The organism is Enterococcus sp. AZ197 (assembly GCF_050556405.1).
In the GTDB taxonomy this organism is placed as follows: domain Bacteria; phylum Bacillota; class Bacilli; order Lactobacillales; family Enterococcaceae; genus Enterococcus; species Enterococcus faecalis.
Genome location: NZ_CP187873.1, coordinates 461,374 through 692,059 on the forward strand (window position 1 = coordinate 461,374; position 230,686 = coordinate 692,059).

The following is a 230,686-nucleotide window of genomic DNA, read 5'->3' on the forward strand; positions in this document are numbered from 1 at the left end:
GCGATACTTTATATGAAGGGAAAATGAATGTTCAATACGAAGAGTTGCCGTCATTTACCCCTGAATTATTCATGAAAGTGACTGCCAAAAACGTAATGAAACAAAAATCTTTCCATAAAGGAATTTACCAACTGGTTCAAGAAGGAGCCATTCAATTATACAAAACATATTTAACGGAAGAATATATCATTGGCGCCGTAGGTCAATTGCAGTTTGAAGTTTTCCAATACCGAATGTCTAATGAATACAATGCTGAAGTGGTAATGACGCCAATGGGTTCTAAAATTGCCCGCTGGATTAATCCAGAAGATTTAGATGAACGCATGAGCTCTAGCCGAAACATTTTGGCACGGGACCGTTTCGATCAACCATTGTTCTTATTTGAAAACCAATTTGCGGAACGCTGGTTTGCTGATAAATATCCAGATGTTGAACTGAAAAGTTTGATGTAAAATTAATTTGTAATCAATCAGTAGCTGAATCTTTAGAAGATTGAAGCTCGGCGCAGTCATTCTCAAGATGATTGCGCTGAGCTTTTCTTGTTATAAGGTATTAAAGCAGGCGTGATTGTTTTTTTTGAGATAGAATACTTATTATAACGAACCTATCAAGGAGTGGACAAGAACATGAATTTTTATGGCATCGAGTATTTAAAAAGCCAATCTAATTTAAATGATTACTTAAAGTATTTTTTTATTTTTGCTTTGTTAATCGGGCTAGTCATTGTGTTTAGTTTTTATGTGCGACATCAAATTCAAACGAAATATCGTGAATTAAGTATTATTATTTTTTTATCATTATTATTTGTTTTAGGGGTTCAATATTCCAATTATCAACTGAACCAAAATCAGCATTCACAATCTTCACAAATGGTACATTTTGTCGAACAAGTGGCACAGGAAAAAAAGGTTTCTCCAGAAAAAGTTTATGTCAATGGTACACAATTGGCTGACGGAACCATAGTTAAAATTGACGAAGTCTTTTATAAAATGAGTTTAAGTACGGATCAGCAGTCTTATACATTACAAGAAACGTATTTATTAACACCAACGATTGAAATCATAAAGTAAAGTGAGGGAAAATTAATGCAGTTTTATAGTCCAATTATTATTAAATTTGCTTTAGGTATTATTTGTTTAATTGTCCAAATTAATTTGATGGGAAAAGGCAATTTGGCGCCCACATCGGCTATGGACCAAGTGCAAAACTATGTATTGGGGGGCATTATTGGTGGTGTTATTTATAATGATTCAATTACGGTGCTCCAATTTGTATTAGTGTTAATTTTGTGGACATTATTAGTCTTAATTTTAAAATTTGCAAAAGAACACAATCGCTATGTGAAGCAAATTGTGGATGGTAAACCCATTACTTTAATCAAGGATGGACAGGTTGTGGTGAAGGAATGTTTGAAAAATGGTATTTCTGCAAATGATCTAATGTTTAAATTACGAGCAAATGGTATTTATGAAGTCCAGCTTGTTAAACGGGCTGTTTTAGAACAAAATGGTCAATTAACAATCGTCGAATATGGCGATGAAAGTATTCGTTATCCGATTATTGTGGACGGTCAAGCCAACATGGATGTCCTAGAGTTAATCAAAAAAGATGAGCACTGGCTATTAACGCAAATCCAAGAACAAGGATTCCAAAGATTACAGGAAATCTATTTAGGTGAGTATTTATCTGGACAGTTAAGTTTATCGCCGTATGAAGAAAAAACGATTTCTTAGCTATACTTTTCATTCTACTTATATTAAAATTAAATGGTAATTCAATGAGTTTTAAAAGGAGGAAAAATGAAAACTAAAAAGATAGTTGTCGGGTTATTTTGTTCAATGATTATTTTAATGGGGTGCCAACCAGATCAACGAACTGAAAAAATGAAAGAAAGTACTGAAGCAGAAGCAGTCCAAGTAACGAGTGGTGCCTCGGCAGCCACTAATGCCACTTCTGTAAAGCAGGAGGAGCAGACAAACACGAATGATCAACCGAAGGAGAGTGCTGCCAAAGTGAGTTATGAGCGTAATGGACATACCTTTGAAGTTGATGCTGTTTCTGGCGCTACAGTAGAAGCTAATAATGGACAATCAGGAATTAGTCCAGAAGAAAAAGCTCAGAAGATGTATTGGTCAGGTCGTCCAGAAATCGGGGAAGTTCAAGGGGATTATTATCATCATGAAGTCGTGTTTGATGGCGGCTATACGGCTTTAATTGATGTCGTTGTTAAGGATCAACAAATTCAGTTAGTAGAATTTGATGAACGTGGACCTAAAAACTATTATTCTGAAGAATGGGCAGGAGTGACAAAACGTTTATCCGGCTATGCAAATTTTCAAGCGAACAACGCCCGAACTGATCAATCGTTAGTGACCGTTGTTAATACGATGACTTTTCTAGAAAATCAAATGGTTGCTGAAAATCGCCTAGATGGCGCATTCCAGACAGCCAAAGGTCAATCCAATAGCGCTAATAATGGCTATCTTCCTGCTGCTAGGGCTTTAGCCAAGGAAATCAAAGAACCTTCAAAAGAACATTATACAAGTCTAACAGAAGATTTTGGGGAGGGGCTTTCTGGACGTTTAACGGTTATTACGTTAAAAGATTCAGGGAAAATAACCGATCTTCGTTATGATGAATATTTTGCAGATACAGAAGAAGAGATTAAAGAAGCAAAACTGAAGGCTTATTCTCGCCAATCAAAATATTTTTCTAAAGATTATGCTCAAAAATCGGGGGAAAATTTCAAAAAAGAAGTGGATGACTTAAGAAAAAAAGCAATCGAGGAAAATAAATTAGTCAGTCCGACAAATGAGGAAGCCTGGTCGGAAAATTATCAAAGTCTTGTAAAAAAAATAACGTCACAATAAATTAAAAAAACTGCCAAAGTGGGGAAACTTCGGCAGTTTTTTTAGTTTTCCATGAGGGAAACTTTTAATGGAACAGACACTTCGGTCACATGGTTTAACTCAATGATAGAAATTTCATCTGGGTCATAAGCCTCTTTAGGTAATCGTTTTAACAGTTTTGCTAAAATTTCTTTTACTTCTGTCGGACGAATGCGACGATTTTTATTCATAATCAGAACTTCCACATGGTGAGCTGCTTCTGAATAGACAGCGGTCGTGTTTCCTGCTGAGTAGACTTTTACAAAGTAAGCATCCGTGTTTTCCAATTGTTTATTTACTAATTGTTTGTAGCTATTGGTCACATTCACTAATTTCATTTTATCACCTCATTATAGTTGTGTGCTGCAAAAGAGCGTTTCCAATTATGTACAGGAGTTCCAGATTGAATTTTTTCTATGAGGAACAAGTATACGAATATCTTTCTTCTATTATAGTTTTTTTTGATGAAAATAAAAAGTGAAAAGCATAAAAAAATCCGCACGCATTGTTATTAATGCGTGTGGATTTTTGATTATTCTGCTTGGTCAGATGTTGAAGTTTCTGTTTTAGTCACTTCTTGTGCGCCAGTTACGATAATTTTACCTTCGTTATCTAACGCTGCGACTAATTGATGATTTTCAGGATGATCTAGATAGTATTCAGCAATGCCGTCTTCAATTTGTTCTTGAATTGTTCGACGTAAAGGACGAGCGCCCATTGCAGGATCATAACCTAAATCAACGAGTTTCTCTTTGACTTCTGTTGGAACCTCAATGTGTAATTTTTGTTTAGCTAATAAGCTATTTACTTCTTCTAACATCAAGCTGACAATGTTCATCAGGTTTTCTTTGCTTAATGCTTTGAATTCGATAATACCATCGAAACGGTTAAGGAATTCGGGGGTGAAGAAGTTGTTCAATTGACCTAAAACGGATTTAGTCACACCTTCACGGGCAGCACCGAAGCCAACGTTGGCTTCCACAGCTCCTGTTCCAGCATTACTTGTCATGATAATGATGGTGTCTTTAAAGCTGACCGTACGACCTTGTGCATCTGTTAAACGACCATCGTCGAGAATTTGTAAAAACATGTGTAAAACATCAGGATGCGCTTTTTCAATTTCATCCAATAAAATTAAACTATAAGGATTACGACGGACTTTTTCTGTGAGTTGTCCAGCTTCGTCATACCCAACATAGCCTGGAGGAGAACCAATCAGTTTAGAAACACTGTGTTTTTCCATATACTCACTCATATCAAAACGAACCATCGAATCTTCTGAACCGAATAGCTCAAAAGCTAATTGTTTTGCTAATTCTGTTTTACCAACGCCTGTTGGCCCTACAAATAAGAAGGAACCAATTGGGCGGTTTTGTTTGCCTAGGCCTACACGATTGCGACGAATCGCTTTAGCTACTTTATCGACGGCATCATCTTGTCCGACAACATGAGCTTTTAAGTCAACAGCTAAATTTTTCAATTGGGTTTGTTCTTTTTCTTTTAAGTCACCGACAGGAATGCCAGTTTTTTGTTCCACAATGGCTTCAATATCTTTTTCAGTGATGACGGGTGTTTCTTCATCGCTGATTTGTTTTTCTTTCATTGCTTGTAATTTATTGATTTGATCACGATAATAAGCCGCTTTTTCAAAATCTTCTTCTGCGGAAGCTTGTTGTTTTTGTTGTTCCGCTTCTGCTAATTTTTTATCAATTGTTTTTGGATCGACGAGTTGGATAGTTAGATTCATTTTTGAACCAGATTCATCTAACAAGTCAATCGCTTTATCTGGTAAAAAGCGATCTTGAATGTAACGATTGGATAAGTTTGCTGCTGCGTTAATCGCTTCATCTGTATATTTAACATGATGATAATCTTCATAACGTTTTTGCAGACCATGTAAAATCGTTATGGTTTCGGCAACGGTTGGCTCATCTACTTGGACTGGTTGCATCCGACGTTCTAAGGCAGCATCTTTTTCAATAATACGGTACTCATTTAAAGTTGTGGCACCGACTAATTGTAATTCACCACGTGCTAAGGCTGGTTTTAAAATATTGCCAGCATCCATATTGCCATCACCAGCAGCACCAGCACCCACAATTTCATGGACTTCATCAATAAATAAAATGACATTTTCAGCTTCAGTGATTTCTTCAATCAATTTTTGCATCCGTTCTTCAAATTGTCCGCGAATACCAGTTCCTTGAACAAGTGAAACCACATCTAAACGAATGACTTCTTTGTCCAATAATTTTTGGGGCACATCGCCATCGACAATTTTTTGGGCTAAACCTTCGACAACGGCTGTTTTACCAACACCTGGTTCACCGATTAAAACGGGGTTGTTTTTTGTACGGCGATTTAAGATTTCAATGACACGCTTAATTTCTTGATCACGTCCTACCACAGGATCGATATCTCCTTGGCGTGCCGCTTCGGTGATGTTAATCCCATACTCGCCTAGTAAACCTTGACCAGCGCCAGCGCCTCCGCGAGGGGGTTGACCTCCATTACCACCATCACCAAATTGAGTGGGTGGTGTTTGTTGTTCATAAGGATTACCTTGTTGCATTTGGCGAGAAAGAGAACGATATAAATCGTCTAAACTCCCAAAGCCAAAAGGGTCTTGTCCCATATTTTGAGGGGAATTATTTGCTTGATTTTTTAATTTTTGATAGCAGCTTTGGCAATAGTCCAGTTGTTTTCTTTGACCATTCACATTTGCATATAAATGAATTGTTGCTTCATTTTGTTGACAATTTTGACAAATCATTGAATGAAACACATCCTTTCAAAATAACTGAGGCCAGAAAAATAGCTGTTTGCTCTATTATTTCTAGTAAACAGACCATTTTTCCTCAAACCAGCCAAGTACTAGATAGCAAGAATAAATTCTGTCTATAAAACCACTTGACCATTTTTGACCTTTGAGGTTATTATAGCATTTTTTGTAAGAGAATCAAGTAAAAGACCTTGTTTAAAAAAAGGCAAAGATTCGATTTTTTTACAGACAATTGCGCCATTTTCAAGTAAACTATAAGAGTTGATATTTAAGAGAAAGAGTGGTGAAATCAATGGCTGAAAATCCTTTTGTAGAAAAAATTGCTTCATTAAAAGCTGGAGAAATCTCTGAATTAATCGTGGAGCAAAATGAATTTTTCCAATTTCGTGATGCTTGGATTTCTTTGCCTGACCGCGCGGAAATTGTTGGAGAAGCGGGGTTAAATGGACGAATCATTTATCGTTACCAAAAAGAGGAAGAATAGTCAGTGCAAAACATCACGAAATTTAAGCAAAAAGTGTTGTGTAAGATAGAAAAAAATGGTAATCTTAGAAACTGAAAGGGTCTTTTTTCGAGTAGACGTTTGATTTTAGCGTATCAAGAAAGGAAAACCCTAACATAAAAATTTTTTATTTACGAAGGAGACCGATTTATATGGAAAAGAAAGAATTTCACATTGTAGCAGAAACAGGAATTCACGCACGTCCAGCTACTTTATTAGTACAAACTGCAAGCAAATTTAACTCAGATATTAACTTAGAATACAAAGGTAAATCTGTTAACTTAAAATCAATCATGGGCGTTATGTCTTTAGGCGTTGGTCAAGGTTCTGACGTAACAATCACTGTTGATGGTGCTGACGAAGCTGAAGGAATGGCAGCAATCGTTGAAACATTACAAAAAGAAGGATTGGCTGAATAATGTCTGAGATGCTAAAAGGGATTGCCGCAAGTGATGGCGTTGCTGTTGCTAAAGCTTACCTGCTAGTTCAACCTGACTTGTCTTTCAACAAAACTTCCGTAGAAGATACTGATGCAGAAGCAACTCGCTTAGACGATGCTTTAGCAAAATCTACTGAAGAGTTGCAAGCAATTCGCGACAAAGCAGCTCAAAGCCTTGGTGAAGCAGAAGCGCAAGTTTTCGATGCTCATTTAATGGTTTTATCTGACCCAGAAATGGTTGGTCAAATCAAACAAAATATCCAAGACAACAAAGTCAATGCAGAAGCTGCCTTGAAAGAAGTTACGGATATGTATATTGGTATGTTTGAAGCAATGGACGACAATGCTTACATGCAAGAGCGTGCAGCAGATATTCGTGATGTTGCCAAACGTATCTTAGCACATTTATTAGGTGTGACTCTTCCAAATCCTTCAATGATTAACGAAGAAGTAATCGTGGTTGCCCATGACTTAACACCTAGTGATACTGCACAATTAGACCGTACGTATGTTAAAGCCTTTGTTACAGACATCGGCGGACGTACTTCTCACTCAGCAATCATGGCTCGTTCGTTAGAAATCCCTGCAATCGTTGGTACAAAAGAAATTACTGACAAAGTAAAAGCAGGCGATATTTTAGCAGTGAACGGAATCATTGGGGATGTTATTATTGACCCAACAGATGCTGAAAAATCTGAATTTGAAGCAGAAGCAAAAGCTTATGCAGATCAAAAAGCAGAATGGGATAAACTAAAAAATGCAGAAACAGTGACAGCTGACGGCAAACATGTTGAGTTAGCTGCAAACATTGGTACACCAAAAGATTTAGAAGGCGTACACAAAAACGGCGGCGAAGCTGTTGGTTTATATCGTACAGAATTCTTATACATGGATTCATCTGACTTTCCAACTGAAGAGGACCAATACCAAGCGTATAAAGCAGTTCTTGAAGGAATGGAAGGAAAACCAGTTGTGGTTCGTACAATGGATATTGGTGGGGACAAAGAGCTTCCTTACCTAACATTACCACACGAAATGAACCCATTCTTAGGTTACCGTGCATTACGTATTAGCTTATCAGAACTAGGCGACGGCATGTTCCGTACACAAATGCGTGCATTATTACGTGCGTCTGTTCATGGTAACTTACGTATCATGTTCCCGATGGTTGCTACTTTGAAAGAATTTAGAGCAGCGAAAGCAATCTTTGAAGACGAAAAACAAAAATTAGTTAACGAAGGTGTTGAAGTTTCAAACGATATCCAAGTAGGTATTATGATTGAAATTCCAGCAGCTGCCGTATTAGCTGATAAATTTGCCAAAGAAGTTGACTTCTTTAGTGTTGGAACCAACGACTTAATCCAATACACAATGGCGGCAGATCGTATGAACGAACGCGTTTCTTACTTATACCAACCATACAACCCATCAATCTTACGTTTAATTAAAAATGTAATTGATGCAGCACACGCTGAAGGTAAATGGGCTGGTATGTGTGGTGAAATGGCGGGCGATCAAACAGCTGTTCCATTACTATTGGGTATGGGCTTAGATGAGTTCTCAATGAGTGCTACATCTATCCTTAAAACACGTAGCTTGATGAAACGTCTAGACACAACTAAAATGGCTGAACTTGCTGACCGCGCATTAAAAGAATGCGACACGATGGAAGAAGTCGTTGCATTAGTTGAAGAATATACAAAATAATTAAGTGATTATGAAAGCACATCGACAATTGTCGATGTGCTTTTTTATTGTTGCGCTTCACGTATTTTTTTCTTGAAATAATAAATCGTGCTTCCCAAAATGAATAGAAAAACCAGCGTGATGCTACACACCAGTTTCCAAGGGAAATTGGTGTGTTTTTCAGGTGGGAGGTTGACGGCGGTAGCATTGTATTTTTTAGCTTCTTTTTCTTGGATGACTAAGTGTTTTTCCCACGAATAGTCTTGATAGCCATCGTTTACTTTGATTTTTACAGTATAATTTCCAGGAACAAAAGGTTGTTCCTTTAAGTCAATCCGATAATTAAAATTTGTATTAGGGGCCATTGTTAACGACTCTTGGTGATTTTCGTAGCGAGGTTTAGCTTCTTTTTCATAATATAAAGAGGCATCGACTTGTAATTTTTTAATCATAGCCGCTTGTTTGTTTTGGAGATTCATTAATACGCGGTTACGACCGTTAGCTTGATCGGTTTTTACTTCATTTAAAGATAATTCTGGCTGAACAGGTTCATCTGTTTCACTAAGTAAGACGCCGACTACATAAGAAAAACGATTATTGATGGCCACGCCGTTTTCTGAGTGAGCAGGTTGTTCATCTGACTTTTGTTCAAAGTAGAGTCCTCCTAAAACGTACCCATTAAATGGTTTTTCCGGTAAAGTAAGCTGACATTCAACAGTCTTGGTTGAGTGTTTAGGTAGGTGGATTTCTTTTGGTAATTGCGCAATCTCATTAAAAGTAAAAGGTGCAGATGGGTCTTTTTTTGTTTCAGCATGAGAATAATCTGCCAAGCCATTATCATTAGTAATCGCTGCATTGGCTGAAGCTAGCACGGTAATGTCGTTGGCTGTTTGATTCGTTAGTTCGATTTGTAGATTTTGTGTTTGGTTTGGAGCGACACGTAAATCAAAATAACTTGTTTCTTTGGTTCGTTGATTGTCGGGTAAAATGGCTTTTACAGAAAAAATCATTTCGCTTGCTTCTACAGAATAAGAGCCAATAAAAAATAAAAAAATGATGACGCTAATAGCATGGAGCCATTTAAAAAGCTGCTGATTCATAGTGTGCACTCCTTTTTGACAATTTTTTATAAGAAGGTATTGCATGAAGTTGTTTCATACAATACCTTGTTTGTTTTCTTTTAAAGTGGTGTATCATCCAAAATCCAAGTAAGCGTTGTTTTATATTGTTTGGCTGCAACTTTTTTCGTTGTCGCAGGAACAGTTAATTGAATGCCTTGAGCAGCGGTCGCTCCGCTACCAAAAGCTAATGTCCAAGTGCCCATTCCTGTTGAAAGAGCGGCAGTCGCCACAGGAGAAGTGGCGGCACCAGTTGGATCCAAGGTTACTGGGACCGTTAATGGCGCCAAAGAAAGTAACTGTGTTGAATTGGGTGTTGCTGCTAAAAAGGTCAAGGATGCATTATCCAAAACAGCGGGTGTTGAATCACTTGTAGCAAATTGCGCACTCTGTTTAACTGATAATTTCCAGCCAAGATTTAGACCACGTTTGTCAGTTACTTGGACATAGTTTGGCACGCTAATTAAATCGCCAGTACTATTTTGCACTTGATCCAGTTGTGCCGAATAGATCGCTGTTCCGGCTTGAATTTGTTTTGATCCAAAATGGATATTTGAAACATAGTCAATACTAAGGGGGCCGGCTGTACCAGGTTGATGAGGATCAGCAGGATTAGGTGTCACAGGCTGAGAAGGGTTCGTCGGGTTGACAGGTGGCGTGACAGTATTATCAAGAGCAAACGTAATATCAGCGTTGGATTGAATAGAAGCGACTTGGGCTGCTTCAACTTTTGGACTATTTAAAAGCATAAGAGGCGTAGCAACGAACAAAATGCTTGAAATGCGCACGATCTTTTTCATTTTTTATTCCTTCTTTCTTGTTTATTTTTAACTTTTAAAAAAGCTAAATCCTAATTAGAGGGGTGTATCAGAAAGAATCCATTGTAATTCGGCAGTGTAAGATTCTTTGACCGTTAAGTTAAGGTCAGGAGCAACGCTTAAAAAAAGTCCATTTTGTTGGTTCCAAGGAATTTCTACATTGTTATCGTCCGTTGCGGTGTATTGATAAACTTCGGTTGCTAAAGAGGAGATAGGAAAATCACTGCCATTTTTTCGATAAATGAAAGCTTGCTGGATCGTTTTATTTGTAGAAGTTGAATGCATGGGCTGACTCTCTCTTACCAACAAATGCCATGGTGTTTTTGCAACACGACCATCGGCAATGAGGAAAGGAGCGCTAATGGTCGATGGTGAGTAGAGGGTTCGTTTGCTGGGAAAAGGTAAATTTTTAAAGGAAACTGTAGTTGGCATCTGCACAAAACGGAGGGTACCGTTTTTGATAGGTAAAGACTGTTCTTTAGTGATTGGCGTAATTGGCGTTCCGCCACCATCATTGCCAGTAACCGTGCTAGAAAATAAAAGAAATTGGTTTATCCATTCTTCTGTAACCGTTGCTGTATATTGTAAGGTGAATTGTGTATTGGCTTCTGTAAAATTATCTGCTGGCAGCGAATTATGATAACTCCAATACGGCAAACCAGTGGAACTATCAGTTAAAAGTTGAAGCCCAGCTATTGGCGTACTTAAACCTGCTGCTGATTGTTTTGTTAATGTAGCAGCTGAAAGTTGAGCCAGTCCTTTAGGCACCATTGCTCGTAATTGCTGATTCATCCACGTTGCTGGTTGATTGGTTAAACGTGTGATTAACGTGAAACGAATGATTTGACCACTTACGACAGAGTTTGTAGCTTCCCAGAGCCCTTGTGCATTTTTCCGCTCAATGGTTTGCGTGACCGTTAGTTGAGGCACAGGATAAGCAACTGTTTGAGAAACAGTAGAACTGGTTAGCAAAGGCAGACCAGTGCGATTGCTGAGACCTTGGACCCACAAGCTGACCGTTTCTCCCCCTTGGAAAGTGGGTAAATTAGCAAATTGAAAATGGCCATTGGAATCTAAGGACGTTGTGTAAATAGAACCACCATTTATTTGTACTTTAACCTGATAGGTTCCGTTAGATGCTTGAGAAGCTTTACCTGAAAGTTGAGTTGAGCCGGCATTAGCGACTACGTTTGTGACTGGTTGGATTGACCAATTGACACTTTGTTCAGCTGAGGGGCTGCTTTGAATATAGTCGGTTGACGTTTTTGAACGAGCAAAGACAATTGTAGAGAGCGTGTCGCCATATTCTAATGGTGAAGCTAACGATGTCGAGAAATTTCCGGCTGCATCGACAGAAATCCCTTTCACCACAATGGGGGTAGTGGTGCCATCATGGCGGTTCAAGGTTAATTGAACAGAGTAGTTATAGTTTGGGTCTTGTACTTGTTGAATGGTCCCTGTTACAGTAGTGTCCAGATGATTTGGTTGAGTTAGTTTGGCTGGTGTGACTTGAGGAACGGGGTAATTACCTAAACTAAGTTGAGCTTTGCTAATTACGCCTGTTTTTGTATTGTTCCCAATAATAATATTAATTGCACCTAATCCAGTGCCGACATCTGTAAAGGTTCCTCGAATCGGATAGTCTTTGCCGTTAAGAGCAGGAGGGATTGAAATTCCTCGTTTATAAAGTGCGCCGACATCAAACGAAATGGCGGCAGACCATTTGGTTCCGGGAAGTAACACCAAGGTGCTACTTGGAAAAGTCAGATAAACAGAATGATAAGTGCTACTATAAGAGAGGCTGACGCCGTTAGTTGAACTGTGAATATCTTGAGTGGCTGTTCCTGGATAACTGACGGTCCCTGTTAAAAGAGTCAGAAAATCTTGTTGCTTTAGAGTGTCGTTATCTAACTGGCTTGAAATTTCTGTAGGAAGTTGAATAGCAATAATCGGTCGATCATTAATTGCTAAGCCGATAAGTGTCACACTGTATTCATACGAAAGTGTGATAATATCTTGGTTATACGTTCCCGTGCTTAAGGTACTTTTCAAAGTGCTATTACCAACAGAAACACTAGCTGGCGTAGGTGCCATAGGTTCATCGTTTTCAGAGGAAGCATGGGTTTGCTCGGTTTCTTGTTCCACGATATCGGTTGCTTGAGTTGTTTGTTGTTCTGTTGAAACTGAGGTAAATGTTTCACTAAAAATAGAGGCGTGAGTTGTAGGGTTCAGTGTTTCAGAATGAGCTATCAAAGGGTGATTCAGCGATAAAAAAAGCCATGATATGATGCAAGAAAAGATTCCCCAGACGAACTTATTCAAAACCATCCTCTCCTTTTTTGATATTATATGTATAATGACGAAAATATATAATGCGTAAATATTGAGTACATACATTCTATAATGAGCCATTCATAAAGTAAAGCGATTACATCCGATGGTAAACAAGATATTTTGTTCACAATCTTTTAGTGTTTTAAGAAGGAAATTTCTCGAAATTCTATGCTTTTTTAGTCCGAAAAAATTAAAAAACTGATAGTTTGCTAAAAATCGAGTCTTTCTTTCACTTCTTAGCACTTAAAATATTTACATTTTCCTAGGGATAGTGTACTATTTAAAGGTATGCATAAATAAAGTTTGATGTATAAAATTAAATGTTATTCGGAGGGAAACAAATGTCTGCGAAATGGGAAAAAAAAGGCACTAATGATGGTGTATTAACTTTTTCAATCGAACAAGCAGTAATCGAAAAAGGATTAACGCAAGCGTTCAATAAAGTGAAAAAAAACTTAAACGTACCTGGTTTCCGTAAAGGAAAAGTATCACGTACTGTTTTTAACCGTATGTATGGAGAAGAAGCGTTATACGAAGATGCGTTAAACGCTGTTTTACCAGAAGCATATGAAGCGGCTGTTTTAGAAGCAGGAATTGAACCAGTAGCACAACCAAAAATTGATGTTGAAAGCATGAATAAAGGGGAAGACTGGGTTATCACTGCTGAAGTAACTGTAAAACCTGAAGTAAAATTAGGCGAATACAAAAACTTAACAGTGTCTAAACAAGACCGTGAAGTAACAGATGAAGACGTGGAAGCACGTTTGAAACGCGAACAAGAATCTCAAGCTGAATTAGTAATCAAAGAAGATGCCGCTGCTGAAAATGGCGACACTGTAGTTATCGACTTTGAAGGCTTCTTAGGCGACGAAGCATTTGAAGGCGGCAAAGGCGAAAATTACTCATTAGAATTAGGTTCTAATTCATTTATTCCAGGCTTTGAAGACCAATTAGTTGGCAAAAAAGCTGGCGAAGAAGTAGAAGTAAACGTTACTTTCCCTGAAGATTACCAAGCAGAAGATTTAGCTGGTAAAGAAGCAGTTTTCAAAGTAACTGTTCATGAAGTAAAAGCAAAAGAATTACCAGAATTGGATGATGAATTTGCAAAAGACGTTGACGATTCAGTAGAATCATTAGACGAATTAAAAGAAAAATTCCGTAAAGAATTGACAGAAGCAAAAGAAGCAGCAGCTGAAGAAGCAAAAGACGAAGAAGCAATTCGTTTAGCTGTTGAAAATGCTGAAATCGTTGAATTACCACACGTAATGGTTCACGACGAAGTTCACCGTTCAATGGATGAATTCTTAAACAACATGCAACGCCAAGGAATTTCTCCTGAAATGTACTACCAATTAACTGGTTCTACAGAAGAAGATTTACACAAACAATTTGAAGGCGAAGCAGAAACACGCACAAAAACAAACTTAGTGATTGAAGCAGTTGCCAAAGCTGAAAACATCGAAGTAACACAAGAAGACATCGATGCTGAAGTGAAAGATTTAGCAGAACAATACAACATGCCTGAAGCGCAAGTACGTAAAGTATTAAACAACGACATGTTAGAACACGATATTCGTATGAAACGTGCTGTTGAAACAATTACTGAAACAGCTGTTGAAAAATAAACATTTTTAATAAGCTCTTCATTCGATAGAGTTTTCTAAAACTGTAGATGGAAGGTGTCTTTCATCTACAGTTTTTTTCATATAAAATAACTTTTGAAAGGGTGTGTCAAAATGGATAAAAATTATTCGAAAATTAAATATGGATTAGTGGTGTTTGGCATCTTATGCTTGACGTACAATCTCTGGGAATTTTTTACGGCTAAGTATTCAACAAAACAAGGTGTGACGTTTGTTATCGAATGTTTACTTGGAATTGGGCTGATCTTTTTACCGGATCTTGTCAATAAATTTTTAAAAATTATTATGCCACCGACTATCGTTTATTTTTACTGGTTTTTCTTATTTATTTCAGTATTCCTAGGAACCTCGTTGCATATGATTTCAATCATTTCGTTCTGGGATAAAATTTTACACTTTGTTAGTCCGATGCTGTTAACTGCTGTGGGTTATGGTATTGCTGCTTTCCTATTGAAGAAAACGAAGTACGCCGATGTTTCCCCGTGGTTATTTTTATTATTTGGGTTTGCATTTGCAGGGCTTTGTGGCGTCTTCTGGGAATTCTGGGAATTTATCTGCGATTCATTAGGGAACATGAACTTACAACGCTATAATATGTCCAACGGCCAACCATTTATTGGGCGTGCTGCTTTGATGGATACGATGGGGGATTTATTTACCAATACCCTTGGGGCCTTTGTGATGGGCGTGTACACGTATATCAGAAGCAAAGGAAATCCTGAGTATTTAGAAAATTATGCGATAAAGAGAAAATAATAAAAAAGCGATTCAACCATGGTTGAATCGCTTTTTTGCTGTTTTTTTAAGCAGGTACTTCGACAGGTTTTTTCAAAAGTCCGTAGACAATTCCTGAAATAATCGCCCCAATTAAGATGAACAATAGATATAGTAATGGATTACTTAATAGGAAGACGACGAAGATTCCTCCATGTGGTGCCAATAATTTGATACCAAACGCACCAACCAACGCACCAGTAAAGGCAGAACCTACCACGAAACTTGGAATCACACGTAATGGGTCAGCTGCTGCAAAAGGAATTGCCCCTTCAGTGACAAAAGAAAGTCCCATTACAATATTGGTTAAGCCGGCATCTTGTTGATCTTTTGTAAATTTATTTTTAAATAAACGAGTTGCTACGAAAATTGCTAATGGAGGAACCATTCCGCCAGCCATTACAGAAGCCATGACCACGCTGCCACCTTCTGCAACAGTACTTGCTAGCGTAGCTGTACCGAAAACATAAGCAGCTTTGTTAACTGGTCCACCTAAGTCGATGGCCATCATACCAGCTAATAAGGCACCAAGTAAAGCAGCATTTGTGCCATCTAAGCCAAGTAGGAAATGATTTAACGCATCGTTAATTGCTTTCATTGGGATGTTAATGACTAACATTAATAAGCCCGTAATAATCAAACCAAAAACTGGATAGAATAAAATGGTTTTAATTCCATCTAATGATTTTGGCAAGCCTTTGAAGACTTTACGTAAAAGAACCACTACATAACCAGCTAAGAAACCACCGATTAGGGCCCCAAGGAACCCAGCTCCTCCAGCATTTGCTAATGCACCAGCCGCGAAACCAGCAACTAAGCCTGGACGATCCCCAATACTAGAAGCAATAAAACCAGCTAAGACAGGTAACATAAAGCCAAATGCTGCGCCACCAATTTGGTTAAACCAGCTAGCTACGTCATTGTAATTCCCTAAATTGGCTAATTGATCTTGAGGAACCCCGATAAATTGATCAATCATAAAGGAAAGAGCAATGGCAATTCCGCCACCAATAACGAAAGGTAACATATGAGAAACACCATTCATTAAATCTTTATAGATACGAGAACCGATTGAACCTTCCGCTGAATCCTCTTGGTCGCTTGCAGCCGAGTCACTGCCATGGAAAGTAGGAGCTTCACCACTAATGGCTAAGTTAATTAGTTCTTCGGTTTTACGAATTCCATCACTAACGGGACGGTTGACTAATTTTTTACCGTCAAAACGATTCATTTCTACTTTTTTATCGGCTGCGACAATCACGCCATCAGCACGAGCAATATCTTCAGCAGTTAAACGATTTTTAATTCCTTCTGAACCGTTTGTTTCTACTTTAATGTCTACGCCCATTTCTTTTGCTTTTTTCTTCAGCGCATCTTCGGCCATGTAAGTATGAGCAATTCCTGTAGGACAAGCAGTCACAGCAATAATATATTTACGATTGCTTTCTGGTGCTGGCGTTGTTTGTTCTTGTTCTGCTTTTTCTTCCGCTTCTTTTTGATCTTCTGCTGCTTGGAAAAGAGCTTGTACTGCTTCTGGAGTTTCCGCTTCTTTCAATTTACCAACAAATTCTGGATCGATAAGTAATCGAGAAAGGGCCGCAAGCGCTTGGAGATGTGTATCATTGGCGCCTTCTGGAGCAGCAATCATGAAGAATAGATAAGTAGGTTGTCCATCTAGTGCTTCATAATCAACACCTTTTTTACTTTTAGCGAAAAGAACTGTCGGTTCTTTTACGGCACTGTTTTTTGCGTGAGGCATAGCGATGCCGTCGCCTAAACCAGTCGATGTTTGTGCTTCGCGTTTTAAAATTCCTTCTTTGTAAGTGTCAATGTCAGAGATGCGGCCACCATCGTATAATTTTTGGACCATTTCATCAATCGCGCCTTTTTTATCAGTAGCTTGTAAATCCATAATCATGACATCTTTTATTAATAAATCATTAATGTTCACTCTATTTTCCTCCCTTAGTGGATTTATTCTGAAATTTTTTCAATTGTTACTTCGTGAATAAGTTCTTGGATAAAATCTTCTGAGGCTAAATCATCAGAAAAAGCAGTCGCGCTACCGCAAGCGACACCCCATTTGAAAGCCTCTAAAGGATCTTGTGTTTTTGAAAAGTTGCCAATAAAACCAGCAATCATTGAGTCGCCAGCGCCGACAGAATTTTTCAGTGGACGTTTTAAAACGTTGGAACGATAAACACCTTCTGTTGTGAAAAGTAATGCACCATCACCAGCCATTGAGATAATTACGTGTTGTGCTCCTTCTTCTAGTAACCGATGTCCATAAGGTAAAATATCTTCAATACTTGTAAAGGTTGTATGATATAATTCTGCCAACTCATGATTATTTGGCTTGACCAATAAAGGCTTTTGTGACAAAGCGTTCATTAAATCTTCACCTGTCGTATCAATAACAAATTCTGCGCCTTTTTCCTTCACAATTTGGATTAATTCTTCGTAAAATCCTTTGCGTAGAGAAGCAGGTGTACTTCCTGAAAGAACAACAATATCACCAGCCTGAACACGACTAACTGCTTGTTTTAGTTCTTGAATTTCTTCGTTTGTTAGAGCAGGTCCTAAGCCGTTAATTTCTGTTTCAGTATCTGATTTCAATTTAATGTTGATTCGTGTATCAGCAGACACGGGAGTGAAATTCGTTTGGATTTCTTCTTTTTTCAACCAATCAGCAATGAATGAGCCTGTAAAACCACCTAAAAAACCTAAGGCAGTGGATTCTGTCTCCATACGTTTTAAAATACGTGAAACGTTGATTCCTTTGCCGCCAGGTAATTTAAAATCATTCGTCATCCGATTTAAATCACCAATTTGTAGATGATCGACATGAACGATAAAGTCGATAGAAGGGTTTAAAGTCACTGTGTAAATCATTTGTTTGCCTCCATTAAAATAGTTTTTTGCTGGAATCCTTGAAGCGATTCAGCAGGGCAGTAGTCAGTTAGTAAAGTAACTGACTCTAATTCTTCCACTTTGGTAAACGTTACTTCATTAAATTTTGTATGATCCAGTAAAACATAGGCTGTTTCTGCTTGATGAATAGCCAAGGCTTTTAGCGCTGCTTCTTCGGGATCAGGCGTCGTTAAACCAAACTCTAAATGTGCGCCGTTAGTTCCTAAAAAAGCTTTGTTAAAACGAAAATGTTGTAGCTGTTCCATACTAGTGGCACCAATGATTGCTTTAGTGGAGAGCTTCAAAGTACCACCAAGCATAATAGTGGGAATTTCCATATCGCTAAGTTTTGCAGCGTGATGCACGGAATTCGTCACTACATGGATTTGTTTCCCAACTAAAAAAGGGATCATTTCTAACGTGGTTGAACCAGCATCTAAATAGATCATATCGCCATCTTGTACACAACTAGCGGCTAAAGAAGCAATCTTTTGCTTTTCGTGCGTGTTTTTGATTGATTTTTCCGTCATGTTTTGTTCAAAGCCTAAATTAAGAATACGCTTAGCGCCGCCGTGAATGCGTTCTAACAAATTGGCGTCTTCTAATTCTTGTAAATCGCGGCGGATTGTGGATTCTGAAGCATTGAACAAGCTAGCAAGTTCTTGCGATTTGACGACTGATTTTTGATCTAACAATTGTAAAATTTTTTGATGTCGTTCTTCCGTAAGCATTTTCATCCCTCATTTCATGGATATAATAGCACAAATGAAAACGCTAATCAATCTAAAACGGTCAAAAACATTCAAAAAAATTAAAAAACAGTCATAAGAAAAAAAGAAAGCTGCTGAACTCAGGTTCAGCAGCTTTCTTTAATTCACTAAATCATTCGGTAAAGTTTTTTGATAAATCTCTTTTTTGACTTGGTAAGCGAGTTTTTCATCGGTCAAAATAATGAGCACATCGCCAACATGCATAACAGTATCACCATGTGTTAAAATTTCCGATTCGCCACGGCGAATGGAAGTGAGCAACATTTGTTTAGGCCAGACAAAATCACGTACCATCGTATCATCTAAGGAACTTTCTGCAGTGATAGGTAATTCAATAATCGTTTTGTGGCCACGAATATTACTTACTTTAGAAGGAACCAAACGTTCTAATAAGCTTTCATAAATTGGCTTGCCGCCAAGACTATCGATGGTAATATAACTAACTAAAGCGACAACTCCTAAAGACATTAAATGAGAAAAATTGCCGACCATTTCTGTTACTAAAATAATCGCTGTTAACGGTGCTTTACCAATCGCAGTAAAATAACCAGCCATGGCAAAAATTAAAAAGTTTTTCACAAAAATTGGATCCATCCCTACGTATTGGACAAGTAGACTGCCATACAATGTTCCGATAATGGCACCTAAAGTTAGAATAGGCAAGAAAATACCACCAGGGAGATTCGAACCGTAAGAAACCATTGAAAAAACAAAACGTAAAACCAGTAAGCCGACTAAAGCCCAAATAGTGGCCGGTTGATTGCCTAAAGCTAAAACAATTTGATTCCCACCGCCAAGTAAATGTGGAAAGAAATAACCAATCGGTAAAATCAAAATAAAAGGAACAAAACCATAATAATTAGAAGAAAGGCCTTTGATTTTTCCATATACTTTTGGTAAGGACAACAATGTTTTTTGATATATCCAACCTAATAATCCTAGCAAAACGCCCAGCAGTACTAATGTCCAATAGTACTCTAAAGGCAAAGATTTAACCGGACCAATATAAAGAACTGGCTGCAATCCGAAGAAATGCAAAGAAACAAAGTTAGCGGAAATGGCCGCAGAAAAAGAGGTTAACCAAACTAAAGGTGAAAAGGAATGGTGAACCTCTTCTAGAACAAATAAAAGTCCTGCGATTGGTGCATTAAAAGCGGCGGCTAAACCAGCACTGGCACCACTACTGATTAAAATTTTTTCTTCAGACTTGGTGCTTTGCCGCCATTGACTATAGCCTTGTCCAACCACTGCACCTAGTTGAATTGAAGGACCTTCACGTCCCAAAAATAGCCCAGGACTAATCGCTAAGATCCCACCGATAAATTTTTTCCAAAGCACTGGAAACCAATGAATTTCTAATTGACCTTGAAGTTGTCCTTCCACTTGGGGAATGCCACTGCCTTTAATTGCTGGTTCGCTTTTGATCAGTCGTCCTAATAAATAAGCAAGCACGAGAGAAAATAAGAACCAAGGAATCATCCAAAAGGGTTTTTCGTGAAACGTTTGATACAGATGCACGACTTGTTCGCCAATTTTTTCAATGCCTAAGCGAAATAAGCTGACAACAAAGCCGACCAGGATTCCGACGACGATGCCTTTAAGGATAAAGCCGATTCGGGTACCATCTAATTGTTTAATTTCATGTACATCATTATTCATTTCATTTTTAGCCTCCATCACTACTTACTAATGTACTGCGGTTTGACTTGATTTACAAGAAAATTTCATATAAAAAGAAAAAGATTTTTTGTTCTTTTCTAAAGAACTTCAAAGGGATTTTTGGTATACTGTATAAGATTGAAAAAAGAGAGAGGACGTTTAATATGACACAAAAACATGCCTTGGTTCAGGGAATGAATCCTCGACAAGAAGAAGCCGTTTTGCATACAGAAGGACCACTGTTAGTCATGGCTGGTGCTGGTAGTGGAAAAACGCGGGTTTTAACACACCGAATTGCCTATCTAATTGAGGAAAAAGAAGTAAATCCATGGAATATTTTGGCGATTACGTTTACCAATAAAGCTGCTAAAGAAATGAAAGAGCGTGTAAATAAACTACTGGAAACGGGTGGCGAAGATGTATGGGTCTCCACTTTTCACTCCATGTGTGTAAGAATTTTACGTCGTGATGTGGATCAGATTGGTTACAACCGTAATTTTACAATTATTGACCCATCGGAACAAAAAACATTAATGAAACGCATCTTAAACGACTTAAATATTGATTCAAAAAAATATGATCCTCGCTCAATTTTAGGTACGATTAGCAATGCCAAAAATGAATTACAAACGCCTGAAAAAGTTGCTGAAATGCAAGGTTCCTTATATGAAGAAATTGTCGCAAAATGCTATGAAGCCTATCAAAAAGAATTACGCAAAAACCAATGTATGGATTTTGATGATTTGATTATGAATACGATTCGTTTATTTAATGAACAACCAGATACGTTGGCTTTCTACCAAAATAAATTTCACTATATTCATGTGGATGAATACCAAGATACCAATCATGCACAATATACCTTAGTCAATTTATTGGCTGCACGTTTCAAAAATCTGTGTGTCGTAGGTGATGCCGACCAAAGTATCTATGGTTGGCGCGGGGCGGATATGCAAAATATCTTGGATTTTGAAAAAGATTATCCAGATGCCAGTGTAATTTTGCTAGAACAAAATTATCGATCCACCAAAAACATTTTGGCGGCTGCGAATGATGTCATCAAAAATAACCGTAACCGCCGCGAGAAAGAACTGTGGACAGAAAATATAGACGGTGAAAAAATTGTCTATTATCGCGGGGACACAGAACGGGATGAAACACAATTTATTGTGAGCCAAATCCAAAAAGAAATGCGGGAAAATGACCGAATTTATGGTGATTTTGCGGTATTATATCGGACCAATGCCCAATCCCGTGTAGTGGAAGAAATGCTCTTGAAATCTAATATTCCGTATACCATGGTGGGCGGACATAAATTCTACGACCGTAAAGAAATTAAAGATATTTTGGCTTATTTAAGTTTGATTGCCAATCCAGATGATTCGATTAGTTTTGAACGAATTGTCAATGAACCAAAACGAGGAATCGGTAAAAGTTCAATTGAAAAATTACGGCTATTTGCGGATACGCATGGTTGGGCTTTGCTGGAAGCTGCCCAAAATGTTGATTTGGCAAATATTTCAGGAAAAGCGGGTAAAGAGCTTGGTAATTTTGGCATGATGATTCAAGACTTAACGAAAACAGTGCCCTATTTAACGATTACAGAATTGGTGAAAGAAACTTTACAACGTAGTGGTTATCGGGAAGCTTTGATGGCGCAAAATAATTTAGAGTCTCAAGCTCGCTTAGAAAACTTGGACGAATTTTTATCTGTGACACAAGAATTTGATAAACGTTTTGAAGCGCAAAACAACGACGATCCAAATGGCGAAGAAACAAAATTGGCGGATTTTTTAACAGATTTAGCCTTGGTTTCTGATCTAGATAATTTAGAAGAGAGCTCTTCACAAGTAACCTTAATGACGTTGCATGCGGCCAAAGGGCTGGAATTTCCAGTGGTCTTTTTAATGGGCTTAGAAGAAGGGGTTTTCCCATTATCACGTGCCATGCTAGAAGAAAGTGAACTGGAAGAAGAACGGCGCTTGGCTTATGTTGGTATCACACGAGCGGAAGAAGCCCTGTTCTTAACGAATGCTTATTCGAGAACATTATATGGTCGCACGCAATATAATCGACCAAGTCGCTTTTTAGAAGAAATTGAGGCGGAGCGTTTAATGAAACAAGGGGCGGCGGCCAATTTACAGAAAGCTCCAGCGCGCACCTTTGATCCTAAAGTATTCAAGCCCAGCGCAAGTAAACCAGCTTATACACAGCCAGCTACAAAATCAGTTAGCAACAAAGTGGCAAGTGGTGGCGAAAAAGTTTCCTGGCAAGCAGGTGATAAGGTCCAACATAAAGCATGGGGCGTTGGTACAGTCGTTCGTGTAGGCGGTTCGGCCAAAGACTTAGAGTTGGACATTGCTTTCCCTGAAAAAGGCATAAAACGGTTGTTAGCGGCATTTGCACCTATTGAAAAAATTTAACATGCAAAATAGATCAGCGATTTAATGAGAAATCATCATTAGATAAATTCTTTTTATTTTCTATCTTAGTGTAAATGTGTTAAAAAGACGATAAGAGCATTACACTTATGAGGAGGAGTTCTACGATGGAACAACAACCATTAACATTAACGGCGGCGACAACTCGTGCGCAAGAATTAAGAAAACAACTCAATCAATATTCCCATGAATATTATGTCAAAGATCAACCATCCGTAGAAGATTATGTTTACGATCGTTTGTATAAAGAGTTAGTCGATATTGAAACGGAGTTTCCTGATTTAATCACGCCAGATTCGCCGACACAACGTGTAGGTGGCAAAGTTTTATCTGGTTTTGAAAAAGCTCCGCATGACATTCCAATGTATAGTTTAAATGATGGGTTTAGCAAGGAAGACATTTTTGCTTTTGATGAACGTGTTCGTAAGGCGATTGGTAAACCCGTTGCTTACTGTTGCGAGTTAAAAATTGATGGGTTAGCAATTTCATTACGTTATGAAAACGGGGTGTTTGTACGCGGAGCAACACGAGGCGATGGAACGGTTGGTGAAAACATTACAGAGAACTTACGAACGGTTCGCTCTGTACCGATGCGTTTAACGGAGCCCATTTCAGTGGAAGTTCGTGGCGAGTGCTACATGCCTAAACAATCCTTTGTCGCATTGAATGAAGAACGTGAAGAAAATGGCCAAGATATTTTTGCCAATCCTCGGAATGCAGCGGCGGGAAGCTTGCGCCAATTAGACACAAAAATTGTGGCAAAACGGAACTTAAATACGTTTTTATACACAGTTGCTGACTTTGGACCAATGAAAGCGAAGACGCAGTTTGAGGCATTAGAAGAGCTTTCTGCAATTGGTTTTAGAACCAATCCCGAACGGCAATTATGTCAGTCAATCGATGAAGTTTGGGCCTACATTGAAGAATACCATGAAAAGCGGAGCACTTTGCCATACGAAATCGATGGAATTGTGATTAAAGTGAACGAATTTGCGTTGCAAGATGAATTAGGTTTCACTGTCAAAGCACCTCGCTGGGCGATTGCCTACAAATTTCCACCAGAAGAAGCAGAAACAGTAGTGGAAGATATTGAATGGACAATTGGGCGCACGGGGGTGGTCACTCCTACTGCGGTCATGGCTCCTGTACGAGTCGCGGGAACCACGGTTAGTCGGGCAAGTTTGCATAATGCAGATTTTATTCAAATGAAAGATATCCGTTTAAATGATCATGTTATTATTTACAAAGCCGGCGATATTATCCCAGAAGTAGCGCAAGTCCTAGTTGAAAAACGTGCAGCCGATAGTCAGCCTTATGAAATGCCGACCCATTGTCCAATTTGTCATAGTGAGTTGGTGCATTTAGATGAGGAAGTGGCGTTACGTTGTATTAATCCAAAATGCCCTGCGCAAATTAAAGAAGGGCTGAATCACTTTGTCTCACGAAACGCAATGAACATTGATGGCTTGGGGCCACGAGTGTTAGCACAAATGTATGACAAAGGATTAGTGAAAGACGTAGCGGATCTGTATTTCTTAACAGAAGAACAATTAATGACTTTGGATAAAATCAAAGAAAAATCAGCAAACAACATTTATACTGCCATTCAAGGGAGTAAAGAAAACTCTGTCGAACGTTTGATTTTTGGCTTAGGGATTCGCCATGTGGGTGCGAAAGCGGCGAAAATTTTAGCGGAGCATTTTGGTGATTTACCAACCTTAAGTCGTGCAACTGCGGAAGAAATTGTGGCTTTGGATTCAATTGGCGAAACAATCGCAGACAGCGTTGTGACGTATTTTGAAAATGAGGAAGTTCATGAATTAATGGCTGAACTGGAAAAAGCCCAAGTGAACTTGACATATAAAGGTCTCCGGACAGAACAATTAGCAGAAGTGGAGTCACCTTTCAAAGACAAAACAGTTGTTTTAACAGGAAAATTAACGCAGTACACTCGCGAAGAAGCCAAAGAAAAAATTGAAAATCTTGGTGGAAAAGTTACAGGGAGTGTTTCGAAAAAAACTGACATTGTGGTTGCTGGCGAAGATGCAGGCAGTAAATTAACCAAAGCTGAAAGCTTAGGCGTGAGCGTTTGGAATGAACAAGAAATGGTCGATGCGTTAGATGCAAGTCATTTTTAAGAAGAAAAATTAACGTTGTCAGATTTTATGTAGTAATTTGATGGTATGCTTATTTTAGTCATAAAAGTTATATGAACGAGGAATTTCTGAGTTGAGAAAGGAGGTTGATGCTTATGCGCAATTCTTCTTACTTTAACGAAAGGAGCAATGTTTTTGTCCGTTGAAGCAGCGCTAGGACTGATGATTGGTTTTGCAACACTTGTTGTGACCATTATCTTCGGTATCTTAGCGCTTGTCTTAGACAACAAAAATAACCGTTCATAAGCTTTGAGGAGCTGAACGGTTAAGCGTTTGAAATAAAACCAATAACTCAGTAAGCCGCTAGTTCTTATAACTAGTAGTGGCTATTAGAGAGGTATGTTCCTGCATATCTCTCTTTTCATTTTCATAATAACATATTTCCGTCATTTTTGCGAGCGACAAATTATCAATGAAATTCAAGGTTTCATCTAAAATATCCGACCATTTTATGGTAGAATGGGAACAGAGTGAACAGCTGTGCTAAGCTGTTTAAAGAAATACAGTCCAATTGATTAATCTGAAAATGAAAATTTCAGTAAATGATAGAAAGAAGGGTATCTATGGCAATTACAGAAGAACAAGTCAAACATGTCGCTAAATTATCAAAATTATCTTTCTCCGAAGAAGAATTAGCGGACTTTACCAATCAACTAGATAAAATTATTGATATGGTGGAATTACTAGAAGAAGTAGATACAACAGGGGTTCCTTTTACTTCAAATGTGAATGAATCAATCAATGTTATGCGTGAAGACGTAGCGACACCAGGAATGGACCGTAAAGAATTAATGCGGAATGTTCCGGAATCAGAGAATGGTTACATTAAAGTGCCTGCAATTATGGATAACGGGGAGGCAGGAGCCTAATGGAAAAATTATACGACAAATCGTTAACAGAGTTACATGATTTATTGGTTTCAAAAGAAATCACTGCAGTTGATTTAACCGAAGAAACATTAAATCGTATTCAAGATACAGAAGAACAACTAGGTTCTTTTATCACAGTTAGTGAAGAAAAAGCAATGACATTAGCCAAAGCGATTGACTTAAAAGGCATCACTGAAAGTAATCCATTAGCTGGGATTCCAATTGGGATTAAAGACAACATTGTCACAAAAGATATTTTAACAACAGCTGGCTCAAAAATGTTACACAATTTTGACCCAATTTATGATGCGACCGTGATGGATAAAGTCTATCAAGCGGATATGATTCCAGTCGGAAAATTGAACATGGATGAATTTGCCATGGGCGGAAGTACGGAAACGTCTTACTTTAAGAAAACAAAAAATGCTTGGGATCAAACCAAAGTTCCTGGCGGTTCTTCTGGTGGTTCAGCTTCTGCTGTCGCAGCCGGACAAGTCCCAGTTTCTTTAGGGAGCGATACAGGTGGCAGTATCCGCCAACCAGCCGCATTCAACGGTATTGTGGGCTTGAAACCAACATATGGACGTGTGTCTCGTTTTGGTTTGATTGCTTTTGCTTCAAGTTTAGACCAAATTGGTCCATTGACACGAAACGTTAAAGACAATGCCTTAGCTTTAAATGCAATTAGTGGTTATGACGAAAAAGACGGCACTTCTGCAGGCGTTTCTGTTCCTGATTTTACGGCAGATTTAACTGGCGACATCAAAGGCATGAAAATTGCTTTGCCAAAAGAATACTTAGGTGAAGGGGTACAACCTGATGTTCGTGAAGCGGTATTAAAAGCAGCAGAAACATTTAAATCTTTAGGAGCAACGGTGGAAGAAGTTAGTTTGCCACATTCTAAATACGGCGTAGCGGTTTATTATATTATTGCCTCTTCAGAAGCAAGTTCAAACTTACAACGCTTTGATGGTATTCGTTATGGTTACCGTTCCGAAAATGTCCAAAATCTAGAAGATGTCTATGTTAATTCACGTTCTGAAGGTTTCGGAACAGAAGTTAAACGTCGGATTATGTTAGGAACCTTCTCTTTAAGTGCTGGTTATTATGATGCGCACTTTAAAAAGGCTGGTCAAGTCCGTACACTAATCAAACAAGATTTTGAGAATGTCTTTGCGGATTATGACTTAATCATTGGCCCATCCACACCAACAGTTGCCTTTGGTCTAGGGGAAAACATCAATGATCCAATCACAATGTATATGAATGATATTTTAACCATTCCTGTCAACTTAGCAGGACTACCAGGCATGTCCATTCCAGCAGGATTCTCAGAAGGATTGCCAGTTGGTTTACAAATTATTGGAAAACATTTTGACGAACATACAATGTATAAAGCAGCCTATGCTTTTGAACAAGCGACAGATTTCCATACGAAAAAACCAGTCATTTTAGGGGGAACGATTAATGAACTTTGAAACTGTCATTGGATTAGAAGTCCACGTAGAATTGAAAACCAACTCTAAAATTTTCTCCTCTGCGCCAGCGCATTTCGGAGCAGAACCAAACAGCAACACAAACGTGGTTGACTGGAGTTACCCAGGTGTTTTACCTGTGATGAATAAAGGTGCTTTAGAATTTGGCATGAAAGCAGCACTTGCCTTGAACTGTGAAATTTCAAAAGAAACACATTTTGACCGTAAAAACTATTTTTACCCAGATAACCCGAAAGCATACCAAATTTCTCAATTTGATCAACCAATCGGACATGATGGTTGGATTGAAATTGAAGTCGAAGGCAAAAAGAAAAAAATTCGCATTGAACGTGTGCATTTAGAAGAAGATGCTGGGAAAAATATTCACGGCACAGATGGCTATTCTTATGTAGACTTGAATCGTCAAGGCACGCCTTTAATTGAAATCGTTTCTGAAGCAGACATGCGTTCACCAGAAGAAGCGTATGCTTATTTAGAAGCGTTGCGTTCAATTATCCAATTTACAGAAGTTTCTGATGTGAAAATGGAAGAAGGTTCTATGCGTTGTGATGCCAATATTTCTTTACGTCCGTATGGTCAAGAAGAATTTGGTACTAAAGCGGAATTAAAGAACTTGAACTCTATGAACTTTGTAAAAAAAGGTTTAGCTTATGAAGAAAAACGCCAGGCCAAAGTCCTATTATCTGGTGGCGAAATTCAACAAGAAACACGCCGCTTTGATGAAGCAACTAGTACAACGTTGCTTATGCGTGTTAAAGAAGGCTCAAGTGACTACCGTTACTTCCCAGAGCCAGATGTTCCTCGTTTTTCAATTGATGATGAATGGATTGAAAAAGTTCGCGCTAGTTTGCCAGAAATGCCAGCCTCACGTCGTGCCCGTTATATCAGTGAATTAGGGTTACCTGAATACGACGCAATGGTCTTGACTTTAACGAAAGAAATGTCAGATTTCTTTGAAGCAACTCTAGCAAACGGTGCAGATGCGAAACAAGCATCAAACTGGTTAATGGGCGAAGTTTCTGCTTACTTAAACAGTGAAAAAGTTGAATTAGCTGATACTAAACTGACACCAGAAAATCTAGCGGGTATGATTACTTTGATTAACGATGGCACAATCAGCTCGAAAATTGCGAAGAAAGTGTTCAAAGAGTTAATTGAAAACGGTGGAGATGCTAAAGAAGTTGTCGAAGCAAAAGGCCTTGTTCAATTATCTGATCCAGCGCAATTATTACCAATGATTAACGAAGTTTTAGACAACAACCAACAATCAATTGATGACTTTAAAAACGGAAAAGACCGTGCAGTTGGTTTCCTTGTTGGACAAATTATGAAAGCAACTCGTGGACAAGCAAACCCAGGTGTGGTTAACAAGTTATTGCAAGAAGAGCTTTCAAAACGATAAGAAAGTAGCAGGCAAACCATGAAAAAAGCTAGAGTGATTTATAATCCAACGTCAGGAAAAGAGTTAATCAAAAAGAACTTAGCCGATATTTTATCTATTTTAGAAGAATGTGGTTATGAAGCCAGTGCATTTGCGACCACACCAGAAGAAAATTCAGCACGCAATGAAGCACATCGTGCTGCGCGTGCAGGATTTGATTTACTAGTAGCAGCAGGTGGAGATGGGACCATTAATGAAGTCGTGAATGGGATTGCTCCGTTGAAGCGGCGCCCTAAAATGGCCATTATTCCTGCTGGAACGACGAATGACTATGCACGGGCATTGAAGATTCCTCGTGATAATATCGTTAAGGCAGCAGAAGTGATTAAAAAAAATCAAACTGTCAAAATGGATATTGGCCAAGCCGGCAAAAATTACTTTATCAATATTGCGGCGGGTGGTCATTTAACGGAACTGACTTATGAAGTTCCATCAGAGTTGAAAAGTATTTTTGGTTACTTAGCGTACTTAGCCAAAGGAGCCGAAATGTTGCCGCGAGTGAAGCCGATTAAAATGCGCATGACGTATGATGAAGGTGTGTACGAAGGCAATGCATCAATGTTTTTCCTAGGGCTGACTAACTCGGTGGGTGGTTTTGAGCAAATCGTACCAGATGCTAAATTAGACGATGGTAAGTTTTCATTAATCATTGTAAAAACAGCCAATATTTTTGAGATTCTTCATTTAGTTGCGTTAATGTTAAATGGTGGAAAGCATGTTGAAGATCATCGACTAATCTATACAAAGACCAGCTATTTACATGCAGAAACGTTAGAAAAGAACAATAAAATGATGATTAATTTAGATGGTGAATATGGAGGCGATGCTCCAATGACCTTTAAAAATATGCATCAACACATTGAAATTTTTGCAAATGGTGATGCACTGCCGTCCAATGCAATTATGGGTTCTGTCTTAACTGGTAGCGATGAGATTGTCGTAGAATCAGAAGACGAAGAGGAAGAAGCATATAACGAAGCTAGCAAAGAATTTGTCAAAGAAGTTGAACGACTAACAGACGAAGATATTGATGGCGATGGAAAGATTGCCGAAAAAGAAAAGCACTAGGTAGTCCGTGAATAGCTAATGAAAGATTTAGTTGATAAGATCTTTCATTGGCTATTTTTTGACTAAGGGAAAGGGTCTCATTCTTTTATTTACCTAAAAAGTTCAAACGGAATTGCTAAATCTCCATGAAAATTCGTTGTTGCTTTTCTTAGGTATTTTCATTAGAATGAGTGAAGTGTATAAAAAGAAGGAGCGACTTATGAAAAATTATCCAGTAAAGAAAAATGACGTCATTGAAGTAGAAATCATTGACTTGACGCATGATGGTTTAGGCGTGGCAAAAGTGGACCATTATCCATTGTTTATTGAAAATGCCTTACCAGGTGAAAAACTTGAAATCAAAGTCTTAAAAACAGGCAAAAGTTTTGGTTATGGGAAAGTATTGACTGTCCTAAAAAGCAGTGAACAGCGTGTTCCCGTGAAAGATGAAAACTTTACAAAAGTCGGGATTAGTCCGTTGCAACATTTAGCGTACGGCGCCCAACTATCATTTAAAACGCAACAAGTCGAAAATGTTATGCAACGTGTCGCTAAATTGCCAGAAGTCCCTGTTTTACCAACAATTGGGATGAACGATCCGTGGCATTACCGGAACAAAGCACAAATTCCCGTGCGTAAAATTGACAACCAACTACAAACAGGTTTTTTCCGGAAAAATAGCCATGATTTAATTCCAATGGAACATTTTTATATTCAAGACCCAGAAATTGATGCAGCAATTGTTAAAATCCGTGACATTATGCGTAAATATAGCGTAAAACCTTATAACGAATCTGATAATACAGGGAACTTACGCCATATTGTCGTTCGTCGTGGCTACCATACTGGGGAGATGATGGTTGTTCTAATTACGAGAACACCGAAATTATTCCCAATTAGTAAAATTGTGCCAGATATTTTGGAAGCTATTCCGGAAGTAGTCAGCATTGTACAAAATGTAAATCCAAAACGAACCAATGTCATTTTTGGCGACGAAACCATCTTATTACATGGGTCTGAAAAAATTACAGATACTATTTTTGATTTGAAATTTGAAATTTCCGCGCGTTCATTTTATCAAGTAAATCCACAACAAACAGAAGTGATGTATCAAAAAGTTAAAGAGTATGCGGCTTTAACAGGCAATGAAATTGTGGTGGATGCCTATTGTGGGATTGGAACGATTGGCTTAACTTTAGCCCAAGACGCAAAGCAAGTTTACGGTATTGAAGTAATTGAAGAAGCGGTCAAAGATGCAGAAAATAATGCTAAATTAAACAACATTGAGAATGCCACTTTCACGGCTGGTTTAGCGGAAGAATTATTGCCAAAATTAGTTGAAAATGGCTTGCAACCAGATGTTGTGGTGGTGGATCCACCACGGAAAGGGTTAGACGGTCAATTAGTAAACACATTAATTGAAACGCAACCTGAACGAATTGTTTATGTCAGCTGTAATCCAGCCACACTCGCTCGCGACATTGCATTATTAACAGAAGGTGGCTATGAAGCAAAAGAAATTCAACCAGTGGATAATTTCCCACAAACGACCCACATTGAATCTGTCACGTTATTAACAAAGGCGGTGGATTAAATGAATGAAAAAGAAAAAATGTTAGAATTAATTAAAAAGAAACAAGGTGGTGGCCGTTCTAAAAAAATGGAAACTCCCAAAAATGATCGTAAAAACATGCGCAAAGGGCCTAAAATTTTTAATAAATAAGCGGTTATCAGTAAAAAGTTGAGGTCGGGACAGAAGCGTTTAACTCCGAGAAATAAGAAGGAATTTCCGAAAATTGTTCTGTAATTTTTGGAGAATTCCGGCTTATTTCCGAAGGAGTTGCTTTTGTTCCCGCCGTTTATCAGTTTTTGAGCGTGGAGCAAAAATCCAAAGTGATTTTTGTCCCACGCTCAACTTTTTTGTTAAAGCATTCCTAGCCAAACAAATAAGTTGTTATTTTGCTAGGAAATCTGTTATTTTAGACAAAAGACAAGGAGGGCTATTCAGTGGAATATGTAACAACATTAGAAGAATTAGAAGAAAAAATTACAGACAATCGTCTACAAGCCGTCTTTTTGACAGCAAAAAATTGTAGTGTTTGTACAGTTGATAAACCGATTGTCGAAAAAATTGCAACAAAATATGAATTTCCTACATACATTGCAGAAGCTGATAAAAGTCCAGAAATAATTGGACAATTAAATGCTTTTTCTGCACCGACCATTATCTTATACTATGAAGGAAAAGAAATTCATCGCCAAGCTAAAATTATTAACTTTCAAGAAATTGAAAAGAGAGTTCGACAAGTACAAGAAAATAGTTAATCAAAAAGGAAGCCACCGATCACGGAGGCTTCCTTTTTAATTATCTCGCTAAATGTTCAGTTTGTTGTTGAGAAAAAAGTTGATAACTGACAAAAACTTCTGCTCTTTTGTTTACTTCTAATTTAACGAAAATATTGTGGATATGTGTTTTTACTGTCCCGATTGATAGGAATAGTTCGTTGGCTATATCTTGATTTGTTTTGCACTCTAAAAGTAACGAAAGCACTTCTCGTTCTCGCTGCGTTAATTGATAGGCATCACAAAAAGGCGCCAAAAGTACGGGTTCATCTGATTGATTTTCTTCCAATTTAGCAGCGTCTTTTTCAAGCACCGACAGAGGAAAATCACGATTACAGAAGTAGATAATGGCGATCGAGAGAATGATTGTATAAATATCTTCAGAAACGTTTCGGTTGTTAATTTTAAAGACAATATCAGAATATTGGTCAATGTTAAAAATAACGAAGGTATCTTCCAAAAGAATCGCCACACCGAAACCAATGCTTAGCCAACCAATAAAACGAAGATATTTTTTCGCAAGGGCTGATAAAGGATCTATTCGTAATTGATAGAGCGCATAGCATCCAAGGTAAATTAAAAATAGCTGATTGGGTAAATAGTACAACCAAACTTTTAAGGCGGAATTTTGTGAAAATGGAATAGCTAGCATCCATAAACCAATTAAAAATAACCAGACAAATTGATAATTTTTAAAAGGACGACCACTAATAGTATTGATAATAGCCAGATAGGCAAAATTACAACAAATAAAAATGATGGTCTTTAAAAAAGGTGCGGTCATAAAGGTCTGATTATATTCGGTTGCAAACGAATTAATGAACTCAGTCATATAAACAATCACATTGTCACAAATAAAAATAACCATTAAAAAGAGAAGCAATAAAAAAATCGGTTGTTTATTTTTCAAGTAAAGATTTAAGGTAAAGGTTGAAGTAAACGAATATAAAATAATCAACAAGATGTTATAAATAAAAACAAATGTCACGATTGGAAACCCCTTTCATCTTTTATTTTAAGTGAATGATTTTTCAAAATAATTATACCATTTTCAAATCTATGATTGGTCAGAAATTAGAGAGAAATCCGCCTAAACTTTTATAAACCCCTGGTGTACCAACGGTTTATAACCATAAATAAACTTTTTTTAATGAAAAATCACGCCAAGAAAGAAAGCGTTTTCTAACTTTTGGTGGATAGTAAACTCTTCGCTAAACTTGGTAAAGTCAATGTGTAAACAAAAACAACTTTTAGGAGGAACACATCATGAAAAGAGATTACGTTACAACAGAAACATATACGAAAGAGGAAATGCACTACTTAGTCGATTTATCATTAAAAATTAAAGAAGCGATTAAAAATGGGTATTATCCGCAACTGTTAAAAAACAAATCTTTAGGAATGATTTTCCAACAATCTTCAACTCGAACACGAGTATCTTTTGAAACTGCAATGGAACAATTAGGTGGACATGGCGAATATTTAGCACCTGGTCAAATTCAATTAGGGGGACATGAAACGATTGAAGATACCAGCCGTGTATTGTCACGTTTAGTAGATATTTTGATGGCTCGTGTGGAACGTCACCATAGTATTGTTGATTTAGCTAATTGTGCTACTATCCCAGTCATTAACGGTATGTCTGATTACAATCATCCAACCCAAGAATTAGGTGATTTGTGTACCATGGTTGAGCATTTACCAGAAGGCAAAAAATTAGAAGATTGTAAAGTTGTCTTTGTCGGAGATGCGACACAAGTTTGTTTTTCTTTAGGATTAATCACAACAAAAATGGGCATGAATTTTGTTCACTTCGGTCCAGAAGGCTTCCAATTAAATGAAGAGCATCAAGCGAAATTAGCAAAAAATTGTGAAGTTTCAGGCGGTAGCTTTTTGGTCACAGATGATGCAAGTTCTGTTGAAGGCGCTGATTTCTTGTACACGGATGTTTGGTATGGCTTGTACGAAGCGGAATTATCTGAAGAAGAACGTATGAAGGTTTTCTATCCAAAATATCAAGTGAATCAAGAAATGATGGATCGGGCAGGTGCCAATTGTAAATTCATGCACTGTTTACCAGCAACACGTGGGGAAGAAGTAACTGATGAAGTGATTGACGGTAAAAATTCTATTTGTTTCGATGAAGCAGAAAACCGTTTAACATCTATTCGTGGCTTATTAGTATATCTTATGAATGATTATGAAGCAAAAAATCCTTATGATTTAATCAAGCAAGCAGAAGCGAAAAAAGAACTAGAAGTTTTCTTAGACACTCAAAGCATTTAACGGCCAACTGTCCACTGATTGAAAAAATGAATCAGTGGACAGTTTATAAAGAGAGGAAGAGTCTTCATGGAGGGGAAAAAGAAATTTAGTTTAACGAGTGCCATTTTATCAGTCATCTGTGTGGTTTTCGTTGCTGAAGCAGCGGCGCCTGTTGCTGCAATTGGTAATTCTCAGTTTTTTTGGTGGATTTTCTTATTAATTGCATTCCTATTGCCATATGGGTTAATTTCATCAGAATTAGGAACAACTTATATTGGTGAAGGGGGCATCTATGATTGGGTGACCAAAGCATATGGTCATCGTTGGGGTGCCAGAGTTTCTTGGTATTATTGGATTAATTATCCATTGTGGCTAGCTTCATTAGCCGTTATGACGCCAGAACTATTAACGACAATTACAGGTATTAAGTTTTCAACACCGATGATGATTATTGTTGAATTAATTTTTACTTGGATTGTGGTTTGGATTAGTTTTTATCCAGTCAGCGACAGTATCTGGATTCTAAATGGAGCTGCCGTAATCAAGATGGTTTTAGCAGTCTTAATTGGTGGGCTAGGATTGTATGTAGCCTTGACGAAAGGTGTTGCCAATGAATTTACCTTGAAATCAATGCTACCAACGTTTGACTTAAGGAGTTTATCTTTTATTTCTGTAATCATTTTTAATTTGTTAGGGTTTGAAGTCATCTGTACGTTTGCAGATGATATGGAAAATCCTAAGAAGCAAATTCCACAAGCTATTGTAGCAGCGGGGTTAGTCATTGCGGCCATTTATATTTTTTCAGCCTTTGGAATTGGGGTAGCGATTCCCACCGATCAAATTAGTACCGGCAGTGGTATGATGGATAGCTTTAAACTATTGACAGGCTCGACAGAAGGTTGGTTCATTATGTTAATGGCTTTCCTATTCCTTCTTACGTTGTTCGGAAACATGATTTCTTGGTCATTAGGAGTCAATAATACAGCTTGTTATGCTGCTGAAAATGGTGACATGCCTAAATTTTTTGAAAAACGTAGTAAGAAAAATGACATGCCAATTGGGGCTGCTTTGATGAATGGCATTGTGGCATCGGTGGTCATTGTATTAGCACCAATTTTACCTAATCAAGATTTATTCTGGGCCTTTTTCTCCTTGAATGTCGTCCTATTCTTGTTATCGTATATCCCAGTTTTCCCAGCTTTTTATAAGCTTAGAAAAATTGATCCCGATACACCACGTCCGTTTAAAGTTAACGGAAAACCAGGATTTTTAAAAGTTTTAGTGGTTTTGCCAATGATTATGATTATTATTTCACTGATTTTCACAGCAGTGCCTTTAGATTTTAGTCCCGCAGCATTAAATGAAAAATTACCAATCACAATTGGGGCAATCATTTTTATTCTGTTTGGTGAAGTAATTATTTACGTGAAAAAAATTAAGAAGGGAACGAAAGAAAATGGCTAAACGAATTGTAGGAAGTACCCCTAAACAAGATGGCTTTAGAATGCCAGGAGAATTTGAACCACAAGAGAAAGTTTGGATGATTTGGCCAGAAAGACCGGATAATTGGCGTGATGGTGGTAAACCTGTCCAAGAAGCTTTTACTAATGTGGCCAAAGCAATTAGTCAATTTACACCGATGAATGTGGTGGTTTCTCAACAACAATTTCAAAATTGCCGTCGCCAATTGCCGCCAGAAATTACGGTTTACGAAATGTCAAACAATGATGCCTGGGTTCGTGATTGTGGACCATCATTTGTCATTAACGACCATGGAGAAATCCGTGGTGTGGATTGGACATTTAATGCTTGGGGGGGATTAGTAGATGGTTTATATTTCCCTTGGGACCAAGATGATTTGGTTGCACAAAAAATTTGTGAAATTGAGCATGTAGATTCTTATCGTACAGATGATTTTGTTTTAGAAGGCGGTTCATTCCACGTAGATGGACAAGGAACAGTCTTGACTACAGAAATGTGCTTATTAAGTGAAGGTCGAAATCCACAACTTTCAAAAGAAGCAATCGAACAAAAATTATGCGACTATTTAAATGTTGAAAAAGTTCTTTGGCTAGGTGATGGAATTGACCCAGAAGAAACTAATGGTCACGTGGATGATGTAGCTTGTTTTATTGCACCTGGTGAAGTGGCTTGTATTTACACCGAAGATCAAAATAGCCCATTTTATGAAGCGGCACAAGATGCGTATCAACGTTTGCTTAAAATGACTGATGCTAAAGGACGCCAATTAAAAGTCCACAAATTATGCTGTCCTGTCAAAAATGTAACCATTCAAGGTTCCTTCAAAATTGATTTCGTGGAAGGAACCATGCCAAGAGAAGACGGCGATATTTGTATCGCATCCTATATGAACTTTTTAATTACAAATGATGGCGTGATTGTGCCACAGTATGGTGATGAAAATGATCGTTTGGCTTTAGAGCAAGTTCAAGCGATGTTCCCAGATAAAAAAATTGTCGGCGTTAATACGGTAGAAGTTGTTTATGGGGGCGGCAATATTCACTGTATCACACAACAAGAACCAAAGCGCTAGGAGGGAAACAGATGTCAAAAATAGTGATTGCATTAGGTGGAAATGCGTTAGGAAATTCTTCGAAAGAACAATTGGCAAAAGCACAAACCGCGGCAAAATCCATTGTTGATTTAATTGAACAAGGCCATCAAGTGGTGATTGCTCATGGCAACGGGCCACAAGTTGGCAAAATTCGCTTAGCTTTTGAGGAAACGAGTCAATCTCCAGAAGATGTCGTGCCGTTTCCTGAATGCACAGCAATGAGCCAAGGCTATATTGGCTATCATTTACAACAAGCAATTGATGAAGAACTAGTAGCCAGAAATTTAGGGGAACAACCAGTTGTTACGTTAATTACACAAGTCGTGGTGGATCCGAAAGACCCAGCGTTTACAAAACCAACAAAACCAATTGGTGGTTATTATGACGAAGAAACAGCCAAACAGTTGATGGCGGAAACTGGGAACGTCTATCAAGAAGATGCGGGTCGAGGCTGGCGACGGGTAGTTCCTTCACCAAAACCAGTTGATATTTACGAAAAAGTTAGCTTGCGAACACTTGTTGATGCAGGACAAATCGTAATTGCTTGTGGTGGTGGCGGGGTTCCTATTGCCTATGATGGTCCAGTCTATCATGGTGTAGATGCAGTCATTGATAAAGACTTTGCGGCAGCAAAAATGGCTGAACTCATTGAAGCAGATGTTTTTGTGGTATTAACTGCAGTGGAACATGTTTTTGTTAACTTTGGTCAAGCAAATCAACAAGCTTTGACCGATGTTACGGTTACGGCAATGCAACAATATATAGAAGAAAATCAATTTGCGCCAGGTAGTATGTTACCTAAGGTGGAAGCGGCCATCAGTTTTGCAGAAAGTAAACCAAACCGCCAGGCGATTATCGGGCTTTTAGAATTAGCTTCGGAAGCAATCAAAGGAGAAAGTGGTACACGAATTACACAATAAATTCTCAGTATTTAACTTTTACAAAAGACTAAAACAAACGCATTTAGCGGACTATCTTAATCGTTAGAGAGTAGGACATCGGTCGTTTTGACGGATGTCCTACTCTCTATTTTGTCTTTTTAACGAACAAAACTGTTAGTTGTCATGCAAAAATAAACATAGTAAGATAATCTTTAAATGGTATAGGAGGATAAAAATGTCTAAATTTTTAAAAGTAATCGGAATAATTGCTGTTTTGTTAGTCATAATAGGCGCTGCAGCTTATTGGTTTATACTCAAAAAGTTCACTCTTGAGGCAGAAACCCCAGCAATGTACAATCAAGAGAGAATCGTTAAAACGATTGAAGACCAATTAAAAGAAACAGATGTACAAAAAGCTCGGACCAAAGCACCGTTGATTATTGAAAAAAATATCACTGAATTACAGCAAGCGATTGCCAACGGAGCATTGACCTATGAAGAACTTACGGCGTTTTATTTGGACCGTATTTTACAGTTCGATCAAATAGATAATGGCATGAACAGCATCTCTGAAATCAATCCGCAAGTAATTAAGGAAGCCAAGGCATTTGACCAGCAAGCCTCTCAAACACCGAAAAAGCCTTTGTATGGTATTCCTGTTACTTTGAAAGAAAATATAAATACGACCAACATGATTTCGAGTGCAGGAGCTTATGCCTTACGCACGTTCAAGCCTAAGGAAGATGCGGAAGTAGTTAAGAAGTTAATAGAGGCGCAAGCTTTGATTTTAGGAAAAGTAAACTTATCTGAACTAGCGAATTATATGTCAATGAAAGCACCAAGTGGCTATAGTTCCAAACATGGACAAACACTTAATCCTTATGGGCCGCTCAAAATAACACCTTCAGGTTCAAGTTCTGGGAGTGGGGCTAGTGTGACGATGAATATCGGCGCCTTCTCTTTAGGCACTGAGACGATGGGATCGATTGTTTCCCCCGCTTCTCATCAATCAGTGGTTGGTTTTAAACCGACCCACAGTTCAGTAAGTGGCGAAGGTGTTTTGCCATTGGCACCGTCATTAGATACAGTTGGCCCGATTGCCCGAAGTGTCGTTGATGCTGCGCAAGGCTATAATGCGTTTAAGAAAGACACGGTTCCGAGCATTGATTCAACGAAATTTACTAAAAATAACTTACAAGGCCAACGCATTGGGTTGCTAGAAATGCCAAGTGCTGAAGAAGAATTTGCGACTGCTAAAAAGGCCCTCCAAAAAGCAGGAGCAGAAGTGATTCCGGTAACACCAGATATGGAAGGGATTGATGGCGGGAAAGTTATTTCCAATGAATTTAAGTTTGCATTGGAAGAATTTGCGAAACGTTATGATTTACCATTTAAAACACTGGAGGAACTAATTGCGTATAATCAACAAGATAAAAAGGTTCGTGCCAAGTATGGGCAAGATTTATTAGAAGCAGATGTTAAAAAGAAACAACCAGATAAAGAAATCATTCAAACAACCATTAAAAAAGCACAGCAAACGTTTGATGCGTTGCTAAAAAAACAACAATTAGACGGATATGCCTTTATTGATTCTGAAGGTACGGGTTTAAGTGCTGTGGCAGGATATCCTGAATTGACTGTTCCTTTGGCGAAAAACAGTGAAGGACAACCTTATGGGCTGACTTTTACACAAACTGCCAATAAAGAGCAAACGTTATTTGAGCAAGCTTACAGCTTTGAACAAAGTACAAAAGGACGGATAGTACTTTCAGACAACGAGCTGTTGGCAAACAGTAAAAAAATAAATAGAGATGATCAGTAAAGGGAAACTAGGAATGGCGAAACATCCGTATCAAACCTAATAAAGATAATCGACCTACAAATGAAAGGAATTGTTTGTAGGTCGATTATTTAGGTTAGTCGTTTTTTTTTGCTTTTTTAGGCGAATGTTTTCATGTAATAAGTTAATAAGTGGCCAGATTCGAGAAATAAGTCCATCAATTTTTAAGCATTTCAATAAAAAGAGTGAACGATGGCTGTGTTTGAAGCATGAATATGTGTGGTTGCTTCCGCTTTCGCAACATTAATTTGGAGCGCTACCGTCGTAAAGGGTTCTGCCACAGGAATCATTAGATGGAAACAAATCCATGAATACATAGAAGATTAAAGCAAGATGAAGAAAATATTGTGGCAATAAAGGATATCAGAAAGCTTGCGAAATAACTATATGTAGTATTTTATTATTTTACCAATCAATATATAGTATTAAAATCTTCTTTTTATTCCGAAATCTGATTGACTTGTTTTTTAAAACGGAGTACTCTTATTGAGACGTCAACAGAGAAAAGTTTGGTTTTAGGAAGGTCGGAAATTTGTCGTGAATAAGAATTTTTTGGTGAATGATTTTAAAGGTTGGGAAACGAGAAGTTACTTGTTTTTAGCTTTGATGGTGGGGGTACAGTTGGTTGCGTTCGCTATCAATCCATCGAATTGGATTACGTTAGTAGGTGGTTTAGCCGGCATCATTTGTGTGAATTTAATTGCCCAAGGAAAAGTCAGCAATTACATTTTTGGGTTAATCAGTGCAGTGATTATTGGCTATTTTGGGTTAGTGACACGGGTATATGCGGAAGTTCTTTTACAAAGCTTCTATATTATTATGGACATTACAGGGCTTTATGCTTGGCTTCGGGCTAGCGAGGATGGCTCAGGTCAAGTAACCGACGTAAAAGTTTTAAAAGGTATTCAGTGGTTGTATGCCTTTTTAACGTGGCTGCTCATTGGCGTAGCTGCATATATTTTGTTAGGTTTTGTAAATGATGCGCAACAAACATTAGATGCAATCACGTTTAGTGTTTCAGCGACAGGGATGTTATTGATGATTAAACGTTATCAATCGCAATTCGTGTTTTGGCTACTAGGAAATATTTTTTCAATTTTGTTATGGTTCCGAGCAGGGACGCACGCTGGTGGTGATTATGCGATATTTGTTATGTATTGTATGTATACTTTTAACTCAATTTTTGGTATGTTTAATTGGTTGAAGATAAAAAATAAAATGGAAAAAAATAGGTAGGGAGTTCGATGGCAGTGATTGTTTTAGCAGGTACGATTGGCGCTGGTAAATCTAGTTTAACAGCTTTAATTGCAAACCGTTTAGGTTCAGAAGCCTTTTACGAATCAGTTGATGATAATGAGGTATTACCTTTATTTTATGCGGAACCGGAAAAGTACGCATTTTTATTACAAATTTATTTTTTAAATAAACGTTTTGATAGTATTAAACAAGCATTAACGCATGAAAATAATGTATTGGATCGCTCGATTTATGAAGATTCATTACTTTTTCATTTAAATGCAGATTTAGGTCGTGCCAACGAAACAGAGGTCAAAGTGTACGATGACTTATTACAAAATATGCTCCAAGAATTGCCTTATGCTGCGCATAAAAAAAGACCTGATTTGTTAGTTCACATTCGTATTTCATTTCCCAAAATGTTAGAACGCATCAAAAAACGTGGCCGTCCTTATGAACAAATTGAGACAGATCCAACGTTGTATGATTACTATCAAATGTTGAACGAGCGTTATGATCAATGGTATGAAGACTATGATGAAAGTCCTAAAATTCAAATTGATGGCGATAAATATGATTTTGTCGAAGATCCTGAAGCGTGTCAATATGTCTTGGCGTTAATTGAGAAGAAAATTGAAGAATTAGAAAGATAAATAAAAAGAAGCAAGTCCGGACTTGCTTCTTTTTGACTTAAAATGTGGATAGATAGGCTAAAGTTGCTACTAAATAAAGGAGTGTAGTGCTAAATTATAGAATCGGATTTTAACCTTCCCCTAAGTTAAAATCGGATAATCTATCTATCGACAGTTTAAGTTTGTATAAAATAGCGGTAGCTATTATCAACGAAGTCATTCATCGGTTGACCTGACTTCTCTAGAAGTATACCATCGAAAATAACCAACAGTTGTTCAAAATTTGGACTTAGTAAGTGTAAATTTTGATTGAAAGTTTCTGCAAATCAATCATTTATTCAAAAAATAATGCTCGAAAGAAGGAAGATAAATGGGCCAAATTTGGTTTGAACGCATTCTACGTTGGCGCAAAAAAGCGCAACGATTTTTACAAGGACGTTATGCACGGTTCGATGAATTGAATCGAACGCTGTTGCTAACAAGTGTCGTGCTGGCGCTCATCAATATTTTTACTGGCTATCTTTGGGTTCGGTTATTGATTTTAATCACAGTCGCCTACGTGTATTATCGCTTTTTTTCAAAACATATTCACCCGCGATTGAATGAAAATCAATGGTTTATTCTTCGAAAACAACGCCTAATGCAAAAGGTTCATGCTTTTCGCAAGCGACATATGACTCAGAAAGAGTATCGTTATTTTAAATGTCCAAAATGTCAGCAGTCATTACGTGCGCCGAAAGGACGAGGAACAATCAAAGTCACTTGTTCAAACTGCCAAAATCAATTTATCAAAAAAGTCTGATCTTCTGTGTTTTTTGGTCTAGGCAACTTTTGGACTTGTGGTATACTTGAGAAAAGAAACCATTGGATATTCTAAAAGGGGAATATCTTGTTAAAAAAGGAGAGAAAAAACAATGGAAATTAAACGCCAACAAGAAATTGTTGAAGCGTATCACTATGATATGCGAGTACCTGATTCAGAAGTAGAGACAGATTTACGTGTCAGTTTTTCACCAATTGAAGTAGAAGAAGAAAATTATCCAGAAAATAGCTCAGCACTTGTTGCTCGCTTAGAATTTCGAATTGTCTTTGACGAATTTGTTTTATCAGGGGCGATTAGCCAAATTAATCACATTATTGATCGTAAAATTGAAAAACAAGAAGATATTTCGCAAGAAGAAGTCGATGAACTTGTGCGTCCTTTATTTAGCATCGTCGAACGTTTATCTTATGAAGTAACTGAAATTGCTCTGGATCGTCCAGGTGTTCAATTGAATTTTCAACAATCAGAAGAAGCTTAAACTTTAAAAACAGCGTTTATAACGGATTCCGTTATAAACGCTGTTTTTATTCTTGTGAAGATTTAGCAACCAAAGCTTTTTTAAACTGTTCATAATTTTTTGTAGCGATATCCACATAAGCAATCGGCTGACCAACTTTGGTGATTTTTTCGGGAAGATAGGGAGCGAGCATTTCATTGTACAAAATGAACGCAGCTTCTGGTACTTCCTCTGAAAGAACATCATAACTGATAAAGTCAATTTCATAGGTTGGTTGAAAAAAGACTTTGATGTTTTGCTGCTCTTTATTTGAAAAGAGCCAAGGACCCGCATTTGCAGGGCTTCCCACAAATAACGTCGCTCCATCACGGTTGACAGAAAGGATCCAACAAATTTTTTGCATACGCTTACAACTCCTAGAACTAAGTATACCACGTCAGCTTAAAAGAAAGAGGACAAAAAACAAATTATTTTTACAGTGACTAGTAAAACAACACTTGGTGATAGTTTTAAACTATCGCAACGGTTATTTTCTATCAAAAAGTAAGCAAATTATCCCACTATTTGCTATAAAATAAGGTACAATAGAACTATCACTGGAAACAGTTTGCTGTTTTCAGGGTATTTACTGGAGAGTGAGTACCGGGAACCTTTACTTCCTTTGATGTACTTGTCATTAAAAACATAGGGAGGAACTAAAATGACAACATTCATCACTGTATTAGTGATCCTTGCATTTATTGCTGTGTTATTCGGTTTCTACCAAATGCAAAAGAAACATTTAAAATTCTCAACACGTGTCTTTTCAGCATTGGGCGTGGGGATTGTTTTAGGTGCAATTATTCAATTTGCTTTTGGTACAGACAGTAAAATTACTACGCAATCAATGGAATGGATCGGGATTGTAGGTAATGGTTATGTAGCGTTTCTACAAATGCTCGTAATTCCGTTAGTATTTGTATCTATTGTAGGTGCATTTACAAAAATGAAAGAATCCAATAAATTAGGAAAAATTAGCTTTAATGTGTTAGCCACCTTACTAGGAACAACAGCAGTAGCTGCCTTGGTGGGGATTGGAACAACCTTAGCGTTTGGTCTTCAAGGGGCAAAATTCACGCAAGGTGCTGCAGAAACGTCAAGAATTGCCGAGTTAGCGACGCGTCAAGATGCGATTCAAGATTTGACGATTCCTCAACAAATCGTTTCATTTATTCCTAAAAATGTCTTTGCTGACTTTGCGGGAACACGACCAATGAGTACCATTGGGGTGGTAATCTTTGCTGCGTTTGTTGGTGTCGCTTATTTAGGCGTTCGTCGTAAAGCGCCAAAAGAAGCTGAATTTTTTGCAAATTTAATTGATAGTTTATATAAAATTACCATGCGAATTGTTACCTTAGTTTTACGCTTGACCCCTTATGGCGTGTTAGCGTTAATGATTAATGTTGTAGCAACAAGTGATTTTGTTGCGATTATTAACTTAGGTAAATTTGTGTTGGCATCATATGTGGCCTTAATCATTGTTTTTGCCATTCACATGCTGATTTTAATTACTTTAAAAGTCAATCCAGTTACGTATCTAAAAAAAGTTTTTCCAGTCTTGAGCTTTGCTTTTACTTCTCGTTCAAGTGCAGGAGCTTTACCATTAAATATTGAAACACAAACCAAAGCATTAGGTGTCGATGATGCCACAGCAAACTTTGCTGGTAGTTTCGGTTTATCTATTGGACAAAATGGTTGTGCCGGCGTTTATCCAGCTATGTTAGCAACCATCGTTGCACCAACTGTTGGAATTGATGTCTTTAGTTTACAATTTATTTTAATGTTAGTAGCAGTTGTCACAATCAGTTCATTTGGCGTAGCCGGTGTCGGCGGCGGAGCAACCTTTGCTTCTCTAATCGTTTTAGGCGCAATGAACTTACCAGTTGCAATTGTTGGTTTAGTAATTTCAGTTGAACCACTTATTGACATGGCGCGGACAGCTGTTAACGTTAACGATAGTATGGTTGCAGGTGTGTTAACAAGTGCTCGTATTCATGAATTAGATCGTGATGTCTTAAATGATCGCGACGTTGTCTTAGATGCAAATATCTAAATCAATAAAACGAAAAGTGTTTGAGCAATGTCTTGCTCAAACACTTTTATTTTGATTTTAAGCGAAAGTGCAGTAATTATTTAAAAGAACGTATATAATAAGTTGTTAACTAAATTCAAAAGGACGTGAAGGAATGTTTTCAAACCAAGTAAAGATTATGTTATATGTGAATAATGTTGAGGAATCTAGTCAATTTTGGCAAACGTTTGGCTTTGTTGAAAAGGAAAGAGAGGAAGTTGACGGTACATTGGTGGTAGAAATTGCACCAAGTGAATCGGCAGAGACGATTATTGTTTTATATGATTTGGCCTTTATTCAAAAACATTCACCAGAAGTGGCGGGGAATACCCCTTCTCTAATGTTTGCTAGCGATGATATCATTGGTCTCTATAAAAAAATGCAAGAGGCTGGCGTTACTGTCGGTGAAATGGTTCAATTGCCAACAGGCTTAGTTTTTAATTTTGCAGATAACGATGATAATTACTTTGCTGTGATGGGGCAAGAAAGTAAATAAAAAACAGCTTGGCACCAGAATCTAGATTGATTCTGGTGCCAAGCTGTTTTTTATAAAAGTTGAAAGTTTTATAAATTTTACTAAAATCTGTAATTTTCATGAAAATATAGCGTATGATAATGCTGTTAATAGAATAGGCGGAGGTAAGCGGTATGCGTAAACGACATGCAAAGAAAAGACATGGAGGAGTGAATTGGCTTTTTATAGTATGTTTGTTGGTGGTGATTGGTGGTAGTGGTTATTTAATAAAAACGTTCTTTTTCACTAGAGACTCACAAGTTAGTCAAGAATCGAAAGTGGTCTTGGAAGAAGATCGCCGAAGTGATAATTATGCGAATTTAACGAAAGAAATAGTTGCACCAGATAGTGGCGAACTTGATCAAAAAATTCAAGAAACAAATTATATTGGTTCGGCTTTGATCATTAAAGATGATCAGGTTTTAGTAAATAAAGGATATGGCTTTGCCAATTTTGAAAAGCAACAAGCCAATACGCCAAACACAAGGTTTCAGATTGGCTCAATTCAAAAATCTTTTACCACAACCTTGATCTTAAAAGCGATTGAAGAAGGTAAACTTACATTAGATACAAAACTCGCTACGTTTTATCCGCAAATTCAAGGTGCTGAGGATATTACGATTAGCGATATGTTGAATATGACAAGCGGTTTAAAGTTATCAGCAATGCCTAATAATATCGTTACCGATGAAGAAATTATTCAATTTGTTAAACAAAATACCATTCAAGTCAATAAAGGAAAATACAATTATTCCCCAGTAAATTTTGTCCTTTTAGCAGGAATGTTAGAGAAAATGTATCAACGTACCTATCAAGAATTATTTAATAATCTTTATCACAAAACGGCTGGTTTAAAGAATTTTGGCTTCTATGAAACCTTATTGGAACAACCCAATAATTCAACAAGTTATAAATGGACAGAAGACAATTCGTATAATCAAGTGCTCTCAATTCCCGCAGCTAGTTTTGCCCATGAATTTGGGACTGGGAATGTGGATATGACGACAGGTGATTTGTATTGGTACTTACATCAATTAATGAGTGGACACTTAGTTTCCACCGCACTTTTGCAAAAATTATGGACGTCTTCTCAGCAAAGTTCTTATCATGGCGGCATCTATGTTCATGATAATTATTTACGCTTACACGGCGTTGAAGCGGGTCAACAAGCCCTGGTTTTATTTTCAAAAGATATGAAAACCGGGGTCATATTGCTAACTAATTGTGTGAATCCAGCGAAATATAAAGAATTAATTGGTTCGTTGTTCCATGATGTAACCAATTTAACTGTTAAATTTTAAAGCAGAAGCAACAACGATCACTCCAAAGCCTTTTTAGGTTTCTTCTGAGAGACTTTATATTAAAATAAAGGGAAGAACGATCAAAGGGAGTGACGAAGATGAAACAATCAAAAAATAAACAAGTTGTTATTGGTGAACCAACGAAAAAAAACATTTATCTTCAAGATATAGAACAGGAAACGCAAGCTTTTATTCTCCAAAACAATCCACAATTGACAGCTGAATCGATGATTACATTGGCGGAGTTACTTAATTATCGTTTGGATTACATGAAACAATTGGTCGCAAATGATTCTGAAAAAATCCAACAACTGAATGAATTGGTGGTTCAACATATCAAAGAAGATAAGCTGATTTCCAATAATATGAATGAAAAGATGGAAAAGAAATTAACCTTTGGCCAACGAGCAGCGGATACCATTGCTAAATTTGGCGGTAGCTGGGTGTTTATTGGCTTCTTTTGCTTCGTGTTGATTGCTTGGATCGTGATTAACTCTACCACTTTATTGGGACAACCATTTGACAAATATCCTTATATTTTGCTAAATCTCGCCTTATCTTGTTTAGCAGCTATCCAAGCACCGATTATTATGATGAGTCAAAACAGACAAGAAGCCCGTGATAGAGAACAAGCGAATAATGATTATAAAATTAACTTAAAAGCAGAAGTAGAAATTAATTTATTACATGAGAAAATGGATTATATTATCAATAATCAACTAGAAAATTTGGTGAAAATCCAAAATATTCAAATTGAACTTTTAGGTGAATTGCAAGAACAACTCGCCGCGACTTCTGAAAAGGAGTAGTATATAGAAGAGGTCGGGACAGAACCGTTTAGCTCCGAGAACCAAGTAGGTACTGATTAACATCTATTTGCTTTGCAAATAGTGTTTCTCAGCAATAAGAAGAAATTTCCGAAAATTGCTCTTTAATTTTTGGAGACCAAGTAGGTATTGTTCATCATCGAATCACTACGTTCTTCGTGATTCTCAACACTTGGAAGGATTAAGATACGCCGAACACTTGTGTGAGAAAGTCAATTTCGGCTTATTGTTTTCTCGCCAAAGGCTCGTCACAGTTTTATCCTTGTAAGTTCCGAAGGACCTTCACCAAGTAGGTACGATGATTTCATCTGTTCATGCTTCACAGTGAAACATCGCAACTCTTAGAGCTGTAGCTCTTTTGAAGGCTGTACTGTGACGAGACGCATGTCGAGAAAACACCTTAGAAGTTGTTGAGATCGGAGCAACGCGTAGTGTTGCTTCTGTTCCCGCCGTTTATCAGGCTTTTTTTATTGTGTGTAAATACACAAGCAAAATAATCGCTTTCCCTTTTTTATTCACCGTATAATGGGATAGAATGACTTTATACAAAAGGGGAAAACAAGATGAAATACCAAGTATTACTTTATTACAAATATACAACAATTGAAGATCCAGAAGCTTTTGCGAAAGAGCATCTAGCTTTTTGCAAATCATTAAATTTAAAAGGCCGTATTTTAGTAGCGACAGAAGGGATTAACGGAACGTTATCTGGTACTGTCGAAGAAACAGAAAAGTACATGGAAGCAATGCAAGCAGATGAGCGCTTTAAGGATACATTCTTTAAAATTGATCCAGCAGAAGAAATGGCGTTCCGCAAAATGTTTGTTCGCCCACGTTCTGAATTAGTGGCGTTGAACTTAGAAGAAGACGTTGATCCATTAGAAACGACGGGGAAATATTTGGAACCTGCAGAATTTAAAGAAGCCTTATTAGACGAAGACACTGTTGTAATCGATGCTCGTAACGATTATGAATATGATTTAGGTCATTTCCGTGGTGCCGTGCGCCCAGATATCCGTAGCTTCCGTGAGTTACCACAATGGATTCGCGAGAACAAAGAACAATTTATGGATAAAAAAATTGTTACCTATTGTACTGGCGGGATTCGCTGTGAAAAATTTTCTGGCTGGTTATTAAAAGAAGGATTTGAAGATGTTGCTCAATTGCATGGTGGTATCGCCAACTATGGAAAAAATCCAGAAACACGTGGCGAACTTTGGGATGGCAAAATGTATGTCTTTGATGACCGAATCAGTGTCGAAATTAATCATGTTGATAAAAAAGTTATTGGGAAAGACTGGTTTGATGGAACACCTTGCGAACGCTACATTAACTGTGCAAACCCAGAATGTAATCGTCAAATCTTAACTTCAGAAGAAAATGAACATAAACATTTAGGTGGCTGCTCATTAGAATGTAGCCAGCATCCTGCCAACCGTTATGTAAAAAAACATAATTTAACAGAAGCAGAAGTTGCTAAACGTTTAGCTTTGTTAGAAGCGGTTGAAGTATAAAAATAATAAAAAAATAAACAAAAAAACTTCGAAAATTATTTTTTGAAGTTTTTTTGTTTATTTTTTTGTCTTTAAAAGTGTTGATTTTAAAGCTTTCTTAGCTAAAACCATTTTATTTTTTAAAAGCGTCTGAAAAAAATAAAAAAATCTAATAAATATTTCTTTTATATAATGTTTATTGGCTGGGCCAGTCAATGTTGAAAATGGGGAAGGAGGAATTCAGATGAAAATCATAAAAAGGTTTAGTTTGGTATGTTTAGGGCTGTTGATCATTGGGTTGCAAACAAAAAGCGTTATGGCTGAAGAAAATAATTATGAATCAAATGGTCAAGCGAGCTTCTATGGTACCTACGTTTATGAGAATGAAAAAGAGTCAAATGACGTAGCATATACCCAACAATCAGAAGAACAGGGAAGAAACAATTTAGCTGCTTCTGGACAAGCAGTTTTACCTAAAACAGGCGAGTCTGAAAATCCGCTGTATTCCTTGATAGGAGTTAGTTTGTTGGGGGTAGTCATTTATTTAATTAATAAAATGAAACGAGAGAAGGAGCTTATTTAATGAAAAAAACTGTTTTACTTACATCGGCAACCATACTTTTAGGCGTAGGGTTTCAAGCAATAAACGCATCAGCAGCAGAAACTTTTCCGAAAGAATACAATACGGAAGGCACAATTACTTTTGAAGCAGGCGATAACGAAATCACACCGCCAGTTGATCCAGAAAATCCCGATCCTACTGATCCAGTAGACCCAATTGATCCTCCAGGGCCAGGAACGGGTGGTGCCTTATCAATTGATTATGGGTCAAAATTTAAATTTGGCACACAAAAGATTTCTACGGCAGATCAAACGTATTATGCTGCGCCAGATGAAATGAAAGATGGTTCAAAAAAACCAACCTATGTACAAGTAACTGATAAAAGAGGAACGTTAGCAGGATGGAAACTAACGCTTTCCCAACCTGAACAATTTAAAACAGCTACTGGAGAGGAACTAGTCGGCGCTCAATTAACGTTTACAAAGGCAGAAGCTGCCTCAATGGTGGATGAAAAATATAAACCTACTGAAGTTAGTAGTACTATTTCCTTAACACCTGGTGTAAATAATAATCTAGCGATGAACGCTAAAAAAGAAACAGGTGTTGGGACTTGGGTTTATCGCTTTGGTTCAAATGAAGCAACAAATAAAGAAGCTGTCCAACTATTCGTTCCCGGAAAATCTGTAAAGCTTGCACAACAATATTCAACGAAGTTAGTTTGGGCATTAGAAGATACGCCCGCTAATAATTAAATAAAGGAGAAAAGCAATGAAAAAACAATTCACAGGAATCGTTCTATGCAGTACATTTGCAGTTGCTGGTTGGTCCTTACAAGCGAAGGCAGAAGAGCCAAAAGAGTATCGTTCGAATGGTTTAGTAGAATTTATTCCGAACGTAGATCCGACAGACCCGGTTGATCCAGAAAATCCCGATCCAGAAAAGCCAGTCAAACCAATTGATCCGACAGACCCAGAAGGTCCCAATCCTGGTACCCAAGGACCGCTGTCTATTGATTATGCTTCAAGTTTTGACTTTGGGAAAAATCGTATTTCGAATAAAGACCAAGTATATTTTGCAAGAGCACAGCAATATCAAGAAAATCAAAAAGAAACACCAAATTTTGTGCAAATTTCTGATAATAGAGGAACCAATAGTGGTTGGTCTTTAACGGTTACGCAAAAGGAGCAATTTAAAGCAACAAAGGCGACTTTAAATAGTCAGTTGACAGGTGCGCAAATTTCTTTAGCTAACCCGACTGTTAATAGTAATGCGCAAAATGTTGTGAAACCAGAGGCAACAAATAAGATTGCCCTTGTTCCAGGAACTGCATCGCTAGTGGCAGCTGCGAAGCAAGGAACCGGTGCAGGAACTTGGGCTACTTATTGGGGCAAAGTAGAAGTGGTTGCAGAACGCGATGAAACCAATACGGTACACAATGTTAATGTTACAAAAGATGTCGCGCTATCAGTACCAGGGTCAACTCCTAAAGATGCCGTGAAATATCAAACAAAATTATTGTGGACGTTGACGGATGTACCAGGAATTTAAAAAGTAGAGGTGAAGAGAGATGCGAAACAAACAAAGCCTAGTCTTTTTGGCAAGTAGTTTATTCTTACTACTCCTTGCGCCTATTACTAGCGAAGCGATTAGTAATCCTTCGACAAATATCAACGAAGTCAATCGGGAAATAGTGGAGGAATCGGCCAATGATCAGGCAACTAGCGCTCCTTCTCACTCGGAAACATTAGAGCAAGAACCTTCCCTAGAAACGACAACAACAACCGATAATCATCCAGCAGAAACAGACCAATCAACGGCTACTTTAGAACCTAGCGAACAACAAAAGGATGACGATAACAGTGCAACGGAATCGGCGATAGTTGAACCACAGCCGCGCATGTTGGCTGCGCCATACGCTACTTCATTGCCGGATGATCCTAATATCATTCCAATCGACAAGGTATTTCAAGAACCAATTGGAAATGCAACAAGTATTTTAGAAGGTGGGAAGTTATTACAACTAAACCCAGCTGTTAAATCACAAAAAGGAGCTATTTGGTCAAAAAAACCAATCAGTTTATTGTCGGATTTTACCTTTAAAAGTTATTTGTATTTAGGAAACGAGTATGCAAATGCTGGTGATGGTATGACCTTTACCTTAACGAATGATCCTAGAATGTCCACAACGCCTCAAGAAGTCATTGGTTCACCTGGGATGGGAATCGGTGCATACTCCACGAAAGCTGGTCAACCTTATGTTAGAAATGCCTTATCGATTGAGTTTGATACCTATAAAAATACTGGTAGTTCCAACCGAATGGACCGAGAAATTTCACAAGATAAGGGAAATGGACATTTAGCTTTTGTCACTCCGAAAGCTAATAACAACAGCTATACAGGGGAGCATTCAGGCGTCACTGTTTCGCCAACCTATCTATCTAATGGAACCTGGCGCATGTTGACTGTTCATTGGAATGCCGCAACCAAAGCATTAACATATGATTTAGAAGGTGTGGGCACGAATACGTATGTAGTTTCAGATTTAAATGCACAATTTGGCGCAACAACGGTTTATTGGGGCTTTACATCATCCACAGGTGGCAAATACCAAGAGAATGCTTTAGCAATGACACAAATTCCTACCAACGTTACGTCACAAGCAGCCCTTAGCGTGAATGGTCAGGAATTTAGCTCAGCTGTTGAAGCAGTGAAAAATGATCAGGTGAGACTACGGAATACGTTGAATATTGACAATGACTTTATCGAAGATCGTCAACCGCAAGTAAGCATTGACTTACCTGATGAATTAGCATATGAAGAAAATTCATTAATGATTGATGGTAAAAAGGTAGCAGCCAAAGATCTGACACAAACAGGGAATCACTTAACAATTGCTTTAAATGACTACCTAGTCTTAAAGAAGGACATGATTATTGAATTAAAAACAACCCTTCAAGATAATACGCCCGAAAAAGTTTTAACTATGAACTTTGACTATTATGAAGAAGGAACTTTACTGCAAAAGTCAAATAATGTAACGATTACTATTCCTAAACCAACAGAAAAAACAGTAACCGTTTTTTATAAAGACGCGGAAAGTAAAGATATTGCTCCACCTAAAAGTGTAACAGGGAAAATTGGTGCACCCTATCAAGAAAAACCCCTAGATATTTCTGGCTATGTTTTTACAAAAGACTCGGGCAATGCGGAAGGAACAATGACAGAGGAAACAAAAGATATTTATTTTTACTATCGTTTAGGGGAACTATATTTTAAAGAGGCACCAAAACAGATTACTTTTGGTACGGAAAAGATACGTAATCAACCACTAATTAAACTTGGGCATCCCACCGAAGGACTCAAAGTCGTGGATGAACGTAACGCAAATAATTGGCGCTTGCAACTAAAGCAAACGCAACCGTTAACAAATGATTCAATTGTAATGCCAGATGTTTTTTCTTTCGTTTCAACTGCTGGAAGCTCTCAGATTACAAATGAGGCAATTACGCTTTTAGAAAGTAATCAGAAAGGTGAAACAGATTTAACAGCATTACTTGATGAATCAAAACAACAAGGAATTCAAATCAATGTTCCTGTAGCTTATCAAAGAGTTGGAACATTTAAAGCTCGTTTATCTTGGGCGTTAGAAGACGTACCAGGAAATTAAAGAAAAGAATGGAGAAAAGAAAATGAAAAAAGTAACAACAGTATGTTTATCCACATTTATTTTAGGGAGCTTAGGCATGACTTCTCAAGCCTTTGCAGAAGATGGCGGTAGTTATACATCTAATGGTATCGTAGAATTTACACCAAGTGAAGATCCAACTAATCCGGTTGACCCAACGGATCCAACTAATCCAGTTGATCCTATTGACCCAACAGATCCTGAAGGTCCTAATCCAGGAACAAACGGTCCGTTGTCAATTGATTATGCGTCAAGTCTAGACTTCGGTGTTCAAAAAATCACGTCGAAGGATCAGACTTATTTTGCTGCTACCCAAAAATACAAGACGGTAGGCGCAACCGATGAAGTCAAAGAAGGGCCTAACTATGTCCAAGTAACAGATAACCGTGGAACCGAAGCTGGCTGGTCATTAAAAGTGAAACAAGAAGGACAATTTAAATCAACTTCTGGTAAAGAATTGACTGGGGCAGCTATCACGTTTAAAAACGGAAATGTAGTGACTGCTTCAGATTCAGGTAAACCAACAGGCCCAGCCACAATCACGTTGAATTCAGATGGTAGTCAATCAGATGTAATGAGTGCAGCAAAAGGAAACGGTGCAGGAACTTATTTATTTGATTGGGGAACAGATGCAACTACAGCTGCTAAAAGTATTGAGTTAACTGTTCCAGGTTCTACAACCAAATACGCTGAAAAATACGCCACAAAATTAACATGGACGTTGACAGACGCTCCAGGAAATTAGACGAATTTTAAAAAGAAGAATAGCGGGGAACATGGTTACCTGCTATTCACTACATATAGAAAAGGAGTAAATAATTTGAACAGAAAAAAACAACGATTTCTTTTTTTTCCGATACTACTAATTCTTTTAGCGTTAGTACCTAGCAATGGTTATGCCAGTGAATTTAATTTTGCGGTTACGCCTATTCCATCAGAAAAACAAGTAGATAAAGAAAAAACTTACTTTGATTTATTACTAGCACCAAATGAAGAAACTGAGTTGAAAGTGAACTTGCGCAATGATACAGATAAAGAAGTAAAGGTAGGTATTTCCATCAATAGTGCCATTACCAATTCAAATGTAATCGTGGAGTATGGTGAAAATAAGGGGAAAAAAGATCAAAGTTTAGCGTTTGATATAAAAGACTACGTTCAATACCCTAGCTCAGTTCGTTTAAAACCGAAAAGTGAACAAACGGTTTCTATTAACGTCAAAATGCCTAATACACCCTTTGATGGAGTGTTAGCTAGTGGTATCACTTTTAAAGAAGAAACGTCGGATGAAGGCAAACGCCAAGACGATAAGAGTCAGGGGTTATCCATTAAAAATGAATATTCGTATGTCGTTGCATTATTGATGCAACAAAATAAAAAAAAGGTTGAGCCGAATTTACTTTTGAAAAAAGTCTCACCAGGACAGATTAATGCTAGAAATGTGATTTTAGTCAATCTACAAAATGATCAAAAAACATATATTAACCAAGTTGCATTTTCGGCAGAGATTACCAAAAAGGGACATGAAGAAGTTTTATATAAAGAGGAAAAAGCAAACATGCAAATTGCGCCAAATACCAATTTTTCTGTTCCTATTGCGCTAAAAGGGCAACCACTTAAGCCAGGAGATTATCATTTGTCTATGACCGTTGTTGGGAATAAAGATGCTGCAGGCTCATTTAAAAAATCAATAAACAATGAATCGATATCTTTTAGAAATCAATGGCAATTTGAAAAAGACTTTACAATTAATGGTGAAGTTGCCAAAGAATTAAATGAAAAAGATGTCACCTTAAAAGAAAATCATTCGAATTTATATTTGATGATTGGCTTACTACTTTTATTGATAGTGATTTTAATCATTGCCTGGTTGATTTGGCGAAAAAAGAAACAGGAAAAAAACGAAAGAGAAATATAAAGAGTAGTTAATTTTTGATTTGATTATCGGCAACGTTTTTGTTTGTTTTTACTTATCAAACATGCAGTTTATTCAACAAACCTAACTCAAAAAAAGAAATAATAAGAAGGAGTATTGTTAAATATCGTCTGATACCACTTTACTAGTTATATTTTTTGTTTTGTTATGTAGCTAAAGTATTTGGCAATATATGTGAGAAAAATGGATAAATACAAACATTTACTATTATGGAGTACATTGTTACTCTCGTTTTTTCAAGTAACCAATGTGCAAGCAGCAGAAGAACGGAATCCAATTTATAATCCGACCAATCCAACAGAAGAAATTTATCCGATTGAGAATACTGGCACACCAGAAAAAATGGAAGAAACAAATGAAAGTACTATTACTAGCGAAACGCAAGCGGAAGAAAGTAGCGAAGACGTTAGTAAAAAAGAAGTGACAACCAATAATCCAAAAACAAATGAAGAAAGGCCTTCTTCCAAGAAAAGTCAGCATCAAGTATTTTTCACGGATGAATTATTTGATGCTAGCCATATCACCATTGTACCAAATAGCACAGGCGGTGCTGGAACGGAGGGGCAAAACACTTTTTACTTGAATTTCATACGGGAATTAGTAGGAACGGCTATTTATGGGAGAAAGAACTGATAAATGATGAATTATGAAATTTTTTTAAATAAAGAAGATCAACGAAGTTATTCCTTGCTAAGGCATTTAGAAGAAAGTCCCACGCTATCAGGTACTTTTATTGCACTTCGCGAAGAATTATCAATGTCGAATTTTTTAGTCAAAAAAACATTAGAAAAATTAAAAGCAGATATTGACAATCTAAAGTTAAGCGACAGCTTAACTTTAGTCGTTTCTGATGTAGATGTTACACTTGAAATTGATGGAAACTATTCAAGTAAACTTTTGCTCACGAAATACTTAACAGAATCGCTCTCTTTTAAATTAGTGTTGTCTTACTTTAGAGGAAATTATAGTTTGACAAAGTTTGCTGAATGTAATCATGTCAGCACCTCTGTGGCGTATAGTACCTTACAGCGGCTAAAAAAAGCCTTAAAGGAGTATCAGATCTATTTTAGTAAACGGGAAATTGTCGGCAATCAAAAAGCAATTTCATTTTTTTTGTATAAATTGTTCACGCTTTCCAATCAACCAATTTCCGAATTATATTCGGTAAAAGTCTATAATGAAGCGAAACGTGTATTACAGTCTGTTGAGTTAAACTATACTTTCACCACCTATGAGCGACGCAATTTTTTCCATTATTTAGCTATTATGATTAACAACGAAGGACGTGCGGTGGAAGGGATCGATACACGTGCACTAAATACATTTTCAGAAGAATTAATAAAAAAATCGCAAGTGGCATGGGCATTGTCCTCAAAATCATTAACGTATACGATTGTTTTTTTCTTGTATTTGCATGGCAAACTAGAGAAAAAATATGTCATTCATGAAGATCCTACGATTGAAAGCCTAACTCGTGTTTTCATTGGAAGTTTTGAAAAAGCATTTAATTGTTTAGAGGAGTCAACAAGGAATACTCTAGAAGAAGGGTTAGCAATTATTCATTTCAATGTTATTTACTTTCCGATTAATATGTTTGACGATTTTGAAATGGATTTACAGTTTTTTAAGCAAACATATCCGGAATTTTATTTTTATTTAATTGAATATATTCGTTGGTTAACAGCAAAACATAAAAAAATTGCGAAAGCCAATCACTGTTTGTTTTTTAACTATCTATTGTTGCTAATTAATCATGTTCCGGTTCATTTAATTGCAGAGCCAGCCAAGGTCCTAATTGATTTTTCTTATGGAAAAGAGTATAACCAATTCATCAAAAAAAATTTATCCGTCTATGTGAATTTAAATGTAGAAATTATTGACCCGTTATCAGATACCTTACCAGATGTGGTGATTACCAATTTAAATAACTTGTATCAAGAAGAAAAGAGTAAAGTTATGGTTTGGCTGGATCCACCTCGTTCGATTGATTGGGTCAATTTAACGCAATCATTATTGACTATTCAAGAAGAAAAATATCAACAACAAAAAGAATCGACAAAGACAAGCGGTGATCCTATCGAATAGAATCATCGCTTGTCTTTGTGTTTAAGTCTTTACAAAACCACCCAAGTGTTTTATAATATGAATATACATTCATATGAATAGGAAAACATTAATAAGGAGGCGCATAACAATGTCAAAACAAACAGGTGCACACACACATGAAGAAAAAGGTAAAAACGTTCCAGTTATTCTCTTTTTTACAGGATTGGCTCTTTTCTTTATCGGTTTATTTTTAGGGAACATGCTCTTAGTGAAAAATATTCTTTTCTCGTTAGCTGCTATTTTAGCTGGTTATCATATTATTGGGGAAGGCTTTGGAGATACGTATCGGGATACGAAAAACAATCGAAAGTTTTCGCCTAATATTCATTTGTTAATGACCTTAGCTGCAGTTGGTTCAGCATTAATGGGAAGTTTTGAAGAATCAGCATTGTTGATTTTGATTTTTGCGGCGGCGCATTTCCTTGAAGATTATGCTCAAGGCAAAAGCCAACGTGAAATTACAAAACTATTAAATTTAAATCCAACAGAAGCTCGCCTGATAACAGATGACGGCTCAATTCAAACTGTGTCAGTTGAACAATTGAAGATTGGTGACCGCGTGCAAGTCCTCAATGGTGCGCAAATCCCGACAGATGGCGTCGTGATTGAAGGAAGTACCGCTGTGGATGAATCATCTATTAATGGGGAAAGTATTCCCAAAGAAAAAAATAGTGGGGACCCAGTTTTTGGTAGTACTATGAACGGTTCAGGCACAATTGTTGTTGAAGTAACGAAAGATAGTTCAGAAACAGTTTTTGCAAAAATCGTACAGCTCGTGAACCAATCACAAGAAAATCAATCAGAAATTGCAAGCAAAATTAAACGATTTGAACCGAAATATGTCACACTAGTTTTAGCAGTTTTTCCACTAATTGTTTTAGGTGGCGCATTACTTTTCCAATTGACTTGGGCTGAAAGTTTTTACAGAGGCTTGGTCTTCTTAATTGCTGCCTCACCTTGTGCTTTAGCAGCGAGTGCCGTTCCGGCAACTTTATCAGGAATTTCCAATTTAGCGAAACAAGGCGTGTTGTTTAAAGGTGGCTCATTCTTATCAAATTTAGCTGAAGTGAAAGCACTCGCTTTTGATAAAACAGGCACACTAACAAAAGGCAAACCTGAAGTCACAGATTATCTTTTTGTTGATGGCTTAGAAGATCGCCAAGACGAATTAGTAGCTGTTTTAACAAATATGGAGAAAAAATCCAATCATCCATTGGCGACGGCGATTGTTAATCGCTTTGAAGCAGAAACAACGGCTTTAAATTTAGAAGTAGAAAATATTGTCGGGGTGGGTTTAGTAACGACCATTGCAGACACAACTTTTAGAATGGGTAAACCATCTAGTTTTGAACAAGTGCCAACAATCATTGAGAAACAAACAACGAAATTAGCGAGTGAAGGCAAAACGGTAGTGTACTTTGCCGAAAATGAACAAGTGATTGGTTTAGTGGCATTGATGGATGTTCCTAATGAAGAAGCAATGAACGCCATTCACTATTTCAAGTCACAAAATATTGAAACAACAATGATTACAGGAGATGCAAAACTTACGGGTGAAGCAGTTGGTCGCTTAGTAGGCGTGGACCAAGTTTTTGCTAATGTTTTACCTGAGGAAAAATCAGCGATTGTTGATCAATTAAAACGCGAAGTAGGAATGACAGGGATGGTTGGTGATGGCATTAACGATGCGCCCGCTTTAGTGAATGCTGATATCGGAGTGGCGATGGGGGATGGTACAGACATTGCTATCGATGTTGCAGACGTGGTAGTGATGAAAAATGATCTTTCTAAATTAGGCTATGCTCACCGTGTCTCAAAACGCTTGAATAAAATTGTGCAGCAAAATATTATTTTTTCAATGTTAGTGGTAGCAACGTTAATTATCTTGAACTTTTTAGGTATTGCGAATATCGCATTTAGCGTACTTATTCATGAAGGAAGTACCTTAGTGGTCATTTTTAATGGCTTGCGTTTATTAGTTAATACAAAATAAGTCAAATAGTCACTTGCAAGAAAGGAGAGAAAGCGATGAATTCTTTAAAAATGATTGAACTTTCTCTCACCGACGTTGTCATTCGGATGGCTCTAGCCGTGGTTTTTGGAGCTTTGATTGGGTTAGAAAGAAGTATTAAAAGAAAAGGCTTCGGTATCAGTAGTAATGCCATTTTATGTTTGGCCTCCTGTACGATTTCCATTTTACAGATTCAATCGGTGGATATTTTAGTCGATGTGGTGAAACAAAATAGCGCCTTGGCGTCCATTATTTCTATGGATATTACACGATATGGCGCCCAAGTGATTAGTGGTGTAGGCTTTCTCGGTGCGGGGATTATCGTTTTTAGAGAAAGGAAAGTCTCTGGGTTAACGACAGCAGTAATGATGTGGAATGTTACTATTATTGGTTTAGTCATTGGGATGGGCTTTTTAACCATTGCGTTTATCAATCTCGTGGCGACTTTGCTAGTATTAGCTCTGGCCCATTTTAAACGAAAAACTCCTTTAAAACGATTGCAGCTTATCGTAAAAATGAAGGAACCCATGATTAAAGAAAGCCGCCTGCATGAACAACTTCAAGCTTCTTTAGAAAAAGGGGAGCGCTTAGTAGAATTGACTTTGGAATCCGAACAAGAGGCAGTGACAGCAAAGATTTCTTATGTAGGCAAAGAAGATTTCTGGCATTCCAACTTGCACCATCTCTTGAAAGAAAAAGGGCACGTTCAATCTGTCTCTGTCACGGAAACAATTTAACCATAAAATAAAGCACTTGGGCGCTAGCGCGCGCCAAGTGCTTTTGTTTAAATATTTAATACTTTATCTAAGAAATCTTTTGTTCGAGGGTTTTGAGGATTTTCAAAGACTTGCTCTGGCGAACCATCTTCTAGGAAGTTACCGCCATCAATGAACATTACTCGATTAGCCACTTCTTTTGCAAAGCCCATTTCGTGAGTAACGATGACCATTGTCATTCCTTGTTTTGCTAAATCTTTCATTACACCAAGAACATCGCCAACCATTTCTGGATCAAGAGCTGATGTTGGCTCATCGAAAAGCATAATATCAGGATTCATCGCTAACGCACGTGCAATTGCGACACGTTGTTTTTGACCACCAGATAAAGAATCTGGATAGGCATTTTTTTTATCTGCCAACCCAACACGTTCTAAAAGTTCTAACGCTTTTTTCTCCGCTTCATCTTTTGACAAGCGACCTAAATCGGTTGGTGCTAAAACAATATTTTCTAAAATAGATAAATGTGGAAACAAATTGAAATGTTGGAAAACCATGCCGATATGTTGACGGACTTGGTTGATGTCCGTATTTTTATCTGTCAAGTTCGCACCATCAATAATAATGTCTCCGCTAGAAGCTTCTTCTAATTGATTCAAGCAACGTAAAAAAGTACTTTTACCAGAACCAGAAGGACCGATGACGCAGACTACGTCGCCTTCGTTAATAGAAACATTAATGTCGTTTAAGACCGTGTTGTCACCATATTTTTTTACTAAATGTTCAACTAAGATTTTTTCAGTCATATTAGTTCACCTTCTTTTCAAGGTTTTTCGCTAATTTAGTTAAGCTAGTAATTAAAATTAAGTAGATTAACGCAATAACGAAGTAAACCATTGTACTTTGTAATGTCCGAGCAACAATAATTTTTCCTGTTTGTAGTAGTTCGATTAAGCCAATTGCTGAAAGGATAGTTGTATCTTTCAATGAAATAACAAATTGGTTAATGAATGAAGGAATCATAATGCGAATCGCTTGTGGTAAAATAATTTTTTGCATTGTCCGATTATAGGAAAGACCTAAACTTCTTGAAGCTTCCATTTGGCCAACTGGAACAGCTTTGATTCCGCCGCGCACAATTTCAGAAATATAGGCACTGGCATTTAAAGTTAATGTGATAATCCCAGCAATGAAGACTGGGATATTAAAGCCAAGCACACCAGGTAATCCGAAATAGATGAAGAACGCTAAGACCATTAAAGGAATTCCACGAATTAAATCAACATAAATGGTTGAAAGTACACGTAATGCTTTGATTGGTGAAACGCTGAATAGCCCAAAAATAACGCCGACAATTAAAGCAAGTACGAAGGAAATCAACGTTAATAGAATCGTCATCCATAAACCGTGTAACAATTGTTTCCAGTTGTTTTGCATGAAGCCAACAAACGTAGATTCGTCAGCTGTTTCTTCTTTGGCTTCGTTGCCATCTTTCACGTAAGTGCCGATAATTTTATCGTATTCACCTGTACGTTTCATTTCTTTTAAGCCTTCGTTAAACATTTCAAGTAGTTCAGGATTTTGCCCTTTTTTGACAGCAAAACCGTAAGAACCACCTTTTTCACGAGGAATTGGTGTCGCTAGTGGTTGATTTTGCGCAACCCCATAGCCAATGACAGGATAATCATCCATCATGGCATCAACTTCGCCAATTTCTAACGCACTGTATAATGCATCAGTTGTGTCTAAATACTTAATTGAGTAATCATATTTCTTTTTATTTTTTTCTAAGAAATCAGCACTTTCAGTACCAATTTTTACGCCGACTTTTTTGCCTTTTAAATCATCATACGATTTAATTTTGTCATTACCTTTTTTGACCGCAATTTGAATACCGCTATCAAAGTAAGGAACAGAGAAGTCGAAGGCTTTTTTACGATCATCCGTAATCGTCATGCCTGCAACCATCCCATCTGCTTGACCAGATTCAACAGCTTGGACAGCAGAACTAAAACCAATAAATTTAAATTCAACAGTAAAACCTTGCAATTCAGCTGCACGTTTGACTAAATCTACATCAATTCCGACATAATCACCTTGGGCATTTTGAAACTCAAACGGAGCAAACGTAGAATCACTAGCAATCACATATTTCTCTTTTTTAGGAGTGATTTTTTTCATCTGTTCGCCAGCGTCTTGTGTGTTTGTTTCATCACCTGTCGCTAAGTAGTTGTTTAAAATTTTATCATAAGTACCATTGTCTTTAAGATTTTTCAAACCAGCGTTGAACTTTTTGATTAATTCAGGGTTTTGACCTTTTTTCACTGCGAAACCATAAGAACTGCCTGTTTCTTTATCGCCAACTAATTGTAATTTTTGGCCATTTTTCACTGCGTAGCCCAATACAGGATAATCATCAACGATTGCATCCGCTTCACCGTTTTCTAAGGCTTTATAAAGACCCGTTGCATCGTCAAAATTTTTGATGGTGTAGTCATATTTCTCTTTATTTTTTTCAAGGAAATTGGCACTTTCAGTTCCAACTTTAGCCGCAACCGTTTTGCCTTTTAAATCATCATATGATTTAATTTTGTCGTTTCCTTTTTTAACCGCTAATTGTAAACCGCTATCGAAGTATGGATCTGAAAAATCAAAGGATTTTTTTCGCTCATCCGTAATACTCATTCCAGCAATCATGCCATCAATTTGTTTAGATTGAATCGCTTGGACTGCACTATCGAAGCCTAATGGTTTTAAATCCACTTCAAAACCTTGATCTTTGGCAATCGCATCTAATAAATCAACGTCAATACCAATGTATTTTCCTTTTGAGTCTTGGAATTCAAAAGGGGCGAATGTTAAATCCGTTCCAATTGTATATTTCTTTCCTTCTGCATGTGCTGAAGTGCCACTAATGAATGTTAGCAGAGTTACCATCATCACAAAGAAAGAAAGTAAAAAGTGTTTCCTTTTCATAAAATACCTCCTAGTTTTGCATATTGAACAATTATATAGTAAGAAATAGGAAGCTGACAAGTATTTGAACGCTAAAAAGAGAAAAAAACTCTAATTTCCTTACATTGCATGTTATAAAATGTGACATAGAAATTAAGAACAAAAGATTAAGATCAGTTGAAGTTCGAAACAGCAAAAGTGGCGAAAATATGTTCGGTATGTTAAACTAATAAGTGGACATTCTGCCAGAATGGGCCGATAATTTAAGAGAAATTAGACACTTTGAGGGGGAGTTATAAATGATCGAAAGAGAAACTTCCAATACCTTTCATTTGGCTTCTAAATATGAGCCTGCCGGAGATCAGCCAGCCGCTATTGCTGAACTAGTTGACGGTGTCAAAGGTGGAGAAAAAGCTCAAATTTTACTTGGAGCGACCGGAACAGGTAAAACATTTACAATCTCTAATGTGATTCAAGAAGTGAACAAACCAACATTAGTGATTGCACATAATAAAACACTAGCTGGACAATTATACGGGGAATTTAAAGAATTTTTCCCAGATAATGCGGTCGAGTATTTTGTCAGTTACTATGATTATTATCAACCAGAAGCATATGTACCCTCAAGTGATACATATATTGAAAAAGATTCCAGTATTAATGATGAAATTGATAAACTACGCCATTCAGCGACAAGTTCTTTATTGGAACGAAACGATGTCATCGTGGTAGCATCAGTTTCTTGTATTTTTGGTTTAGGGGATCCGCGGGAATACAGTCAACAAGTTGTTTCATTACGTGTGGGAATGGAAATGGATCGTAATGAGTTACTAAAAAGCTTAGTCGATATTCAATTCGAACGAAATGATATTGATTTTCAACGGGGGCGTTTTCGTGTCCGCGGTGATGTGGTTGAGATATTCCCAGCTTCACGGGATGAGCATGCGCTACGTGTTGAATTTTTCGGAGACGAAATTGATCGAATTCGTGAAGTAGATGCGTTAACTGGTGAAATTGTCGGCGAAACAGAGCATGTCGCTATTTTTCCGGCAACACACTTTGTGACGAACGAAGAACATATGGAACATGCCATATCGCAGATCCAAGAAGAATTAGAGGCACGTTTGAAAGTGCTTCGCAGTGAAAACAAATTATTGGAAGCTCAACGTTTGGAACAGCGAACTAACTATGATATTGAGATGATGAGAGAGATGGGCTATACGTCAGGGATTGAGAATTATTCTCGACATATGGATGGTCGCCAAGAAGGGGAGCCGCCATATACGCTGTTGGACTTTTTCCCAGATGACTTCTTACTTGTAATCGATGAGTCTCATGTAACAATGCCGCAAATTAGAGGGATGTATAATGGCGACCGAGCACGGAAACAAATGTTAGTGGACTATGGTTTCCGTTTACCAAGTGCACTTGATAACCGACCGCTTCGTTTAGAAGAATTTGAACAACATGTAAACCAAATTGTTTATGTATCGGCAACACCAGGCCCTTATGAAATGGAACAAACAGAGACGGTTGTTCAACAAATCATTCGGCCAACAGGTTTACTAGATCCAGAAGTAGAAATCCGCCCAATTATGGGTCAAATTGATGACTTGGTGGGCGAAATTCATGAACGGATCGAAAAAGATCAGCGGGTGTTTGTCACAACCTTAACGAAGAAAATGGCCGAAGATTTAACCGACTATTTCAAAGAATTAGGCTTAAAAGTTAAATATTTGCATAGTGATATAAAAACACTGGAAAGAACGGAGATTATTCGCGATTTACGATTAGGCGAATTTGATATTCTAATAGGTATTAACTTATTACGTGAAGGAATCGATGTGCCAGAAGTTTCCTTAATTGCGATTCTAGATGCGGATAAAGAAGGCTTCTTACGTAGTGAACGCTCATTAGTGCAAACGATGGGACGGGCTGCCCGGAACGCCGAAGGAAAAGTCATTATGTATGCAGATAAAATCACCGATTCGATGCAACGAGCTATGGATGAAACGGCACGACGTCGGGCAATCCAAGAAGCATATAATGAAGAACATGGCATTGAACCAAAAACAATTATTAAAGAAATTCGTGATTTGATTTCTATTTCCAAAACAGCTGATAAAGATGAAACAGTGGTTCAATTGGATAAATCATATGAAGATTTATCAAGACAAGAAAAAGCTGATTTATTAATGAAACTTGAAAGAGAAATGAAAGATGCGGCCAAAGCGTTAGACTTCGAAACTGCAGCCACATTACGAGATACCATTCTTGAATTGAAAGCTGCCAAATAAGTCAACCAACGGATTAAGTAAAAGATACGATGAACCATCGTATCTTTTACTAATCTTTTCTCTATAGAATGACTTGAAATGATTTGACGTAAGAGATTTAGTAAAAGGAGAACATATATGGCAAATGATAAAATTGTGATTCATGGTGCACGCGCCCATAACTTAAAAAATATTGATGTCACGATTCCTCGTGACAAAATGGTTGTTGTAACTGGACTATCTGGTTCTGGCAAAAGTTCATTAGCGTTTGATACGCTTTACGCAGAAGGGCAACGACGTTATGTAGAGAGTCTCTCTGCTTATGCGCGACAATTTTTGGGACAGATGGATAAACCAGATGTTGACAGCATCGATGGTTTAAGTCCAGCTATTTCAATTGATCAAAAGACGACAAGTAAAAACCCACGCTCAACGGTGGGGACGGTCACAGAAATCAATGATTATTTACGATTGTTATTTGCTCGGGTAGGTCATCCAATTTGTCCTAACGATCATATTGAAATTACCAGTCAGTCTGTTGAACAGATGGTTGATAAAGTCTTAGAGCTACCAGAGCGAACAAAAATTCAAATTTTGGCGCCTGTTGTGGTCAAGAAAAAAGGCCAACATAAAAAAGTGTTTGAAATAATCCAACGTGAAGGGTATGTCAGAATGCGGGTGGATGGTGAAACCTATGATGTTAGTGAGGCACCAGAACTTGAAAAAAATAAAAAACATGATATTGCGATTGTGATTGACCGTATCGTTGTGAAAGAAGGCATTCGCTCTCGCTTGTTTGATTCGTTTGAAGCGGCTTTGCGTTTAGCTGAAGGTTACGCAATTGTTGATGTGATTGGTCAAGAAGAGATGTTGTTTAGTGAACATTATGCTTGTCCTTATTGTGGGTTCACAGTCGGTGAATTGGAACCGCGCTTGTTTTCATTTAATGCACCATTTGGCGCTTGTCCCGATTGTGATGGTTTAGGTGTTAAATTAGAAGTGGACAAAGACTTAGTGATTCCAGATCCCACTAAAACCTTGAGAGAAGGAGCCATTGTTCCGTGGAACCCTATTAGTTCCCAATATTATCCACAAATGTTGGAACAAGCAGCCACCAGTTTTGGGATTGATATGGATACGCCGTTTGAAGAATTACCTGCAGACCAACAAGAAATTATTTTAAATGGTTCTGGCGAGAAAAACTTTCATTTTCATTATGAAAATGACTTTGGTGGTGTTCGTGATGTGGAAGTGCCATTTGAAGGGATTTTAAAAAATATTAAACGACGTTATCATGAAACAAATAGCGATTTTACACGAGATCAAATGCGGTTATACATGACAGAATTGACTTGTCGAAGCTGTCAAGGGTATCGTTTGAATCCGCAAGCTTTAGCTGTAAAAATCAATGGCACGCACATTGGTGAAGTCAGTGAATTAGCAATAAAAAATGCGGTCCAATTTTTTGAAGGTGTGTCTTTATCTGAACAAGAAACAACGATTGCTCGGCCAATTTTAAAAGAAGTCGAAGATCGGTTAACCTTCTTAAAAAATGTCGGGTTAGATTACTTAACCTTAAGTCGAGCTGCTGGTACACTTTCTGGCGGAGAAGCACAAAGAATTCGCTTAGCAACACAAATTGGATCAAACTTATCAGGCGTCCTTTACATTTTAGATGAACCGTCAATTGGTTTGCATCAACGAGATAACGACCGCTTGATTGACTCATTGAAAAAAATGCGGGACTTAGGCAATACATTAATTGTGGTGGAACACGATGAAGATACAATGATGGCTTCGGATTACTTGATTGATGTGGGACCTGGTGCTGGACATCTGGGCGGTGAAATTGTAGCCGCTGGTACGCCGGAAGAGGTTGCTAAAAATCCGCATTCATTGACTGGACAATATCTTTCTGGGAAAAAAGTGATTCCTGTACCAAAAGAACGTCGCAAAGGTAATGGCAAAGCGATCAAAGTCACTGGTGCCAGTGAAAATAATTTAAAAAATGTCAGTGTTGAATTTCCGCTGGGTGAATTTGTTGCTGTCACAGGCGTTTCAGGTTCAGGGAAAAGTACTTTAGTCAATCAAATTTTGAAAAAAGCACTGGCCCAAAAATTAAATCGTAATTCCAATAAACCTGGGAAACACAAAAGTATCACTGGTTATGAAGCCATTGAAAAGATTGTTGACATTGATCAAAGTCCAATTGGTCGAACACCAAGAAGTAATCCAGCGACTTATACTAGTGTTTTTGATGACATTCGCGATTTGTTTGCCCAAACAAATGAAGCCAAGGTTCGTGGCTATAAAAAAGGCCGCTTTAGTTTTAACGTCAAAGGTGGCCGTTGTGAAGCTTGTCGCGGGGATGGTATCATCAAAATTGAAATGCACTTTTTACCTGACGTCTATGTGCCTTGCGAAGTTTGTCATGGCAAACGTTATAATTCTGAGACGTTAGAAGTTCATTATAAAGGCAAAAACATTTCTGATATTTTAGATATGACGGTGGAAGATGCCGTAGAATTTTTCAAACATATCCCTAAAATTCATCGTAAATTGCAAACAATTGTGGATGTAGGCTTAGGCTATGTGACATTGGGGCAGCCAGCAACTACTTTATCTGGTGGAGAAGCACAGCGGATGAAGCTAGCGAGTGAACTTCATAAAAATTCTAATGGGAAAAACTTTTATATTCTGGATGAACCAACAACCGGCTTGCATACCGATGATATTGCGCGATTGCTTCTAGTATTAGAGCGTTTAGTGGAAGCGGGCAATACCGTTTTAGTGATTGAACATAACTTGGATGTCATCAAATCTGCGGATCATGTGATTGATCTAGGGCCAGAAGGTGGCGACGGTGGTGGGACGATCGTGGCGACAGGAACACCAGAAGAAGTTGCTAAAGTCAAAGACAGTTACACAGGATATTATTTAAAACGTGTTCTGAAATAAACATTAATGATTAGATAAAGAACCTTGTTTTTATGGGAAACAAGGTTCTTTTATTATAAAATAACAAATATTTTTTAATAAAAATTAAAAATAAATGTTGACTTAATGTGTAATTAAAAGATATACTATGTTTGTTAACAAAATAACAATGAACACGAAGGGAAGTCTTAAATGAAAAACAAAAAAATAACAACAAGTTTATTAACAGCAGGAATGGTCTTAGCTATCGGAATCACACCTTTTGTACATAGTAACACAATGGAAGCAGCTACTTTAATTTCACAATCAGACCATGAAAAAGTAATGAGTTTTACCAAGAAAGACTTAAAAGAAGCAACGGGCATTCAATTGGAGCCGGAGACAGTACAAGCCATTCATCAGGAATTAAAGCAACAAATCACCTGGGAAACATTAGGCTATTCCACAATTGATGCGCAAAATATTGCGACACGTTTTACACAAAATACATATCAGGCTCTGGGGATTTTAACAGATATCGCCAACCATTCAGACCTTCAATTGAAAGTCATTACCATTAATAATCCCTATCTAGCAACAGCTAAAATTGGCACCTTTAAGTGGGAAACCGTAACTCCTGAAGTTGGTGGAGACCATGAAACAGCAGACAATGAACTAACCACACCGACACCAACTGTTGCCAGTCTTCAAGAGATTGATGTAGAAATCGAATACGACGAAAATGAAATTGAGTTCACCTATGAAATAAAATCGAACGGAACAATTGAAGCAACGTATGAAGATGAATCTGCTGATTTAGAATTAGAAGGTAAGGCAGCACAAGACAAAATCATGACTCTTTTAGATGGATTGTCAATCAAAACAGCTACAAATGAACAAATTAAAGAACACATTACGAAAAAGTTAGCCGTGAATGAACAAGTAAAACAATTTGAGTTTGAAGCTAATTTTACTGATAAAACAGAAATTGAGTTTGTATTAAAATAACACAGAGTTATATAGTATAATTCAGCAATTAAAACAGCGTTGACAAAAATGTCAATGCTGTTTTTCTATGAAAGAATAGAAATCTTTATAAGAATGATTGAAAAGCTTTCTTTGATACGCCCGGGGTGTTATAATATAGTGATGCAAGTGAAGGGAGTGTTGAATATGCCAGAAAATTTACAACTGGTTATTATTACAGGAATGAGTGGCGCTGGAAAAACAGTCGCTGTTCAAAGCTTTGAAGACATGGGCTATTTCTGTATCGACAATTTACCACCAAGCTTAATCCCAAAATTTTGGGAATTAATTAAAGAATCTGGAAAAGTTACCAAGATTGCGTTAGTGATTGATTTACGTTCACGGACCTTCTTTAGAGAAATTCAGGATATGTTAGTCGAACTTGAAAATACTAATTTTATTGATACAACGATTTTATTTTTAGATGCCACCGATGAAGAGTTGGTTTCTCGTTATAAAGAGACACGGCGTGCGCATCCAATGGCGATGGATGGTTTAGTGACAGAAGGTATTCGTAAAGAACGTGCAATGCTGGAAGAAATCAAGGCGGATGCTCAGTTGGTTATTGATACCACGGACTTGTCCCCTCGTCAATTGCGGGAACGTTTGAATAAAGAACTAGCAACGAGAGAGACACACGAATTTCGAGTGGAAATGGTGTCCTTCGGCTTTAAATATGGTTTGCCGATTGATGCAGATATCGTTATGGATGTTCGCTTTTTACCTAATCCCCATTATATTGATGAACTACGGCCGTTAACTGGAATGGATCAACCTGTTTATGATTATGTGATGGGCTTCCCAGAAACAGATGAATTTTATACAAAATTTATCGATTTACTGCGAACAGTCTTACCTGGATATAAAAAAGAAGGTAAAAGTAGCGTCACCATTGCAATTGGCTGTACTGGCGGACAACATCGCTCTGTTGCATTGACAGAACGTGTTGGCGCTGAATTAAAAGAGGAAGATTACCATGTTAATATTACCCACCGCGACCGCTTAAAAAGAAAAGAAACGGTTAATCGCTCTTAATGAAAACCTATCGAATTCGTAAACCGAAGATCGTGGTTGTTGGTGGTGGAACAGGCTTACCAGTAATTTTGAAAAGTTTAAGAAATCAAAGTGTTGATATTACTGCCGTCGTAACGGTCGCTGATGATGGCGGTAGTAGTGGCGAGCTTCGTTCCTCTATTAATAACATGACACCTCCGGGAGATTTAAGAAATGTTTTAGTGGCATTGTCAGATATGCCACAATTATATGAAGATATTTTTCAATATCGTTTTGATAAATCAGATAGTCATTTTGCCAATCATGCAATCGGTAATTTAATCATTGCTGCTGTCTCAGAAATGAGAGGAAGTACGTATGAAGCGATTCAATTACTTTCAAAAATGATGCATGTTGATGGACGGATTTATCCATCATCAGAACGGCCATTAACGTTACATGCCGTATTTAAAGATGGCTCAGTGGCGGTGGGAGAATCAAAAATTGCACTGGATCGCAAGACGATTGACCATGTGTTTGTGACAAATACACACGGAGAAGAACAGCCAAGAGCTGCGCGCAAAGTCGTCAAAGCAATTGAAGAAGCAGACATGGTCGTGTTAGGACCAGGGAGTCTTTTTACAAGTATTTTACCTAATTTAGTTATTACAGAAATTGGTGAAGCCATCAAACAAACGGCAGCCGAAGTAGTCTATATTTGTAACATCATGACCCAAAAAGGGGAAACGGAACATTTTACGGATGCCGATCATGTTCGTGTCTTAAACGAACATCTACAAGCGCAGTTTGTTGATACAGTGCTGGTTAACACAGAAAAAGTACCAGAAAATTACATGGATCCTGAAATTTATGATGAATATTTAGTTCAAGTAAAGCATGATTTTCAAGGATTACGTGAAGAAGGATGCCGAGTCATTTCGACAGACTTTTTAGAATTAAGAGATGGCGGAGTTTTTCATGATGGGGAAAAAGTTGTTGAAGAACTTTTCCGTATCGTATTTGGAACGAAATATTAATTAATCAAAAGAATCAAGAGAGGAGGAGCTTAGATGTCTTTTGCCTCGGATGTCAAAAAAGAGTTAACTGGTTTAGAAGTCCATCGAGAACACGCGAAAGCAGAATTAGCAGCATTAATTCGGATGAACGGCTCACTTAGCTTAGTTAATCAACAGTTTGTCTTGAATGTACAAACGGAAAATGCTGCAATTGCTCGTCGAATGTATTCATTGCTGAAAGATCATTACCATGCACAAGCAGAATTATTAGTTCGTAAAAAAATGAAACTAAAGAAAAATAATGTTTACATTGTGCGTCTAAAACAAGATACACAAAAAATTCTAGCTGATTTGGATATTATGGATGGGGTCGTTTTTAATGGCAATGTGTCAAATGAAATCATGGGTAACGCGCAAAAAATGCGTTCCTATTTACGTGGAGCCTTCATGGCTTCTGGCTCAGTTAATAATCCGGAAACAAGTCGCTATCATTTAGAAATTTTTTCAATTTATGAAGAACACAATAATGATATTTGTAAGATGTTGAATTACTATGACTTAAACGCTCGAACATTGGGACGCCGAAATGGGTATATTTGTTATTTAAAAGGTGCTGAAAAAATTGCCGACTTTTTAACATTAATTGGTGCCACGAACTCTATGTTGAAATTTGAAGATGTCCGGATTGTCCGTGATATGCGGAATTCAGTAAATCGTTTAGTGAATTGCGAAACAGCGAATTTAAATAAAACCATTGATGCGGCTTCAAAACAAATTGAAAATATTCAATTTATTGAAAGTACAGTAGGGCTGACGTCATTACCGGAGAAACTTCAGGAAATCGCAGAATTACGGTTAGAGTATCCGGAAGTTAGTCTCAAAGAACTAGGGGAAATGATTCCTTCAGGAGCTATTTCTAAGTCAGGTATTAATCATCGTATTCGAAAAATTAATGAATTTGCAGAAAAATTACGAGAAAAAAGTGCGTAACTTTTCTGCTCCAGAAGTGAAGAATAACATTTCCGTTTGAAGTGCTATCCTTCACTTTTTCTTTAAGCGTGTAAAAAAAATTAAAGTGTGCAAAAAGTGTGTAGCACTGAAATGTAGTGTTGACCTGTGGTTTAAAGAAAGGACGTTGGCACGAATGTTGCATGTAATAAAATGCAAGCGATTACTTATTGCTGTTTTTAACTAAAACATTAAAAACTATTGGAGGGGTCAAAATGGTTCAACGATTAATTAGTGCAAATGCATCAGAAATCAAACGGATGTCAAAAGAAGAGCTGTTTCAGAGTATTAAAGCGAGCGAAGGGCGCGTAATTTTATCGGAAAATGTGGTAGTTCATCCATCCGTAGCAGGTGATATCACTTGTGCGGAAATGTCAAAAGCATATGGCGCAGACATGATTTTATTGAATGTTTTCGATGTTAATCAACCGATTGTAGTAGCCGCTTATGAAGGGCAATATACTGCGGAAACATGTGTCCCTAATGATGAGGTTGTTCATCGTTTGAAAGAACTAGTCGGTTTACCGATTGGCATGAATGTCGAACCTGTTGATGAAAATTTAGACTTAGCTTCAACGAGAGTTTCGATTGAACCAGGTAGAAAAGCATCAGCAGCTACTTTCAAAAAAGCCAATGAACTGGGTTTGGATTTTATCTTATTGACAGGTAATCCAGGAACTGGCGTGACCAACGACTTGATTGCTAAGAACGTGGCCTTAGCCAAAAAACATTTTGACGGCATCATTATTGCCGGAAAAATGCACAGTTCAGGCGTAGATGAACCAGTGGTCAGTTTAAAATCAGCTGAACAATTTATTGAAGCGGGTGCTGATATTGTCTTAGTCCCAGCAGTCGGCACGGTTTGGGGCATCGATGATCAACAAGTCAAAGAAGTTGTGGATTTTGCACATTCAAAAGGAAAATTAGTTATGAGTGCCATTGGAACTTCACAAGAAAGTGCTCAACCTGAAGTTATCCAAGCAATCGGCATTAGAAATAAAATTTTAGGCGTAGATATTCAACATATTGGCGATGCCAATATGGGCTTAGTTGGTATTGAAAATATTAAAGAGCTTTCTGATGCGATACGTGGGAAAAGACATACTGTTGCTAGAATGGCTCGTTCGATTAATCGTTAAAAAAGTGAACAGAGGCACGAATTCAGAAAATTTGAATTCGTGTCTTATGATTTTTTTATTGAAAAACGGTATACTAAAAGAGAAATAAAGGTTTGAAAGGATGAGGTTTTTTTATGGATATTTCAGTAATTGATGCAACAAAAGTTAACACAGAAACAGGGCTTCACATTGGTGAGCGCAATGCCCCTGTCAAAATGATAGAATTTATCAATGTTCGCTGTCCTTATTGCAGAAAATGGTTTGAAGAGTCTGAGGAACTGTTAGCACAATCTGTCAAAAGTGGTAAAGTTGAACGTATCATTAAGTTGTTTGATAAAGAAAAAGAAAGTTTACAACGCGGCAATGTGATGCATCACTACATTGACTATTCAGCGCCTGAACAAGCGCTGTCAGCATTGCATAAAATGTTTGCTACGCAAGATGAATGGGGAAACTTAACCTTAGAAGAAGTAGCGACGTATGCTGAAAAAAATCTGGGCTTAAAAGAACAAAAAGATGCAACGCTTGTTTCCGCAGTGATTGCTGAAGCCAATGCGGCGCACATTCAATTTGTACCAACGATCATCATTGGTGAGCATATCTTTGACGAAAGTGTCACTGAAGAAGAATTACGAGGATACATTGAAAAATAAAAAAATGGAAACAGCGAGTGTCGCTGTTTCCATTTTTTTTTATTTTTAATTTAAGGCGCTACTATTTTCCATTACTTCATCGATTAACCCATATTCTTTTGCTTGTTCGGCAGTCATATAGTTATCACGATCGGTATCACGTTCAATCACTTCAATTGGTTGGCCAGTTCGTTCAGCTAAAATTGAATTTAAACGTTGACGAGTGTCTAAAATGTGACGAGCAGCAATTTCAATTTCTGTTGCTTGCCCTTGAGCGCCACCAAGTGGTTGGTGAATCATGATTTCCGCATTTGGTAAAGCGAAACGTTTGCCTTTTTGACCAGCTGTTAATAAGAAGCTACCCATAGAAGCTGCCATTCCTAATACGATCGTTTGGACATCCGCTTTAACGAAATTCATGGTATCGAAAATCGCTAAGCCTGCAGAAACGCTGCCACCAGGAGAGTTAATGTACAAGTAAATGTCTTTTTCTGAATCTTGGGCATCTAAGAATAATAACTGTGCAATCACTGAGTTTGCCACGTTATCATCGATAGGGCCGCTTAGCATAATGATGCGGTCTTTTAATAAACGAGAATAAATGTCATAAGCACGTTCACCGCGAGATGATTGTTCAATAACTGTTGGAATTAAATTCATAAGTAAATCCTCCTATATAAAGAAACTTTTAAAGTCATTCTATCACAAAGCACTTTGAATGCCTATGAAAAGTATACCTCTTTGGTCAATAAAGGTCAACGAAGTCGCTTGAAAAATTTTGTGTCATTTTTTATCCGAAACTTTTGGATTATGTTATACTAAAATGGAAAATTAGAAAAGAGCGAGGGGAAAAATATGTTTGTTTTTATCGCCGGAATGGTCGGTGTAATCGTCGGTGCGCTAATAGTCACAGCAAGTGCCGCCTTACATTCATCTTACAAAGAGCGAAAAGAAGTACGTTATCGTGAACTAGAACATTTGGTTAAAGAAATTGAATCATTGAATTTATTAAATAAAAAAGTCAAAGAAATTTTACAAAAGCGTGAATTATATATAGACAGATCAATTGAATACTTATCGATGGATGATTGTTTCATCAGCATCGATGATTTTATTTATTTGGAATCATTTTCTGCTCAAAATAATTTTTACTTACCGACGTACTTAATTGAAGAATTTTTCAAAAAAATTGCGCATCGTAAAGTCATTTTGACGGCCAGCGAAGTTGCTGAAATGGGTGGTCACACCTATAAAGGCGGCCGTGTTATTTTAGAAAATTTTTCAGACGAGATTTTAGCAATTATTGAAGATAAAAAACGTAAAATGCAGCGTTTGTCTAACGAACCACTTCATTATTTTAAAGCGATTAAATAAAAAAGAACCAGCGTACCCGCTAATTTTTTGGGGTATCTGGTTCTTTTTCTTGTTGTTCCATATCGGTCATAGTGTCTTCAATTTCTTTATGTAAGAAATAAGAAATAACTGTACGAATGATTACCAAGGTTGCCAATTTCAAAATATCTTGAAAAGTTGGTTTGACAATGGATTCAATAATATCAGCTGCAATTAAAATTTCTAAACTTAACAGAATGTAGCTACCAAGGAAGTTTTTGATGAACGTATTCATTTTGGTTAAGGTAAAGCGGCTTTGATTTTGTCGTTCACTTTTAATGAAATCTTTTCCTGCTAAACAAACACCCCAAACTAAAACAATAATCGAAAAAACATTCAGTCCTAAAATACATAGCTCAAAAAGTGGGGTTAAAAGCGTCATTAACTGATGGGGCCACTCATTCATCGTATTCACTCCTGCCAAAAAGCCTTTTCTTTAACTATAACGAAACGGCTGACTAACGTCAAATATTGTTGAAATAAACGGGCTAAACTATTCAGCTTATAGAACAAAACTAAGAAAATTATGAATAGCATCTAACAATTAAGTAAAAGGACTGTAAAGGTTCTTTTACTTTTTTTGTGTAAAAAAAGAGTCTTAAAAGGAATCAAGTAGCAAAAAGTAAGTGAAAACCAACTTTGTCAGTGGATAGTCTTTTCATTAATTTTTAAAAGACAAATTTTACGTTTTCAAGAGCCGAATACTGCCAAGTTTTAGCCTTTAAAGGTGATAGAATCAGAAATTGAGTAAGAGATGTGTCACAAAAGCAAGGAGACACATCGACTTGATGAAAGATTTAAGGAGCTGTAGTTGAAGTAAAGAGAAGCAAGTGTCCCAAACACTAGCGAAAGAAAATAGGGAGGATTAAAATGTTTAAGAAAGCAACGAAATTATTATCGACAATGGTGATTGTCGCTGGAACAGTTGTGGGAAATTTCAGTCCCACGTTGGCTTTAGCCGAAGGAGTGGTTAAAGCAGGAGATACAGAAGGAATGACCAATACGGTGAAAGTGAAAGACGACAGTTTGGCTGACTGTAAACGGATATTGGAAGGACAAGCTGCTTTCCCAGTTCAAGCGGGTGAAACGGAACCGGTTGATTTAGTGGTTGTTGAAGATGCCAGTGGTAGTTTTTCAGATAATTTTCCACATGTAAGACAAGCGATTGATGAAGTGGTTCAAGGTTTATCTGATCAAGACCGCGTGATGCTGGCTTCGTATCGTGGCGGAAAACAATTTATATTTCCTGATGGAAAAGTAAAAATTAATTCAGCTGATTATGATATGAATGTGCGTGTTGATACTCAATTAACCCATGATAAAAGCCAATTTATCTCTGGATTTGGAGATGTTCGGACGTATGGTGGTACACCAACTGCCTCAGGATTGAAACTTGCTTTAGATACGTACAATCAAACACACGGAGATTTAACGAATCGAAAAACATATTTCTTATTAGTGACAGATGGGGTCGCTAATACACGTTTAGATGGTTACTTGCATAAAACCAACACCAATGATTCAATCAATGAATATCCAGATCCAAGACATCCTTTTCAAGTTTCGGTTGAGTATAGTAATGACTATCAAGGTGCAGCAGCAGAAGTTTTAGCGTTAAACCAAGAAATTACTAACCAAGGCTATGAAATGATTAATGCGTATTGGGAAAGTGTTGAATCTTTAAGTTCAGTGAATTCATACTTTGATAAATATAAAACAGAAGTGGGTCCTTTTGTAAAACAAGAGTTGCAACAAGGGTCTAGCACACCAGAAGATTTTATTACAAGCCAATCTATTGATGATTTTACAACCCAATTAAAACAAATTGTCAAAGATCGTCTGGCGCAATCGACACCAGCAACAGCTTCATTAACGATTGCCAATCAATTTGATATTCAATCGGCGACCGCTACGGACGATGCTGGAAATGATGTGCCTGTTCAAATTAACGGACAAACCATTTCAGCAACTAGTACAGAAGGTTACGTAGGAAACATCACGATTCACTACGAAGTCAAAGAAAATACAGCGATCGATGCAGCAACCCTTGTAAGTAGTGGGACAATGAATCAAGGAACAATTGCTAAGGAATTTCCAGAAGCGACGATTCCTAAAAATGACAATGCGCATGCGTGTGACGTGACGCCAGAAGATCCAACGATTACAAAAGATATCGAAAATCAAGAGCACTTAGATTTAACCAATCGTGAAGATAGTTTCGATTGGCATGTCAAAACAGCCTTTGGTAACGAAACAAGCACTTGGACCCAAGCCAGTTTAGTAGATGATATTAACCAATTATTAGACATTATAGATGTAAAAGTCACAGATGAAAATGGTAAAGATGTTACAGCCAATGGCACAGTAACACAAGAAAATAACAAAGTAACTTTTGAAATGAACAAACAAGCAGACAGCTATGACTATTTAAGTGGTCATACGTATACAATGACTATCACCACTAAAATTAAAACTGACGCAACGGACGAAGAATTAGCACCTTATATTGAACAAGGCGGGATTCCCAACCAAGCTGACTTAAACTTTGGCAACGAAGGTGACGTGTTGCATTCCAACAAGCCAACCGTAACACCGCCACCTGTTGATCCAAATATTACTAAAGACGTAGAAGGACAAGAACATTTAGATTTAACCAACCGCGATCAAGAATTTAAATGGAACGTCAAAACAGCTTTCGGTAACGAAACAAGCACTTGGACCCAAGCCAGCATGGTAGATGACATTAATAAAGTGTTAGACATCACTGATGTAAAAGTCACAGATGAAAATGGTAAAGATGTTACAGCTAACGGCAAAGTAACACAAGAAAATAACAAAGTAACTTTTGAAATGAACAAACAAGCAGACAGCTATGACTATTTAAGTGGTCATACGTACACAATGACCATTACTACTAAAATCAAAGCTAGCGCAACGGACGAAGAATTAGCACCTTATATTGAACAAGGCGGGATTCCCAACCAAGCTGACTTAAACTTTGGCAACGAAGGTGACGTGTTGCATTCCAACAAACCAACCGTAACACCGCCTGCACCAACGCCAGAAGATCCAACGATTACAAAAGATATCGAAGGTCAAGATCACTTAGATTTAACCAACCGTGACCAAGAATTTAAATGGAACGTCAAAACAGCTTTCGGTAACGAAACAAGCACGTGGACCCAAGCTAGCATGGTGGACGACATTAATAAAGTGTTAGACATTACAGATGTAAAAGTCACAGATGAAAATGGCAAAGATGTTACAGCTAACGGCACAGTAACACAAGAAAATAACAAAGTAACTTTTGAAATGAACAAACAAGCAGACAGCTATGACTATTTAAGCGGTCATACATACACAATGACTATTACCACTAAAATTAAAACTGACGCAACGGACGAAGAATTAGCGCCTTATATCCAACAAGGCGGGATTCCCAACCAAGCTGACTTGAACTTTGGCAATGAAGGTGACGTGTTACATTCCAACAAGCCAACCGTAACACCGCCTGCACCAACGCCAGAAGATCCAACGATTACAAAAGATATCGAAGGTCAAGATCACTTAGATTTAACCAACCGCGATCAAGAATTTAAATGGAACGTCAAAACAGCTTTCGGTAACGAAACCAGTACTTGGACCCAAGCCAGCATGGTGGACGACATTAATAAAGTGCTAGATATCACTGATGTAAAAATCACAGATGAAAATGGTAAAGATGTTACAGCTAACGGCACAGTAACACAAGAAAATAACAAAGTAACTTTTGAAATGAACAAACAAGCAGACAGCTACTCATACTTAGCTGGACATACGTACACAATGACTATTACCACTAAAATTAAAGACGGCGCAACCGATGAAGAATTAGCACCTTATATTGAACAAGGCGGCATTCCCAACCAAGCGGACTTAAACTTTGGCAACGAAGGTGACGTGTTGCATTCCAACAAACCAACTGTAACACCGCCTGCACCAACGCCAGAAGATCCAACGATTACAAAAGATATCGAAGGTCAAGATCACTTAGATTTAACCAACCGTGACCAAGAATTTAAATGGAACGTCAAAACAGCTTTCGGTAACGAAACAAGCACATGGACCCAAGCCAGCATGGTGGATGACATTAATAAAGTGTTAGACATCACAGACGTGAAAGTTACTGATGAAAATGGCAAAGATGTTACAGATAATGGCATAGTAACACAAGAAAATAACAAAGTAACTTTTACTATGAACAAAAAAGATGACAGCTACTCTTACTTAGCTGGTCATACATACACAATGACTATTACCACTAAAATTAAAACTGACGCAACGGATGAAGAATTAGCGCCTTATATTGAACAAGGCGGGATTCCCAACCAAGCCGACTTAAACTTTGGCAACGAAGGTGACGTGTTGCATTCCAACAAGCCAACCGTAACACCGCCTGCACCAACGCCAGAAGACCCAAAAAAACCTGAACCTAAACAACCGCTAAAACCGAAAAAACCGTTGACGCCTACAAATCATCAAGCACCAACGAACCCAGTCAATTTTGGAAAATCAGCAAGTAAAGGAATTCATTTACCAATGACTAATACAACAGTAAATCCACTTTACATGATCGCAGGTTTAATTGTCCTTATAGTGGCTATTAGCTTTGGCATAACAAAAAATAAAAAAAGAAAAAATTAGACAAACTAAAAAGGAAGAAAAAACATGAATAAAAAAATTTCGTTCAGTCTGTTAATTTTGTTACTTAGTTTGTTGGTAGGTTTTACATTTATTCCGCATAAAAAGGAATTAAGTTTCAATGAGTATCAAGAAAAAAAACACTCTGGCGAAACATTTTATGTTGTTTTAAAAAAGAAAAACTGTTCAGATTGTCAGGATTTCGAGAAACTATTACAAGCACCTAAACAGGTTTATTATGTAGAATTAACCAACAAAGAGACCATGAAGGAATGGTCAACATTTATCCGAGAAAATAAAGTTTTACATGTGCCATCTATGTTTAAAATAGATAACGGCCATCTCAAGAAAATTGATGGAGAAGGAGATGCGAATCAATTATTCGCAAACTATCAAAAAATAACGAAGTAAAAAGAATAAAAAGACAAGCCAAGTTTCCTAAATAAAGGAAACTTGGCTTGTCTTTTTTCTAGTAATAGTCGTTTATTAAATAACATGTGAAATGTTTTACAAATCCATTTTGGTTTGATAAAATAAACGCAAACATATGAATTTGTTTTCATTTGTTTTGGGAGGAGGAACGAATGATTGAATTGATTTTACTTTTGTCGGTGATTCTTTTAGGTTTATTGATTGGAAATAAAAGAGTTGATAAGTGGCTTTTTCTTAAGGCCTTACTTTTGTTTTCTGTTATGCTAAGTGTGAGCATTTTAATTTCGGTAGCTATGTATTTATTATTAACAATAGGCGTTGCAAACGTAATAGGGCAGCGGTTAGAGTCGTTATTTCTTTTAGGGATAGTCGTTATCATCAGTACGAGTCTTTTGTTATATTTTTTATTGAATTTAACGACGAAAAAAATTGTTTTACCCATCGCTTTAATGAAAATAATTGAATATTATATTCAATGGGTATTGATTTATGTTACTATTTATCAAGTGATTTTTGATCAGTTTATTGTTTCTTCAGAAGTAAAAAATACGTTACAAGGGACTATTGATGAGCCAGTCGCAATCATTATTGTTATTTTGCCATCATTTATTTCAATTTGGATTGCCGTTGTTTTATTTAGGATTCGTATGGAAGAACTTTAATTAGATACTTTTAGAATGGAGGAGTTTGTATGTCTGCTTGGCAAACATTTAAAAATGGAACAAGGCAATTTTTTAAAGACATCTTGCAGTACTTATGGTTATTTTTTACTTTAAATGTCTTATTATTATTGGTGGGTGGGGCTTTTAGTTGGGCTACTTCCAACGCACTAAAAAACCAAGGTATTCCTTATCTTTCGTTTAATAACCTGAATTTATTGTTAGAAAAGCCGCTTGCTCTGGTGTTATTAATTCTCTTGTTGTTACTTTTTTTAGGTGCAGTTTTTTATCAGTTTACCTTTTTATTATTAGGGATTTTTCAAATACGGCAAGACCATCGTTTTCATTTTAAAGGAGTTACCAAGGCATCTTTTAAGGTTCTTAAAAAGCAAGGTGCCCGTTCGTGGTTATTCTTTTTCGGTTATTTTGTTGTCATTGTCCCTTTTGGTAACCTGATTTTCCAAAGTAATCTATTGACGAAATTTGTGATTCCAGATTTTATTGTTGAATTTTTGTCCCAACGAATTCCTTACTTGGTTGGGTTACTGGCCTTTGGGTTATTAGTCTGGTATTTAGCTATTCGTTTCATTTACACGCTTCCATTAATGATTCTGGAGAGAAAAAAAGCGGGCGAGGCAGTTAAGGCTAGTTGGTCAATGACAAACAAACGATTATGGTTCATTATTCGTAATATTGCATTTGTGACGATCGCGGTATTTGTTTCAACGTATGTTATTTATGTGTTACTTTATCTTCTACAGTTGAAGTTAGATACCTTGAGCGATACCATTAGTTTGCTAGGTGGTATTTTAAATTTAACGGTTGTCCAATTTTTACAGTTTGTCTCTAATGCTTGGCTTTCAGTATTACTGATTAATTTCTTATACACACAATTAAATGTTCAAGCAGAAACGACGACAAAAGTTGCCTTTGACAAAGAAACGAAACGTAATAAATTAGTGACTATCGGAATGGGCCTAGGACTATTCACCATTTTTGGCGGCTATATAATTTTCAACGCTGTTTACTTAACAGGGCTATTAGAATCAAAACCTTTGATTATTTCGCATCGAGGGGTCACCAATAGTAATGGCGTACAAAATACTATTCCTGCTATGGAAAGAACCATTAAATTTAAACCAGATTATATTGAAATTGATGTTCAAGAAACCAAAGACCATCAATTTGTTGTGATGCATGATGCAAACCTTCAAGAACTCGCCGGCGTTGATGGCACGCCGCAAGAATTTACGTTGGCTGAATTAACAAAAATGACCGTTAAAGAAAATGGCCAAGAAGCACCAATTGCCAGTTTTGATGATTATTTAGCGAAAGCAAACCAAGCCAAACAAAAATTACTAGTAGAAATTAAAACGTCTAAACAAGATAGTCAAGGTGCGCTATCTAACTTTATTGAAAAATATGAACGTCCTTTGATAAAGAATAACCATCAGGTTCAATCTCTCGACTACAATGTGATCAAAGCGTTTAAAAAAGCCAAATCAAAAGTAAAAGTAAGTTTTATTTTGCCCTATAATTTCACTTTTCCAGAAACACAAGCTGATTTGTATACAATGGAAGCTACCACGTTGAACGATACTTTCATTTTAAAAGCTGACCAACAGAAAAAAGCAGTTTATGCTTGGACAGTTAATGACTCAGAGGTATTAAGTAAAATGCTCTTTATGGACGTTGCTGGAGTGATTACCGATGATTTGGAGTTAGTCAATGAAGAAGTCAATGACTTTGAAAAAAATCCATCGTATGCGGATCGTATTTTGCATTATATTTTTATGCTACCAAGTGTGGCTTCTCAATAAAAAATGAAGAAGAGGGTTAAACGAAATGAAAAAAGAATTTTCGCGAGTACTTCTTAAAAATCAATCTGATGAAATTCTTATTTTAAAAGATCGGCCAGACACATGGAATTTCCCTGGCGGAAAACAAGAACTTGGTGAATCAGCGCTGGAATGTGCGATTCGTGAAATGAAAGAAGAATTAGCAGTGGAAATTACTGAACTTGAAGAAATTTTTACTGGACCACTTGTTTTTGATTCAATCGTTTGGCAAGGACATTTTTATTTTGCCAAACAAGCCCAAGGAAAAGTTACCCTGAACGAACCAAATAAAATTAAAGGCGTACAATTTATTAAGCGATTTGAGGAAGTAAATTTTTCACCAGGATTAGCTCCGCTATTTGATTATTTGGCGCGTAGTGATTATTTAAAGTTAAACAAAACTAACTGGAAATAGAGAGAATAGGAGTGTTTTTTGCTAGGGATTTGTCAAGCGCATCTTTGATTATTTTAGAAAGTCCAAGGAAAAGTCGTGGGCATTGTTTATTCCTAATAAATATGTTATAGTAATTAAGTAATCAATTTTGATAAGTAATTTGAGTTATATATTTAAAAACTATACTTCTCCTTTTGCCACTCAACATTTTTTGCAATAACTTGCATATTTTTATGCACTAGGAGGAAATATATATGAACAACGGTACAGTAAAATGGTTTAACGCAGACAAAGGTTTTGGATTTATTACAGGTGAAGATGGCAATGATGTATTTGCACATTTTTCAGCTATTCAATCAGATGGATTTAAAACTTTAGACGAAGGCCAAGCAGTAACTTTTGATACTGAAGAAGGTCCACGCGGCTTACAAGCAACGAACATCGTAAAAGCTTAATAATGAATGAAAACGGACCACGTGTTGGTCCGTTTTTTTGATAGCTGTTGTCTGATCTCGCCATTAATTACATAGCAAAACAAAGCAGAGGCCATTTAAAGGAGGAGAATCTGAAGACGACCTTAACTGAGCTGTTACTTGTAAGTGGATTATTTTGGCTAGTAATCATAATTGGTATGATTGCTGGTAGCATATTTCTAATTAAGTATTTTAGAGGTCGGAGCTGAACAGTTCTGTTCCCGCCAATTATCAGGTTTTAAGCCTGGGACAAAAATCCAAAGTGATTTTTGCCCTAGGTTCTTTATTTAATTAGGGTATTAAGTTTTAGGTAAAATAATTAACAAATTAAAAGCAATTTACTATATAATCAGAAAGGGATCTTTAAGAGAGAAGCAGGTGTTTGCTTGTCGTAATACTTTGTTTAGCAGATAGAAAAAGGAAACGTTATGCGTTACAATAGGAACGGAGGAATTTTAACCTTATTGGATTTGTAGCTGAAGCAGAACAAATGTTGTCGCGTTAAGTGCGATTGAGCTTGCCACAAGCAACATTTGAAAAAAATACGGATAGAAAAATCATTCCTAAACAAGAAAAAAACACTCTTTAGATGAATAAAGAGTGTCCAGAAACGTTGATAAATCAACATATTTAAATAACGCGCCCTGAGGGAATCGAACCCCCGTCTCAAGAACCGGAATCTTACGTGATATCCACTACACTAAGGGCGCGGCACGAATACTAGTTTAGCTGATATTGACAAAAATTACAAGAGGGAGGACGAAAATAATGAAATTTGAGCAACGAATGTCCCAACAACAAAAACAAGTCCAGAAGTTGGCCATGACTCAACAGCTTCAACAATCCATTCAAATTTTACAATTTAATACGGAAGAACTCGCTGCCTTTGTTGAAGCGAAAGCACTAGAGAATCCATTAATTGATTTACAAGTAGACACGCAGTACACCACAGATTTTCCGATAACTAGTCGTTCTTACACCAACCAAGACGAAGAAAATAATTATATGAATCAAATTCCAGACTATCATTTATCATTATTTGAGTCTTTAATTGATCAAATTCATTTGAATTACCGCGATACATACTTGCGAACATTGGTTTTGTTTTTAGTAGAATATATAGATGTGAATGGTTATTTAACGATTTCGTTAGAAGAAGCGGCAGAGAAAACCGAAGCAAGCGCCATTCAAATGCTAGATGCATTAACTTTGTTACAACAGCTAGATCCAGCAGGTGTGGGGGCACGCAATTTACAAGAATGTTTGATGCTACAAACAGAACGAGACGATACCGCGCCTAATTTAGCGTATATTTTATTGGAGGAAGAGTTTGATGCCTTAGTGAGTCGTAAATGGGGCCCGTTAGCTAAAAAATTTGGGATTGAATTAGCAGAAATTCAATTGATTTTTGATTATATACAAACGTTATCGCCAGCGCCAGGGAATATTTTTGATGCGACCGAGGAATTGTATATTCGACCAGATTTAACTGTCCGAATCAAGGAAGATCGAATAGTGGTGATTTCCAACAAAGCTGGTCGACCGACATTAAATTTTCAAGAAAATTATTTCAAACGAATGCAAGAGACTGACGACAAAGAAGTCCAAGAATATATTAAGGATAAGAAAAACGAATTTGAATGGTTAGAGCGCGCAGTGAATCAGCGGGGGGATACAATTTTACGTGTAGGGCAAGAAATTGTGCGCCGTCAAGAAGCCTTCTTTTTAGAAGCAGATCGGCCATTAAAACCAATGACTTTAAAAGAAATTGCGGATGCTTTGTCTATTCATGAATCGACAGTTAGTCGTGCGGTCAATGGAAAATATCTAGAAACCACGTTTGGCGTCTTTGAATTGCGCTCATTCTTCTCAACAAGTATTCTTTCATCAGAAGAAGATGGCGAGGATGTCTCAACAACGATGGTTAAAAAGCAACTACAAAAATTAATTGATGAAGAAGTAAAAAGTAAACCGTTATCTGATCAAAAATTAGTCGAGCGATTAAAAGATTCAGGCATGGAAATATCCCGGCGAACGGTGGCAAAATATCGTGAAGCCCTAGGGATTCCATCTTCATCTAAACGAAAACGATATGAGTAAACAACCAAAGCTTATGAGTGATTTTCATAAGCTTTGGTTGTTTTTTTGTGATTTAAAAAATGTTGGTTTTTTGAATTGTAAAAAAAGCCTAAAGGAGGCAAAGTTTGCTTGCCATTTCCTAGGAAAAAACGTATATTAAAGTTACTTGCTTCTTTAAATAAAGGAAAAGAATAATTTTATAGAAAAGTTGGAAAGCACAAATGAATCAGACAGCAAATAGCAAGAAAAAACGCTATATTACAGGTTTTGATGGCATTCGGACGATCGCTGTAATTGGCGTGATTTTGTATCACCTTTTTCCCCAAGTCATGCGAGGTGGCTACTTAGGTGTTCCGATTTTCTTTGTTGTTTCAGGTTATCTTATTAACGACTTGTTGCGGCAAGAATGGGCAGAAAATCAGACCATTGATTTAAAAGGATTTTATGTGCGAAGGATGAAACGGCTGTATCCAGCATTAATTGTGATGCTTTTAAGTGCAGTTAGTTATATTACACTCTTTCAGCAGGATTTATTAAACAATATTCGCAGCGTTGTCGCTAGTAGTATTTTTTATTACAACAACTGGTGGCAAATTTTTAAAGGGTTTTCTTATTTTGATGGATTTGCGACACAATCGCCATTTGTACATATTTGGTCATTGGCAGTTGAAGCGCAAAATTATTTAATTTGGCCATTACTTTTTATTCTTCTGGAACGCTTTGTTCGTAAGCGCGGTCGAATTTTCAGCTTAGTTTTAATCGGCGCTTTAATTTCGGTGACGCTGATGGCCGTTTTATATGTTCCTGGCGCAGATCCTACACGTGTCTATTATGGAACAGACACACGTGTTTTTTCTATTTTACTAGGTAGTGCATTGGCGTATGTTTGGCCAAGCACACGTTTGAAAGAAGAAATTCCAGAAGCCTCTAAAAAAATCTTAAATGGCGCTGGTTTAAGTGCCTTAATTCTTTTAGTATTAGCCTTTTTAACATTATCAGATCATACAAATTTTGTTTATTACGGCGGCATGTTTTTAATTAGTTTGGCAGCCACCGTTTTAGTGGCCGTCACTGCACATCCAGGGGCAGATATGAATCGTTGGTTAACGAATCCAGTCTTTACGTGGATAGGTAAACGGAGTTATGGCATTTACTTGTATCAATTCCCCATCATGATTTTTTATGAGGCCAAAATTAAGACCTTATCGGACCATGTTTTTCTACATTCATTGGTTGAAATAGCATTAATTTTAGTCGTGAGCGAATTGTCTTATCGTTTTATCGAACATCCACTGACACGATTGTCTTATAAGGATGTCTGGACTCAATTCACTGAGTTCTTACGGAAACCGTGGGACCTTCGTGAAAAAGGGACAATGGCCTTTATGACAGTGATTAGCGTGATTGCAGTATTCGGTTTAATTGTGGCTCCAGCAAACGCTAAAAGTGCGCAACAAGAGCAACTAGAAAAAAATATTGCGAAAAATCAGCAAAAAATTGAAGAACGTAAAAAAGAAGTCCAAGAAAGTGGCACGAAAAATAGTAGCACGTCCACAGAAAGTAGTACAAAACCGAGTGAAAGCCAAGACGTTCTACCCACACAACTCACACCAGAGCAAGTAAAAAAAGCGCAGAATTTAGAAATCACAACTATTGGTGATTCTGTTATTCTAGATGGTGCTAGCGGGTTACAAGATATTTTCCCTAAAATGATTATCGATGGGGAAGTGGGCCGTCAATTGTATAGTAGCATTTCACTAATTGGTGAACTAGACAAAAAGAAAATGCTTAAAGATACTGTTTTAGTGAGTTTAGGTACGAATGGTCCTTTTACAGAGGCACAATTTGATGAATTTATGAAAGCGTTAGGTAATCGAAAAGTTTATTGGATTAATGTTCGCGTCCCAACTAGAAGATGGCAAAATCAAGTGAATAGTTTACTTAGTCAAATGGACAAAAAATACGATAACTTAACGGTCATTGACTGGTTTAATTATAGTAACGCCCATGATGATTGGTTTTATGATGACCGAGTTCATCCAAATGTGACAGGTGGCGAGCAATATACACACTTTATCGCGGAGAAAATTTTACAGTAGCAAGAAACTTCCAGCTCAGATGAAAGGGGCTGGAAGTTTTTTGTTATAGGAAAAGTAAATATAGGTAATTTAATGATTTTCTTGAAAACCTAAGCTTTTTTTTTAGATATCTGGTATACTGTTTTTGTTACAAGTTCCCGAAAGGATTTAGCAAGTAATTGTCGTTACTTACTAAAGATGCCTTGTAACCGAAACTATTTAGGGGGAATAACATTATGACAGAAAGACATTTATTTACATCAGAATCCGTTTCAGAAGGACATCCAGATAAGGTAGCTGACCAAGTCAGTGATGCAATTTTAGATGCGATTTTGGAGAAAGATCCGATGGCCCGCGTGGCATGTGAAACATCCGTAACAACTGGTTTAGTCCTAGTATTTGGAGAAATTTCTACAACAGCTTATGTAGATATCCAAAAAATTGTTCGTCAAACTGTGAAAGATATTGGTTATACACGAGCAAAATATGGATTTGATGGAGAGACTGTCGCAGTTCTTGTAGCAATCGATGAGCAATCACCTGATATCGCTCAAGGGGTTGACGCAGCCTTAGAAGTGCGTGATCAAGATGAAAAAGACGATATTGGCGCTGGTGACCAAGGCTTAATGTTTGGTTTTGCCGTTGACGAAACACCAGAATTAATGCCATTACCGATCGCGTTAAGCCATCGTTTGGTTCGCCGTTTAGCAGAATTGCGGAAGGAAAAAGTCTTACCTTACTTACGTCCTGATGCAAAATCTCAAGTAACAGTGGAATATGATGATCAAGGTCAACCACAACGTGTGGATACGATCGTCATCAGTACACAACATGATGATGAAACAACCTTAGAACAAATCGAAAAAGACATTAAAGAACAAGTAATCAATGAGGTGATTCCTCATGAACTTTTAGATGATGAAACAAAATACTTTATCAACCCAACTGGTCGCTTTGTAATCGGTGGCCCTCAAGGAGATGCCGGCTTAACTGGTCGTAAAATTATCGTTGATACTTATGGCGGTTATGCTCGTCATGGCGGCGGTGCTTTTTCTGGAAAAGATGCAACCAAAGTTGACCGCTCTGCTAGTTATGCTGCGCGTTATATCGCGAAAAACATTGTTGCTGCTGGTTTGGCGAAAAAAGTAGAAGTCCAATTAGCTTATGCAATTGGTGTGGCGCAACCAGTGTCTATTTCTATTAATACGTTTGGTACGAGTGATCTTCCAGAAAGTAAATTAATCGAAGCAGTTCGTAAAAACTTTGATTTACGTCCAGCAGGTATTATTGAAATGCTAGATTTACGTCGCCCAATTTATAAACAAACTGCGGCTTATGGTCATTTTGGTCGAACAGATATTGATTTACCGTGGGAACAAACAGATAAAGTTGAAGCGTTAAAAGCTAGTTTAGCTGAATAATTAAATAAAAAAAACAAGAAGTCAGCCAATACTTGGCTGACTTCTTGTTTTTTTTTTGTAATAATTTTTTTATGAAAAAGCATTTTTTTAAGACATTTTGTTCTTTTTTGTATAGAATAGCTATGGAGCAATTTAGAAAATTGACAATTGAATAGAAAAGGATGTGAACAAATGGCAAAAGAAACAAATGTTAAGTTAGTCACGGTGAGTGTTTTTGTGGCAACATTTATGACAGCCATTGAAGGGACCATTGTGTCTACTGCGATGCCAACGATTGTCGGCTCGTTACATGGCATGGAAATTATGAACTGGGTATTTTCAATTTATTTATTAACGAATGCGATGTTAACACCGATTTATGGGAAACTTGCGGATAAAATTGGTCGTAAACCTGTCTTCATGATTGGCATTATCATTTTTATTTTGGGCTCCTCGTTGTGTGGCTTTGCTCAAGATATGTTGACTTTAATTATTGCCCGAGCAATTCAAGGTGTGGGGGCAGGCGCAATTTTACCAGTTGCATTAACGATTATTGCCGATATGTATACATTGGACAAGCGAGCGAAAATTTTAGGTTTAAACAGTGCCGCCTGGGGAATTGCTAGTATTTTTGGTCCGTTAGCAGGTGGTTTTATTGTAGATACAGTCGGTTGGCATTGGATTTTCTTCATTAATGTTCCTATTGGACTTGTTTTATTGGGCTTGATTAGTATTTTCTTAGTTGAACCAAAGCGGGAACGGACCAAGATGCCAATGGATATTTTGGGCAGCGTTACTTTGATGGCCGTGCTGCTAACGTTATTGCTAGGTTTTCAAATGATTAGCGATAATGGTTTTACATTAGTAACATTTGGTTGTTTGAGTTTGAGTGTGCTCTTTTTTGTAGCGTTTGTGATGATAGAAAAACGCGCGCAAGACCCAGTGATTGATTTGCATTTATTTAATCAACCAACGTTTGTTTTAGTAAATCTTATTGCAGCGCTTATTAGCGGTTTCTTAATGGGGATTGATGTCTACATTCCGATGTGGATGCAAGGTGTCTTAGGAAAAAGTGCAGGAATTGGTGGCTTAGTTTTAGCGCCTATGTCGTTACTTTGGATGGCTGGATCATTTATAGCAAGTAGCTTTATGGAAAAATATGCTATGAAAAAAGTCTTAACGATTGGGTTATCGATTCTATTAGTCGGGGCCATCTTTTTAGTGGTAATGCCAATGGCCGTTCCGTTTTGGCTTTTCTTTGTAGTGTCTTCTGTCTTAGGAGTTGGTTTTGGGATTACTATCACAACGACTACGGTGACAGCACAAAGTACAGTGGAGCCTGAAAAAATGGGGGTTGCAACATCGTTTAATACGTTGGTGCGTACAATTGGGCAGACTGTGATGGTGTCAATTTTTGGTGTGATTTTAAATGCAGGAATGTTTGCGAAATTGGAAGCGAGCGCGTTAAACGTCGATGCAGATGTCATGAATCAATTAGTGAATCCACATACTGCAAATTTAATTCCAGCTGCGTTGTTAAAACCATTACGCGGTATCCTCTATGCAGGTCTGCATAATGTTTACTTAGTCGGTGCGGGCTTAGTTGTTGTCGCTCTTTTATTAAATATTTTCGCAAAAGCGCAACGAGCGAAGGTTTAGTGGTACACTAATAGAAAGAGTATTGGAGGGAAAAGTAGATGGCCTTTTTACAAGCAAATATTTATTCAAATGTATTGGAAATGGAAGTGAATGTGAACGTAATTTTACCACAAGAAACGGTAAAAAAAGTGGGCACAAGTACCCAAGCAGCATTAACAGATATTCCCGTGTTGTATTTATTACATGGGATGGGAGGCAATCACAGCGTCTGGGCTCGCAGAACCTCTATTGAGCGGTATGTCGCTGATTTGGGGATTGCTGTCATTATGCCGTCCACGGATTTAGCTTGGTATACGGACACGCAATACGATATGAACTATTGGACGTTTATCTCAGAAGAATTACCGAAAATTTGTCATCAACTCTTTCCGCAGTTAAGTACAAAACGAGAAAAAACCTTTGCCGCTGGTTTGTCAATGGGTGGTTATGGCGCCTTGAAATTAGGATTAGCGAAACCAGAATCTTTTGCAGCCGTTGCTTCTTTGTCTGGGGCAGTCAGTTTATCATCCACTAGTTTTGGGGAATTATTAAAAGTCCGTAAGCGAAGCTATTGGGAAGGTATTTTTGGCCCGTTAGATCAAATTGAAGGTTCCATTCACGATCCGCTGTATTTATTACAACAATTAGTAGAAAGCCAAACAGAAATGCCCCAATTTTACCTTTGTTGTGGGGAACAAGATATGTTACTTTCTGCTAATCAACAGATGGCTCAAGCGTTGGAACAGGCACAGGCAAGTTACACTTTTGAAACTGGACCAGGAGAACATGACTGGGTGTTCTGGGATGAATGGATTCAAAAAGCCTTGGCTTGGCTACCAATACCAAAATAGAGAAAGTAGTTTTCGCTATTTATTTTAAAAGTTAACCCTTGGTCCGTCAGTCGAAATGACTGACGGACCAAGGGCTTTTTTTATTTAGATGAAGATGTGTTGTCTGCTTGCAACCCATCTAAGTAGGTTTTAACGGCTTGAATAAAGGCGGATTTTTGGTGGATGGAGTGTCGAAATTGAATGCTTTCCTCCATGTACGTTAACTCATTGTCGGAGACATATTGTTTCATGTGCAGCACTTGTTCTTTTAAATAGTCATCTCCGTTCAATACTTGCGAAACGAGCTGTTTTTCCTCCGTTGCGTCCATAATCATCCCAAATAAAAGATGTTGTAAAGACGTTACTGCTAAATGAGTCATTTCTGGTGAAAAACCTGCTTCTCTTAAAATGCCCATCATTTGATTCAAATGGCGTAATCGTTGGGGATAGGCAGGGACGGTTTGGATTTCGATAGCTACGGCACAGGGAAATTGTTGATAGAGATCATAATAGTTTTCCATGAAGGCTAGTAAGTCAGAATACCATTCACCACATAATGCAGGTTCTTGAAAGTGCTCTTCAATCGCTTCAGCCATACTTTGAAGTAAGGCTTGCTTATTTTTAAAATACCAATAAATTGCGGGCGCCTGTACACCAAGCTGTTTGGCGACTTTACGCATAGAAAGTTGTTCTAAAGTGGGACTTTTTTCTAACAAAGAAAATGCGGCTGCAATAATCGTGTCTTTTGATAATTTCGGTTCCATGATTTTAGCTCCTATTAAACGTTATCTTCGTAAGTTTATCAAAAAGAAGGTACACTTTATGATAGGAAAAACTTGTGAAAAATTAACTTGTTCGCTTGTATTTTACCACTAAAAATGGTAAATTATGAATCGGCCTTATTTTACAGTGTTAAATTGGTGAAGTCAATGAGCAAATTGATTTTTTTGTAATGGGGAAGAATTCGCAGACCAACACTGAAGAAGCAGGGAACTATTTTAAGAAAGTAGGGATAAGATGGACCTTATTATTCAACACGCCAAAAAATACAAAGGCTCGGTAGTTATTGCCTTGTTGGCGGTGATCGTAATGGTTGTCTCAGCACTTTGGCAACCAAAATTGTTACAACAAGTGTTGGAAGCAATTATGAATGACGATAGCGACAAAATGAAAAACTTAGGGATTCAATTAATTGCCATTGCAGGATTAGGACTCGTTGCAGGGGTTATTAATACAATTTTTTCTGCCAAAGTTGCCCAAGGTGTCAGTGCTGACATTCGTGAAGCAACTTTCCGCAAAATCCAAACCTTTTCATTTGGCAATATCGAAAAATTTTCAGCAGGTAACTTAGTTGTTCGTTTAACAAATGACGTTACTCAAATTCAAAATGTCATTATGATTGCGTTGCAGACACTTTTTAGAATTCCTTTTTTATTTATCGGGAGTTTTATTTTAGCGATGCTAACCTTGCCACAACTATGGTGGGTGATTGTTGCACTTGTCATCGCAGTTATTTTGATTTCTATGCTGTCCTTTTCGCAAATGGGCAAGCATTTCATGATTATTCAAAACTTGATTGATAAGATTAATGGTATTGCAAAAGAAAATTTGTTAGGCATTCGTGTCGTCAAATCATTTGTTCAAGAAAAAAATCAATTGTCACGTTTTACAAAAGTGAGTGAAGAATTAACCACCCATAACTTAATCGTAGGTAGCTTATTTGCTGTGATGATTCCAGCGTTTATGTTGGTGGCGAACTTAGCTGTTGTAGGCTCAATTTTCTTTGTGAGTAACTTAGTCAAGGACGATCCAACTTTAATCGGTGGTGTCGCTTCCTTTATGAACTATTTAATGCAAATCATGATGGCGATTATTATCGGCGGAATGATGATGATGATGACTTCTCGTGCCGCTGTTTCCATTAAGCGGATTAAAGAAGTGATGGAAACAGAACCAGATGTTACCTACAAAAAAGTCCCAGAACAAGAGTTAATTGGTAGTGTTGAGTTTGACCACGTATCTTTCCGTTATCCTGGGGATGAAGAAGATACCTTGAAAGACATCTCTTTCTCTATTCAGCCAGGTGAAATGATTGGGATTGTGGGCGCAACTGGTGCTGGTAAATCTACGTTGGCACAATTAATTCCACGTTTGTTTGATCCGACAGAAGGAAAGATTGAAGTTGGTGGTGTCGATTTACGAGAAGTGAACGAACACAGTTTACGAAAAACAGTTTCCTTTGTGTTGCAAAAAGCAATCCTGTTCTCTGGAACGATTGCGCAAAATCTACGCCATGGTAAACGTGACGCTTCTGAAGCGGACATGGAACGGGCTTCAGGCATCGCCCAAGCCAAGGAATTTATTGAAAAATTGGCAGAAGGTTATGATGCACCCGTCGAAGAACGAAGTAATAACTTTTCTGGTGGACAAAAACAACGGTTATCAATTACTAGAGGTGTGATTGGTGAGCCTAAAATTTTGCTTTTAGATGATAGCACCAGCGCGTTGGATGCTCGTTCGGAGCGGTTAGTCCGAGAAGCGTTGGATAAAGAGTTAAAAGAGACTACCACGATCGTTATTGCCCAAAAAATTTCTTCTGTTGTCCATGCAGATCGTATTTTAGTATTGGATAATGGACGTTTAGTCGGGGAAGGCACGCATGAAGAATTAGCAGCTACGAACCCCGTGTATCAAGAAATTTATGAAACTCAAAAAGGAAAGGAGGAAGCTTAATGACTGATTTAATAAAAGCTAGTAAATTTTTCTATCATTATTTAAAACGTTACAAAGTTTCTTTCCTCTTTATTTTCTTAGCAATTTTCGCAGCGACTTATTTACAAGTCAAAGCGCCGCAATTCGTTGGGGAAGCTATTCAGGAATTAGCGAAATATGCGGTTAATGTGATGCAAGGAAAAGACGATAAAAGTGCGTTCGTTTCTGTCATTTGGAAACTGCTCATTTTTTATGTCTTAACTAGTGCCGCTAGTTTCATTTACAGTATTCTCTTTACACAAGTCGTGGGGAAATCGACAAACCGCATGCGGATTGGTTTGTTTAATAAATTAGAAAAATTGACGATTCGTTTCTTTGATTCTCATCAAGATGGTGAAATTTTAAGTCGTTTTACTAGTGACTTAGACAACATCCAAAACAGTTTAAACCAAGCGTTGCTACAAGTATTAACCAATATTGCCTTATTGGTTGGTGTCTTAATCATGATGTTCCGTCAAAATGTGGAACTGGCATGGGCCACAATTGCTTCTACGCCGATTGCGATTTTAATTGCGGTCTTTGTGATTAGCAAGGCGCGCAAATATGTCGATTTACAGCAAGATGAAGTGGGTAAATTAAATGGCTATATGGATGAAAAAATTAGTGGGCAACGTGTGATTATCACTAATGGCTTACAAGAAGAAACCATTGACGGCTTTTTAGAGCAAAATGAAAAAGTTCGTGCAGCTACGTATAAAGGTCAAGTGTATTCAGGATTACTTTTCCCAATGATGCAAGGAATGTCATTAGTCAATACGGCAATTGTTATTTTCTTTGGTGGTTGGTTAGCAATCAATGGTTCTGTTGATCGTGCCGCTGCGCTAGGTTTGGTCGTTATGTTTGTCCAATATTCCCAACAATATTATCAACCATTGATGCAAATTTCTTCAGGTTATAGCATGATTCAATTAGCTGTTACAGGCGCTCGTCGTTTAAATGAGATGTTTGATGAACCAGATGAAATTCGTCCCGAAAATGGCGAAAAATTAGAAGAGATTAACAAAGCTGTGGCTTTAAATCATGTTGTTTTTGGCTATAATCCAGAAACGCCTGTGTTGAAAGATGTTTCTATTCATGTGGACAAAGGTGAAATGGTCGCTTTAGTCGGACCGACAGGCTCAGGAAAAACAACGATTATGAATTTAATGAATCGCTTTTATGATGTGAATGAAGGCGCCGTAACGTTTGATGGTGTGGACATTCGTGAAATGGATTTAGATAGCTTGCGTTCACATGTAGGCATTGTTTTGCAAGAGTCCGTTCTATTTTCAGGAACAATTCGTGAGAATATTGCTTTTGGTAAGCCAGAGGCCACGGATGAAGAAATTGTTCAAGCAGCGAAACAAGCGAATATCCATGAATTTATTGTAAATCTTGAGCAAGGCTACGATACTGAGATTACGGAAGAGAATAACCTTTTCAGTACGGGACAAAAGCAATTAGTAAGTATTGCACGAACGATTATTACCAATCCAGAATTATTAATTTTGGATGAAGCAACAAGTAATGTTGATACAGTAACAGAAGCCAAAATCCAAAAAGCGATGGACGAAGCAATTAAAGGGCGCACCAGTTTTGTGATTGCCCATCGTTTGAAAACGATTCTAAATGCGGATCGGATTATTGTTTTACGAGACGGTGAAGTCATTGAAGAAGGCAACCACCATGAACTAGTTGAACAAGATGGATTCTATGCGGAACTTTATAAAAATCAATTTGTTTTTGAATAAGTTGAAAAAGAAGCAAAATGAGTCATTCTCATTTGCTTCTTTTTTTGCTATGCTAAATAGAAAAATGAGGAATGTACGGCAATTACGGCGCACGTTTTTGGTGCTAAATACTTTATTTGTACTGAGTGTATTCAGAGAGAATCGATGGACAAAATCGGCACTACTTTTTTGGTTGTTGGCTAATAGTTTTTTATATGGACTGCAGTGGTTGATTTATCTTGGGGGCGAAAAAGGCTGGCTGATACATTTGCAACGGTGGTATTATTGCGCGATTCTTCTCCAAATAGTAGGCACATTGATTGTATATTTTTCGTTTTTTGTATAAAGGTCTCTCGTTTCTTGCCGGAGAATATGCTAAAATAAAAAGCAGCAGGGGGCGAGAAAACCATGGAAAAGCCAAATAAACGCAAAGCTGATTTAGAACGTACACGGCAAATTATTTTGTCTGTCGCTTCTGAATTATTCATGACAAAGGGGTTCAAAAATACCTCCACTCGTGAAATTGCTTTAAAAGCGAACATTACCCAACCGAATCTCTATCACCATTTTAAAAATAAAAAAGAACTGTATTTAGCTGTGATTGAAGAATTAACGTCCCGTGTTCAGGAAGAATTAGTCCCAATTGTTTCTGGAAATGCATCAGTAGAAGAAAAACTTTATCAATTAATCAAAGTTTTGTTAGATGAACATCCGACCAATCTTTTCTTAATGTTGAACGATATGTTTCAAGAAATGGGCCCTGATTACAATCGTACGCTGTATCAAATTTTCAAAAAAACCTATATCAATAATATTGCGGCTATTTTTGAAAGTGAACCTGAAACCAATTGCTTACAAGAGGGCATCAGTGTAGATGATGCAACTCGGTTTATTTTATATAACGTTAGTGCATTATTAAGTATTGAAAAAACGTACCAGCGAAAAACAGTGGATGACGATGTCAAAAAATTCATTCAATTTATGCTACATGGCGTTCTGAAAAGTCACAAATAAAAAATAGAGAAGCCCTGTTGGAAAACAGACTTCTCTATTTTTTTGTAAAATTCACTTATCAATTGATAAATAATTATTGATTTATCGATTGATAAGTGATATAGTTTATTTCGAAAAGAAGAAAGAGGTGAACCATTCATGTTTTTAGGATTTAATGAAATGAAGTATTCAAAAGGACGGTACGTCCTTGTAGTCTTAGTAATGGTCTTGATTGCTTGGTTAATTTTTATTTTGTCAGGTTTAGCGAACGGTTTAGCTCAAGGAAATCGTTTAGCCGTAGATCAATGGCAAGCGAATCAAGTGGTTTTATCAAAAGAGGCCAATAGTAATTTAAATGTATCAGTGTTAGATGAAAACGTGAAAGATACGATTTCAGGAGGCAAAATTGCACCGATTGGTCAACAGTCGTTAGCCATCCGCCCAGCAGATGATAAAAAGGCTGAATTAACGAATGTTAGCTTATTTGGGATTGAAAAAGAAAGTTTTTTAATGCCAAAAGTGATTGAAGGAAACGCATTTACTGATAAAAATCAAGTGATTGCTTCAGAAACATTGAAAAATCAAGGATTTAAAATTGGCGACAAATTAACTGCAGGGAAATATGATGAGCAATTAGAAATTGTCGGCTTTATTTCTAAAAGTAGCTATAACATTGTGCCAGTTATTTACACTTCTCTGGATACTTGGCGGTCAATTAAATATGGTGACAATCCAGCAATGGCCAAAATGGTTAATGGTTTCATTGTTCGCAGCAAGGACAACGCGGAAGTTAAAACGACTAATAAAGACAGCCAAGTTCTTTCAATTTCAGATTTTATTGAAAAACTGCCAGGATACAGCGCTCAAAACTTGACCTTGGATGGCATGATTTATTTCTTGATTGTGATTGCAGCGTTCATTATCGGTATTTTTATCTTTGTGATGACTTTACAGAAAACAGCAATGTTCGGTGTCTTAAAAGTTCAAGGGGTGCCGACTAGTTTCTTAGCAAAGGCAGTCATGCTACAAACCGCTTTATTGGCTGTTCTAGGAGTGGCGATTGGTCTTGCTTTAACGGGAATTACCGTGCTCTTTTTACCAGAAGCGATGCCTTATGCAACTAATGGACCACGCATGATTTTGTTTAGTGTACTATTGATTTTATCTGCATTAATTGGCGGGGCATTTTCAATTCGAACGATTGCTAAAATTGATCCGTTAATCGCGATTGGAGGTTAGAGACATGGCAAATGTTTTAGAAATGAAAAATATTTATAAAAAATACGGTGAAAAACATACAGAAGTGATCGCGTTAAAAGAATTATCTTTTGCGGTTCAACCAGGTGAATTTGTCGCAGTAATTGGTCCTTCTGGTTCTGGTAAAAGTACCTTTTTAACGATTGCAGCTGGTTTACAGGCACCGACAAGTGGCGAAGTCATTGTTGGCGGGCAATCACTAAATAAGTTAACGAAAAAGCAACGTTTGGCGCAACGTTTTCAAAAAATCGGCTTTATTTTACAAAGCTCTAATTTGGTGCCATTTTTAACAGTGGAAGATCAATTTCACTTAATTGAAAAAGTTGATAAGTCACGTAAAAATAGTGAATTAAAAGAGCAATTGTTAGAGACGTTGGGTTTAAAAGAATTACGAAATAGTTATCCTCGTGATCTCTCTGGTGGGGAAAGACAACGGGTAGCCATTGCGTGTGCATTGTATCATGAGCCAGACGTAATTTTGGCAGATGAACCAACGGCTAGTTTAGATACAGAAAAGGCATTTGATGTTGTCCAATTACTAGCGAAAGAGGCCAAAGAGAAAGATAAAGGGATTATCATGGTGACACATGATGAGCGTTTGTTGAAATACTGTGATCGAGTGGTTCGTATTCGTGATGGTGAATTGACGGAGTAACAAAACAAATAAAAGAGAACATGATCGGATTGCTGGAGACAATCCGACCATGTTCTCTTATTTCTTTTCAATACAGAAAAGAACAGGTGGCTGATTTTTTTGATTGATAAACTCATAACGTAAGACACTGTAAACATCTTGTGGTAAGGCTTGCGTGTAATTCGTGACCAAATCAAGTTCCTCTGAACCACCTTCGTGGCCATAATAAACGACTAAAATAATGCGACTTCCTTTTACCAAATGAGGCAGTAACCCATCTAACGCCTGTTTAGTCGTAGCGGGTTTTGTAATAATTTCCTTATTACTTTTAGGTAAATAGCCTAAGTTAAAAATAGCGGCAGTGATTTCTGTTTCTTCATCTAGGACAGCATGAAGATGTTCATGTCCTAATGGAAATAACGTAGTTTGTGGGAGTAAATTAAGTTCTGTTAACTTTTGTTCTGTATTGATTAACGCTTCTTTTTGGATATCAAAGGCGAAAACTTCACCAGAAGGGCCAACCAGCTCTGCTAAGAATGCTGTATCATGACCATTTCCCATTGTTGCATCAATGACGAAGTCGCCAGGTTCCACCACTTCTTTTAAAAGTTGGTGACTAAAATGTAGGGCTGTTTGTAGCATTAATTGAAAACTTCCTTTCCTGAAATGACAGTATATTTTCCTTGATAACTGTTGCGGCGTTTCATTTCCGCATCAATCGCATTGAGAACTTCCCATTTTTTCAAGCTCCACATCGGTCCGATAATTGTTTCAAAGGGGGCATCGCCTGTTAAGCGATGAATAACAATTTCGGGTGGAATCATTTCTAACTGATCACAAATCACTGAAACATAGGCTTCTTTGCTCATCAATTGTAAGCGTCCTTCATTATAATCCCGCATCATTTTGGTATTTGTCATTAAATGAAGTAAGTGCAGTTTAATCCCTTGGATATCTGAATCCTGAATAGTTCGCCGCACATTTTCGCGCATCATGGCAGGTGTTTCCCCAGGTAGCCCGTTAATTAAATGTGTACAGACCCGAATCCCGTGTTTCCGTAATTTAGCCACACCATCTAGATATGTTTGATAATCATGAGCGCGATTAATGGCAGCGCTAGTTTCCTCAAACGTGGTTTGCAAACCCAACTCTACCCATAAATAAAAGCGTTCATTTAATTCGGCTAAATAGTTCACTACCTCATCAGGCAAACAATCAGGACGGGTACCAATGGATAAACCAACGACACCTTTTTCATTGACTACTTGTTCAAACCGATGACGAATAACGTCAACAGGCGCATGTGTATTGGTGAAATTTTGGAAGTAAACAATGTATTGATCGACAGTTGGCCATTTTTGATGCATCAATTGGATTTCTTTTTGAAATTGAAGCGGCAGGGGATCGCTAGGTGCAACAATCATGTCGCCTGAGCCAGAAACACTACAGAACGTACAACCACCTTTGGCAACCGTCCCATCACGATTGGGGCAATCAAAGCCACCATCAATTGGCACTTTAAAAATCTTTTCACCAAACTGTTGACGAAGTGCATAGTTCCAAGTGTGATAGCGTTTATTTGGATCATCTGAATAAGGAAAAATTTGCATAATCAAGACTTCTTTCTAGCGTTGTTTGCTTTGAAATCGCCAAACAAAGCGTTTTTCTAAATAAATAGGGTAACTTAATAACAACCAAGCTAAACCAAGACAAAAACCACCTAAGATATCGCTAGGGAAATGGACACCTAAATAGATTCGACTAACCCCAATCATGAAAATCCCAATACCTAGTAAAATTTGCACACAAAGGCGGACCGTTTTATTTTTAATGAAAATTGGCAGAATCAATAAAATAGTGCCGTAGAACAAGGTACTTCCTACAGCATGTCCGCTAGGAAAACTATACGTATGTTCAGTTACTAAATGCTCCAAAGTAGGACGTTGGCGCATAAAGAATAATTTTAATAAAGAATTACCTACGCCAGCAATTAAGGCAGTATTAATAAAGAGCCATAATGCTTCAGCATAATATTTCCAAACAATAAACAGAGCAATGACAACGATTGCTAAGATGATAATCGTCAATGAATTGGCAAATTTGGTGTACCAAATAAAAAAGTTATTTAGCTGTGGAAAAGGACGACGAACAAAAGAAGTAATCGTTTGATCAAAGCCTTTGAGCCAGGTTGGATAAAAACGAACAACATAGCCTAAAAACATAAATACTAAAAGAAAACAACTACCTGCAAATTGATAATAAAGTTTGTTTTTCATAAAAAATCCTTTCAAAAATTAATCGCAACAATCCGTATTATACCATCAAAAGGGTAAAAAATTAAAAGATAATTTCATTGCCTGATTTGGAGGGGATACAGATATTAAAAAAGTTCTGGCAGCACAATCTCTCATTGTGGTGCTAGAACTTTTTTAAATGGCGCATGTTTATTGATTATCATCATCAGGAGTATCAACGGTAATATCGCCGAATTCGCTAGAAAGGTTAAACTCTGTATCCGCACGACCATTCTTATAAGATGTTCGCTCTTTGTTTAAAAGTTGAACATCGCCTAATTTTGATTCCCCTTTGATTGAAATGTTACGCAAAATTTCTCCAGAATTTACATAAATATCTCCATGGACAAGAGCGACAGTTAATTTTTTAGGCACAGCAGGCATGTCTAAAGAAAAATCACCATTTTCACTTGAAAAGTTAGCTTCTCCTTTGAAATCATAGACGCTAATATCGCCATCTGTCGTTGTTGCTTGGATGTTTCCGCGAGCATTTTGCACTCGAATATCACCAGAAATAGTAGTATTTTTGATTTCATCGAAATAGGCTGAATCCAACGTTATATCGCCGTCAGTGGTTTCAACTGTTGCTTTTTTAGCGGAAGTATCCGCTGAAAGGTAGATACCATCTGAAGAGTTAAGCGTCATTTTTTTGGCTTTAACACCCGATAGACTAACATAAGAATTTGGTAGATTAGTTGTTAATTCGTCTACGTTAAAAGCATTCAATGAAACTGGTGAATGGGTTGAGCCATCAATTACTAACTTTTTCACATTATTAGGAATCTGGACACTCACGTTCGGTGTGAAGTCACTAAAAATACCAATATTAAAGAATGACAATTCGGGTTGGTTTTGTGTACGAGTGGTATTGATGGTTGCTGTTATTTTATTTTTTTCTTCTTTGACATCTAAGGTGCCTTCAGCTTTTGAATAAAAGGCATTATTCGGTGATCGTAATCCCATTTTGTTACTATCAGTTTTATAAATGGTATAAGGGCCTTTGCCTTTTAAGGATAAGTGAAGTTCTTCGCCTGCTTGTTTATTTTTTAGTGTATAACTTTCTTTTAATGGCGTGACTGATTTTTCCGCTTGTTTGTAAAAATAGACGGCGCCAGATCCACCAATTAGCATCGCTAAGACAGCAATGGATAAGAGAATCCCTGTTGTTTTTTTCATTAGATATCACCTCGTAAAACAGCAATGTTCCATTGGAAATAACGCTTAAAGACATGTGCTGAAAATTTTAAAATTGGTAGAAACAGTAACCAACCAATGATTGATGCACCAAATAAAAAGAGACTCATAGATAATTGGAAAAAGGAAGCGGCATTTGCCTGGGTAATAACACTATAAATACCATAAATTGGTGAAAATAAAGTTGCAGCTCCGGCAATGCCACAACCGACGTACATTAAGGCAATCCCTAAAATAACCCAAAACATGAAGAAAAAATTTAAACAGAAAATACCAAGCACTTGGAAAAATCGGGTTAGTGGCCGATGCTGTGGTCGTTGATAGTATGGAGAATCATTATCATAGTAAAATTCAGATTCTTCTTCATAGGGATGATCATAAGCAGGTGTAGCCGCTGGAATTTCTTGCCAGCCATTATTTTCAATTTTTCGTTCCGTCAATTCAATGCCTTGTTCTTTTAAAATTTCTTCTGCGATAACCCGTGGTTTCCCCAATGATTTTGCCACTTGTTCTTCTGTTTCGCCTTCCGCAACACGAGCATCAAATAACGCCTTGTATTTCGCAAGAATAATAGCTTGATCTTTTGGATTTAACGCTTTTAAATAAATTTTCAGCTCAATAATAAAATGTTCTTTATTCATTCCGCTCCCTCTTTCTACACGATTCATTTCTCATCTTAAACTATAATTTCTTTTTGGGCGAATAACAAGAGGAATTAAAAAAATCAGACTAAGGTAAAGAAGCATCTACAACTAAAGTCGCAGTTTTTTTCCGAGTAGTAACAAGAGAGGAAATCCGTGTTAAAAAACATTACTTCTTTACAATCTAGTTACAGTAATATGAAATTTTGTTGAAGTGTTTTTAATTCGCCAGAAAAAAAGGTATACTTGTTATAATAACAAAACTAAAAAATTACATTTACATATAAGTTAAAAAAGGAAAGTTGGGGACGTATCAATGAAGAAAGAATCAATGTCACGTATCGAAAGAAGGAAAGCACAACAAAGAAAGAAAACGCCAGTACAATGGAAGAAGAGCACTACTTTATTCAGCTCGGCGTTAATTGTTTCATCTGTAGGAACGCCCGTTGCGTTACTACCAGTGACTGCTGAGGCAACAGAAGAGCAGCCAACAAATGCGGAAGTTGCCCAAGCACCTACTACGGAAACTGGCTTAGTAGAGACACCAACAACAGAAACTACGCCAGGAACTACGGAACAACCGACAACGGATTCGTCAACAACGACTGAATCGACAACTGAATCATCAAAAGAAACACCAACAACACCAAGTACCGAGCAACCAACAGCTGATTCAACTACACCTGTGGAATCAGGAACGACTGATTCTTCAGTAGCAGAAATTACGCCAGTAGCTCCTTCAGCAACCGAGTCTGAAGCAGCGCCTGCGGTTACACCCGATGATGAAGTAAAAGTACCAGAAGCTAGAGTAGCTTCTGCGCAAACTTTTTCAGCGTTATCACCGACGCAAAGTCCTTCAGAATTTATTGCCGAGTTAGCTCGTTGTGCACAACCTATTGCGCAAGCCAATGATTTATATGCATCAGTGATGATGGCTCAAGCAATCGTTGAAAGTGGTTGGGGAGCAAGTACGCTATCTAAGGCACCAAACTATAACTTATTTGGGATTAAAGGCAGCTACAATGGACAATCTGTCTATATGGATACATGGGAATATTTAAACGGCAAATGGTTAGTGAAAAAAGAACCTTTCCGTAAATATCCTTCTTACATGGAATCATTCCAAGATAATGCGCACGTGCTAAAAACAACTTCTTTCCAAGCGGGCGTTTACTATTATGCTGGGGCTTGGAAAAGCAATACAAGTTCGTACCGCGATGCAACTGCTTGGTTAACAGGTCGTTATGCGACAGATCCTAGCTACAATGCTAAATTAAATAATGTCATTACCGCATATAACTTAACTCAATATGATACACCATCTTCTGGTGGAAATACTGGGGGCGGAACAGTTAATCCAGGAACAGGCGGCTCAAACAATCAATCAGGAACGAACACGTACTATACTGTAAAATCAGGAGATACCTTGAATAAAATTGCCGCGCAATATGGTGTGAGCGTTGCTAATTTACGCTCATGGAACGGCATCTCTGGCGATTTAATTTTCGTTGGTCAAAAGCTCATCGTGAAAAAAGGTGCTTCAGGTAACACTGGTGGCTCAGGCAACGGTGGTTCTAACAATAATCAATCAGGAACGAATACGTACTATACTGTAAAATCAGGGGATACCTTGAATAAAATTGCCGCCCAATATGGCGTGAGCGTTGCTAATTTACGCTCATGGAACGGCATCTCTGGCGATTTAATTTTCGTTGGTCAAAAACTCATCGTGAAAAAAGGTGCTTCAGGTAACACTGGTGGCTCAAACAACGGTGGCTCTAACAATAATCAATCAGGAACGAATACGTACTACACAATTAAATCAGGCGATACCTTGAACAAAATTGCCGCCCAATATGGCGTGAGTGTTGCTAATTTACGCTCATGGAATGGCATTTCTGGCGATTTAATCTTCGCTGGTCAAAAAATTATTGTGAAAAAAGGTACTTCAGGTAACACCGGCGGCTCAAGCAATGGTGGTTCTAACAATAATCAATCAGGAACGAATACGTACTACACGATTAAATCAGGCGATACCTTGAACAAAATTTCTGCACAATTCGGTGTTAGTGTGGCTAACTTACAAGCCTGGAATAACATCAGCGGTAGTTTGATTTTTGCTGGTCAAAAGATTATCGTGAAAAAAGGCGCCAACTCAGGTTCAACGAATACGAACAAGCCTACGAATAATGGTGGCGGTGCGACAACATCCTACACGATTAAATCAGGTGATACGCTGAATAAAATTTCTGCACAGTTTGGCGTGAGTGTTGCTAATCTACGTTCATGGAACGGGATCAAAGGCGATTTAATTTTTGCTGGTCAAACAATCATCGTGAAAAAAGGCGCTTCTGCAGGTGGCAATGCTTCTTCAACAAATAGTGCATCAGGCAAACGCCATACGGTTAAAAGCGGTGATTCACTTTGGGGCTTATCAATGCAATACGGAATCAGCATCCAAAAAATCAAACAATTAAATGGCTTAAGCGGGGATACAATTTATATTGGTCAAACTTTAAAAGTTGGTTAATTTAAGATTGAAAAAAATAGCTATCTTTGGTAACATGAGTCTTATAATAGAAAAAAACAATGAGAAGGAATAGTAGAAAGAACCATGTGATAGAGAGCGTATGGCTGGTGGAAATACGTACAGAAGCTTTTGAACTCGCCTTTAAGTTACTTTTTTGAACAAACCAAGTAGGAAAAGTCGGTGACGATCGTTAAGACGTTTGAGGTTAAGGTGACGGTGACTGACCGTTTCTTTGACGAATTTAGGTGGTACCACGTTGCATTTGTATGTTCACGTCCTATAGGAATTTTTCCTATAGGACTTTTTTTTATCACTAAGTGGCTAGTTTAAGTCAGAATAGTGACAATGGCTGCAGGTGGCAAATTTTAAGAATGAAAAATTTTATATTACTAGGAGGAATAACATGAGCTACAATCACAAAGAGATTGAGAAAAAATGGCAAAAATATTGGGCTAAGAACAATTGTTTCAATACATTGGACGACCCAAATAAAGAAAAATTTTATGCACTAGATATGTTTCCCTATCCATCTGGACAAGGCTTACACGTAGGTCACCCGGAAGGCTATACAGCAACCGATATTCTTTCACGTATGAAACGTGCGCAAGGCTATAATGTGTTGCATCCAATGGGCTGGGATGCGTTTGGTTTGCCAGCAGAACAATATGCGTTAGACACAGGAAATGACCCAGCTGAATTTACTAAGAAAAATATCGAAACATTCCGTCGCCAAATTAATTCATTAGGATTCAGCTATGATTGGAATCGCGAAATTAATACCACTGATCCCGAATATTACAAATGGACACAATGGATATTTACAAAATTATATGAAAAAGGGTTAGCTTATGAAGCAGAAGTTGCGGTTAACTGGGTACCTGAACTAGGAACTGTTATTTCAAATGAAGAAGTCATTGATGGAAAAAGTGAACGTGGCGGTTATGATGTGGTTCGCCGACCAATGCGTCAATGGATGTTGAAAATTACTGCTTATGCAGATCGCTTATTAGAAGATTTAGAGCTTGTTGATTGGCCAGAAAGTATTAAAGATATGCAACGAAATTGGATTGGACGTTCTGAAGGAGCCAATGTGACCTTTAAAGTCGCTGGTACAGAAGAAAGTTTCACGGTGTTTACAACCCGTCCTGATACCTTGTTCGGTGCAACCTATACTGTTCTAGCTCCTGAACTAGAACTAGTGAAAAAAATTACGACACCTGAACAAACAGCAGCTGTAGAAGCATATATTGAAGAAACCTCAAAAAAATCTGATCTAAATAGAACGGATTTAGCAAAAGAAAAAACAGGTGTTTTCACAGGTGCGTATGCTATAAACCCGGTCAATGGCCAAGAAATTCCAATTTGGATTGGCGATTATGTTTTAGCAAGCTATGGCACAGGCGCAATCATGGCGGTCCCAGCGCATGATGAACGGGATTACGAATTTGCGAAAACATTTGGCATTGATATCCTACCAGTAATCGCAGGTGGCGACATTACAACAGAAGCCTATACAGGGGATGGACCGCATATCAATTCTGATTTCTTAAATGGATTAAACAAAGCAGAAGCCATCGCTAAAATGAATGAGTGGCTAGAAGAAAATCACGTAGGGAAAAAAGAAGTATCTTATCGTTTACGTGACTGGTTATTCTCTCGTCAACGCTACTGGGGTGAACCAATTCCTGTGATCCATTGGGAAGATGGAACAACCACAACGGTTCCTGAATCTGAGTTACCTCTACGTTTACCAGTAACATCGGATATTCGCCCAAGTGGAACTGGGGAATCGCCATTAGCAAACATTGATGAATGGGTCAATGTCGTCGACCCTGAAACTGGCATGAAGGGAAAACGTGAAACGAATACTATGCCACAATGGGCTGGAAGCTCTTGGTATTACTTACGATTCATTGATCCTCATAATAAAAATGAAATTGCTGATTTTGAAAAATTAAAACGTTGGTTACCAGTTGATATCTATATTGGTGGTGCCGAACATGCGGTGCTGCATTTACTGTATGCTCGTTTTTGGCATAAATTCTTATATGATATTGGTGTGGTTCCTACCAAAGAACCTTTCCAAAAATTATACAACCAAGGTATGATTTTAGGAGAAAACAACGAAAAAATGTCTAAATCACGTGGCAATGTTGTAAATCCCGATGATGTGGTGGCTAAATATGGTGCGGATACGTTACGTCTTTATGAAATGTTCATGGGCCCGTTAGATGCTTCCATTGCTTGGAATGAAAATGGCTTAGAAGGAAGTCGTAAATTCTTAGATCGCGTTTGGCGTCTGATTGTTGATGAAGAAGGCAAAATGCGTGACCGAATTACCACAATTAATGATGGCCGTTTAACGAAAGTTTATCATCAAACGGTTAAAAAAGTGACAGAAGATATGGTAAACTTGCACTTTAATACAGCGATTTCTCAATTAATGGTTTTTGTAAATGAAGCTAATAAAGTGGATGCCTTACCTTATGAATATGTGGAAGGATTTGTCCAATTACTTGCGCCAATCGCGCCACATATTGGTGAAGAACTATGGCAAATTTTAGGTAACGAGGAAAGTTTAACTTATGTCCCTTGGCCAACCTATGATGAAGCAGCCTTAGTAGAAGATGAAGTGGAAGTAGTTTTCCAAGTGAACGGAAAATTACGTGGCAAACAAAATGTCGCTCGTGGGTTAAGCAAAGAAGAATTAGAACAAATTGCAATGAACCATGAAGCTGTTAAAGAATTTATTGAAGGAAAAACAGTGCGCAAAGTGATTGCTGTTCCAGATAAATTAGTAAATATTGTTGCAAATTAAGTTATATGTTTTTATTAAAAAAAGAGCCAGACGTATCAAAACGTCCGGCTCTTTTTAAGGTTGTTTTGTTTTACCTTTTTGATTCATATGTTCTTTACATGTGATTGTTATAACCGAAAGCAAGGCGATGAAGAGAAAAAAGTAACCGAGCGGCGTACAGAAAAAGGCGGGTTCTTTTAAAAGTCCATCGCTAGATAATGTTGATCCAACTAAAATAGAGATCATAAATAATAAAAGACTAATCAAGCCAAGAAATAAGCTAATACGATATTTTTTCAACTTCAGTTCCTCCTTTAATGAACTATCACTAAGATAAATCAAAAAGGTTAACTTTTTTTTAGGCAACTGTTAAAACTTAGATAAGAAATCTATTTTCTAAGTTTGTCGTTGTTGGTAATTGGTTAAGATCATACGTGAAAAGGGACCGACAATCAGCAATTGATAAGGAAGGGCAACAATAAAGTTCAGTCCCCAAGCTTGGAAATACGCACTTAGTGACAACGTCTGGCCTTCCATTAATAAGCCAAATAAAGACATACAAGTCACCATGCCGATAATCATGAAACTCGAAATGGTCAAAATAAGTAATAGCCGTTTTTCTTTATTAAAGGGTAAAGAAAAAGCGATTTTCTTAGCTAAGACACCAACGATGAAAACGTCTAAAATAAAAGCAACGATAAATCCAGGAAGCAAACCTTTTGATAAGGCGTACAATGAAAATTCTCCATGCAATGATAAATTATAGGTGCTCATTCCGAAAACCATCAGAAAGCACATTAACGTAGTAAAAAGCATTCCTTCTTTTTTATTAGTAGGCATTTTTTTCTCCTTTCATTTATTGAGAGTAATGATTGTTCTAGGCAGAAAAGGACAAATTCTCTCGACTTTTACTAGTGTAGCAAAAATAAAAGTTCTTCATAAGTTAGAATTTGCTAAATTTTCTATGTAAATTTAAAATTATAAAATAGTTGAATTTTGTAATTTTGAATGTTAAATTTAAGTGAAAGGTATTCTAAATTACAAAAAAACGTTTTTTTGTAATTTAGAATAAGAAAAGAGGGGTATAATGACATATAAATTACTAAAAGTAGATTTTTATAAAAATAGAGATTCTTTTGAAAAGAAATATCAAGAACGTTTAAATTTTGACTCTACTTTACAAACTAAGTTATTTATCCACCCCTTTGACAAAGAAGAACGGAAAACAAAAGAAACCTATGAGTTATTCTACGTTCCTTTACTTCAACACAGCGTATTACAAGAAAAAATTATGAAAAATTCTCAAGAAATAATGAGATATATACATAAATTACCAAAAATTGTACAAAAAAATATCTTTTTTTATCAATTGATTGAAGAGATACAAAGTACGAATGAAATTGAAGGGGTTAAAAGTTCAAGAAAAGATATTAGCAAAGTTTTACACAAATTAAATGCTAATTCAACTGAAAGATTTCAGGGCATTGTAAACATGTATAAAGGTATCGTGACTGATAAAATGCTAAAAATAGAAACATTAGGTCAATTTAGAGAAATCTATGATGAACTCTTTAAAGCTGACATCCAAGAAGAAGACTATCCAGATGGTTTATTATTTAGGAAATCTGTTGTATATATCAGTGATAAAGACAAAGTTGTTCATCAGGGGAGTTCCAACGAAGAAAGTATTATAGCTGATCTAGAAAAACTTATCCTTTTTATGAATCAAACAGCACTACCAAGCTTACTTAAATGTTGTATCAGTCATTACTATTTTGAGTATATTCATCCCTTCTATGATGGGAATGGACGAATGGGCCGTTTTTTGATGTCTAACTATCTCTCTAGAAAATTGGATCCACTGACAGGATTGACTGTTTCCAATGCCGTAATCCATAATAAGAGAAAATATGAAAAAGCTTTTTCCGAAGTCACAAATCCAAGAAATAGAGGAGAAGTAACTCTTTTTGTTCAGACGATGTATGAATTTATCTTATTAGGACAAACGGAAATTTTAGAAGAGCTGAGAACATGGACTAATCAGTTGAAAAGAGCCACGCAATGGTTAAAACATTCAGAGTTACCTGAAGATGAATGCAGTGTTCTGTTTTTATTAATTCAAGCACATATGTTTAGAAACGGCACCGAAAGTGTATCGATTAAAGAGATTCAAGAAAATCAAAACTGGTCCTACGGAAAAGTTAAGCGAATAACGGAAACATTAGAAAAACAAGCGTATATTCAAGTTCAAGGAAAGAAACCGAAAACGTATCGAATCACTCAACAATTTGAAGAAACAATTGGATAAAAAAATCCTGAAACTCTCGATTTTGAGAGCTTCAGGATTTTTTATTGGTCAACTTTTAATGATTTGTAACGTCCTCTCCAAACCATTTTTGAGAAATTTTACTAAGGGTGCCATCTTTTCGTAACGTTTCAAAGGCAGTATTGATTTTTTGGACTAATTGATTGTCTGATTTGCGGACGCCCACAGCAAAATCTTCATTGTCATAGCCGACATGAGAAATAGTATAGTTTTTTAAATTATCTTCGTGGGAAAGATAGTAGTTGGCGTAGACGCGATCGATTAGGAGCCCATCAATTCGGCCAGATTTTAAATCCAAGAAAGCTTCGTTAAAGCCGTCATATAAAATAGGTGTTTGGTCTTTAACAAATTTTTTCAAAACGTCAGGCTGACTTTCGAAGCCATCATAGCCAGAAGAGCCATTTTGAACCCCTAAAATTTTGCCTTGCATGTCGCTCGCTGTTGCAATGTTTTTTTCTTTTAAAGAAACAAGTACTTGGTCGTTCGTCATGTAAGGTTGTGTGAATTGAACTTTTTCGGCCCGCTCGCTCGTTTTAGTGTAGCCGTTCCAAATAAGATCAATGGTTTGATTTTGTAATTCTGTTTCTTTCATAGACCAATCAATCGGTTGGAAGTCAACGGAAATGCCATAAAGTTTAAAAACCGCTTTGGCTAAGTCGACATCAAAGCCGACAATTTTGCCTGATTTATCTTGAAAACCCATGGGCACAAAGGAGTCATCTAAGCCAATAATAATCCGTTTTTCTTCGTTAATCCGTGTCCATTGATCTTCGTTGCTTTTTCTTTTACCACAACCTGCAAATAGGAGTAAACTACAACAGATAACCAGCAAGGCTAAAGAATATTTCTTTTTCATCATAAACTCCTTTCTATTGGACGGGGGCAACCGTCAAAAGATTGTCTGCAATTTTTTCAGCGAAAGCCATATCGTGGGTCACGACAATCTGTGTCATGCCTTGTTTCCGTAAATCTAAAATAACTTCTTCCACTTGTTGGCGTAAAGCTGGATCTAGCGCGCTCGTTGGTTCATCGTACCCAAGAACTTTTGGCTTCATTGCTAAGGCACGAGCAAGTGCAACTCGTTGTTTTTGTCCACCAGAAAGTTGGTACGGATAGAGTTTTTCTTTACCAGCCAAGCCCAATTTTTCCAGTAATTCTAAAGCTTTTTGCTGACTTTTTGCTTTTTCTTCTTTTAGTACTAATGTAGGTGCTAAGGTAATGTTTTCTAAAACTGATAAGTGAGGGAAAAGTTGGAAATCCTGGAAAACGACCCCAACCACTTGATCGGCATTGTCCATTTCAGCAGGATTGAAAGGAACACCATCCAACAAAAGCTCACCAGAATCAATGGTTTCTAAACCAGCCAAACAACGAAGTAAAGTGGTTTTTCCGCCGCCTGAAGGACCAACAATCGTTAAAATTTTACCCTCTGGAATTTCTAAATTTAAGTGATCAATAATGGTCCGGTTGTCAAAATGTTTGGTTAAATTTTTAATAGTTAACATGGTAGAGTCCTCCTATTTATAATATTGATAGAATTTTTCAATTTTCTTAGAAGCAACAGTCAAAATTGCCGTAAAGAGTAAATAAATCACTCCCACTAAAGCTAATGGCACTAATGTAACATCGCGGCTCATCGCAATTTTACCAGCACGTAAAAGATCGCCTAAGCCAAGGACATAAATAAGAGAAGTATCCTTGACCAAATTGATAATTTCATTTCCTACGGAAGGCAGCACGATTTTAACAACTTGTGGCAAAATAATCCGGGTGACTGTTTGAAAGCGTGTTAAACGTAAAACCTTGGCAGCTTCATATTGACCTTGGGGAATTGCTTGAATCCCCCCGCGGAAAATTTCAGCAAAGTACGCAGCATAATTTAAAATAAATGCGAATAAGGCCGCATCGTAACGTTCAAAGACAATACCAATTAATGGTAAGCCGTAAAAAACAAAAATTAATTGTAACAATAGCGGAGTGCCGCGCATTAACCAAATGTAGAGGTTAATTAAGTAACGTAAAGGTTTAAACGAACTTTGTAAAATAAAGGCAATGATGATCCCCAGTGGAATCGAGCCAAGGAGCGTAAAGAAAAAGACTTTCAGTGTCATGCCAGCTCCGCTAACTAAAGCAGGTAAAATTTCTAAAATATAATCCATCATTTTTTCCTCCAACAATTTTGATTAAAAAAAAAAAAAAAGCCTCTTGGCTGTGAGCCAAGAGGACGAATCGCATTCGTGGTGCCACCTCAATTTACTTATCTTTCACAAGATAAGCCTTATGTAGTTGCGTTGACAACTACTCTCTGTTAACGATAGAGTCACCGGTTTTTCTTACTAAAGGATTCAGAAAAACATCTTTTAGGTGTGAGTAAAGAAGAATCCATCTTTTTCTTTCAGCCAATGAAAAAGTCTCTGTAAAGGAAGAGCTAAATTACTATGTCCTAAGCCTTGATTGTAAGTATGAAATTGTTCGAACGGAACAGAAAACCTGTTGCTTTTCTAGCTTATCCCATTAAGCATATAGAAAAGAGGACAACAGACTTGAGGAGTTGAGGCACTCTCTCAGGTTGAAAAGCGCATCTAAAAAAACAAAAAAGTCCTTTGGCTGAATAGCCAAAGGACGAATAATCAATTATCGCGGTTCCACCTTAGTTTATTCGTGTTTCGCAACACGAACCTTATGAAGTTCATAACTTCGCCTGTTAACGAGTGGTCCCGGACTTTCCTACTAAGGGTTCAAAAAGTCAACTCCCAGATGTGGTTCGCTGTTTCTTTACGTCTTTTTCCACCAACCAAAGACTCTCTTCACTAAAGGAAACAGTTACTCTTCTGTTCTCTGTTTTTCAATACTGTACCACCAGAAAAAATATCTGTCAACTCTTATTCTTAAAAAAATATTTTTCTTTCAAAAAGTAAGTGCTGAAAAAGGACAAATGTATGGAAAATCATGTAAAATGTAGGTAAGTTGTTTGAACAGAAGGAGGAGTTTTGGTATGAAACAGAAAAAGTGGTTAATCGGACTTGTTGCACTGGGCTTGGTTTTAGCAGCATGTGGAAGTGGCGGTTCGAAAACGACCTCGAAGGAACCAGCTACACAGAAAATTAACGTCGCATCTGGTGGTGAACTCTCGACATTAGACAGCGCTCATTATACAGATGTCTATAGTTCCGATATGATTGGTCAAGTAGTTGAAGGCTTGTATCGACAAGATAAAAACGGAGATCCTGAGCTAGCTATGGCGAAAGCAGAGCCACAAGTTAGTGAAGACGGGTTAGTCTATACATTCAAGTTACGAGAAGCAAAATGGACAAACGGGGATCCAGTTAAAGCAGGGGATTTTGTAGTTGCGTTTAGAAACGTGGTCGATCCAGCGTATGGTTCAAGTAGCAGTAATCAAATGGATATTTTTAAAAATGGGCGTGCGGTGCGGGAAGGACAAGCCACGATGGAAGAATTTGGTGTCAAAGCAATCGATGACCAGACACTAGAACTAACATTGGAAAATCCAATTCCTTATTTAGCCCAAGTCTTAGTTGGAACACCTTTTATGCCTAAAAATGAAGCCTTTGCCAAAGAAAAAGGTACTGCCTATGGGACTTCTGCAGATAATTTTGTTGGCAATGGGCCGTTTGTAATTTCAGGTTGGGATGGCAATTCCGAAACTTGGAAATTGAAGAAGAATGATCATTATTGGGATAAAGAACACGTAAAATTGAATGAAATTGATGTTCAAGTAGTGAAAGAAATTGGCACAGGAGCCAATCTTTTTGATAATGGCGACTTAGATTACACTGTTTTAGCAGATACTTATGCACTTCAGTATAAAGAGTCAAAACAAGCGCATTTTGTTCCTAAAGCCATGGTGGGTTATTTAAGTCCCAATCATCGCCGTGAAATCACCGGCAACGAACATGTTCGAAAAGCTTTTTTACAAGCGATTGATAAAGAAACTTTTGCAAAAGAAATTTTAGGAGATGGCTCGACAGCTTTAAATGGTTTTGTACCAGCTAATTTTGCAAAAAATCCAGATACAGGTGAAGATTTCCGCAAAGAAAATGGTGATTTATTACCATATAATATTAAAGAAGCCCAAGCTAACTGGACCAAAGCGAAAGAAGAGTTGGGCAAAGATAAAATTGAATTGGAACTAATCTCAGCGGACTCAGCTATTGCCAAGAAAACCATTGAATTTGTTCAAGGGCAATTGCAACAAAATTTACCAGGTTTAACAATCAAATTAAAATCATTGCCTTTGCAAAATCGTTTGGATTTACAAACAGCAGGTAATTACGATTTAGCCTTTGGAACATGGACACCTGACTATGCTGATCCCATTAATTTTTTAGAATTTTATGACTCGAAAAGTGGCTTAAATACTTCTGGTTATAACGATTCGGCGTATGATGCGGGTCTCCAAAAAGTTAGAAAAGATTACGCCAATGAACCTGAAAAACGCTGGAATGAATTACTAAGTTTAGAAAAAACATTAATTGAAAAAGATGCCGGTGTTTTACCACTATTCCAAGGAGCCATTGGTTACTTGAAATCAGATCGCTTACAAGGCTTGCAAGTATTTTCTTTTGGTCGCACAGTATCCTATCGTTTAGCTTATGTAGAAGAATAAATTGACTTCTGAAAAGTCCTATCTTTTGAAAAAGTCTGCTTTCTGTTTTATCCTTAAAGTAGGAAAATTAACTAAAAAAATCAACTATGAAAGGTAGGTTTTTCAAATGTTTAGCTTTCTATGGGCATTAATTGTCGGAGGAATTATTGGCGCAATTGCTGGCGCAATTTTAGGAAAAGACGTGCCAGGTGGCATTATTGGAAATATTATCGTGGGCTTTTTAGGAAGTTGGGTAGCATCACTCTTGTTGCCTTCTTTAGGACCAGTCATCGGCGGGTTTCCAATTATCTCAGCGTTGCTAGGAGCGATTATCTGTATCGCTATTTACTCTTTTATTGTAAACCGCAAGGCGTAAAATTGTATCAAAATGATATCTTGAAAAGCATCATAAAACTTGTGAAGGTTAATCAGACCATTACTTTTGATGTCTTTTCTCTCATATTTTAAGTCTATGACAAAAATCTCTTTGGATTTTTGTCATAGACTCTTTTTTTTAAAAATATTTATTATGAGAATTTCCTGCGTTAGACTACATATTTTTCATTTATTATTCATTTTTGATAAAGGAAGTTTTGTTGGATAAAGTGAATAGCTCAAGGTTCAACAAAAATAAAGAAAAAATTAATATGTTAAGTTTGGGGAAGGTGAAATGCTGCTCTCATAATACGCCGTTTTATTCATTAAACGATAGTTGAAAAAAATAAGTGCCCTTGTTATTCTTTGAATTAAACTAATGGGGGCGAAAAGCATGGAATCGTTAAAAAGTAATCTTTTTTTGACCAGAGAAGCATATTTGGAAGCTTTTGAAACAATCATGACACCTTTAAAAACGGCTATTTTAACATCAGAAAAACCTGGCGTAAATTTTGGGTCCAGTGGTGCTGTCTATGATCAGCAACATGCTGAAATGGAGGCGCTCATTCGACCATTATGGGGAATTGGACCGTATTGGGTTACTTGTAAAGATGATGTTTTAAGAGATGCTTATGTGGAAAAATTAATCGCAGGAACTGATCCGTCATCCCCAGATTATTGGGGCGATATTGTTGATTATGATCAATATATTGTGGAAGCAGCAGCATTATCTTTAACTTTATTGCTTCATAAGACATATTTTTGGTCCTGTTTTTCTGAGAAACAGCAAGAAAATATCATGGTTTGGTTAAATAAGGCACTTGGTTGTAAAATTCCTAAAAATAATTGGACGTTTTTCAAAGTGCTCATTCGTTTGGCACTCGAGGGATGTGGACAAGTGATTAACCAAGCGGAACTAGAGGAAGAATTGGCGTTGATTGAACGCATGTATTTAGGTGATGGTTGGTATATGGATGGTAAAACTACGCAAAGAGATTATTATATTTCGTTTGCTTTTCATTATTATAGTTTGATTTATGTCAAATTTATGCGAGAAAGAGATCCTGTTCGTGCGAAACGTTTTACAGAACGAGCCGTTATGTTCGCGCAGGACTATCTGTACTATTTTGATGAGGAGGGCGAAGCGTTACCTTACGGACGCAGTCAAACGTATCGGTTTGCTCAAGGAGCGTTTTTCGCAGCTTTGATATTTGCAGAAGTAGAGGCGTTACCTTGGGGACAAATAAAAACGCTGTTAGCAAAACATTTACACTGTTGGATGCAACAGGCTATTTTCACTTATGATGGTCGGTTGTCCATTGGCTATCATTACGAAAATTTAGTAATGGCAGAAGGTTATAACGCACCAGGCTCTCCGTATTGGGCCTTTAAAACATTTTTGTTGCTCGCTGTGGATCAAGACCATCCGTTTTGGCGTGCTGAACCGCTGGCGATAAAACGAGAAGAAAAGCGTTTGATAGAAAAGGGAAACATGTTATTAATCCATCCTAAAATGAAAACGCATGTCCTCGGCTATCCTGCAGGACTATGGCTTGAAAATCAAGCACATGCTGCGGCTAAATATAGTAAATTTGTCTATTCTAGCCGCTTTGGTTTTAGCGTTCCCAAAGCTGGTGCGCGTTATGAGGAGGGGGCTTTTGATAACGTATTGGCTGTTTCTCGTGATGGTGAATATTTTCGTGTTAAAGGGAAAGTTCATGATTTTTATTTAACAGAGGAGCAAGTTTATTATAAATGGCTACCTTTTCAAGAAGTAGAAATTGAAACAACCATTTATCCTTTTGGAGAATGGCATGTTAGAGTACATGAAATAGTGACATCGGTTCCATTAAAAGTGCGCGAAGGAGGATTCAGTCTACCGTTACTTGGAAAATTTTCAGAAAAAGAACTTGGTAAAGAGTGGGCTAGAGTCGATTCAGGAGAATTGTGTTCGCAAATAGTTGCAATTGAAGGGTATGACCACGCAGGTATTCTTCAACCTGAACCCAATACATCGTTGTTTTTCCCAAGAACAAGTTTACCTTATTTGCAAAAAGAGCTACCAATAGGAACGCATCGCCTGATTTGTTTGGTAGGTGGTGTGACAAGGGAGGAATAAAAAATGATAAAAATCGAATTGAAAAATAAAGACAATCAGATTATTACTGGCCGAATCGATCACGAGAAGCCAGAAGCGCCATTCGTGGCGGAGGGAGACACGTTAGCGGTATTAGCAATTAAACAGTACCTTTATCAAGTTGGCGATAAAATTGTAGTGACTTATACAGGGGCTACCCCTTATTTGATGGTTCAATTAGATGAAACTTTGGCTCCTTCATTGATTTATCTAAAAGAAAAAGTTTGGGAATATCAAATTCCATTAGAAGAATCTGCTCGAAAAGCTTTTGTTGATACGGCCTTTCATTCGGCAAGGCACCAAATAATAGTTCGACAAGCGCACACGTTTGAAAAAGACAATTATCAAAATCTTTCTATGAATACACATGACCAAAAAGAATATTCAGGAGCCTATCCTCATGCGCATGCAAACGTTGAAACGAGAGACGATGCTGTTTTCTTTGCGAAAAATGCTATTGATTCTAAGTTTGGTAACCTTTCTCATGGCTCGTATCCATTTGCTTCTTGGGGAATTAACCAACAAAAGGAGGCACAGTTAACGATTGACTTTGGCAGACCTGTAGAAACGGACTGGATCCGCTTGCTATTTCGGGCGGATTACCCACATGATAGCTATTGGGAGGAAGTCACTTTAGCCTTTTCAGATGGAGAGGAACGAGTAGTTGCCACAACGAATACCGCCTGTTTTCAAGAAATAAAGTTCCCAATGAAAACAACACAAACTTTGACATTAAAATGCTTACGAAAAGCGCTGGACTCTTCTCCATTTCCAGCGTTGACCCAAATTGAAGTATTCGGTCGGAATAAATAACAAGAGGTCGGGACAGAACCGTTTAGCTCCGAGAAATAAGAAGAAATTTCCGAAAATTGATCTTTGATTTTTGGAGAATTTCGGCTTATTTCCGAAGGAGTTGGTTCTTTTCCCGCCGTTTATCAGTTTTTGAGCGTGGAGCAAAAATCCAAAGTGATTTTTGTCCCACGCTCTTGTTTTTAAGATAAATAATCAAGAAAGGTCGCTTTTTATTTTCTTTTACGTTATAATACAATAAGTTAATATGTTAACAAGTTAAGGAGTGATGGAGATGTGTAGTCAAGAAAATAAACAAAGACTGATCTCTCTAGGAGAAAATGTCACAGATGAATGGATTCAAACGCAATTAAATGAATGCGTTTCAAAAATTGCTAAAAATATGCAGCGTTTCGGAACACAGTTTCCTTCAGCTTGTGCTACGAATGGTCGATATCGTCTCAAAGCTAACGATGATTGGACCAATGGCTTTTGGACAGGCATGCTTTGGCTGGCATATGAGTGGTCTCACCAAGAAAAATTTCGTTTACTGGCAATGGAAAATATTGACAGCTTTCAACAACGGTTAGAGGAGCATTTTGTTTTGGACCACCATGACATTGGTTTTTTATATAGTCTATCGGCGGGTGCTGGGTATAAAATTACCGGTGATGAGCGCTGTAAACAAGAAGTGCTAGCTGCCGCTGAAGTATTGTCAGCACGATTCCAAGAAAATGGCTCCTTCATTCAAGCGTGGGGCCATTATGGTGATCCCAAAGAATATCGATTAATTATCGACTCATTAATGAATTTACCGCTTTTATTTGAAGCAACTAAATTATCTGGAAATAGGGTTTATGAGGAAATTGCCTCACGTCACTATCATACGTTAATGAAAACGGTGATTAAATCCGATGCGACAACTTATCATACCTATTATTTTGATCCAGAAACAGGCAAACCAAAACATGGAGCTACGCATCAAGGACATAGTGATACTTCCATTTGGGCACGAGGCCAAAGTTGGGCAATTTTAGGGATTCCTCTAAACGAAACATTTCTCCATTCCCAACCATTTCCAGAAATTTATCCACAAATAGTGGAGGTTTTTCTAGCTCATTTGCCAGCAGATTTAATTCCCTATTGGGATTTTGATTTTAATGACCAAATGCCATCTGACAAAGATAGCTCGGCACTGGCAATTGCGGCATGTGGTTTATTGGAAGCAGACAAACTACAGGCTTTTCCTCAAGCAAAAGAGCTTGCCAAAGGAATGATTTATCAATTAGGAGAATATTATCGTACGAAAAATGATTCCGAAAATGAAGGACTGCTACTCCATGGTGTTTACGCACATGCAGAAGGAAAAGGGATTGATGAACCCAACTTATGGGGCGATTATTTTTACATGGAAGCCTTAATGCGTTTAGCAAAACCATCATGGCAAAGATACTGGTAAAGGGGAAAAATGATGCAAACGTTTGAGATTAAAGAAGACTTTTTATTAAATGGACAACCAATAAAAATTATTAGCGGGGCGATTCATTACTTTCGAATGACACCTAGACAATGGGAAGATAGCCTCTATAATCTGAAAGCTTTAGGAGCTAATACAGTAGAAACCTACATTCCTTGGAATATTCATGAACCAGAAGAAGGCGTATACGATTTTGAAGGAATGAAAAACATTGAAGCATTTGTCCGCTTGGCAGAAAAACTGAATTTACTAGTTATTCTGCGTCCTTCGGCTTATATTTGTGCAGAATGGGAGTTTGGTGGCTTACCAGCATGGCTTTTGAAAGAAAAAGGTGTGCGATTACGTTCGACAGATCCTATTTTTATGACTAAAGTTCGTAACTATTTTCAAGTATTATTGCCTAAACTAGCACCGCTGCAGATAACACAAGGTGGACCAGTGATCATGATGCAGGTTGAAAATGAATATGGGTCCTATGGCATGGAGAAAGCGTACTTGCGACAAACCAAGCAGATAATGGAAGAACTGGGGATTGAGGTTCCTCTTTTTACATCTGATGGCGCTTGGGAAGAGGTTTTGGATGCGGGGACGTTAATTGAAGAGGATGTTTTTGTGACAGGAAATTTTGGCAGTCATTCGAAAGAAAATGCTGCCGTTTTGAAAAAATTTATGACTCGTCATGGTAAAAAATGGCCGTTGATGTGCATGGAATACTGGGATGGGTGGTTCAATCGTTGGGGCGAACCAGTGATTCATCGAGAAGGTACCGACTTGGCGAAGGAAGTAAAAGATATGCTGGCAGTGGGTTCTTTAAATCTCTATATGTTTCATGGAGGAACAAATTTCGGCTTTTATAACGGGTGTTCGGCGCGAGGTGAAAAAGATTTACCTCAAGTCACTAGCTATGATTATGATGCTTTATTAACAGAAGCAGGAGAACCAACGGAAAAATATTATGCCGTTCAAAAAGCAATTAAAGAAGTATGTCCAGAAGTTTGGCAAGCACAACCACGCACGAAAAAACTGGGGAATTTAGGAAGCTTTCCAGTAACTGCTAGCGTATCCTTATTCGCAGTAAAAGATCAAATGATGACACCGAAGACCACCGCGTATCCATTAAGTATGGAAGAAGCTGGATCAGGCTATGGCTACTTGCTTTATTCGTTTGATTTAAAAAATTATCATCATGAAAATAAACTAAAAGTCGTCGAGGCCAGTGATCGTTTACACATTTATGTAGATGGAGATTTAGCTGCTACCCAATATCAAGAGACAGTGGGAGAAGAGCTACTGATTTTAGGACAAACTGAAAAAGACACACTTGCGTTAGATATCTTAGTGGAAAACTTAGGTCGCGTTAATTATGGCTTTAAATTAAATAATCCGACACAAAGTAAAGGAATTCGAGGTGGAGTGATGCAAGACATTCATTTTCACCAAGGCTATCAACACTATCCCTTAACTTTTTCACAAGAGCAATTAGCCAAGATTGATTACACAGCTGGAAAAAATCCATTGCAGCCTTCATTTTATCAAGTAACATTTGAATTAGAACAGCTAGCAGACACGTATATTGACTGTCGAGGCTACGGCAAAGGATTCGTTGTGGTCAATGGTCATCATCTAGGTCGTTATTGGGAAATAGGACCCATTCATTCGCTGTATTGTCCCAAAGAATTTTTACAGCAAGGACAAAATGAAGTAGTAATTTTTGAAACAGAGGGAATTGACATTGAGTACTTGAAATTTACGAATCAAGTAATCATAGACTAAAAAAATAGAAGTAGAAGCTGAAATTTATTCGGCTTCTACTTCTATTTTGGTTTTGAAATATTTCCAATGTTTGTAACTAATAATATATTCAGCAACACTACCATCTGCGAGATAGGAATGTTTAACTTGTTTAACAGCGGGTTCACGAAAACTTAATTGAAGTAAATTCAATAACTCAGCATCTTCGGGAAAGACAATTTCATTTGTTTCTACAGAAGCCAACGAGAAGAGGTCTACTGAAAAATCTTTACGGACTCGTTCATACACACTTGCATAAGCTGTGAGGTCCTTTGAGAGCGGCTCTTTAACAAGCTTTTTGGGAAGATGTGTGATATGTACGAGAAAGGGTGTATCTTCAGAATAGCGTACACGCTTGATTCTATAATAAGAAGCGTTAGCTGGTAAGCCTAATTCCTTTAAAATTTCGGCTTGATTTTCTTCTTCAATTGAAAGGACTTTAACTTTTTCAGAGTCTAAAGAATGCAACTCGATATCAGAAAATTTTACATTTTGAGAAACTTTTGATTTCGAAACAAAGGTCCCTTTTCCTTGGATACGATACAAGTAACCTGCACTGGTCAGCTCATTCAGTGCTTTGACAGCTGTGATAGAACTAACAGCATATTTTCGTTTAATATCGGCTTCAGAATAAAATTTATCACCAGGAATAAAGGTATGATTTTTTATTTCACGTAAAAGGTCTTGTTTAATTTGTTCATATTTAGGTAACATGCGATTGCCTCCATTCTAGTAATCGAATGAATTAAGCATAACATGTTAACTAGCCTTTAGCAAACACTTTGAAAAAGAGGAAAGACAATTTTTATTTAAAGAATTCAAAAAAATAAATTCAATATATTAAGATATTAGGTTTACGGATAACTTAGTATGTGTTATAGTAAGTTCGTAGAGAACATAACATGTTAAGTAGGGTCACCTACATCTAGGGAGGGAAATTCGTGGAAAACATTGTACTAATTAGTCATGGTAGCATGGCTGAAGGCGTCAAAGTTAGCTTAGAAATGATTGTTGGTCGGCAAGAACACGTGCATACAGTCTCATTACGACCAGATAGCGACAATCTTCAATTTGAGAAAGAGCTAAATGAAAAAATGAAAGCCCTTAACGGTACGACACTGATTATTGCTGATTTACTAGGAGGAACGCCATGTAACGTGGCAACTAAGAATTATTTGAACGTTGACGGAGTGGAAATTATTGCAGGGATGACGCTCTCTGTTGTGATTGAAGCAGTGGTTAATCAACAGGCTTCGATTAAAGAATTAGTTTGTTTAGCACAAGAAAATATTGTTGATGTAAAAGCTGGGATGAATCAAGCAGAACAAGAGATTTCAGAAGCCAGCAAAGAAAAAGAGTTAAGTAACTATAGTCAATATGCTGGAAAAGAAAATATTGTAAACACACGGATTGATGAACGGTTAATTCATGGACAAGTAGCGGGAATTTGGTCGACAAGTCTTAGTACACAGCGAATAATTGTAGCCAATGATGAGGCGGCTACAGATCCTTTACAAAAATCATCTTTGAGAATGGCAGCGCCTTCTTCGATGCGTTTATCTGTTCTTGGAGTAGAGGCTGCCGCTAAAAATATTCAATCAGGAAAATATGGTAAACAGCGTTTATTTTTATTATTTAAAAATCCGAAAGATGTGCTCCGCTTTATCGAAGCGCAAGGACCTATCAAGACTGTAAATGTTGGGAATATGAGTTACAAAGAAGGAGCACGCGAAGTAACAAAAAGTATTCAAGTTTTACCAGAAGAAGAACAAATTTTTGAAACAATCTCTTCAAAAGGCGTCACTGTGACAGCCCAATTAGTTCCAAACGATCCAGTCGTTGATTTTATGAAAAAATTACGGGGCTAAAACTGTCAGACTAAGAAAGAATATTTTTAAATTTAGGAGGAAATTTCAATGCATTTAGCAGCGTATCAAATTATTTTAATTACTATTTATGCGTTTATTGCTATTAATGACTCACTTATTTCAAATACGTTGACGCAACCAGCTATTGCTGGAATGATTTCTGGAATGATTATGGGAGATTTAAAAACTGGTTTAATGGTTGGCGGCACTCTTCAATTAATGCGTTTAGGAATTGCTGCTTTTGGTGGAGCATCGGTACCTGATTATTTCACAGGGGCTGTTTTAGGAACCGCTTTCGCTGTAATCTCTGGAAAAGGAGCGGAGTATGGCATTGGTTTAGCTGTTCCTGTTTCTCTGTTGATGTTGCAACTAGATGTAGTCGCCCGTTTTTGTAATGTCTTTTTACTTCATAGTGTCGATAAAGCGATTGATAAGATGCAAGTAAAACGGATTCCACGCTTAGTTTTATCTGGTTCTGTTCTGTGGGGACTGTCTCGTGCCATTCCGATTTTATTAATGTTATTAGCGGGGGATGCTGTAGTAACAACGATTACCGATAACATGCCAGAATGGCTAATGACGGGCTTAAAAACAGCTGGAGGAGTATTACCTGTTGTCGGTGTAGGGATTTTATTACGTTACTTGCCAACGAAGCAATATATCCCCTATTTACTATTAGGCTTTTTCTTAGCGGCTTATTTAAAAGTTCCAATGTTAGGTGTTTCGATAGTTGGGATGGTAGCAGCGATGCTTGTATTTAAACGTGATGGGGCAAAAAGCACGACACAAGCAACAACAGGAAATGGTGATTTTGAAGGAGGATATGACGGCGATGAGTAAGCATAAACTGACAAAAAAAGAATTAAATGCAATTAGCTGGCGTTATATTTTAGGAAGCCAATTAAACTGGAACTATGAACGTATGATGAGTTCAGGATATTTATACGGCATCTTACCTGTTTTAAAAAAATTCTATGGTCATGATGAAGTACAATTTCAAGATATGATGCGCACACACAATCAATTTTTTAACACCAATGCTATTTTTGGGAATTTAATTATGGGGATTGATGTTGCGATTGAAGAGCAAGATGGCTATAAAGCGAAAGAAACAATTATTGCGCTAAAAACAGCTCTGATGGGTTCTTTGGCAGGCGTTGGGGACTCTTTATTCCACGTTATTTGGGGGACGATTTTCGGCTCTGTTGCAGGGACACTGGCTCAAAATGGTTCGGTGGTGGGCTGTGTTATTTGGATTATTGCAAATATTGCACTATTGTTTGGTCGGGCCGCGCTCTTACCACTTGGTTATAAGCAAGGGGTCAAACTAGTGACGACCTTAAAAGACAAGTTATCTGCCTTTACGAATGCAGCAACTGTTCTTGGTGTGACTGTGATTGGTGCCTTAATTCCTTCAGTTATCAAGGCGACAGTTCCTTTTGTTTATAAAAAGAACGGGGTCGAATTAGTTATTCAAGATACGTTAGATGCGATTTTGCCTTCCTTAGTTCCAATCTTACTTGTTCTTTTAACTTATTGGATGTTAGGTCAAAAGAAATTAAATTCCACACGAGTGATTTGGATTATTTTAATTTTATCGATTGTTTTGAGTGCCTTTGGTATTTTGGCGTAAAAAGTATATTAAGTGATTTTCAGAGAGTCGGAGAGTGTAGAAAGTATTTTTCTTCACTCTTTTTCTCTAATTTGGATGTAAGCGTTTTACGATAATTTTTTAGGAGGAGAAAGAATGAAAAACAGGAAAATATGGGTAATGCTGGTCGGACTGTTTACTGCTTTGATGAGTGGATTTATGGGAACTACCCTTACTTTGGCAGAAGAAAACGAAGCGAGCCAAACGATTGAGCAACCCTCTTACATTTCAGATTTCCCCAATCAAGTTGGGCATTGGCAAGATTTGGTGGGAACAGCAGAAAAAAAGAATGATTCTGCTGGTTTATGGATAGCAAACACGAAGCAAGGGACAAACCTCGAATCTGTCTCTATCAATCTTGATGCACGCGAACAATCTTCAGGAGATCTTGAACTAACCTTTTTATATGAAGGGCAAAGTAACTTCGGATTGGTTTTTCGCGGAGATAAACAAAAGACGAGTCAATGGCAATCTTTTGCTTATAATCGTGACGGTCGCTGGCAGTTAGGACAACCAGGCGGTAAATGGCTAACTAATATTCCGGGACCAACATTACTAAGTGGCCAACAATATAAACTGCTAGTTCGCTATGATGGGAAAAAAATTCAAACATTCCTGAATGATCAATTATTTTATGAAAATGAAGAGGTTCATTATCCTGATGGTACGTCCATTAATGATGACTGGATGGGTGCTGTAGGAATTAGACTATTTGGTAATCTATCAAAGCTGAATATCATTTCTATGAAAAGTGGCCCCGTTGGTAGCATTCCTGTTATCGATTCATCTGCAGAATACCGAGAATTAAAAGAAAAATGGCGAAATCAGCTTGTTTCAAAAGAATATGATTCAACTAACCAAGCGCTTGTAGACTACGTCCAAAAAATCTCCAATGAAGCAACAGAACTCGATCAAACGATGAATAAAGAGCCGAACCGCAGCTATTTATGGCCACTAGAGCCTGGCAATACGCCATCGGCTGATTTAACGACTCAATTTACCAAATTGCAAAAATTAGCGTTAGCCTATGGAACGAAGGGGAGTACGCTTTACCAAGATGACAAATTGGCAGCAACCATTATTGATGGCTTAGATTTTATGGTAACGCAAAAAGGATATGATGGGAAAAAGTACCATGGAAATTGGTGGGACTGGCAAATTGGTGTGCCACAGAAGTTTCTTAATATTCTAATGATTTTAGAGGATAAAGTTTCTCCAGAAAAGCAACAAATCTATACAAATGCGCTGAGCAGTTATGTCCCAGATCCGTTTAAACAGTTGTATACAAAACCACAAGGAACGTTTGTGGATTTAGCTTTTATCCCAAATTTTGTGACATCAGGAGCGAACCGAACGGACTTAGCTTTAACTGTTTTGGGGTTAGGAATTTTACAAAAGGATAGCGGGAAAATTAACCAAGCATCCAGTAGTATCGTCGATGTATTTAAATTAGTCACAAAAGGTGATGGTTTTTACCAAGATGGTTCTTTTATCCAGCACAATAACATTCCTTATACAGGTTCGTATGGCAATGTTTTGGTGAAAGGGGTTGGACAAATTTTGGCCATTACAGCAGATTCATCTTTTCAAATGGATGCAACTCTTGTGACAGAATTTGTTGAAAATGTTGATCGTGCCTTTCTTCCTTTGATTTATAAAGGTGAAATGCTACCAACCGTGAATGGCCGTTCCATCTCAAGAGCCCCAGCAGTTGGAAAAACAGGCTACGGCTCAACTACCATGTATAATTTATTAATTGTGGCTAAATTTGCCCCTAATAATTATCAAAAGAAATTTCAAGAAGCCGTTAAATATTGGATGAAGGAGAACCCAGATTATTATTTGACAAATGCTCGTGATTTTAATGATTTACAGATGACTATGCAACTTTTAACTAATCCAGAAATTACGGGAGGGCAACTTCCTTTTACAGGCACGAAACTTTATGCTTCGATGGATCGATTTGTCCAACGCACACCTAGTTATATGTTTGGGCTAGGCTTGTATTCAAAGCGCACTGCATCTTTTGAAGCAGGGAATAAAGAAAATAAACGTGGCTGGCACACTGGTGACGGAATGATGTACGTATATAATGATGACGAGGTTCAATTTAATTCCAGCTATTGGCCAACTGTAGATCCCTATCGACTACCAGGAACAACTGTAGATACCATTTCTTTGGCAGATGAAGTTTCAGCATTTACAACAATCACATCGAAAGAGCAATGGGTTGGTGGAGTAACGTCAGAAAATCAGGCAGTAGTAGGGATGGCTCTTAATAAAGACGGGACCAAAAATAATGGGAAACTTTTACCTATGAACCTACAAGCTAAAAAATCTTGGTTTGTATTAAATGGGCAAATTATCGCATTAGGCGCAGGAATTAAAGGGGATACAGAGGCTTCGATTGAGACAGTTGTTGATAATCGTTTGTTAAATGATGCGTATCAGTATCAAGTGCTATCAAATATTGGGGAGATTCATGAGAAAAATGAAACGAGTAAAAAACAATGGTTATTACTAAAGTCGGATCATTCCAATGCTAATATGGGTTATTATTTTCCAGAAGAAACAACGGTAAATGTTAAAAGTGAAACTAGAAAAGGAACCTATAAAGCAATTAATGAAGCATTTCCAAGTGATAAAGAATATGTAGGTGATTATCGAACATTTACGATTCAACATGGTCAACACCCAACGAACGAGCATTATGCTTATGTAGTTTTACCAGGAATCGATGAAACTGATTTAAAAACATATACTGCCAAAAAAACAGTAGAAGTTCTCTCAAATACAGAAGAAATTCAAGCAGTTAAGCAAGAAGAAGAAGGCTATCTTGGGGTTAACATTTGGTCAGAAACTGGCGGTACAATAGCAGGGATTACCTCAAATAAAGCTATTTCTTTAATGAGAAAGACACAACAACACCAAAAAACGTATACTTTCTCTGATCCCACACAAACAACTAAGACACTGACTTTAAAAATACCAAAAGATTACAGCACAGTAATTAGTCAAAGTGACGGAATCACTTATGATGATGCAACAGAAACCTTTACTATTAATTTTGAAAATGCTGCAGGAAGTAGTAAACAAATTATTGTAGAATAACTAAAAGAAATTAAAGTAGCCTCAAATTCCAGTTTAATCGGAATTTGAGGCTACTTTGTTGAAATTATTTAAGATTCTAACATTTCTGCAGGTAATAAAATCGTTTCACGATGGCCATCATCAAAAGCAAAAATTCGCGACGGATATGCCGTAGAATAACTAAATGGTAAGTCGATGGCCATTTCTACTGAACTATTTTCTTGAGAAAAATGGACAGTCACTTTGCCATTATTGTTCAACAAATCAAAGTGAAGTAAGTCGTTTAAAGGGATAACCCCTTTTAGATTTAAGTCAATAATCAACCAAATACTATCAATTAAGCCACTAGGTAAGCTAGAAACAACACCTAATGAAGCATAGCGGCTACGGTCACTATCAAAACGTTCAAACATATGGATGACCTCCTTTTTGTTTACTTACTTTTAGTATACTGCAAATTTAAAAAAAAGAAATTGTTTCGTTTGAAAATATTGCGTAGATTAGCAAAAATTTAATATTCCTCTGTAGCTTCCTAGCTTTGCAGGTGTCATCATTTATGTGAAGAAATCAAAACATGCAGTAAAAAGAAAATGGGACGTACGTTGTTTCAACGTACATCCCATTTCTAAAACTTAAGAGAATCAGCTGAACAAAAGTGTACTCTTTATTCGGCTAATTCTGGTTCAGTCGTTTCAGCAGCTGTTCCTTCTTCTTCTTCAGGAGCAGTTTGTGCTTCAACAATAGCAACTAGTTGTTCTTCTGGATCAGTTAAAATTTCATAGTCTTTGTGTTCAGGTAAATCAGCGATTGTAAGAGCATCACCAATTTCTAAGTTTGTAATATCTACTTCAATTGATTCTGGCAATTTATCTGGTGTGGCTGCCACTAAAACAGTGTACAAGTTTTGAGCTAAGGTACCCCCAGCTTTCACACCCGCAGATTCACCAATTAATTGAACTTCTGCTTCGACTTCTGTTGTTTCTTTCATATTTACAGATAAGAATTCAACATGAAGCATTTGACCAGTAAAGGTATCTAATTGTGCTTTCGACATTAATGTGTTGATGTTTTTGCCATCAACTGTCATTTTAATAACGGTGTTAGCACCATGTTCGCGTAAAATTTTTGATAAGTCTTTTTCTTCAAAATAGATTGGTGTACTTTCAATTTGGTAACCGTAAACAATGGCAGGTACTTTCCCTTCGTGACGTAGCTGATTTCTTAGTGAACGTGGACGGATAGCTCTTTCTTTAACTTCTAATTGTACTGACATAACCTAATTCCTCCTTGAAATAATGAGTGATTTGGTTAAACTCAGAAACAAAACATAATGGAAAAAAGAAACTCTTTTTTCAGTTGTTCTTGTCTAGAAAAATGCTAACAATAATCAAAAAATCCCCACAAATATTGCCAGGCAACACTCATGGGAATGGTTCATTGTTATCGTTGTTCTCTCCCAGGTCATTACGCTGTTTTTGAGAAACCTTTATTTACTTTACTTATTAACCGTAACACTTATATTTTTATACGTCAAGGAATTACCTTTTTCCACTTTTCATCTTTAACGGATTCCACTATACTAATACCAGAATGGAGCGGAACAATGCGATTAGATAAATTACTAGAAGAACTTCAGTTTGGATCACGCAAAACGGTGAAACGATTAATCAAAGGCAAGCAGGTCACTGTGGATGGCATCGTGACTTTAAATGAAAGCCAAAATGTCGATGCGCAATTACAAATGATTAAAGTAAAAGGACAATTAATTTCGCATAAGACCCATGTGTACTACATGTTGAATAAGCCAAAAGGTGTGGTTAGTGCTGTCTCAGATGCATCTAAAAAAACAGTCATTGATTTGATTGCACCACAAGACAGACGCCCTGGTCTTTATCCAGTGGGCAGACTCGATGGCGATACGGAAGGGTTACTTCTATTAACAGATAATGGACAATTAGGGTATCAATTAATTCGGCCAAATAAAGAAGTAGCGAAATGTTATGAAGTGAAAGTCAATGGTTTGGTCTCTGCAGAAGATTGTGCTAAATTTAAAGATGGGATTGTTTTGCAAGGAGGCATTCAATGTAAGCCAGCAAAAATAACTGTTCTTGCAGCGACTGAAACGGAGAGTCATGTTTTCCTGACTATTCAAGAAGGAAAATTTCACCAAGTGAAAAAAATGTTTTTATCTGTGGGGAAAAAAGTGACTGCTTTAAAACGCCAAACTATGGGGCCGTTGCGGCTAGATCCGCAATTACCTTTAGGTGCTTATCGTTCATTAACAAGAGAAGAGTTACAATTGCTATTGCCTTATTTTTTTATTGAAAAACAACAAACAAGCAAAGCGTTACCGAGTAATTTGAAAAGAGAAGAGGAACGGAAATGAAAACATTGCTTTTTGATGTTGATGATACATTGTTAGATTTTAAATTGGCTGAAAAGAAGGCGCTACATGCCTTATTTGAAGAAGAAAATGTACCATTTACATCTGAAGTCGAGTCAACATACCACCGAATTAATCAAGGATTATGGCGTTCATTTGAAGAAGGAAAAATAACAAAAGATGTTCTCCTTGATACACGGTTTGGTTTATTGTTTGACGCGTTTAATCGAGAAGTTGATAGCGTTAAAATGGGAGAAAACTACCGAGAATATTTAAGTCAAGGACATGACTTGCTTGGCAATAGTCAACGTATCTTGGAAAAATTAGCACCCCATTATGATTTATATATTGTGACAAACGGAGTGGCAAAAACACAGTATCGTCGGTTGGAAGATTCGAAATTAATGCCTTATTTCAAAGATATTTTTGTTTCAGAAGAAGTGGGTTATCAAAAACCGATGAAAGAGTATTTTGATTTTGTTTTTGAACGGATTCCTAATTTTAGTCGAGAAAAAACAATGATTATTGGCGATTCTTTGCATTCAGATATTCAAGGAGGCCAACAAGCGAAAATTCAAACTGTTTGGCTCAATCCGACCTCCGCTCCAGCAACACCAACAATTCAACCCAATTATACGATTCAACAGCTAGATGAGTTGTTACCAATTCTTGGGCATTAAAAAACAACATTTCCTGTACAGGAAATGTTGTTTTTTAACTTAAATGTAACCGTAAGCGAACCATATCTTTTAAAGGCAAGCCGTTTTCCATAATGGGCTCATCATAATGATGGATAAAAAAATCTGGTTCAATATGTGTCATTCGAAAACCGACTTTTTGGTAGAGATATAGCTGTTGAAAGCCTGTGCTCCCAGTCCCAATCTCCAAGTAATCATACTTTTCTTTTTTGGCAAAATCAATGGCAAAATGTAATAACTCTTGTCCGATGCCCCGCCCTCGGCTTTCTTCTGAGACAGCGATGTTTACGATTTCCAATGTCCGTGGGTGAGTCGGCAACAGGACTAAAATTCCTTGAAGTTCTTCAGTCTGATAGTCAAAGCAAATGCCGCGGGTAATGTAATCTTCCACCATTTTTTTTGAGGGATCTGCCTCATAAAGAAGAGCGTAATGCGCAGTTGTAAGTGCTTCTTTTTTGACTTTTTTAATCATAGGTAGGATTCTCCTTTTATTGATAAGTATACTGTAATTGAAAGAAGTGTGGGCAGATTTTTCATAAGAAGATAAAAATCACATGAAAAGTCTTGGAAAAGGTCTGGCATTCTTCAGAGTTTTCATTATAATAGTAAAAGACAATGAAGTTTTTGAAAAGAAAGAGGTTTATACATGAAAGATAGTCAGCCAATTATCATTGGTGTTACTGGCGGATCAGGAAGCGGAAAAACCAGTGTTAGCCGTGCGATTTTTAATAATTTTCCCGATCATTCAATTATGATGTTAGAACAGGATTCTTATTATAAAGATCAGAGCCATTTGAGTTTTGAAGAACGTTTAAATACCAATTATGATCATCCTTTTGCGTTTGATACAGATTTATTGATTCAACATGTTGAACAACTGTTAAATTATCAAGCCATTGAAAAGCCAGTTTATGACTACGTTGCGCATACAAGAAGTACAGAAACGGTGATACAAGAACCGAAAGAAGTAATTATTCTTGAAGGGATTTTAATTTTAGAAGATCGCCGCTTAAGGGATTTAATGGATATTAAAGTGTATGTGGATACAGATGATGACATCCGTATTATTCGTCGAATCAAGCGTGATATGGAAGAACGTGGCCGTACGTTGGATTCTGTGATTGAACAATATTTGACAGTCGTCAAGCCCATGTATCACCAATTTATTGAACCTACGAAACGTTATGCAGATATCATTGTGCCAGAAGGTGGCGAAAACCACGTCGCTATTGATTTAATTAATACAAAAGTGGATAGTATTTTAACAAAAATGTAATAGTCAGCTTAAATAGCCGTCTCTATATCAGAGTCGACTGTTTAAGCTTTTTTTTGACTTTTAAAGGGTGGTTTTATCAAATATTTTAAGGGATAGCTAAAAAGTTGAAAATATTGCAAGAAACAATATGCTATAATTTTTTAAAGGAAAAGGAGGGAAGGGAATCTGAATGATAAAAAGAGGTGAGGTTTTTTATGCGAACCTCTCACCAGTTGTTGGTTCTGAACAAGGTGGGATTCGACCTGTCCTGATTATTCAAAATAACAAAGGTAACTTATTTAGTCCAACGTTGATTGTTGCACCGATTACCCGTAACGTAAGCAAGCGGCTGCAACCAACGCAAGTCCTCATCGAAATTCCCCATAACGAGTGCAGGACGCCATCACTTATTTTGTTAGAACAAATTCGAACATTGGATAAAGAACGAATGCTACACAAGGTTTGTCAACTTTCTCGTGAAGAGATGGAACAGGTCAATCAAGCTTTAAAAGTTAGCGTTGGTATCCGTTAATTTACATATAAAGAAATCGTTTTGGGGAAACGGTTTCTTTTTTTTTGTTGAAATGGTTTCCAAATATTCGTTTTTCTCGTATAGTGAAAGAGGAGGCGATCACATGGATAAAATTCGTTATGGAATTATGAGTACTGCCCAAATTGTCCCAAGATTTGTAGCAGGGCTTCGAGAAAGCGCGCAAGCTGAAGTGCGCGGGATTGCATCAAGGCGTTTAGAGAATGCTCAAAAAATGGCTAAAGAATTAGCGATTCCGGTGGCTTATGGCAGTTATGAAGAGTTATGTAAGGATGAAACAATTGATATTATTTATATTCCCACCTACAATCAAGGACATTACTCAGCAGCTAAGCTTGCGTTATCACAAGGAAAACCCGTCCTACTGGAAAAACCATTTACATTAAATGCTGCTGAAGCAGAAGAACTCTTTGTAATCGCACAGGAGCAAGGGGTTTTTCTAATGGAAGCTCAGAAGTCTGTCTTTTTACCAATTACCCAAAAAGTAAAGGCAACGATTCAAGAAGGGGGATTGGGAGAGATTTTATGGGTTCAGTCAGTTACTGCCTATCCCAATGTGGATCATATTCCCTGGTTTTACTCGAGAGAAGCGGGTGGTGGAGCGCTTCATGGCTCAGGAAGTTATCCATTACAATACTTACAATACGTATTAGGAAAAGAGATTCAAGTGGTTACGGGAACCGCAACGTATCAGCAAGGGGCGACGGATAGTCAATGTAATTTAGCTTTGAAATTTGCTGAAGGGACGCTGGGCAATATTTTTATTAATGTTGGTTTAAAGATACCTAGTGAAATGACCATCTGTGGGACAAAAGGGCAAATCGTTATTCCTAATTTCTGGAAAACAGATTGTGCTTATTATACAGATGCTCAAGGCAACACTGTCAAATGGTCTGAACAATTCACTAGTGAATTTACGTATGAAATCAATCATGTGAATCAATGTTTACAAGACAAAAAGTTAACTAGCCCCGTAATGACGAAGGAATTAACGATAGCAACCGTTAAAATTGTTGAAGGTTTTTATCAAGAATGGTTTGATAACGAATAATTACCACCACTTGCTATCCAAACTATTCTGTGTTAAAGTGTGTTTTATGCGACGAGTTGACTCAATCAGATAGCTTCGGCTATTCCGTTTTGACGGCTAGTGATTGTCAAACACAACGACACCAGATAGTACGGCTATCAGTTACCGGATTTGTAACGTGTCGGACAGAATACTTTTGTGGAGAAGGTTTCTGTCTATTTATGCAAATAAATAGTGTGGTATCCCTTAACAGTTACTACTGTTAAGGGATTTTTTTTGTATGAAAAGAGAAGTGTTGCACTTTTATAAGTGCAACTTTTTTGTGTTGTGGAACAGATAAAATAACGCTATAGTTTTAAGTGTAAAGGGAAAAGAAAAGAGGTGACAAGGCATGACCGTGTTGTTGTCCAAAAGAGCGATAAATATTTTATTGATGCTTTTGGATTTGGAAGGGAGTATTACCACGCAAGAATTAGCTGAGAACTTTACTGTCAGCGTTCGAACAATTAAGTATGATTTAGAAGATATTCGTGCTTGGTTTGAACAGCACGATGAGACACTTTATTCAAAACGAAATAAGGGAATCTGGCTAGATTTACCTGACTCTAAACGCTTACTGTTAAAAAATGAAATTATCGATGTCGATCGATTTGAAACCTATCCTGATCAAAAAAGACGAGTCAATGTATTGATTTTTCAGTTATTGTCAGTCAAAGGGTACTTAACGGCACAGCAGCTAGCAGATGAATTATTAGTGAGTCGAAACACAATTGTCAGTGATTTGGAACAGGTCGAACGGTTGCTGCAAGCATATGATTTAACCTTAATTCGCCAAGCACGGCAAGGGTTTACAATTAGTGGTGAAGAAAGCAATGTACGATTACTGATGGAATTTATCACTCAAAAAGAACTTACAGAATACGATATTTACCAAATTATGAACTATGTGACAAAGACAAAAGGGGCTGAAAAAATCCCTAAAATTAAATTTGGGTCAGGGACATTGTTTCAAGGTTGTTATCGTAGTGCATTGAAAAAAATGCGAAATTTAATTAATCCACTCGATCAAAATCAATTTGATTATGCCGAAATATTATCTATTACGTTGAGAGTGGCAATTGCCGCAGCACGTATGCAGATGGCACATACAATTGGGACTTACCGAGTGTTATCGCAAAAAACACGCTTTGAACAACGGAACGAAGTACCACTTTTACTTTTACAAGAGGTGTTTGAACGGTATGACTTACCTTTATTAGCGGATGAATATTTTTATATTTATAGTGATTTATTCGGAACCCATCAACGGCAAGATATGGTTCAATTAACAAAGCAAGTGATTGAAAGCGTTTCAAAAGAGCTGAATTATCCTTTTGTAAATGATCGCCAATTATTTACGAACTTGTTTGCACACCTGTCCTTACGTTTTACAAAGAAACATTTATTTATTAATGAATACAATCCGTTTTCTGAAGAAATCAAAGGAAAACACCCAGCGTTATTTTTAGCTATTCAAAGTGCCTGTAAACAATTAATTCAACGTTCTGTTTTGTTAGTCAACGATTCTTTCTGCGCATATATTGCGTTGCATTTTTTGGCAGCTCAGGAACGACAACAGCAGGAAGCTAAAGTTGTTAGGATTGTGTATGTTTGCTCGACGGGCTTAGGTGTGACCAGTTTAATTGAACAAAAAATTTTAGAGGAAGTACCAAACGTTGAACTCGCAGGATTTGCTTCTGTTTTAAATGCAACTGAAGTGATTCAAGCAGAAAAGCCCGATTTGGTATTGAGTATTTTCCCAATTGAAGAAATGACATACCCATTTATTAAAGTTAGTCCATTGTTGACGGACACAGACTTAAGTTTGATTCGGGAAGAGGTCGATAAAATTTTATTAGGGAAACGTCAAGGAAAAGGTACCGCTCGCTCCACGAAATCTGATGTAATTGAAAAAAATGAACGGATACAAAGCCAAGATTTATTAGTAAAAGCGTATATTATTTATGAAGAGTTAAAACGAATGTTTCAAACAAAGTTACTGAGCGAATATCAAGAAGCCTTTTTACTCCACGTTTTATTAATGACACATCGGATTACGTTTAATAAACAATACGAAGAGATTCCTTGTAATAGAGAAGTATCTCATGAAAGGCAAGAAGAAATTCGGCAAATTGAATGTTTATTTGCTAAAAATGAGTTACCTGTCAATCATGCTGAAATTTCAGCATTACTTAATTATTTAGAACAACCAAAGGAGGAAGAGGATGGAACTAGCAATGGAAGCACAGGAGATCATTCGACAAAGTGCTGAACCAGAAAAGCTACAATCGATTATCAAACAAACCAGTGCGCGATTAGCAGAAGCACAAATTGAACCAACGGAATTACAGTGGACGATTTTGATTAACCATCTCAATGAGATGCTGAATCGTTCAAGAGAAGGAACGACATTAGCTGGTGTTGATCGGACGTTATTTACGGAACTAACACCAGAAACGTTGAAAATTGCACAAGAAACAACAGAAGCAATTGGTCAGTTATCAGAAGATGAATGGTATGTTTTAGCTGTTCATTTTGAAGTTGCTAAACAAAACAATTAATAGGAGGAAAAGTTATGATTACAGTAGTTATCGCAGATCGTTTAGGAAAAGGACAAAATGTTGCAAAAGGAGTGGAGCAAGCCGGTGGTCGCGCGGTTGTTGTTCCAGGAATGGGCGCTGATATGCGTTTAGGAGATGTGATGCAACAAGAAAAGGCTGATTTAGGCATTTCTTTCTGTGGCAGTGGTGGTGCAGGGGCGTTAACGGCTGCTACTAAATACGGGTATCCCGAAAGACATGGCATGCGATCAATCGAAGAAGGGGTAACAGCAATTAACGATGGGAAAACTGTTCTTGGATTTGGTTTTATGGATCAGGAAGAACTTGGTAAACGAGTAACTGAAGCATTTATTAAGAAACACGGAGCATAGAAAGTAGTAACTTAGAAAGGAGCGGTAATTATGGATGCCACAAAACGGTCAACACAAACCGTGATTGTTTCTGGAAAAGGTAATAAGAAGAATGAAGCTTTTGCAAGTGCGTTGAATGATGTTTCAAAAAAAGTATTAAAAGAAACAACAGAGGTCCTTATCCGGATTGAACCGAAAGAAGTAACTATTCGTCAGGCAAAAGAACAAGTTTATACAGAAAAATTTCTGTTCTTCTTCTTTCCTAGAAAGAGAGTGATTTATCATGTCGAACTAGCTGTAGAAGTGGAAATCCAAGCCATTGCAGTCGAAGAAGTTGATTTTTTAACGGAAACAATTAAAGAACCGAACGCAGTAGTAGTTCCGTTTCTTTCAAAAAGAGGCGTATAAAGGGAGGAAGAAGGAATGGAATTTGTAATCATTTTGCTGAAGTCATTGCTTATTGGTGGTTTACTAGGTTTTGCAGCTGGCGCAGGCGCTGCTCGGATGTTTCATGCACCACAAACGCAAGGGTTAGGGGCATTTAGAACATTAGGAGAAATGAACGCGGCACAAGGAGATCCAGCATCACACTTTTCTTTTGGTTTAGGTTTTTTCTTTAATGCTTGGGCTTCGGCCGTCGGAGCAGGGGCCTTTACACAAGATGTGACCCACCGGATTGTGCCTAACTGGGCTGCAGCAATTTTATTGGTAAAGGATAAAGATGTCACTAAAACGATGCATAATCCCAAAAAAATGGGGGTTGTCGGGGCCTTTGTAGGAATGGCGACTGTGGCTTTCTTAAATAGTACAGCTGCAGCAATTCCAGAATCGCTACAAGTAACAGCGGTTGCGGTGTTGGTACCTGCAGCAACGATTTTAATCAATACTGTGATGCCCGTTTTATTCTGGCTAGCGGCTTTAGATGCAGGAAAACGGACGGGTTTCTGGGGAACGTTATTTGGCGGATTATCTCAATTAGTCATGGGCAATGCTGTCCCAGGAGTTGTATTAGGGATCTTAATCGGTAAAGGTGTCGATGATTTAGGGTGGACCCGAATGACACGCGGCATGCTTGGTGCCATTATCTTATTATTTATTTTAAGTGGCTTCTTCCGAGGGTTCGACTTAGAAATGATCGAAAGTTTCCGCTTGTCTATTCCTCAATGGTTAAATAATTTACACAATGTCTTCACCGTTAAATAGAAAAAAGGAGGTCTCATAGATGGAACAGCAAGAAAAAAATGAATGGGCACAACAAGAACAAGAAATTCAAGAAGGTTTAAAAGGCAAAAGTTTTTGGTATGCTGATTGGGGCTTTCCGATTTTAGTCGGGATTATGTCAGCGGCAATTTTTGCAGGAACACATATGTATGTAGTTTATGGTGTGGGCGCCTTTAATGAAGTTTCAATTGTTGCGATGCTAAAAGCTGGTTTAGATGGTGGTTCTTATGGCGCTGCCGCAGCATTTGGTGCAAGTTTCCTGTTTGCACGAATTTTAGAAGGTTCTTTAGTCGGGATTTTAGATTTAGGTGGCTCAATTTTAACGGGGATCGGGATTGGCGTACCTGCAATTTTCCTCAGCATGGGTATTAAAGCACCTGTAGAAAACTTTGGCTTAGCACTTTTAACAGGTGCGCTACTAGGGTTAGCAGTTGGCGGCGTAATTGTGTTGATTCGGAAATTTACTATCAATCAAGGAAATTCCACTTTTGGTGCGGATGTGATGATGGGTGCTGGTAATGCCTCAGGACGTTTCTTAGGCCCATTAATTATTTTGAGTGCGGCGGGAGCTTCGATTCCTATTGGGATTGGTGCCACATTAGGCGCTTTAGGTTTTTACATTTGGAAAAAGCCAATCGCTGGGGGCGCAATTTTAGGCGCAATGATTTTTGGTGCAATATTCCCGGTTTCTTTATAATCAGAAAAAGCCTTTTGTTTTGCACTTTCTCTGTCATGAATAAGAATAAGCGTTTACATTATAATGTTACTATGTTATTATAAATGCGAAATAATTATTATTTTTATTAGTTGAACGGAGGAATTAACAAATGAATGGTTTTGTACAGTGGATGGAAGTTAAGTTAATGCCGATTGCGAATAAATTTGGTTCGCAACGCCATATGACAGCGATTAGAAAAGGATTAATTGCAACGATGCCTTTAACAATTGTGGGCTCATTCTTTACAATTTTTCAAAATATTCCAATTGAGGCATACACAAAATTGATTGAACCTTATCAAGCAATTTTAGATATTCCTTCCCGCTATACGATGGGATTACTTGCACTTTATGCAACATTTGGGATTGCTTCATCATTGGCCAAAAGTTATAAGCTTGACTCTTTGACGTGTGGAATTTTAGCATTAATGGCCTTTTTAGTAACAGCGGCACCACCAACACGTGTCTTTGAAGATGTTGACAACGTCATTACAGCAGGGCGCTATATTAATTTAGCAAATTTAGGTTCAGCTTCTTTATTTGGTGCGATTGTAACAGCGCTGTTATCTGTTGAAATTTATCGCTTCTTTATTGAAAAAGATATTATGATTAAGATGCCAGATGGCGTACCGCCTGAAGTGTCAAATTCATTTATTGCGTTAATTCCAGGAGCAGTTATTCTTTTATTATTCTGGGTTATTCGCCACGTAATTGGTTTTGATTTGAATGGTTTCTTGAGTACGTTATTAATGCCACTTAAAGGTATCCTTGCTGGTAACAGTTTATTTGGCGGCTTACTAACAGTCTTCTTAATCTGTTTCTTCTGGGTTTTAGGGATTCATGGTCCAGCGATTATGGGCCCAGTTATTCGTCCTTTCTGGGATATGTCGATTGCAGAAAACCTTGAAGCTTTTACCAATGGTGCAAACGTACATCAGTTACCTAATATTTTTACAGAACAGTTTTTACAATGGTTTATCTGGATTGGTGGCGCTGGAACTACGCTTTCTTTAGTTGTTTTAATGATGTTTTCTAAATCAACGTATCTGAAAAGTCTTGGCCGTTTATCGTTCTTACCAGGCTTGTTTAATATTAATGAACCAGTTATTTTCGGAACGCCGATCGTAATGAATCCTATTTTAGGTATTCCGTTTATCGTGGCACCGTTAATTACCACAACGTTATCTTATTTCTTAACAGTCGCTAATATAATTCCGATGATGGCTGCACGCTTAGCGTTTGCAATTCCAGCACCAATTGCTGCTTGGATGAGTACCAATTGGAGTTTCTCGGCCGCAGTATTAGTGATTGTTAACTTCTTAATTACAATGGCTATCTACTATCCATTTTTCAAAGTTTATGAAAAACAACAATTGGATAAAGAAGCAGAAGAATTAGCAGCTGAACAAGCAGCAAAAAATTAAAAAATGTTAGGGCGGGTGTTCTGATATGAATATCCTGCCCCTTCTAAGTCAGAGAAGAAAGTCAGGAGCGTATAAGATGATTATTTGGTTCATTTTCTTTTTTATCGTTAGTCAAATTATTATAGAAAAAGGGCAGTTGCCTACTGTTGTTTATCAATTTGGTTTGGTAAAGACGTTGGTTTTTACGGCAGTTTGTATTACTCTTTCCATGATAATTGGCGGATTTCTAAATCAACCAGTATTGCTCGTTGGCTCTACAACAATCCTGTGTAGCTCGGTGATTGCTTGGAAATTTCGAAATAAATTTGAAAATAGCGGAGTGTGAGAACGAAGATGAAAAGAGCATTAGGTGTATCAGTTTATCCAGATCATAGTGATATCAATCAAGATAAAGCGTATTTAAAAAAAGCCAGCGAATGTGGGTTTACTCGAATTTTTATAAGTATGTTAGAAGTGACCGATGGCAAAGAAGCGGTTCAGAAAAAATTTAAAGAATTAATTAGTTATGCGAAAAATTTAGGATTTGAAACAATTTTAGATGTCGTTCCAAGTATCTTTGATGAATTGGAAATTTCATATGATGATTTGACTTTTTTCAGCGAATTAGGAGCTGATGGGATTCGATTGGATACAGGTTTTGATGGAAATAAAGAAGCCATGTTGACGTTTAATCCATTCGGCGTGGCTATTGAGCTGAATATGAGTAATGATGTTGCTTATCTTGATAACATTTTGACGTATGAAGCGAATCGACCTTTCTTATATGGTTGTCATAACTTTTATCCACAAGCGGGAACTGCATTGCCGTATGATTTCTTTGAAAAATGTAGCATCCGTTTTAAAAAGGAAGGTATTCGGACAGCTGCTTTTATTTCATCACAGGTAGGTGAAATTGGTCCTTGGGATGTGAATGATGGGCTACCTACTTTAGAAATGCATAGACAGTTGCCAGTCACTGTTCAAGCTAAACATTTATTTGCAACAAATTTAATTGATGATGTTGTTATTGGAAATGCTTATGCTTCCAACGAAGAATTAGAAGCATTGGGTCAGTTGAATCGTTATCAAACAGAATTGACCATTGTTTTTGAAGAAGCGACTTCTGAAATTGAAAAAGAAATCGTAACAAAAAATCAACATTTTCGCCGTGGAGATATCACTCAGCAGATGATTCGTTCCACAGAAGTGCGTAAAAAATATAAAAATGAAGCTAATCCCCCACATGATAATCAAGCAATGCTACAACCTGGAGATGTTGTTGTGGGAAATGATGCATTTGGAAAATACAAAAATGAATTACAAGTCGTTTTAGAACCACATCAAGACTCACGCAAAAACCGAGTAGGGCGTATTATAGAAGAAGAACTTGTATTATTAGAATTCATTAAGCCTTGGACAAAATTTAGATTTATAGAAAAGTAGGGAAGAATATGGACTACGATTTACTTATAAAAAATGGACAGACAGTAGATGGTATGCCTGTTGAAATTGCAATTAAAGAGGAAAAAATAGCTGCTGTTGCAGCAACTATTTTAGGTTCTGCAAAAGAAACTATCCACTTAGAACCAGGTACTTATGTATCCGCAGGCTGGATAGATGATCACGTTCATTGTTTTGAAAAAATGGCTCTTTATTATGATTATCCAGATGAAATTGGGGTCAAAAAGGGTGTTACGACAGTGATTGATGCAGGGACAACAGGTGCTGAAAACATTCATGAATTTTATGACTTAGCGCAACAAGCAAAAACAAATGTTTTTGGATTAGTCAATATTTCTAAATGGGGCATCGTTGCTCAGGACGAACTCGCAGATTTAAGTAAAGTACAAGCGAGTTTAGTCAAAAAAGCGATTCAAGAATTACCAGATTTTGTTGTAGGGATTAAAGCCCGTATGAGTAGGACCGTTATTGGCGATAACGGCATTACGCCTTTAGAATTGGCCAAACAGATTCAGCAAGAGAACCAAGAAATTCCCTTAATGGTTCACATTGGATCAGCACCGCCTCATTTAGATGAAATTTTAGCCTTGATGGAAAAAGGGGATGTCCTAACCCATTGTTTTAATGGGAAAGAAAATGGCATCTTAGACCAAGCAACGGATAAAATAAAAGATTTCGCTTGGCAAGCGTACAACAAAGGAGTCGTATTTGATATCGGGCATGGTACGGATAGTTTCAATTTTCACGTAGCTGAAACAGCGTTGCGCGAGGGAATGAAAGCTGCATCAATTAGCACAGATATCTACATCCGTAACCGAGAAAATGGTCCTGTTTATGATTTAGCCACAACGATGGAAAAACTCCGTGTGGTCGGCTATGATTGGCCAGAAATTATTGAAAAGGTAACCAAGGCCCCTGCTGAGAATTTCCATTTAACGCAAAAAGGCACGTTGGAAATAGGTAAAGATGCTGATTTAACGATTTTCACGATTCAAGCAGAAGAAAAAACATTGACTGATTCTAATGGATTGACACGAGTAGCCAAAGAGCAAATTCGCCCAATCAAAACAATTATTGGAGGACAAATCTATGACAATTAGTTACGAAAAATTCCACTTAAAAGAAGTCATTAATGCTTCTGGCAAAATGACCATTCTAGGTGTCTCCAAAGTTTCGGAGGCAGTCCTAGCAGCTCAACGATTCGGCGGCGAACATTTCTTTGAAATGAGTGAACTTAGTGTGCAAACAGGGGCCTTTTTAGCCAACTTGTTGAAGGTAGAAGATGCCCAAATCGTTTCCTCGGCTTCGGCGGGGATTGCCCAATCGGTGGCTGCCTTGATTGGAAAAGGCAGCTTGTACCACGCGTATCATCCCTATACAGAAAAAATCGAACAGCGAGAGATTATTTTACCTAAAGGGCACAACGTGGACTACGGCACGCCTGTAGAAGTCATGGTAGCGCAAGGCGGCGGCCAAGTGGTGGAAGCTGGCTACGCCAACATGTGCAGTCCAGAACACGTGGAAATGATGATTTCTGAAAAAACAGCGGCCATTCTATACATCAAAAGCCACCATACCGTGCAAAAAAGTATGCTGACGGTAGCCGAAGCGGCCAAAGTGGCGCAACGCCACAAGGTGCCGCTAATTGTTGACGCGGCAGCAGAAGAAGATCTTTTCAAATACACTGAAGCAGGCGCTGATTTGGTGATTTACAGCGGCGCCAAAGCCATTGAAGGGCCAAGTGCCGGTTTAGTGGTCGGGAAAAAAGAATACATTGACTGGGTGCGCCTACAAGGCAAAGGCATTGGTCGAGCAATGAAAATTGGCAAAGACAATATCCTAGGCTTTACGCAAGCAGTGGAAGAATACTTGGCGCATGGCAGTGAATCAGGGGCTTCGATGCAAGAGCGCTTAAAACCGTTTGTTGAAGCCATCAACAACCTGTCAGATTTAACCGCTAAAATCGTCCAAGATGGCGCTGGCCGAGACATTTATCGCGCCAGTGTCAAAGTGGACGGCAGAAAAACCGCCAAGGAAGTCATCCAAGCGTTAAAAGCAGAAAGTCCAGCCATTTATACGCGAGAATATCAAGCAAACAATGGCATCATTGAGTTTGACATTCGTTCTGTCAATCAAGAAGAAATGAACAAAATCGTGCAACGATTACAAGAAATTATGGACACAAAGGAGAAATAAGTCATGTCATTAAAACCTAATTATTTAGAAGAACGCATTTGTTTAAACGTTTTAGCCAATTCAGTAGAAAATGCCCAAGCCTGTTATGAAGCAGCAGAAGGGCATGTTGTGTTAGGCGTCCTTTCAAAAAACTATGAAACCGATGAAGCAGCCATTGACGATATGAAAAAATACCAAGCAGCAACCAACAACGCTTTATCTGTCGGTTTAGGAGCTGGTGATCCAAATCAAAGTCAAATGGTGGCTCGCTTATCAGAAGTTTTACAACCGCAACACGTGAACCAAGTCTTCACAGGTGTCGGCGCTTCGCGGGCCTTACTTCGTCAAGACGAAACAGTGATTAATGGCTTGGTTTCACCCACAGGCAAAGTTGGCTATGTCAACATTGCGACAGGTCCGTTAAGCTCTGGTGCGCCAGCGGCGGAAGTGCCTATCGAAACCGCCATCAAATTGTTGAAAGACATGGGGGGCAGTTCCATTAAATATTTCCCGATGAAAGGCTTGGCTCACAAAGAAGAATACCAAGCAGTAGCAGCAGCTTGTGCCAAGTATGACTTTTATTTAGAGCCAACAGGGGGCATTGATTTAGAAAACTTTGAAGAAATTGTTCAAATTGCGGTGGATGCCGGCGTTAAAAAAATCATTCCTCATGTCTACAGCTCAATTATTGATCAAGAAACAGGGGACACTAGAACAGAAGACGTGAAAACGTTACTAACCATGATGAAAAACACATTGAATAAGTAGGTGTCAAAGATGAAAATTGCTGCGTTTGGTGAAGTCATGCTTCGTTTCACTCCGCCAGAGTATCTAATGTTAGAACAAACAGAGCGGTTAAGAATGAACTTTGTAGGGACTGGCGTAAATCTCTTAGCAAATTTGGCTCATTTTCAACTAGAAACAGCATTGATTACGAAATTACCTGCCAATCGTCTTGGTGAAGCTGGCAAAGCAGCGTTAAGGAAGTTAGGAATTTCAGATCAATGGGTAGGAGAAAAGGGCGATCATATTGGTAGTTTTTTTGCAGAAATGGGTTATGGAATCCGACCCACACAAGTAACTTATCAAAATCGCCATCAGAGTGCTTTTGGCATCAGCGAGGCGAAGGACTACGATTTTGAGGCCTTTTTAGCGGAAGTAGATATGGTGCATATTTGTGGTATTTCGTTAAGTTTAACTGAAAAAACTCGTGATGCTGCTTTGATACTTGCGCAAAAGGCGCATGCCTGTCAAAAGAAAGTTTGTTTTGACTTTAATTATCGACCTAGTTTGAATACAGCAAATAGCGCACTCTTTATGCGTCAACAGTACGAACGCATTTTACCTTATTGTGATATTGTTTTTGGCAGTCGACGTGATTTGGTCGAGCTATTGGGTTTCATTCCGCGAGAAGATTTAGAAGGTGAGGCACAAGAAACTGAACTGATTCAGCGTTTCATGTCTCAATACAATTTGGAATGGTTTGCTGGGACAACGAGAAGTCATTCCCAAAATCAAAACTACTTAAGTGGGTATTTATATACCCAAAATGAGTACCAACAGAGTGAAAAAAGACCGCTTCTTAATCTTGATCGAATTGGTGCTGGTGATGCTTATGCGGCGGGGATTTTATATGGCTATAGCCAAAATTGGTCGTTAGAAAAGGCAGTTACCTTTGCCACAGTCAATGGGGTCCTTGCACATACGATTCAAGGAGATATTCCTTTGACAACGGTCAAACAAGTGAATCACGTTCTTGAGCATCCGAATATTGATTTAATTCGTTAAAGAAGAAAACCAGAAGAAAAGTCGTGTGTGGCTTTTCTTCTGGTCTTTTTTTCATTATAATTAAAAGAAACAGATTGCAAAGGAGGCAGCAGGATGAGTGTTGCACATCTTTTAACAGTTTTAGAAAATGATGAATTTATTGAACGGATTCAAAAACGACCAGAAGCGTTCATTGGAACGACTGGCTTAGTCGGCTTAGAGAATTTACTTGTTCAGACAATTAACGGTTTATTAGAGTTTTTCATTGAAAAGAATCAAGGGAAAATTGCTATACAGTTATCGCGTCAACAAATCTCTTTTCAGGTATCTTCCACACGACCGCTTGTTTTTGAACAAAAGCAAGTCGATTTAGAACCACCTTTTCTGTATTTATCTGTTTTACAAGCCTTCTCAAAACAAGTAGGAATCAGTATCGATCAAGAAAAACAGCGGACTATTTTTATTTACCATCAAGGGCAATTGAAAAAACGATTATTATTACCTATTGAAGAAACCCAGGAACGAATTGAAGTCTTGTTTTGGCCAGATACGCAAATTTTTGGTACAGAATCGCTTTCTTATATGCGTGTTTTACAACAATGTCAACAGATTGCCATGTTGAATCCAGGCTTAAAGATTCTCTTAACACAAGAAGAGGAACAAAAAAATCTTTGTTATTACCCTAAAGGTTTAAGTAATTATTTATTTGAAAAAGATAACCCATTAACTAGAAAAGCCGCATCGATTATTCAAGCCAAGCAAACAGAATTGGCCCTTGTTCAATTTATTTTGAGTAAAAATCATGCACCGCAAGTGCAAAAAACATTTGTTAATGGGCATTATCCTAGTCTTGGTGGAACCCACTATGAGGGTTTTCTTGATGGCGTAGTGGCCGCCTTTAATCAATTTTTAGAGGAGCAACATTATTCATTATCTGTGACAGCAGATAGTTTTTTAGCAGAATTTGATTTTGTTTTAGCCATTACGATACCAAAGCCCCGCTACACTGATGCAACGAAAACCATTTTAAGAAATACAGAGTTATATGAAGTGGTTAAAGAAGTCGTTTTTGACGAATTACAACACTACTTTCAACGTCATCCCAAATGGTTAGAGCAAGGAAGAATCGAGGGAAATGAATGAAAATTTTTGTCGATGGCGATGGTTCACCTGTGAAAGAGACGGTTATTGAAGTCGCTGTAGAGAAAGCTTTGGATGTGGTGATTGTTACTAGTGTAGATCATTATTCCTTAAAAGATTATCCAGAAAATGTCTCTTTTGTGTATGTTGATAAAGGAGCGGATGCTGCTGATTTTAAAATTGTGCAGTTAATAAAAAAAGGGGATCTTTTAATTACACAAGATTATGGCTTAGCTTCCTTGGTTTTGCCAAAAGGAGTGTCGGTTTTACATCAACTGGGTTATCAATATACGAAAGAAAATATTGATGGCTTGTTAGAACAACGCTATTTTAGTGGCCAAATTCGGCGAAAAGGTGGCCGAACGAAAGGACCTAAACCTTTTACAGACCAAGATAGAACAATGTTTAAACAAGCCCTTATTGAGCTGGTGGAACGGAGTCTTTAGTAAGGAAAAGGCAAGCAAAGAATTTTTCCTTCACTAAATTTGCTTCTATTATGAAACTGGGTTTTATGCTAAAATAAGTAAGGATAATTTGAAAAATAATTTTTTCTAAAAGACAGGAAAGAAACTAGGAGGACAAGCATTTGAAGATTATTTTGTTGTATGGCGGCAGAAGTGAAGAGCACGATGTGTCTGTTTTGTCTGCATATTCCGTTTTAAATGCAATCTATTATAAATATTATCAAGTACAGTTAGTCTTTATTAGTAAAGATGGTCAATGGGTAAAAGGCCCTCTCTTATCTGAACGACCACAAAATAAAGAAGTTTTACATTTAACTTGGGCACAAACACCTGAAGAAACAGGCGAATTTTCAGGAAAACGAATCAGTCCTTCGGAAATTTATGAAGAAGAAGCGATTGTTTTCCCTGTTTTACATGGGCCAAATGGTGAAGATGGAACAATTCAAGGATTCATGGAAACCATTAATATGCCTTATGTAGGCGCAGGTGTCTTAGCTAGTGCTAACGCAATGGACAAAATCATGACGAAATATCTTTTACAAACTGTTGGCATTCCACAAGTACCATTCGTGCCAGTTTTAAGAAGTGATTGGAAAGGAAATCCAAAAGAAGTCTTTGAGAAATGTGAAGGTTCTTTAATTTATCCGGTCTTTGTTAAACCTGCCAATATGGGTTCTAGTGTCGGAATTAGCAAAGCGGAAAATCGTGAAGAATTGCAAGAAGCATTGGAAGAAGCTTTCCGTTATGATGCCCGAGCAATTGTTGAACAAGGGATTGAAGCACGTGAAATTGAAGTAGCCATTTTAGGAAATGAAGATGTCCGTACGACTTTACCTGGTGAAGTGGTGAAAGATGTCGCTTTCTATGATTATGATGCAAAATACATCAATAACACGATTGAAATGCAAATCCCAGCACATGTTCCAGAAGAAGTAGCTCATCAAGCGCAAGAATACGCTAAAAAAGCGTATATTATGTTAGATGGAAGTGGCTTAAGTCGCTGTGATTTCTTCTTAACAAGCAAAAACGAATTATTCCTGAATGAATTGAACACCATGCCTGGTTTTACTGACTTTAGTATGTACCCTTTACTATGGGAAAATATGGGCTTGAAATACAGTGATTTAATTGAGGAACTGATTCAGTTAGCTTTGAATCGTTTTAAACAACGCCAAGAATTTTATAATAACTAAGAAGAAAAAATCACACAAGACTGGGACATGACAAGACTTTGGCATGTCCCAGTCCCTGTGTCAGAGGAGCAAAACATAATGAAATTAACCTTCTGGGAAGTAGCGCAAGCGGTTGAAGCCAGTAATGATTGGCAACAATGGCCTGATTTTCCTTTAACAGGCATTGAATTTGATAGTCGTAAAATTGTGAAAGGAAACCTTTTTGTTCCTTTACAAGGTGAAAATGATGGTCATCGTTTTATTGAGAGTGCCATGGCTAATGGCTGTCAGGCCGCTTTTTGGGGACAGGATTTAGTCGATGCGCCGCAACAATTGCCTGTTTTGCATGTTACTGATCCACTGGTTGCTATGCAAAAATTAGCTACCTATTATTTAAATAAAATGCAACCGAATGTCATCGCTGTGACTGGCAGTAATGGAAAAACTACCACTAAAGATTTAATTGCTGCTGTTTTATCTGAAAAGTTTGTGACTTACAAAACGCAAGGCAATTACAATAATCAAATTGGCTTACCCTATACTATTTTACACATGCCTGATGAAACAGAAAAACTGATTTTAGAAATGGGCATGGATCATGCTCAGGAAATTTCTTTCCTTTCCAATCTGGCTCAGCCAGAAGTTGCTGCCATCACAATGATTGGCGAAGCCCATGTGGAAAATTTAGGCTCACGAGCAGGCATTGCACAAGCAAAAATGGAAATCGTAGATGGTTTAGCCAAAGACGGTAGTTTATTTGTGCCAAGCGATGAACCATTGCTAGAACCATTGGTGGAAAAAGTCACGCAACAAGTGATTACTTTTGGTTTTAGCCAGGAAAGTCAACTTCAAGGAATCGTCACAAATGAAGCCAAAGAGCAAACCTCATTCAAAATCAGTGATACACAAATGACGTTTACGATTCCAGTGCCAGGAACCTATAATGTCACCAATGCATTAATCGCAATTGGTATTGGTCGGTATTTCCAATTAACGGATAGTGAGATTCAAAAAGGATTGGCTACAGCGGAACTAACAAAGAATCGGACAGAATGGCTGAAAGCAGCGAATGGTGCCGAAATTTTAAGTGATGTGTACAATGCCAATCCGACAGCTATGGGTCTTGTTCTGGACAGTTTTAGCAAAATGTCCAAAGTAGGAAAACGAATTGCTGTTTTAGGAGACATGCTGGAATTAGGTCCTGATTCTGCTGCCATGCATCAAGCAATGGCGCAGCATTTAGCCCCAGATGCGATTGAAGAAGTCTTTTTATATGGTTCTGAAATGGCTTATTTAGCTGATAAATTGCAAGAAACCTATGCACCAGCTAACATTCATTCTTTTAAAAAAGAAGAAAAAAATGAGTTGATTGAAGCTGTCAAAAAAGTCTTACAGCCAGAAGACATGGTGGTTTTAAAGGGAAGTAACGGGATGGGACTTCGTGAAGTCATCGATGCACTTTTGGAAAAGTAAATAAGTTTCATAAAACTTGCTGAAAATGGGATTCTATGATAGAATGACCTATTGCCGGAAGATGACGAGAAAAATTGAATCGTAGTAAATAAAATAGATCTATTTCTATGTTTAATAATAAATGTGAAGCTGAACGACCACGTTTGGCTTTTCTAATGCCATAAGGTGAATTTTTCGGTGAAATCAGGAAAGAAGAAATAGTTGGCACACTATAATGGATTTCTTTTTAACAACTGAAAGTGAAGACACCTGAAACTAGGAAGAAATCGTTCTTTCCGAAACAAAATCTAGGAGGATATCATTTGAAATTTAAAGAACTTGGTTTAGCGCCAGAATTATTATCAGCGGTAGAACGCGCAGGCTTCGAGGAAGCAACCCCTATTCAATCAGAAACAATTCCGTTAGCGTTAGCAGGAAAAGACGTAATCGGACAAGCACAAACAGGAACAGGGAAAACCGCTGCTTTTGGCTTACCAATGCTTAACAAAATTGACGCAGACAATCGCGTTATTCAAGGATTAGTCATTGCACCAACCCGTGAGTTGGCTATCCAAACACAAGAAGAGTTATTCCGTTTAGGCCGCGATAAAAAGATTCGCGTCCAAGCCGTTTACGGTGGGGCTGATATCGGTCGCCAAATCCGTGGACTAAAAGATCGTCCACATATCGTTGTAGGTACACCAGGACGTTTACTAGATCATATTAATCGTCGTACCTTGAAATTAGAAACTGTTGAAACATTAGTTTTAGACGAAGCAGATGAAATGTTAAACATGGGCTTCTTGGAAGACATTGAAAAAATCATCTCACAAGTGCCAGAACAACGTCAAACACTTCTATTTTCAGCAACTATGCCGCCAGCAATCAAGAATATTGGCGTGAAATTCATGAAACAACCAGAACATGTGAAGATTAAAGCCAAAGAAATGACGGCTGATTTAATTGATCAATATTATGTACGTTCAAAAGACTTTGAAAAATTTGACATTATGACACGTTTACTAGACGTGCAAACCCCAGAATTGACCATTGTCTTTGGTCGGACAAAACGCCGTGTTGATGAACTTGCCCGCGGGTTAGAAGCGCGTGGTTACAAAGCAGAAGGCATCCATGGCGACCTATCACAACAAAAACGGATGAGCGTTTTACGTTCATTCAAAAATGGTAACTTAGATATCTTAGTGGCAACAGATGTAGCAGCACGTGGGTTAGATATTTCAGGTGTCACCCATGTCTATAACTACGATATTCCACAAGATCCAGAAAGTTATGTTCACCGTATTGGTCGGACAGGTCGTGCTGGTAAAGGTGGTATGTCTGTGACGTTTGTAACACCAAACGAAATGGGTTACTTACATGTCATCGAAAACCTAACGAAAAAGCGGATGACACCATTACGTCCACCAACCGAAAAGGAAGCATTTAAAGGACAATTAAGTGCAGCTGTTGAAACCATCGAAAGTGATCTAGAAGAAAATGGTTTAGACAAATATCTAGAATCTGCTGAAGCGTTATTAGAAAAATATTCAGCGACAGACTTAGCTGCGTTATTATTAAAAACAGTAGCGAAAGATCCAGCAGATGCGGTTCCTGTAAAAATTACCCCAGAACGACCATTGCCTTCAAATAAAAAAGGCTTTAACAAAAATGGCCGTGGTGGTGGCGGTGGTAACAACCGTAATCGCAACCGTGGTGGCAATGGTAAAGGTGGCAGCTATCGTGGCAACAAAAACCATAAAGATGGCGACCGTAATTACAAAAATAGCGACCGCAAAAATAAAGATCAACGTGGCGGCAAACGTCATAACGATAAAAAACGTGGTTTCGTCATTCGCGAAAACGCCAAATAATCAAAAGAGCGAGTGTTCCGTCTATGAACGGAACACTCGCTCTTTTTTGGTAGATAATCGTTAAATAGAAAAACTCAAAAAAAGTAAAAAAGGCATCAAAATGATATAAAAAAAGAAAAACGCCAAAATTATCCAAGTTTTCAACGGGGAAGTTAGATTGAAGAGTTTCATTTTTTGTTGTAGCAAATGAATGGTTCCGATCCAAACCAGTTGCAAGAGAAAAAATAGGCTGGGATTTTTAAAGAAGATTGGAAATATGTAGAGCAACAAAGTAAAAATAAATAGGGCGCAACGAAGTAACTTTTTTTGCCGAGAAGTTAAAGTCATACGTTTTTCTCCTTTTTCTTTTTATTCTCCCATAAGTAGCCAAAATTTGCTATAAAATATTAAAACATCCGCTTAGTTTCCTGATTTTTTTCCGATACTTCTTAGTTGTTGTCTTACTTTTATAAAAATTCAGAAAAATTTTATAAAAATGTAAATAGGAAGAAAACGTATGGTACTTCAATTTGTGTGAGGATCTTGTAAAACATTCTTTATTTTTTTAGCGAATCAGTGGAAAAATTTTGAAATTTTGTTAAAATGAAAGGTAATTCGGAGTAACTATATTAAATAGGAAGTAAGGCGGAAAATGATAAAGGGAATTGGTATTGACGCAGTAGAATTAAGTCGGATAAAACCGATTGTTGAAAAACAAGGATCGTTTATTCAACGGGTTTTAACACCTAACGAATTGACCCTTTTTGAAAAGTTATCTACAAAACGTCAAATAGAATTTTTAGCTGGTCGTTTTGCTTGTAAAGAAGCGTTCTCTAAAGCATGGGGCACAGGGATTGGTAAAGTTGGTTTACAAGATATTGAGGTGCTGACTGAAAAAACAGGTGCACCATACGTAGCAAACTCGCCCCATAATGGTAAAGTGTTTGTCTCGATTACGCACACAGATACTATGGCGATTGCACAAATTGTTTTAGAAAGCGAATAATAGAAGCAACGAAGAAAGAAGGATGTACAATGGTCGTTGGATGGTATCGTCCTACACGGTTACATATCGATACGCAAGCAATTACTGAAAATGTCCAAAAGGAATGTCAACGTTTGCCAGAAGGAACCGCTTTATTTGCGGTTGTAAAAGCGAACGGCTATGGGCATGGAGCCGTAGAATCCGCCAAAGCGGCGAAAAAAGGTGGCGCGACAGGTTTTTGTGTCGCCTTATTGGATGAAGCAATTGAATTGAGAGAAGCAGGTGTTCAGGACCCCATTTTAATTTTGAGTGTGGTAGACTTAGCTTATGTGCCTTTATTGATTCAATATGATTTGTCTGTAACGGTAGCTACACAAGAATGGTTAGAAGCTGCTCTTCAACAACTAACGCCTGAGAGTAACACGCCATTACGTGTTCACTTAAAAGTCGATACTGGCATGGGACGGATTGGCTTTTTAACCCCGGAAGAGACTAAGCAAGCAGTGCGGTTTGTTCAATCCCACAAAGAATTTTTATGGGAAGGGATTTTTACTCATTTTTCAACAGCTGATGAAATCGATACAAGCTATTTTGAAAAACAATCAGGGCGTTTTAAGGCTGTTCTAGCAGTTTTAGAAGAGTTACCTCGGTATGTCCATGTTAGCAATAGTGCGACAGCGTTATGGCATCCTGATGTGCCAGGAAACATGATTCGCTATGGGGTAGCCATGTATGGATTGAACCCTTCAGGTAATAAGCTGGCCCCAAGCTATGCGTTAAAGCCGGCCTTACGGTTGACCAGTGAACTCATCCATGTAAAACGCTTAGCGGCTGGTGAAGGGATTGGCTATGGCGAAACCTACGTAACTGAAGCTGAAGAATGGATTGGGACAGTGCCAATCGGCTATGCAGATGGCTGGTTGCGTCATCTCCAAGGATTTACAGTGCTCGTGAATGGTAAGCGTTGCGAAATCGTTGGACGAGTGTGTATGGATCAATGTATGATTCGTTTAGCAGAAGAAGTTCCTGTCGGCTCAGTCGTTACATTAGTTGGAAAAGATGGCAATGAAGAAAATACGTTACAAATGGTAGCCGAAAAATTAGAAACCATTCATTATGAAGTTGCATGTACTTTCTCACAAAGAATCCCCAGAGAATATAACTAGATAGGAGGTTCCACTATGGTCAAACGCGGAGATATTTATTTTGCAGACCTTTCCCCAGTAGTGGGCTCGGAACAAGGTGGCGTCAGACCTGTCCTTGTTGTCCAAAATAACTTAGGTAATCATTTTAGCCCAACGATTATCGTTGCGGCGATCACAGCCAAAATGGCAAAGCCAAAATTGCCAACACATATCGGGATTAATTCTGATGAAACAGGCATTGAAAAAGATTCAGTGATTCTTTTAGAGCAGATTCGAACAATCGATAAGGGTCGCTTGAAAGAAAAAGTTTGTCATTTGAGACTTGATATTATGGAAGAAGTTGATCGTGCCTTAGGCATCAGTGTTGGACTTAGTAGCGATTCAGCCCCAGCAAAAGCAAATTCAGCTACATAAAGAACGATAGCTACTATGAAATCAACAAAGACTAATTGGATTTTTTTAAAAGCGACTGATCTAGTTCGGTTCGCTAAACATAGTTTGAGTAAAAGCGAGAGAGATGGCCAAGTGGCATCTCTCTTTTTTTGTTTTATATTTTAAAAATTAAAATATAAATATAAAATATAAAATTTTATCATTGTGTTTTAAATAAAGTTGTTGGCAAGGCTCAAACGGAATGTTACAATCAATACTATATAGAGTTTTTAAAGAGCGTAACAGATGATTTTACAAGTTTTGATTGTCGAGCGATGACATAAAGGAGATTATATTTGTATGATGATTGTTGTACTTTTAATGAGTAGTTGCTTATTTTTATTTGTAAGCTATCAATTGTATTTGCGATTACTTGTCGAAAAACTGGATTCAGAGGACCGGACATTAAAGAGGAAAATAAATTTCTATAAGTATCAGAAAAATAGTCGTTTAATGATTTATTTATTGTTTAGTGTTTGTCTACTTAGCGTATTATTGTTAGGAATTGTTTATACATATTATCAATTAAATCAACGAAATATCCGCATTGAACAACGGATCGAGCGTTTGGCACAAGGCCAAGCTACTCAAGGTGACAAAATAAAAAAACAAGCGATTAAAAAAACAGCCTTAAATCAGTTTCCCTGGAAGCAAGCTGTTTCGGCAGAATCGGCCGCTGTCTTGACTAATTATGAATTACAATTAGCGCGTGAATGGCGTCCTTACCTCGGAGAGACGAGTATCACAATGATTAGAAGTGAAAAAACACAAACCTTGACACTGTCTGTTTTTTCAGTTGGCTTAAGTTACCATGAATTTCAAACAGGCCAAGACAATATTGTAGCACTTATTGCAGCGTTGAATTCAGTTAAAGAAATTACCATGATTGATTTTAATTTTACTTATCGAGATCAAGAGCAAACCCTTGTCAAATCCATTGATACGTATGCTCGTGAGACGCTTGAAACAAATTTGGAGCCTGTCGTGATTAGTTAAAAGGATGAGAGAAAGGACATATATATGACAAAAAGACGTTTAATTAAAAAAATTAAAGATATTTCGGATGATACGCTTGAAAAAGAAGTCTTTTTTCAGCCAGGATTCGAACCAGAAAAAATAATTAGCGGAATCAAACCAGAACAACAGGAAAAAGAAATGGCGACGTTAAGAGAAAGGCTCGCCTACTATCAGAAAAAAGAAACAGCCTTTAAAAAACTTCAAGAAGAAAATGAGCAATTAAAGAACCAACAAGAAACGGAAAAACAAGCATTAGAAGAAAAAAATCAGTCATTACTTGAAATACTAAATCAAAAAGAACATGAAATTTTTGAATTGGAAGAGCAACTGGAAACGAACAGTGAAACCACGACAGAGGCTACCACTCTTCAAACAAATCTGCAAAATGCAGAAAAACAATTAACCACTGTACATAATCAAATGGAACGTTTAGAAAGTGAATTAACACAGCAAGTGGCAGAATTAGAAAAAGAATCGGCTGAATAGCAACAACATATCCAGACATTACACAACCAGTTAGCAGAAGAAAAAGGAAAGTTGGAGAAAAAAGGAGATATTACAGGAATGGAAAAGCAAGTAGAAACGTTAACGACAGAATTAGAAGAAAGCACAACGACTCAACAAGCATTGCAGGAACAAATTGAAAAACTAACTGTACAATTACAAAAAGTAGAAGCCGAAAAACAAGCCTTACAAGAGGCTGTCCAACAAGAAGTGATTGTGAAACAACGCATGGAGGAGTTAAAGAATGAGCTTCAAAATAGTTTACAGCAAAAAAATGAAGCAGAAGTAAAACTAGGTCGACTACAAGGTGTCAATGACAAACATCTTGCTGAAAAGCAAGTTTACGAAGGGGAATTAGCTGCTCTAAGAAAAGAAGTAGAGGCCAAAGAAGACAATTTAGAACAAGTTCAAAAAGAATTGAAGACACTACAAGCCGTTTCAAAAAATATTGAACCGAGTAGTGAGCAGTTAACAGAACTGCTACGCGCAAAACAGCAAATTAACGATTTATTAATGAAAAATCAGCAATTACAAGAAGAGGCTTTAAAATCGCAACAAGAAATTGGCGAAGTGATGGTTTCTGCCAAAAAAGAAGCCAATCGGATTGTTAATGAAGCAAAAGTAGAAGCAAAACACCTAATCAATTCCGCAGAATTAGAAATGTTAAATATTGGTAACCGAGCGAAAAGTATTTCGAATGAAGTCGAAGCATCAAAAGTAGAAGTACTTGAGATTTATCGCGAATTAGAGGAACGTTTAACTAAACTGACACGTCTTGAACAAGATAACTATTAATAAAATGGTCAGTAAAAAGTTAATGGGAGCAAGGAAACTACATTGTCTTGGGGTCCTTTTTTTAGCTGTTACATTAAGTAGCTCCGCAGAAAGATTACAGGCTGCTGCTGTCTCAAAGGAAGAGCAGTCGCTAAGGCAACCGCTTATCAGGAAAAACATAGTAACAGAGAAGAGCGAATATCTTGTAGAAGCAAATCAAAGTATTTGGGAGCTGGCACAAGATGCGCAGAAACCATTGAATCAGTTTATGAAGGAAAACCAGTTACGTAGTAGTTATATAAAAAAAGGAACGCAATTAGTTAAATAGAAAAAAGGAGCAAGAAAGGAAAAGTTTATTTAAGAAGCTTTTCCTTTTAAGAAAACGATGGAAGAATGGATAAAGCCCGTTATGCGAACAATTCGCCACATTAAGCGCGCCTTCTTGAAGCAAAAGTTGCCTGCGACATATCAGCTAAAAAAGCAAAAGGCTAACACAGCAATGGAATATTTGCTTGAGCAAACAGATAACCATCAATCAATAAGAGGACCGAAAAGAAAAATGACCGCTGAAGAGATTAAAAAAAAGCGGCAAGCCTACCAAAAGAAACAACGCGTCCAAGTCGTTAAATTTTTTATGCCAGCTATTCTTTTCGCCATTTTTGTGTTCTTTTTTGTGTTAAAGACATCTAGCTACCCAATTGCTGGGCAATCCATGAAGCCGACACTTAACGCAGGGGAACGAGTCTTAGTACAACGGACGAAGCAAGTAGCAAGGTACGATGTGATTGCATTTAAAGCACCGCTAGCTAGCAAAGGTACGTACGTCAAGCGAATCATCGGGGTTCCTGGTGATCGAATTTGGGTAAACGAGGGAAAACTTTATCTTTCAGAAGAACCTATAGCAAGCGATAATGAGGCACTGCCTGAGAATGCCAGTCGTTTTGACTTATCGGAAGAAGTGGCAGCCCAACTTCGCCTGTTCCAGAAGATTCCAGCCGGTCATTACTTTGTCTTAGGGGACAATCGTACGCATTCAAGTGATAGTCGTACGTTCGGCTTTGTCGAGATACAAGCGATTGAAGGAATCGTGGTGTTTAAAATGGCGCCGTTTAAGGAAATAGGGAAAGTAAAATAAAAAGCTTAAGTCAGCCATCTAAGAGTAGGGCACTTAAGCTTTTCTTTTTAGAGATTATTTGCCCAATAACAATTGAATGATTTTTTCAATTGATTGTAGGTCGTAACGATTACTAATATCCGAAAAAATATAGTAATGGTCATACTGGGCAACGAGCTGTTCATTATTGGTATTCATTAAAAGCAAATCATAATGGTTTTCTGCGTTGTAAGGCTCAATTTTCAGCGGATATTTTCCAGCGATACTCTGTTGTATTTTTTGTGCTACCAACTCGCTATAAGCACTGCTCAGTGAGTGATAAACACCAATCGTTATTTTTTTTTCATTTAATTCAGCAATGTGATTCAAAATAAGTGTATAATTAATTTCAGTAAATTGATTTTGGTACTTAGAAGCAGTGGCTTTTGTGGCAAAGTTCGTTGTAGCGATCTCCACTAATTCGTAAACTTCACTTTCGCTAAAAGGATGACGTAAGACTTTCAAAAGTGACTGAATTGTCCAATAATCAAAGGGTAAAATAAATCCTGAAAAATAATAGAGTTGCGCATGTAATTGGAAAAGTAAATTTTCAATATAAAGTAGCCGAATAGGCAGCACGTAATGGGATAAATAACCACGTGCTTTAAGGTACGTTAAAATGACCCGGTTCATTTCGTTAAGATACGTTTTTTCAATGCGTTGTTGTTTTGCTAAACGAAAGGCGAAAGCAGCATTCGCAGAATAGTTATGCATGGAACAAAAAAAGTCATAAAACATATAGGCTTCATTGATTGTATATGGACGGTCGATTCTTTTCATATATGTATGTATAGATAAATTAATTTCTTCAAATAAAGGTCGATCGAGTTGGACATCATGTGGACTAATCGTTGGCAGGGGTTCTAAAACCATGCGACGAAAAGAAATTTTCATCCAAAGTTTAATTTGGAGAATTTCTGTATGGTCAAAGGTAATTCTGGGGATTTCTTGTAGTATCTCGATTAATCCTAGGTATTGATTGGCCAGTTCTTTTTCTAAATCTGTTTTTTCTTCAAAGATAAACCAGAAAAAATTAAAAAAGAAAAAGCGAATTTGTTTTTCTTCGCCGACAAGTTTTCCTCGTTTGATACGTAAATTAAACTCATTGAGTAAGTCATTTAATTCAACAATTTTTCGATAATAGGTAGCAGAGCTAATGGCATAATTCTGTTGGAAATACCCGCCATTTATTTCATTTTTATGGAAGAGTTGCTGGACCATGTGAAACTTAATAGATTTATCTAAGAACAACATGATCATTGCTTTCATGGAAAAGGTAGGCGCTTTATTTAGATATAGAGTGTCACCTAATACTGTTAAGGTGAGGTTTTCTTGAAGTTGCTCTTCTTTCAAAAATTGCTCTAAAAAAGAAAGATACTCATTCAATGTTGGTAAACTAATATTGAAAAAATCTACTAATTCATTTCGTGTCGCTTGACCTTTATTATTATATAGGAACAATAAAATATCATTCATATAATCATAAGGCTTTTCTAAAAAATCTCGTTTTAGCATCGTTACTCACCTCTCTTTTAAGAATACTGTATCTATGATAAAATGGCAATAAACAACTGATAAAAAGATTGTTTTTTGAGGTGTTTTTTATTATCGTTGAGAAAAAGAAATAAAAAGAAAAAACAAAGTATTTAAATGACAACAAAATAATTAAAATGAAGGAGCGATAGAACATGAACAGCGTGGTGAACTTTAGAGATATTGGAGGATTTCCAACGCAACAAGGCACAGTTGTCAAGACAGGGCATTTTTTTCGGAGTGGTGAACTCGTCAATGTTGCACAAGCGGATCAACAGAAACTGGTAGAGGACTATCAAATTAAACGAATCTATGATTTTAGAAGTGCAGCGGAAACGCAAGAACGACCAGATGATTCAATTCAAGGAACCAACTATCTACATATAGATATTTTGGCCGATATTCAGGCGCAGACTGCTTCATTAGAAGGAATGCTTAAAACGGTTGGTTCACCCGATGAAGCAATGGACATGGCTTATAAAGAAATGGTTCTTTCCAATTCGGGGCGCAAAGGTTACCAAACATTTTTTGAAAACTTTTTAAGTTATCCACAGGAAGCTATTTTATTTCATTGTTTCGCAGGAAAAGATCGAACAGGAATCGGCGCAGCCTTGATATTAAGTGCTTTAGGTGTGGAACATTCTTATATTTTAGAAGATTATTTAAAGACGAACGAGCAAAGAAAAACCGCTAACGAGCAAATTATTGCGCAATATCAAGCAAATGGAACGCCTCCAGCAGAAATTCAACAATTAGAAACGCTGCTTTATGTGAAAAAAGAGTACTTAGCGACCGCTTTACAGGCGATTGAAAAAGAATTTGGTTCGGTAGAGGGCTATTTAAAAGAGGGACTCGGCTTACCTTTATCTGCTAAAAAAAACATGCTAAGTCTGTACACAAAATCATAGATCCTAAAAAAAGGACTATCCTTTCTAAAAAAGAAGTTTTATAATAGAAAAGAATCCGTTTGTAAGGAGGGATAGGGAATGAAAGAAGGACAAGAACAATTCTTAACGTTCATACTAGATCGAACAAAAGAAGATAAAAAAGAAAAAATGCAAGCGCTACTTGCAGAAATGTTTGAACGCCAACAAACAGGCAAATTAGATAAAATGTACTTGATGACAAAAGCACCAAAACTTTTGGCGTATTTAAAACCAGAAGCCATTGATGAAGTTAAACAAGTCGTTTCGGAATTTTCTAAAAATATGAAATAAACAATCTTAGCTTGAACTTACGACATTTTAAAAATGTGTCGTAACATTCAAGCTTTTGTTTGTTATTCTCTTGTATTTTATGCTAAAGTTATTCAGGCACAAAAAAAAGCAGGTGATTTTATGAAACATATAAAAAATACATGGGAACTATTTATTTTAGATTGGAAAAGAATTTTTAAAAATCCAGTAGCAACATTTTTGATTGTTGCCTTAATGATTATTCCATCATTATATGCATGGTTTAACATTAAAGCACTATGGGATCCGTATTCAAATACAGGAGAGTTACCAATAGCGGTCTATAGTGATGACCAAACAGCAACTTTTCAAGATAAATCGGTCAATATTGGTGATGAAGTCTTGAAAAACTTGAAGAAAAACAAGCAATTAGGTTGGCGTTTTGTTGATTCGAAAAAGGAATTAGACAAAGGGGTCCAATCAGGAAAATATTTTGCCGGGATTTATTTACCTAAAGATTTTTCCAAAGATTTGCTAAGTTTTACTTCTGGTGACATCAATAAACCTAAAATTGAATACTCAATCAATGAAAAAATTAATGCAATTGCGCCGAAAATTACGTCAAAAGGCGCCTCTTCCATTCAGTCACAAATTTCGGAAGAATTCATTAAAACGGCAAGTAGTACGTTAATCAAAACATTCAATGATATTGGCTATGATATTGATAAAAACATGGTTAGCATTCAAAAAGTTAAGAGCATGATTTTAGATACAGATGCCAACATTGGAACCATTGACACGTACGCGAAACAAGTCACAGACTTACATGGTAAGATGCCTGAGCTAAAAGAAAAATTAGCGAAAGCCAACGATGCGATGAAATATTTACCTGAAGTTGATGCTTTAGGAGAGAAGATTGTTGAGCTAAATGGCAAAATGCCAAGCATCAAAGAACAAGCTAGTGTTATTTTGACGTTACAAGAAAAAATTCCAGAAATTCAAAACGCTGGCCGACAAATTGCTATGATTGATGAAGACTTTGCCTCTGTGGAACAAACAATGAGCGAAGGAATCCAAGAAGCAAAACAAGGATTAGAAATCATTCAACAAGTTCAAACGGCGTTACCAGATATTCGTAAACTAGGTGATCAAGCCAATGATTTAGGGAATGTCACATTAGATGGCGCCAATAAATTGCAAGAGGCGTTACCAAGTATTACGAATAGCGTTGAAGTGACTTTGAAATCTATCCAGCAAGTTGCTACAACAACAACTTCCGTAGTCGCTACTATTCGTCAAGCGTTAGATGATGGACAGTTAACGCCAGAAGAAAAACAACATATTAATGAAGTAGTACAAGATTTCACAACTAATATCCAACGGCAACAGCAAGCAATTAACGACATTATTGCGTTTATGAAACAACTCCAAGAAAATGCTGGTAATCATGACTTAGATGGTGCGATTGCTCAATTAAGCCATGTAAATGATTTATTAACAGATTTTAGCAATCGCTTGAATCAATTAAATGCTTTAGTCCAAGCGGGTGATATCTCTGGAGTACAAAATTATTTAAATGAGATTGACGAAATGGCAACTAATATTTCTAGTATTGTGGGCAGTGTTGATGTAAACGGAATTAGTAATACCGTTTCAACCATTTTAAACAAACTAACTAGTACCATCCAAAACGCTCAAGGTCAACTAAACAAAGCGCAACAAATTGACTTTGAAGGATTATTGAGCTCAACAAGTCAAACGGTCACTAATGCGATTTCTTTATTAGAAAAATATCAAGCCGAAATGCCGGCAATTAAACAAGAAATTCATGATGCGAATACGATGTTGAATGGCAATATGGAAACCATTGTCAATGGCATTAATCGTGGTGCTGATTTGTATAAAAACGATTTACCAGTCATTCAAGACAAAGTCAGCAAAGCGGCAGCCTTTATGCAAAATGACTATCCAGGTATCCGAAAAGATTTAACGAATACCTTGAAAACAGTCAATGAGAAAATGCCAGATGTTGAAGCGGCCTTAGACAAAGCCAACGAGCTGATTATTAATGATTGGCCAAATATCAAAACAGGATTACACAAAGCAGCGAATGCAATCCGTAAAGGTGAAAAAGAAGTTGACTTAGGCGAAATTCTTAAATTACTAAAATTAGATGCCAATAAAGAAAGTGACTTCTTTACACAACCAGTTGAAGTCAAAGAACATGCTGTTTATCCGATTGCTAATAATGGTTCGGCAAGTACGCCATTCTATACAGCTTTGTGTTTATGGGTTGGTGCTGTATTATTCTCAAGTGTTGCGACAACGGATGTTTATCTTGAAGGAAAAGATAAAAAACGCTTTTCTAAACGGGAACAATTTTCAGCACGGATGTTTACCTTCATTGTCATGGGGATTGGTCAAGCACTGATTGTAACCTTAGGTAATTACTTTGCGTTAGGCGTAGATGTTCGTAATCCAGCGTATAGCGTCTGGTTTGCGGTATTGATTGCCATTACGTTTATGATAATGGTTTATGTGCTCGTTGCTCTCTTTGGCAATGTAGGGAAAGGAATTGCGATAATAATCTTGGTACTATCCATCTCTGGTGGGGGTGGGAACTACCCAATTCAAGTCTCAGGTAAATTCTTCCAAATGATTAATCCGTTCTTGCCGTTTACGCATGCCGTGAACTTGCTAAGGGAATCAGCAGGAGGCATTTACTGGCCAAATGCTTGGTTTGCCATTTGGATTATGGTGGGGATTTCAGTCGTCTTTAGTATTGGCGGTGCAATTCTTTATCCACATCTGGAACACAGATCGAAAAAATTTGCGGCTTTAGCACAAAAGAGCCATTTATTCCATTAAAAAACAAAAAGCTGAAAACGTCTCTAGCGTTTTCGGCTTTTTGTTTTTCTTTATTTTCAAGGCAACCCTAACAAAGAAGTTTTGGGGGCTCTTGCTTTTGACTTTTTGGCAATGCTAAATAATAAAATCTCCCTCAGAAAGTGAGGTTTTTTGTGTACAAATGTATAAAAAGGTTTTATAGTATTTTTTTAAGAAATAAAAAGTGGGTAGGGGTTGTAAAATGATTCAAGCATTGCTTCAACGATATGAGAAAAAAATTGAACGTCGTAAATTGGAAAAACGAACAGCATTCGGTGCTTTTGCCGGGCGGATTGGGCTTGTTTCTAATTTATTTTTATTCGTTAGTAAATTTATGATTGGCTTGCTTTCAGGTAGTGTTTCAATCATGGCAGATGCCATTAATAGCTTGTCCGATACTATTTCTTCAGTTTTAACATTAGTCGGTTTTTATATTGCTGGTAAGCCAGCGGATAAAGAACATCCCTATGGCCATGAACGTTTTGAATATATTAGTGGAATGCTTGTATCATTAGTGATTACGTTTATTGGATTTGAGTTTCTAACGACCTCCGTTGATCGCATCCTGCATCCAGAATCAATCAAGGTGACACCCATTTTATTTGCTGTTTTAGCTTTGTCAATTGGGATTAAAATTTGGCAAGGGCTGTTTTACAAAAAAGTATCAGCAAAAATTGATTCTCAAGCATTAGTTGCTTCTGCTAAGGATAGCTTTAATGATGTTTATACTACATTAGCTGTTTTGATTTCTGCATTTATTGAAGGCGTCACTGGTTTGCGAATTGATGGATATATTGGTTTTTTAATTGCTGCATATATTATTTATAGTGGGCTGCAGTTAATTCGTGAATTTATTAATGAGTTGATGGGCATGCGTCCGAGCCAAACAGAAATTGATGAAATGAAAAATGTCTTATCAAAAATAGAAACAATTGTAGGATATCACGATTTACTGATTCATAATTATGGTCCCAGCCAAACGTTTGCGTCTGTTCACATTGAAATTGATGATCGCTGGGATTTAAATAAAGCCCATCAGACAATCGATGCGATTGAAGCGAAGTTTAAAGAAGAATTAGATGTTAACCTTGTTTGTCATATTGATCCAGTGAACTTGTATGACCCAACACAACAATTTGTTCATCAAACAATCAAAAAGATTATTCGTTCTTTTGATGCGTCTTTAAAAGTCCATGATATCCGCTTAGTTACCCATGGTGAAGAACCGAAGATTTTGTTCGACTTGGTTTTACCTACAGAATCAAAATTATCTGAATTTGAACTGGGTGTGGAAATTCAACGGCAAGTTTATGAAAAAATTGGTCGTTATAAAGTGGAAATTACCTTCGATCATACGTACTTGTTACAATAAAAGGGAATAATTAACTAAGTTTTTAAGCGAGAGCCAAAAGGTCAAATAGACTTTTAGCTCTCGCTTTTTTGTTTAGAGAATGCAAATCCTTTTGTTATCTGGATTCTCTTGATAAGATAAAGGAAGCGGGGGACTTTAAATGAGTGTCTGATTAAAAAAAGATGGTGATTTTTTTATCTTTTTCAGTAACAAAAATCAATTGACTTTTCATTGTGAGAAGCGTAGCATATGGATTTGTTTGATAAAAAATAATGAAAAAAGTGAGCGGGTCACTCTAGAGAAAAGGAGTAGAAAAAAATGGCGGATTTAAAACGACTGTTCATTGGGAAACCATTGAAATCAGCCGAAAATGATGAACATAAATTAAGCAGATTTGCAGCGCTTGCGTTGTTATCTTCTGATGCACTTTCATCCATTGCGTATGGTACAGAACAAATAGTGGTGGTTCTGGTTACTTTGTCGGCGGCTGCGATTTGGTATTCATTACCAATTGCTGCATTTGTTATTATTTTACTTATTTCTTTAACATTGTCGTACCGACAAATTATTCATGCGTATCCGCATGGCGGCGGCGCATACGTTGTTAGTAGTGAAAACCTCGGCAGAAATGCCGGTTTATTGGCTGGTGGTTCGTTGTTAGTCGATTATATGCTAACAGTAGCCGTTTCAGTTTCAGCGGGCGCAGAGGCGATTATATCGGCGATTCCGGCGTTATATGGTCATCAAGTAGCAATTTCTATTGGGATTGTGATATTGATTACCTTAATGAACTTGAGAGGCCTGCGAGAATCTGCTTCGTTCTTAATGTTGCCAGTGTATAGTTTTATCGCAATTATTACATTACTGATTGTTGTTGGGCTATTTAAAATTGTGACTGGCGCACAGCCATTGAATGCGACAGCTTTACCAGGAGCCGTGGTTCCAGGAATTTCTATTGCTTTAGTTTTACGGGCGTTTTCATCTGGTTCTTCTTCCTTAACAGGGGTCGAAGCAATCAGTAATGCAGTGCCATTCTTTAAGAAACCACGAGCAAAAAATGCTGCTGGGACGTTAGCGTTAATGGCAACGATTTTAGGGTTCTTCTTCGTGGGGATTACATTTATTAACTATTGGTATGGGATTGTGCCCAAAGAAGAAGTGACAGTTCTTTCACAAATTGGGAAAGCGGTCTTTGGTCAAAATATTTTATATTATTTATTACAGTTTGCGACAGCCTTAATTTTAGCGGTTGCCGCTAACACAGGATTCTCAGCCTTTCCAGTTTTGGCTTATAACTTAGCCAAAGATAAGTTTATGCCGCATATGTATATGGATCGTGGCGACCGTTTAGGCTATTCAAATGGTATTTTAACTTTAGCTGCTGGTTCGATTGTTTTATTATTGATTTTCCAAGGTTCCACAGAACGTTTAATCCCATTGTATTCAATTGGTGTGTTTATTCCGTTTGCTTTGTCTCAATCGGGGATGGTTGTAAAATGGCGAAAAGAAACTAAAAATTGGTTGCCAAAATCAATTGCTAACATTGTCGGCGCCTTTATCTCTTTCGCGATTATCGCCATTTTGTTTATTTATCGATTAGGGGACATCTGGCCATTCTTTATTATTATGCCGGTGTTGATTTATGCATTTTATCGGGTCAACACTCACTATAAAAATGTGGCGGAACAGCTACGTTTAGAAGATGGGGCACAGTTGCATGAGTTTGATGGGAATACAGTTATTGTTCTAGTAGGGAACGTAACCAAGGCAAATGTCGGCGCCTTGAATTATGCGCGTTCCATTGGCGATTATGTCGTTGCCATGCATGTCTCAATGGATGAAAATGTTGAGAAGGAAAAAGAAATTCAGGAAGAGTTTAAAAAACACTTCCCGGACGTTCGTCTATCAATTGTCCATTCTTCGTATCGTTCACTGCAAAATCCTATCTTACGTTATGTTGATTTGGTTAGTAAAAATGCCACGAAGCATAACTACAGTACAACAGTTTTAGTACCACAATTTGTACCAAATAAACGTTGGCAAAATATTTTGCATAATCAAACAAGTTTACGCTTGCGGATTCGTTTAGCGTGGCGGGAAAATATTATTGTGGCTACCTATAGTTATCACTTGAAAAAATAAAAAAAAGTCTGCCATCTTTTGATGGCAGATTTTTTTATTGACGTAATTGTTTTTGATAAATTCTAGCGCAAGACTGCTCTTCGGTGGTTACCATGGTCAAAAATTCCCAGTCATATCTTTCATAAAAAGTAGTATGGTCTGTGAGCAAATAAAGCTTTTTAAATCCAGAATTAGCTAGAAAATCACCAACTGTTGTTAAAAGAATTCCTGCTAAGCCTTGGTGACGAAATGTTGGTTCGACATACAATGCACAAAGGTTTGGCGTAAGGTCTGCACGATTGTGGAAGTCATTATCAATTACGCCCACGCCTGCAACGATGTCCTGCTGTTTATTCAAGCAGACCCACCAATGTGGTACGTGGTTTTCGCTAGTTAGCATTTCCTGCATACTTCCTTGATACGCTTCAGCGGGGATTTGCCACTTTTGGCTAAACCATTGAGCAGCTGACGGAATTAAGTGTGGTTGTTGGTTTAAATCGATAATAGTATAGTTAGACATTATTGATCTCCTAGATAAAAGAACAGATCCCATTGAAAAGAAACAATGTTGGATCTGCTCTGTATTTTTTATTAATTGGAATGTTTGCTAGCTGGGTCTAAACGCCGTTCAATAATCCCTAGAACCCAATCTGTGATAATCGCCATAAAGGCCGTTGGTAAGGCACCGACTAAAATGATAGAAGCACCATCTGTGGCATTGGTTCCACGAATAATAATATCCCCTAAACCACCAGCTCCAACGAAAGCACCAATCGCAGTAATCCCGATTGCGACGACTAACGCATTTCGAATACCTGCCATGATTACTGAAACAGATAAAGGTAACTCGACCATATAAAGAAGTTGTACTTTTGTCATACCCATTCCTTTACCAACATCTAAAATATTGCGATCCACTTGAATCATGCCAGTGTACGTATTCTTGATGATTGGTAGGAGAGAATAAAGGAAGACCGTTACAACCACCGTGTTGACGCCTAAGCCCATTCCCAACATTAAAATCGAAAGCATTGCCAAAGCTGGTACTGTTTGGATAATGTTCGCTAAACGGATAATCCAGTTGGCTAAGCTACGTTTACGTGAAATCATAATCCCAATAGGAATCCCGACAATTGCAGCAAAGATTACGCCATAAATCGAAATTAAAAAGTGACGTAAAAATTGTTGAAAGACGTAGCCGCCATTTTGTTGGAAATAGTAGATAAATTGTTGGAATAAATTCATATTATTCATCTGTTACTCCCCCTCAAAATAGTTATTTTCTTTTAAGAAACGTTCGGCTACGACAGCAGGTTCAATTAAATCATTATCTGCTTGATAGTTCAATTCTTGCATTTTTTTGGTAGAAATTTTACCATCTAAGCGATTTAAGACATCTTTAATTTCCGGCGTTTCTTTTAATAATTTGTCACTAACCACAGGAGCGGCATCATAAGGCGGGAAGAAGCGCTTGTCATCTTTTAACATGACTAAATCGTAACTACCAATCCGGCCATCTGTTGAGTAACCTAAGATGACGTCCATTTTTCCAGCGTTGACTGCATCGTACACCAAGCCAATTTGCATTGGTAAAATAGATTTAAATTGGAAGTTGTATTCCTTTTTAAAGCCTTCATAACCGTCGCCTTCACGTGTGATCCACGCAGTATCGACACCAGCAACTAATTTGTCTGCGACTTTCCCTAAATCACTGACTGTTTTTAAATTGTATTTCTCAGCCGTTTCTTTTGTAACTAAGAATACATAAGTATTTTCAAATCCATATGAAGGGAACCAAGTTTGTTGATAACGTTTTTCAAATTCTGATTGAACTAGGTTAAACGCTTTTTTAGGGTCTTTTTCCGCTGGTAAACCAAGCGTAGTAGTCACGTCAGTACCAGTATAACGAGCTGCAGAAATTGAGGCATCTCCGTTTAACATTGCTTGGTGATTGATGGTAGTAGTAGCTAAGTTGTTAATCACATTTGTTTTTTTATCTGTGTAATGCTCAACCATATCCGCTACAATGCTCCCTAAAATCTGCGCTTCTGAAGTAATCCCACCTGTAATGGCGACAGTGTTATCATCAGAAGTTGAAGCAAGACCAGGTAAAGAACAACCTGCCAATAAAAGTAAACTGCTTAAGAAGAGTAAGCTTAACTTGAGTTTCTTTTTCATCATTATTCGCCCTCCCTTAAAGCTTTTGGCGTTAAACGATTTTCTAATAATCCAAGAAGAACATCTGCTAAAAGCGCTAAAATAGTTACCGGAATAGTCCCGCCAAAGATTAATTCTGGCTGATAGTTATTTAATCCACTGAAAATCATATCACCAAGACCACCTGCACCAATATAAGAAGCCAGTGTAGCCCAAGCAATGACATAGACAGCAGCTAAACGAATGCCGGCCATAATTGTTGGCATGGCAATGGGTAATTCAACACTAAAAATAGACTGTAAATTGGTCATGCCCATGCCTTTAGCAACATCTCGGTAATTTTCATCGACATTTTTCATTCCGATATACGTGTTTCTTAAAATAGGTAGAAGGGAATAGATGAATAGCGCGATAATAGCGGGTGTTTTGCCGACACCAAAAATTGGAATCATCAAAGCTAATAAAGCCAACGAAGGAACCGTTTGTAAGGCACTTGTTAAACCAATGACAATATTGGCTACTTTGGGCAAACGTGTTAACCAAACGCCAACGGGCACAGCGATAGCGACCCCTAATAAAAGTGCAAAGAATGAAATATAAATATGTTCAATACTTTTTGAAATCATTTCTGATCCATATTCTTGAAAGAAGCTACTCATTGCTTACGCCTCCTCTTTATCAGTTTCGGACTCGCTTTGTTTTGCTTCTACAGCTTCACTAATCGTTGTTTCATCGCCCCAGATAACATCATAAACAATGTCAACAAGGGAAGCACGTGTTAAGATGCCCACCACTCGTTTTTGTTCATCAACGACTGGCACATATTTTAAGCCACGTTTTAAGATTCTTTGTAAAGCATCACGTAAAAGAGCGGTTTTTTGAACAAAGAAGACATCTTTATTCAAGATATCACCGACACTAGAAGCTTTGCCACGTTGCTGATCTAATGTTTCAACATCGATAAAGCCTTTAAGCACATGGGAATTATCAACAACTAATAAGGTATCAACCCGTTTTTCACGCATCAATTTAATCGCTTCTTGTAAAGATTTTTCCGGCGTGATAGTAATTGCTGAATTTAACATGACTTCATCAACAGTGGTGAAATCAGGTTTAGCTTGTAATAAGCGATCTTCTCCGATGAGTTCTTCTACAAATTCATTGGCTGGATGACGTAAGATATTATCTGGTGTGTCAAATTGAATTACTTTGCCTTCGCTCATAATGGCAATTTTATTTGCTAATTTCAACGCTTCATCCATATCATGGGTAACAAAGACAATAGTTTTTCCTAAACGTTCTTGCAAATCTTTCACTAAATCTTGTAATGAATCACGGGTGATAGGATCTAAAGCACCAAAAGGTTCATCCATTAGAATAATATCTTGATTGGCAGCTAAAGCCCGCACAACGCCGATTCTTTGTTGTTGTCCCCCAGAAAGTTCATTGGGATAGCGGTCCAACATTTCTCGTGGTAACTCAACCAAATCAATCATTTTTTCGGCTATCTTATTGCGTTCTTCCACAGGTACTTTTAATAATTTAGGCACTAAAACGATATTTTCACGAATGGTCATGTGAGGCATCAAGCCGATATTTTGAATGACATAGCCAATTTGGCGACGTAGCTCTACAGGATTGATTTTTTGAATATCTTGGCCATCAATTAAAATTTTTCCTTTTGAAGGGTCGGTCATGCGGTTAAGCATCCGCATTGATGTTGTTTTTCCACTACCACTTGTTCCGATGAAGCAGATAAATTCACCTTTATCGAAAGACAAATTAATGTCATCAACGGCGACTTTTCCGCCTTTATAAAATTTTGATACATGCTGAAATTCTATCAACTTACTCACCTCAACTAAATATTTTGAAAATGTATCTTATTACTAGTATGCTATAAAAATGCGATTTCGACAAATGTAATCTATTTTTAATGGGAAAAAGAAGGCGGTAAAATTTTTTTAATTCGTTCTAAAAAAAAGAAAAGATAACTATTGTTTAGTAAAAGTTATCTGAACGAAACAAGATGTTAAAAAGAGTATTCTGAGAAGGAAGAAAAGCCGCTATAACAAAGAAAAGTGTCCTTTGTAGCAAGTTGACGGGAGCTGAGTTTTTCATTAGAATGGAAAGAGAACAAGGGAATAAAATAAAAAAAGGCGCTTCATGATTTAGCGGCAACTAAATCACGAAGCCTTGAATAGTCACCTGTGCAAGTGGACCATCAAGTTGCCCGTTCAATCAATGGAAACCATTGATCACTTTTATTTTACTGAATTTTTGAAAAAATTACCAGTTTTTTTAAGAAGTAAGAAGTGGAAGAACGAAGGATGCTTTTTATGGAATGTGCAATGACGTTCAGAAAAATCTGAAGGTCATTTTTTATTCTCTTGTTCAAACATTCAAACATAGGGGAAGAGAGACGGACGTAATTTTGTCACCGATTATTACGTCCGTCTTCCGTTGTTTTCTAAAGCGTTGGTTACATGTCTTTGTAGAGGTTGGCTTCAATTGCAGTCCGTTTTGGTTCTAAAAAAGGCGGTAAAGCCAACGTTTCCCCTAAATGTTCCAGAGGCTCATCCAATGTAAAGCCAGGAGCCAAAGTAGCAAATTCAACCCGATTCCCGCCTGGTTCACGAATGTATAAACTTTTAAAATATCCACGACTTACATACATTTCAATCTCCCAGCCTTGCGCTAAAGCGCGCGTGTGGAGTTCTTGTAATGCTTCATCATCAGCCACAGAAAAAGCAATATGATCCATACTGCCACGCCCCATTCGGCTTGTTTTATCCGACGTTGTTTGATGAACAGAAAAGCTTTCCGTCTCACTTAAAATAATCGTATTGCCAACTGCTTGCCAACCAAGAAATGTTTCAAAAAAGGCCAAGGTTTTTTCAGAATCTGGCACATGAAATTCAGTAGAGGCCAAACCGATAATTTGAACCGCTGCTGGAATGTCGTTAGAAACAACGAGTGTTTCTTTTAATGGATTTTCAGGAACTTCTGTCAGGATAATATGCGTATCATCTGGATCACTGAAATGTAGGCTCTTTTCTTTTTTGTTAAATGGAATTTTGTTTTCTGTTAAACGTTGTTCCCAAAAGGAAAGGCTATTTTGGGGGATTTTTAAGCCAATCGTGGCTAAATAATTTTTTTCTTCATAGCGGTTGCCTAATAAGGGCACGATAAAAAAAGTTACTAAGCTTCCCGGTGTGCCTTGATAATCGCCATAAAAATAATGAGGCATGCGATTGTTGTCTTGATTTACGGTATTTTTGACAAAGCGTAAGCCTAACAATTTTGTATAGAATGATTGGTTTTCTTGACCATGACGCGCTAATAGTGAAACATGATGAAATTGAGCATGCATTTTGAGTTCCTCCTCTAAATAACTATGTATACTTACTTAAAGTAAGTATAGTGCTTCTGACATTTTTTGACAACTATTTAGTTTGATTCAGAAGGCTGACATAGCCAGAAACAAGAAAAAGTGTTAGAATAACCAAGATAAAAACTAGTAGAAAGAGTGACGGAAATGCTAAGTACAGAAGATTTTGATTTTGATTTACCAGAAGAATTAATTGCTCAAACCCCACTAAAAGATCGCGCTAGTTCACGATTATTAGTTGTAAATAAAGAAACAGGGGACATGGAGGATAAACATTTCCATGATATTCTTGATGAATTACAGCCTGGGGATGCATTAGTCATGAATAACACACGGGTACTACCGGCCCGTTTATATGGAGAAAAACCTGAAACAGGCGGTCATTTGGAAGTTTTACTTTTAACAAATACAGAAGGCGATACATGGGAAACCTTGATTAAACCCGCGAAACGTGCAAAAGTCGGCACGGAAATTCAATTTGGCGATGGTCGCCTAAAAGCGGTGGTTAAAGAAGAGTTGGAACATGGTGGTCGAATCATTGAATTTAAATATGATGGTATTTTCTTAGAAATTTTAGAATCGTTAGGAGAAATGCCATTGCCGCCATATATCAAAGAACGTCTAGATGACCCAGATCGTTATCAAACGGTTTATGCTGAAGAAAATGGTTCAGCTGCAGCACCAACAGCGGGTTTGCATTTTACAAAAGAACTATTAGAAGAGATCAAAGCAAAAGGTGTTCATCTCGTTTATTTAACTTTACATGTCGGTTTAGGAACATTCCGTCCCGTGAGCGTTGATAATATAGAAGAACATCATATGCATAGCGAATTCTATCGTTTAACTGAAGAAGCGGCTAAGCAATTAAATGAAGTACGCCAAGCAGGCGGTCGGATTGTTGCGGTTGGAACAACTTCTATTCGTACGTTGGAAACAATTGGCACAAAATTTAATGGTGAAATCCAGGCTGACAGTGGCTGGACCGATATTTTTATCACACCAGGGTATCAATTTAAAGTCGTAGAGGCTTTTTCAACGAACTTCCATTTACCAAAATCTACGTTAGTGATGCTTGTGAGTGCCTTTGCAGGAAAAGACTTAACATTGGCTGCTTACCAACATGCAATTGAGGAAAAATATCGTTTCTTTAGTTTTGGCGATGCAATGTTTATTAAATAAGCGACACTTTGTGAGCAGAATACTTGGGATTGAAACAAAAATATATTATGATAAACACGTGATTTTTGGAATCACAGTAAAGGTGTGCTTTATTTTTTCTTCCCCTGTAAATAATAAAGTTAGAAACCAAAACGCTACTAGGACAAAAGTGCTTAGTAGACAATCTTAGAATAAAAAGAACGGCGCAACCACGGTTGCGCCGTTCTTTTTTATGTAAGCAAAGATTAATTATTGAAACAACAATACGAAGAAGGGCTTTCTTCGTATTGCCGGTACTAAGTTGTACCTCGGCAACTCCAAGTACAATCAGAAAAATTGTCTTGTTAAGTACAGCTTATACTGTTTAGGCTTCTTGTTCTACATCGTCATTCAGTGTTTCTTTGAAGGTGAACACATCATCAATGGTTACGCCAAAGACGTTCGCGATGTCATGCGCAAGAAGTAATGAAGGATTGTACTTGTTTCGTTCCAGTTGAATAATTGTTTGTCGAGAGACACCGACTCGATTGGCCAAATCTTGCTGGGTCATACGAGCCATAGCACGATAAACATGAATTGAACTTTCAAACGAAGATTTTTTCTTTTTTCGCATAGCATTCCCTCCTTTAAAAGAAGATAAAATAGAATGTGCACCTTGAATATAACACATATGATTATTTGATACAAATATATTTTATTGCCTAAAAGAAAAAACCGAGCTTAAATTTAAGCTCGGCCTTGTTAACGGGAAGACATCAATTGGTTGAATAAGTGTTTACATTTCGCGATACATGTAAAGCAAAAGGTGAACGTGATGTGGTGAAACTAAAACCTTGTTTTCATACAGTTTCGACGCTTGGATGGTGGATAACTTGCGTTAGGTGATAACAGATAGGGTAAATGCTTTATAGAAACTCCATCCTTCTATAACCTTTCCCTATTTTCCGATACGAGTTATCACTAACAATTACTCTACACGTATTGTTTACAGGTGAATCTTGCAATTCTAACAACTTTGAGTTTACCGATTTTTATCTACTGAGAAAATCTTCAACCAATTGATTAGCATGTCCTCCTTACACTTAAAGAATAGCACTTTTTGAAAGCGTTTGCAAGTTATAGCACTTATTAATAAGATTAAATATAATATTTTTCTGGTTATTTTATAACATGTAAAATAAATAATCGTGCGAACTAAATAACATTGTATTTTTTTGTTGTTTTGTTTTGAATATATAGAAATAAACTATTTTTTTATCAGACAAAATGAAAAAAATGTCCATTGCTTTTTGGCTGAATTCGTTTCCTTTTTCATAAAATTCCCATAATTAAATAGAAACATTGCTGTAGCAACAACGAAAATACCAGTTTTTTCTGGACATATGAGAGAACGCTAAGCCAAAGATGAAAAAAGTTGCGTGTTCAAAAAAAATCATGTTATATTTAATAGAGACACTATTATATAGGAAGAAAAAATTAGAGGGGGAATAGGATGGAAGCTTACAAGCAATCTGTCGATACTGTCACAAAAGAAGTTTCAGTCAATACTGAAACTGGTTTAACACAACAAGAGGCCCAACAACGGCTGAAAGAAAATGGCCGCAATCAATTTGAAGAGGCTAAGAAGGATTCTGTGTTAAAGAAATTTATTCACAGTTTATCTGATTTTACGACGATTATTTTATTAGTTGCTGCGGCAATTTCGTTTTATACAGCAATCGTAACAGAACATGGCGAATATTTTGAAGGAATCTTAATTATTGCAATTGTGATTATCAATGCTGTTTTAGCCATTGTTCAAGAAGGAAATGCTGAAAAATCTCTGGCGGCTTTACAAGACATGAACAAGCAAAGTAGTGCAGTCTTACGAGATGGCAAGGTAATCGAAGTCGATGCTGAAGAACTAGTAGTAGGAGATGTTCTAGTTCTTGAAGCTGGTTCAATGATTACAGCCGATGCACGACTTATTCAAGCTTCTCAAATGCGCGTAGAAGAGTCAGCACTAACAGGTGAAAGTGAACCTGTTGAAAAAGATCCTACATACGTGGGGCATGACGATGATGGCTTAGGAGATCAAATAAATATGATTTTCAAAGGCTGTACCGTTGTGAATGGCCGCGGACGAGCAGTAGTAACTGCAACAGGAATGAATACGGAAATGGGTAAAATTGCTGGGTTACTGAATAACAGCGATCAGCAAAAAACACCATTACAAAAACGCTTGAATCAATTAGGCAAACGTATTAGTTTGTTAGCCTTAGGGGCTGCAGCAATTGTTTTCATTATTGGTGAACTGCAAGGAGAACCGCTTCTTGAAATGTTTATGACAGCCGTTTCCTTAGCGGTGGCAGCTGTACCAGAAACACTAACCGTGATTGTAACGTTAACCTTAGCATATGGTGTTCAAAAAATGGCTAAGAAACATGCAATTATTCGCCGATTGCCAGCAGTAGAAACGCTAGGAACTGCGAATGTTATCTGTTCTGATAAGACAGGAACACTGACACAAAATAAAATGCGTGTCCGCCGAGTATGGCATCGTGGTGATGAAGTAACGGATACGGAAGATGCCATGACCGATGAAGCCATGGAAGTACTGAAAATGGCTGCTTTATGTACAGATGTTATTGTGGAAAAAGAAGGCGATGAACTAACTGTTACAGGGAATCCGACAGAAGCGGCAATTGTTCGTGCTGTCGAAGAAAATTATCATACGAAAGAAGAACTTGAAGAAAAATATCCTCGTATTGGTGAAATTCCCTTTGATTCAGAACGAAAAATGATGACTACGGTCCATCAATGGGGGAAAAAGTACATCTCAATTACTAAAGGAGCCTTTGATGTGTTACTACCTCGTTTTGGTTTCGGAGATGTCGATCAAGCGGCTATTGTTAATGATCGTTTCGGAAAACGAGCGTTACGAGTTATTGCTGTCGGTTATGCCGTATATGATGAACCACCCAAGGAAATTACATCGGAGGCTTTAGAAAAAAATCTTCGCTTGTTAGGCTTAATTGGCATGATTGATCCACCACGTCCAGAAAGTAAGGGCGCCATTGCTCGTGCGAAAAAAGCTGGAATTAAAACAGTGATGATTACTGGTGATCACGTGGTAACAGCCAGTGCAATTGCTAAAGAATTAGGAATTTTAAAAGATAAAAGTGAAGCCTTATCTGGTTCAGAACTGAAAAAAATGAGTGATGAAGAATTAGATAAACGGGTTAAAGATTTATCCGTTTATGCACGTGTAACCCCTGAAGATAAAATTCGAATTGTTCAATCATGGCAACGTTCTGGCGCTGTTGTAGCAATGACCGGAGATGGCGTGAATGATGCGCCAGCCTTGAAAGCTAGTGATGTCGGTTGCGCAATGGGGATTACTGGAACAGATGTGGCCCAAGGCGCTTCAGATATGATTTTGACGGACGATAACTTTGCAACTATTGTTGATGCGGTTGCGCAAGGACGTGCCGTGTACCGAAATATTCGTAAAGCCATTAACTTCTTGTTAAGCTGTAATATTTCTGAGATTTTTATTGTTTTAATTGCCATGTTACTTGGTTGGGGTGCGCCATTTACTGCAGTTCAACTGTTGTTTGTTAACGTGGTCGCAGATGGGTTACCTGGTTTTGCATTAGGAAAAGAACCAGCGGAAAAAGGAATTATGGATGAGGCACCAATCCCTAAAAACGAAGGGATTTTTGCACGAGGCTTATGGCAAAAGATTGGGATTAATGCAGCAGTGTTCACAGTCATTACTTTGTTTGGTTTTTACCTAGGTGCCTTTGTACCAGGTGTTTCAGCCTATGTTTCAAACAGCTATGAAGTTGGACAAACAGTGGCATTTTTAATCTTAGCTTATTCCTCTATCTTACATGTCTTTAATGTTCGTAGTGCGAACTCTGTTTTCCGTGTAAAATTATCAAGCAACAAGTCGCTCTTTGAAATGGTCGTTTTAGCATTACTAATTACCACAACCATTGCTTTATTACCATTCACACAAGAACTATTTGGATTAGTGCATATTAGTTTAAATCATTGGATGTTAGCAATTTTCCTATCCTTTGTGCCAATTTTCGTCAATGAAATGATTAAGTTCCATTTCTCTGAAGTTGAAGAGGAAGAAGAAGTGATTTAAATTTAACAGGAATAAAAGAAGCTACTTTTGTTCAGAAAATTATCTTAATAGTTAGCAAGTGGGGCAGCAGTCGTTTCGACTGCTGCCCCACTTATTTTTGATTTTCCTTTTTTCAAAATAGGTGGGTTTCTTATCTAAGATGAATATTCTCTAATAAAAAGACTTGCTAAACGATTTAAAACGTATTATAGTGAGTAGCATCGTTAGTCAAAAAGCGCTTTTTGACTAATGAAAAAGATATATAAAACGTTATATAATAAAGAGTTTTAAAAGTTTTTATGGAGCTGTTGGTTAAACTAAACGAAGTCATTTCTTTTGTAGGAGGAAAGTATTGTGTTACACAAAGCAGAGGGGTTTGATCGTCGGAAATTTACGATGGCAGGGATCTTAGTTGCCATGGGCGTTGTCTATGGAGATATTGGAACGAGCCCTTTATATGTAATGAAAGCCATTGTAGGAGATAATGGTGGCTTGGCACGGGTTTCTGAATCGTTTATTTTAGGTTCGGTCTCATTAATTTTTTGGACATTGACTATCTTAACCACGATTAAATATGTTGTTATTGCTTTAAATGCTGATAACCATGGAGAAGGTGGGATTTTCTCTCTTTATACATTGGTTCGTAAAAAAAGTAAGTATTTGATTATTCCCGCAATGATTGGCGGCGCCGCTTTACTGGCTGATGGCGTTTTGACCCCAGCTGTGACAGTGACGACAGCGATTGAAGGCTTACGGGGGATTCCGGCATTTTTTGAACGTTTTGGCAATGACCAAACGATTATAGTGGTTATTACGTTGACGATTATTTTAATTCTTTTTTCTGTTCAACGATTTGGAACAGAATTGGTCGGGAAAGCTTTTGGGCCGATTATGTTCTTGTGGTTTACTTTTTTAGGCATCATTGGTTTAATGAATTTTAGCCAAGATTGGACGGTTATTCGTGCATTAAATCCATATTATGCTTTGCAATTACTAGTCAGTCCAGAAAATAAATTAGGTCTATTTATTTTAGGGAATATTTTCTTGGCTACAACTGGTGCTGAAGCTTTATATTCTGATTTAGGGCATGTAGGAAAAATGAATATCCGCATTAGCTGGCCGTATATTAAGATTTGTTTGATTCTTAATTATTTAGGGCAAGCTGCGTGGTTGTTAACGGTCAAAGAAAACCCTGAAATGCAGGCATTAGCTGAAATTAACCCATTTTTCCAAATGATTCCACGAGGTATTCTCGTATTTGGCGTTGTTTTTGCAACAATCGCAGCAGTGATTGCTTCGCAAGCGTTAATATCAGGTTCGTATACTTTAGTTTCTGAAGCGATTAAATTGAAGTTATTACCAAGACTTAAAATTATTTATCCTGGGAGCAATATCGGTCAAATGTATATTCCAGCGGTAAATTTAATTTTGTGGTTAGCTTGTTCAGCAATCGTGCTGGCGTTTAGAACATCGACACACATGGAAGCTGCGTATGGTCTATCGATTACGATTACGATGTTAATGACAACCATTTTATTGTTGTTTTATCTTTTGGATAAAATTCCAGCTTGGTCTGCGTATCTAATTTCCTTGTTCTTTGCTGCCATTGAAGTTGTCTTTTTCTTTTCAAGTGCTGCGAAGTTTTTCCATGGTGGATATGTTGCTGTGGGAATGGCAGTCTTCTTGTTATGCATCATGATTATTTGGGAACGCGGTAACGAGATTAAGGAAGCTACGGCGGAACAAGTGTCGTTGGAAAAATATGTACCACAACTTAAAGCTTTGAAAGAAGATACATCTGTACCAATGTATCAAACCAACGTGGTCTTTTTAACCTCCGATCGAGTGGATGGCGAAATTAATCGTAATATTATTTATTCGATTTTGGACAAACAACCAAAACGAGCGAATGTTTATTGGTTTGTTAATGTTCAGGTAACAGATGAACCCTTTACTCAAGAATATTCTGTTGATATGTTAGGGACTGATTTTATTGTGCAAGTTCAGCTATATTTAGGCTTCCATATTTCTCAAGAAGTGAATGTATATTTAAGACAAATTGTTCATGACTTGATGAAAACAGGCCGCTTGCCAAAACAGCCACAACGTTATTCATTAACGCCAGGAAGAGAAGTTGGCGATTTCCAATTTGTATTAATTCAAGAAGAATTATCTAACGTTTCTGAACTGAAAAAATGGGATCGACAAATTATGCAGGCAAAATTAGCTATCAAAAACTTAACTACCTCTCCTGAAAGTTGGTTTGGCTTGGAATACAGTGAAGTCAAATATGAATCCGTTCCTTTAATCATTGGCCCACAACGGAAAACGCACTTAGTCGAACGAAAGAATCGTTCATAAATAGAAGAAATTTAACTAAAAGATTGAGCCTAAGTCCTTGAGATACATGGCTCAATCTTTTTTGTAGAATCAGAGTAAATACTGTAATTCCACAAAGAATTCATTTAAAAGCGTTTGGTCTTTAAAGGAATTCATCCGCTTAAAGATGGCCAGTAAGACTTCTTTTTGTGGCTCAGTTAATTGATCTACTTTTAACAAAGGAAGAAAAGCGATAATCAGAGAATAATCCAATTCTGGATTTTGAGAATGTGTAAATAATTCATGGAGTTCTGACAAAATAAACGGATGATAATAAGATTGGTCAGACTGTTCTTCTGCAGTTGTTGGTTCATAAATAGAAATACTCTCTTGGGAATGAGAGGGGGCTTCTACTGTTAAAGGAAAAGCATAAAAGGACTGCTGTAACTTTTGCGCTTGAATCATAATTTTTAAGGAATCGTGATAGGATAGCTGTTCTTCAGATAAACGTCCCATCAACTGAGTAAAAAAAGGTGGTTTTAGCAGTTGTTTATTTTGAAAATTTTCTTTTAATAGCTGGCGCACAAATCGATCGAAATCACCATAAAGTAGCCAATCTACTGTTGTGTCACAGGCTTTAGCGATTTTTTTTAAGTATCGTTTATTGGGTAAATTCAAACCTAGTTCCCAGTTACTAATTGTACTTCCACTAGATAAACCAATTTTATTGGCTAAATAACGTAAAGTGTACTTCTTCTTTTTTCGAGCTTCACGCATGCGTGCCCCGACTTGCTTTGTAGTAATTTTCATTGAAACACTCCTTTTGTAATAAATATGAGGATAAGGTGTTCTTAAAATATACATACGCAAAATTCGGCTCTTTTTTTTTCTAAACTAAAAAAAGTAATTATTTCTAACAATTTTCATCTTGTGCTATGCTTAAGATGAAAATACTTAAGAAGAGAAGGGATCATATGTCAGCAAAACATAATCATGAACAACACCAGGAAAAACAGCCAACAATGTCCCACGATAAAATGAATCACATGAATCATGATATGGCGCATGAACAAATGGCTATGTCACACCAACATGAAGGAATGAAGGGAATGGACCATTCAATGCATATGGGGAATTTTAAACAAAAATTCTGGCTGTCATTGATTTTAGCTATTCCGATTATTGTTCTTTCACCAATGATGGGTTTTCAATTACCTTTTCAATTTACTTTTCCAGGTTCTGATTGGTTGGTCTTAATTTTAGCAACTGTGCTATTTTTTTATGGTGGACAACCATTTTTAAGTGGCGCTAGAATGGAATTACAGCAAAAGAGTCCAGCAATGATGACGTTAATTGCGATGGGGATTTCGGTATCATATTTTTACAGCTTATATGCGTTTTACATGAATCATTTTACGAATCAGGCCCACGTGATGGACTTTTTCTGGGAATTAGCCACTCTGATTGTTATTATGCTTTTAGGCCATTGGATTGAAATGAATGCTATTTCTAATGCTGGTGATGCCTTGAAAAAAATGGCTGAACTGTTGCCTGACACAGTCAAGCGAATGACTGAACATGGGGAAGAAGAAATTCCTTTGCAAGATGTCCAAGAAGGCGATCGCTTGATTGTTCGTTCGGGAGATAAAATTCCGACAGATGGTAAAATTTTGAAAGGAAGCACAACAGTCGACGAATCGATGGTTACAGGGGAATCAAAAACAGTAGAAAAAAACATTGGTGACTCCGTGATTGGTGGAGCTGTCAATGGCAACGGAATGATTGAAATTTCGGTAACTGGCACGGGTGAAAATAGTTACCTGTCAAAAGTTATGGAGATGGTTAAACAAGCGCAATCGGAAAAATCAAAACTAGAATCCATTTCAGACCGTGTAGCCAAGTGGTTATTCTATATTGCCTTATTCGTAGGTGTGTTAGCATTTATCGGTTGGTTACTCGTAACGAAAGATTTGTCTCTAGCATTTGAACGAATGGTTACAGTTTTTATTATTGCCTGTCCCCATGCGTTAGGCTTAGCAATTCCTTTAGTGATTGCTAGAAGTACCTCCATTGCTGCTAAAAATGGCTTACTTTTAAAAAATCGGAATGCATTAGAACAAGCCAATAAGGTTGAATATGTGTTGCTGGATAAAACTGGAACTTTAACAGAAGGACAATTTACAGTTACTGGCTTAGAATTAATGAGTAAGCAGTTTACTAGAGAAGAAGCACTTAAATATATTGGGGCATTGGAAAAAAATGCAAATCATCCGTTGGCAATTGGGATCATGAACTATTTAAATAAACAAGCCGTTCAACCTTATGAAGCCCATAATCTGCAAGCTTTATCAGGCGTAGGACTGGTTGCTACTGTTCAAAACCAAGAAGTCAAAATAGTCAATGAAAAAGAAGTTGCACGGTTACAGTTAACCTTCGATGAAACAATTAAAACAAACTATCAAGAGCAAGGAAATACCTTGAGCTATTTAATCATCGCTGGTCAATTAGTCGCACTGCTTGCTTTAGGAGATAAAGTCAAACCAGAAGCTAAAACATTTATTGCAGAGTTACAAGCGCAAGGAATTACGCCAGTCATGTTAACAGGAGATAATCAAACAGCCGCCAGTGCAGTTGCTAATTATTTAGGAATGAAGGAATACTACGCAGAGCTCTTACCAGAAGATAAAGAAAAAATTGTGCAACAGTATCTTACTGAGGGACATCAGGTCATGATGGTAGGAGACGGTATTAATGATGCACCAAGTTTAGCCCGTGCTTCAATCGGCATTGCGATAGGCGCTGGTACAGATGTAGCGATTGATTCGGCAGATGTTGTACTGACGGATAGTGATCCTAAAGATATTTTAAGGTTCTTAGATTTAGCCAAACAAACACGACGTAAAATGATCCAAAATCTTTGGTGGGGAGCTGGGTACAATATTGTCGCCATTCCTTTAGCGGCTGGGGTTCTTGCACCACTTGGGATTGTTTTAAATCCAGCTGTAGGTGCTGTCTTGATGTCATTAAGTACAATTATTGTAGCAGCAAATGCTATGACACTGCATATTTCAAAAAAATAATTCGATATAATTGTAGAGAGCGGAAAGTAATCAATACTTTTTGTTCTCTATTTTTTTCTTCTTAAAAAAATTTTTGCCTTATTTGACGTATTCTTATAACAAGGGAGTGAAAGGGGACGATATATGGATTTCAAGGAATTATTGTCTTTTGAACATAAAAATATGTTGGAATTGTTGGATTTACTGCAACAAGAGCAGACATTTTCTGTTTTGATGGCTGCAGAAAAACTAAAGGTGAGCGACAAAACCATCCATTGTTACATTCAACGTTTTGAAAAAAAGCAGGAAACGTTTAAGATAGAAGGGCTTTGTAAGATTTATACAACGACCAAAGGAATTGTAAAATATCGTGAATTATGCGTTTGTGGCTTGGCTCGGTTTAGACAAAAATTTTGTTATTTTATTCCCGAATTTTATATTTTACGTTGTCTAATTGAAGAGCGAATCAATTATGCACAATTGACCCAGGTATTGGGATTACAGGAATCAACTCTTCGGAAGAAACTTTCTAATATTCGACGTTGGCTAGTTAATTTTGATATTATTGTACGTCAAAAACATTACGATTTAACTGGCAATGAATGGCAAATTCGACAGTTAATCCTTTGTTTTTATTTGTTTTTTCAAGAAAGCTGTCTAGAAGAAAACAGAGAAATGACTCGGAAAATCATTACCTTTTTTGAGTTGGATTTAAATGTAGCACAACAGAATCATCTTAGTTGGCTAATTTATATTTGGGAGAAACGATATAGAGGCGGGCATGAAATTTCAGTGCCAAATGCTAATTTATTTCAACAAACAAGTGCTTTTTTTTATTTATTTCGTGTGGAAGTGTTGAGCACTTCTTTTATGTCTCTTAAAGAACAAAAAGCGTTATTTGTGATTCTTGAAGCACATTTTGGTGGTTGTTTTGGCAAGAGAGCGCGAAAGTATTTTATTCATGAGCAAATGAAAATAGAAAGTTTATGCTTAAAAACAGCTATTTTTATTATGAAAGAAATTAGGAGAAATTTTACACAACATCATTTTAATTATCAAGAAATTCATTTATGTCGATTTTTAAGTACGCATATGAATAGTTTATTAGACGGACAAGCATGGTTGCCAGCTCATAAACAGGAACAAACACTCGCTGTACGTTATCATCAAACTTGGCACAGATTACAGAAACTAATTAGGCTTTTAAAACGCCTATACCCAGCCTTTACTTCAGTAAAAGAACGGGAATTGACGAGTTGCTATTTTTATCACATCCTAGATTTATTTGACCCGATTTTATATGAAAAAAAATATATTATTTGCCTGTTGACGGACTTCCCTCCAGAAAAAGAACAAGCGCTGGGGCAATCTATAAAAAATTATTTCAGTGAAAAAAAGAATATTACAATTATTCATGGAAAATCAACGTATCAACTTCACCAAGCACACCTCTTAATTGTCAATCATTTGTTTCAGATGAACGTAGCGCCTTCTTCTGAGACAATTGTTTATTTGCCAGAGGAATTATCTCCTGCTTTTTTTGAAAAAGTCGAAGCGAATCTATCGTAAGAAGTCCAATTTTGTCTAAATAGTGTTAAAATGAAGAAGTAAGAGGAATGGATGAGGAGGATATTAAAATGAAACAACTGCAATTTGGTACAAGTGACGAAACAGTTTCTTCGGTTATCTTAGGATGTATGCGCTTAAATGGTGCTGAAAATCCTCAACAGGTAATTGAAACTGCTTATGATCATGGCATTACATTTTTTGATCACGCCGACATTTATGGTGGCGGCGACTGCGAAACCATTTTTGGTAAGGCCTTAAAAGAAAGTACCATTCGTCGTGAAGATATTTTTATACAAACGAAATGTGGGATTCGTCAGGGCTTTTTTGACTTTTCAAAAGCACATATTTTAGAAGCGGTCGAAGGGAGTTTACAGCGTTTAGGTGTAGATTCAGTCGATGCATTATTGTTGCATCGTCCAGATACTTTAGTGGAACCAGAAGAAGTAGCTGAAGCTTTTCATTTATTAGAAAAACAAGGGAAAGTTCGCTATTTTGGTGTAAGTAACCAAACGCCAGGACAAATTGAACTTTTAAAAACAGCTGTTAAACAGCCATTATTAGCCAATCAATTACAATTTGGCATCAAGCATACTGGCATGGTGGATCAAGGCTTACAAACAAATATGGAAATATCAGGAAGCATTGATTATGATCATGGTATTTTAGATTATTCACGGTTGAAACAAATGACTATTCAAGCATGGTCACCGTACCAATATGGTTATTTTGAAGGTGTCTTTATTGGAAATGAAAAATTCCCTGAGTTAAATCAAAAATTAAGCGAATTGGCTGAAAAATATCAAACAACGCCAACTGGCTTAGCCAGCAGCTGGATTCTGCGCCACCCTGCTAATATGCAAGTCATCGCAGGAAGTATGAATCTTGGTAGAATTGAAGAAATTGCTAAAGCAGCAGACATTGTGATTAGTCGCGAAGATTGGTACGATATTTATCGTGCAGCGGGAAATGTTTTGCCGTAAAAAGATTCTCATACTTGTGAAGATTCAGCGTGTATTGCTGATTGATTTTGGTATTTGATATAGTTGTCACTAAGGAACTATGTCAAATACCTTTTTCTTTCATTCTGCAATCGCCGTCTACTGCAAATTCTGTAGTTTTTTGTTAAAATAGAAAGGAAACTAGTTTGCTAAAGATGAGGGGAAAAAAATGACCAAAAAAAAATTATTACTCGTTGATGGAAACAGTGTAGCCTTTCGTGCATTTTTTGCGCTACATAACTCATTAGAACGATTCAAAAATAAGAACGGCTTGCATACAAATGCTATTTATGCGTTTAACAATATGTTTGAAAATGTAATGCAAAAAGAAATGCCTACTCATGTTTTAGTCGCTTTTGATGCAGGGAAAACCACATTCAGAACAGAATTTTATTCAGAATATAAAGCCGGACGTTCAAAAACACCGGGGGAATTTAAAGAACAAATGCCGTATATTCGTGAACTTTTAGAAGGTTTAGGCGTAAAATATTATGAACTACCTAACTATGAAGCAGATGATATTATTGGTACATTAGCCAACAAAGTTGATAAAGATGAATTTGATGTTGTCGTGTTATCAGGGGACCGAGATTTGACACAATTAGCGACGGACACTGTCAAAGTAGATATCACTGTTAAAGGAGTTAGCGATATTGAATCATATACGCCTGAGCATATTGCTGAAAAATATGATGGGTTAACGCCTAAGCAAATTATTGATATGAAAGGGTTGGCTGGCGACACGTCGGATAACATTCCAGGTGTAACGAAAATCGGTGAGAAAACCGCGATTAAGCTGTTAAAACAATATGGCTCAGTTGAAGGGGTTTATGAGAATATCGATGAAATGAAAAAAAGCAAAATGAAAGAAAACTTGATTAATGATAAAGAGCAAGCCTTTCTTTCTAAACGTTTAGCGACAATTGAAGTCAATGCACCAGTCGAAGTCAATGTGGAAGACTTGGCATATGAAGGGAAAAACTTAGAAAAATTGGTTCCTTTTTATAAAGAAATGGACTTTAAACAATTTTTAGCTAAGTTGGACATTACAGAAGAACCTGTTGAAATGGAAGATATTTTATTTGAAGTAGTCGAAGATCAGTTAACCAATGAAATGTTTACAGACGATATGGCTCTTTATGTTGAGATGATGGAAGATAACTATCATACGTCACCGATTGTCGGCCTTGCTTGGGGCAACGACAAGAAGATTTATACCACGAATAATTTAGCTGTTTTTGAAAGTCAGCCATTTATCGATTGGTTGATGGATGAGACACGTAAAAAAAATGTCTATGATGCAAAACGGACGTACGTTGCACTAAATCGCTATGTAGGAAAAATGACAGGGATTGCCTTTGATGTTTTATTGGCTGCTTATTTACTTGATACCAATGACAATAACGCTGATATTGAAGGTGTAGCACAACATTACGGATATGATGCGATTCAATCTGATGAAGCCATTTATGGAAAAGGGGCCAAAAAAGGCTTGCCAGAGGACGAAGAAGTTTTCTTTGGTCATTTAGCACGTAAGATTAAAGCAGTTCAATTTTTAACAAGCAAATTAGATAGCGAATTAACAGAAAAAAATCAAGCTGATTTATTCTATAAAATGGAATTACCACTTTCTCGTATTTTAGGCGATATGGAAATAACTGGTATCCGTGTTGATGCCACACGCTTAAAAGAAATGCAAGTAGAATTTTCAGAACGCTTGAAAGAAATCGAAGAAAAAATCTATGCAGAAGCTGGCGAAGAATTTAATTTGAATTCACCTAAACAATTAGGCGTTATTTTATTTGAAAAAATGGGCTTACCTGTGATCAAAAAGACGAAAACTGGCTATTCAACAGCGGTAGATGTTTTAGAACAACTAAAAGAACAAGCACCAATTGTGGCAGATATTTTAACTTATCGTCAAATTGCCAAAATTCAATCGACCTATGTTGAAGGACTCTTAAAAGTAATTCAGCCAGATAATAAAATTCATACTCGGTATGTACAAACACTGACCCAAACAGGACGATTAAGCTCAGTAGATCCCAATTTACAAAACATTCCTATCCGTTTAGAAGAAGGCCGAAAAATTAGAGAAGCGTTCGTACCAAGAGAGGATAATTGGTTGATTTTCTCTTCTGATTACTCTCAAATTGAGTTACGTGTGCTCGCACATATTTCTAATGATGAGCATTTAAAAGAAGCGTTTGTGGAAGGACAAGATATCCATGCCAGCACTGCAATGCGAGTTTTCGGTGTTGAAAAAGCAGAAGATGTCACACCTAACATGCGTCGTCAAGCTAAAGCGGTGAATTTTGGAATTGTCTATGGTATCAGTGATTATGGCTTGTCCCAAAACTTAGGCATTACTAGAAAGCAAGCGCAACAATATATTGACACCTATTTTGAAAAATATCCAGGCGTGAAACAGTACATGGAAGAGATTGTCCGCGATGCCAAAGACAAAGGCTATGTGGAAACATTGTATCATCGCCGTCGTTATTTAAGTGATATTAATTCAAGAAACTTTAATCTACGTTCGTTCGCTGAACGTACAGCGATTAATACACCGATTCAGGGAAGTGCCGCAGATATTTTAAAAATTGCGATGATTGAAATGGCGCGTCGTTTAAAAGAAGAAAAATTACAAGCAACAATGTTATTACAAGTGCACGATGAATTAGTTTTTGAAGTACCAGAATCAGAATTAGAACAATTAAATCAACTCGTCAAAGAAGTGATGGAGCACGCAGTTTCCTTACATGTGCCACTTATCACCGATAGCAGTTGGGGAAAAACATGGTATGAAGCAAAATAATAGCTTACCCATTAAGAACGATGAATAAAATAAGGATAAGTAGGATCTGGACGTTGATATCTAAGCGTTCAGACCTCTTTATATAAAGGAGCAAAAATAATGCCAGAATTACCAGAAGTAGAAACAGTGCGAAAAGGACTTGAAAAACTTGTTGTAGGAAAAACCATTCAAGAAGTCATTGTTTTTTGGCCAAGAATTATTGAATCACCAGAAGTTGATGTATTTCAAGGTCAATTAGCTGGTCAAACGATTGAAGGGATTGAGCGAAGAGGAAAATTTCTGATTTTTAAATTGTCTGATAATGATATGATTTCTCACTTACGGATGGAAGGAAAATATGAGTTTCATCAGGCTGATGATGAAATTGCCAAACATACCCATGTAATGTTTACTTTTACAGATGGCACGCAATTACGTTATTTAGATGTACGGAAATTTGGGCGTATGACATTGGTTCCTAAGAATCAAGGTCATCAATATAAAGGGATTTTAGCTTTGGGGCCAGAGCCAACACCAGACGTTTTCCAATTAGCTACTTTTCAACAAGGCTTGAAAAAGCATCATAAAGCAATTAAGCCATTGCTGTTAGATCAAAAGCTAGTGACGGGTTTGGGGAATATTTATGTAGATGAAGCACTTTGGCAAGCGCAAATCCATCCAGAACAACCAGCAGATTCCTTAAAACCTGCGGAAGTTGCTACGTTGTATCAAGCAATCATTGACGTCTTGGCACGCGCTGTTGAAGCAGGTGGAACCACCATCCGCACCTATCTAAACGCGTTAGGAGAAGCAGGGACTTTTCAAGTAGCGTTGAATGTCTATGGGCAAACAGGCTTACCTTGCAATCGTTGTGGTACGCCAATTGTTAAAACAAAAGTGGCACAACGTGGTACGCATTATTGTCCACAATGCCAACAATTGAAAGGTCGTCGATTGAAATGACAAAAGTTTTAGGCATTACAGGAGGGATTGCGACAGGTAAAAGTACGGTTGTTGCTCTTTTTAAAAAAGCAGGTTATCCAATTGTTGACGGCGACATTATCGCCCGCGAAATTGTTGCAAAAGGGCAACCAGCCTTAGCCGCAATCGTTGAAACTTTCGGACCAGAAATAGTATTAACAACTGGTGAATTGGATCGGAAAAAATTAGGACAATTAATTTTCGCTAATCCTCAAAAAAGAGAGCTATTAAATGAAACGTTGAAACCTTTTTTAAGAAAAGAAATTTTACGTCAAATTGAAGAAGCTAAAAAGAAAGCCGCCCTGGTTATTGTTGATATTCCTCTGCTTTATGAAGCTCATTATGAGGCGATTATGGATCAAGTTGCTGTGGTATATGTACCAGAAAAGATTCAAAAAGAGCGTCTGATGGCCCGAAACCAATTAACAGAAGAAGAAGCGCAACAACGAATTGCTAGCCAATGGCCGATTGAAATGAAAAAAGAACGAGCAGATATCGTGTTTGATAATCAAGGAACTAGAGAAGAAACGGAACAACAAGTGAAGAAGTGGCTAGAGGAACAAACTGGAAAGAAATGAATATTTTTTAAATGGCGTAAAATGTTTTGAAAATTTCAGAAAAAACAGTGAAAGTCTTTGTTTTTATTAAAGAATGGCAAAGATTCAACTAAGAACCAGTTCTAAAGACCTAGTAATAGCGCAATTTCATGTTATAATATAGGCAACAAAAATTATACAGAATAGAAGAGGTGAACGTTATGCGTTGTCCAAGATGTCATCATAATAATTCCCGTGTTATTGATAGCCGTCAAGCAGATGATGGACGTGCAATTCGCCGTCGTCGTGAATGTGAAAATTGCAGTTATCGGTTCACTACATTTGAAAGAATTGAAGCGGCGCCATTACTTGTAATCAAGAAAAATGGGGATCGTGAAGAATTTAATCGTGATAAAATTTTGCGTGGGCTCATTCGCTCTGCGGAAAAAAGACCCGTTGCTATGGAACAAATGGTTCAAATTGTCGATAATGTTGAAAATCGAGTGCGTAGTTTAGGGGAAAATGAAGTCTCTACAACGCTTATCGGTGAATATGTGATGGAAGATTTAGTCAATCTAGATGAAATTGCCTACATCCGCTTTGCGAGTGTTTATCGACAATTCAAAGATATGAGCGTGTTTTTGAAAGAGTTACAGGACATTGTCGACAAAGCAAAATCTTCTTCTCCTGACTCAGAAAATTAAAAAGGAGGTCTTTCTTTGAAAGGAAATCGGCAAAGAATCCAACCAAAAAATATTTTTCAAGCGGTTATTGATTCACCGCTTTCTGATCAAGAGAAAGAGGTTTTAACCTTTTTATATCAACCAATTGTCGGCGCCAATGCGTTTAGTTTATATTGGCTTTTGTTATCTGAAACAACAGACTCAGAGGAGAATGGCTCGCTGTTTCATGCAGATTTAATTAGTTTGCTGGACTTGAGTTGTCAACAATTAGAAGAAGCTTGCTACAAATTAGAAGGCATTGGGTTGCTAGAAACGTATAAAAAAACAGATCGGGAATTAGGAGATTGTTATTTATATTATTTAAAAGCACCTGAAACAGCCGCTCGTTTTTTTAAAGATGAAGTGTTAGCTTTAGTGTTATTTAACCGGGTTGGACAACGGAAATTTGATCAATTAGTGCAAAAGTTCCAACCGCATCCTACTAAAACAGAGGGCTATCAAAATGTTTCCGCTAGCTTTCAAGAGGTTTATGCCTTTAAAGAAGAACAAATTGTTTCCGAAGCGAACCGATTGACAACGATTCAAGAAACTTTTTCTCAAAAAGAAAAATCGAAGAAAATTTCTGTATCAACGGATTCTTTTGATTGGCACTATTTTGTGGAAGGTTTGCACCGTTTAGGTTTACAACTGCCTGAAGATGAGGCTAGTTTTCAAGAAGAAGTCTATGTTTTTCATCAATTATATGGCATCAATGAGTTAGATATGGTAGACTTTGCTTCGAAATCATTTGACTATTATACAAGTCGAATTTTGCCTAAGGAATTAGTGCGAACGATTCATCAAGCGTTTGATCCTGATAAAAAACCACAACCAACAAACGTAGTGACAAACAAGCAAGCACAATTGACGGTGGAAGAGCAACAAACGTATCGATATAACACATTAAAAATGAATGGTTTTTCTGAACTGGATATTCAAATGATTATGGATAGTGAAAAGAATCCGCCTATTCAATATTTAGAAGCTTTAAAAAATAGTCGAGGCGGCTATACGACACCACAAGAACGTTCATTAGTGAAATATTTGGTTGCTAAATCAGGCTTACCGACTAGTGTGATTAATATTTTGATTAACTATGTTTACAATATTCAACAACAACCGACTTTAAAAGCGGAGTATGTGAATCGAATTGCGAATGAATGGGGACAAAGTGGCATTCATTCACCAGAAAAAGCAATTGAACATGTCAGAGAATTGGCAAAACAAAGCCAAACCAAACAAAAACAGCGACAACAAAATTATTCAGGGAAACGCCAAACTGTTCGACAAGAGCGATTGCCAGAATGGGCAGATCAGCCAAACGATGAAACAAAACTTTCCCCAGCAGAACAAGCCGAGTTAGATCGACAAATTCAAGAATTTTTAAACCAAGGAGGTGACCAATGATGGAAGACGTAGGAAAAGAAATGTCAAAAATTATCCAGAAGCGTGACATCAATGAACGATATGAAGAGCTGGTTAACGAAGTATTGAAAGATCAAGATGTTCAAGCCTTTATACAAGCAAACCGAGAGCGTTTAACCGATGAAGATATTCGTAAAAGTTATGCTAAGTTGTATGAATTTGTTCAAGAAAAAAAGAAATTTCAAGTAAACGATCCGGCAATGATTGCCCCCGGCTATGAGCCAAGATTAATGTTGAATTTTCATTACATTGATGTAACGTATGTCCCAACGGCTGATTTAATCGCCCGTCAGAAGGAAGAAGAAATTCGTAATCGAGTAAGGGCAATGGACATGCCAAAAGATGTCCGAGAAGCAAATTTACGAGATTTCGATCCATCTTCTCAAGGTCGAGCCAAAGCGTTAGCAGAAGCAATGCAATTTTTAAGAGAATATCCTGCGACACCAAAAGAATTTCATAAAGGGCTCTATTTACAAGGCCCCTTCGGTGTAGGAAAATCTTTCTTATTAGGTGCGATGGCTAATGCTTTAGCAGAACGTGGATTTACTACGACAATTGTTCATTTTCCAACATTTACAGTAGAAATGAAGCAAGCCATTGGTCGCGATCAAGTTGGTGAAAAGCTCGATGCAGTAAAAAAATCCCCTATATTAATGATTGATGACATTGGTGCGGAATCCATGACTAGTTGGATTCGTGACGACGTTTTAAGCGTAATCTTGCAATACCGAATGCAAGAACAATTAGTTACTTTTTTCTCTTCCAATCTAGATTTAAAAGCTTTAGAAGAGCATTTAACCGTGACGCAACGAGGAGAACAAGAGCCGCTAAAAGCCAGACGAATTATGGAACGTGTGCGTTATCTGTCAAAAGAGATTACGATGACAGGAAATGATCGACGAAACGGTTAAAGCAATCCTTTTATTTTTATGGATTGCTTTTTTTCTTGCGCTTGAAGAGGTAGCGTAAGTTTCGCAAAAACAAGTACTTTTGTGTACACTGACAATAAAGAAGTGAGGAAAAGAGGCGTAACAATGAAGAGAAAACTTTGGATTTTTATTGGGGTATTCGTGGTGCTTCTGGGAGGATATTTTCTTTTGTTTAGAGAAAAATCCTATAAAGTAGAGGTGGAAAAAGTGAATCCAAAAATTCAACGCTTAATGTCGACAGACAAACAACATTTTTTAACAAAACATGAATTTCACACAAAAGAAACCGCTGAACGCAAAGATTTGTTGAAGTTTTTTATTGAAACCCGGCTCAAAACAGACGGCGGCTTTTTAACCAATTATTTACCAGATGCTGAACGCAAAGATGTCGCCACAGGACATGAATTGCTAAGTGAGTCTTCGGGTCTATATTTGCGTAATTTAGCTTTTGATACGCAGGGACGTTTTGATAATTTTTACAAGCAGACGAAAGACACCTTTTACGACGGCGTCCAATTTAGTTATCGAATTGACGAGCAAGGCAATAAATACAATGTCAATGCCTCGATTGATGATTTACGGATCATTCGTTCATTAATTGAAGCAGGGGGTCATTTTAAAACAGATCAGTATGATCAAGAAATTAAAAAATTAGGCAAGAGTTTTATGAAAACCTCTATGAAAGATAATATTCTAATTGATTTTTACGATAGTAAATCAAAACAACAGTCTTCAGAAACTTCTTTGTTTTATATTGACTTAATTACGCTGGGTTATTTATACAAAGAATTTGGGATTTCAGCAGACTATTTGCAATATCATTACCAATTAATAGACGATGGCTATATTTCTGATGATTTACCTCTTTATCAAACGAAGTTTAATCATCAAACAAATAAATACGAAAACAACGGAACACTTAATATTATTGAATCTTTATTAACGATTGTTCATTTAAGTGAAGTGGGTATGGCGAAACAGACTAGTATTGATTTTGTACGAAAACAAGTTCAGCAAGGAACGCTATTTAACTCGTATGATTTAAATGGATCGCCCGTGGATAAAAATCAATCTGCAGCCAGTTATGCGATAGCGGCTTTAATTGGTGTTGCCGAAAATGACAAAGAGTTGTATCGTGCGGCAATTACAGTACTTAATAATTTTCAAATTATGGATTCAAGCAGTCCGATTTATGGAGGATTTGGTGATAAAGTTACGAAACAAGTCTATTCCTATAATAACTTAATGGCTCTTTTGGCCTATGATTTCTAGATGAGGTGAAAGCATGGAAAAGATCAAAAAATACATGAACTCGGCTTTTGAATGGTTGAGTCGTTATATTTCTCCAAGTCTTTTGGCCGTTTTAGGGATTGGGTTAGTGACAAGCATTTTGTTATTCGTTTATCCGATTAATGGCTTGGGAGATAATGGCGAGTATTTTCGTGTGTTAAATTCAAATAGTCTTTATCGTGTCAATGGTGATAGCTACGACAATGTGGCCTATTTTGTTAAGGACTTTTCAATTATGCGTTATTTTAATGAAACAACGACGCACTTTGTTTCCACTCAACAATTTTTCATCACCATTGCCATTTGGCTTAATAAACTTTTTTATAGTCAAACACTTTTCGATATTCGTTTCTTAGGTTTCGTTTATCTTAGTTGTTTTTTAGTGTCAATTTATATTCTGGTACGAGGCTTAACCGAAGGCGTGTCTTTGAAAAAAAGTTATCTTATCTCTTTGTTGGTTATTTTCATCTTGGGAGATACCTCCTATACGATTTATTTTAATTCCTTTTATACAGAAGCGACGAGTTTTTTACTTTCTGTGAGTGTCTTAGCATTTTCAGTCTATTTTTATCGGGTGACGAAACCACGAACTTGGCTCAGAAGAATAGTTTTGGTTATCTTGGCACAAGCAGTAGTACTTTTAATAGGGACAACACGCCAAGAATATTTGCTGATTATTGGCGTAATTATTGCTGGATTAGGATTTTTTGTCTACTTGTCACAACGTTACCAACGATTGTCAATGACGGCCTTTTTAATTGCGTTGATTGGTTTTACAACGTTAGCAGCTTTTATCGTTCCTAACGATATCTATGAACGTGATGTCTACCACAGTATGACGCGCGGTGTAATGAAGGATAGTAAGGTTCCAGATAAACGGATGTCAGAGGGCGGAATCAACCCGCAATATGGGTTGCAAAAGGGACGTTCCTACTTTGAAGAATACAGTCCTGTATCACCAACTTCTGAACAAATGAAAAAAGATTTTTTTGATAAAACGAGTTTTGGATGGGTGTTATTGAATTATTTAAATTATCCATCTGAATTATGGCAAGGACTGAATTCAGCGGTCCCAAATGTTTACTTAGTAAAGCCTAATAATGTGGGGAATTTTGAGAAAACGACGGGGCGTGCACCGCTGGAACAATCTAAATTTTTTATGGTGTATAACCGTATTAAAGCCAGTTTTTTCCCTAAAAACTTTGCTTTCTATCTATTATTAGGCGTGATTCTGTTTGGTTTATATGGCGTTGGTTTATACAGAGGAATCAAGAGAAACGAACCCAGATTAGTTTTTCGCTTCTTTTTAATGACAGGAATTTATCTAAATTTATTAGTTGTTTTCATTTCAACAATTATTATTGATGGGGATAGTGGGATAGTGACTTAGTACGTCATTTGTTTTTAGTCTCAGTATTTTTAGATTTTCTCTTGTTACAAATTGTTTCTGATGTTATTGGTAAACGAATGTGGCAAGATACAACACCACAAGTCATTGGGGAGGTAGAGGGAATTGAAAAATAAACAATATCTTATTGGCTGGGTGTGTTTCTTACTCTTTTTCGTTTTTTGTGGCTTTGCCAAACCGGCGCTGGCTGCACCAAGTAAACATGTCTTACTTGTCTATGACAGCTTGAATATTGCTGGGAAAAAAGAAAATGATGTGGATGCTTTACAACGAGTGTTGACGAGTTTTGGGGTAGAAGTTCAGAGTGTGGCGGTGTCAGACTATGTGCCTGGAGAATTGCTAAATGATGGCTATGACAGTTTGATTTCTATGGTGAATTGGCCTGAACAAGCCGGCGTTATTGCCTCTGATTTTCTAGCAGATCGAGTTCATTTTAAAGGCAAACAATTACACATTGGTCGAAACATGCGTGACGATGAAAAACAATATTTTAGCGGTACGTGGAAAGAATTAAGTCATCGTCAATATCGGTTAGAAGATGAAAAAAACCGTTTTTCTCAAGTATTGCCTTTTCAAGATCAATCAGTTGTGCTGGAAAATACGCAAGGTCAGACGGTTGGCCGATTAAAAACACAAGAATTAGCACCAGAAGAATATCCATTTGGTGTAATTGAGAATGGGCATGCTTTTCTACCAATGTTTGAACGCAAAGGCGCTGTTTTTTTAGAAAGCTTAGACGTAATTAGTCAATGGCTGGAAAGTGAAAAAATGTCACGGCCGTTTTTGACGATTTCTGATTTTAACCCGTTAAGAGATATGTCTGTGGCAACCTATTTGCAAGAAGAATTAGTTAAAACCACGTATCCTTATATTTTATCCAGTACGAGCGTTTCACAAAACAATACGATTTTACCTTATAAACTATTTACGAATGCGTTACGTGCGTTTGCTTCGACGGGGGTTATTTTCTTAGAAACACCGGTCGTTAACAATGTTGATTTAAATGACCAACGTGCTTTGAAACAATTGATGGAGCAGCAGATTAGTTTATTGGTCGACAGACATGTCTATCCAGTAGGCATTTCTGCTCCAGGATACTGGAATCAAGACCTTCAATACCAAGAGGATGGTCTAGCAATTAGTGATACAGTGATTCTAAGAGAAAATCCGCCGATTGAACGCGTTTTTTATCGGAACCAAACGGGAGAATCAATCACTTATAAGAATGCTTTGTTTGATTTACCGTATGATTATTTATCGGGGATTGAATGGACGGATAAAGATAATCCGAATGACTATCGATTTCCAATGCCGACCACCATTAGTTTTTCATTTCCAAATTCTAAAAAAGAAGTGGATCATCTAATTCAAGAAGTCAAGGAAGCACCAATAGTGTTTAGTGTTTCAGAAGCGGATCAACATTTCACTGTTCAAACACAAACGCAGAAAATCGAATTTCGGAATAATCGGTTCTTCTTAAACAATCAAATTGTCAATGGTTTGGCTGATACAGGGGCCTCAACAGTTGAAAAACAACGATTTACAGGGTTATTTTCATTCTTTTTCAGCATCACAAATAATATTTTAGTTGGCGTTGTTACACTGACTTTAATCATCCTGATTATTTTGTTTATGATTGGACGAAAGAATTATCGGTCGAAATATATTAATAAGGAGGAAGACAAATGACCATTGCTGACATTGTAATGTTAACAGCAACTATCATTATTTGGAGTCTACTAATTGTAAATATTCTCTTAGTTATTTTTGGCTATGTTTATTATTTAAAAACAGATCCTGTCGCACCACCACCTGTAGAGGACGAAGACGCGCCGTTTGTTTCAATTATGGTGCCGGCCCATAATGAAGGAATTGTCATTGTGCGAACAGTTGAAGCGTTATTGAATTTTAATTATCCGCAAGATCGCTATGAAATTATTGTGATTAATGACAATTCAAGTGATAATAGTGCTGAGCTTTTAGCGAACGTCCAAAAAAAGGCGGTTAATCGAAATTTGCAGATTATTAATACAGACAATATAACAGGTGGGAAAGGTAAGTCTAATGCCTTAAACATTGGTTTCAAGCAAGCCAAGGGGGACGTGATTGCCATTTATGATGCGGACAATACACCTGAACCGAATGCACTCCGTTATTTAGTTGGAGAGTTAATCGCTAGTGAGGAATACGGCGCGGTTATTGGTAAATTTAGAACGAGAAATCGCAATGCAAGCTTGTTGACACGCTTTATTAATATCGAGACACTGGCCTTTCAATGGATGGCACAAGCCGGTCGTTTTCAATTATTTAAGTTATGCACGATTCCTGGCACAAATTTCATTGTTCGTCGTAGTATTATTGAAGCCATTGGCGGCTGGGATGACAAAGCGTTAGCCGAAGATACAGAAATCAGTTTCCGCATCTATATGATGGGCTATAAAATTAAGTTTCAACCAAAAGCAGTGACGTGGGAGCAAGAGCCACAAACTTTGTCAGTTTGGTTCCGACAACGGACGCGATGGGTCAAAGGCAATATTTATGTCATTGTTAAAAATGCTAAATTATTGTTTAATCCTAAAGCGAGTCGGATCCGTTTTGATATTTTATATTTCTTGTCCATTTATTTTCTCTTAATGACATCGCTCGTTTTGTCAGACATCATGTTAGTTTTATCAATGTCTGGTTACTTAACAACGACCCTGCAAGGATTTAGCAATTCCTTGTGGTTGTTAGCGATTTTGTTATTTATTTTCAGTACTTTTGTCAGTATTACAACCGAAAAAGGCGAAATGACTTTAGAGAATATCTTAATTATTGCCTTGATGTATATTACATACAGTCAGATGTGGCTAGTAGTCGCCGCTTATGGCATGGTGATGTATATTAAAGAAAATGTTTTTCATAAACAAACACAAACAAAATGGTACAAAACTGAACGATTTAAATAAGGAGGAAACGTGCAATGAAACAAAAAACAGTCACTTTAATAGGGTTGTTCTTTCTGGCAATTCTGATTGGTATCGCAAGTCCGACCGTATACGCCGAAAACAAAGAACAAGACAACCATACCTTTACACAACCTTTTCAAAATAAAACAATCTCTTTAACAGGTACTTCTGTCCGTAGCACCATGTATTTTACAAAAATTGATTATTGGGACGTAAAAAAAGCATCATTCAATATGACCTACCAAATCACACAATTAAAAAATAATCAGACCTCAGATTTAACTGTGGCAGTTAATGGTGTGAAGTTTTATTCTTGGCGTCCTGAAAATACGACTGGTATTCAACAAAAGACGATTGAAATCCCTTTGGAACTGATTAAAGAGACAAATACATTGACTGTTGAAGGCCAAATTATTAATCAGGCAGGAAACGACATGTATAATTTAATTGAAACTCCAGCAAATTGGTTAACGATGTATGAAGGATCTAACGTAAACTTCCAATACGATTTACAATTACCAGAGAATACGATTCATTCTTTTTATAATCATTTTGTGGGAGCAGACACGATTGCGAATAAACACAGTGTTATTTTGACACCAGAAAATGCATCGGAAAAAGAATTAGCTGCAGCGACCCATGCGTTAGCTGGTGCTGCTCGTTTGATTACTACCTCAGAAGAATTGTTGCCAATGGCTTCTTTGAACAAAGAACAGTCTGCACCCTATCAGTTGATTATTGCCAGCTATGATAAATTACCAGATCAGTATAAAAGTCAAATTGATAGCAAACGCGTGGAGGACCAGGCTGTCTTAAAATTTTTCAATCAACCAGATAAGCATGTTTTAGTAGCTACTTCTAAAGATGAGGACTTACTTGTTCGTGCGGGACGTTATTTAGCCAATTATGAATTAATGACCCAAACAGATAAAGAAGAGACAACAGTTGATGAGAATACCGATACGTTTAGTTCAACTTTAGAATTTGATGGAAATTATCCATTAACCTCAACGGGGGACAAACTAGAAGGGGCTTATCACCAAGAACAAACGTACTTTGTCAATTTACCAGTGGATCGAAACAATGCCAATGGAAGTCGCGTGCATTTACATTTTAAATACGCTGAAAACTTAGATTTTGATTCTTCTTTAGTGACGGTTTACGCCAATGATAAACCAATTGGCAGCAAGAAATTAACCGCTGCTCGTGCGAACGGTGATGAATTAAATCTCGAATTTCCAAAGAACTTAGAAATTGCTGATAGTTTTGTTTTAAAAGTTGCTTTTGATTTGAATGTTAAATCACCAGAAGTTTTACGAAATGGTCAGACTCCATGGGCCTTTATTGAAAATAATTCGAATGCGTTTATTCAAACAGAAGAACTGAATGACATATTATTTAACAACTATCCGAACATTTTTATCAGAAGCCGTTCTTTTGCTGATTTAGCGATTTTATTACCAGAAAAAATGGACGACAACTATTTTAAAGTGTTGACCAATTTATTTAACTTAATTGGTAATTATGCCGAAAGTAATGTCGGTGAGATTACGTATTATAAAAAAGCGCCTAAAAATGCGGCATTAGAAAATCATAACTTGATTATTTTTGGTACGCCTAAGGATAATCCGATGATTCGTAAGTTAAACGATCAGTTGTATTTCCATTATGATAAGGACTTCACACGTTTTGTTTCAAACGAGAAACTGAGCATTGAAAAAGATTATGGTAAACAAATCGGTACGGCGCAGTTAATGTTTTCTCCATATAATGCGAAAGCCGCGGCGTTAATCTTAACAGGAGCTAAATCACAAGGTGTCTTTTTAGCCTCTACACAAGTGAATACAGAGAAGAATACTTCTATGTACAAAGGAGATGCCATTGTGGTCGATCCGAACTATCGTCGCTATGATTATCGTTTCAAAAAACGTGTAAGCAACGTCAGCAACGAATCATTAGGTAAACGAATTGTCAATAATCATAAATTAATGATTTATCTATTTGTCTTCTTAATTGGTATGACTATTATTGGATTAAGTGCGTTCTTCATCGTGAAGAAGAATTTGAAAGGTGGGGAATAGAGTGAATCAAAAACGAGTGACCTTACTTTTGGATTTAACTTTGTTGGTAGGAATTGTTTTGGTTGTCGGCACAACCATCTTTATGGCCTTAGGAACGAATGATTTCTTTGTGGACTTAAGTTGTCTATTAATTTCAGTTATCTTAATTATCGTTACCTATTTTGTAGGAATTACAGCGGGGTTAACATTTTCGCTTATATTTATTTTTCTACAATTGACTTATGTTGTATATCAGTATGTCTATCATGATTTGTTTAGCTATGGCTCATTATTTTGGCTAATCATGCCGCCGCTCTACTGTTTAACAATCTATGCAGTGACTTATCAAATTCGTACGATTGAAGAAGAAAATATTCGCTTACGTAAAGAAACTTCACGGTTAAATGCGTTAGATGCAGTAACTAATTTAAGAACAGCAAAAATGTACGAGGAAGGATTCGATTTATTTTCTGACATTTCTACACGTTATGAAGCGCCGTTATATTTAGTCGTGATCCGAGTGGCCTATTGGGAAAGTATTCGTAACTTATTAAGTCCTGAACAAAAAAATGAATTGCTACAAATCGTGACAGCGGCGATTAAAGAGACAACGGATGATCGCTTCTTACCATACTTTATCGACGGCACACCGCCGACTTGGGCGTTATTAATTTTCCGCGATGGGGATGACGGATACACTACTAGAAAAGAATTCAAACAACAAGCTCAAGAGAAATTTGCCCATTCTGAAACCTTAAGAAATATTACTTTGACATTACAAGTTTCCTATACCAAATATGATCCTGCCGAATTTAACAACGCTTCAGAATTTTTAGGGGATGGAATTAATTCTCTTCAATATGATGTTTAAAAAGGAGGCAAACAAATGACTGAAAAACTTGCTGTTTTTACAGGGAAATTAGCAGATGCTGGTGTGTTAAATGAGACGCAGCCATTGTCAATGCGATTACATTTAGAAAATATCCAAGCAGAAAGTGATCCAGAATCCATTGTGCCCTTATTTTCTCATGGGGTAATTTTAAACATACTTGTTGAACAGTTAGAGGAAAGTATCCCACTGTCTCACTTGAAAAAAGGGACCAAAGTCCGTTTCACAGTCGTGGGCTTGCCGCCGATGACTATGTCAATTCCACCGCATGTTGGTGGGCAAGCGATTGAATTGATAGAAGAAATCTAAAAAGCTTCTGCATTAGCTATGATTATTAGCTAATGCAGAAGCTTTTTTTATTCAAAGGTCATTCTTTCAATTCGATCGAACGCTTCCTTTAATAAATCTAAATTTTGTGTTGCGGCTAAACGAATGTACTCATCGCCCGTTGTTTCACCAAATGCTTTTCCGGGAATCACTAATACTTGTGTCTCTTTTAAAAGCTTTTCCACAAAAGGGACGGAAGTTAGTCCAGTTTTTTGAATATTAATGAAGGCGTAAATACTTCCTTTGACTGGATGAAGCGAAAGGAAAGGAATCTTTGCTACTCGCTGGGCCACATACTCTAAACGTGTTTGGAACACTTCAACGATTGGGTCTACAAATTCGTCAAAATGTTGTAACGCATAGATTCCTGCTTGCTGTGACAACGTAGGCGCAGAATACGTAACGCCTTCATTAATTAATTTGGCTACTTCGTTAATATAGTCTGGGGCAATCATATAACCAATACGCCAACCAGTCATTGCAAAGGCTTTTGAAAAGCTACCAAAAGTGATAGTATTTTCTGGAGCAAACGTAGCCATGGGAGTAAACGTTTCTTGGAAACAAAAGGCTTCATAAACTTCATCTGAAAGAATGTATAAGTTGTGTTCAATCGCTACCTGTGCAATTTCTCTGAAAGTTTCTTCAGAGAAAACAGCGCCTGTCGGGTTATTCGGTGAATTAAGAATAATCGCTTTGGTTTTAGGCGTGATTTTTTCTTTCAAAAGAGCCACATCAATTTGGAAACCATCTTCTTCATAGGTTGGCAAAAAGACCGGAACGCCATCTGCTAAAAGAACTTGGTCTTTATAAGGAGAGAAATAAGGTTCATGAATAATCACTTCATCTCCAGGATTTAGAATCACTTGTAAGGCAAGGTACATTCCGTGCAGAGCGCCAACTGTGGCCCGGACTTGATTCGGTTGAAAAGATAATTGATAATGTGACTGATAAAACTGAATGACCGCCTCAATGAATGCCTCGCTACCATCAGAAGCGGTATATTTTGTATGCCCATTTTTGGCATCGTTAGCTGCTTGTTCGATAATCCGCTCATCGGTAATTAAGTCAGGGTCACCAATCGATAAATCGATTAAATTTGGGGTCTTTTTCGCCAATGTTGCAATATCCATGAGTAAATTTTCAGTAGGTTGTTGGTAACGTGTTGCGATATTCTTGCGATCCATACCAGGTGCTCCTTTTTATAAAACTTTTCTTAGAAAATCTTGTGTTCTTGGGTTTTGTGGCGCATCAAAAATTTCTTCAGGTGTGCCTTCTTCTTGAATGATTCCTGCATCCATAAAAATGACACGGTCCGCAACTTCTTTTGCGAAGCCCATTTCGTGGGTAACCACCACCATTGTCATCCCTTCAATAGCTAAATTTTTCATAACGGATAGCACTTCGCCCACCATTTCAGGGTCTAAGGCAGAAGTTGGTTCATCGAACAGCATCACGTCAGGGCGCATGGCTAAAGCACGAGCAATCGCTACCCGTTGTTGTTGCCCACCAGAAAGTTGAGAGGGATAATTTTCTTTTTTATCTGATAAACCAACTTGTTCCAGTAAAGAAAGAGCATGTTCTGTGGCTTCAGCAGCGGCTTCTTTTTTTACTTTAACAGGACTAATCGTTAAGTTTTCCAAGACATTTTTATGCGGGAAAAGATTGAAATTTTGGAATACCATTCCCATTTTTTGACGAAGTTGATCAATGTTGGTATTTTTATCTAATAAATTTTTTCCTTCAAATTCAACGCTGCCACCAGTTGGTGTTTCTAATAAGTTCAAGCAACGTAAAAAAGTACTTTTACCACTACCAGAAGGGCCAATAATTACGACAACTTCACCAGCTTCAATTTCTAAGTCAATTCCTTTAAGTACTTCATTTTTTCCAAATGTTTTCTGTAAGTTTTTAATGTTAATCACTAGTACTCATTCTCCTTTCAGCAACACCTAATAGACGCGAGATAGTAAAGGTTAGGACGAAATAAATCAACGATACAATTAAGTAAGGTAGGAAGGGTTTAAAACTTGCTCCTTGAACGTTGCCAGCTTGGAAAATTAGTTCTGAAACACCAATGACTGAAACAACGGAAGATTCTTTAATTACTGTAACAAATTCATTGCCTAACGCTGGTAAAATATTTTTAATAGCTTGTGGGAAAATGATGTATCGCATTGCTTGGTTTTGATTCATTCCCAAAGAACGAGCAGCTTCCAATTGTCCTTTATTAACTGCCTGAATACCAGCACGAATAATTTCTGCTACATATGCACCACTGTTTAAAGAAAGGGCAATACAACCAGCTGCTACTTTTGATAAGTCTAAACCAAGAACGCCTGTCCCGAAATAGACAATAAAAATTTGAACAAGCAAAGGAGTGCCACGAACATATTCAATATAAGCAATGGCAATGCCACGTAAAATTTTGGAATTGGCTAACTTCATTAAGGCAAGTAATGCCCCTAAAATGGCACCAAACAAAACACCAATGAAAGCTAGGAAAATGGTATAGCCCGCACCGTTAAGGTAGAACTTTCCATACTTTTGTAAAAAGCTTTGATCTTTTTGGAACATTAATTGATTGGCTTCTTTTTTATAACCGTCCATTAATTTTTGATCATTAATTTGTTTAATAGAGGCATTTACTTTCTCCGTCAAAACAGGCGCATCTTTAGGAAAAGCAACGGCAGTATCTTTTGAGCCTTTTTCAAAGGTAACATCAGCAAAAGCTAAATCCTCATTTTGAGAAACATAGGCTTCGCCAACCGGTTCTTCCATAACGACTGCATCTAATTTATTATTTTTTAGATTCATAATTAAATCTGGAATTTTTTGAAGAGAAGTAGGGACAGCACCGGTTAATTCGGTTTTAATTAATTCTTCTTGTGTCGTTTGCTTTTGGGCACCTGCACGAACGCCTTCGAAATCTTTAGTGGAATGAAATTTATCTTTGTCTTCTTTCCGAACAATGACTCTTTGTTGAACGTTCATATATGGTTGAGAAAAAGCTACTTCTTTTAATCGTTCAGGCGTTGGCGACATGCCAGAGATGACCATGTCAATCTTGCCAGTTTTTAAGGCCCCTAACAGAGCATCAAAGCCTAGTTCTTCGATTTTTAATTTAACGCCTAAATCGTCGGCAATTTTTTGAGCAATAGAAATATCAAAACCGACAATTTTATCTTCACCATCTACTTTTGCATGAAATTCATAAGGGGCATAGTCTGCGGATAAGCCGACAACTAGTTCTCCCTTTTGGATGATTTTGTCATAGACTGGATCGTTTTCGGCTGCAAAAGTTTCTTTAATAGGTAATAATGAGAGCAACAAGAATAAAATTGGTAAAATCGTCTGTAGCCATTTTTTACATTTGGTCATTTGCGTAAACTCCTTTTTGTATTATTTTTATAAATATTCAAAAAAAGCGAATAAATGTATAAAAATTTATTGTGTTATGATGTGGTTTATCATATCATAGAATATGTAAAAGGAAAAGTAGTAGAGTTGAAAAAATACAACTTTTTCAAAAAAATTTTCAAAAGTCAAAAATGAAGGGGATTTTCAAGATGGAACAATCATTAATTGTGAGAGGGACACCACAAGAGTATCTTTGCGAAATTGGTTCGTGGGAATTATTAGAAGGACAACTATTATGCAGAAATATTCATCGTGTATTCATTTTACACGGGACTGAATCATGGCAAGCGGCAAAACCGTATTTTCCGACGTTTCAAAAAGTAACAGCTGTTTTTGAAAACTATGGAGGTGTTTGTACAGATCAACGTGTGCAAGAGTTAGAAGCACAAGTGCTGGACAATCATTTAGAGGCCATCGTCGCTGTTGGTGGAGGAAAAGTGGCCGACTTGGGCAAAGCCTTAGCACACAAAATGGCGTTACCGGTAATTATTTTGCCCACTTTAGCAGCTACTTGTGCACCGTGCACGCCATTGAGTGTAATGTATCGAGAAGATGGAGCAATGGAACGATATGACGTTTTTCCGCAAGCAAACGCTTTGGTGTTGGTAGAACCAAGAGTGTTATTGCATTCGCCTCGGTCCTTAATGGTGGCAGGTATTGGGGATACATTAGCTAAATGGTACGAAGCAGATGCGATTATTTCGCAGTTAGACGTCCAAGTGTTACCTATTCAAGTTTCTCATTTTGCCGCAGAAAAATGCCGTGATATTTTGTTAAATGAAAGTATCAATGCTTTAAAAGCGATGGAAGAGCAGCAATTAAATCAATCGTTTATTGATGTCATCGAAACGAATTTAATTATTGGTGGAATGGTGGGTGGCTTTGGCGATGATTATGGTCGGACAGCAGGTGCCCATTCCATTCATGATGCACTAACTTTGCTGCCAGCTAGCCATCGACAATTACATGGAAACAAAGTGGCGTATGGTGTGTTTGTTCAATTAGCTATTGAAGAGAAATGGCAAGAAATCGATGAATTGATTCCTTTCTATCACCAACTAGGTTTGCCTATTTCTTTAAAAGAAATGGAGATGGACTTAACTGAAGCCGAGTATCAAGAAGTAGCAGAACGTGCTTGTATAGAAGGCGAAACGATTCATTATATGAAACAAAAAATTACCCCTGAAATTGTGAAAACAGCGATGCAAGATTTAGAAAAATATACAGCGACAAAATAAGTGCCAAACAGCAACTAGCTCATTTGAATTATTTGAACTAGTTGCTGTTTTTTAAGGATCCTTTTTTGAAAAAAGAAACCTTGAGAAATCCTTGCAAATTCAATAAAAAAAAAGTATGATGATGGGAGGACAAATTATAGTAGAAAGTAGGGAAATGAATGACGGAACCAGCCATTCGTTATCGTTTAATCAAAAAAGATAAACACACAGGTGCGCGTTTAGGTGAATTAATTACTCCTCACGGCACATTTCCAACACCAATGTTTATGCCGGTAGGTACACTTGCGACAGTTAAAACAATGTCACCAGAAGAATTAAAAGAAATGGGTGCCGGTGTTATTTTAAGTAATACTTACCATTTATGGTTACGCCCAGGTGAAGATTTAGTCGAAGAAGCAGGCGGTTTACACAAATTTATGAACTGGGATCAACCTATTTTAACTGATTCAGGTGGCTTCCAAGTCTTCTCATTAAGTGATATGCGGAAAATCGAAGAAGAAGGTGTGCATTTTAGAAATCATTTAAATGGTTCAAAAATGTTCCTTTCCCCAGAAAAAGCGATCAATATTCAAAATAAATTAGGATCAGATATTATGATGAGTTTTGATGAATGTCCACCATTTGATGAAAGCTATGAGTATGTCAAACGCTCGATTGAACGGACTTCTCGTTGGGCTGAGCGTGGCTTAAAAGCCCATGCGAATCCTGATAGACAGGGATTATTCGGTATTGTTCAAGGTGCGGGATTTGAAGATTTACGTCGTCAAAGTGCCAAAGATTTAGTGAGTATGGATTTTCCTGGCTATTCGATTGGTGGCTTATCTGTTGGTGAGTCTAAGGAAGAAATGAACCGAGTCTTAGACTTTACGACACCGTTAATTCCTGAAAATAAACCACGTTACTTAATGGGTGTGGGTGCCCCTGATTCATTAATTGATGGAGTGATTCGTGGGATTGACATGTTTGATTGTGTGCTACCAACACGTATTGCGCGCAATGGTACTTGTATGACTTCACAAGGTCGCTTGGTTGTTAAAAATGCCCAATATGCAAGAGATTTTCGTCCGCTTGATGAAAAATGTGATTGTTATGTTTGTCGTAATTATACGCGGGCCTATATTCGTCATTTGATTAAATGTGATGAAACATTCGGAATCCGTTTAACATCGTATCATAATTTATACTTCTTGTTAGACTTAATGAAAAATGTCCGTCAAGCAATTATGGACGACAATTTATTAGAATTCCGACAAGCGTTTTTTGAAGAATATGGCTTTAATAAAGCGAATGCAAAAAGTTTCTAAAAATTAGAGGAAAAAACTAGTTCTTCAAGCATTTTTTTGATACAGTTAGTAGTGTGAATAATGCAGAGTGAGGTGAAACAAATGGGTGGCGGATTTACAATGATTTTTACATTAGTCCTTTTAGGAGGAATGATGTTTTTCATGACACGTTCTCAAAAGAAACAACAGCAAGAACGTCAAAAACAACTAAACGCAATGAAAACTGGCGATAGTGTTGTCACAATTGGTGGTTTACATGGTGTTTTAAGTGAAATCAACGAAAAAACAGTTTTAATCGATTGCGAAGGTATTGTCTTAGAATTTGACCGTGCAGCAATTCGAACTGTAACACCTGGAACTGCCGTTACAAATGATTCAGCAGTAACTAGTGTACCAGTCACAGAAGTTGAAGAGACAGTCACAGAAGAAGTAACTGAAGTTCCTGAAACATCAGATCCTTCAAAAGAAAAGAAAGACTAAACGAATCAACTAATTCATTTAATGGTTAGAGAGAGCGGAACAGGCTTTTCAAAGGCGAAACTGTGACCAGTAGTCACACGAGAAAGCCAATAAGAAGAGATAATTCCTATTCCGCTCGTGTCGTTTATCTTAAAATGTAGGACTAGGAAGGTAGGTCATTTGGACTTACGTCCTAAGTCCTTTTTAACTATTAAGTTTACAAAAAAGGTTCCTTTTTATAGTGTTGGAAGATAGTTAAAAAGTGAGCAATCTTTCGCTTGGTTGGAAGGAGAAGAGCCCATGACAAAGGAAAAATTAAGTTGGTTACAACAAAAAATGCTCAATAAAAGTATTAAAAAGAAGTGCCAAAATTTTCGTGAACTAGGTTATTCTTCCATCAACGAAGAAGATTTATTGACTTATTTACTCACCTATCGTTGGAAAAAACAAACCCATTTATCTGTCAAAGACTGTCGCAAAGACATTCAGAAGGTTAAGCCGAATGAATTTTTTGACTATCAACAATTATTGGCACAGACATCAAAAAATCCTTTAAGGGACTGGCATGATATTGAAGACTTATTCTAGAAAAAAGAATAGGTCTTTTTTTTGAGATAAAAAAAAATTATAAATAGTTGTGAAAAAAATCACAAAAACTATTTACAAGATTCGTTTTATGTTGTATGATGTGAATGTGAAATATTTAACAAAGTTTTTTTAAAATGAAACTCTTAGGAGGATGAACATGGTTAAAACAGTAAAAAAAGAAAAGACAGAAACAGTTGATGTTTCATCAATGATTGATGAATTAGCAACAAAAGCGAATGTCGCTTTAAAAGCAATGGAAGATTTTACACAAGAACAAGTAGATCACATTGTCCATCAAATGGCGATGGCGGCGTTAGACCAACATATGCCTTTAGCAAAAATGGCTGTCGAAGAAACTGGCCGTGGAATCTATGAAGATAAAGCAATCAAAAATATGTATGCATCTGAATACATTTGGAATAATATTAAACATGATAAAACAGTGGGTGTAATTAACAAAGACGAACAAACCGGTTTAATGGAAATTGCTGAGCCAGTTGGCGTGGTATGTGGGGTCACACCAACAACAAACCCAACGTCAACAACTATTTTTAAATCACTAATTGCCTTAAAAACAAGAAATCCAATTGTTTTTGCTTTCCATCCTAGCGCACAAAAATGTTCGGCAGAAGCGGCACGTATTGTACGGGATGCGGCGATTGCAGCAGGTGCACCAGAAAATTGTATTCAATGGATTGAACAACCATCGATTGATGCAACATCTGCTTTGATGAATCATCCAGGGATTGCCATTGTTTTAGCAACTGGTGGCGCAGGCATGGTAAAATCTGCGTACTCAACAGGTAAACCAGCACTAGGCGTTGGTCCTGGGAACGTACCAGCTTATATTGAAAAAACGGCTAAAGTAAAACGTGCGGTTAATGATTTAATTGTTTCAAAATCATTTGATAATGGAATGATTTGTGCTTCTGAGCAAGCGGTCATTGTGGATAAAGAAATTTATGCTTCTGTCAAAGCTGAGTTTGAAGCACACAATGTTTACTTCGTGAAACCGAATGAATTACAAAAACTAGAAGATGCAGTGATGAATGAAGGCAAATACGCAGTAAATCCAGCGATTGTCGGTAACTCTGCAGAAAAAATTGCTGAATTAGCAGGAATTAGCGTACCAAAAGGCACAAAAATTTTAGTCGCTGAATTAGAAGGTGCAGGTCCAGAATATCCATTATCAAGAGAAAAATTATCGCCAGTTTTAGCAATGATGAAATCAAACAATGCAGAGCATGCTTTTGAACTATGTGAAGCGATGTTAAACTTAGGTGGTTTAGGACATACAGCAGTAATTCATACAGAAGATGAAGAGTTACAAGTTGCTTTTGGTTTACGTATGAAAGCTTGTCGTATTTTAGTGAATACTCCATCAGCAGAAGGCGGTATCGGTAACATTTATAACGAAATGATTCCATCTTTAACACTTGGTTGTGGTTCATACGGGAAAAACTCTGTTTCTAAAAACGTATCAGCCATTAACTTAATTAATATTAAAACGGTAGCGAAACGGAGAAATAATATGCAATGGTTTAAATTACCTCCAAAAATTTTCTTTGAAAAAAATTCTTTACAATATCTACAAAAAATGGAAAATGTTGAACGTGTCATGTTAGTTTGTGACCCAGGTATGGTTCAATTTGGCTATGCAGATATCGTACGTAAAGAGCTACAAAAACGTAAAAATGATGTGAAAATCGAAGTATTTTCTGATGTTGAACCAAACCCATCAACAAATACTGTTTATGCAGGTACCAAAATGATGGTTGATTTCCAACCAGATACAGTGATTGCCTTGGGTGGCGGTTCTGCAATGGATGCGGCGAAAGGCATGTGGATGTTCTATGAACACCCAGATACAGAGTTCTTTGGTGCAAAACAAAAATTCTTAGATATCCGCAAACGGACATATAAAATTGCCAAACCAGAAAAAACACAATTTGTTTGTATCCCAACTACTTCAGGAACTGGTTCAGAAGTTACACCATTTGCCGTTATTACTGATAGTGAAACACACGTGAAATATCCGTTAGCAGACTATGCGTTAACACCAGATGTAGCGATTGTTGATCCACAGTTCGTAATGTCTGTGCCAGCTTCAGTCACTGCAGATACAGGTATGGATGTTTTAACACATGCTATTGAATCTTATGTTTCCGTGATGGCTTCAGATTACACACGTGGTTTAAGTTTACAAGCAATCAAGTTAGTTTTCGATCATTTAGAAAATTCAGTGAAACGTCCAGATATGGAATCTCGCGAAAAAATGCATAATGCATCAACCATGGCAGGGATGGCATTTGCCAATGCATTCTTAGGTATTTGTCACTCTATTGCTCATAAAATTGGTGGGGAATATGGCATTCCACATGGTCGTACAAATGCGATTTTATTACCACATATTATTCGTTACAATGCGAAAGATCCATCAAAACACGCAATGTTTCCTAAATATGATTACTTCCGCGCCGATACTGATTATGCAGACATTGCAAAATTCTTAGGCTTAAAAGGAAATACTACCGCAGAATTAGTAGAAGCTTTAGCAACAGCAGTAGCAGACTTAGGTAAATCAGTCGGAATTGACATGAACTTGAAAGCCCAAGGTGTCTCACAAGAAACATTAGACACAACGGTTGATCGTATGGCAGAACTTGCATATGAAGACCAATGTACAACTGCAAATCCGAAAGAACCATTAATTAGTGAACTAAAACAAATTATCTTAGATGCTTATGTAGGATAAAAGAAATCAAATAAAGAGACCAGAACATTAATGTTCTGGTCTCTTTAACGTTTTGCGAAAACAGTGCTGTCGATACCACGGTTATGACACCAATTAACTAAAACTGGATCGAGGATAAGTGCGGTACTCGTCAATTCTTCTGTCGTCTTTTTTCCTAAAAGAGTATAAAGCATTTTCACTTCTTCTTGCCATTGCTGTACAAGGGCTAAGGTATTTTCTAAACCATTTTTACTCATAAGGGAAGCTAAGATAGTCCCAGCAACTCCCATGCTTTTGGCACCTAAAGCGAGTCCTTTGACAATATCAAGAGAGTTACGCACACCGCCAGAGCCGAGAATAGTTAGTTTCTTTTGCCAATTTTGTGATTCCAGAAGAGAGATGACCGTTGATTGCCCCCAATCATCTAAGAAAGAAAGTTCTCGTTTCTTCCGCCGGGCATTTTCAATTTGTGTAAAACTCATTCCGCCTTGGCCGCTCACATCCGCTGCTTGAACGCCGATAGAGGTAAGTTTTTCTAAGGTTTCTTGGCTCATGCCAAAGCCAACCTCTTTGACAATGACAGGCACTTCTACGGCCTGTACGATAGCTTCAATCTTGGTTAGCCAATTAGTGAAATCACGATCTCCTTCAGGCATGACCAATTCTTGGGGCACATTTACATGGATTTGTAAGGCATTCGCTTGAAATAAATCAAGCGCTCGCTTTGCTTCTTCCACACCCAAGCCTGCACCAATATTGGCAAAAATGAGTCCATCTGGGTTTTCTTTTCGCATAATTTGATACGTATCCGCTAAACTAGCATCTTTTAACGCTGCCGAGACAGATCCTGTCGCAACTAAAAGGCCAGTTTCTTTGGCAATAATGCCTAATTGCTGATTAATTTCTTTTGCACGCTGACTACCACCTGTCATTGCATTGACATAAAAAGGTTGGGGAAGCTGAAAAGAAAGAAACGAAGTGGAAATATCCACTTCGTTAACAGCGGATTCAGCAAACGATTGGTGAACAAAACGCACACGATCAAAGTCATTACTTTTTTCTTTGTGGAACGCTTTAGCTAATGATAGATGTTCATCTTTTCGATTCATGCTTCTCCTTACACTCCTTTTGACCATAGGTATAGACGTGAAGTGGCAGTGGGGTAATTCCGTCTTTTTCCCAAGCAGTCATTAATGGTAAAATCCCGGATTTTTGGCGGAAAATTACAATCCCACAATCGCCCCCGCCAGCGCCAGAAGATTTCGCAGCTCCTGTATAAGATTCAGCCAAATCACAAAGATTTTTCAAGGCTTCTGTTTCGATTACCACACCAGTCAGTGAAGATAATTCGGCGAGCAATTGGCGATTTTTAGTAATTTGTTTTTGAATAACAGAAATTTTTCCTGTGTTAAAGCCATTAATCATTGTTTCGACACAAAGCCGACTTTTCATTAAGAACTGCTCATAAGCCGCTTGTTTTTCTTCTTTTGATTGATGGACTCGATCAACTAAGTCTGAAGTGGACGCAGGACTACCTGTCCAACCAATTAGTAAACGTAGTTGTTTCGGTACTTTTAACGGAAAAATCATTAATTCAGGCCAGTCCATTGCTAACAAATCAGTTAATGTTTCAGTGGCTACTTTTTGATTGACCCAATCATGATCGAAGGTTGAAAAGGCAATCCAGCCCCCGTAACAGCTGGCGGCGATATCTCCGCAAGAACCATTTCCTTGAACGGCTAAGTGAGCTAATGCTGATAATTTGAAAATTTCCTCATTTTCCAAACCTAAGTCATAAAAAATATTCAAGGCTTTGACAGTTCCAACGGTTACTGCACCGCTTGAACCAAGACCATATTTTCGTCCATTTGAACTATCTAATTCACTCGTCACTTTTAAATGATAAAATGACAATTCTTTGTTTTGCTCTTGCGCATATTTTTCAGTTAGATGAATCGCCGCTAGAACATAATGAAAGGGATTTTCGCGAATATCTAATACAAGCTCACCATTTCGGCGTGTCCAGCGAATAGGTAACGAGCTGTATTGTGCAGATTGAATACTGCCTTCATCTGTTGTTTCTTCGACAGTTACAGTTACGAATTGATCCACAGCAACGATAATGGCAGGGTGGCCAGGTTCAACAACGGCATATTCTCCTGCAATAAATAACTTTCCTGGCGTAGTAACTTCAATCATGCTTATTTATCCATTCCTTTCGTTTCAAACAATTCAATTCCGGGACCAGCAAAAGCTGGGACTAACTGCTCTTTTGAAAAATGTTCACTTAAAAATGTTTTTAATGCTTCTAAGTTTTTCTTTTCGACTAAGACCTTGACATTCGGACCTGCATCCATTGTAAAGTAACAAGGAATTCCTTTGGCCCGTGCTTGGCGAACTAAAGCCATCGCTTGTAAACTGCCTGGGGACCAGTAAGTAAATGGAGGGACAGCACCTAAGGTTGTTCCATGCATCCTTAACCCATTGGCTTCAATGATTTCTCCTAAACGAGGGAAGTCTTTTGTTTTAATTGCTTCATGAACTTGGGATAAATCTTTTTCCACATTGTCCAACCAACCTTGATAAAAGCTAGAAGTTTCTACTGTTCGTTTCATTCCATCACGGCTGGAAACATCTTTTTCGCCATCATTAATTAAGATAAAGAGCATGGCCAATTCGTTTTCCCAATTATTAGCTGGAATATTTTCAGCAAACGACGTTTCATCAGAGTGGCCTTTGTTCCATTGAGCAAAACCACCAAAAATACTACGACAAGCAGAACCTGAACCACGTCGCGCTAAACGTGATAAGTCTTTTGCTGAAAGATTTAATCCTAAGGCTACGTTACAGGCCCCAGCTAAAGCAGCTAGACCACTCGCTGAAGAAGCCAAACCAGCTGCAGTAGGCACAAAATTTTGACTTTCCACTTTTGCAAACCAAGTACAATCGGCTTGTTGACGAACAAGGTTCAAAAATTCTTTGACTTTTTTTGTTTGTTTTTCGTTTTGCAAGATACCATCTAAAATAAATACATCTTCTGAATAATGGGCATCAAATGTCACAGCTGTTTCTGTGTAAAAGGCATCTAATGTTAATGATAAACTACTATTCATTGGTAAAATGTATTCTTCATTGGCTTTTCCCCAATATTTAATCAGAGCAATATTTGTATGCGCTCGTGCTTTTCCTGAAAGCATTACTTTTTCACCTCTAATGATTGAATCCATGTAGCAACAGCTCCATTTTCTTCTAAAGTCTGTGCAATGGTTTGTGCGGTCTTTTTATTATCTGTTAAGGCAATCATACAGCCACCGCGACCGCCGCCGGTTAATTTTGCTCCTAGAGCGCCATGTTCTAGAGAGAGAGCCACTAGTCGATCCAGCATATCGTTGCTGACGGTTAATTGCTGGAGTTGCTCTTGCGCTAACGTCATTAGCTGACCTAATTTTTGTTTATCATCTTGTAAAATTGCCTGCTTCGCTTCTTTAGTAAAAGAACCTAATTGTTTCATTGTTTCAGCGATTGCTGTGGGATTATTTTGAGCTAGCTGCGCAATGTCTTTCACTGCTTCACGTGTTTGACCTTTAATTCCCGTATCAGCTACTACTAAGTAGGCATTAGATAAATTCATCGAGAAATGTGTGGGCGGAAATCCTCTAGTAAAAAATAAGGGATCAGCGCCGCTTGTTGCTGCGGCATCGATACCACTAGGATTGCCATGAGCAATTTTCTCACTTAAGGAAACAAGCTCAAACAATTCTTGATATGTATAAGCGTAATCAAAATAATCAAAAAGGCTTCGAACGATGGCCACAGCGGTTGCTGCGCTTGAGCCCATTCCTCGTTCAGCGGGAATCGTACTTGTTAAGGTCAAAGTGCCTTTAAACGTATCTTCCTTTAAAAAATGTAAGGTTTGCTGAACAACTTCCTTGATATTTGCTAGCTCTTGGGGCACGTCTTCAAGCAATCCTGTAAAATATGCACAATCAATCTGCATAGTTTTTGCTGGGGTATAGACGGCTGTGATTTCTGTCGCTTGAAAAGGAAAGGCGATTGCTGGTTCGCCGTAAACAACGGCGTGTTCCCCCATTAAAATAATTTTTCCCGTCGCTTGACCGAGGCCTTGTTTTTTTATATTCATTCACTGACATTCCTTTTGAGTAGAATCGAGTATAGGACAAAAGACGTTCTTGGATTAGAAGAACGTTTGTCATAATCTCTTCATGATTTATAGGAAATGATTCCAAAAGTTTCTCTTGTTCCAAAAAAAGAGATTGCTTAACCTAAGATAGTTTACCTAAAAATAAGGCACAAGTAAAATGGTTCCGTTGGTTTTTCCAAAAAATTAATAACAATTTAATAAGAAAGAACCGACAGAACCAGTTATTCGGCTATTTTTTTAAAATTTTCTTAGGTAATCACCAAACCAAGGGCACTTGCCAAATAAATGGCTTGTTCAGGGGTGACTTTAAGACCTGATAAATAGTTTGGTGAGAAAGTCAAGCGTTCAAAGGTGTTTTGGGAAAAATCCAATCCTTTTAACGAAGTATTTAACCAATTACTTTCGGTTAAATCGCAAGCTTCTAGAAGGAGTTTCTTCCAGGTGATCTCGAAAAATTCACTTTCGGCTAAACGAGTCTGATTAAAGTGAACAAGATTAAAATTTGCAAAACGAAAAGAAGCATAATCGGCTTTGCAATCTTCAAATAGACAATCTTTTAAATAGCTATCTGCAAAATTCGTTCCTGTCAAATTGCAACGAAGGAAAGTCACTCGATGAAAACTGCCAGACAGCCATTCGACGTTAGAAAAATCGCAAGCTTCAAAACGCACATTACTACAATCAAAAGAAGCAAACTGGCCATTTGCTAATGAAAGATGATCGAAAACAGCATCCCGAAAGACTAAGTTACGAATTTCTTGATTCGATAAATCAATCTGCTGATACAAATGATTTTCTAAGATTGCCTCATCTTCTAATTGACAGTTCGTTAATAGAGGAAGTTGTTCTGGTAGATTTGGTGGCAAGGGATAAGTTATTTTCATAAAACGCCTCTTTCTTCTTGTTGATTTTCAAAGGTTTCATCAATTGAGTAGGCCCGATTATAGAAACGTAGCGCAGTTGTGAAAACATAAGCGCCGGCAAAACCAAGTAAACTACCTAACACAATCCCGACTAATCGATAGTTTAAAAGATTACTAATGACTTGCTGTCGTGCAAGATTTGATAATAATAAGGACATCGGGGTAATAAAAAAGCTGGCAATCGCATAGTTTCTGTTAATGAATCCTTCAAAAGCTGCATATAGAATACTAATGATACCGATTGTTTGTAAAGGTGTAAAGGGAATCATTAATAAAATTGCAGAAAGCAACAACCCAAGACTCGTACCTAGAATCCGTTGTACATTTCGCTGCATCACAGAATGTAAATTTTCCCCTTGTAAAATGGCTGCGCAAGTAAACGTCATCCAATAGGCGTTGACTAAATGAAGCGATTGACTTAAATAAGCCGCTAAAAATAAAATGGCCGCATAATGCAAAGCATCTAATAAAGAAGCGGGATCGATATAAAGTCGTTCTTGAAGAGACATCCGTTTTTGAAAAACGTAGGGGCGCTTGTCGATGAAATGAAGCACAATGCCCATGATAATGCCGGTCACTACTCCTAAAAGAACAAAACTGGCCATGATAGGAATCTTATGTAAAGGAAAATTGTTGCTTGTTCCCATTGCGGTTGACATGATAACTAACAGAGCACCAGGCTTCTCAATGCCATACAATCTAAAAAGTAAGCGTGCAAGAAAAGCGACGATGGCAATTGTAATGGGAATCAACCAAGGTACATGGTGACTTAGCATTCCTAAGCTGTTGCCCAGAACAATAAAAAAGCCAACAATATTCAGTCTGCGCAATAATTGGGGCAAAGGAAGCGGCTGATAATAAATAAACGTATAAATGCCCATCGAGCCAAAGGTCCCAATGAGTAAATTATTGGAAAAATAACCAATTAATAATGGAATTGCCATACAAATTGCGACACCAACTAACCGAAATAATTCGTCATTTGCTTTATCAATAGCAAACAAATCCTTTAAAAACGTAGAATTTTTCATATTTTGTCACTCCTTTACTTCCTAATTTACCATAATGTTTAGAAAACTGACAAAAGAATTGCAATAAAAGACAGGAAGAAAAAGAGTGATTTCTGATAGGAAGAGAAGAAAAATTAAAAAAAGTTAACATTTTGACTTGCAATTTTAATATGAAAAATGTAAGATATATTCCATAGCAATAAATAATTATTAAATTCTGATTTTTCAGAAAATACAGATTGTATTATTTTAGGAGGCAACACTATGAAATTGAAAAAGTCATTAACATTCGGTGTGATTACATTATTTAGCGTAACAACTTTAGCGGCTTGTGGAGGCGGCGGAACGTCAGATAGCTCAAGCGCGTCTGGTGGCGGTAAGGCAAGTGGCGAACAAGTTTTACGTGTCACGGAACAACAAGAAATGCCAACAGCTGATTTATCACTAGCAACAGACAGAATTAGTTTTATTGCATTAAATAATGTATATGAAGGAATTTATCGTTTAGACAAAGATAACAAAGTCCAACCTGCAGGTGCAGCGGAAAAAGCAGAAGTTTCTGAAGATGGACTAACATACAAAATTAAATTAAATAAAGATGCAAAATGGTCAGACGGTAAACCAGTGACTGCTAATGACTATGTTTACGGATGGCAACGAACAGTTGATCCAGCGACAGCTTCTGAATATGCTTATCTGTATGCCTCTGTAAAAAATGGTGATGCCATTGCTAAAGGGGAAAAAGATAAATCAGAATTAGGAATTAAAGCAGTCAGTGATACAGAATTAGAAATCACTTTAGAAAAAGCAACACCATACTTTGATTACTTATTAGCTTTCCCATCGTTCTTCCCACAACGTCAAGATATTGTGGAAAAATATGGTAAAAATTATGCATCAAACAGCGAAAGTGCTGTCTACAATGGTCCATTCGTCTTAGACGGCTTTGATGGTCCTGGTACAGATACAAAATGGTCATTCAAGAAAAACGATCAATATTGGGATAAAGACACAGTGAAACTGGACTCAGTAGATGTGAATGTCGTGAAAGAATCACCAACCGCGTTGAACTTGTTCCAAGATGGACAAACAGACGATGTCGTTCTTTCTGGTGAATTAGCCCAACAAATGGCCAATGACCCAGCTTTTGTTAGTCAAAAAGAAGCATCAACACAATATATGGAACTAAATCAACGTGATGAAAAATCACCATTTAGAAATGCGAACTTACGTAAAGCAATTTCTTACTCAATCGACCGTAAAGCGTTAGTTGAATCAATCTTAGGGGATGGTTCTATCGAGCCAAACGGTTTAGTACCAGCAGATATGGCAAAAGACCCAAGTGGCGGCAAAGACTTTGCTAAAGAAGCAGGTAGTCAAATTGAATATGATACGAAAAAAGCTAAAGAATACTGGGAAAAAGCGAAAAAAGAATTGGGGATTTCAACTTTAACAATGGATATTCTTTCTTCAGATGCAGATTCTTCTAAGAAAACAGTTGAATTTGTTCAAGGGTCAATTCAAGATGCTTTAGATGGTGTGAAGGTAACGGTTAGTCCGGTTCCATTCTCTGTTCGTTTAGATCGTTCAAACAAAGGCGACTTTGATGCAGTAATCGGTGGTTGGAGTGCTGACTATGCTGATCCAAGTAGTTTCTTAGACTTATTTGCTTCAGATAACTCATATAACCGTGGACGTTATAACAATCCAGAGTTTGACAAGTTCGTGAAAGCTGCAAGTAGTGCAGATGCGACAGATCCTGAAAAACGTTGGGATGATATGTTAAATGCAGAGAAAACGATTATGGGAGACATGGGTGTGGTACCATTATTCCAAAAATCAGAAGCGCATTTACGTGCTGAAAAAGTCAAAGATGTCGCAGTTCATCCTGCTGGCGCAACGTATGACTACAAATGGGCATACATTTCAGAATAACCTGACAAAAGATCGATAGCAAACAAAAAAGGACCTTTGCCATGGAATAAAAGGCAACGGTCCTCTTGCTATCTTGTCTTAGACCAAGTAAAATAGTAGAAAGCCTAAAGACAGAATCAGTAAGATGCCCCCAGTTTTTAGCCAGAAAGAGCGATGTGCATCGCCAATGACTGAAAGCGGGATAAACTCTTTCGGTTCATTTTTCTTTTTAAAACGAAACGCGTTTTTCATTGAGCGCTGAAAGTTATCGAAAAAGCCAGAGGACATAATCCATAAAGCAATGCCGATAATTAAAAAGAAAAGCGAAACGATAAAGAAGGTATCTGATAATGAGGAGGTAGTGATAGGTTCTTTACTTATTAATAAGTAAAGAAAAATGCCGATACTGGAAATAACGGCTGTAATAATTGGCCATTTAAAAGTTTTCATGTGTTCACCCTATCTATTATTGTGGTCTATCTAGTCATTACTTTAACGAAAATAACTGAGGAAGTCAAAAAAATCTCGGAGGTGTCATTATTGAATAGTTTTGGAAAATATTTTCTTAAACGGATCTTTTTCATGATTATCACTTTGTGGTTAATCGCAACGATTACGTTTTTCTTAATGCAATTATTACCAGGTACGCCTTATACCAACCAAGAAAAACTTAGTCCAGAAACAATCGCTATGTTGAATAAACAATCTGGCTTAGATAAACCAGTGATTGTTCAATACGGAATTTACTTAAAGAACCTGGTAACGGGAGACTTTGGTATTTCATTCCAATTTAAAAACCAACCTGTTGCTAAGTTATTAGCTGGTCGAATTGGGCCGTCCCTTCAACTGGGAGGACAAGCGATTATCTTTGGTACGTTAGTCGGTATTTTATTGGGGATTATCGCAGCGATGCGTCAAAATACTTGGGTAGATACGTTGGCAACATTGTTAGCCATTTTAGGTCGTTCTATTCCAAACTTTGTTTTCGCGGTATTATTACAATACATTTTTGCAATGAAATTAAGAATCTTACCAATTGCTATGTGGAATGGTTTTGCATACACAATCTTGCCAACTATTGCCTTGGCAATGAGTCCAATGGCCGATTCGGCTAGGTTTATTCGAACCGAGATGGTAGAGGTCTTGCATAGTGATTATGTCGAATTAGCCAAAGCAAAAGGCTTGAGTCGCTGGCAAGTTGCATTCCGCCACGGGTTAAGAAACAGTTTAATTCCATTGATTACCTTATTAGGACCTTTAGCCGTTGGTTTAATGACAGGTTCTTTAGTAGTAGAAAATATTTTTGCCATCCCTGGAATTGGGGAACAGTTTGTAAAATCAATTATGACAAACGACTATCCAACAATTATGGCAGTAACTATTTTGTATTCAACAATGTTAGTTGTTGTAATTCTGATTGTTGACTTACTTTATGGTTTAATTGATCCAAGAATTCGCGTATCAGGAGGTGCAAAAGGCTAATGGAAACAGTCAATAAAAATAATCTACCACAAGCGATTAAAGATATTCCGGCAGATGAGTTTCAGCCTCTAAACACTTCAACTCTAAAAGAAAGAGAGCGTATTGCCACACCGTCTTTAAGTTTCTTACAAGACTCATGGCGTCGTTTGAAAAAGAATAAAGCTGCAGTTATCTCAATGAGTTTCTTAGCAGTTATTATCTTTATCTCTATTATTACCATTTGGGTTTCACCACATAACCCAACGAAACAAAATGTTTCTTACATTAACTTACCACCACGAATTCCTGGCTTGGAAAGCGTGAATGGTTTAAATGGTAAAACAACAGTTGCTGGTCAATTAGTTGATAAATATGCACAAGCAAACGTTCCAGATAACGTAAACTTTTATCTAGGAACAGATGGTTTAGGTCGTGATGTCCTAAGTCGTTTATTTATGGGAACACGTATTTCCTTATTAATTGCGTTTATTGCGGCAATTCTAGATATTACGATTGGGGTAACGTATGGACTGATTTCCGGGTTAGTCGGCGGTCGTGTCGATACAGTAATGCAACGTATTTTAGAAGTTCTTTCTGGTATTCCTAACTTAGTTGTTATGATCTTGATGCTAACAGTCTTTGATCCAGGGATTGTTTCGATTGTTTTGGCCATGGTTATTACAAACTGGATATCAATGGCCAGGATTGTGCGAGCCCAGACCATGAAACTAAAAGACCAAGAGTTTGTCATGGCAGCAGAAACATTGGGCGAATCTCGTTGGAAAATTGCTATTAAACATATTTTACCGAATATCTCAAGTGTCATTATTGTCCAAATGATGTTCAGTATCCCATCGGCAATTTTCTTTGAAGCGTTCCTAAGTTTTATTGGGTTAGGCTTACGTCCACCAACCGCATCTTTAGGAACCTTGTTAAACGAAGGATACAAAACTTTCCGTTTCCTTCCATATTTAATGTGGATTCCAGCGGCAACACTTTCAGTTATCATGATTTGTTTCAACTTGTTAGCTGATGGTTTACGTGACGCATTTGATCCTAAGATGAAAGAGTAAGAGTGGTGAATGACTATGGAAAAAGTATTAGAAGTTAAAGACTTAAGAATCTCCTTTGATACATTTGCAGGTAAAGTCAACGCCATTCGTGGTGTGAGTTTTGATCTTTATAAAGGTGAAACGTTAGCCATCGTAGGTGAATCAGGGAGTGGTAAATCTGTTACAACCCGCAGTATTATGCGTTTGTTGAGCAGTAATGCCAATATTGATAACGGGGAAATTTTGTTTAAAGGACAAGATATTGTTCATAAAACAGAAAAACAAATGCAAGCCATTCGTGGTAAAGAAATCGCAATGATTTTCCAAGATCCGATGACTTCATTAGACCCAACGATGCCAATTGGCAAACAAGTGGCGGAATCATTAATCAAACATAATAAAGTCTCAAAAAAAGAAGGCTTAGCGCAAGCATTAGAATTACTAAAATTAGTGGGCATTCCTAATGCTGAAAAACGTTTGAAAAACTATCCGCACCAATTTTCTGGTGGACAACGTCAACGGATTGTCATTGCAATTGCTTTAATTTGTTATCCAGAAGTTCTAATTGCAGATGAACCAACTACAGCGTTGGATGTAACCATCCAAGCACAAATTTTAGAGTTATTAAAAGATTTACAAGAAAAAATTAGCACTTCGATTATTTTCATTACCCATGATTTAGGGGTAGTAGCAAACGTGGCTGACCGTGTCGCTGTCATGTACGGTGGACGTCTGGTTGAAGTGGGAACAGCAGAAGAAATTTTCTATAATCCACAACATCCATATACTTGGGGACTTTTAGGGTCAATGCCAACGATGGAAGGAACAGAAGACAAACTTTATGCGATTCCAGGTTCACCTCCAGATTTATTAGATCCACCAACTGGAGATGCCTTCTATCCACGGAATGAGTTTGCTTTAAAAATTGATACAGAAAAAGAACCACCTTATTTTGAAGTATCACCAACCCACAAAGCAGCAACGTGGTTATTAGCACCACAAGCACCAAAAGTTACGCCTCCAGCAGAGATTGTTCGTCGTTGGGCAATTTATGCAGAGCGTCAAAAAAATCCAGGAGGTAGTAATTAATGGCAGAAGAGAAAAAAGTCCTATTAGAAGTCACTGGTTTGAAACAGTATTTCAATGTTGGTCGTAAAGACGAAGTAAAAGCCATTGATGACATTAGTTTTCATATTTATGAAGGCGAAACCTTTGGATTAGTTGGCGAATCAGGAAGTGGAAAATCAACAACTGGTCGCAGTGTCATTCGTTTATATGATCCAACTGCTGGTGAAATTCTTTTCGATGGAAAAGACATTAGCAAAATTAAATCAAAAGCGGACATGCAAGCATTCCGTCGCGATGTTCAAATGATCTTCCAAGATCCATATGCTTCATTGAATCCAAGAATGAAAGTCAATGATATTATTGCTGAAGGAATCGATGTCAATGGATTAGCTAAAACACCAAAAGAGCGGGAAGAAAAAGTCAATGAACTTTTAAAAACGGTGGGATTAAATCCAAGTCACAGTACGCGTTATCCTCATGAGTTTTCTGGTGGGCAACGTCAACGGATCGGGATTGCTCGTGCTTTAGCGGTTAATCCACGTTTCATTATCTGTGATGAGCCAATTTCGGCTTTGGATGTGTCGATTCAAGCCCAAGTAGTAAACTTATTACAAGATTTACAAAAAGAACAAGGCTTAACTTACTTGTTTATCGCACATGACTTATCGATGGTAAAACATATCAGTGACCGAATTGGCGTAATGCACAGTGGGAAATTATTGGAAATGGGCACAAGTGATGATGTCTATAATTTCGGCGTTCATCCTTATACAGAAAGTTTGCTTTCTGCGATTCCATTACCAGATCCAGACTATGAACGCACACGTAAACGGATCGTTTACCAGCCTGCAGCGGCAGATGGGAAAGATCGTGAGCTCCGTGAAATTCTCAATGGACACTATGTTTATTGTGCTGAAGACGAAGTTGCAATGTACCGTGAAAAAATTGAAGAGAAGAAAAGAAAAGCTGGTTTATAACCAGCTTCTTTTCTAACTATCTTGGTAGGGTGGTTATGAGATGAAGGCTCTGAAAGCTTATAAATACAGACTTTATCCAACCTCAAAACAAGAAGAGTTTATTCAAAAAACATTTTCTTGTGTTCGCTTGGTGTATAATTTAATGTTACAAGACCGGATTGATATCTACAAAGAGATGCGAAAAAATCCTCAACAAACGTTTAAAATGCCAACGCCAGCTAAATATAAGAAACAATACCCTGTCCTCAGAGAAGTTGATAGTTTAGCCTTGGCAAATGCACAAGTTTATTTGGATCGAGCCTTTAAAAATTTTTATCGGGAAAAAGGGATGGGCTTTCCAAAAAAGAAAAAGAAAGAAACGGTGCATTCCTACACTACGAACAATCAACATGGCACGGTCAAAATTTTGGATAATCGTTATTTGAAAGTACCTAAATTGAAATCTTTAATTAAAATGAAGGTACACCGCCAACCGCTGGGGGAGATAAAATCTGTAACTATTTCTATGAGTGCGAGTCACAATTATTATGTTTCCATTTTATGTGAAGCGCCGATTGAAACGAAAACAAAGCAACAAAAAATGGTGGGAATTTGTAGCAGTAGGGAAAAATTTGCGCTGCTTTCGAATGGTGAAAGCTTCGAAAAAAGCTATTGTTCAAAGCATTTAAAGCAAAAACTACGTCAAGAAGAACGAAAATTAAACAAGCGTAAAATGATTGTTTTAGAAAAAGGTGTCGATCTTTCACAAGCAAAAAATTATCAAAAACAAAAAATAAAAGTCGCAAAAATTCGCGAAAAAATAGCCAACCAACGAACGGATATTTTAAACAAAATTACAACGGAATTGGTTTCAAGTTACGATGTTATTTGTATTGAAAAAGCCCATCACAGTAATGAGCGGCCGCCAAAACATGATCGTTCTGAACTGGCTTGGTCTTTATTTTTAGCTAAATTGTTGTATAAAGCACAATGGTATGGCAAAGAACTCATTTGTATTGAGTCAGAGGAGATCGAAACAGAGTTGTCTTTTTCTGAAAGTACAGAAAATTCAGAGTATCTTAGAAGCCAAAAAATCTTAGAACGTGGCTTGTCTAAACGAGAAACCTTATAAATAGAAGAACTGTAGGGACTACAGGGATCGCCTAGGGGATAGAAAATGTACACCATGTGTTGAACCATTTGTTTCTAGGAAGTCACATTGGGACAGTCCACTAATTATTAATGATCAAAATACGAGTTCAAACGAATCTAGTGCTAGATTCGTTTTTTTTTTTGAGGAAATATATTGACAACTAGGATAAACTAAGGTAAACTAGTGAAGTTGAGAAATGAAAGCAGAAGCACCCGCTTCTCGCCTTAGTTGAGTATATCGCTGGGCTAGATAAAGTATTCCTTATTTTTTTAAGTAAGGCAGACTGTTGGCGGGTTCTGGATAGGAACCTGTTTTTTTATTGCATTTAGCAAACAAAGCAGACTTCCGTTAGGATTTTCTCTTAAAAATTTTGGAGGTGAATGACCATAGCAAAGGATATGATGGTTAACGACGGCATTCGTGCACGCGAGTTACGTTTGATCGGACAAGATGGTGAACAATTAGGTGTAAAAACCAAAGCAGAAGCATTACAAATCGCTGAATCTGCAAACTTGGATTTAGTACTTGTAGCGCCAGGAGCGAAACCACCAGTTGCGCGAATTATGGATTATGGAAAATTCCGTTTCGAACAACAAAAGAAAGAGCGTGAAGCTCGCAAGAAACAAAAAGTGATCAACGTCAAAGAAGTTCGTTTAAGTCCAACAATTGACGTAAATGACTTCAATACAAAACTTCGTAATGCGCGTAAGTTCTTAGAAAAAGGAGACAAAGTGAAAGCTTCTATCCGTTTCAAAGGCCGTGCCATTACCCATAAAGAGATTGGTCAGAAAGTTCTTGATCGCTTAGCTGAAGAAACTGCGGACATCGCCACAGTGGAACAAAAAGCGAAAATGGACGGACGCAGCATGTTTCTAACGCTGGCACCGAAAAACGACAAGTAAACGAAGAGACCGAGCATTCGGACTTTTGGTAATTTCTACAAGAAGGATATTCGACAGTTGTGACTGTTAGAGTCTTTCACTTGAAGCAAAGATTTTGAGGAGGAAAATTAGTCATGCCAAAACAAAAAACACACCGCGGATTAGCAAAACGTGTAAAACGTACTGGTGGAGGCGGCTTAAAACGTGGCCGTGCCTTTACATCTCACCGTTTCCACGGTAAAACTAAAAAACAACGCCGTCAATTGCGTAAAGCAAGCATGGTTGCAAAAGGCGATTACAAACGTATCCGCCAACAATTAGCAAGAATGAAATAAAACAACTCGGTGACTTTTAGATTACCGTCAAGAGAAACAAGATATTAGGAGGAATTCAACATGGCACGTGTTAAAGGTGGAACAGTAACCCGTAAACGTCGTAAAAAAGTCCTTAAGTTAGCGAAAGGCTACTACGGATCAAAACATACTTTATTTAAATCAGCAAAAGAACAAGTAATGAACTCTTATTACTATGCATTCAGAGACCGTCGTCAAAAGAAACGTGACTTCCGTAAATTATGGATTGCACGTATCAACGCGGCAGCTCGCATGAATGGCTTAAGCTATTCTAAATTAATGCACGGTTTGAAATTGGCAGAGATTGATATCAACCGCAAAATGTTAGCTGACTTAGCCGTTAACGATGCAGCAGCATTTACAGCGTTAGCTGAACAAGCAAAAGACGCTTTAAGCAAATAAGCTTAAACAATCTTTCACACCCTACTCAAGGAGTAGGGTGTTTTTTTAATAACTCCGTTGGTAACTTTCATCTATAAATGAAAAAACTTGTGAGAGCGGAATTTCTTCAGAAAGACTTAACCAATGCTCTTTATTCATATGATAGGCAGGAAAATAGCCAGGTTGGTTCTTTAATAAGGCAATCAATTCAGGCGCAAGTTTAACGGTTAAAATAGTGAGCTGCTTATTCTCGGTAGCGCCGAGCAGTTGTGCATCCAGTGGCATAATTAAAGCAAACCATTTTGCATTTCTAGGATGACGAAAGACGAGATAGTCTGGGTGTTTTTTAAAAGGAAAATCGGGCGTTATCTGATAACGTTCTTGGATATAGGCGCTAATAGTTTCTTGAAAAGTCATAGGTTTCTTCCTTTCGTTAAGGCTAGGCATATCTATTTACATCATAGCAAAAATTACATAAAATTACTTCGTTCAAAGGAATGGGAGGAGGGAGCAGATGACATTAATTTCAACAATTTTAGTAACCTTGGTGGCTGTAGAATTTTTCTACATTATGTATTTAGAAACGATTGTACCAACATCTGAGACAACAAGCCGTGTTTTTAAAATGGATAGGCAAGAGTTACAAAGAAAATCAGTCACTACATTGTTTAAAAATCAAGGAATCTATAATGGACTAATCGGTGCAGGACTTATTTATAGTGTCTATTTTGCGCAAGCAACGATGGAGATGACAAAATTTTTATTGATTTATATTATTTTAGTGGCGGCGTACGGTAGCTTAACTAGTGATAAAAAAATCATTTTAACACAAGGCGGTTTAGCTATCGTGGCTTTGATTAGTTTACTTGTTTAGCCATCAGAGTTAATAGAGAGAGGCAGTCAAATCGACAGAAAAAACACGGTTGATTTGACTATTTTTTATAGAATTGAGAGAGACAAAATGTGGTATACTTTGTTTATTAGATAGGGAGGAATTAAAAATGCTGAACCAAAAAGAAGTAAAAAAAACCGATTATACTCAATTAATTTCTCTATGGCGTTCTTCAGTAGAAGCTACCCATTTGTTTTTGAGTCAGGCAGATATTGATAAAATCGAAGTGGTTTTACCTGATTATTTTCAACAAGTTCAATTAAGTATGTGGTTAAATGAAGAACAGAAATGTGTGGGCTTTAGTGGAACAAATCAACAAACGTTGGAAATGTTATTTATTGACCCAGTCTATTTTCGTAAAGGCTATGGTGGAGAAATTATCCAAAAGTTAATAGAGCAAGAATCAATTATCTTTGTTGATGCTAATAAACAAAATGAAGGGGCAGTGAAGTTCTATCAATCTCAAGGGTTTCAAGTAATTGGTGAATCAAAGGAAGATCCTCAAGGAAATCCGTTTCCTATTTTACATATGAAACGGATATAGAAAAGAAGGGAGAAGCCATGCGAGTAATCGTTACAGAATACCAACCAGCCTGGGTGGAACAGTTTGAAGAAGAAGCCCAAGCGTTGAAACAGATTCTAAAGGAAAATTGTCTTAAAGTTGAACATATCGGTAGCACATCTGTGCCTAATTTAGCAGCCAAACCAATTATTGATTTTTTGGTCATTGTTGAAGAAATTGAAAAAGTAGACCTGTTACAATGGGAATTTGAAAGAATCGGTTATGAATATATGGGGGAATTTGGGCTATCAGGACGTCGTTATTTACGAAAAGGCCCGATAAAAAGAACACATCATGTGCATATTTATCAGTTTGACAATACGCAAGAAATTTTGCGCCATCTTGCTTTTCGAAATTATTTACGAGAAAATCCGGCAATTGCTACAACCTATGGTACATTAAAAAAGCAATTGGCCCAAGCACACCCCGATAGCATTGATAAATATATGGATGGCAAAGATGCGTTCATTAAGAAAATAGAAAAAGAAGCGTTGAAGAAATATTGGGAAAAATAAAAAAAGTTGCTAAAGCTAGCAACTTTTTTTTGGTTCTTTTTTGAAAAAATGATAAAGAAGACCACTTAAAAGAACACCTAGAATAATTCCAATCGCTAAATTATGCGTATAGACGATCACACCCACTGTCACGAGTAAAATAACAATTTCAGTAATTTCAAAAGTTCGGAAAAGCTGCAAACTTTCCCAATCAAAGGTGTCGACTGCCACTGTCATCATGATCCCAATCAATGCAGCTGTAGGAATGGCTACCATCACGGATTTAAAAACAAAAATGAATAGAAGGAGGGTAATACCTGAAATCAAAGTAGAAAGCCGTTTTCGTCCTCCAGATTTAACATTAATGACCGCTTGGCCAATCATCGCACAGCCAGCTTGGCCACCAAAAAAGCCGGTAATTATATTAGCGAATCCTTGTGCTTTAACTTCTCGTTGGCTATCACTTTGGCTCGCTGTCATTTTGTCCACAATGGGGATCGTCAATAAAGATTCAATTAACCCGACCATTGCTAAGGCAACAGAGCTAGGTAAAATAATCCACAACGTTTCTAAGTTGACGGGTACATTAGGCCAACGGATCGCTGGATGAAACTGACTCATTTCACCAAGATCACCTACCGTTTGCAAATGACCTTTTAAAAAATAGGACAGGATAGTCATGAATAAAATAACAATTAAAGCAGGAGGCACAATTGTAATAAACTTAGGTAATAGATAAATAAGTAAGATACTACAGATAATCATACCGTAGGACCACAGTGTTTGATGGGGCAATTGTTGTACTTGCGCCATGAAAATTAAAATGGCTAACGCATTGACGAATCCGTACATCACTGTCTTGGGAATAAAGCGCATCAATTTGTGGATACCTAAATAACCTAAAATAAATTGTAGAAAGCCTGTTAAAATAGTCGCAGCAAGCATGTATGACAAACCATGTGCTTGAATTAAGCCTGCAAGGACTAAGGCCATTGAGCCAGCAGACGCCGAAAC

The 230,686-nt window shown here is 37.4% G+C and carries 203 protein-coding genes, 1 tRNA gene, 2 pseudogenes, 1 riboswitch and 4 other annotated features (2 of these 211 running past the window's edge); of the genes and pseudogenes, 152 read left to right on the forward strand and 54 right to left on the reverse strand.

What is annotated here, in order from left to right; translation table 11 throughout:
* From IGK82_RS02275 to IGK82_RS02290, 4 genes are all read left to right on the forward strand, one after another.
* A protein-coding gene (locus IGK82_RS02275) for a peptide chain release factor 3 (RefSeq protein ID WP_002355543.1) crosses the window boundary here: on the forward strand, positions 1–452 show its final stretch. It extends 1,123 nt beyond the left edge of the window; the window shows 452 of its 1,575 coding nt (coding positions 1,124–1,575); its start codon lies beyond the left edge, outside the window; the stop codon is at positions 450–452.
* A gap of 174 nt (positions 453–626) precedes the next feature.
* Entirely contained in the window at positions 627–1,070 is a 444-nt protein-coding gene (locus IGK82_RS02280; RefSeq protein WP_002355544.1) for a DUF3290 domain-containing protein, read from the forward strand.
* Positions 1,071–1,085: 15 nt separating this feature from the next.
* Positions 1,086–1,733: a DUF421 domain-containing protein gene (locus tag IGK82_RS02285; protein WP_002355545.1), complete on the forward strand. Its 648-nt coding sequence runs from the start codon at positions 1,086–1,088 to the stop codon at positions 1,731–1,733.
* 66 nt (positions 1,734–1,799) lie between these two features.
* The gene (locus IGK82_RS02290; protein ID WP_016622628.1) at positions 1,800–2,870 is read left to right on the forward strand and encodes a hypothetical protein; all 1,071 of its coding nucleotides are present in this window, start codon (positions 1,800–1,802) and stop codon (positions 2,868–2,870) included.
* 41 nt (positions 2,871–2,911) lie between these two features.
* Here IGK82_RS02290 and IGK82_RS02295 read toward each other — a convergent pair whose 3' ends face one another.
* A complete protein-coding gene (locus IGK82_RS02295; protein ID WP_002355547.1) occupies positions 2,912–3,226 on the reverse strand; it encodes a DUF1827 family protein in 315 nt (104 codons plus the stop codon).
* A 194-nt stretch (positions 3,227–3,420) separates the two neighbouring features.
* Positions 3,421–5,661: an ATP-dependent Clp protease ATP-binding subunit gene (locus IGK82_RS02300; protein ID WP_002384925.1), complete on the reverse strand. Its 2,241-nt coding sequence runs from the start codon at positions 5,659–5,661 to the stop codon at positions 3,421–3,423.
* A gap of 301 nt (positions 5,662–5,962) precedes the next feature.
* Here IGK82_RS02300 and IGK82_RS02305 point away from each other — a divergent pair, with 301 nt between their 5' ends.
* From IGK82_RS02305 to ptsP, 3 genes are all read left to right on the forward strand, one after another.
* Positions 5,963–6,154, forward strand: coding sequence for a hypothetical protein (locus tag IGK82_RS02305; protein WP_002366170.1), 192 nt, complete (start codon positions 5,963–5,965; stop codon positions 6,152–6,154).
* A 170-nt stretch (positions 6,155–6,324) separates the two neighbouring features.
* Entirely contained in the window at positions 6,325–6,591 is a 267-nt protein-coding gene (locus IGK82_RS02310) for a phosphocarrier protein HPr (RefSeq protein ID WP_002355551.1), read from the forward strand.
* Positions 6,591–8,318 (forward strand): phosphoenolpyruvate--protein phosphotransferase, encoded by a 1,728-nt coding sequence (gene ptsP, locus IGK82_RS02315; protein WP_002361251.1) that lies wholly within the window; start codon positions 6,591–6,593, stop codon positions 8,316–8,318. Before IGK82_RS02310 ends, ptsP begins: the two co-directional genes overlap by 1 nt.
* Positions 8,319–8,362: 44 nt before the next feature.
* On the opposite strand, the gene IGK82_RS02320 is transcribed toward ptsP, so the two are convergent.
* The 3 genes from IGK82_RS02320 to IGK82_RS02330 are packed head-to-tail and all read right to left on the reverse strand — an operon-like array spanning position 8,363 to position 12,645.
* Complete coding sequence (locus tag IGK82_RS02320) at positions 8,363–9,442, reverse strand: DUF916 and DUF3324 domain-containing protein (protein ID WP_057086860.1); 1,080 nt, start codon at positions 9,440–9,442, stop codon at positions 8,363–8,365.
* 35 nt (positions 9,443–9,477) lie between these two features.
* The gene (locus IGK82_RS02325) at positions 9,478–10,215 is read right to left on the reverse strand and encodes a WxL domain-containing protein (RefSeq protein ID WP_002358689.1); all 738 of its coding nucleotides are present in this window, start codon (positions 10,213–10,215) and stop codon (positions 9,478–9,480) included.
* A gap of 54 nt (positions 10,216–10,269) precedes the next feature.
* The gene (locus IGK82_RS02330; protein ID WP_016622626.1) at positions 10,270–12,645 is read right to left on the reverse strand and encodes a hypothetical protein; all 2,376 of its coding nucleotides are present in this window, start codon (positions 12,643–12,645) and stop codon (positions 10,270–10,272) included.
* Between the two features lie 263 nt (positions 12,646–12,908).
* Here IGK82_RS02330 and tig point away from each other — a divergent pair, with 263 nt between their 5' ends.
* Positions 12,909–14,192 (forward strand): trigger factor, encoded by a 1,284-nt coding sequence (gene tig, locus IGK82_RS02335; protein ID WP_002355556.1) that lies wholly within the window; start codon positions 12,909–12,911, stop codon positions 14,190–14,192.
* Between the two features lie 111 nt (positions 14,193–14,303).
* Positions 14,304–14,966 (forward strand): hypothetical protein, encoded by a 663-nt coding sequence (locus IGK82_RS02340; protein WP_002355557.1) that lies wholly within the window; start codon positions 14,304–14,306, stop codon positions 14,964–14,966.
* A 46-nt stretch (positions 14,967–15,012) separates the two neighbouring features.
* On the opposite strand, the gene IGK82_RS02345 is transcribed toward IGK82_RS02340, so the two are convergent.
* The 4 genes from IGK82_RS02345 to IGK82_RS02360 all read right to left on the reverse strand — a co-directional run bounded on the left by IGK82_RS02345 (position 15,013) and on the right by IGK82_RS02360 (position 20,323).
* The gene (locus IGK82_RS02345) at positions 15,013–16,935 is read right to left on the reverse strand and encodes a PTS fructose transporter subunit IIABC (RefSeq protein ID WP_002366176.1); all 1,923 of its coding nucleotides are present in this window, start codon (positions 16,933–16,935) and stop codon (positions 15,013–15,015) included.
* Between the two features lie 23 nt (positions 16,936–16,958).
* Positions 16,959–17,876: a 1-phosphofructokinase gene (gene pfkB / locus IGK82_RS02350; protein ID WP_002358692.1), complete on the reverse strand. Its 918-nt coding sequence runs from the start codon at positions 17,874–17,876 to the stop codon at positions 16,959–16,961.
* A complete protein-coding gene (locus tag IGK82_RS02355; protein WP_002381250.1) occupies positions 17,873–18,625 on the reverse strand; it encodes a DeoR/GlpR family DNA-binding transcription regulator in 753 nt (250 codons plus the stop codon). Before IGK82_RS02355 ends, pfkB begins: the two co-directional genes overlap by 4 nt.
* A 138-nt stretch (positions 18,626–18,763) precedes the next feature.
* A complete protein-coding gene (locus IGK82_RS02360; protein WP_002358694.1) occupies positions 18,764–20,323 on the reverse strand; it encodes a ClC family H(+)/Cl(-) exchange transporter in 1,560 nt (519 codons plus the stop codon).
* A 164-nt stretch (positions 20,324–20,487) separates the two neighbouring features.
* On the opposite strand from IGK82_RS02360, the gene pcrA reads away from it, so the two are divergent.
* Both pcrA and ligA read left to right on the forward strand, forming a co-directional pair.
* Positions 20,488–22,746 carry a DNA helicase PcrA gene (pcrA, locus tag IGK82_RS02365; protein WP_002363179.1) on the forward strand — a complete coding sequence of 753 codons (2,259 nt, stop codon included), beginning with the start codon at positions 20,488–20,490 and terminating at the stop codon, positions 22,744–22,746.
* Between the two features lie 125 nt (positions 22,747–22,871).
* Positions 22,872–24,902, forward strand: a complete 2,031-nt coding sequence (ligA, locus tag IGK82_RS02370) for an NAD-dependent DNA ligase LigA (RefSeq protein ID WP_002364804.1) — start codon at positions 22,872–22,874, stop codon at positions 24,900–24,902.
* On the opposite strand, the gene IGK82_RS02375 is transcribed toward ligA, so the two are convergent.
* Positions 24,899–25,114, reverse strand: a complete 216-nt coding sequence (locus IGK82_RS02375; RefSeq protein WP_002384936.1) for a hypothetical protein — start codon at positions 25,112–25,114, stop codon at positions 24,899–24,901. The genes ligA and IGK82_RS02375 overlap by 4 nt on opposite strands.
* On the opposite strand from IGK82_RS02375, the gene IGK82_RS02380 reads away from it, so the two are divergent.
* The 8 genes from IGK82_RS02380 to IGK82_RS02415 all read left to right on the forward strand — a co-directional run bounded on the left by IGK82_RS02380 (position 25,080) and on the right by IGK82_RS02415 (position 32,098).
* Positions 25,080–25,166, forward strand: a complete 87-nt coding sequence (locus IGK82_RS02380) for a hypothetical protein (RefSeq protein ID WP_306173767.1) — start codon at positions 25,080–25,082, stop codon at positions 25,164–25,166. The genes IGK82_RS02375 and IGK82_RS02380 overlap by 35 nt on opposite strands.
* A gap of 317 nt (positions 25,167–25,483) precedes the next feature.
* Positions 25,484–25,789 carry an Asp-tRNA(Asn)/Glu-tRNA(Gln) amidotransferase subunit GatC gene (gene gatC / locus IGK82_RS02385; protein ID WP_002355569.1) on the forward strand — a complete coding sequence of 102 codons (306 nt, stop codon included), beginning with the start codon at positions 25,484–25,486 and terminating at the stop codon, positions 25,787–25,789.
* The gene (gene gatA / locus IGK82_RS02390) at positions 25,789–27,267 is read left to right on the forward strand and encodes an Asp-tRNA(Asn)/Glu-tRNA(Gln) amidotransferase subunit GatA (RefSeq protein ID WP_016622625.1); all 1,479 of its coding nucleotides are present in this window, start codon (positions 25,789–25,791) and stop codon (positions 27,265–27,267) included. Before gatC ends, gatA begins: the two co-directional genes overlap by 1 nt.
* The gene (gene gatB / locus IGK82_RS02395; RefSeq protein WP_002358703.1) at positions 27,257–28,687 is read left to right on the forward strand and encodes an Asp-tRNA(Asn)/Glu-tRNA(Gln) amidotransferase subunit GatB; all 1,431 of its coding nucleotides are present in this window, start codon (positions 27,257–27,259) and stop codon (positions 28,685–28,687) included. The genes gatA and gatB overlap by 11 nt, the downstream gene beginning before the upstream one ends.
* An 18-nt stretch (positions 28,688–28,705) precedes the next feature.
* A complete protein-coding gene (locus IGK82_RS02400; RefSeq protein ID WP_002355572.1) occupies positions 28,706–29,794 on the forward strand; it encodes a diacylglycerol kinase in 1,089 nt (362 codons plus the stop codon).
* Positions 29,795–29,993: 199 nt separating this feature from the next.
* Positions 29,994–31,367 carry a 23S rRNA (uracil(1939)-C(5))-methyltransferase RlmD gene (gene rlmD, locus IGK82_RS02405; protein ID WP_002366181.1) on the forward strand — a complete coding sequence of 458 codons (1,374 nt, stop codon included), beginning with the start codon at positions 29,994–29,996 and terminating at the stop codon, positions 31,365–31,367.
* On the forward strand, positions 31,368–31,496 hold the full coding sequence (locus IGK82_RS02410) for a hypothetical protein (RefSeq protein WP_002355577.1): 129 nt from the start codon (positions 31,368–31,370) through the stop codon (positions 31,494–31,496).
* 284 nt (positions 31,497–31,780) lie between these two features.
* The gene (locus IGK82_RS02415) at positions 31,781–32,098 is read left to right on the forward strand and encodes a thioredoxin family protein (protein WP_002355583.1); all 318 of its coding nucleotides are present in this window, start codon (positions 31,781–31,783) and stop codon (positions 32,096–32,098) included.
* Positions 32,099–32,138: 40 nt separating this feature from the next.
* Here the strand turns inward: IGK82_RS02415 and IGK82_RS02420 are convergent, their stop codons facing one another.
* Positions 32,139–32,984: a helix-turn-helix domain-containing protein gene (locus tag IGK82_RS02420; RefSeq protein ID WP_002392183.1), complete on the reverse strand. Its 846-nt coding sequence runs from the start codon at positions 32,982–32,984 to the stop codon at positions 32,139–32,141.
* Positions 32,985–33,382: 398 nt separating this feature from the next.
* Between IGK82_RS02420 and ptcA the strand changes: the two genes are divergently transcribed.
* From ptcA to IGK82_RS02465, 9 genes are all read left to right on the forward strand, one after another.
* The gene (gene ptcA / locus IGK82_RS02425; RefSeq protein ID WP_002355587.1) at positions 33,383–34,402 is read left to right on the forward strand and encodes a putrescine carbamoyltransferase; all 1,020 of its coding nucleotides are present in this window, start codon (positions 33,383–33,385) and stop codon (positions 34,400–34,402) included.
* Between the two features lie 66 nt (positions 34,403–34,468).
* Complete coding sequence (locus IGK82_RS02430; RefSeq protein ID WP_002355588.1) at positions 34,469–35,845, forward strand: APC family permease; 1,377 nt, start codon at positions 34,469–34,471, stop codon at positions 35,843–35,845.
* Positions 35,838–36,935, forward strand: coding sequence for an agmatine deiminase (aguA, locus tag IGK82_RS02435; protein WP_002355589.1), 1,098 nt, complete (start codon positions 35,838–35,840; stop codon positions 36,933–36,935). Before IGK82_RS02430 ends, aguA begins: the two co-directional genes overlap by 8 nt.
* Positions 36,936–36,946: 11 nt before the next feature.
* Positions 36,947–37,876, forward strand: coding sequence for a carbamate kinase (gene arcC / locus IGK82_RS02440; RefSeq protein ID WP_002355590.1), 930 nt, complete (start codon positions 36,947–36,949; stop codon positions 37,874–37,876).
* 196 nt (positions 37,877–38,072) lie between these two features.
* On the forward strand, positions 38,073–39,659 hold the full coding sequence (locus IGK82_RS02445; protein ID WP_430605139.1) for an amidase family protein: 1,587 nt from the start codon (positions 38,073–38,075) through the stop codon (positions 39,657–39,659).
* Between the two features lie 555 nt (positions 39,660–40,214).
* A complete protein-coding gene (gene pnuC, locus IGK82_RS02450; RefSeq protein ID WP_016622622.1) occupies positions 40,215–40,913 on the forward strand; it encodes a nicotinamide riboside transporter PnuC in 699 nt (232 codons plus the stop codon).
* Between the two features lie 8 nt (positions 40,914–40,921).
* Complete coding sequence (locus IGK82_RS02455; protein ID WP_002355594.1) at positions 40,922–41,566, forward strand: deoxynucleoside kinase; 645 nt, start codon at positions 40,922–40,924, stop codon at positions 41,564–41,566.
* A 349-nt stretch (positions 41,567–41,915) separates the two neighbouring features.
* Positions 41,916–42,347 carry a hypothetical protein gene (locus IGK82_RS02460; protein WP_016622621.1) on the forward strand — a complete coding sequence of 144 codons (432 nt, stop codon included), beginning with the start codon at positions 41,916–41,918 and terminating at the stop codon, positions 42,345–42,347.
* Positions 42,348–42,459: 112 nt separating this feature from the next.
* Complete coding sequence (locus IGK82_RS02465; protein WP_002358717.1) at positions 42,460–42,846, forward strand: DUF1149 family protein; 387 nt, start codon at positions 42,460–42,462, stop codon at positions 42,844–42,846.
* A 46-nt stretch (positions 42,847–42,892) separates the two neighbouring features.
* Here the strand turns inward: IGK82_RS02465 and IGK82_RS02470 are convergent, their stop codons facing one another.
* The gene (locus IGK82_RS02470) at positions 42,893–43,228 is read right to left on the reverse strand and encodes a hypothetical protein (RefSeq protein WP_010819221.1); all 336 of its coding nucleotides are present in this window, start codon (positions 43,226–43,228) and stop codon (positions 42,893–42,895) included.
* Between the two features lie 297 nt (positions 43,229–43,525).
* On the opposite strand from IGK82_RS02470, the gene IGK82_RS02475 reads away from it, so the two are divergent.
* The 15 genes from IGK82_RS02475 to IGK82_RS02545 all read left to right on the forward strand — a co-directional run bounded on the left by IGK82_RS02475 (position 43,526) and on the right by IGK82_RS02545 (position 60,104).
* Entirely contained in the window at positions 43,526–44,917 is a 1,392-nt protein-coding gene (locus IGK82_RS02475) for an L-cystine transporter (RefSeq protein WP_002355598.1), read from the forward strand.
* A 133-nt stretch (positions 44,918–45,050) separates the two neighbouring features.
* The gene (locus tag IGK82_RS02480; protein WP_002363195.1) at positions 45,051–45,431 is read left to right on the forward strand and encodes a VOC family protein; all 381 of its coding nucleotides are present in this window, start codon (positions 45,051–45,053) and stop codon (positions 45,429–45,431) included.
* A gap of 152 nt (positions 45,432–45,583) precedes the next feature.
* The gene (locus IGK82_RS02485; RefSeq protein ID WP_002355600.1) at positions 45,584–46,750 is read left to right on the forward strand and encodes a serine hydrolase domain-containing protein; all 1,167 of its coding nucleotides are present in this window, start codon (positions 45,584–45,586) and stop codon (positions 46,748–46,750) included.
* Positions 46,751–46,848: 98 nt separating this feature from the next.
* Positions 46,849–47,559: a DUF1003 domain-containing protein gene (locus tag IGK82_RS02490; protein ID WP_002386953.1), complete on the forward strand. Its 711-nt coding sequence runs from the start codon at positions 46,849–46,851 to the stop codon at positions 47,557–47,559.
* 581 nt (positions 47,560–48,140) lie between these two features.
* Positions 48,141–49,091 carry a rhodanese-related sulfurtransferase gene (locus IGK82_RS02495; RefSeq protein ID WP_016622030.1) on the forward strand — a complete coding sequence of 317 codons (951 nt, stop codon included), beginning with the start codon at positions 48,141–48,143 and terminating at the stop codon, positions 49,089–49,091.
* A gap of 178 nt (positions 49,092–49,269) precedes the next feature.
* Positions 49,270–49,653, forward strand: coding sequence for an LPXTG cell wall anchor domain-containing protein (locus IGK82_RS02500; RefSeq protein WP_002355604.1), 384 nt, complete (start codon positions 49,270–49,272; stop codon positions 49,651–49,653).
* On the forward strand, positions 49,653–50,384 hold the full coding sequence (locus tag IGK82_RS02505; RefSeq protein WP_002361269.1) for a WxL domain-containing protein: 732 nt from the start codon (positions 49,653–49,655) through the stop codon (positions 50,382–50,384). Before IGK82_RS02500 ends, IGK82_RS02505 begins: the two co-directional genes overlap by 1 nt.
* A gap of 16 nt (positions 50,385–50,400) precedes the next feature.
* Complete coding sequence (locus IGK82_RS02510) at positions 50,401–51,180, forward strand: WxL domain-containing protein (RefSeq protein WP_010712020.1); 780 nt, start codon at positions 50,401–50,403, stop codon at positions 51,178–51,180.
* A 19-nt stretch (positions 51,181–51,199) separates the two neighbouring features.
* Positions 51,200–53,299 (forward strand): lectin-like domain-containing protein, encoded by a 2,100-nt coding sequence (locus IGK82_RS02515; protein WP_016622031.1) that lies wholly within the window; start codon positions 51,200–51,202, stop codon positions 53,297–53,299.
* Positions 53,300–53,321: 22 nt separating this feature from the next.
* Complete coding sequence (locus IGK82_RS02520) at positions 53,322–54,062, forward strand: WxL domain-containing protein (protein ID WP_002375974.1); 741 nt, start codon at positions 53,322–53,324, stop codon at positions 54,060–54,062.
* A gap of 75 nt (positions 54,063–54,137) precedes the next feature.
* Positions 54,138–55,232, forward strand: a complete 1,095-nt coding sequence (locus IGK82_RS02525; RefSeq protein WP_016622032.1) for a DUF916 and DUF3324 domain-containing protein — start codon at positions 54,138–54,140, stop codon at positions 55,230–55,232.
* A 201-nt stretch (positions 55,233–55,433) separates the two neighbouring features.
* A complete protein-coding gene (locus tag IGK82_RS02530; RefSeq protein ID WP_002381257.1) occupies positions 55,434–55,883 on the forward strand; it encodes a hypothetical protein in 450 nt (149 codons plus the stop codon).
* A 3-nt stretch (positions 55,884–55,886) separates the two neighbouring features.
* Entirely contained in the window at positions 55,887–57,335 is a 1,449-nt protein-coding gene (locus IGK82_RS02535) for a helix-turn-helix domain-containing protein (protein WP_016622033.1), read from the forward strand.
* A 109-nt stretch (positions 57,336–57,444) separates the two neighbouring features.
* A complete protein-coding gene (locus IGK82_RS02540) occupies positions 57,445–59,349 on the forward strand; it encodes a heavy metal translocating P-type ATPase (protein WP_016622034.1) in 1,905 nt (634 codons plus the stop codon).
* A gap of 35 nt (positions 59,350–59,384) precedes the next feature.
* Positions 59,385–60,104 carry an MgtC/SapB family protein gene (locus IGK82_RS02545; RefSeq protein ID WP_002361276.1) on the forward strand — a complete coding sequence of 240 codons (720 nt, stop codon included), beginning with the start codon at positions 59,385–59,387 and terminating at the stop codon, positions 60,102–60,104.
* A gap of 47 nt (positions 60,105–60,151) precedes the next feature.
* On the opposite strand, the gene IGK82_RS02550 is transcribed toward IGK82_RS02545, so the two are convergent.
* Both IGK82_RS02550 and IGK82_RS02555 read right to left on the reverse strand, forming a co-directional pair.
* Positions 60,152–60,889, reverse strand: a complete 738-nt coding sequence (locus tag IGK82_RS02550; RefSeq protein WP_016622035.1) for an amino acid ABC transporter ATP-binding protein — start codon at positions 60,887–60,889, stop codon at positions 60,152–60,154.
* 1 nt (position 60,890) lies between these two features.
* Positions 60,891–63,059, reverse strand: coding sequence for an amino acid ABC transporter substrate-binding protein/permease (locus tag IGK82_RS02555; RefSeq protein ID WP_002355617.1), 2,169 nt, complete (start codon positions 63,057–63,059; stop codon positions 60,891–60,893).
* 278 nt (positions 63,060–63,337) lie between these two features.
* Between IGK82_RS02555 and uvrB the strand changes: the two genes are divergently transcribed.
* The 8 genes from uvrB to IGK82_RS02595 all read left to right on the forward strand — a co-directional run bounded on the left by uvrB (position 63,338) and on the right by IGK82_RS02595 (position 74,044).
* The gene (gene uvrB, locus IGK82_RS02560; RefSeq protein ID WP_002355618.1) at positions 63,338–65,335 is read left to right on the forward strand and encodes an excinuclease ABC subunit UvrB; all 1,998 of its coding nucleotides are present in this window, start codon (positions 63,338–63,340) and stop codon (positions 65,333–65,335) included.
* A gap of 117 nt (positions 65,336–65,452) precedes the next feature.
* Positions 65,453–68,272 (forward strand): excinuclease ABC subunit UvrA, encoded by a 2,820-nt coding sequence (gene uvrA, locus IGK82_RS02565; protein WP_016622036.1) that lies wholly within the window; start codon positions 65,453–65,455, stop codon positions 68,270–68,272.
* Between the two features lie 171 nt (positions 68,273–68,443).
* A complete protein-coding gene (locus IGK82_RS02570) occupies positions 68,444–69,238 on the forward strand; it encodes a YusW family protein (protein WP_016622037.1) in 795 nt (264 codons plus the stop codon).
* Between the two features lie 165 nt (positions 69,239–69,403).
* Positions 69,404–70,291 (forward strand): RNase adapter RapZ, encoded by an 888-nt coding sequence (gene rapZ, locus IGK82_RS02575; RefSeq protein ID WP_002355625.1) that lies wholly within the window; start codon positions 69,404–69,406, stop codon positions 70,289–70,291.
* On the forward strand, positions 70,291–71,286 hold the full coding sequence (locus IGK82_RS02580; protein ID WP_002355627.1) for a gluconeogenesis factor YvcK family protein: 996 nt from the start codon (positions 70,291–70,293) through the stop codon (positions 71,284–71,286). Before rapZ ends, IGK82_RS02580 begins: the two co-directional genes overlap by 1 nt.
* 33 nt (positions 71,287–71,319) lie before the next feature.
* Entirely contained in the window at positions 71,320–72,255 is a 936-nt protein-coding gene (whiA, locus tag IGK82_RS02585) for a DNA-binding protein WhiA (protein ID WP_002358736.1), read from the forward strand.
* A gap of 233 nt (positions 72,256–72,488) precedes the next feature.
* Complete coding sequence (locus IGK82_RS02590) at positions 72,489–73,412, forward strand: PEP phosphonomutase (RefSeq protein WP_002358737.1); 924 nt, start codon at positions 72,489–72,491, stop codon at positions 73,410–73,412.
* Positions 73,413–73,525: 113 nt separating this feature from the next.
* Positions 73,526–74,044, forward strand: coding sequence for a DsbA family protein (locus IGK82_RS02595; protein WP_002413649.1), 519 nt, complete (start codon positions 73,526–73,528; stop codon positions 74,042–74,044).
* A 45-nt stretch (positions 74,045–74,089) separates the two neighbouring features.
* On the opposite strand, the gene clpP is transcribed toward IGK82_RS02595, so the two are convergent.
* On the reverse strand, positions 74,090–74,683 hold the full coding sequence (gene clpP / locus IGK82_RS02600; RefSeq protein WP_002355633.1) for an ATP-dependent Clp endopeptidase proteolytic subunit ClpP: 594 nt from the start codon (positions 74,681–74,683) through the stop codon (positions 74,090–74,092).
* Between the two features lie 195 nt (positions 74,684–74,878).
* Between clpP and IGK82_RS02605 the strand changes: the two genes are divergently transcribed.
* Positions 74,879–75,397 (forward strand): hypothetical protein, encoded by a 519-nt coding sequence (locus IGK82_RS02605; protein WP_002355635.1) that lies wholly within the window; start codon positions 74,879–74,881, stop codon positions 75,395–75,397.
* A 19-nt stretch (positions 75,398–75,416) separates the two neighbouring features.
* Here the strand turns inward: IGK82_RS02605 and IGK82_RS02610 are convergent, their stop codons facing one another.
* Positions 75,417–75,821 carry a DUF1622 domain-containing protein gene (locus tag IGK82_RS02610; protein WP_002383026.1) on the reverse strand — a complete coding sequence of 135 codons (405 nt, stop codon included), beginning with the start codon at positions 75,819–75,821 and terminating at the stop codon, positions 75,417–75,419.
* Between the two features lie 464 nt (positions 75,822–76,285).
* On the opposite strand from IGK82_RS02610, the gene IGK82_RS02615 reads away from it, so the two are divergent.
* From IGK82_RS02615 to IGK82_RS02640, 6 genes are all read left to right on the forward strand, one after another.
* Positions 76,286–80,098: an isopeptide-forming domain-containing fimbrial protein gene (locus tag IGK82_RS02615; protein WP_159154096.1), complete on the forward strand. Its 3,813-nt coding sequence runs from the start codon at positions 76,286–76,288 to the stop codon at positions 80,096–80,098.
* A gap of 24 nt (positions 80,099–80,122) precedes the next feature.
* On the forward strand, positions 80,123–80,506 hold the full coding sequence (locus IGK82_RS02620; protein ID WP_002358745.1) for a bacteriocin: 384 nt from the start codon (positions 80,123–80,125) through the stop codon (positions 80,504–80,506).
* Between the two features lie 173 nt (positions 80,507–80,679).
* Positions 80,680–81,189, forward strand: coding sequence for an SA1002 family membrane protein (locus IGK82_RS02625; protein WP_002358746.1), 510 nt, complete (start codon positions 80,680–80,682; stop codon positions 81,187–81,189).
* 29 nt (positions 81,190–81,218) lie between these two features.
* Positions 81,219–83,006: a glycerophosphoryl diester phosphodiesterase membrane domain-containing protein gene (locus IGK82_RS02630; protein WP_016622244.1), complete on the forward strand. Its 1,788-nt coding sequence runs from the start codon at positions 81,219–81,221 to the stop codon at positions 83,004–83,006.
* A gap of 25 nt (positions 83,007–83,031) precedes the next feature.
* Complete coding sequence (locus tag IGK82_RS02635) at positions 83,032–83,439, forward strand: NUDIX hydrolase (RefSeq protein WP_002361287.1); 408 nt, start codon at positions 83,032–83,034, stop codon at positions 83,437–83,439.
* A gap of 233 nt (positions 83,440–83,672) precedes the next feature.
* Positions 83,673–83,873 carry a cold-shock protein gene (locus IGK82_RS02640; RefSeq protein ID WP_002355647.1) on the forward strand — a complete coding sequence of 67 codons (201 nt, stop codon included), beginning with the start codon at positions 83,673–83,675 and terminating at the stop codon, positions 83,871–83,873.
* A 656-nt stretch (positions 83,874–84,529) separates the two neighbouring features.
* Here the strand turns inward: IGK82_RS02640 and IGK82_RS02645 are convergent.
* A tRNA-Arg gene (locus IGK82_RS02645) sits at positions 84,530–84,601 on the reverse strand.
* A 58-nt stretch (positions 84,602–84,659) separates the two neighbouring features.
* Here IGK82_RS02645 and rpoN point away from each other — a divergent pair.
* The 5 genes from rpoN to IGK82_RS02670 all read left to right on the forward strand — a co-directional run bounded on the left by rpoN (position 84,660) and on the right by IGK82_RS02670 (position 91,937).
* A complete protein-coding gene (gene rpoN / locus IGK82_RS02650; protein ID WP_002366210.1) occupies positions 84,660–85,991 on the forward strand; it encodes an RNA polymerase factor sigma-54 in 1,332 nt (443 codons plus the stop codon).
* A 200-nt stretch (positions 85,992–86,191) separates the two neighbouring features.
* Positions 86,192–88,069, forward strand: a complete 1,878-nt coding sequence (locus IGK82_RS02655; protein ID WP_002364778.1) for an acyltransferase family protein — start codon at positions 86,192–86,194, stop codon at positions 88,067–88,069.
* Positions 88,070–88,191: 122 nt separating this feature from the next.
* A riboswitch (SMK box riboswitch) is annotated at positions 88,192–88,287 on the forward strand.
* Entirely contained in the window at positions 88,285–89,469 is a 1,185-nt protein-coding gene (gene metK, locus IGK82_RS02660; protein WP_002355656.1) for a methionine adenosyltransferase, read from the forward strand. It overlaps the preceding riboswitch by 3 nt.
* Before the next feature lie 171 nt (positions 89,470–89,640).
* Positions 89,641–91,107 (forward strand): MDR family MFS transporter, encoded by a 1,467-nt coding sequence (locus IGK82_RS02665; protein ID WP_002355658.1) that lies wholly within the window; start codon positions 89,641–89,643, stop codon positions 91,105–91,107.
* Positions 91,108–91,145: 38 nt separating this feature from the next.
* Positions 91,146–91,937: an alpha/beta hydrolase gene (locus IGK82_RS02670; protein WP_002355660.1), complete on the forward strand. Its 792-nt coding sequence runs from the start codon at positions 91,146–91,148 to the stop codon at positions 91,935–91,937.
* An 80-nt stretch (positions 91,938–92,017) separates the two neighbouring features.
* On the opposite strand, the gene IGK82_RS02675 is transcribed toward IGK82_RS02670, so the two are convergent.
* Entirely contained in the window at positions 92,018–92,680 is a 663-nt protein-coding gene (locus tag IGK82_RS02675) for a TetR/AcrR family transcriptional regulator (RefSeq protein WP_002358755.1), read from the reverse strand.
* Between the two features lie 253 nt (positions 92,681–92,933).
* On the opposite strand from IGK82_RS02675, the gene erfC reads away from it, so the two are divergent.
* From erfC to IGK82_RS02700, 5 genes are all read left to right on the forward strand, one after another.
* On the forward strand, positions 92,934–94,649 hold the full coding sequence (gene erfC, locus IGK82_RS02680; RefSeq protein WP_430605140.1) for a multidrug ABC transporter ATP-binding protein/permease ErfC: 1,716 nt from the start codon (positions 92,934–92,936) through the stop codon (positions 94,647–94,649).
* Complete coding sequence (erfD, locus tag IGK82_RS02685; RefSeq protein ID WP_002358756.1) at positions 94,649–96,418, forward strand: multidrug ABC transporter ATP-binding protein/permease ErfD; 1,770 nt, start codon at positions 94,649–94,651, stop codon at positions 96,416–96,418. The genes erfC and erfD overlap by 1 nt, the downstream gene beginning before the upstream one ends.
* 387 nt (positions 96,419–96,805) lie before the next feature.
* Complete coding sequence (locus tag IGK82_RS02690; RefSeq protein ID WP_002355664.1) at positions 96,806–97,411, forward strand: TetR/AcrR family transcriptional regulator; 606 nt, start codon at positions 96,806–96,808, stop codon at positions 97,409–97,411.
* 138 nt (positions 97,412–97,549) lie between these two features.
* On the forward strand, positions 97,550–98,629 hold the full coding sequence (locus IGK82_RS02695; RefSeq protein WP_016622242.1) for an ABC transporter permease: 1,080 nt from the start codon (positions 97,550–97,552) through the stop codon (positions 98,627–98,629).
* A 4-nt stretch (positions 98,630–98,633) separates the two neighbouring features.
* Positions 98,634–99,302 carry an ABC transporter ATP-binding protein gene (locus tag IGK82_RS02700; RefSeq protein ID WP_002363221.1) on the forward strand — a complete coding sequence of 223 codons (669 nt, stop codon included), beginning with the start codon at positions 98,634–98,636 and terminating at the stop codon, positions 99,300–99,302.
* A gap of 57 nt (positions 99,303–99,359) precedes the next feature.
* Here IGK82_RS02700 and IGK82_RS02705 read toward each other — a convergent pair whose 3' ends face one another.
* From IGK82_RS02705 to IGK82_RS02725, 5 genes are all read right to left on the reverse strand, one after another.
* Positions 99,360–99,923 carry a class I SAM-dependent methyltransferase gene (locus IGK82_RS02705; RefSeq protein WP_002355667.1) on the reverse strand — a complete coding sequence of 188 codons (564 nt, stop codon included), beginning with the start codon at positions 99,921–99,923 and terminating at the stop codon, positions 99,360–99,362.
* Positions 99,923–100,891, reverse strand: coding sequence for a TIGR01212 family radical SAM protein (locus IGK82_RS02710; RefSeq protein ID WP_002355668.1), 969 nt, complete (start codon positions 100,889–100,891; stop codon positions 99,923–99,925). Before IGK82_RS02710 ends, IGK82_RS02705 begins: the two co-directional genes overlap by 1 nt.
* Before the next feature lie 15 nt (positions 100,892–100,906).
* Complete coding sequence (locus IGK82_RS02715; protein WP_002355669.1) at positions 100,907–101,557, reverse strand: phosphatase PAP2 family protein; 651 nt, start codon at positions 101,555–101,557, stop codon at positions 100,907–100,909.
* 168 nt (positions 101,558–101,725) lie between these two features.
* Positions 101,726–102,751 (reverse strand): DUF4097 family beta strand repeat-containing protein, encoded by a 1,026-nt coding sequence (locus tag IGK82_RS02720; protein WP_016622241.1) that lies wholly within the window; start codon positions 102,749–102,751, stop codon positions 101,726–101,728.
* Positions 102,751–103,410, reverse strand: a complete 660-nt coding sequence (locus IGK82_RS02725; RefSeq protein ID WP_002381265.1) for a DUF1700 domain-containing protein — start codon at positions 103,408–103,410, stop codon at positions 102,751–102,753. Before IGK82_RS02725 ends, IGK82_RS02720 begins: the two co-directional genes overlap by 1 nt.
* A 316-nt stretch (positions 103,411–103,726) precedes the next feature.
* Here IGK82_RS02725 and IGK82_RS02730 point away from each other — a divergent pair, with 316 nt between their 5' ends.
* Both IGK82_RS02730 and leuS read left to right on the forward strand, forming a co-directional pair.
* Positions 103,727–105,940 carry an autolysin gene (locus IGK82_RS02730; protein ID WP_010717777.1) on the forward strand — a complete coding sequence of 738 codons (2,214 nt, stop codon included), beginning with the start codon at positions 103,727–103,729 and terminating at the stop codon, positions 105,938–105,940.
* A 50-nt stretch (positions 105,941–105,990) separates the two neighbouring features.
* Positions 105,991–106,223: a binding site (T-box leader), on the forward strand.
* Positions 106,224–106,343: 120 nt separating this feature from the next.
* Complete coding sequence (gene leuS / locus IGK82_RS02735; RefSeq protein WP_023894728.1) at positions 106,344–108,758, forward strand: leucine--tRNA ligase; 2,415 nt, start codon at positions 106,344–106,346, stop codon at positions 108,756–108,758.
* Positions 108,759–108,812: 54 nt separating this feature from the next.
* Here the strand turns inward: leuS and IGK82_RS02740 are convergent, their stop codons facing one another.
* Positions 108,813–109,037, reverse strand: a complete 225-nt coding sequence (locus IGK82_RS02740) for a DUF3955 domain-containing protein (RefSeq protein WP_002383054.1) — start codon at positions 109,035–109,037, stop codon at positions 108,813–108,815.
* A 96-nt stretch (positions 109,038–109,133) separates the two neighbouring features.
* The gene (locus tag IGK82_RS02745) at positions 109,134–109,577 is read right to left on the reverse strand and encodes a hypothetical protein (RefSeq protein WP_002358762.1); all 444 of its coding nucleotides are present in this window, start codon (positions 109,575–109,577) and stop codon (positions 109,134–109,136) included.
* 247 nt (positions 109,578–109,824) lie between these two features.
* Between IGK82_RS02745 and IGK82_RS02750 the strand changes: the two genes are divergently transcribed.
* Positions 109,825–111,045, forward strand: a complete 1,221-nt coding sequence (locus IGK82_RS02750; protein ID WP_010825054.1) for a Fic family protein — start codon at positions 109,825–109,827, stop codon at positions 111,043–111,045.
* Positions 111,046–111,100: 55 nt separating this feature from the next.
* Here the strand turns inward: IGK82_RS02750 and IGK82_RS02755 are convergent, their stop codons facing one another.
* The 3 genes from IGK82_RS02755 to IGK82_RS02765 are packed head-to-tail and all read right to left on the reverse strand — an operon-like array spanning position 111,101 to position 113,225.
* Complete coding sequence (locus tag IGK82_RS02755; RefSeq protein ID WP_002368082.1) at positions 111,101–111,922, reverse strand: amino acid ABC transporter substrate-binding protein; 822 nt, start codon at positions 111,920–111,922, stop codon at positions 111,101–111,103.
* Positions 111,923–111,932: 10 nt separating this feature from the next.
* Positions 111,933–112,568: an amino acid ABC transporter ATP-binding protein gene (locus IGK82_RS02760; protein WP_430605141.1), complete on the reverse strand. Its 636-nt coding sequence runs from the start codon at positions 112,566–112,568 to the stop codon at positions 111,933–111,935.
* Between the two features lie 12 nt (positions 112,569–112,580).
* Entirely contained in the window at positions 112,581–113,225 is a 645-nt protein-coding gene (locus IGK82_RS02765; protein WP_002383057.1) for an amino acid ABC transporter permease, read from the reverse strand.
* Between the two features lie 55 nt (positions 113,226–113,280).
* Positions 113,281–113,523, reverse strand: a binding site (T-box leader).
* 155 nt (positions 113,524–113,678) lie between these two features.
* Positions 113,679–113,911: a binding site (T-box leader), on the reverse strand.
* A 147-nt stretch (positions 113,912–114,058) separates the two neighbouring features.
* Between IGK82_RS02765 and IGK82_RS02770 the strand changes: the two genes are divergently transcribed.
* From IGK82_RS02770 to IGK82_RS02795, 6 genes are all read left to right on the forward strand, one after another.
* Entirely contained in the window at positions 114,059–115,690 is a 1,632-nt protein-coding gene (locus IGK82_RS02770) for a peptide ABC transporter substrate-binding protein (protein WP_002391330.1), read from the forward strand.
* Between the two features lie 106 nt (positions 115,691–115,796).
* Positions 115,797–116,045, forward strand: coding sequence for a GlsB/YeaQ/YmgE family stress response membrane protein (locus IGK82_RS02775; RefSeq protein WP_002355684.1), 249 nt, complete (start codon positions 115,797–115,799; stop codon positions 116,043–116,045).
* Between the two features lie 378 nt (positions 116,046–116,423).
* Positions 116,424–118,163 (forward strand): DUF2264 domain-containing protein, encoded by a 1,740-nt coding sequence (locus tag IGK82_RS02780; protein WP_162780882.1) that lies wholly within the window; start codon positions 116,424–116,426, stop codon positions 118,161–118,163.
* A gap of 3 nt (positions 118,164–118,166) precedes the next feature.
* Positions 118,167–118,994 (forward strand): hypothetical protein, encoded by an 828-nt coding sequence (locus IGK82_RS02785; protein WP_016622235.1) that lies wholly within the window; start codon positions 118,167–118,169, stop codon positions 118,992–118,994.
* A 271-nt stretch (positions 118,995–119,265) separates the two neighbouring features.
* Complete coding sequence (locus IGK82_RS02790) at positions 119,266–120,429, forward strand: glycoside hydrolase family 88 protein (protein ID WP_002381271.1); 1,164 nt, start codon at positions 119,266–119,268, stop codon at positions 120,427–120,429.
* Positions 120,430–120,441: 12 nt separating this feature from the next.
* Entirely contained in the window at positions 120,442–122,220 is a 1,779-nt protein-coding gene (locus IGK82_RS02795; RefSeq protein ID WP_033592075.1) for a glycoside hydrolase family 35 protein, read from the forward strand.
* 24 nt (positions 122,221–122,244) lie between these two features.
* On the opposite strand, the gene IGK82_RS02800 is transcribed toward IGK82_RS02795, so the two are convergent.
* Positions 122,245–122,952: a GntR family transcriptional regulator gene (locus tag IGK82_RS02800; RefSeq protein WP_002366233.1), complete on the reverse strand. Its 708-nt coding sequence runs from the start codon at positions 122,950–122,952 to the stop codon at positions 122,245–122,247.
* Between the two features lie 260 nt (positions 122,953–123,212).
* On the opposite strand from IGK82_RS02800, the gene IGK82_RS02805 reads away from it, so the two are divergent.
* The 4 genes from IGK82_RS02805 to IGK82_RS02820 all read left to right on the forward strand — a co-directional run bounded on the left by IGK82_RS02805 (position 123,213) and on the right by IGK82_RS02820 (position 128,868).
* A complete protein-coding gene (locus IGK82_RS02805; protein WP_016622233.1) occupies positions 123,213–124,106 on the forward strand; it encodes a PTS mannose/fructose/sorbose transporter subunit IIAB in 894 nt (297 codons plus the stop codon).
* A gap of 48 nt (positions 124,107–124,154) precedes the next feature.
* Positions 124,155–124,946 (forward strand): PTS mannose/fructose/sorbose/N-acetylgalactosamine transporter subunit IIC, encoded by a 792-nt coding sequence (locus tag IGK82_RS02810; RefSeq protein ID WP_002358771.1) that lies wholly within the window; start codon positions 124,155–124,157, stop codon positions 124,944–124,946.
* The gene (locus IGK82_RS02815) at positions 124,939–125,739 is read left to right on the forward strand and encodes a PTS system mannose/fructose/sorbose family transporter subunit IID (RefSeq protein ID WP_016622232.1); all 801 of its coding nucleotides are present in this window, start codon (positions 124,939–124,941) and stop codon (positions 125,737–125,739) included. The genes IGK82_RS02810 and IGK82_RS02815 overlap by 8 nt, the downstream gene beginning before the upstream one ends.
* Positions 125,740–125,853: 114 nt before the next feature.
* On the forward strand, positions 125,854–128,868 hold the full coding sequence (locus IGK82_RS02820) for a polysaccharide lyase 8 family protein (RefSeq protein WP_016622231.1): 3,015 nt from the start codon (positions 125,854–125,856) through the stop codon (positions 128,866–128,868).
* 68 nt (positions 128,869–128,936) lie between these two features.
* Here IGK82_RS02820 and IGK82_RS02825 read toward each other — a convergent pair whose 3' ends face one another.
* Together IGK82_RS02825 and IGK82_RS02830 are read right to left on the reverse strand one after the other, a co-directional pair.
* Positions 128,937–129,260 carry a DUF960 domain-containing protein gene (locus tag IGK82_RS02825; protein ID WP_002355697.1) on the reverse strand — a complete coding sequence of 108 codons (324 nt, stop codon included), beginning with the start codon at positions 129,258–129,260 and terminating at the stop codon, positions 128,937–128,939.
* A gap of 251 nt (positions 129,261–129,511) precedes the next feature.
* A complete protein-coding gene (locus IGK82_RS02830) occupies positions 129,512–130,120 on the reverse strand; it encodes a 50S ribosomal protein L25/general stress protein Ctc (RefSeq protein ID WP_002358773.1) in 609 nt (202 codons plus the stop codon).
* A gap of 330 nt (positions 130,121–130,450) precedes the next feature.
* On the opposite strand from IGK82_RS02830, the gene IGK82_RS02835 reads away from it, so the two are divergent.
* Both IGK82_RS02835 and IGK82_RS02840 read left to right on the forward strand, forming a co-directional pair.
* Complete coding sequence (locus IGK82_RS02835) at positions 130,451–131,233, forward strand: pseudouridine synthase (RefSeq protein ID WP_002361308.1); 783 nt, start codon at positions 130,451–130,453, stop codon at positions 131,231–131,233.
* A complete protein-coding gene (locus tag IGK82_RS02840; RefSeq protein ID WP_002355700.1) occupies positions 131,230–131,910 on the forward strand; it encodes a YjjG family noncanonical pyrimidine nucleotidase in 681 nt (226 codons plus the stop codon). The genes IGK82_RS02835 and IGK82_RS02840 overlap by 4 nt, the downstream gene beginning before the upstream one ends.
* 34 nt (positions 131,911–131,944) lie before the next feature.
* On the opposite strand, the gene IGK82_RS02845 is transcribed toward IGK82_RS02840, so the two are convergent.
* On the reverse strand, positions 131,945–132,400 hold the full coding sequence (locus IGK82_RS02845) for a GNAT family N-acetyltransferase (RefSeq protein ID WP_002355701.1): 456 nt from the start codon (positions 132,398–132,400) through the stop codon (positions 131,945–131,947).
* A 174-nt stretch (positions 132,401–132,574) separates the two neighbouring features.
* Here IGK82_RS02845 and udk point away from each other — a divergent pair, with 174 nt between their 5' ends.
* The 21 genes from udk to cshA all read left to right on the forward strand — a co-directional run bounded on the left by udk (position 132,575) and on the right by cshA (position 152,556).
* Entirely contained in the window at positions 132,575–133,204 is a 630-nt protein-coding gene (gene udk / locus IGK82_RS02850) for a uridine kinase (RefSeq protein WP_002355702.1), read from the forward strand.
* Positions 133,205–133,373: 169 nt separating this feature from the next.
* Positions 133,374–133,715 (forward strand): type II toxin-antitoxin system PemK/MazF family toxin, encoded by a 342-nt coding sequence (locus IGK82_RS02855; protein ID WP_002355703.1) that lies wholly within the window; start codon positions 133,374–133,376, stop codon positions 133,713–133,715.
* A gap of 103 nt (positions 133,716–133,818) precedes the next feature.
* Positions 133,819–134,784, forward strand: a complete 966-nt coding sequence (locus IGK82_RS02860) for a Gfo/Idh/MocA family protein (RefSeq protein ID WP_025194179.1) — start codon at positions 133,819–133,821, stop codon at positions 134,782–134,784.
* 370 nt (positions 134,785–135,154) lie between these two features.
* Positions 135,155–137,074, forward strand: a complete 1,920-nt coding sequence (locus tag IGK82_RS02865; protein WP_002388793.1) for a BglG family transcription antiterminator — start codon at positions 135,155–135,157, stop codon at positions 137,072–137,074.
* On the forward strand, positions 137,040–137,363 hold the full coding sequence (locus tag IGK82_RS02870; protein WP_002386165.1) for a PRD domain-containing protein: 324 nt from the start codon (positions 137,040–137,042) through the stop codon (positions 137,361–137,363). The genes IGK82_RS02865 and IGK82_RS02870 overlap by 35 nt, the downstream gene beginning before the upstream one ends.
* Positions 137,364–137,377: 14 nt before the next feature.
* Positions 137,378–137,734, forward strand: a complete 357-nt coding sequence (locus IGK82_RS02875; protein ID WP_002355707.1) for a glycine-rich SFCGS family protein — start codon at positions 137,378–137,380, stop codon at positions 137,732–137,734.
* 30 nt (positions 137,735–137,764) lie between these two features.
* Entirely contained in the window at positions 137,765–138,121 is a 357-nt protein-coding gene (locus tag IGK82_RS02880; RefSeq protein WP_002355708.1) for a DUF4312 family protein, read from the forward strand.
* A gap of 15 nt (positions 138,122–138,136) precedes the next feature.
* On the forward strand, positions 138,137–138,916 hold the full coding sequence (locus IGK82_RS02885) for a DUF4311 domain-containing protein (RefSeq protein WP_016622228.1): 780 nt from the start codon (positions 138,137–138,139) through the stop codon (positions 138,914–138,916).
* Between the two features lie 19 nt (positions 138,917–138,935).
* Positions 138,936–139,631 (forward strand): DUF4310 family protein, encoded by a 696-nt coding sequence (locus IGK82_RS02890; RefSeq protein WP_002361314.1) that lies wholly within the window; start codon positions 138,936–138,938, stop codon positions 139,629–139,631.
* Positions 139,632–139,761: 130 nt separating this feature from the next.
* Positions 139,762–141,075: a PTS sugar transporter subunit IIC gene (locus IGK82_RS02895; RefSeq protein ID WP_002358780.1), complete on the forward strand. Its 1,314-nt coding sequence runs from the start codon at positions 139,762–139,764 to the stop codon at positions 141,073–141,075.
* Positions 141,076–141,100: 25 nt separating this feature from the next.
* Complete coding sequence (locus tag IGK82_RS02900) at positions 141,101–141,400, forward strand: hypothetical protein (protein ID WP_002363233.1); 300 nt, start codon at positions 141,101–141,103, stop codon at positions 141,398–141,400.
* An 8-nt stretch (positions 141,401–141,408) separates the two neighbouring features.
* On the forward strand, positions 141,409–142,497 hold the full coding sequence (locus tag IGK82_RS02905; protein WP_430605143.1) for a DUF871 domain-containing protein: 1,089 nt from the start codon (positions 141,409–141,411) through the stop codon (positions 142,495–142,497).
* Positions 142,498–142,505: 8 nt separating this feature from the next.
* The gene (locus IGK82_RS02910; protein ID WP_016616380.1) at positions 142,506–143,615 is read left to right on the forward strand and encodes an amidohydrolase/deacetylase family metallohydrolase; all 1,110 of its coding nucleotides are present in this window, start codon (positions 142,506–142,508) and stop codon (positions 143,613–143,615) included.
* A complete protein-coding gene (locus IGK82_RS02915) occupies positions 143,605–144,711 on the forward strand; it encodes a DgaE family pyridoxal phosphate-dependent ammonia lyase (protein ID WP_104880581.1) in 1,107 nt (368 codons plus the stop codon). The genes IGK82_RS02910 and IGK82_RS02915 overlap by 11 nt, the downstream gene beginning before the upstream one ends.
* Positions 144,712–144,714: 3 nt before the next feature.
* Positions 144,715–145,458: a 2-dehydro-3-deoxy-phosphogluconate aldolase gene (gene dagF, locus IGK82_RS02920; protein ID WP_002361094.1), complete on the forward strand. Its 744-nt coding sequence runs from the start codon at positions 144,715–144,717 to the stop codon at positions 145,456–145,458.
* Positions 145,459–145,467: 9 nt separating this feature from the next.
* Positions 145,468–146,478, forward strand: a complete 1,011-nt coding sequence (locus IGK82_RS02925; RefSeq protein WP_016622804.1) for a sugar kinase — start codon at positions 145,468–145,470, stop codon at positions 146,476–146,478.
* Between the two features lie 93 nt (positions 146,479–146,571).
* Positions 146,572–147,600, forward strand: a complete 1,029-nt coding sequence (locus tag IGK82_RS02930) for a DNA topoisomerase II (RefSeq protein ID WP_430605144.1) — start codon at positions 146,572–146,574, stop codon at positions 147,598–147,600.
* Positions 147,597–148,043, forward strand: coding sequence for a YaiI/YqxD family protein (locus IGK82_RS02935; protein ID WP_002378067.1), 447 nt, complete (start codon positions 147,597–147,599; stop codon positions 148,041–148,043). The genes IGK82_RS02930 and IGK82_RS02935 overlap by 4 nt, the downstream gene beginning before the upstream one ends.
* A 140-nt stretch (positions 148,044–148,183) precedes the next feature.
* Entirely contained in the window at positions 148,184–149,254 is a 1,071-nt protein-coding gene (locus tag IGK82_RS02940) for a D-alanine--D-alanine ligase (protein WP_002355721.1), read from the forward strand.
* Positions 149,255–149,332: 78 nt separating this feature from the next.
* A complete protein-coding gene (locus IGK82_RS02945) occupies positions 149,333–150,706 on the forward strand; it encodes a UDP-N-acetylmuramoyl-tripeptide--D-alanyl-D-alanine ligase (RefSeq protein ID WP_002355722.1) in 1,374 nt (457 codons plus the stop codon).
* Positions 150,707–151,008: 302 nt separating this feature from the next.
* The gene (cshA, locus tag IGK82_RS02950) at positions 151,009–152,556 is read left to right on the forward strand and encodes a degradosome RNA helicase CshA (RefSeq protein ID WP_002355724.1); all 1,548 of its coding nucleotides are present in this window, start codon (positions 151,009–151,011) and stop codon (positions 152,554–152,556) included.
* A gap of 60 nt (positions 152,557–152,616) precedes the next feature.
* Here cshA and IGK82_RS02955 read toward each other — a convergent pair whose 3' ends face one another.
* Entirely contained in the window at positions 152,617–152,883 is a 267-nt protein-coding gene (locus tag IGK82_RS02955) for a hypothetical protein (RefSeq protein WP_025188880.1), read from the reverse strand.
* 304 nt (positions 152,884–153,187) lie between these two features.
* Between IGK82_RS02955 and acpS the strand changes: the two genes are divergently transcribed.
* From acpS to lepB, 7 genes and pseudogenes are all read left to right on the forward strand, one after another.
* Positions 153,188–153,541, forward strand: a complete 354-nt coding sequence (gene acpS / locus IGK82_RS02960) for a holo-ACP synthase (protein ID WP_002355727.1) — start codon at positions 153,188–153,190, stop codon at positions 153,539–153,541.
* Between the two features lie 29 nt (positions 153,542–153,570).
* The gene (alr, locus tag IGK82_RS02965; protein WP_430605145.1) at positions 153,571–154,686 is read left to right on the forward strand and encodes an alanine racemase; all 1,116 of its coding nucleotides are present in this window, start codon (positions 153,571–153,573) and stop codon (positions 154,684–154,686) included.
* 15 nt (positions 154,687–154,701) lie between these two features.
* The gene (locus IGK82_RS02970) at positions 154,702–155,079 is read left to right on the forward strand and encodes a type II toxin-antitoxin system PemK/MazF family toxin (protein ID WP_002355729.1); all 378 of its coding nucleotides are present in this window, start codon (positions 154,702–154,704) and stop codon (positions 155,077–155,079) included.
* A 318-nt stretch (positions 155,080–155,397) separates the two neighbouring features.
* The gene (locus IGK82_RS02975) at positions 155,398–156,093 is read left to right on the forward strand and encodes a hypothetical protein (RefSeq protein WP_002355730.1); all 696 of its coding nucleotides are present in this window, start codon (positions 155,398–155,400) and stop codon (positions 156,091–156,093) included.
* Positions 156,094–156,117: 24 nt separating this feature from the next.
* Positions 156,118–157,413, forward strand: a pseudogene (locus IGK82_RS02980) (hypothetical protein).
* A complete protein-coding gene (locus tag IGK82_RS02985) occupies positions 157,394–157,720 on the forward strand; it encodes a hypothetical protein (protein WP_002396532.1) in 327 nt (108 codons plus the stop codon). Before IGK82_RS02980 ends, IGK82_RS02985 begins: the two are co-directional and overlap by 20 nt.
* A 57-nt stretch (positions 157,721–157,777) precedes the next feature.
* A complete protein-coding gene (gene lepB, locus IGK82_RS02990) occupies positions 157,778–158,527 on the forward strand; it encodes a signal peptidase I (protein WP_016622799.1) in 750 nt (249 codons plus the stop codon).
* Between the two features lie 54 nt (positions 158,528–158,581).
* On the opposite strand, the gene IGK82_RS02995 is transcribed toward lepB, so the two are convergent.
* Positions 158,582–160,060 carry a helix-turn-helix domain-containing protein gene (locus IGK82_RS02995; protein ID WP_002386996.1) on the reverse strand — a complete coding sequence of 493 codons (1,479 nt, stop codon included), beginning with the start codon at positions 160,058–160,060 and terminating at the stop codon, positions 158,582–158,584.
* Between the two features lie 173 nt (positions 160,061–160,233).
* Between IGK82_RS02995 and IGK82_RS03000 the strand changes: the two genes are divergently transcribed.
* From IGK82_RS03000 to IGK82_RS03020, 5 genes are all read left to right on the forward strand, one after another.
* Positions 160,234–160,986: a tyrosine-protein phosphatase gene (locus IGK82_RS03000; protein ID WP_010707785.1), complete on the forward strand. Its 753-nt coding sequence runs from the start codon at positions 160,234–160,236 to the stop codon at positions 160,984–160,986.
* 78 nt (positions 160,987–161,064) lie between these two features.
* Positions 161,065–161,295, forward strand: a complete 231-nt coding sequence (locus tag IGK82_RS03005; protein ID WP_002355737.1) for a hypothetical protein — start codon at positions 161,065–161,067, stop codon at positions 161,293–161,295.
* A 120-nt stretch (positions 161,296–161,415) separates the two neighbouring features.
* Positions 161,416–164,121 (forward strand): YhgE/Pip domain-containing protein, encoded by a 2,706-nt coding sequence (locus IGK82_RS03010; protein WP_002355738.1) that lies wholly within the window; start codon positions 161,416–161,418, stop codon positions 164,119–164,121.
* A gap of 220 nt (positions 164,122–164,341) precedes the next feature.
* Positions 164,342–165,511, forward strand: a complete 1,170-nt coding sequence (locus tag IGK82_RS03015) for a cation diffusion facilitator family transporter (RefSeq protein ID WP_002401539.1) — start codon at positions 164,342–164,344, stop codon at positions 165,509–165,511.
* Between the two features lie 297 nt (positions 165,512–165,808).
* On the forward strand, positions 165,809–167,632 hold the full coding sequence (locus IGK82_RS03020) for an APC family permease (RefSeq protein ID WP_002379167.1): 1,824 nt from the start codon (positions 165,809–165,811) through the stop codon (positions 167,630–167,632).
* 34 nt (positions 167,633–167,666) lie between these two features.
* Here IGK82_RS03020 and IGK82_RS03025 read toward each other — a convergent pair whose 3' ends face one another.
* The 6 genes from IGK82_RS03025 to IGK82_RS03050 all read right to left on the reverse strand — a co-directional run bounded on the left by IGK82_RS03025 (position 167,667) and on the right by IGK82_RS03050 (position 173,141).
* On the reverse strand, positions 167,667–168,131 hold the full coding sequence (locus IGK82_RS03025; protein WP_002355741.1) for a GNAT family N-acetyltransferase: 465 nt from the start codon (positions 168,129–168,131) through the stop codon (positions 167,667–167,669).
* Positions 168,132–168,202: 71 nt separating this feature from the next.
* Positions 168,203–168,865, reverse strand: a complete 663-nt coding sequence (locus IGK82_RS03030) for an ABC transporter permease (RefSeq protein ID WP_002363261.1) — start codon at positions 168,863–168,865, stop codon at positions 168,203–168,205.
* Between the two features lie 3 nt (positions 168,866–168,868).
* The gene (locus IGK82_RS03035) at positions 168,869–169,789 is read right to left on the reverse strand and encodes an osmoprotectant ABC transporter substrate-binding protein (RefSeq protein WP_002355743.1); all 921 of its coding nucleotides are present in this window, start codon (positions 169,787–169,789) and stop codon (positions 168,869–168,871) included.
* A 2-nt stretch (positions 169,790–169,791) separates the two neighbouring features.
* Entirely contained in the window at positions 169,792–170,427 is a 636-nt protein-coding gene (locus IGK82_RS03040) for an ABC transporter permease (RefSeq protein ID WP_002355744.1), read from the reverse strand.
* A 3-nt stretch (positions 170,428–170,430) separates the two neighbouring features.
* Positions 170,431–171,624, reverse strand: coding sequence for a betaine/proline/choline family ABC transporter ATP-binding protein (locus IGK82_RS03045; protein WP_002355745.1), 1,194 nt, complete (start codon positions 171,622–171,624; stop codon positions 170,431–170,433).
* 626 nt (positions 171,625–172,250) lie between these two features.
* A complete protein-coding gene (locus tag IGK82_RS03050; RefSeq protein WP_002361334.1) occupies positions 172,251–173,141 on the reverse strand; it encodes a ring-cleaving dioxygenase in 891 nt (296 codons plus the stop codon).
* Between the two features lie 165 nt (positions 173,142–173,306).
* On the opposite strand from IGK82_RS03050, the gene queA reads away from it, so the two are divergent.
* Positions 173,307–174,338: a tRNA preQ1(34) S-adenosylmethionine ribosyltransferase-isomerase QueA gene (gene queA / locus IGK82_RS03055; RefSeq protein WP_002355747.1), complete on the forward strand. Its 1,032-nt coding sequence runs from the start codon at positions 173,307–173,309 to the stop codon at positions 174,336–174,338.
* A gap of 343 nt (positions 174,339–174,681) precedes the next feature.
* Here the strand turns inward: queA and IGK82_RS03060 are convergent, their stop codons facing one another.
* Positions 174,682–174,987, reverse strand: a complete 306-nt coding sequence (locus IGK82_RS03060; RefSeq protein ID WP_002355748.1) for a helix-turn-helix transcriptional regulator — start codon at positions 174,985–174,987, stop codon at positions 174,682–174,684.
* Positions 174,988–175,809: 822 nt separating this feature from the next.
* On the opposite strand from IGK82_RS03060, the gene IGK82_RS03065 reads away from it, so the two are divergent.
* On the forward strand, positions 175,810–178,455 hold the full coding sequence (locus IGK82_RS03065; RefSeq protein ID WP_002355749.1) for a calcium-translocating P-type ATPase, PMCA-type: 2,646 nt from the start codon (positions 175,810–175,812) through the stop codon (positions 178,453–178,455).
* A gap of 333 nt (positions 178,456–178,788) precedes the next feature.
* Entirely contained in the window at positions 178,789–180,795 is a 2,007-nt protein-coding gene (locus IGK82_RS03070; RefSeq protein WP_002381294.1) for a KUP/HAK/KT family potassium transporter, read from the forward strand.
* Positions 180,796–180,864: 69 nt separating this feature from the next.
* Here the strand turns inward: IGK82_RS03070 and IGK82_RS03075 are convergent, their stop codons facing one another.
* Positions 180,865–181,563 (reverse strand): helix-turn-helix domain-containing protein, encoded by a 699-nt coding sequence (locus IGK82_RS03075; RefSeq protein ID WP_002381295.1) that lies wholly within the window; start codon positions 181,561–181,563, stop codon positions 180,865–180,867.
* 125 nt (positions 181,564–181,688) lie between these two features.
* Between IGK82_RS03075 and IGK82_RS03080 the strand changes: the two genes are divergently transcribed.
* The 16 genes and pseudogenes from IGK82_RS03080 (at position 181,689) to IGK82_RS03155 (ending at position 202,673) form a co-directional block, all read left to right on the forward strand.
* A complete protein-coding gene (locus IGK82_RS03080; RefSeq protein ID WP_002364734.1) occupies positions 181,689–183,833 on the forward strand; it encodes a heavy metal translocating P-type ATPase in 2,145 nt (714 codons plus the stop codon).
* A 123-nt stretch (positions 183,834–183,956) separates the two neighbouring features.
* Positions 183,957–185,381, forward strand: a complete 1,425-nt coding sequence (locus tag IGK82_RS03085) for a helix-turn-helix domain-containing protein (RefSeq protein ID WP_010819799.1) — start codon at positions 183,957–183,959, stop codon at positions 185,379–185,381.
* A gap of 68 nt (positions 185,382–185,449) precedes the next feature.
* Positions 185,450–186,361, forward strand: a complete 912-nt coding sequence (locus IGK82_RS03090) for an aldo/keto reductase (protein WP_002355754.1) — start codon at positions 185,450–185,452, stop codon at positions 186,359–186,361.
* Between the two features lie 187 nt (positions 186,362–186,548).
* On the forward strand, positions 186,549–189,197 hold the full coding sequence (polA, locus tag IGK82_RS03095) for a DNA polymerase I (protein WP_016622796.1): 2,649 nt from the start codon (positions 186,549–186,551) through the stop codon (positions 189,195–189,197).
* A gap of 99 nt (positions 189,198–189,296) precedes the next feature.
* Entirely contained in the window at positions 189,297–190,139 is an 843-nt protein-coding gene (gene mutM, locus IGK82_RS03100) for a DNA-formamidopyrimidine glycosylase (RefSeq protein WP_002355756.1), read from the forward strand.
* Positions 190,136–190,735 carry a dephospho-CoA kinase gene (gene coaE / locus IGK82_RS03105; protein ID WP_010819276.1) on the forward strand — a complete coding sequence of 200 codons (600 nt, stop codon included), beginning with the start codon at positions 190,136–190,138 and terminating at the stop codon, positions 190,733–190,735. The genes mutM and coaE overlap by 4 nt, the downstream gene beginning before the upstream one ends.
* A gap of 179 nt (positions 190,736–190,914) precedes the next feature.
* Entirely contained in the window at positions 190,915–191,397 is a 483-nt protein-coding gene (gene nrdR / locus IGK82_RS03110) for a transcriptional regulator NrdR (RefSeq protein WP_002381296.1), read from the forward strand.
* A gap of 15 nt (positions 191,398–191,412) precedes the next feature.
* Positions 191,413–192,822 (forward strand): replication initiation and membrane attachment family protein, encoded by a 1,410-nt coding sequence (locus tag IGK82_RS03115; protein ID WP_016622794.1) that lies wholly within the window; start codon positions 191,413–191,415, stop codon positions 192,820–192,822.
* Positions 192,822–193,751 carry a primosomal protein DnaI gene (dnaI, locus tag IGK82_RS03120; protein ID WP_002370731.1) on the forward strand — a complete coding sequence of 310 codons (930 nt, stop codon included), beginning with the start codon at positions 192,822–192,824 and terminating at the stop codon, positions 193,749–193,751. Before IGK82_RS03115 ends, dnaI begins: the two co-directional genes overlap by 1 nt.
* 81 nt (positions 193,752–193,832) lie before the next feature.
* On the forward strand, positions 193,833–195,041 hold the full coding sequence (locus tag IGK82_RS03125) for a hypothetical protein (RefSeq protein ID WP_002385036.1): 1,209 nt from the start codon (positions 193,833–193,835) through the stop codon (positions 195,039–195,041).
* 13 nt (positions 195,042–195,054) lie between these two features.
* Positions 195,055–196,583, forward strand: a pseudogene (locus IGK82_RS03130) (hypothetical protein).
* Positions 196,573–198,156, forward strand: a complete 1,584-nt coding sequence (locus IGK82_RS03135) for a hypothetical protein (RefSeq protein ID WP_002361342.1) — start codon at positions 196,573–196,575, stop codon at positions 198,154–198,156. Before IGK82_RS03130 ends, IGK82_RS03135 begins: the two are co-directional and overlap by 11 nt.
* Positions 198,153–199,415, forward strand: a complete 1,263-nt coding sequence (locus tag IGK82_RS03140; protein ID WP_002355764.1) for a glycosyltransferase — start codon at positions 198,153–198,155, stop codon at positions 199,413–199,415. The genes IGK82_RS03135 and IGK82_RS03140 overlap by 4 nt, the downstream gene beginning before the upstream one ends.
* A 14-nt stretch (positions 199,416–199,429) precedes the next feature.
* Positions 199,430–201,496 carry a cellulose biosynthesis cyclic di-GMP-binding regulatory protein BcsB gene (locus IGK82_RS03145; protein ID WP_010710760.1) on the forward strand — a complete coding sequence of 689 codons (2,067 nt, stop codon included), beginning with the start codon at positions 199,430–199,432 and terminating at the stop codon, positions 201,494–201,496.
* Entirely contained in the window at positions 201,486–202,346 is an 861-nt protein-coding gene (locus IGK82_RS03150) for a hypothetical protein (protein ID WP_002385041.1), read from the forward strand. The genes IGK82_RS03145 and IGK82_RS03150 overlap by 11 nt, the downstream gene beginning before the upstream one ends.
* 15 nt (positions 202,347–202,361) lie before the next feature.
* Positions 202,362–202,673 carry a hypothetical protein gene (locus tag IGK82_RS03155; protein WP_002378091.1) on the forward strand — a complete coding sequence of 104 codons (312 nt, stop codon included), beginning with the start codon at positions 202,362–202,364 and terminating at the stop codon, positions 202,671–202,673.
* Between the two features lie 47 nt (positions 202,674–202,720).
* On the opposite strand, the gene IGK82_RS03160 is transcribed toward IGK82_RS03155, so the two are convergent.
* From IGK82_RS03160 to IGK82_RS03170, 3 genes are read right to left on the reverse strand one after another with little or no spacing between them, the layout of a single operon-like run.
* The gene (locus IGK82_RS03160; protein WP_002355768.1) at positions 202,721–203,875 is read right to left on the reverse strand and encodes a pyridoxal phosphate-dependent aminotransferase; all 1,155 of its coding nucleotides are present in this window, start codon (positions 203,873–203,875) and stop codon (positions 202,721–202,723) included.
* A 15-nt stretch (positions 203,876–203,890) separates the two neighbouring features.
* Positions 203,891–204,613: an amino acid ABC transporter ATP-binding protein gene (locus IGK82_RS03165; RefSeq protein WP_002396453.1), complete on the reverse strand. Its 723-nt coding sequence runs from the start codon at positions 204,611–204,613 to the stop codon at positions 203,891–203,893.
* Positions 204,606–206,069, reverse strand: coding sequence for an ABC transporter permease subunit (locus IGK82_RS03170; protein WP_002355770.1), 1,464 nt, complete (start codon positions 206,067–206,069; stop codon positions 204,606–204,608). Before IGK82_RS03170 ends, IGK82_RS03165 begins: the two co-directional genes overlap by 8 nt.
* Before the next feature lie 170 nt (positions 206,070–206,239).
* Here IGK82_RS03170 and IGK82_RS03175 point away from each other — a divergent pair, with 170 nt between their 5' ends.
* The 5 genes from IGK82_RS03175 (at position 206,240) to adhE (ending at position 212,431) form a co-directional block, all read left to right on the forward strand.
* Positions 206,240–207,346: an iron-containing alcohol dehydrogenase family protein gene (locus IGK82_RS03175; RefSeq protein ID WP_016618686.1), complete on the forward strand. Its 1,107-nt coding sequence runs from the start codon at positions 206,240–206,242 to the stop codon at positions 207,344–207,346.
* A 158-nt stretch (positions 207,347–207,504) separates the two neighbouring features.
* Positions 207,505–208,650, forward strand: coding sequence for a tRNA guanosine(34) transglycosylase Tgt (gene tgt, locus IGK82_RS03180; RefSeq protein WP_002355772.1), 1,146 nt, complete (start codon positions 207,505–207,507; stop codon positions 208,648–208,650).
* Positions 208,651–208,710: 60 nt separating this feature from the next.
* The gene (gene yajC / locus IGK82_RS03185) at positions 208,711–209,109 is read left to right on the forward strand and encodes a preprotein translocase subunit YajC (RefSeq protein WP_002383336.1); all 399 of its coding nucleotides are present in this window, start codon (positions 208,711–208,713) and stop codon (positions 209,107–209,109) included.
* Between the two features lie 261 nt (positions 209,110–209,370).
* Positions 209,371–209,676, forward strand: a complete 306-nt coding sequence (locus tag IGK82_RS03190) for a post-transcriptional regulator (protein ID WP_002355774.1) — start codon at positions 209,371–209,373, stop codon at positions 209,674–209,676.
* 157 nt (positions 209,677–209,833) lie between these two features.
* Complete coding sequence (adhE, locus tag IGK82_RS03195) at positions 209,834–212,431, forward strand: bifunctional acetaldehyde-CoA/alcohol dehydrogenase (RefSeq protein ID WP_002388933.1); 2,598 nt, start codon at positions 209,834–209,836, stop codon at positions 212,429–212,431.
* Positions 212,432–212,475: 44 nt separating this feature from the next.
* Here adhE and fni read toward each other — a convergent pair whose 3' ends face one another.
* The 6 genes from fni to IGK82_RS03225 form a co-directional block, all read right to left on the reverse strand.
* Positions 212,476–213,519 carry a type 2 isopentenyl-diphosphate Delta-isomerase gene (fni, locus tag IGK82_RS03200; RefSeq protein WP_016622791.1) on the reverse strand — a complete coding sequence of 348 codons (1,044 nt, stop codon included), beginning with the start codon at positions 213,517–213,519 and terminating at the stop codon, positions 212,476–212,478.
* Complete coding sequence (locus tag IGK82_RS03205) at positions 213,503–214,609, reverse strand: phosphomevalonate kinase (RefSeq protein WP_002355777.1); 1,107 nt, start codon at positions 214,607–214,609, stop codon at positions 213,503–213,505. Before IGK82_RS03205 ends, fni begins: the two co-directional genes overlap by 17 nt.
* A gap of 2 nt (positions 214,610–214,611) precedes the next feature.
* On the reverse strand, positions 214,612–215,607 hold the full coding sequence (gene mvaD / locus IGK82_RS03210; RefSeq protein WP_033624784.1) for a diphosphomevalonate decarboxylase: 996 nt from the start codon (positions 215,605–215,607) through the stop codon (positions 214,612–214,614).
* Positions 215,607–216,551, reverse strand: coding sequence for a mevalonate kinase (mvk, locus tag IGK82_RS03215; RefSeq protein ID WP_002370727.1), 945 nt, complete (start codon positions 216,549–216,551; stop codon positions 215,607–215,609). The genes mvaD and mvk overlap by 1 nt, the downstream gene beginning before the upstream one ends.
* A gap of 269 nt (positions 216,552–216,820) precedes the next feature.
* On the reverse strand, positions 216,821–217,456 hold the full coding sequence (locus IGK82_RS03220; protein ID WP_016622789.1) for a pentapeptide repeat-containing protein: 636 nt from the start codon (positions 217,454–217,456) through the stop codon (positions 216,821–216,823).
* Complete coding sequence (locus tag IGK82_RS03225; protein WP_002355782.1) at positions 217,453–218,526, reverse strand: FUSC family protein; 1,074 nt, start codon at positions 218,524–218,526, stop codon at positions 217,453–217,455. Before IGK82_RS03225 ends, IGK82_RS03220 begins: the two co-directional genes overlap by 4 nt.
* Positions 218,527–218,769: 243 nt before the next feature.
* Between IGK82_RS03225 and opp1A the strand changes: the two genes are divergently transcribed.
* Positions 218,770–220,440 (forward strand): oligopeptide ABC transporter substrate-binding protein Opp1A, encoded by a 1,671-nt coding sequence (gene opp1A, locus IGK82_RS03230; RefSeq protein WP_002381303.1) that lies wholly within the window; start codon positions 218,770–218,772, stop codon positions 220,438–220,440.
* Positions 220,441–220,518: 78 nt separating this feature from the next.
* On the opposite strand, the gene IGK82_RS03235 is transcribed toward opp1A, so the two are convergent.
* On the reverse strand, positions 220,519–220,869 hold the full coding sequence (locus IGK82_RS03235; protein ID WP_002355784.1) for a DUF3899 domain-containing protein: 351 nt from the start codon (positions 220,867–220,869) through the stop codon (positions 220,519–220,521).
* A gap of 90 nt (positions 220,870–220,959) precedes the next feature.
* Between IGK82_RS03235 and opp1B the strand changes: the two genes are divergently transcribed.
* The 8 genes from opp1B (at position 220,960) to rplT (ending at position 227,745) form a co-directional block, all read left to right on the forward strand.
* Positions 220,960–221,901, forward strand: coding sequence for an oligopeptide ABC transporter permease Opp1B (gene opp1B, locus IGK82_RS03240; RefSeq protein WP_002381304.1), 942 nt, complete (start codon positions 220,960–220,962; stop codon positions 221,899–221,901).
* Entirely contained in the window at positions 221,901–222,953 is a 1,053-nt protein-coding gene (opp1C, locus tag IGK82_RS03245) for an oligopeptide ABC transporter permease Opp1C (RefSeq protein ID WP_002355787.1), read from the forward strand. The genes opp1B and opp1C overlap by 1 nt, the downstream gene beginning before the upstream one ends.
* Positions 222,954–222,962: 9 nt before the next feature.
* Complete coding sequence (opp1D, locus tag IGK82_RS03250; protein ID WP_002355794.1) at positions 222,963–224,021, forward strand: oligopeptide ABC transporter ATP-binding protein Opp1D; 1,059 nt, start codon at positions 222,963–222,965, stop codon at positions 224,019–224,021.
* Positions 224,021–224,977: an oligopeptide ABC transporter ATP-binding protein Opp1F gene (opp1F, locus tag IGK82_RS03255; RefSeq protein WP_002355795.1), complete on the forward strand. Its 957-nt coding sequence runs from the start codon at positions 224,021–224,023 to the stop codon at positions 224,975–224,977. Before opp1D ends, opp1F begins: the two co-directional genes overlap by 1 nt.
* 40 nt (positions 224,978–225,017) lie before the next feature.
* On the forward strand, positions 225,018–226,088 hold the full coding sequence (locus IGK82_RS03260; protein ID WP_016622788.1) for an RNA-guided endonuclease TnpB family protein: 1,071 nt from the start codon (positions 225,018–225,020) through the stop codon (positions 226,086–226,088).
* A gap of 215 nt (positions 226,089–226,303) precedes the next feature.
* Positions 226,304–226,435, forward strand: a sequence feature (ribosomal protein L20 leader region).
* Between the two features lie 54 nt (positions 226,436–226,489).
* Complete coding sequence (gene infC, locus IGK82_RS03265; protein WP_002355797.1) at positions 226,490–227,011, forward strand: translation initiation factor IF-3; 522 nt, start codon at positions 226,490–226,492, stop codon at positions 227,009–227,011.
* A 113-nt stretch (positions 227,012–227,124) separates the two neighbouring features.
* A complete protein-coding gene (gene rpmI / locus IGK82_RS03270) occupies positions 227,125–227,325 on the forward strand; it encodes a 50S ribosomal protein L35 (protein ID WP_002355798.1) in 201 nt (66 codons plus the stop codon).
* A gap of 60 nt (positions 227,326–227,385) precedes the next feature.
* Positions 227,386–227,745, forward strand: coding sequence for a 50S ribosomal protein L20 (gene rplT, locus IGK82_RS03275; RefSeq protein WP_002355799.1), 360 nt, complete (start codon positions 227,386–227,388; stop codon positions 227,743–227,745).
* Positions 227,746–227,790: 45 nt separating this feature from the next.
* On the opposite strand, the gene IGK82_RS03280 is transcribed toward rplT, so the two are convergent.
* Positions 227,791–228,171 (reverse strand): MmcQ/YjbR family DNA-binding protein, encoded by a 381-nt coding sequence (locus IGK82_RS03280; RefSeq protein ID WP_002385048.1) that lies wholly within the window; start codon positions 228,169–228,171, stop codon positions 227,791–227,793.
* Between the two features lie 67 nt (positions 228,172–228,238).
* Between IGK82_RS03280 and IGK82_RS03285 the strand changes: the two genes are divergently transcribed.
* From IGK82_RS03285 to IGK82_RS03295, 3 genes are all read left to right on the forward strand, one after another.
* A complete protein-coding gene (locus IGK82_RS03285) occupies positions 228,239–228,598 on the forward strand; it encodes a DUF1304 domain-containing protein (RefSeq protein WP_002361363.1) in 360 nt (119 codons plus the stop codon).
* Between the two features lie 67 nt (positions 228,599–228,665).
* Positions 228,666–229,160 (forward strand): GNAT family N-acetyltransferase, encoded by a 495-nt coding sequence (locus IGK82_RS03290; RefSeq protein ID WP_025187394.1) that lies wholly within the window; start codon positions 228,666–228,668, stop codon positions 229,158–229,160.
* A gap of 17 nt (positions 229,161–229,177) precedes the next feature.
* Positions 229,178–229,693 carry a GrpB family protein gene (locus IGK82_RS03295; RefSeq protein WP_002379186.1) on the forward strand — a complete coding sequence of 172 codons (516 nt, stop codon included), beginning with the start codon at positions 229,178–229,180 and terminating at the stop codon, positions 229,691–229,693.
* Positions 229,694–229,708: 15 nt separating this feature from the next.
* Here the strand turns inward: IGK82_RS03295 and IGK82_RS03300 are convergent, their stop codons facing one another.
* On the reverse strand, positions 229,709–230,686 hold the 3' portion of the coding sequence (locus IGK82_RS03300) for a SulP family inorganic anion transporter (protein WP_002380126.1). The gene runs 198 nt beyond the window's last position; the window shows 978 of its 1,176 coding nt (coding positions 199–1,176); the start codon falls outside the window, past its right edge; it ends in the stop codon at positions 229,709–229,711.

Bases quoted from the DNA above. Each gene is read 5' to 3' on its own strand.
- IGK82_RS02280 (WP_002355544.1), top strand. From the start codon at position 627: ATGAATTTTTATGGCATCGAGTATTTAAAAAGCCAATCTAATTTAAAT.
- IGK82_RS02285 (WP_002355545.1), top strand. From the start codon at position 1,086: ATGCAGTTTTATAGTCCAATTATTATTAAATTTGCTTTAGGTATTATT.
- IGK82_RS02290 (WP_016622628.1), top strand. From the start codon at position 1,800: ATGAAAACTAAAAAGATAGTTGTCGGGTTATTTTGTTCAATGATTATT.
- IGK82_RS02295 (WP_002355547.1), bottom strand. From the start codon at position 3,226: ATGAAATTAGTGAATGTGACCAATAGCTACAAACAATTAGTAAATAAA.
- IGK82_RS02300 (WP_002384925.1), bottom strand. From the start codon at position 5,661: ATGATTTGTCAAAATTGTCAACAAAATGAAGCAACAATTCATTTATAT.
- IGK82_RS02305 (WP_002366170.1), top strand. From the start codon at position 5,963: ATGGCTGAAAATCCTTTTGTAGAAAAAATTGCTTCATTAAAAGCTGGA.
- IGK82_RS02310 (WP_002355551.1), top strand. From the start codon at position 6,325: ATGGAAAAGAAAGAATTTCACATTGTAGCAGAAACAGGAATTCACGCA.
- ptsP (WP_002361251.1), top strand. From the start codon at position 6,591: ATGTCTGAGATGCTAAAAGGGATTGCCGCAAGTGATGGCGTTGCTGTT.
- IGK82_RS02320 (WP_057086860.1), bottom strand. From the start codon at position 9,442: ATGCAATACCTTCTTATAAAAAATTGTCAAAAAGGAGTGCACACTATG.
- IGK82_RS02325 (WP_002358689.1), bottom strand. From the start codon at position 10,215: ATGAAAAAGATCGTGCGCATTTCAAGCATTTTGTTCGTTGCTACGCCT.
- IGK82_RS02330 (WP_016622626.1), bottom strand. From the start codon at position 12,645: ATGGCTCATTATAGAATGTATGTACTCAATATTTACGCATTATATATT.
- tig (WP_002355556.1), top strand. From the start codon at position 12,909: ATGTCTGCGAAATGGGAAAAAAAAGGCACTAATGATGGTGTATTAACT.
- IGK82_RS02340 (WP_002355557.1), top strand. From the start codon at position 14,304: ATGGATAAAAATTATTCGAAAATTAAATATGGATTAGTGGTGTTTGGC.
- pfkB (WP_002358692.1), bottom strand. From the start codon at position 17,876: ATGATTTACACAGTGACTTTAAACCCTTCTATCGACTTTATCGTTCAT.
- IGK82_RS02355 (WP_002381250.1), bottom strand. From the start codon at position 18,625: ATGCTTACGGAAGAACGACATCAAAAAATTTTACAATTGTTAGATCAA.
- IGK82_RS02360 (WP_002358694.1), bottom strand. From the start codon at position 20,323: ATGAATAATGATGTACATGAAATTAAACAATTAGATGGTACCCGAATC.
- pcrA (WP_002363179.1), top strand. From the start codon at position 20,488: ATGACACAAAAACATGCCTTGGTTCAGGGAATGAATCCTCGACAAGAA.
- ligA (WP_002364804.1), top strand. From the start codon at position 22,872: ATGGAACAACAACCATTAACATTAACGGCGGCGACAACTCGTGCGCAA.
- IGK82_RS02375 (WP_002384936.1), bottom strand. From the start codon at position 25,114: ATGGTCACAACAAGTGTTGCAAAACCAATCATCAGTCCTAGCGCTGCT.
- gatC (WP_002355569.1), top strand. From the start codon at position 25,484: ATGGCAATTACAGAAGAACAAGTCAAACATGTCGCTAAATTATCAAAA.
- gatA (WP_016622625.1), top strand. From the start codon at position 25,789: ATGGAAAAATTATACGACAAATCGTTAACAGAGTTACATGATTTATTG.
- gatB (WP_002358703.1), top strand. From the start codon at position 27,257: ATGAACTTTGAAACTGTCATTGGATTAGAAGTCCACGTAGAATTGAAA.
- IGK82_RS02400 (WP_002355572.1), top strand. From the start codon at position 28,706: ATGAAAAAAGCTAGAGTGATTTATAATCCAACGTCAGGAAAAGAGTTA.
- rlmD (WP_002366181.1), top strand. From the start codon at position 29,994: ATGAAAAATTATCCAGTAAAGAAAAATGACGTCATTGAAGTAGAAATC.
- IGK82_RS02410 (WP_002355577.1), top strand. From the start codon at position 31,368: ATGAATGAAAAAGAAAAAATGTTAGAATTAATTAAAAAGAAACAAGGT.
- IGK82_RS02420 (WP_002392183.1), bottom strand. From the start codon at position 32,984: ATGGTTATTTTTATTTGTGACAATGTGATTGTTTATATGACTGAGTTC.
- ptcA (WP_002355587.1), top strand. From the start codon at position 33,383: ATGAAAAGAGATTACGTTACAACAGAAACATATACGAAAGAGGAAATG.
- IGK82_RS02430 (WP_002355588.1), top strand. From the start codon at position 34,469: ATGGAGGGGAAAAAGAAATTTAGTTTAACGAGTGCCATTTTATCAGTC.
- aguA (WP_002355589.1), top strand. From the start codon at position 35,838: ATGGCTAAACGAATTGTAGGAAGTACCCCTAAACAAGATGGCTTTAGA.
- arcC (WP_002355590.1), top strand. From the start codon at position 36,947: ATGTCAAAAATAGTGATTGCATTAGGTGGAAATGCGTTAGGAAATTCT.
- IGK82_RS02445 (WP_430605139.1), top strand. From the start codon at position 38,073: ATGTCTAAATTTTTAAAAGTAATCGGAATAATTGCTGTTTTGTTAGTC.
- IGK82_RS02455 (WP_002355594.1), top strand. From the start codon at position 40,922: ATGGCAGTGATTGTTTTAGCAGGTACGATTGGCGCTGGTAAATCTAGT.
- IGK82_RS02460 (WP_016622621.1), top strand. From the start codon at position 41,916: ATGGGCCAAATTTGGTTTGAACGCATTCTACGTTGGCGCAAAAAAGCG.
- IGK82_RS02465 (WP_002358717.1), top strand. From the start codon at position 42,460: ATGGAAATTAAACGCCAACAAGAAATTGTTGAAGCGTATCACTATGAT.
- IGK82_RS02470 (WP_010819221.1), bottom strand. From the start codon at position 43,228: ATGCAAAAAATTTGTTGGATCCTTTCTGTCAACCGTGATGGAGCGACG.
- IGK82_RS02475 (WP_002355598.1), top strand. From the start codon at position 43,526: ATGACAACATTCATCACTGTATTAGTGATCCTTGCATTTATTGCTGTG.
- IGK82_RS02480 (WP_002363195.1), top strand. From the start codon at position 45,051: ATGTTTTCAAACCAAGTAAAGATTATGTTATATGTGAATAATGTTGAG.
- IGK82_RS02485 (WP_002355600.1), top strand. From the start codon at position 45,584: ATGCGTAAACGACATGCAAAGAAAAGACATGGAGGAGTGAATTGGCTT.
- IGK82_RS02490 (WP_002386953.1), top strand. From the start codon at position 46,849: ATGAAACAATCAAAAAATAAACAAGTTGTTATTGGTGAACCAACGAAA.
- IGK82_RS02495 (WP_016622030.1), top strand. From the start codon at position 48,141: ATGAAATACCAAGTATTACTTTATTACAAATATACAACAATTGAAGAT.
- IGK82_RS02505 (WP_002361269.1), top strand. From the start codon at position 49,653: ATGAAAAAAACTGTTTTACTTACATCGGCAACCATACTTTTAGGCGTA.
- IGK82_RS02510 (WP_010712020.1), top strand. From the start codon at position 50,401: ATGAAAAAACAATTCACAGGAATCGTTCTATGCAGTACATTTGCAGTT.
- IGK82_RS02515 (WP_016622031.1), top strand. From the start codon at position 51,200: ATGCGAAACAAACAAAGCCTAGTCTTTTTGGCAAGTAGTTTATTCTTA.
- IGK82_RS02520 (WP_002375974.1), top strand. From the start codon at position 53,322: ATGAAAAAAGTAACAACAGTATGTTTATCCACATTTATTTTAGGGAGC.
- IGK82_RS02530 (WP_002381257.1), top strand. From the start codon at position 55,434: ATGGATAAATACAAACATTTACTATTATGGAGTACATTGTTACTCTCG.
- IGK82_RS02535 (WP_016622033.1), top strand. From the start codon at position 55,887: ATGATGAATTATGAAATTTTTTTAAATAAAGAAGATCAACGAAGTTAT.
- IGK82_RS02540 (WP_016622034.1), top strand. From the start codon at position 57,445: ATGTCAAAACAAACAGGTGCACACACACATGAAGAAAAAGGTAAAAAC.
- IGK82_RS02545 (WP_002361276.1), top strand. From the start codon at position 59,385: ATGAATTCTTTAAAAATGATTGAACTTTCTCTCACCGACGTTGTCATT.
- IGK82_RS02550 (WP_016622035.1), bottom strand. From the start codon at position 60,889: ATGACTGAAAAAATCTTAGTTGAACATTTAGTAAAAAAATATGGTGAC.
- IGK82_RS02555 (WP_002355617.1), bottom strand. From the start codon at position 63,059: ATGAAAAGGAAACACTTTTTACTTTCTTTCTTTGTGATGATGGTAACT.
- uvrB (WP_002355618.1), top strand. From the start codon at position 63,338: ATGATCGAAAGAGAAACTTCCAATACCTTTCATTTGGCTTCTAAATAT.
- uvrA (WP_016622036.1), top strand. From the start codon at position 65,453: ATGGCAAATGATAAAATTGTGATTCATGGTGCACGCGCCCATAACTTA.
- IGK82_RS02570 (WP_016622037.1), top strand. From the start codon at position 68,444: ATGAAAAACAAAAAAATAACAACAAGTTTATTAACAGCAGGAATGGTC.
- rapZ (WP_002355625.1), top strand. From the start codon at position 69,404: ATGCCAGAAAATTTACAACTGGTTATTATTACAGGAATGAGTGGCGCT.
- IGK82_RS02580 (WP_002355627.1), top strand. From the start codon at position 70,291: ATGAAAACCTATCGAATTCGTAAACCGAAGATCGTGGTTGTTGGTGGT.
- whiA (WP_002358736.1), top strand. From the start codon at position 71,320: ATGTCTTTTGCCTCGGATGTCAAAAAAGAGTTAACTGGTTTAGAAGTC.
- IGK82_RS02590 (WP_002358737.1), top strand. From the start codon at position 72,489: ATGGTTCAACGATTAATTAGTGCAAATGCATCAGAAATCAAACGGATG.
- IGK82_RS02595 (WP_002413649.1), top strand. From the start codon at position 73,526: ATGGATATTTCAGTAATTGATGCAACAAAAGTTAACACAGAAACAGGG.
- clpP (WP_002355633.1), bottom strand. From the start codon at position 74,683: ATGAATTTAATTCCAACAGTTATTGAACAATCATCTCGCGGTGAACGT.
- IGK82_RS02605 (WP_002355635.1), top strand. From the start codon at position 74,879: ATGTTTGTTTTTATCGCCGGAATGGTCGGTGTAATCGTCGGTGCGCTA.
- IGK82_RS02610 (WP_002383026.1), bottom strand. From the start codon at position 75,821: ATGAATGAGTGGCCCCATCAGTTAATGACGCTTTTAACCCCACTTTTT.
- IGK82_RS02615 (WP_159154096.1), top strand. From the start codon at position 76,286: ATGTTTAAGAAAGCAACGAAATTATTATCGACAATGGTGATTGTCGCT.
- IGK82_RS02620 (WP_002358745.1), top strand. From the start codon at position 80,123: ATGAATAAAAAAATTTCGTTCAGTCTGTTAATTTTGTTACTTAGTTTG.
- IGK82_RS02625 (WP_002358746.1), top strand. From the start codon at position 80,680: ATGATTGAATTGATTTTACTTTTGTCGGTGATTCTTTTAGGTTTATTG.
- IGK82_RS02630 (WP_016622244.1), top strand. From the start codon at position 81,219: ATGTCTGCTTGGCAAACATTTAAAAATGGAACAAGGCAATTTTTTAAA.
- IGK82_RS02635 (WP_002361287.1), top strand. From the start codon at position 83,032: ATGAAAAAAGAATTTTCGCGAGTACTTCTTAAAAATCAATCTGATGAA.
- IGK82_RS02640 (WP_002355647.1), top strand. From the start codon at position 83,673: ATGAACAACGGTACAGTAAAATGGTTTAACGCAGACAAAGGTTTTGGA.
- rpoN (WP_002366210.1), top strand. From the start codon at position 84,660: ATGAAATTTGAGCAACGAATGTCCCAACAACAAAAACAAGTCCAGAAG.
- IGK82_RS02655 (WP_002364778.1), top strand. From the start codon at position 86,192: ATGAATCAGACAGCAAATAGCAAGAAAAAACGCTATATTACAGGTTTT.
- metK (WP_002355656.1), top strand. From the start codon at position 88,285: ATGACAGAAAGACATTTATTTACATCAGAATCCGTTTCAGAAGGACAT.
- IGK82_RS02665 (WP_002355658.1), top strand. From the start codon at position 89,641: ATGGCAAAAGAAACAAATGTTAAGTTAGTCACGGTGAGTGTTTTTGTG.
- IGK82_RS02670 (WP_002355660.1), top strand. From the start codon at position 91,146: ATGGCCTTTTTACAAGCAAATATTTATTCAAATGTATTGGAAATGGAA.
- IGK82_RS02675 (WP_002358755.1), bottom strand. From the start codon at position 92,680: ATGGAACCGAAATTATCAAAAGACACGATTATTGCAGCCGCATTTTCT.
- erfC (WP_430605140.1), top strand. From the start codon at position 92,934: ATGGACCTTATTATTCAACACGCCAAAAAATACAAAGGCTCGGTAGTT.
- erfD (WP_002358756.1), top strand. From the start codon at position 94,649: ATGACTGATTTAATAAAAGCTAGTAAATTTTTCTATCATTATTTAAAA.
- IGK82_RS02690 (WP_002355664.1), top strand. From the start codon at position 96,806: ATGGAAAAGCCAAATAAACGCAAAGCTGATTTAGAACGTACACGGCAA.
- IGK82_RS02695 (WP_016622242.1), top strand. From the start codon at position 97,550: ATGTTTTTAGGATTTAATGAAATGAAGTATTCAAAAGGACGGTACGTC.
- IGK82_RS02700 (WP_002363221.1), top strand. From the start codon at position 98,634: ATGGCAAATGTTTTAGAAATGAAAAATATTTATAAAAAATACGGTGAA.
- IGK82_RS02705 (WP_002355667.1), bottom strand. From the start codon at position 99,923: ATGCTACAAACAGCCCTACATTTTAGTCACCAACTTTTAAAAGAAGTG.
- IGK82_RS02710 (WP_002355668.1), bottom strand. From the start codon at position 100,891: ATGCAAATTTTTCCTTATTCAGATGATCCAAATAAACGCTATCACACT.
- IGK82_RS02715 (WP_002355669.1), bottom strand. From the start codon at position 101,557: ATGAAAAACAAACTTTATTATCAATTTGCAGGTAGTTGTTTTCTTTTA.
- IGK82_RS02720 (WP_016622241.1), bottom strand. From the start codon at position 102,751: ATGAAAAAAACAACAGGGATTCTCTTATCCATTGCTGTCTTAGCGATG.
- IGK82_RS02725 (WP_002381265.1), bottom strand. From the start codon at position 103,410: ATGAATAAAGAACATTTTATTATTGAGCTGAAAATTTATTTAAAAGCG.
- IGK82_RS02730 (WP_010717777.1), top strand. From the start codon at position 103,727: ATGAAGAAAGAATCAATGTCACGTATCGAAAGAAGGAAAGCACAACAA.
- leuS (WP_023894728.1), top strand. From the start codon at position 106,344: ATGAGCTACAATCACAAAGAGATTGAGAAAAAATGGCAAAAATATTGG.
- IGK82_RS02745 (WP_002358762.1), bottom strand. From the start codon at position 109,577: ATGCCTACTAATAAAAAAGAAGGAATGCTTTTTACTACGTTAATGTGC.
- IGK82_RS02750 (WP_010825054.1), top strand. From the start codon at position 109,825: ATGACATATAAATTACTAAAAGTAGATTTTTATAAAAATAGAGATTCT.
- IGK82_RS02755 (WP_002368082.1), bottom strand. From the start codon at position 111,922: ATGATGAAAAAGAAATATTCTTTAGCCTTGCTGGTTATCTGTTGTAGT.
- IGK82_RS02760 (WP_430605141.1), bottom strand. From the start codon at position 112,568: ATGTTAACTATTAAAAATTTAACCAAACATTTTGACAACCGGACCATT.
- IGK82_RS02765 (WP_002383057.1), bottom strand. From the start codon at position 113,225: ATGATGGATTATATTTTAGAAATTTTACCTGCTTTAGTTAGCGGAGCT.
- IGK82_RS02770 (WP_002391330.1), top strand. From the start codon at position 114,059: ATGAAACAGAAAAAGTGGTTAATCGGACTTGTTGCACTGGGCTTGGTT.
- IGK82_RS02775 (WP_002355684.1), top strand. From the start codon at position 115,797: ATGTTTAGCTTTCTATGGGCATTAATTGTCGGAGGAATTATTGGCGCA.
- IGK82_RS02780 (WP_162780882.1), top strand. From the start codon at position 116,424: ATGGGGGCGAAAAGCATGGAATCGTTAAAAAGTAATCTTTTTTTGACC.
- IGK82_RS02785 (WP_016622235.1), top strand. From the start codon at position 118,167: ATGATAAAAATCGAATTGAAAAATAAAGACAATCAGATTATTACTGGC.
- IGK82_RS02790 (WP_002381271.1), top strand. From the start codon at position 119,266: ATGTGTAGTCAAGAAAATAAACAAAGACTGATCTCTCTAGGAGAAAAT.
- IGK82_RS02795 (WP_033592075.1), top strand. From the start codon at position 120,442: ATGCAAACGTTTGAGATTAAAGAAGACTTTTTATTAAATGGACAACCA.
- IGK82_RS02800 (WP_002366233.1), bottom strand. From the start codon at position 122,952: ATGTTACCTAAATATGAACAAATTAAACAAGACCTTTTACGTGAAATA.
- IGK82_RS02805 (WP_016622233.1), top strand. From the start codon at position 123,213: ATGGCTGAAGGCGTCAAAGTTAGCTTAGAAATGATTGTTGGTCGGCAA.
- IGK82_RS02810 (WP_002358771.1), top strand. From the start codon at position 124,155: ATGCATTTAGCAGCGTATCAAATTATTTTAATTACTATTTATGCGTTT.
- IGK82_RS02815 (WP_016622232.1), top strand. From the start codon at position 124,939: ATGAGTAAGCATAAACTGACAAAAAAAGAATTAAATGCAATTAGCTGG.
- IGK82_RS02820 (WP_016622231.1), top strand. From the start codon at position 125,854: ATGAAAAACAGGAAAATATGGGTAATGCTGGTCGGACTGTTTACTGCT.
- IGK82_RS02825 (WP_002355697.1), bottom strand. From the start codon at position 129,260: ATGTTTGAACGTTTTGATAGTGACCGTAGCCGCTATGCTTCATTAGGT.
- IGK82_RS02830 (WP_002358773.1), bottom strand. From the start codon at position 130,120: ATGTCAGTACAATTAGAAGTTAAAGAAAGAGCTATCCGTCCACGTTCA.
- IGK82_RS02835 (WP_002361308.1), top strand. From the start codon at position 130,451: ATGCGATTAGATAAATTACTAGAAGAACTTCAGTTTGGATCACGCAAA.
- IGK82_RS02840 (WP_002355700.1), top strand. From the start codon at position 131,230: ATGAAAACATTGCTTTTTGATGTTGATGATACATTGTTAGATTTTAAA.
- IGK82_RS02845 (WP_002355701.1), bottom strand. From the start codon at position 132,400: ATGATTAAAAAAGTCAAAAAAGAAGCACTTACAACTGCGCATTACGCT.
- udk (WP_002355702.1), top strand. From the start codon at position 132,575: ATGAAAGATAGTCAGCCAATTATCATTGGTGTTACTGGCGGATCAGGA.
- IGK82_RS02855 (WP_002355703.1), top strand. From the start codon at position 133,374: ATGATAAAAAGAGGTGAGGTTTTTTATGCGAACCTCTCACCAGTTGTT.
- IGK82_RS02860 (WP_025194179.1), top strand. From the start codon at position 133,819: ATGGATAAAATTCGTTATGGAATTATGAGTACTGCCCAAATTGTCCCA.
- IGK82_RS02865 (WP_002388793.1), top strand. From the start codon at position 135,155: ATGACCGTGTTGTTGTCCAAAAGAGCGATAAATATTTTATTGATGCTT.
- IGK82_RS02870 (WP_002386165.1), top strand. From the start codon at position 137,040: ATGGAAGCACAGGAGATCATTCGACAAAGTGCTGAACCAGAAAAGCTA.
- IGK82_RS02875 (WP_002355707.1), top strand. From the start codon at position 137,378: ATGATTACAGTAGTTATCGCAGATCGTTTAGGAAAAGGACAAAATGTT.
- IGK82_RS02880 (WP_002355708.1), top strand. From the start codon at position 137,765: ATGGATGCCACAAAACGGTCAACACAAACCGTGATTGTTTCTGGAAAA.
- IGK82_RS02885 (WP_016622228.1), top strand. From the start codon at position 138,137: ATGGAATTTGTAATCATTTTGCTGAAGTCATTGCTTATTGGTGGTTTA.
- IGK82_RS02890 (WP_002361314.1), top strand. From the start codon at position 138,936: ATGGAACAGCAAGAAAAAAATGAATGGGCACAACAAGAACAAGAAATT.
- IGK82_RS02895 (WP_002358780.1), top strand. From the start codon at position 139,762: ATGAATGGTTTTGTACAGTGGATGGAAGTTAAGTTAATGCCGATTGCG.
- IGK82_RS02900 (WP_002363233.1), top strand. From the start codon at position 141,101: ATGAATATCCTGCCCCTTCTAAGTCAGAGAAGAAAGTCAGGAGCGTAT.
- IGK82_RS02905 (WP_430605143.1), top strand. From the start codon at position 141,409: ATGAAAAGAGCATTAGGTGTATCAGTTTATCCAGATCATAGTGATATC.
- IGK82_RS02910 (WP_016616380.1), top strand. From the start codon at position 142,506: ATGGACTACGATTTACTTATAAAAAATGGACAGACAGTAGATGGTATG.
- IGK82_RS02915 (WP_104880581.1), top strand. From the start codon at position 143,605: ATGACAATTAGTTACGAAAAATTCCACTTAAAAGAAGTCATTAATGCT.
- dagF (WP_002361094.1), top strand. From the start codon at position 144,715: ATGTCATTAAAACCTAATTATTTAGAAGAACGCATTTGTTTAAACGTT.
- IGK82_RS02925 (WP_016622804.1), top strand. From the start codon at position 145,468: ATGAAAATTGCTGCGTTTGGTGAAGTCATGCTTCGTTTCACTCCGCCA.
- IGK82_RS02930 (WP_430605144.1), top strand. From the start codon at position 146,572: ATGAGTGTTGCACATCTTTTAACAGTTTTAGAAAATGATGAATTTATT.
- IGK82_RS02935 (WP_002378067.1), top strand. From the start codon at position 147,597: ATGAAAATTTTTGTCGATGGCGATGGTTCACCTGTGAAAGAGACGGTT.
- IGK82_RS02945 (WP_002355722.1), top strand. From the start codon at position 149,333: ATGAAATTAACCTTCTGGGAAGTAGCGCAAGCGGTTGAAGCCAGTAAT.
- IGK82_RS02955 (WP_025188880.1), bottom strand. From the start codon at position 152,883: ATGACTTTAACTTCTCGGCAAAAAAAGTTACTTCGTTGCGCCCTATTT.
- acpS (WP_002355727.1), top strand. From the start codon at position 153,188: ATGATAAAGGGAATTGGTATTGACGCAGTAGAATTAAGTCGGATAAAA.
- alr (WP_430605145.1), top strand. From the start codon at position 153,571: ATGGTCGTTGGATGGTATCGTCCTACACGGTTACATATCGATACGCAA.
- IGK82_RS02970 (WP_002355729.1), top strand. From the start codon at position 154,702: ATGGTCAAACGCGGAGATATTTATTTTGCAGACCTTTCCCCAGTAGTG.
- IGK82_RS02975 (WP_002355730.1), top strand. From the start codon at position 155,398: ATGATGATTGTTGTACTTTTAATGAGTAGTTGCTTATTTTTATTTGTA.
- lepB (WP_016622799.1), top strand. From the start codon at position 157,778: ATGGAAGAATGGATAAAGCCCGTTATGCGAACAATTCGCCACATTAAG.
- IGK82_RS02995 (WP_002386996.1), bottom strand. From the start codon at position 160,060: ATGCTAAAACGAGATTTTTTAGAAAAGCCTTATGATTATATGAATGAT.
- IGK82_RS03000 (WP_010707785.1), top strand. From the start codon at position 160,234: ATGAACAGCGTGGTGAACTTTAGAGATATTGGAGGATTTCCAACGCAA.
- IGK82_RS03005 (WP_002355737.1), top strand. From the start codon at position 161,065: ATGAAAGAAGGACAAGAACAATTCTTAACGTTCATACTAGATCGAACA.
- IGK82_RS03010 (WP_002355738.1), top strand. From the start codon at position 161,416: ATGAAACATATAAAAAATACATGGGAACTATTTATTTTAGATTGGAAA.
- IGK82_RS03015 (WP_002401539.1), top strand. From the start codon at position 164,342: ATGATTCAAGCATTGCTTCAACGATATGAGAAAAAAATTGAACGTCGT.
- IGK82_RS03020 (WP_002379167.1), top strand. From the start codon at position 165,809: ATGGCGGATTTAAAACGACTGTTCATTGGGAAACCATTGAAATCAGCC.
- IGK82_RS03025 (WP_002355741.1), bottom strand. From the start codon at position 168,131: ATGTCTAACTATACTATTATCGATTTAAACCAACAACCACACTTAATT.
- IGK82_RS03030 (WP_002363261.1), bottom strand. From the start codon at position 168,865: ATGAATAATATGAATTTATTCCAACAATTTATCTACTATTTCCAACAA.
- IGK82_RS03035 (WP_002355743.1), bottom strand. From the start codon at position 169,789: ATGAAAAAGAAACTCAAGTTAAGCTTACTCTTCTTAAGCAGTTTACTT.
- IGK82_RS03040 (WP_002355744.1), bottom strand. From the start codon at position 170,427: ATGAGTAGCTTCTTTCAAGAATATGGATCAGAAATGATTTCAAAAAGT.
- IGK82_RS03050 (WP_002361334.1), bottom strand. From the start codon at position 173,141: ATGCATGCTCAATTTCATCATGTTTCACTATTAGCGCGTCATGGTCAA.
- queA (WP_002355747.1), top strand. From the start codon at position 173,307: ATGCTAAGTACAGAAGATTTTGATTTTGATTTACCAGAAGAATTAATT.
- IGK82_RS03060 (WP_002355748.1), bottom strand. From the start codon at position 174,987: ATGTGTTATATTCAAGGTGCACATTCTATTTTATCTTCTTTTAAAGGA.
- IGK82_RS03065 (WP_002355749.1), top strand. From the start codon at position 175,810: ATGGAAGCTTACAAGCAATCTGTCGATACTGTCACAAAAGAAGTTTCA.
- IGK82_RS03075 (WP_002381295.1), bottom strand. From the start codon at position 181,563: ATGAAAATTACTACAAAGCAAGTCGGGGCACGCATGCGTGAAGCTCGA.
- IGK82_RS03080 (WP_002364734.1), top strand. From the start codon at position 181,689: ATGCTTAAGATGAAAATACTTAAGAAGAGAAGGGATCATATGTCAGCA.
- IGK82_RS03085 (WP_010819799.1), top strand. From the start codon at position 183,957: ATGGATTTCAAGGAATTATTGTCTTTTGAACATAAAAATATGTTGGAA.
- IGK82_RS03090 (WP_002355754.1), top strand. From the start codon at position 185,450: ATGAAACAACTGCAATTTGGTACAAGTGACGAAACAGTTTCTTCGGTT.
- polA (WP_016622796.1), top strand. From the start codon at position 186,549: ATGACCAAAAAAAAATTATTACTCGTTGATGGAAACAGTGTAGCCTTT.
- mutM (WP_002355756.1), top strand. From the start codon at position 189,297: ATGCCAGAATTACCAGAAGTAGAAACAGTGCGAAAAGGACTTGAAAAA.
- coaE (WP_010819276.1), top strand. From the start codon at position 190,136: ATGACAAAAGTTTTAGGCATTACAGGAGGGATTGCGACAGGTAAAAGT.
- nrdR (WP_002381296.1), top strand. From the start codon at position 190,915: ATGCGTTGTCCAAGATGTCATCATAATAATTCCCGTGTTATTGATAGC.
- dnaI (WP_002370731.1), top strand. From the start codon at position 192,822: ATGGAAGACGTAGGAAAAGAAATGTCAAAAATTATCCAGAAGCGTGAC.
- IGK82_RS03140 (WP_002355764.1), top strand. From the start codon at position 198,153: ATGACCATTGCTGACATTGTAATGTTAACAGCAACTATCATTATTTGG.
- IGK82_RS03145 (WP_010710760.1), top strand. From the start codon at position 199,430: ATGAAACAAAAAACAGTCACTTTAATAGGGTTGTTCTTTCTGGCAATT.
- IGK82_RS03155 (WP_002378091.1), top strand. From the start codon at position 202,362: ATGACTGAAAAACTTGCTGTTTTTACAGGGAAATTAGCAGATGCTGGT.
- IGK82_RS03160 (WP_002355768.1), bottom strand. From the start codon at position 203,875: ATGGATCGCAAGAATATCGCAACACGTTACCAACAACCTACTGAAAAT.
- IGK82_RS03170 (WP_002355770.1), bottom strand. From the start codon at position 206,069: ATGACCAAATGTAAAAAATGGCTACAGACGATTTTACCAATTTTATTC.
- IGK82_RS03175 (WP_016618686.1), top strand. From the start codon at position 206,240: ATGAAGGGGATTTTCAAGATGGAACAATCATTAATTGTGAGAGGGACA.
- tgt (WP_002355772.1), top strand. From the start codon at position 207,505: ATGACGGAACCAGCCATTCGTTATCGTTTAATCAAAAAAGATAAACAC.
- yajC (WP_002383336.1), top strand. From the start codon at position 208,711: ATGCAGAGTGAGGTGAAACAAATGGGTGGCGGATTTACAATGATTTTT.
- adhE (WP_002388933.1), top strand. From the start codon at position 209,834: ATGGTTAAAACAGTAAAAAAAGAAAAGACAGAAACAGTTGATGTTTCA.
- fni (WP_016622791.1), bottom strand. From the start codon at position 213,519: ATGAATCGAAAAGATGAACATCTATCATTAGCTAAAGCGTTCCACAAA.
- IGK82_RS03205 (WP_002355777.1), bottom strand. From the start codon at position 214,609: ATGATTGAAGTTACTACGCCAGGAAAGTTATTTATTGCAGGAGAATAT.
- mvaD (WP_033624784.1), bottom strand. From the start codon at position 215,607: ATGCTTTCAGGAAAAGCACGAGCGCATACAAATATTGCTCTGATTAAA.
- mvk (WP_002370727.1), bottom strand. From the start codon at position 216,551: ATGAATATAAAAAAACAAGGCCTCGGTCAAGCGACGGGAAAAATTATT.
- IGK82_RS03220 (WP_016622789.1), bottom strand. From the start codon at position 217,456: ATGAAAATAACTTATCCCTTGCCACCAAATCTACCAGAACAACTTCCT.
- IGK82_RS03225 (WP_002355782.1), bottom strand. From the start codon at position 218,526: ATGAAAAATTCTACGTTTTTAAAGGATTTGTTTGCTATTGATAAAGCA.
- opp1A (WP_002381303.1), top strand. From the start codon at position 218,770: ATGAAATTGAAAAAGTCATTAACATTCGGTGTGATTACATTATTTAGC.
- IGK82_RS03235 (WP_002355784.1), bottom strand. From the start codon at position 220,869: ATGAAAACTTTTAAATGGCCAATTATTACAGCCGTTATTTCCAGTATC.
- opp1C (WP_002355787.1), top strand. From the start codon at position 221,901: ATGGAAACAGTCAATAAAAATAATCTACCACAAGCGATTAAAGATATT.
- opp1D (WP_002355794.1), top strand. From the start codon at position 222,963: ATGACTATGGAAAAAGTATTAGAAGTTAAAGACTTAAGAATCTCCTTT.
- opp1F (WP_002355795.1), top strand. From the start codon at position 224,021: ATGGCAGAAGAGAAAAAAGTCCTATTAGAAGTCACTGGTTTGAAACAG.
- IGK82_RS03260 (WP_016622788.1), top strand. From the start codon at position 225,018: ATGAAGGCTCTGAAAGCTTATAAATACAGACTTTATCCAACCTCAAAA.
- infC (WP_002355797.1), top strand. From the start codon at position 226,490: ATGACCATAGCAAAGGATATGATGGTTAACGACGGCATTCGTGCACGC.
- rpmI (WP_002355798.1), top strand. From the start codon at position 227,125: ATGCCAAAACAAAAAACACACCGCGGATTAGCAAAACGTGTAAAACGT.
- rplT (WP_002355799.1), top strand. From the start codon at position 227,386: ATGGCACGTGTTAAAGGTGGAACAGTAACCCGTAAACGTCGTAAAAAA.
- IGK82_RS03280 (WP_002385048.1), bottom strand. From the start codon at position 228,171: ATGCCTAGCCTTAACGAAAGGAAGAAACCTATGACTTTTCAAGAAACT.
- IGK82_RS03285 (WP_002361363.1), top strand. From the start codon at position 228,239: ATGACATTAATTTCAACAATTTTAGTAACCTTGGTGGCTGTAGAATTT.
- IGK82_RS03295 (WP_002379186.1), top strand. From the start codon at position 229,178: ATGCGAGTAATCGTTACAGAATACCAACCAGCCTGGGTGGAACAGTTT.